Genomic DNA, 224,698 nt, shown 5'->3' on the forward strand with positions numbered 1-224,698 from the left:
GCGGAGCGGTAGCCAGTCCGATCGCGCCCAGGAGAACGACGGGGCTTGCGAGAAGCGCCTTGACCGGATGCGCCGCACCCAGCTCGATGAACACGGTGGTGCCGCCACAGAGGGGGCACGGAACTCCGGTGAGCGCCCGCAGCGGGCACAGGGTGCCGGGATCGTGCACTCGGTGCAGGGCGGACACCACCACCGCCGCGGTGGCCATGCCGCCTGCGCGAAGGACTACACCGAGCGCGCCGTCACCAGAGGCGGCGAACACGCGACCGAGTACGTCGGCCGGCCGCCCTCGGGCTCGGGACGCGACCTGCCCCCGTGCCACGTCCAAACCTTCGCCCTCCTCATGGTGCTCTTATGCGCTTGTGGACCCGTATACCGCAATATGCCGGGTCCGGGTCAAGTAAATACCAGGCAAGATTCGAGAACGTAACCGGCTGGAGACCTTGACGCCTGACCGGGCTTCGGGAAGCGGTGGCGCGAGTTGGGAGAAGGGCTCATCCGGTGCCGTGCGACGACGTCGGCCGTACGGCACCGGAAGTGCGGGCGTGTCAGCCCTCGGCGGCGCCGACGATGACCGGGGCCGCGGCCTCCGCGCCCTCGGCGACGACGTCCACCACGATCACCGTGACGTTGTCCGGACCGCCCCCCTGGTTGGCCGCGCTGATGAGCCGGCCGACGGCGGCGGCGGGGTCGGACTCGGCGGTCAGCACCTGGTGCATCGTCTCCGCGTCGACCGGCCCGCTCAGCCCGTCGGAGCACAGGAGGTAGCGGTCGCCCGGCAGGGCCTCGCGCAGCGACAGGTCGGGCTTGCGCTCGGGTCTGCCGTCGAGCACGCGGACCAGGCGGTTGGCCAGGTGGGGCGCCGCGCCGTCCTCGCCGGTGAGCATCTTCTCCAGCGTGTGGTCCTCGGTGATCTGGTAGAGGATCCCCTCGCGCAGCATGTAGGCCCGCGAGTCGCCGATGTGGGCGAGAGCCGTGTGCGTACCCGACCACAACATGGCGGTGCATGTCGTGCCCATGGACTGGAGCGCGGGCTCTTCCTCGACTTTCTGGGCGATCGCCTGGTTGGCCGCGAGCACGGCACGCTCGACGACCTCGACCAGCTTGGCCTGGGGGACCTCGTGGTCGATCGCCGAGAGGGCCTGGATCGCGAGGGAGCTCGCGATCTCGCCACCCACGTGACCGCCCATGCCGTCGGCGACCGCGAGCAGCCATGGGCCCGCATACGCCGAGTCCTCATTGTTCTCGCGGGCGCGTCCGACATCCGATCCCGCGGCGTAGCGAATGGCAACTCTCATATGTTTTCCGATGTCGTCCTCGGCGGTGCGGTTCACTCAGCCGACTGCTGAGCTTCATCAACATATTCGACCGGCGCGCCTTACGCCTCATGGATCACAAGTGGATTTCTTGTGGAGTCACCGCTCCGCGAGCCCGTGGCGCACGGCGTACAGCGCCGCCTGGGTGCGATCTTGCAGGCCGAGCTTCATCAGGATGTTCGAGACGTGCGTCTTCACGGTCTTCTCCGACACCACGAGCGCCCGGGCGATCTCGCGGTTGGACCGGCCGCGGGCGATCTGCGTCAGCACCTCGCGCTCGCGTTCGGTGAGGGCGACCGCGGCCTTGCCACCCTGGTCGGGGGCGAGCATCGCGTCCGCCGCCTCGGGCGCGAACAGCACGTGGCCGTCGTGCACCGCGCGGATCGCCTGGACGAGCGCCTGCGGGTCGACGTCCTTGTACAGGTAGCCGGACGCGCCCGCGCGGACGACCGGCAGCACCCGGGCGCGCTCCCCCACGCTCGTGAGCACGAGCACGCGCGAGGGGATGCCGCGCGAGCGCAGCTCCTCGAGCGCCGCCTGCCCGTCGACTCCGGGCATCTTCAGGTCGAGCAGGATGACGTCGGGCGTGAGCGCCTCGGCGCGGGCGACCGCCTCGACGCCGTCGGCGGCCTCCCCGACGACCTCGATGTCCTCCTGGACGCCGAGGAACGTCCGCAGGCCCTGGCGTACGACCGGGTGGTCGTCGGCGATCAGTACCCGGATCACGCGGGCACCTCCAGGCGTACGACGGTGCCGGAGCCGGAGGAGGAGATGCTCAGGACGCCGCCGACCGACTCCGCGCGCTCGCGCATGGACGCCAGCCCCAGGCCGTCACGCGAGGCCTCCGCGGGGTCGAAGCCGACGCCGTCGTCGCGGATCTCCAGCAGGCCGGGTTCGAGGCGGGCGGTCACCGTACACGGGTCGCCGTGCCGCAGCGCGTTGTACAGCGCCTCCTGGGCGATGCGAAAGACCACCGCCTCGGTCTCGGGCGGCAGCGTGACCTCCTCGCCCTCGAACCGCACGGTCGTACGGCGCCCGCGGCCGGCTCCCCACACGCGGTCGAGCACCTGGACGTGCTTGCGCAGCGACTCGGCCAGCCCGTCGCCGGCCAGCTCGGCGGGCCGCAGCTCGAAGATCACCTCGCGCAGCTCCGCGAGCGCCTCCTTGGCGAGCGACTGGACGCGTTCGAGCTCCGGGCGCGGGTCGGGGGCGGCGAGCGCCGCAGCGGCGGTCAGCCGGAGCGAGAACAGCTTCTGCGCGACCGCGTCGTGCAGCTCGCGGGCCAGCCGGGCGCGCTCCTCCACGACGGTCAGCTCGCGGTTGCGCTCGTACAGGCGTGCGTTGGTCAGCGCGATCGCCGCGTGCGCGGCGAACAGGATGAGGCGTTCTTCGTCGTCGTCGGTGAAGCCGCCCGGCTGCCGCTTGTTGGCCAGGAAGATGATGCCGAGCGTGTCGTCGCCGTCGCGGATCGGCACGCCGATGAAGTCGCGCAGCACCGGATGCGCCGACGGCCAGCCCTCGAACGCCGGGGCCCGGCGCACGTCCGCCAGCCGCTGCACCTTGTCCTCGCGCAGCATCAGGGCGAGCAGGCCGTGCTGGCGCGGCAGCGGGCCGATGGCGTTCCACTGCTGGTCGCTGACACCCTCGACCACGAACTCCGCGAACGAGCCCTCGTCGTCGGGCACGCCCAGCGCGGCGTAGCGGGCGTCGAGAAGCTGCGCGGCGGCCCGTACGATCACCTGGAACACCTCGTGCACGGACAGGTGCCGCGTGACGGCGAGCACCGCCGCGCTGACCGCGTGCAACGCGGCGTCCCGATCGGCTTCCACGGCTCGACGGTACCCGCCGGACGGGCGCGGATCCGATCGGCCGTCCGTCCTAGGTCTCATCGCCGAGGGCGCGACCGGCCCGACGGCCGATGTCTCACCACGGCGCCCGCTCCTAGCGTCGTGGAGCATGAAGGCACTGATCACCGGGGCGTCCCGCGGACTCGGCCTGGCGCTGGCCGGCGCGCTCGCCCGCGAAGGCTGGGAACTGGTCCTCGACGCGCGCGGCGGCCCCGAACTGGAGAAGGCCGTCGCCGGGCTGGACGGGGTACGGACCGTGGCCGGAGACGTCGCCGATCCCGCGCACCGCGCCGCGCTGATCGACGCCGCGGACGGCCTGAACCTGCTGGTCAACAACGCGAGCACGCTCGGTGCCGCCCCGCTGCCGGCCCTCGCCGCCTATCCGCTGGAGGAGCTCACGCGCGCGTTCGCGGTCAACACGATCGGCCCGCTGGCGCTCATCCAGGGGCTCCTGCCGGTCCTGCGCGAACGCCGCGGCGCGATCGTCAACATCAGCTCCGACGCCGCGACCGAGCCGTACGAGGGGTGGGGCGGGTACGGCGCGACCAAGGCCGCGCTGGAGCAGCTGTCCAACGTGCTGGCCGCCGAGGAGCCCGGCGTGGCGGTGTGGTGGGTGGACCCGGGCGAGATGCGCACCGGGATGCTCGCCGCGGCCGGAGAGGACGCCGAGGCGGCGCCGCGCCCGGAGGATGTGGCCGTGCCCGCGCTGCTCCGGCTGGTCGCCGAACGCCTGCCGAGCGGCCGCTACACCGCCTCCGGCCTGGCTCGATGACGGCGCTGGCCGCCGGCGAGGAGAGCGCGGTCCGGCCGCCGTCGCCGCTCGCGCGGCCGTACCGGCTGGCCACGATCGGGATCATCGCGGTCGTCGGCCTGCTCGCGTTCGAGCAGATGGCGGTCGGGACGGCGATGCCCGTGGCAGCGCGCGACCTGCACGGCCTGCCGCTGTACGCCTGGGCGTTCAGCGCGGTGTTCATCGCCGGGCTCGTGGCCAACGTCTTCGCGGGCGGGTGGGCGGACGCCCAGGGGCCGGCCCGGCCGCTGTTCACCGGGCTCGCCGTGTTCGTCGCCGGGCTGGTCATCGTGGGGGCGGCGCCGACGATGATCTGGTTCATCGCCGGGCGCGCGGTGCAGGGGTTCGGGTCGGGGCTGGCCTCGGTGCCGCTGTACGTCGTCGTGGCGCGCGTGTACCCCGAGCGAAGCCGGCCGAAGGTCTTCGCGGCGATGTCCGGTGCGTGGGTGGTGCCCTCGCTCGTCGGCCCGTCAATCGGCGGCCTGGTCGCCCAGCACCTCGGCTGGCGGTGGGTGTTCCTGGGAATCGTCCCGCTAGTGGTGCCGGCCGTGTTCGCGCTGGTCCGGACGGTGCGGGGGTTGCGAGGCCCGGACCAGGTGAGGGCGCCCGTCACCGGGCCAGGGCCGGGTGAGGGCGCCCCTCACAAGGCCAAGAGGGCGATGCCGCGCGAGCGGATGCTCGCGGCTCTCGTGCTCGCGGCTGGGGCGGCCCTGCTGCTCTGGGGGCTGGATCACCGCTCGGTTCTCGCGCTGGTCGCCGTTCTGGCCGGGATCGCCGGCGTCGGGTACGGCGTGCGCGCGCTGATGCCGCGCGGCCTCGCGCGCCTGCGCCGTGGGCTGCCGACGGTGATCGCGATGCGGGGCCTGCTGTTCGGCGCGATGGGCGGCACCGAGGCGTTCATCCCGCTGGCGCTGACCACGCGGTTCGGTTTCCACCCCACGACGGCCGGGCTGGTCCTCACCGCGGGGGCGATCGGCTGGTCGGCGGGCTCGTGGTGGCAGGGCCGGTTCCCCGGCACCTCGCCCGTGCGGTTCGTCGTGGCCGGCGCCGTCCTGCACGCCGTGGGCGTCGCCGGGGTCGCCCTGTCCTTCCACGTCTCCGGATGGCCCACGCTGCCCGCGTGGATCGTCGCGGGCGCGGGCATGGGCACCGCCTTCCCGGCCCTCAGCGTGCTCGTGCTCCGGCTGTCCGGACCGGACACCCAGGGCGCCAACTCGTCCGCCATGCAGATCAGCGACACGCTCGGCTCGTCGCTCGCCGTCGGGATCGCGGGCGCGCTCGTCAACGCGGCGGGCCTGAACACCGGGGCGGCCTGCACGGCCGTCATCGCCATCGTCGCGGCCCTGGCCGCCCATCGAGTCGAGGATGCCCATGCGTGAGTTCACCCTGCCCCCGGCCCTCGAGGCGAGCGAACCGCCCGCGCGGCGCGACGACGTCCGCCTGCTCGCCGGCACGCCCGACGGCGTGACCCATCACCGGTTCACCGCACTGCCCGAGCTGCTGCGCCCCGGCGACCTGCTCGTCGTGAACACCTCCGCGACGCTGCCCGCCGCCGTACGGCTGGACCGGCTGGCGCTGCACTTCTCCGGCCCGTTGCCGCCCGGGTCCGACGGCGCCGAGGACGCCTGGCTGGTCGAGCCGCGGCTGCGCGAGGCCGGGGCGACGGTGCCCTACCCGGGCGGCCGGTGCGGCGAGTGGTTCCCGCTTCCCGGCGGCGCGACGCTCACGCTGCTCGAACGGCAGACGGCGCGGCTGTGGCGCGCCCGGCTCGACACCGACGTCGTCCCGTACCTTCGCCGCCACGGTGTGCCGATCCGGTACGGCTACGTGGGTCACGACTGGCCGCTGTCGGCGTACCAGACGGTGTTCGGGACTCCGGAGAGCGATCTGGAGGGCGGCAGCGCGGAGATGCCGAGCGCGGGGCGGCCGTTCACGTACGAGCTGGTGACGCGGCTCGTCGCGCGCGGCGTGCACCTCGCGCCGATCACGCTGCACACGGGCGTCGCGTCGCCGGAGAAGGACGAGCCGCCGTACCCCGAGCGCTACGACGTGCCCGCCGCGACGGCCCGGCTGGTCGACCACGTGCGCTGGGAGGGCGGCCGGGTGATCGCCGTCGGCACGACCGTCGTACGGGCCCTGGAGACCGCCGTGTCCGACGACGGGTTCGTCCGGCCGTCACGCGGATGGACCTCCCACGTCGTCACGCCGGAGGTGGGCGTACGGGCGGTGGACGGCCTGCTCACCGGCCTGCACGAGCCGCGCTCGTCCCACCTGCGGATGCTGACCGCCATCGCGGGAGACGAGCTGCTCGAACGGGTCTATGAGGAGGCGCTGGCCCGGGAGTACAAGTGGCACGAGTTCGGCGACGTGACTCTTCTGCTTCGCTGACGCATACTTCGGTATGCTCGGAGTATGAGCGTCAAGGAGCGCATCACCGTCACCATCGACTCCGAGATCGCCGCCCAGATCAAGGAGCTGGCCGGAGAGCAGTCCACCTCCTCTGTCGTCGAGCGGGCGCTGCGGGAGCTGCTGACCCGTCAGCATGACGCGCGCACCCGTCTGAGAGCGCTGGCGGCGGCGCATGAGCGGCGTGATCCCGAGGGTCACGCCCGCCTGCGCGCGCACATCCGGCGGCAGCTCGATCTCGGCGAGGAGGAGGCGTGATCGGGGGCTATGTCCTCGATCCGTCGACGATCGGCGATTTCGGGCGCGACAAGGCGCACGCGGTCGAGGCCGTGCACACCCTCGACATGGCCGCTCAGGCGATCATCATCCCGATGTCGGCGATGGCCGAGGCCCTGACCCGGCTCGAGACACCCGGCCAGGTCGAACAGGCGCTGTTCCTGCTCGACCTCGGCGTGGTCGTTCCGGACGACCTGACCCGTGAGAACACCCCCTCGGTCGCCACCATCCACCTGGCCGCCGAAGGCGACACCACTCTCGGGATGGCCCACACGGCTCTGGCCGCGCGCACGCGCATGGCCAAAGTGGTCACCACCGCCCCGGGCGTCTGGCGGTCCGCGCATCCCGACGTCGCCGTGGCGGCGCTCGAAGATCCCTCACCGTGATCGTGCAGACCTGGAGGCGAACGCCGGGTGTCCGCATGGTGGACGCCGGAGCGAAACCTGATCGTGGGCAAGTAGCGTGGTGAGCAGCATGAATGCCAAGAAGCGCACATTGCTGATCACGCTGACCGGTCGCGACCGTCCTGGAGTGACGTCGCGCCTGTTCACCACACTCTCCGCGTTCCCGGTGACGGTGGCCGACGTCGAGCAGGTCGTGATCCGGGGGCGGCTGGTGCTCGGGGTGCTGGTGTCCTACGGCTCCGACACCGACGTCGGCAAGGTCCTGGCCGCGACCGAAGAGATCGCCACCGACCTCGGCATGGAGCTGGAGCTGGCCACCGGCTCCGACCGCGGCGCGCGGCGCCGCCACGGGCGGCTCCACGTCACCATCCTCGGCCGGGCGCTGCGGCCCGCCGCACTCGCGGGCATCGCCGGCCGCATCGCCGCGCACGGCGCCAACATCGACCGCATCGAACGGCTCGCGGACCAGCCGGTGACCTGCATCGAGCTCCACGTCTCCGGCGCCGATCCGGACGGCCTGCGCACGGCCCTGGCCGCCGAGGCCGCCGAGCTGCAGGTGGACGTCGCGGTCCAGCGCGGCGGCCTGGCCCGCCGGGCCAAGCGGCTCATCGTCATGGACGTCGACTCGACCCTGATCCAGGGCGAGGTCATCGAGCTGCTCGCCGAACACGCCGGCCGTGGCGCGCAGGTCGCCGCGATCACCGAGGCCGCGATGCGCGGCGACCTCGACTTCGAGGGCTCGCTGCGCGAGCGCGTCGCGATGCTGGAGGGCCTCGACGAGGGTGTCCTGGAGACCGTGCGGCACAGCGTGGAGTTCTCCCCGGGCGTCCGCACGCTCGTCCGCACGCTCAAGCGGCTCGACTACAAGTTCGCGATCGTCAGCGGCGGCTTCACCCAGATCACCGACTCGCTGGCCGCCGACCTCGGCATCGACTACGCCGCCGCGAACGTCCTGGAGATCAAGGACGGCAGGCTGACCGGGCGGCTGGTCGGTCCGATCATCGACCGGCCGGGCAAGGCCGCCGCGCTCGAACGCTTCGCGGCCGAGGCCGGCGTTCCGCTCAGCCAGACGGTGGCGATCGGCGACGGCGCCAACGACCTCGACATGATCGCGGCTGCCGGGCTCGGCATCGCCTACAACGCCAAGCCGGCCGTCCGCCGGGCCGCCGACACCGCGGTCAACGTGCCGTACATGGACACCATCGCGTTCCTGCTCGGCATCTCGCGGGAGGAGATCGAAGCCGCCGACGCCGAGGACGCGGACATCACCCGCTGACGCCGGCCGCGGCTGCGGAGGGGCGCTCAGACGATCAGTGCCCGGCCCTGTTCGGCCAGCCGGTGCGCGTCCTCGGCCAGGGCCCGTACGGCGTGCCGGGCGCCCGCCACCTCGATCAGCGCCTCGCGCAGTGAGGTCACCGCGTCGATCCTCGCACCGCCCGCGATCTCGGCCCGGCGGCGACGGCACAGCCGCGACAGGTGCTCGTCCAGCTTCCCCAGCAGGTCGTCGAGATCCAGGGCGTCGGTGTCGGCCTCCGCGTCGAGATGGTCGGCCACCCGTCGAAGGATCGCGGGGATCGGGCCCGCGTACACCGGCCGCTCCTGGATCAGCGCCGCGAGCGTGGCGACGTAGTCGCGCAGCCGCCGCGCGGTCGCCGTCGCCTCGCGGAGCCCGTGCAGCGGCTCGGCGGGCGGCGCCGGCTCCTGGGCGAGCCGTACCGCCGTCTCCTCGACCTCGCGGGCCGCCGACGCCGCCTCCCGGAGCCGATCGTCGATCGGCGCGTCCGGCCGGCCCTCGAAGAGCGCCGCGACCGTACGGGCCAGGTCGGCGTGCGCGTGGAGGAGGCGGGCCAGGCGCTCGGGCACCGTCCGCAGCGCCCCGGTCGGCCAGAGCGCACGCGCGGCCGCCAGCGCGAGTGCCGCCCCGGCGAGGGTGAGGCCGATGCGCCATCCGGCCGCCTGCCAGGTCAACGGGCGGGTGAAGTCGATGAGCAACATGATCAGCGGAGTGGCGAACGTGATCCACCACGCGTGGTTGACCGGCTGGAGCGTGAAGCCGGCCGCCGCACCGGCGAAGACCAGGATCATCAGAGTCGTCTGGCCCGGCGCGATCGCCAGGGCCACGGCCGCGCCCGTCCCGCCGACCGTCGCCCCGGCGACCCGTTTGGCGGCCCGCTCGACGGTGCCGCCGTAGGAGTCGCGCAGGCAGAACATGACCGTGATCGGCAGCCAGTAGCCGAACGGCAGGTGCAGGCCGTTCTGGAGAGCCATCGCGACGACGATCGCCACACCGACCCGCGCGGCGTGGCGGAGGCCGGGCGAGCCGGTCGTGAGCTGGGCGTGCCACGGCCGGCCGCCGGCGAACGGCAGGTCGAACCCGGCCTGCAGGCCACGCGCCGCGATCGCGGCGGCGTCCTCGATCGCGTCGGCGATCCGTTCGACGCTCCGGCGAACCTGCAGCACGAGCGCGGCCCCGATGATGTCGTGCCGCGACTCGACGTGCTCCCACCGCACCTGCTCGCAGGCGCGTACGAAGGCTTCCAGCTCCGCGGCCGGGCGGGGCGGAGGCGTACGGCGCGCCTCGACCGCCCTGGCGAGCCCGCGCAGCCATCGGGCGAGCGCGGCCATGACGGCGCGCCACTCCTCCTGCCACTCGTCCGGCGGCGGGGCCTCCCGGCCCAGCGCGGCGTGCAGCGAGCGCGACGCGACGATCGCGCCCATGGCCCGGCCGAGCGCCTCGGCGAACAGAGCCGGGCGATCCCGCTCAGGCTCGCCGGGGCGCCGGTACAGCGCGCACGTCGAACGCGCGTCGCTCAGCGCGTCATAGGCGGACTTACGCCGTTCGCCCCATTCTTCGGGCGGCGCCTCCCCGGCGTCCGCGACCGCGCGGACCGCCTCGGCGAGCGTGCCGCGCAACGGACGCAGCCGGTCGATGACCCACGGCGCCAGCAGCAGGACGGAGACCCACAGCCCACCGGCCGCCTCCAGCACGCCGTTGACCAGCACCGGGCTGGTGGGCGGGCGTACCGCGGCGACGAGCGTGCACAGCGCCGCCGTCGGGCCGGGCCACGGCAGCGCCGCGCCGGCCGCCGCGACGATCGGGACGAGAAGCGTCGCGAGCACCGGACGCCCCGCCAGCAGACCGCCGAACCACGTGAACACCGTCACGACGGCGACCGCCACCAGCATCGACCGGGCCCGCGCCCCGTACGGTCCGCGCGGCCCGGCGAAGGCGACGTAGAAGGCGCCGAGACCGGCCGGCACGCTGTCCGCGGCGTGCCCGGTCAGCGCGCCGGCCACCAGGGGCGCCACGACACCGACCGCGGTCGCCAGGCCGTAGAGGGGCGCGGCCCGTCCCTCGGACTCGGCGAACACCCTCCGCAGCCACGACACCTGTGCTCCCCCCGTCGACAGGTGGCGTCCCGTCCACTACAGCACGGCGCCGGGCAGGTTCACGATCGGGCCTGGCGGGGTGCCGGTCTCCGGAGCGGCGGGACCGCTCAGGCGCCGGACGGGGATCGGTGGTCGGCGGACCCCAGCCGTCCGGCGTCGGCGACGAGTGAGCGTACGGCGTGGCGGGCGCCCGCCGCCTGGACCAACAGGCGACGCAGGGTGGTGACCGCGTCGATGCCGACGCCGGACATCTCGTCGCGGCGCCGGCGGTCCAGGCCGGACAGGTGGTCGTCGAGCTCCTCCAGCAGCTCGCCCAGGGCGAGCTCGGCGGGCGGTTCGGCGTCGGACACCAGCGCGTCCGCCCGGGCGTCGAGGTGGTCGGCGACCCGGTCGAGGATCGTGCCGACGGGGCCGGCGTCCACCTCCTCCTCCGCGAGGGCGACCAGTGTCTTGAGGTCGTCGCGGACTCTCCGCGCCGCCGCCGTCGCCTCGCGGACCCGCCCGAGGAGGTCCTCCGGCGGCGTGGGCTCGCGGCCGAGCCGGTTCGAGGTGTCCTCCAGCTCGGTCTCGGCCGCCACGGCGTCCTCGGTCCGGCGGCGGATCGGGGCGTCGATGTCGCCGCCGAAGCGCGCGGCCACCGCGCGTACGAGCCGGGCGTGGGAGCGCAGCAGGTCGGCCAGCTCTCCGGGGATCAGGCGGAGCCGGCCGGTCGGCCACAGGGCGCGGGCGGCGGCCAGCGCGATCAGGCCACCGGCGAAGGTGAGGCCGATCCGCCACCCCGCCGCCGACCAGTACAGCGCGTTGGAGAAGTCGACCAGCAACAGGACCATCGGCGTGCCGAACGTCATCCAGTACGCGTGGTTCACCGACCGGAACGTGAAGCCGAAGATCGCACCGACGAAGATCAGGGCGACGAGCGTCGTCTCACCCGGTGCGAGTGCCAGTGCCAGGGCGGCGATGATCGCGCCGATGGCCGTGCCGCCGACCCGCTTGACCACCCGCTTCACGGTGTCGCCGTAGGAGTCGCGCAGGCTGAGCAGGACGGTGATCGTCAGCCAGTGGCCGTACGTCAGCTTGAGCCCGGTGCCGAGCGCCATGGCCGCCGCGACCGCGACACCGACGCGTACGGCGTGCCGGAAGCCCGGCGACCGCGTGATTATGTCCTGCCTCAGCCGCGTCCAGCCGCCCGCCGGCCGCTCGAGCAGGTGCGGGACCTCGAAGCCGAACGACAGGCCCCGCTCGACGATCTGCCGCGACCGGTCCACGGCTCCGGCCATGCGGACGACGGTCTGCCGCACTCGCAGCAGGAGCGCCGTGGAGATCAGGTCGCTGTGCTCGGCGAGCCAGTCCTGCCGCACCTCCTCGGTCGCTTGGCCGAACCGCTCCAGCGCGACGCCGCCGTCGCCACCGAGGGGACGCTCTCCGCGGACCTCGATCGCTCCGGCGAGCAGCCGCAGCCGCGCGGCGACGGAGGAGATCGCGACGCGCAGTTCCTGCTCCCAGTGCTCGGGTGGCGGCTCCGCGCGGAGCGCGCCGAGCGTGGCGCGCAGCGCGACCCCCTCGTCCATCGTGCGCCGGAACGTCTCGATCAGCCGCCGCGGACGCTCCTGGTCGTCGCGCCCGCCCGTACGGTAGAGCCCGTAGGTGACGCGTGCCTGCCGGACCGCCTCGTACGCCTTGTTGCGGCGGCGGATCCACTCGTCGTCCGGCCCGGGGTCGGGCAGGACGTCCAGCGCGGAGGCCACCGCGTCCGCCGCCTCGGCCAGCGACATCCGCAGCGGGCGCAGCCGATGGGTGATCCACGGTGCGAGCAGCAGCGCCGACATGAACAGGCCGCCGGCCATCTCCAGGAAGCCATCGAAGATCACCGGGCTGCTCGCCGGCCGGATCACCGCGAGCACGGTGCACAGCGTGGCGGTCGCGCCCATCCACGGCAGCATCGAGGCGAGCGTCGCCACCACGGGCACGACCGCCACGGCGAGCCAGGGGTGGCCGTTGACCAGGCCGCCGAGCCAGGTGAAGACGGTGACGACCGCGACCGCGACGAACAGCGCGCGGGCGCGGGCGCCGTACGGACCGCCGGGCGCGGCGAGGGCGACGTAGAACGCGCCCAGGGCGGCCAGCACGCTCGGTCCGGCATGCCCGGTCAGCAGGCCGACCAGGAGCGGCACGATGATGCCGACCGCGGTGACGGCGCCGTAGACCGGCGCCGGCTGCCCCTCCGACTCGGAGTACGTGTCACGCAGCCATGCGAACGAGGCGCGCATGACCACCCGCCCACCTCCGTACGTCCGTTATGTCACCGTCTACTACAACATGACGCCGGGGTCTCGTGGAGCCCCGGCGTCGGTTGAGGGCCTACAGACCACCCGTGTTGAGCAGGAGGTTGGGCGTGCCGTCGGGCACGCCGCCGACCGCGTTCCGTACGGCGTGGGCGGTGAGCCAGGCGGTGACCTTCGCCGCCGGGACGTTGCCCGCGGTCTCCTCGTACAGCGCGGCCACCCCGGTGACGTGCGGGGACGCCATCGACGTACCGCTGACCGTGTTGACGGCGCCGGCCAGCCAGTCCGAGGTGATCTGGACGCCGGGCGCGTAGAGCCCCACGCACCGGCCGTAGTTGGTGAAACCGGCCGAGGCGTCGGTCCGGTCGGAGGCCGCGACGGCGAACACGCCGGACGCGCCGGACGGCGAGTAGGCGCAGGCGTCCCCGGCGAAGTTGCCCGCGGCGACCGCGAGGAACACGCCCGAGGCGGTGAGCCGCTTGGCGGCGGCGTCGACCGCCGCCGACTTGCCCCCGCCGAGGGACATGTTGGCCACGGCGGGCCGCTGCGCGTGCTGGGCCACCCAGTCCATGCCGGCGACCACGTCGGCGTCCGTGCCCGCGCCCCGGCAGTCGAGGACCCGTACGGCCCGGAGCGCGACGGCCTTGGCGACGCCGTAGGTCGAGCCGCCGATCGTGCCCGCGACGTGGGTGCCGTGCCCGTTGCAGTCCCGGCCGTCGCCGCCGGTCGCGTCGTAGCCGACCGACGCGCGACCACGGAAGTCGGCGCCGGAGGGATCGATGCCCGTGTCGATGACGTAGGCGGTGACGCCCTTGCCGGTGTGGCGGTAGGTGTACCGCTGGTCGAGCCCGGAGACGGCGTCGATCCGGTCCAGCCCCCACGGCGCCCCGACCTGGGTGTCCTGGGTGTGCATGATGACGACCGGCGCCACGCTGACGACGGCGGGATCGTGGCGCAGCTGCTCCACCTGGGACGCGTCGAGGCGGGCGGAGAACCCGTCCAGGACGTGGGTGTAGACGTGGGTGATCGCTTGCCGCGGCACACCGGTGATCGCCCGGCGCACACCGCCCGGCCGGACGGTCACGATGTACTGCCCGGCGGCCCGGACCTCGCGGACCCCCGCCGACGTCGGGGCCGCGGGTACGGCGGCGAACAGCCCGAGGAATGCTGGCAGTGCGAGGAATATGGCGAATCTCTTCACGATCTCTCCGTCCGTGCTGACGCGTCCCACGACTCAGTCGGACGCGCATGGTGACAGAAAGTCGTCCCCGCCTTGATCGTTAAGGACGCTGACGGCGAAGAGAGAGCTTCATGGCCTGGCCGGCTCCTTCCCGGGCTGCCGAGGCTCGCCGGACGCGAACCCGGGGCCGGGAGTTTGTGGGATCATCTGGCCATGTCCCCCAGAAAGGCCCATGGCCGCTGAGCGCCGGCTCGCGTCGCACGCGACGCTGCCTGACCGCTATGCCCATCTCGAGGTCCTTGCCTCGACCATCGACCACCGCGGCCGGCTCGCCGCCCTGGTCGCCGATCCCGCCCAAGGCTTCGTCCCAGTCCGGCAGGGCCCCGTCCTCCGGCCGCCCCCACGCTATGACGCGTCCGCCGTCGTCTGTGACGGAGCCGGGATCCGCGAAATCCCGCTGAAGGATCTCGACCTGTGGTTCACCCACATCGACACCCTCGGTGACGGGGTCGTGCTGGCCGCGGCCCGTTGCGAGCGACAGAACATCCCGGTCGAGCGCTACGGGGAGCCGGTCCCTGAGGATGAACTGCGCCTCACCGCCAACATCCGGGTGATCGACGGCGAAGGGCGGACCAGGGCCTCCTTCTACGCCGGTGACGCCATCGGACAACTCATGACGGACCGTGAGGGGAACATCTGGGCCGGCTACTTCGATGAGTCGAGCTACTGGAGGCCCAACCCGGACGGCACGCGCTCGTACGATTTCATGATCGGTCTGGCCCGCTGGAACCGCGACGGCGGGCCACCCTGGATCGTGGCCGACGACGCCCCGGGTGGCGGCTGGTGTGACTGCTACGCGCTGAACGTTGGCCGGGAGCTGGTCCGCGCCTGTCCCTACGCGGATTTCCCGCTGGTCGAGCTCGACACGAACAGCGTCCGGACCGTCACGCCGAACCCCGTCACCAGATGCACCGGCCTGGCCGTCTCCGATTCCGAACTCGCCTTCCTCGACCAGCACCGGACCGACGGCGGATTCCGCTGGGAGATCCGCCGGGCCCGCCGGGAAGGCGGAGCCGTCGTCGAGACGGGTCGCGAGCACCTGGTGCTGCCGGGCGGCCGGCAGCCGAACGCCTGGGCGCGCGGCAAGGTCGGCCGAGACGGGACGCTGTGGCTGTACGAGGACGGCGACCCGCGGCACTGGTATCGGTATGAGATCGGCGCCTGACCGGGCCAGGAAGGCGACGCCGGGGGATCAGCCGCCGGGAGTCCAGAACGAGACGAGCCGGCCGCTGCCCGGCCACAGGTCCGTCCAGGCGCCGTCGAACTCGATGACCGCCGTCGCCGCGGTCGGAAAGTGATCGCCCGCCCCGCCGGTCAGCCCGAAGACGAGCTGGTGCATCGAGGGGTTGTGCCCGACCAGCAGAAGCGTGCCCAGGTCGTCGGGCTGCTCGCGCAGCAGGCCGAGGATCTCCTCGGCGTCGTTGTCGTACACCCGGGCCTCGAAGTCGACGGGCACCTCCAGCGCGAGCCCGTCGAGCGTCTGCCGGGTGCGCAGGGCGGTGGAGCAGATGACCCGGTCGGGCAGCCGGCTCGCGGCCCGCAGCTCCTCGCCGGCCCGCGCGGCGTCGGTCCGCCCGCGCCCGGCGAGCGGGCGTTCGATGTCGGGGGTGCCCAGCGGAGACGCCGCCTTGGCGTGCCGCAGCACGATGAGCGTGGGCATCAGCGCGGCGAGAGGAGGACGGCGACCACCATGATCACAAGCACGATCGCGATCATGACGCCGATGAGCAAGGCGAAGCCCTTGGCCCCGGACGGCTGGGAGTTCTGCATCCCCCCAGTGTGCCCTGCCCGCGCAGCGCCCCGTCCACCCCCCACTCGCGTCCTGGGCCCGTCGCCGTACCGGCTCTAAGACGACGAAAGGGCCGGGTGTCGCCACCCGGCCCTCTCCGCTCGTTCGTGCGTCAGGAGGCCTTGGCCGAAGCCGTCTCCTCGTCCGCCTCGGCCGAGTCTCCCTCGGCGTCCGGCGCGCCGGTCACCTCGGCCGGCTCGCCCTCGTCCTCGATCGAGGACGCGCGCCGCTTGGAGATCACGATCGCACCGACGATCACCGCGACGGCGATCACCGTGACGATGATCCTCAGCGCGTCGTTCGCCGCGTACGTCACGACCGCCTGAGCGATCAGCAGAGCGACCAGGTTCATGACCTTGATCAGCGGGTTGATCGCCGGGCCCGCGGTGTCCTTGAACGGGTCGCCGACCGTGTCGCCGATGACCGTCGCCGAGTGCGCCTCGGAGCCCTTGCCACCGAGGTTGCCCTCTTCGACGAGCTTCTTGGCGTTGTCCCACGCGCCACCGGAGTTGGACAGGAACACCGCCATCAGGGCGCCCGCCGCGATCGCACCGGCCAGGTAGGCGCCCAGCGGCGCGTACCCGAGCGCGAAGCCGACCGCGATCGGCGTCATGATCGCCAGCAGACCCGGCGTGGCCAGCTCACGCTGGGCGTCCGCGGTGCAGATGGCGACCACCCGGCCGTAGTCCGGCTTTTCCGAGTAGTCCATGATCCCGGGCTTGGTGCGGAACTGGTTCCGCACCTCCATCACGACGCGTCCGGCCGCGCGGCCGACCGCCATGATCGCCAGACCGGAGAACAGGAACACCACCGCGGCGCCGATGATCAGCCCGATCAGCACGTTCGGGTTGTCGACGCTCAGGGTGAAGTTGCGGAAGACCGGGCCCAGTGCGTTCTGCACATCCTTGATCGGATGGTCGGGGTTGTTGACCTTCGCGAGCTCGGACTCGATCGTCGTACGGAACGAGCCGAACAGCGCGGTCGCCGCCAGCACGGCCGTCGCGATCGCGATGCCCTTGGTGATCGCCTTGGTCGTGTTGCCGACGGCGTCGAGGCTCTCCAGGACGCTCGCGGCCTCACCCTCGACGTCGCCGGACATCTCGGCGATGCCCTGCGCGTTGTCGGAGACCGGACCGAAGGTGTCCATGGACACGATCACGCCGACCGTGGTCAGCAGGCCGGTGCCGGCGAGCGCGACGGCGAACAGCGCGAGCGTGGTGTTGCTGAAGCCGAGCAGGAACGCGCCGTACACGGCGGCGGCGATGACCAGCGCCGTGTAGACCGCCGACTCGAGACCGAGCGAGATGCCGGACAGGATGACCGTCGCCGGGCCCGTACGGGCCGAGTTGGTGACGTCCTTGACCGGGCGCCGGTTGGTCTCGGTGAAGTAGCCGGTGAGCAGCTGGATCGCGCTGGCGAGAACGATGCCGACGAGCACCGCCCCGAGCGCCACCCACCGCGGGTCGACGTCGGCCAGGTGCGAGTCGCCGGCGACCTGCGAGCCGTGCAGCTTGGCGAAGGAGTCCGGCAGGTAGAGGAACGTCGCCACCGCCACGACGATCGCGGAGATGATCGCGGAGATGAAGAAGCCGCGGTTGATCGCGCTCATGCCGGAACGGTCCTTGGCACGCGGCGCGACCGCGAAGATGCCGATCACCGCGGTGATCACGCCGATCATCGGCACGATCAGCGGGAAGACCAGACCCTCGGTGCCGAAGGCGACCCGGCCGAGGATGAGGCTCGCCACCAGCGTGACGGCGTAGGACTCGAACAGGTCGGCTGCCATGCCGGCGCAGTCACCCACGTTGTCGCCGACGTTGTCGGCGATGGTGGCGGCGTTGCGCGGGTCGTCCTCGGGAATGCCCTGCTCGACCTTGCCGACCAGGTCGGCGCCCACGTCGGCGGCCTTGGTGAAGATACCGCCACCGACACGCATGAACATCGCGAGCAGCGCGGCGCCGAAGCCGAAGCCTTCGAGCACGGCGGGCGCGTCGCCCTTGTAGATGAGCACGACGACGGCCGCGCCGAGCAGGCCGAGGCCGACGGTGAACATGCCGGCGACACCGCCCGTGCGGAACGCGATCCGCATGGCGATCTTCTCACCGCTCTCACGTGCCGCGGCGGCCACGCGGACATTGCCGCGCACCGCCAGCCACATGCCGGTGAATCCCGTAGTGCCGGAGAACAGCGCACCGATGACGAAGAAGACCGATCTACCGATCCTCACTCCCCATTTGTGCTCCGGCAACAGGAGCAACAGGAAGGGGATCAGGATCACGAAGATGCCGACCGTGCGGAACTGGCGCTTGAGGTACGCGAGTGCGCCCTCCTGCACCGCTCCGGCGATCTCTTGCATCTTCTCGGTGCCCTGGCCCGCCGCGAGTACCTCGCGGACCAGGACGCCGGCGACGGCCAGCGCCAACAGAGCGATCACACCGACAACGACCACAAGCGTCAGGTCGCTGCCGCCGAGATTCAGTTCTGCACTGGCCTGGGCGGGCACGTGAAGCCCAGACATGCATCCTCCTCGACAGGGCGTTAGATCCGGCCGCCTACGAGGGCTGACCGGCCATTACCACGCGTCAAGCTGGCAATGGTGCCGGGAGTCTACGCATGCGTAGCCGGAATTAGAAGCCTGCTCGATTGCTTAACGATATCGGGATAGAGATGTGACGTCACCTACACCTGACCTTAATCTGCAGGTGTTAGGTAAAGGCGTCTTTCCAGGTCAATGGCGCACGCCTTGCAAATTAGTCAATTCGCTGTAGACCATGCGCCTTACCCAATGAGATCGGATCTGGCTACTTAAACGGACATTATACACACGACCAAAAACCCCTTTTACGGGGGGTGGTCGTCCGGACACGAAAAGCCCCTCCGAGCCGCGGCGGTACGCGGTCCGGAGGGGCTCTCGGCGCTTCGGCGTCGGCTCAGTCCTTCTTGGCCGGCCAGCTCATCGTTATCTCGACCCCCGACGGCGTCGAGGAGATGTTCACATCATCGGCGAGCCCGGCGATCACGGCGAATCCCAGGTTGAGGTTGCCGTTGAGCTCGGCCAGGTCGGGCGAGACCTCGGGGGTCCCCCCGGCGGCCGGGTCGTCGTTGGGCACGCGATCGGTCACCACGACCTCGAAACGGTCAGCCCCGTCCCGCAACTCCACCCGCACGGGCTCGGCGGGGCACTGCTGCTGGTGCGCCTCCACCGCACGCGAGCAGGCCTCGCCCACCGCCAGGCGTACCTCGTCGAGCAGGGCCTCCTCCACCCCACCCCGCCGTGCGACGGCGGTGGCGACGAGCCGCGCGGTGCGTACGTGCACCGGCAGGGGGCTGAACGTGAGCTCGACGGTCGCTGTCCTGGGGGCTATCTCGGGCGCCATCCCCGGCCTACTTCTGCTTCTTGCGATTCTCTCGCGCGTCGTCGACGGAGTCGAAGATACCGAAGACCTTGGTCAGGCCGGTGATCCTGAAGATCTTGAGGATGCGCTCCTGCGTGCAGACGAGCTCGAGGGAGCCGTCGTGCGCCCGCACTCGCTTAAGGCCACCGACGAGGACGCCCAGACCGGTCGAGTCGAGGAACTCCACCTTCTCCATGTCGACGAGGAGGTGGTACTTCCCCTTGTTCACCAGGTCGATGAGCTTCTCGCGGAGCTTCGGCGCGGTGTAGACGTCGATCTCTCCCTCCACGTTGATGACGGTGAGGTCATCGTCAGTGGTGTAGTCGCTAACCTTCAGGTCCACAGATCCTCCTGCGCCGTACCGCGTATAAAAGTCGGGGCACGGGACCCCGCCGTGATTCAACCACGCTCCGCCACCGTGTCTACACGAAATCGGCACACAGGGCGACTTCCCCCACGTGCCGCGGGTCTCATGTGAGCCCTGGGGGGGCACCACGGACGGCGGTTCAAAGCGTTGTGCCCAGGATGCCAGACTGGAAACCTCCACACGCCGAACCGCTCCGATGAGAAGGAGTGACGCAGGCCATAGACACTTCGCAGTCCGGCGGCGAGCGGACGCCGCCCTCCCGGCCGACGGGTGACGTCCTGCGTCGGCTCCTGAACGATCCGCGCAACCGCGAGCGCATCACCCACATCGAGACCGTCCCGGCACGTGAGGGGCGACACGCGGAGTGGCCCTCGTGGGCACCTCGGCTGCTCCTCGACCGCCTGCGCCACGCGGGTATCGAGCGTCCCTGGGAGCACCAGGCGCGCGCCGCCGAGATCGCGCACTCGGGTTCGTCCGTGATCGTCGCGACCGGTACGGCATCGGGCAAGTCGCTGGCGTACCTGCTGCCCGCCCTCGACGCGGTGTTCAACGGCGGCTCCGTCCTCTACCTCTCGCCGACCAAGGCGCTGGCCGCCGACCAGCTCCGCGCGCTGCGCGGGCTCAAGCTCGCCCAGCTGCGCGCGTCGACCTTCGACGGCGACACGCCGCCCGAGGACCGCACGTGGGTCCGGCAGTACGCGAACTACGTACTGACCAACCCGGACATGCTGCATCGCACCGTCTTGCCGGGACACGCCCGGTGGGCCCCGTACCTGCGCCGTCTCCGCTATGTCATCGTCGACGAGGCCCACGGCTACCGCGGCGTCTTCGGGTCCCACGTCGCGCAGGTGCTGCGGCGGCTGCGCCGGGTCTGCGCGCGGTACAACACGACGCCGGTGTTCATCCTCGCCTCGGCGACCGCGTCCTCGCCCGGCGCGGCGGCGTCCCGGCTGACGGGCGTGCCGGTCGAGGAGGTGTGCGACGACGCCTCGCCGCGCGGCGCGACCTCCTTCGCGCTGTGGGAACCCCCGCTGACCGAGCTGCGCGGCGAGCACGACGCGCCCGTACGCCGTACGGCGACCGCCGAGGCCGCCGACCTGCTCGCCGACCTCGTGGTGGAAGACGTGCAGACCCTGGCCTTCGTGCGCTCGCGGCGCGGCGCCGAGTCGGTCGCGCTGGGCGCGAAACGGGCGCTGGCCGAGATCTCGCCGTCGCTGCCGTCGCAGGTCGCGGCGTACCGCGCGGGGTTCCTGCCCGAAGAGCGCCGCGCCCTGGAGAAGGCCCTGCGCTCGCGGTCGCTGGTGGGCCTGGCCTCGACGAACGCCCTCGAACTCGGGGTCGACGTGTCCGGGCTCGACTCGGTGATCGTGTGCGGCTGGCCGGGCACGCGCGCGTCGCTGTGGCAGCAGGCGGGCCGGGCCGGCCGCGCCGGCCAGGACGCCCTCGCCGTCCTCATCGCACGCGACGACCCGCTCGACACCTATCTCGTGCACCACCCGTCGGCGATCTTCGGTACGCCGGTGGAGGCGACGGTCCTCGACCCCGACAATCCGTACGTCCTGGCCCCGCACCTGTGCGCCGCCGCCGCCGAACTGCCCCTCACCGACGCCGACCTGCCGATGTTCGGCCCGTCGGCCACCGACGTGCTGCCCGACCTCGTACGCCGGGGCATGCTGCGCCACCGCCCGGCGGGCTGGTTCTGGACGAAGCGGGAGCGCGCCAGCGACCTGGCCGACATCCGCGGCGCGGGCGGCCCGCCGGTCCAGGTGGTCGAGGCGTCGACCGGACGGCTCCTGGGCACGGTCGACGAACCGTCCGCGCACACGATGGTCCACGAGGGCGCGGTCTACCTGCACCAGGGCGAGACGTACGTCGTGCGGACGCTCGATCTCTCCGACTCCGTCGCCCTGGTCGAGGCCGCCGACCCCGACTACACGACGACCGCGCGCGACGTCACGGACATCTCCATCCTCGAGACTCTGCGCTCGACGTCGTGGGGCGAGGCGACGCTGTGCTTCGGCACGGTCGAGGTGACGCAGCAGGTCGTGTCGTACCAGATGAGGCGGCTGGCGAGCGGCCAGGTGCTCGGCGAACGCCCGCTCTCGCTGCCACCGCGCACGCTTCGTACGCGGGCCGTGTGGTGGACGCTGCCGGACACGTCGTTCCTGGGCGACGCCGACGTGGGCGGCTCGGCGCACGCGGCCGAGCACGCCTCCATCGGGCTGCTGCCGCTGTTCGCGACGTGCGACCGCTGGGACATCGGCGGGGTGTCGACGGCGCTGCACCCGGACACGTCGCGGATGACGGTGTTCGTGTACGACGGCCACGAGGGCGGCGCGGGCTTCGCCGAACGCGGCTACGTGCGGGCGGCGGCGTGGCTACGGTCGACTCGCGAGGTCATCGCCGCGTGCGAGTGCGACCACGGGTGCCCGTCGTGCATCCAGTCGCCCAAATGCGGCAACGGCAACGAGCCCCTGGACAAGGCCGGCGCGCTGGACCTGCTCGACGCTCTGCTGAAACAGGCGCCCCAAGAATCATGACTTGACCGGATCGCCACTTTAGTTAGAAGGTGTCACGTCTGAGCGGCTTCCTCGTGTCACGCGTCGAGGGGAAACACGTCCGATGATCTTGGTGGGAATCATCCTGGCCGGTGCCGCGGTCTGCGTGGCCGTCGGCATCATCTCCGAGAACACGGCTCCGGCGACACTCAGCGTGTTCGGACAGCACGTTCCCGGCGTAACGTCGCAGGCTCAGATCTTCGTCGCGGGCATCATCGTCACGATCTTCTTCGTCATCGGCCTGACGATCTCGTCTCTGGCCCTGGGCCGCTCGATGCGAGTCCGCCGCGAACTCCGCGAGCTGCGAGAGGAACATGAAGAGTCGCTGAGCACGCTGGAGATGGAACGCCAGCAGTTCCAGCGCGAACTCGCCCGTGCCCGCGCCCGCGGCGGAATACCCCAGACGACGAGCGACGTCCCGGTCGCCGGCCATCGCGAGCGCGACCCGGTCTCACCGTTCTTCGACCAGTCCGCCTGAGATTCTTCTGCTCACGTGTCAGGCCCGGCCCAGCGCCGCGGTCTCGTGGACGTCGTTGTCCTCACTGGGCGGGCCGCAGCTCCGACCCCAGCCGGATCACAGGCGCCGATTCGGCGGACTTTCACGCCCACCGCACCGTGGTCCCGGCCGGCCGAGGGCCCGCCAGATCTGATCGCCGAGCCGCAGAGGACACTCGCGAACCACTGAAACCGGAAATCAGCCACACCCGCCGATCGACAACTCGCCAGTCCCGACCACCAACCCGGTCCCACCACCCGCGAACCACTGAAACCGCAACTAGCCGCACCGGCCTGCTCAGCCAACCGGCAGCTCGCCGACCTGACTACCGAGCCGCAGACGACACTCGCGAACCACTGAAACCGGAAATCAGCCACACCCGCCGATCGACAACTCGCCAGACCCGACCACCAACCCGGTCCCACCACCCGCGAACCACTGAAACCGCAACTAGCCGCACCGGCCTGCTCAGCCAACCGGCAGCTCGCCGACCTGACTACCGAGCCGCAGACGACACTCGCGAACCACTGAAACCGGAAATCAGCCACACCCGCCGATCGACAACTCGCCAGACCCGACCACCAACCCGGTCCCACCACCCGCGAACCACTGAAACCGCAACTAGCCGCACCGGCCTGCTCAGCCAACCGGCAGCTCGCCGACCTGACTACCGAGCCGCAGAGGACACTCGCGAACCACTGAAACCGGAAATCAGCCACACCGGCCGATCGACAACTCGCCAGACCTGACTACCAACCACCCGTCACGCCGCCCGCGGCCTGCTCAGTTACGGCGGCGGCGTCCTTGGTAGGCACGGCCACGGCCCGAGCCGCGGCGGCGAGACGTGGGCGCGTCCGCCGCGGGGCTGTCCGCCTGCTGCCCGTCGGCGCCGTCGGCCTGGTCGGCGGTCTCCGCCTCGTCGGGCGCCTGGCCGGTGCCGACAGCCCTACCGAGGTCGAGCGTCTCCGTGTCGGCCGACGCTGCTGCGGCGGCCGTGCCCGTCGGGTCGGCGACGTTGAGCGCCCTGGACGATTCGTCGGAGTTGATCGGCTGGGAGTCCGCCGCGGCCGGTGAGGCTTCATCGACCGGTGAGGCTTCATCGGCCGCCGGCTTGGTGAGAACACCCGTCGCAGCCATCATCGCGGTGGCCTTCCGGCCGCGCCTGGCCTTGGTCTTCCCGCGACCTGACCGCTTGCCACCCGCGGCGGCGCGTGCGCCTTCGGCGGCGAGGCGCTGGCGGCGGGACCACATGCCCAGATGCGCCGAGATGATCAGCAGGACGAGCGCGATGGCGAGGCTCTGCCCCCACTTGATCGGCGTCGTCTGGGAAACGTTCCGCGCGGCTGGCTGGGCCAGCGGTGAGGCGACCTGCGGCTCAGGGCTGGGGTACGCGAAGTTCAGGCCGGAGCCGTCGGGCGCGACGGACGGAAGGCTGAACGGCGAGGCGCCATTGAGCGGGTTGGCCCCGGGGTTCCCGACCGTGGCGCCGTTGCCGACGTTTCCGGTCGGCAGCGATCCCGAACCGGACGACGTACGGTTGCCGCCGCTGCCAGAGCCGGGAGTCTTGCTGGGCGAAGCGGCGTGCGTCGACTTCGCCGGAGAAGGCCGCGCCTTCACCGAGAAGCCCTCGGTCTTGTACGTGCACCCGGTGCCGTTACCGATGACCGCCAGCGTGAAGGCACCGGCCTTGGACATGGTGACGTCGCCCTCGATCTTGCCGGTCCACTCGCTCTTGCCGACCTGCTGGTTGAGGCCCGGCCCGGAGATCTGCAGGTGTGCCTGTAGCAGCATCAACCCGTTGATCTGAGCACTGACGTGCACGGTGGAACCGACCGTGACGGTCCCGGACGGAGCCGCGATGGTCGCGCTTCCGAGCGGCGGACACGACTCGGCCGCATGCGCGGGCTGGCTGAGACCGACGGCGATCGCTGCGGCGACCATCGGGGTCATCAGGCCGACCGTGGCTGCCTTGCAGACCCTCGTCACGACGCCGTCCCTTCGTCGAGAACCTTTCATCGTCTCTGGCCAAAGCGGCACCAGACGACCAGCACCGATCCCCGAGTCGGCGGCCTATGATGCCGGAGGGTTTCATCGGCCACCGACCAACCGCAACCGCAACCGCAACCGCATGATCATCGGAAGCCGACAGTCACCCTATCGGACTCTGTCTCTAATAGAGGCACGGTTTCCCACAAAATGCAACGATCCGAGTCGATCTTAGTAACGAACCCCCAGGTATTCGACACACGAATCACACACTGGCCGCCACGCACGGACGCGGCCATAGGCGGCCGTAGACCGAGAACACCACCCTCCGCCGCACTGCCCGCCATGCCGCATCACATCCAGACCTAACCAAGGACTGACCAACGCGCGGGACGAACCGACACTCGGAACTGACCAACGCGCCGGACTGACCAACGCGCGGGACCGACCAAGCGCGGAACCAACCCACGCGCGGGACTGACCGACACGCAGCGCGAATCGATACTCGGAACTGACCAACACGCCGGACCGACCAACGCGCGGGACCGACCAACGCGCGGGACCGACCAACGCGCGAGACCGACCAAGCGCGGAACAAGCCCGCGCACGGGACTGACCGACACGCGGGATCGAGCAACGCGCAAGACCGACCAAGGCGTGGGAGTGGCCAACGCGCGAAAGCGACCGATGCGGAGACGCGTCGCGCGTGGCGCGTGGCGCGTGGCGCGTTGGCACTCGCGCACGTGCCCGGCACCGAGGTCACCGAAGCCACCGAGTTATCCACAGAACTCGATTCATCTGGTCCGACGGCAACGACTTGGTCACGCTGAGTCATAGCGCTCCCCGCGCCCACCACCCGACCAAGGAGGGGACCACATGCACAAGCTGTCCGCACTGTGGCGTCGATGCCGCGACTACGGCGACCGAGGCATGTCCACCGCGGAGTACGCAGTGGGCACCGTCGCCGCCGCGGCCTTCGCCGGCGTCCTGTTCAAGATCGTAACCAGCCCAGAAATCCGAAAGATGCTCTTAACGATCATCCACAGAGCGCTCAACCTGGTCGGATGATCCGCCCCGGCCTCGGTCGCCTCACCCATGCCGAGTCCGCCAATGCGGACAGGACATCCCCAATGCGCCCATCAGCGCGGGCGCGTACGCGGGCGCGTCCCGGGCAACGCGACTCGCGGGCGCGTCCCGGGCAACGCGACTCGCGGGCGCGTCCCGGGCAACGCGACTCGCGATCGCGTCCCAGGCAACGCGATGCGCGACCGTCCGGCCTACAGGCGCCCACCGTCGGCCAGCACGGCGGCGGGCGACCCGCCGGCCGTCACCCACCCGATGGAGGGCCACAGCGCGTCCGCGCGCGAACCGCACCGTCTCGACGCCTTCGCCCAACCACGCGACGCGGTACGGCAATTCACCCAACCACGCGACGCGGTACGGCAAAAGGCGGTCGGCACGTCTCGCTTCGAGAGGGCCGACGCGGCTCGATCACCGCCGAGACGGCCGTCGCCTTGCCCGCGCTGGTGGTCGTCCTGGCCGTCGCGCTGTGGGGCGTGAGCGCGGCGGCCGCCCAGATCGCCTGCCTCGACGCCGCACGGGCCGGAGCAAGAGCGGCGGCACGAGGAGAGCCCCAGGCAGAGGTCCGTTCGGCGGTGCTCCGCGCCGCACCGCCGAACGCCCGAGTCACCGTGAGCCGCGACGAGACCACCACGAAGGTCATCGTCCAGGCCCAAACCGACTCACCCCTGCGAGGCCTCTTCCCCGCCTTGAAGCTCAAAGCACAGGCCATCGCCGCCACAGAACCCCAACCGAACGACACCACTTTCCCCACAGGCAACGGCGCTCCACCGGCCCCGACCGGATCAGAAGGTGCTCCACCTGCCCCGACCGGACCAGAAGAGGAGGACGAGAAGACTCAGTAACACACCAGCCCAGGACGGCCCCGCTGCCGCACACACGCAATCCCATCAACCCATTCGCGTCCCTGCGATACCGCTGACCTAAGCGAGCGGTGGCCCCAACCTGGACGAGGGGGCGCCCCCCGACCTGGGTGAGGGGCGGCGCCCCGAGGGGGTGAACGGGGGTGACGTCCCAGCTTGTGGTGTAAGAGATCGGGCTCCTCGGCGTGGTGGCCACGCGCCAAGGAGCCACCGTGTGATGGTCGGCAAGACCCACGCCAATGGTTCTCGCGAAAGGGACACATCACACGATGGCTCTGGACCAGTCTGCCCTGCTGGAGGTCTTGGATGCGCTCAAAGGCGCTGATGTCGAAGACCGGATCCGTCAGGCGGCCACCACGATCTACCAGGCTCTGATCGAGGCGGAGCTGACCTCGGTGATCGGTGCTGCACCGCATGAGCGCACCGAGGCCAGAACCGGTTTGCGGAACGGGCACCGGCCCAAGACGATCACCACCACCGCGGGTGATCTGCAGTTGCAGATCCCCAAGCTGCGGGCCGGGTCGTTCTTCCCCTCCCTGCTGGAACGCCGCCGGCGGGTCGACCAGTCACTGTTCGCCGTGATCATGGAGGCCTACCTGCACGGCACCTCCACCCGCAAGGTCGATGACCTGGTCAAAGCGTTGGGTGCCGACACCGGCATCTCCAAATCCGAAGTGAGCAGGATCTGCGCCGAGCTCGACGTCGAGGTCGCGGCGTTCCGCGACCGGTCGTTGGCCGATCAGCCGTTCCGCTACGTGTTCTTGGACGCGACCTACTGCAAGGCCCGGGTCGACCATCGGGTGGTCTCCCAAGCCGTCGTGGTCGCGACCGGCGTGGCCGCCGACGGACGCCGCGAAGTCCTCGGCTTCGACGTCGGCGACAGCGAAGACGGCGCGTTTTGGACCGCGTTCCTGCGCACCTTGAAGACCCGCGGGCTGCACGGAGTGCAGCTGGTCATCAGCGACGCCCACGCCGGCCTCAAAACCGCGATCCAGGCCGTGCTGCTCGGCGCGGCCTGGCAACGCTGCCGGGTTCACTTCCTGCGCAACGTCTTGGCCCAGGTCCCCAAAGGCCACGCCGAGATGGTCGCCGCTGCGATCCGCACCATCTTCGCCCAGCCCGACCCTGATCACGTCCGTGAGCAACTCACCACCATCGCCGGCATGCTCGGCCGTCAGCTCCCCAAGGTCGAGACCATGCTCACCGAGGCGGCCGATGACGTGACCGCCTTCGCCGACTTCCCCCTCTCCCACTGGAAGAAGATCTGGTCCACCAACCCGCTGGAGCGAGTGAACAAAGAGATCAAACGCCGCACCGACGTCGTCGGTGTCTTCCCCAACCCCGCCGCCCTGCTCCGCCTGGCCGGCTCGGTGCTGGTCGAAACCCACGACGAATGGCAGGTCACCGACCGCCGCTACCTATCCGAAAGCTCCATGGCCCTGCTCGACCAGCCCGCAAAAGCCAGCAAGGAGGTGGAAACACCCGCACTGCTCACGGCATGATCAGCATTACTCGCTGACCCGCACACGGTGACGATCACTTACACCACCACGCGGGACGCCACCGTGAACGGGTGCGCCGCCGACCTATAAGAGGTGTCGCGGCGCACATGCTGCCGACATGCCACCGGTTTGGCATAGGAGCTTGCCGCCCGCTTTGGGCAGTGGGGCGTGCCGCCGGCTGGGAGAGGCGGACCATGTCCCCGGCAAGTCCATGGGCTGAGGGTGCACCACCGACCTGAGAAAGGAGCGGACCGCCGACTTCGCCAATGCGGTGTGCCACCGGCACGTGCGCGGGCAGGCCTACGGCCAGCAGAGACACCCCATGCCGCCGACAAGTCCATGGACTGGAAGCCCACCAACCTGAGAAAGAAACGGACCGCCGACTTCGCCAATGCGGTGTGCCACCGGCACGTGCGCGGGCAGGCCTACGGCCAGCAGAGACACCCCATGCCGCCGACAAGTCCATGGACTGGAAGCCCACCAACCTGAGAAAGGAACGGACCGCTGACTTCTGAAAAGAGAAGCACGGCGATGCGTGAGCGCCGAATGGGCGATAGGGGCTCGGGAACCGTCTGGATGCTCGCGCTGATCGGCCTGACGTGGGCGATGGCGATGATGGCGATGACGGTCGGCGGCGTGCGTGCTGCTCGGCATCGTGCCTACGCTGCTGCCGATCTCGCGGCGCTCGCCGCCGCCTCACATTCCGCGGACGGGCCGCACGCCGCATGCGGCCTGGCCGCACGCATCGCCCACGGTTCCGGCGGCCGTCTGCGGAGTTGTGTGCTTCACGGCCGGATTTCGGAGGTGACCGTCAGCTCTGACCTGACAAGCGTTCCAGCACTACGAAACCTGACCGCCACCGCACGCGCTCGCGCAGGACCGGAACAACTCCCGGTCCCTACGACCATGCAACCCTCAGGGAGCCAAACGAGGAGATCCTGCACTGCTGCCGTCTTAACGACCGCGATCAGGCCCCTGCTCGTCACCAATGCACGTACGTCGATCAGCCCCCGCGCCGATCAGCGCGGCGCGTTGGTCAACCCTCCGCGTTGATCAGTCCGGCGCGTCGGTCGATCCTCCGCGTTGATCAGTGCGGCGCGTCGGTCGATCCCCCGCGTCGGTCAAAAAATTCGTCGAGCGCGACGGGTCCGCCCTGGGCCAGGTCATGGCGCGAGACGAGCGGAGTCCGGTTGTGGGCTCTGGAGCTGATCTTCACCTGCTGCCACCCGGCGCTCGCCCCCGAGGCGCAGGTGTCGCTCACGCTGCGCACGCTCGGCGGCCTGTCCACCGACGAGATCGCGCTGGCGTCCCTCGTCCCGTTCGAGACCATGAGCAAGCGGCTGACCAGGGCCAAGCACAAGACCCGCGATGCCGGCATCCCGTTCGCCGTGCCGCCGGATCACCAGCTGCCCGACCGGCTGGCGGCCGTCCTCGCCGTGGTCTATCTGATCTCCAACTAGGGCTGGGGCGACGGCCGCGTCGACCTCGCCGCGGAGGCCATCCACCTCGGCGAGGCGCTCGCCGCGGTGACTTCTTCTCCGCCCACTCCCGTGTCGCGCGAATCCGCCCGGTGTGCAGATCCGGCAGCGCGATGCCGGACGAGGCCGAAATCCTCGCGCCACATAGGACCACCGCGCCAGAGGTTGGTACGACCATGGCGCCGCCCTCGATGGGACCGCGGATGCCGAGCTCAGGGGAAGTCGACCTACGCAGACGTCGGCCACCTGAGCGGAACGGAGGCTCCTCTTATTGCGTTGGGCTCGGGACTATGAGGTTCCGGCCCGGATGCACTCTGTGCGGTGGTCGGGTCGCCGTGCGGTGGTCGGGTCGCCGTGCGGGGGTCGGGTCGCCGTGCGGGGGTCGGATCGCCGTGCGGGGGTCGGATCGCCGTGCGGGGGTCGGATCGCCGTGCAGTGGCCGGGTCGGTTCATGAGCATGGTTTCCGGTGGTCAGGCGGGTGGTTCGGGCAAGGATCGGCCCAGCGCGGCGGCCAGGTCGATCGTTCTGCCCGGGGTTGGGCACTGCTTGGCCAGGCTGGTCTGATCGAGCCGACCGTTACGGGCTTGGAACAGGAACCGTGCTGCGGGGTGCCGTCTCATCTCCTCCATGGTGAGTTCGCCGGCGATACGGTGTGCGGCGGCGGCCAAGGTAGGGAGTGACGACCGCAGATCCGCGGCCCACTTTTCGAGGTTCCCCAGCCAGCTTTGCGTGGCGGGATCGGAGCCCGGGGAGTACCGTGCGATCGCTTCCGCCAGCTCTGGCCAGGTGAAGTCACGCCAAGGCTTGGTCTTCAGAACGGGCAGCTGCCATTCGACCTTCACCTTCGACCAGTGATCCGCGTGGGCCGAGACCGAGTGGGCGGTGTACTCCGGCAAGCACAGCGCGGTCAGGTTCCAGCCGTGGCAGGCACCGGTGTCCAGGCCGAAGATCCTGTCGTCGCGGATCATCGGCTGGCGCCCGGTCACATGATGGCCGAACACGACCGGCTTGGCATCGGCGTAATGGTCGTGCCAGTGGCCGCCCGGGAACAATGCGGTCAGCTCTCGTTCGCCGCTGGTCGAGCCGCAGAGGATCTCCTCTTTCTGGTCTCCCAACGGAACCCCGGGCAGCATCGCGGCGTGGACGACGCGAACGTGCTCGTCCTCGAAGTAATACGGCAGTGTCCGCATCCAGTCGACCGTTTCGGCGTAACGGTCACCCAACTGCAGGCGCGTGATCTCTTGCGCGTACGAGAAGATCCCGCGCACGTGCTTGCGTTCGTGGTTGCCCATGACCACGACCGAGTTCGGACGGTCGCGGAAAAAGCCGACCACCTCGCCGGGTGCCGGACCGCGATCGACCAGATCACCGACGCTGATCAACAGATCGTCCGGGCGGAGGCCGACTTCGCCGAGCAATTCGAGTAGCTCGTCGAAGCAGCCGTGGATGTCGCCGACGATGACAGTGCGCCGCACATCGGCGAGGCTACGGGGACCTTGATGCGGTGGCCAAAGGAATATCCGAGGACATCTTCGCTCCTAGTGCCGCATCAAGCAACGTTCGCCTTGTTGACGACCTCGCGTAGTCGCTGGTCGGTGGCGTGTTTGTTCCGCCAGATGATGTAGCGGCGGATCATGCTGCCTTGTTCCTTGTGGCTTGCATGGTCGGTGCCGTCGAGGGCGAAGTAGCGCAGGGCGGTGAACTGGGCTTCGATCCGGTTGAGCCATGAGGAGTTGGTCGGGGTGTAGGCGATCTCGACGTTGTTGGCTTCGGCCCAGTCGGTGACCCGATGGCATCGCTTGGTGGTCAGGTGCGGGGAGTAGTTGTCGCACACGATCGCGATGCGGACGGTTGCGGGATAGAGGCTGCGCAGGTAGCGGCAGAATTCCAGGAACTTCGAGCGGTTCTTGGTCTTCTTGATGTGCCCGTAAAGCTTGTCTTGGCCCAGGTCGTAGGCGGCGAACAGGTGCCGGACCCCGTGCGGGCGGGTGTAGGTCGCCCGCCGGCGGGGCCTGGGTTGGCGGTCGGGGTCCTTGTGCCGGCCGCCGCGTTCGGCCCAGTGGCGGCCCGGGTGGGGCTGGAGGTTGAGCGGGCCGAACTCATCCAGGCAGAAGACGACTTCAGGTTCGCCTTCCTCGGGGATGACCTCCCCATCGGCGACCGCGTACAGGTGCTCGATGCGGGCTTTCTTGGCGGCGTAGTCCGGATCGCGGGAGGTCTTCCAGGTTTTCACGCGTTGAAACGAGACGCCTTCCTCGCGGAGCAGGATGCGCAGGCCCTCGTGGCTGATGTCGTCGACCACCCCCTCGGCGACCAGGAAGTCGGCCAGCTTGGCCAGGCTCCAGGTCGAAAACGGCAGGCCGTGCTCGGCCGGCCTGGACTTGGCGATCTTCTTGATCTCCCGGCGTTCGGCCAGGGTGAACGTCTTCGGCCGCCCGCCGGAGTACTTCGGATACAGCGAATCGAAGCCATCGGCGTTGAAGTTGTGGAGCACATCCCGGACACGGTCACCGCTGGTGAATGTGACCTCGGCGATCTTGTTGACGCTCATGCCCTGAGCGGACAGCAACACCATCTGAGCCCGTCGCCAGGTCACCACCGACCCGGTGCCCCTGCGGATGATCCGCAACAGCCGACGGCCTTCGTCCTCATCGATCTCACGGACCCGTACCCGTTCTGCCACCCGCACAGACTGGCCGTGACCTACCGCCTGGGGCCAGCATCCCGACGGCGCGTCACCGCAACAGGGCAAACGTTGCTTGATGCGGCACTAGATCGTCACCTGTGTCGCCCGGCTATGGGCCGCTTAGACAACGGCACGTTCGCCGAAGAACGGAGGCATGACCGGCAACACTGAGGCCAGACGCCCCGTTTCCGGGGATTTCGCCGCCAATCCCAGGGCGACCGTGAGCCAGCCGGCCGCGAAACCGAGCAGCACGACGATGCCGACCACGCCGAGCCAGTCGAGGAAGCTCGCCGACGGACTGACTCCCAGCAGGAAGGCGACTCCGGTAAGCGCCGGTTTGCCGGTCCTGTGAGACACCCCTGGAGCTGGGGGTGTCAAGCGGCGGTGTTGTGGTGGACTCGGTGTGCCCATGCGGTGGCCGGGTTGTAGGGGGTGCTGGTCTTCAGGCAGCCGTGCAGGATGCCGACGAGTCGGTTGCCGAGTTGGCGGAGGGCGGCGTTGTGGCTGGTGCCGCGTGTGCGGAGCTCGTCGTAGTAGGCGCGGCATCCGGTGTCGTGCAAGATCGCGCAGGATGCCTGCATGTGGAGGGCGTCGAGGAGACGGTCGTTGTGGACGAAGCGGGCGTGGACGGTTTTGGACTTGCCGGATTGGCGGGTGATCGGGCTGGTGCCGGCGTAGTTCTTGCGGGACTTGGCGTCTGCGTAGCGTCCGTCGGCGTCGCCGAACTCTGCGAGTACCCGGGCGCTGAGGATGGGGCCCAGACCAGGCTGGGATAGGTAGATCTCAGCGTCCGGGTGCCGGCCAAAATAGGCCTCGACCTGCTCTTCCATTGCCTTGATCTCGCTGGTGAGGGTCTGCAGGACCGCCACGGTCGCCCGTGTCGTCGCGGCGTAGGCCGCGGTGATGATGGGGCTTTGATCCAGGTGTGGGGTGCTCAGCGCGTCGTGGATCGCCTTTGCCTTGGCCGTGATGTCACGGCGGCGGCCGGTGAGCGCTGCGGTGATCGCCTGTGGGCCGAGTTCGGCGGCCGCCTGTGGGGTGGGGGCCGCCGCCAGCAGCTCCAGGGTGTCGGCGGCGGTCAGCCCCAGGTCTTTGTAGGCCATCAGTGCGGCCGGGAAGTACTCGCGCAGCGCGGCCCGTAACCGGAGCATGTGCCGGGTCCGTTCCCAGATCAGCGTCTGATGCGCACGGGCCAAGACCTTGACCGCCTCGGCGATGCCGGAGTCGGCGGCGACCTGGCGGAGCTGGTGACGGCGGGTCCGGGCCATGTCGGCCAGGGAGCTCGCGTCGGCCTTGTCGCTCTTGGCGCCGGAGACCGACACGATCTCCCGGTGCCGGGCGGCGACCTTGGGGTTCACCCCATACACCTGGTAGCCGGCCGCGATCAGCGCCCGTACCCACGGGCCCCGGTCGGTCTCGATACACACCACCACCTGCGAGGGGTCACCGTCATCGGGCAGGAGGGCCGCGAGGAGTTCATGCAGACCAGACACCCCCGCCACACCCTCGGGCAGCCGGGCCTTCCTCAGCGCCCGGCCCGAGCCGTCCTGAACCTCCACATCATGGTGATCTTCGGCCCAGTCATCTCCGACGAACAACATCGCCGCTCCGCTCCATCGGGGGTATCGATCCAGATCAGCAGCCCGCGAGAGCCCACCGGCGGCCTAATGGACCAGTGCTCACGCCAACCGGCGGGCACGACACCCCATCAGCGGTCCGGCTCCCGACCACCAGCGAGGGCACGATCTCACACCAGGACTCAACAACGGTCCAGGGGCACCGAGTGCTCACCCACCAGCGGCTACCAGGCACCGAGTCTGTCCCACAAACTCACCCGGCACCTCCCATTAGGGGCACCCTCACCCGGGTCTGGCATGGTGCGGGGCCCCCTCACGACCGCGAATCTGGTGAGCAGGTTGGTCAGCAGACTCGCGATGACGTGGCCGGTCAACACCGCACTGTGCTAAACGTCCGTGATCGGCTCGTATGGGGTCCTCGGGTGGAGGGCTCAGGGGATCAGCACGTTGCGGGCCATGCCGGCGATGGCGGGAACGATCCCCAGGATGATGAAGGCGGGGAGGAAACACAGGCCCAGCGGGGCGACCGCGCGGATGCCGGCGGTCCGGGCGCGGGCGGAGGCCGCGGCGCGGGCGGTGCGGCGTTGGTCGCGGGCCAGGCGGGCCAGGGTCGCGGCAACGGGGGCACCTCCGGTGGCGGCTCTCGCGGCGACTCGGCCCAGAGGGGCCAGTGCGGGGTCGTCCGCGAGGTTGAGCCACTCCTGGGCCGGGTCGGCGCCCAGGCGGATACGGGCCGCTACACGTGCCAGCGCTTCGCCGAGAGGACCGCCTACCGCCTCCGCAACGGCCTCTACCGACGCGTGCCATGCCCCGCCACCGCGTAGGCACGCGGCGAGCAGATCGATCGTCAGGGGGAGTTCGGCGATGATCCGGGCTCGGCGCTGTCTCACGGCTCGAGGTTCGAGGCGGGAGAGCACGCGTATGCATCCCACGGTGATCAGCACGCCGGCCGTCCAGCCCGCCACTCCACCTATCAGCAGGCCAGAGACGAATCCGGCCAGGCCGCCGACGGCCCAGCGCATATGCGTGTCTCGCTTGCCGCGCTGAGCGGCGACCTCAGGCGGGGCAAGGAGAATCTTGGTCAGTCGCCTTGTGGCCTCATTGCCGGGTACGACCAGGAAACCTGCGACGCCGCAGCAGAGTACGGCCAGCAGCATCGTCAGCATTGTCATCACTCGACTTTCTGGAACACGCCCGCCTGCCAGCCGCCTCCGTCGCCCCCCGGCCGAAGGCTCCGGCGTCGAACGCCTGCGCCGCCGAACAACCCCGGCCACGACCGCCGCGGACCGACTCTGGCGGCAAACGGCCGGACGCCCAGCTGTCGGGAGCCGGTACGGCGGAACGGGTTCAGGAGCAGGCGGCGTACTCGGCGGAAGTGGCGACAGTGGCGGAAGGAGACGACCCGTCGTGAGGATGAGGCGCCGCGGCCGGTGCGGGCCTGTACGGGCCAGGGGCCGACGCCCCAGGACGATGACGGCAAGCACCCTGGCCACTCACGAGGAGCCGCGACGGCCATGCCATAGTCTCGCGATGCCGTGGTTCCCGTTCGCACAGCCGTTCTCCTTCGCTTCGCCGCTTCCGCGGGTCCCGCGGCTTCCGTTTCTCCCGCCGCTCCGTCGGCACTGCCGCGCTCGTAGGCACCGCTGTTCCCGCTCGTGTTGCGGTTCCCGTTCGCCCCGCCGTGCAGGCTCGCGCCCCGCCGAGCACACTCGTGCCGACACGCAGCTCGTGCCAGCGGACAGGCTGGTGTTGGTGGGCGTATTCGTTCTGTTCCGGTGGCCATTGCGCGGCCAGGTGAGGGGTCCACCACAGGCCCAAGACGTCGAGTGCGGCGCCCAGGCAGAGGCACAGGGCACCCGGCAGCGAGCCGAACAGGAACTCCAGGGCGACGTCGTGCGCGCCGCGGTTCCCGTTCGTGCCACCGTGCACGCTCGCGCCAAGGTGACGCTCGTGCCAGTGTGCAGGCCCGCGCCGACAGGCGCGCTCGTGCCAGCGGTCAGGCCTGCGTTGGTGGACGTGTTGTTTCCGGTGGTCATTGGAGGTGCTCCGCTGACGTGGCCAGGTGAGGGTCCACCACAGGCCCAAGACGTCGAGTGCGGCGCCCAGACAGAGACACAGGGCACCCGGCAGCGAGCCGAACAGGAACTCCCACGGCTTCGCACCCAACGCGGCGGCCATCGCCGGGCCAAACGCGGGTAGAACGGCCAGCAGCCGGGCGGTGGCGCGTGGGCCCAGAAACTCCATGGCCTCGCACCCAACGCGGCGGCCATCGCCAGACCGAACGCCGGCAAGGCCGCCAGGAACCGGGCGGTGACCGGCGGGCCCAGAAACTTCCACGGCCTCGCACCCAACGCGGCGGCCATCGCTAAACCGAACGCCGGCAAGGCCGCCAGGAACCGGGCGGTGACCGGCGGGCCCGCCGGTTGCAGGCGATGTCGTCGCGCCACGGCTCCCGCCAGCGCCAAGGGTCCCGCCCGCGCCAGCCTCCCGCCCGCGCCACGGGTCCCGCCCGCCCCGCGGGTTTCGACACGCGCCACGAGTCCCGCCCGCGCCACGGGTCCCGCTGGCGCGCCACTGTTCCCGCCGGCGCCGATGTGCACGCTCGCGTCGACGTGACGCTCGCGCCAGCGTGGTGCCGCGTGACGCTCGTGCCGATGGGCTGGTTTGGGTTGGTGGCGTGTTCCTGTTTTTGCGGTGGTCATTGGAGGTGCTCCGCTGACGTGGCCAGGTGGGAGGTCCACCACAGGCCCAGGGCATCGAGTGCGGCTCCCAGACAGAGGCACAGGGCACCCGGCAGCGAGCCGAAGAGGAACTCCCACGGCTTCGCGCCCAACGCGGCGGCCATCGCCAGACCGAGCGCCGGTAGGACCGCCAGGAGCCGGGCGGTGGCGCGTGGGCCCGCCAATTGCAGGGCGATCTCGTCGCGGTGGGACTGTTCGTCGCGGAGGGAGTCGGCCAGGCCGTCGATGACGGCGGCGAGCATGCCGCCACGGTCGACGCCGATGCGCCAGCAGCCGGCGAGGAGGCGTAAGGCCTCGTTGCCTCGCACGTCCGAGGCTCGGATCAGTGCCGCGGGCACGTCGTCTCCATTCCGGGCCGCGTCGACCACCGCGTTCAGGCCCGGCAGGTCGTGGAGGGTTTCGGCCGCGCAGGTAAGGGCGGTGGCCGCCGGGCGGCCGGCGGCGAGCTCGGTCGCGATGGCGTCGCAGAGTTCGATGACGGCACTGCGCCGGGCGGCCAGCCGTTTTCGGCGGCCGGTCAGGGAGCCGGCCGCACGGCGGAGCTGGGCGATTCGGACGCCCAGGGTCGGCCCGGCGGCACCCGGCGACCCCGGTCCGAGCACCGCCGTCAGGCGGAACGTCGCCGGGGACGGCAGGGACAGCACCCACACCGAGACGAACACGCACGCCGCAGCCGCCAACACGATCACCGAGTGCGTCCCGCGAGACGGGCCTGCAAGGTGGGCATGCCCGGGCCGTGGGTGATGCCGCCGTCCGAGCCGAACAACACTGCCGGGACGACCTCCACCAAACCGCTCTGAGCACGCTCGAACACACAGATCTCCGCCACACGACGCCGACCGCCCGGAGACTCCCGTACCAGATGGACCACCACGTCCAACGCGGCGGCGAGTTGGCTGTGCACGGCGTCGCGGGTGAGGCCGGCCGTGCAGGCCAGGGCCTCCAGGCGGGCGGGGACATCGGCCGGGGTGTTCGCGTGGACGGTGGCGCAGCCGCCCTCGTGACCGGTGTTCAACGCGCTCAGCAGGTCGACCACCTCGCGGCCGCGTACCTCTCCGACGACGAGACGGTCGGGGCGCATGCGTAGCGCCTGGCGTACGAGGTCGTGGAGGGTTACGCCGCCGGCGCCCTCGACGTTGGGCGGGCGGGCCTCGAGAGTGACCACGTGTGGGTGGGCGGGGCGGAGTTCGGCGGAGTCCTCGACCAGGATGATGCGCTCGCCTGGATCGGCCCGAGAGAGCAAGGACGACAGGACCGTCGTTTTGCCTGAACCTGTACCACCGGTGACCAAAAACGCGACACGAGCGGCCACGAGGCCGCCGAGTAGGGCGGCTCCCGCTGCGGGGACCGCGCCGGCCGCCACCAGTTCATCGAGGGTGAAGGCCCTACGCCTCGGAAGCCTCAGGGACAGCGTCGTGCCGGCGGACGCGATCGGTGGCAAGACCGCGTGCAGGCGTACACCTCCGGGCAGGCGGGCGTCGGCGTACGGGGCGGTGTCGTCCAGGCGGCGTCCGGCCAGGGCGGCCAGGCGCTGGGCCAGGCGTCGTACGGCGGGCTCGTCGGCGAAGCGCACCTGGGTCAGGCGGAGGCCCTCGCCCGCGTCGACCCAAACCTCGCCGGGGCCGTTGACCAGGACGTCGGTGACGCCGGGATCGCGCAGGAGGGGTTCGAGTGGTCCGGCCCCGACCAGGTCGGCGCGTACCTCGTCGGCCAGGGAAAGGATCTCGGTGTCGCCCAGCATGCGGCCTTCGGCGCGTAAGGCGGCGGCCACCTGGGCAGCGGTCGGCTGCACGCCAGTACCGATAAGACGGGCACGTACGGCATCGGTGAGATCGTTCATCGGGCGCTCCCTCAACAAGCCTGATCGTGAACGCGCGGGCGGCGAGCCGTGGGGAGACCGCCCAGGAAACGGGCGCAGAACGCGTTGAGCGGACCGCCATTACCCGGTGACTCGCCGCCTTCGATAGCGGCGGCCACCTGGGCAGCGATCGGCTGCACGCCCGAACCGATAAGACGGGCACGTACGGCATCGGTGAGATCGTTCATCGGGCGCTCCCTCAACAAGCCTGGTCATGGACGCGCGGGCGGCGAGCCGTGGGGAGACCGCCCAGGAAACGGGCGCAGAACGCGTTGAGCGGACCGCCGGTGCCCGGTGACTCGCCGCGTTCGATGGCGGTGGGCAGGTGCCGGTCGGCGGACATGACGCCGGCCAGCGGTAGCCGCAGCGACTCGGCGATGACGTCGGGCTTGAGACCGCCGGGCGCGGGGCCGCGCACGACGAGGCGGAGGTCTCGGGTGTAGCGGCGGGCCTGGTCGGCGACGCGGTCGGCGGCCACCGCGGCGCGGACCTCGGCGGGAACGACGATCAGCGTCATGTCGGCGGCGGCCAGGGCCTCGGCGCTCGCCTCGGTGAGCTGGCGGGGCAGATCCGTGACGACCAGGTCGAAACCTCGCACGGCGGCGTCGAGGACCGATCGCATGGTCTCGGGGGCGACCGGTTCGACGGCTCCGCGGTGCCACGAGAGGATGGCGAGGCCCCCGCGCGCCGGTAACGAGTCGTGCAGTGCGGTGCTGCTCAGGCGGCCCCGGCGCTCGGCGTAGTCGGACCAGCGGGCTCCGGGAACGCGTTCGGCGCCCAGGACCAGGTCGATGCCGCCGCCGAGCGGGTCGCCGTCGACGAGCAGGGTGCGAAGCCCGCGTTTCGCGGCGGAACTCGCCAGGGCCGCCGCGAGCACGCTGGCGCCGGCGCCCCCACGGCCGCCCATGACGGCGATCGTGGTCGCGCCGGACAGGGATGGCTCGGTGGCGGCGGCCATGCGTTCGACCAGCCAGGTCTCCGCCTCCGGGAGAGCGGCGACGTCTTGTGCGCCGATGTCGACGGCGAGGCGGTAGACGCTCTCGCCGTTCGGATCGGCGGTCGCCAGGATGACGCCCGGTCGGCGCGGCGGGGCGCAGTCGGCCAGCTCGGCGACCAGGTCGGGGCCGGCGACGACGAGCGCGGCGTCGCGCCACGCCGACCGGGCGGCCAGGGCGTCGGCGGCGACGCGGGCCTCGACGTCGGCGGCTGCGGCGAGCCGGAGCAGGTCATCGACCAGCTCGCTGTCGCCGGAGACGATCAGAACGGCGGCTGACATGGCATCCCCCTCGGTTCGGCGAGGTCAACGATGCGCCCGCGAGGTGAAACCGCGAAAGCCCCCGTCCACAGGTTGTGGATAACTTCAGAGAGCGGGGCGGTGCCCTCTGTACGCTGCCCGACGGCTGGACCGGGCGCCGCGCGATGGTCGGCACACCGCCCGATGGGCCGGTAGGCCACCCAATGAGCCGGGCCGCCACCCGACGGGCCGGATCGCCACCCGGCGGACCGGGCCGCCACCCCACGGGCCGGTACGCCGCCCGACGGGCCGGTACGCCACCCCACAGGCCGATACGCCACCCCACAGGCCGATACGCCACCCCACAGGCCGATACGCCACCCCACAGGCCGATACGCCACCCCACAGGCCGATACGCCACCCCACAGGCCGATACGCCACCCCACAGGCCGATACGCCACCCCACAGGCCGATACGCCACACGACGGGGTCCGTACTGCCCGAGGGCGACCGGCTGAACGCGCCAACCTGCGGCGACGGAACCTCCCCCGGAGGTCGTACGGAACGCGCTCTACGTCCCGTACGACCGGCGTCTCCCGCACGACCTGGTCCCGGACCGAGCCGCCTGCCTGCCGCCTGGATCAGCCGTGTCGAGCCGTCCGGCCAGGCCATCCGCATCGCCTGCAGGGCTCTCCCGCGCCCTCGGTTCAGCGCGACCGCAAGCTCCATGAGCATCAGGCTAGGAAGCCGGTCGCCCATCCCGCGTGGTACGAACCGGCCCAGCCGCCGCGCCCGGTTGTGCAGTCCGGACAACGTCCGGGCGCCGGGCGTGGCCACAGGCGGTCAGCGGCCCGCGACACCGCGCGGACGAGCCGCCGCGGCCGGAATGACCGGTGAGAAAAAGGCGTGGAACACCGCACGGCCTGCGAAAACAAGGCGACCCCCGCCGGGGGGGAGAGCGGGGGTCGCCGTACGGTCCGGCTCTGGGGGGGTAGAGCCGGTCCCGTTTTTCCGAGGGAAGTCTGTTAGCCAACCTAAATCGGAAGACAGGCCATCGTCAGCAAGAACGTATACCTAGCTTCCCCAGTGTATGCAGATTCGACATATGTTGCCCCATCACCGTCCGTTGCGTCGAGAGGCGTTCTATTTCAAGAAGCCTCCAGGGCACCGTCCCCATGACATATTCGGACATACACCACCTGTGTCACAGCGTGAACACCGACCGCGAGTTCCGCAGCGTAGCGGCCGAGTGCGCGTCGGTTCTGAACGCGGCTTGACCGAACCAGGCGGAACATAGATCACTCTAGGTAACCGCTTGACCTGATGGCGGGAACGACACGCCCCTTCCACCCCCACGGGACATCAACACGGCGGACATCCGGCGAAGGCCCCCGTGCCGGACCCACCGTACAGGGCTTGTCATCTGCGGGAATTCGGCGTAGACAGGTGACAAGGACGTATAGTCCGAGCACGGCAGCCGGGCACCCACGCGCGACCAGCCGCGGTAGGCGTGTCGAGACGGGCTTGACCCGGTCCGACTGATGAAGGTGCACGCTTGGTAACCCGGTCTGACGTGACGGCGAGCGACGTTCCCACGGGAACGCCGCTCGCTTTGCTTGCACTCTCAATTTCGTAAATTCGGGCATTAAGCTCATCTGCGTGTGAATGCCTCGCAAACCGCCAAGGCATCCCGGGCACCAAGTGCGGTCGCCTCCGCGCAGTGACGCACCCATTGCGCCACCCCCGACGGAGTGCCCGAGACATAGGCGCGGATCGCTTCGCCATAAGCGGATCCGAGTTCCACATGCCCCACTTCCGGTGCCGCCAGCGACTTCGGGTCCAAACCCCGGTCGATCAGCGTCAGCCGTGCCGCCGCCCGCGCCACCAGACCGTCCGCCGAGCCGAACGGCCGCAGCGCCAGCAGCTCCCCTTCGGCGACGGCGGCGACCACCAGCGCCGGAGCCTCGGTCGGCGCCGTCAGGAGGTCGCTCAGCGACGACAGCCGGTCCGCGACCTCCGACGGCGACGGCGGTGACCCCAGCGCCAGCGGGTCCGTGGCCTCGAGCGACGCACGGGGACGCCCCAGCTCCCCCGCGTCGGAGCCGGAGACGGCCAGGACATGCAGCCGCGCCAGGGCCTGGCGCGGCGCCACCCGCCACGTCGGCGCCAGCGACCCCAGCGACGCCGACACCCGCAGCGCCCCCTGGACCACCGGATCGTCCACCAGCCCCGCCCGTACGTCCTCGAGCGGCGCCGGCGCACCCTCCAGCTCCGCGGACGCGCGTGCACCGCGCAGGGCCGACTCCGCCGAGACCTCCGCGCTCCGCCGCCGTAGGATTCGATGACCGAGCAACCGGTCCACCGCCTCCCGCGCCGAGGCGACGGCCTCGGAAACCCCGGACAACGCCGCGACATGGGCAAATGGGTCGTTCATTCGGATGACCCTAATCGGCGGTCAGCGGGTACCCTGCGCGGGGCCCGGTGACGCGGGCCGCTGCCCCTTGTCACCACCGGCGTAGAACTGCTGGAGTGGCTAGATAGACCACCGACTCACCCATTGGCTGAAGGAGCGCACCGTGGCGCAGGAACCCCCAACCGAAACCCTGTCCAACCTTCTTCAAGAGAGCCGGCGGTTCGCTCCCCCCGCGGAGCTGGCCGCGGCAGCCAACGTCACCGAGGCGGCCTACGGCGAGGCGGCGGCCGACCGTCTGGCGTTCTGGGAGAAGCAGGCGGAGCGGCTGCACTGGAACACCAAATGGGACAACGTGCTCGACTGGTCGAACCCTCCGTTCGCCAAGTGGTTCACCGGCGGGCAGCTCAACGTCGCGTACAACTGCGTCGACCGCCACGTCGAGGCGGGCAACGGTGACAAGGTCGCCTACCACTGGGAGGGCGAGCCCGGCGACACGCGGACGATCACGTACGCCGACCTCAAGCGCGAGGTCAGCAAGGCCGCCAACGCCCTCACCGAGCTGGGCGTGAACAAGGGCGACCGCGTCGCGATCTACATGCCGATGATCCCGGAGACCGTGATCGCGATGCTGGCCTGCGCCCGGCTCGGCGCGCCGCACACCGTGGTCTTCGGCGGCTTCTCCTCCGACGCGCTGCGCAACCGCATCGAGGACTGCGACGCGCACATCGTGATCACCGCCGACGGCGGATACCGCCGGGGTGCCCCGAGCGCCCTCAAGCCCGCCGTCGACGAGGCGATCGAGGGCCTCGACCACGTGCGCAACGTGCTCGTCGTCCGCCGTACCGGCCAGGACGTGGCCTGGAACGACGACAAGGACATCTGGTGGCACGAGTTCGTCGACCGGCAGAGCGAGGAGCACGAGGCCCAGCCGCACGACGCCGAGCACCCGCTCTACGTCATGTACACCTCGGGCACGACCGCACGTCCCAAGGGCATCCTGCACACCACGGGCGGCTACCTCACCCAGGTCTCCTGGAGCCACCACGCGGTCTTCGACCTCAAGCCCGACACCGACGTGTTCTGGACCGCGGCCGACATCGGCTGGGTGACCGGGCACTCCTACATCGTGTACGGACCGCTGGCCAACGGCGCGACGAGCGTGATGTACGAGGGCACGCCCGACACGCCGCACAAGGGCCGCTGGTGGGAGATCGTCGAGAAGTACAAGGTCACCATCCTGTACTGCGCGCCCACCGCGATCCGCACGTTCATGAAGTGGGGCGCGGAGATCCCGGCCGAGCACGACCTGTCCTCGCTGCGGCTCCTCGGCTCGGTCGGTGAGCCGATCAACCCCGAGGCCTACGTCTGGTACCGCACGAACATCGGCGGCGACCGCACCCCCGTCGTCGACACGTGGTGGCAGACCGAGACCGGCGCGCTGATGATCTCTCCGCTGCCGGGCGTCACGCACGCCAAGCCCGGCGCCGCGATGCGCCCGCTGCCCGGCATCGAGGCCGACGTGGTCGACGACCAGGGCAAGCCGGTGCCGGACGGCGGCGGCGGGTTCCTCGTGGTCAAGGAGCCGTGGCCGTCGATGCTCCGGACGATCTGGGGCGACGACGAGCGGTACGTCAAGACGTACTGGTCCCGGTTCGACGGGCTCTACTTCGCCGGCGACGGTGCGAAGAAGGACGAGGACGGCGACCTGTGGTTGCTCGGCCGCGTCGACGACGTCATGCTCGTCTCCGGACACAACATCTCCACGACCGAGGTCGAGTCGGCGCTGGTCTCCAACCCGAAGGTCGCCGAGGCCGCGGTCGTCGGTGCGACCGACCCGACGACCACCCAGGCGATCGTCGCGTTCGTGATCCTGCGCGGCGACACCGTGGACGACGGCGAGGCGCTGGTCGCCGAGCTGCGCAACCACGTGGCCAAGCACCTCGGCCCGATCGCGAAGCCGCGCCAGATCATGATCGTCCCCGAGCTGCCCAAGACCCGCTCGGGCAAGATCATGCGCCGCCTGCTCCGCGACGTCGCCGAACACCGTTCGCTGGGCGACGTCACCACCCTGACGGACAGCACGGTCATGGACCTGATCAAGGAGAAGCTGCCGGCTCAGAAGGAGGACTAGACACGCCGGTGGCGGGCCGGGATCCGGGTGTTAGGCCCGGGCCGCCAGTACGCGACACGGGAGGGCGTGGCCGGTGGGCCGCGCCCTCCCGCGCGTGTGCGGCACCGTTACGGGGAATCCGAAAAGGGATGGTCACGACGCGTGACGCCGGACAGGGCTAACCTCTGACGAGGCGGTCTTCGATCACTCAGGCTTCGATCACTGAGGCTTTGATCACTGAGGCTTTGATCACTCCGGCCGCCGTCGCCCGCGCCCGGGGACACGTCGTCCCGTACGGAGGAGGAGAACCATGACGGAGGTACGGTCCGACGGGCAGCTCGAGGACAAGTCGCTCGGCGAGCTGGTCGCCATCGCCACCGGGAGCGTCTCCCGCCTGGTCAAGTCCGAGATCGAGCTGGCCAAGCTCGAGCTCAAGGACGACGCCAAGAAGGCCGCCCTCGGCAGCACGCTGTTCGCCGTCGCGGGGCTCATCGGCGGCATCGTGGTGATCCTGGTGTCGATCGCCGCGGCGCTCGCTCTGATGACGGCCGGCATCTGGGGTTGGGCGGCCTTCCTCATCGTCGCCGGCGCGTACGTCGTGCTCGCCGCGATCCTCATCGGGATCGGCCTGTGGCGGATGAAGAAGATGACCGGCGTCAGCCGGACACGCCGCACCATGAAGGACGACATCGCCATGCTGCGCCGAGGCAACGACGAGTCCAAGCCCGCCCTCACCGAGTAGGCGTCATGTCCGACGAATCCGCCGTCCTGATCGAAGGCCCCTGGCGGCATCGGTCGGTGAGCGCGGGCGGCACCCGCTTCCACGTCGCCGAGCTCGGCGACGGGCCACTGGTCCTGCTCGCGCACGGGTTCCCGGAGTTCTGGTGGACCTGGCACCGGCAGCTGGAGACGCTGGCCGCGGCGGGCTACCGCGCGGCAGCCGTCGACCTGCGCGGGTACGGCGGGAGCGACAAGCCACCGCGCGGGTACGACCTGGTCACGCTGGCGGGCGACGTCGCCGGGCTGGTGCGCTCGCTCGGCGAGGCGAACGCCACGGTCGTCGGCCACGACTGGGGCGGTCTGCTCGCCTGGACGATGGGCGTCTACTACCCCAAGGTCGTGCAGCGCCTCGTCGCGGTCTCGACCCCTCATCCGCTGCGCCTGGGCCACTCGCTGCTGACCGACCTGCGCCACCAGGGCTGGGCGGCCCGCCACGCGCTCGGCTTCCAGCTGCCGATCGCGCCCGAGAAACGCCTGGTCAAGGACGACGCCGCCCTCGTGGGTGAGCTGCTGCGCGACTGGTCGGGGCCGGGCTGGCCGGACGCCCGTACCGAGGAGGTGTACCGCACGGCCTTCCAGATCCCGGCCGTCGCCCACTGCGCGCTGGAGTACCACCGCTGGACGATCCGCTCGCTCCTGCGCCCGGACGGCATCCGCTACTCCCGCCGCATGCGCGCCCCGATCCGCGTACCGGTGCTCCACCTGCACGGCGCGCTCGACCGTACGGTGCTGCCGCGCAGCGCGCAGGGCTCGGGCCGCTACGTCGAGGCGCCGTACCGCTGGAAACTGATCGAGGGCGCCGGACACTTCCCGCACGAAGAACGCCCCGAGAGCTTCGACAAGGAGCTCCTCGGCTGGCTGTCCGACCCGGAGCCCGACCGCTGATGAACCGCGACGAGACACGCCGGACCCGCGACGAGGCGGGCCGGGCCCGCGACGCCCGCGACCGCGACGAGGCGGGCCGGGCCCGCAACGCCCGCCCCCGAGACGCGTACGGCCGCCCGCTCCCCCACGGCGCGCAGGGTGAGGAACGGGTGCCGGACGACTACGCGGCGCCGCCGGAGGAGGCCCTGGCCGAGGCGCAGCGCCTGCTCGACGCCGACCGCCCGTTCCACGCCCACGAGGTGCTGGAGGCCGCCTGGAAGGCCGCCCCGGACCCCGAGCGCGAGCTGTGGAAGGGCCTGGCCCAGATGGCGGTCGGCTTCACCCACGTACGGCGCGGCAACGCCCAGGGCGCCCAGTCTCTGCTCCGCCGCGCAGCCGACCGCATCGCCCCGTATGAGGCGGCGCCGCACGACGTCGCGGCGGTCCGCCTCGCCCAGGAGGCTCGCGCGCTCGCGGACCGCATCGAACGCGACGGCCTGGGATCGGTGACCGACCGCGACCTCGCCCCGCGCCTTACCTGAGCGGTCGGCCTGGCACCGTCTCGGTTTCGATCGCCGAGTTCTCCGTTGGATGCGCTTGGGCGCTGCGGCGCGCCTGGCCGGCCCGGCCCCAACGGGTCCTTCCTCCGGTCTTGAAGATGGACAGGGTGACGGCGGTCCACAGGAGGACGACGAAGAGGATCATGCAGATCACCAAGGTGAGGCCGAGGCCTCCGGGCTCGGCGGCCGGATCCTGGGTGCGGTTCTCAAGCTGCTCGATCCAGGTGCTTTCCACCGTGGCGATGACCGGCAGGCTCACGGCGATGACGAACTTGAGCAGCACCCACCAATGCCTGATCAGCCCCCAGGGTGTCCCGAGGGAGACCACGAGGCCGGAGAGGATGGCCGCGAGCGCGCTCGGGATGACGATGGCCAGGTCGAAGACGTGCATGAGTTCGTACGCGCCGTGCCGTATCACGTGGTCGTCGGCGGTGGCCGCGGCGATGGCGAGGGTCGTCATCGCCAATGACAGGCCCAGCCAGCCGACGCTGATGCCAACGTGCAGCGTCAGCCACACCTTGCGCGCCCGGCGCTTGAGCTGAGGGAAGCGCGGCTTCATCCGGGCCACGATCACTGTGGACAGCAGCATCCCGGCGAACGGCACCTTGTGCGCGAGAAGGAAGAAGAACTGCGGCGGGATGAAGACGAGGTGGAGAAGGATCAGGGTCTTCCTGGCGCTTACCGCCGAGCGCGGCCGGTCGAGCGCCCATGCGCAGCCCGCCGTCAAGAGCGCGACAAGCGTGTAGCCGGCCACACCGGTCCGCTGAACAAGGGGGTAGGGAGGGTCGGACCTGAGCCCGATCAGTACCGCGGCCACGGCGCAGAAGAGCGCGAAGGCGACCTGCCAGTTGCGCCGGTCGGGGCCGCTCAGTGAGATCTGAGGCATGGGATGCTGTCCTTTACCTGGGAGTACGTACGGCGACAGCACGCGGCCACACGTGCCCGCGGCGTAGGTTGGCGCCCACCGCTGGTTCGTGCGCTGCGTGGTTTTCTCCGGCCGATCCGGCCGGGTGTAGGTCTCCCGGATCAGATGGGCCGCCGAGTTGCCGCTCGGCGGCCCATCGCACTCCGGGAGCCGGGGCTGTTCGGTCTTGGTCATCACCTTCCCGGCCAAAAGTGACTGATGAGATAGTCTCACTTGAGACTATCTCATATACTCTAAACTAGAGAGGTGATCGGCGATCCGCGCGATGATGATCAGGCCCTCGGAATGCTGTTGGCCGCCGCGCACTACAACGCCCGGCGAGCGCTTCAGGACGGGCTGCGGCCGCTGGGCATCGAGACGCGTCACTTCGCCGTGCTGACGGCCCTGGCGCAGCACGAAGCGATCAGCCAGCGGCAGCTCGGCCAACGGCTGGGGCTGGACAAGTCGACCATGGTCCGGATCTTGGATGAGCTCGAACGGCTTGGGCTGGCCTCCCGGCTCCGCACCGAGCACGATCGCCGCGCCTACACGATCCAACTGACTCCGCGAGGCCGGGAACGCGCCCACGAGGCCGACAAGATCGCTGCCGCGCTGGGCAATGACCTTTTCGGCTGGCTGGATCCCGCCGAACGAGAACAACTCGTCGCATCGCTGACGAAAATCGCCGAGAAGACCACCTGACGGCGAAGACGAGGCCGGCCATGCGCCAACGCCACCGAGGGCCACGGCCCCGCGTCCCTCACCTGGTGGTGGGCTTCACCTACGTACGGCGAGGCAACGCCCAGGGCGCCCAGCTCCTGCTCCGCCGCGCCGCCGACCGCATCGCGACCTGCGACCCGGCCCCGTACGGCATCGCCACCGCGTTGGCGGCCGTGTCCCGCATGGGCTAGCGACGCGCGAAAAGTATTCCCCCGAACTCGCTCTCGGCTGAGCTGAGAGTCATCTGTGCCTCGACCGTGAAGCCGGCGTCGTTGAGCCAGGCGGCCACTTGGCCCGGCTGGCGGCGATGGACATGGACGTTCATCGGGTGGCCTCCGTAGCCCTGTGTCTTCAGCCACGACTCATCACCGATGTGGAAGCTGAGTAGCAGCGGACCACCGGGCCGCAGCACTCGCCGGAAGTGCGCGAGGACCAGGCCGATCTCGTCGTCGGGAACGTGGATCAGTGAGTACCAGGCGACCAGGCCGGCCAAAGAGGCGTCGGCGACATCGAGGTCTGTCATGGAACCGATCTCGAACCGTAGGCCCGGATGATCACGCCGAGCCACCTCGATCATCGCGGGGGACAGATCGATCCCGAACGTGTCCACGCCCAGTTCACGCAGGTAGGCCGTGATTCTTCCCGGCCCACATCCCACGTCCGCGACCGGCCCCCCGCCGATGGTGCGCACCAGGTCGGCGAACAGCGCCAGGACCGAGCGTTCGTACGGCGTCTCGTCCAGGAGATCGCGCACCTGGTCCGCATAGCTGGTGGCGACGGTGTCGTAGGACCTCCGGGCGTCTGCCAACCAGCCTTCGGGATTCATGCCCGACACGGTAGTTCGTTCTTCTCAGCCGGGTTCAGTCGGAGCAGGACTGGGTGGACACCTCGTTGACCGCGTTCACGCCCGCCTGGGCGTCGGGGGCCACCTCGGCGGCGGTCAGGACGTAGCCGGTGTCCTTGTTGTCCAGCGCGGCGGCGAAGACGACGCCGTAGACCTTGCCGTTCGGGGCCAGGAGCGGTCCGCCGGAGTTGCCCTGCTCGACCAGGGCCCGGATCGCGTAGATCTCGCGGGTGACCTGGCCGGAGTGGTAGATGTCCGGGCCGCGTGCCTTCTGCTTCGCGCGGATGCGGGCCGGGCGGGTGGTGAAGGGGTGGTTTTTCGGGAAGCCGGCCACCACGGCGTCGTCGCGCGTGTGGGCCGTGCCGTCGAACTTCAGCGTCGGCAGGGACAGGCCCGGCACGTCGAGGACGGCCACGTCGCGCTTGTAGTCGTACAGCACCACCCGGCCGCTGAACGTGCCGCTGCCCATGGTGAACACCCGGGGGTTGGAGTCGACGCCGGCGACCACGTGGGCGTTGGTCATCACGCGGCCCGGGGCGTACACGAAGCCGGTGCCCTCGATCTTGCGCTGGCAGCTGCGGGCGGTACCGATGATCTTGACGATGCTCTTGCGGGCCTGGCGCAGCTCGGGTGTGTTGAGGATCTTGTTGTCCGGGGGCGGGACGTCGACGATCGACTCGCCGCCGAGCCCGCCGAAGACCTGCGGGAAACCGGTCTTGGAGACGAACCCGCGGAAGGAGGAGAACCAGGTCTCGGCCTGGTCGGGCATGAAGGCGTTCACGCCGTGCAGGATGGTGGAGTCCTTGACCTGCGTGCGCGGCCACACGAACGGCGAGGTGACCAGCGAGGTGCCGATCAGCCACGCGACGATCAGGACCGCGACACTGCTGACGCACGCGCCGCCGACCGCGTCGACGCTGCGGGCGGAGTCCCACGTCACACGGCTGCGCAGGGCCGAGCCGACCGAGGAGGCCAGCAGCTGGCCCAGGGTCGCGGTGAGGAACGGGATCACGATGGCCAGCAGGGCCTGCTGGGCCGGGCCGTCGACGACCGCCTTGACGATCGGCGGCGCGATGAGCATGCCGACGATGACGCCGCCGACGAAGCCCACGAAACTCAGCGAACCGACGATGAAGCCCTGTCGGTAGCCCGAGATCGCGAACAGAACGACGAGCGCCAGAAGAATCAGATCGAGAAGGTGATCGCCCAGCACTGGTTCACCGTATAGCGGAAAGGCCGTCGCGCACGTCCCCTCGGCGGACCAGATCCGCTCCGGCAGAGTACGTATGCGGGACTACTCGCGTTCGCCGAGCCTGATGACCTCGGGCGGAAGCTCTTCGACGCGGCTCTTGTCCCATGGGAGTTCCCAGCCTCCGACCTGGAGTACGCGGTGGAGGATCCCGGCGGTGAATCCCCATACGAGCATGCCACGAGCGCGGAAGGCGGGCCCCAGATGTCCGGAGGGACCGCGGATCCGCAGCCGGTTGACCGGGTCGGCGAGCTCGGAGATCGGCACCCGGGCCACCGAGGCGACCTCTCCGGGGTCTCCGGCGGCGATCGCGGACGGCTCACGCCACCAGGCGACCACGGGGGTCACGCGGTAGCCGCTGTGGGAGACGTACAGCTCGGGCATGGTCGCCAGCACGGCGACGCCGCCGGGGTCGAGGCCGGTCTCCTCGGCGGCCTCGCGCAGCGCGGCGCCGACCGGTCCGTCGTCGCCGGGGTCGATGCCGCCGCCCGGGAAGGCCGGCTGCCCGGCGTGCTTGCGCAGCGTGTCGGCGCGCTGCAGGAGCAGCAGGTCGGGACCCTCCGGGCCCTCACCGAACAGGATGAGGACCGCGGCGGCGCGCGCGCCGTTGGCGGGCGGCCTCAGCTGCTCGGGCACCTCGGTGGCGGGCGCCGCGGCCACGAAGTCGCGCAGCCACTCCGGGCAGTCCGGGACGTCGAACGCGCGGGTCACGAGAACGGACCCGGCCGGACCAGCTTGCTCGCCGTCTTCTCATCCGTCGGCCCCTCGCCGAACGACGGGCAGAGCGGCGCGAGCGGGCAGGCACCGCAGGCGGGGCGCCGCGCGTGGCAGATCCGCCGGCCGTGCCAGATCAGGCGGTGCGACAGGATCGTCCAGTCCTTACGCGGGATCAGCTCGCCGACCTCGTACTCGATCTTGACCGGGTCGGTCTCGGTGGTCCAGCGGAACCGCCTGACCAGCCGGGAGAAGTGCGTGTCGACGGTGATGCCGGGCACGTCGAAGGCGTTGCCGAGCACGACGTTGGCGGTCTTGCGCCCCACTCCGGGCAGCTTGACCATCTCCTCGAGCGTCCGGGGCACCTCACCGCCGAAGTCGTCACGGATCGCCGCGGACAGCCCCATGACGGACTTGGTCTTGGCGCGGAAGAACCCGGTCGGCTTGAGGATGCCCTCGACGTCTTCGGGGTCGGCGGCGGCCAGGTCCTCAGGCGTGGGGTACTTGGCGAACAACTCCGGAGTCGTCAGGTTGACCCGCTTGTCGGTGGTCTGCGCCGAAAGCACCGTGGCGACCAGCAGCTGGAAGGGGGTCTCGAAGTTCAACTCGCAGTGAGCGTCGGGATAGGTCTCGGCCAGCACTCGGTTGATCTTCCGCGCCCGCCGCACGAGCCCCAGACGCGTCTCGGACTGCCACTTGCGGGCTCGCGCTCGTGGGGTCACATCCGTCGCCATGCCTGCCAGGGTAGAGCGTCGGGACGGGGCCGCGACCACGGTTCCGCATCGCGCCGGTGCCGCGGGCCCGCAGGGGCGGCCGTACGAACCGAATGACGGTAATCCCTGGTCGGCGCGGACGGAACGTGAGAGTAAAAGGGGGGCCGCGTCACGTTCACACTGCGACGTGCGTCACACTTATGGTCGTAGGTTACCGAGGAGGAAACGTGAACGACCGCGACGTCGAGGTGCTCGGCCGCGCGCCGCTCTTCGAGGCGCTCGACGAAGAGGGATCGAAGGCGCTGCGCGCGACGGTCACAGAGGTGCACCTGTCACGTGGTCAGACGCTGTTCTCCGAGGACCAGGAGGGCGATCGCCTCTACGTCATCCTCGAAGGCAAGATCAAGCTTACCCGTACGGCCCCCGACGGCCGGGAGAACCTTCTCAGCGTGTTGGGGCCGAGCGAGATGTTCGGCGAGCTGTCGCTGTTCGACCCGCGGCCCCGTACGGCGAGCGCGATCGCGGTGACCGAGGGGCGGCTGGCCGCGCTGAGCCACAGCGACCTGTGGCCGTTCCTCAAGGGCCACCCCGAGATCGGCATCCACCTCCTGCGCGCGCTGGCCCAGCGGCTGCGGCGCACCAACGAGATCATGGCCGACCTGGTCTTCACCGACGTGCCGGGCCGGGTCGCCAAGGCCCTGCTCGACCTGGCCGAGCGCTTCGGCCAGCCGACCGAGACCGGCCTGCACGTCCACCACGACCTGACGCAGGAGGAGCTGGCCCAGCTCGTCGGCGCCTCCCGCGAGACGGTCAACAAGGCCCTGGCCGACTTCGCCCAGCGCGGCTGGCTCCGCATCGAGGCCCGCGCCGTGCAGGTCCTCGACATCGAACGCCTCCGCAAGCGCTCCCGCTGACGGCAGGGCCGCCCGGTGCAGGCGGCCCTCCGCTCTCGTCAGGGACGGGCGCCGAGCGTGTTCACCCAGCCCATCGCCTCGTACGTCATGGTCAGATCGGGCGACCCGCGGCGTCCGGACTCCTGGGCGAGAAGCCGCCCGTGCTCGGATCGACGATCAGGCGGATCTCCGAACCGTCCCTGGCCTCGGCCGCCGATCCCGCGGTGAGCGTCACGCCGCGACGGCCCAACGCGTCGGTGGCCGGGCCGAGGGAGTGGATGCCCGGCTGCCCGGCGAGCACGCGGTAGAGCGCGGCCCGGGCGCCCGGTGTGAGCGGTCCCGCGAGCAGGTCCTGCGCCTCGCCGAAGACGTACTGCGTGAAGTCGCCACCCGACGGCTCGCCGTCGTGCCGTTCGGCCGACCGGTTCTCGTGCCCGAACCAGACCCGCAGCGTCCGATCCAGGGCGGCCGGGTCGGCGGGCAGCCTCATCAGCGCGTCAACGGTCTTGTCGCGCTGGGTGACGCTGAGCTTCACCTTTGAAAAGTCGTAGTTTCCCACCTGCGGCTTCTCGGACTCGTCCAGCCCCCACCGCCGCTTGGCGCCGGCGCTCAGCCGCTGCCACTTCGCCTTGTCGGCCGGTGAGGCGAAGCGGATCGCCCGGTCGATCCCGGTGATCGTACGGTCGTGGCGGTCGCGGCCGGACCAGCTGTCCTCCGTCTGGGACACGTACGCGCTGAGCGGCGGGGACTGGAGCTTGCGCGCAGGCGCGCCCTTGGGAAGCTTCTTGGCGATCCCCCTCTTCTGCGCGGCGGAGAGGCTGACGGGGCTCAGGAATGAGGTCTCGCGTTCACGGACGTACCAGTAGGCGCCCGTGGTGGCCGGCGCCTTCGCGGCGCTGTCGGCACTGGCCAGGAGCACCGAGCGTGCGTCCATGGTCTGCACGGGCGCGGGCCGGCCGTGCCCGCCCGACCCGTCCGTGGCGACGATGACGCCCGCCGCCGCGGCGGCGACCGCCCCGGCGGCGAGTGTCGCCACCAGCAGGCGCGGCATCCGGCGCCGCATCGTGCGTGCCAGAACGGCCGGGTCGGCGCCGTCCCACGCGGCGGCCAGATCCCGGTCGCGGCGGCGAGCGTGCGCCTCGGCGACCAGCGTGTCCAGGTCGGCCGGCCGGAGCGTACGGAACATGTCGTCGGCGTTGCGCTGCTTCATCGGAACTCCAGAGCTCATCGGCTCGCCTGGTCGGCGACGCGGGAGGCGGGACGGTGGGTACGGGGCGTGGGCGCGCTGTCGATCGCTCTGGTGAGGCGGCGGCGCGCGGTGCAGGCGGACGAAGAACGTCGCGGTCGAACACCCGACGACCTGGGCGGCCTCCCGCGGGGCGAGGCCGTGCCACATGACGAGCGACAGCAGTTCGAGGTCGCCGTCGGGGAGCCGCGCGATGGCGGCCAGCGCGCTGTCCCGCTCGACGACGTGATCCGCGACGTCCCACGCCACCAGGTCCGCGCCCGTGGTCAGGGCGATGATCCGGTCGACCAGCGCACGGCGCCGCAAGCCGTTGTCCCGCTGCTTGAGCAGCAGGTTGCGGGCCACGCCGAGAAGCCAGGGCAACGTTACTTCCGTGGACCCCCGCCCACCTTTACCGCCCTGACCGGAAAAGTCCGGACTACGGCTCGGCCGCGAACCGTGCCGGGTCGAGGAAATCCACCGCGCAGTACGGGTCCTCGCCGGTCACCAGCTGGGCGAGCAGCTCACCGACACCGGCCGCGTGCTTGAAGCCGTGCCCGCTGTCCCCGCCCGCCACGACGAGACGGGACCGTCCGGGAGGCCGCCCGACCACGAACTGGCCGTCGGCCGAGTCCGTGACCATGCACGGGATGACCTTCGCCGGCCGTGGGTCCAGCCCCGGGAACGCCGTCGCGACGGCGGCGGACAGCTCGTCCAGGTCGCGGGCCGGGTGGATGTACCGGTCGAGCTCTTCCGGGTCGACGACCTCGTGCGGCTCGTCGCGGTCCAGGCCGACCTTGACGCCGAAGTCCTCGTCGGAGCCGTGGCCCCACAGCCCGTCGCCGTTCTCCCGACGCCAGATGAACGCGGGAAAGCGCGCGAGGGTGAAGTCCTGCGACGCCGGGTCGCGCGGCGCGAACCAGTACAGCGGCGTGCGCCGCGGCCGGAGCGGCAGGCCGGGCACGAGCGTGCCCAGCCAAGCGCCGGCCGCCACGACCACCTGTGCGGCGCGGAAGGCCACCGTCGGCGTCCGTACGGTGACGCCGTCGTCGTCGGCCTCGATCCCGGTGACCATCGTGTGCGGGTAGACGTCGGCACCCAGCCGTCGCGCGGCGGCGACGTGAGCCCGTACGCTCCGCTCGGGGTAACAGACCCCCGCGCCCGGGTCCCACACGGCGACGTCACCGGGCGCGAGGCCCGCGTACTGTGGCTGCCGCGCGACCAGCTCCTCATGGCTCAGGGACGACACGGGCACCCCGGCTGCCGCCGCGGCCTCCAGCGAGCCGCGTACCGGCCCGCTGTCCGGCGCGCCGGTGCTGAGGCAACCCGTCTGGCGTACGAGCGTCTCTCCGATCTGTTCGCCCAGCGACGTCCACAGCTCAAGAGTCTTCAGCGCGATCGGCGGCAGCCCGGGATGCTCCTGGCACGCGACGCGGAACAACCGGGTCTGACCGTGCGAGGAGCCCAGGTGGTGGCCGATGGCCTGGCGTTCGACGCCGGCGACGTCGACGCCCCGGTACGCCAGCCGCCACAGCGCCGCCGAGCCGAACGCCCCCAGCCCGACCACGACGACGTCCTTGCGCAGCGTCTCCATCAGGGTGAGATCCCGCGTTCGGCGAGGTACTCCAGCTGCGCCGCCACCGATGACTCGGCGACCGGCCACAGGGAGCGGTCCACGTCGACGTACACGCGTTCCACCACCTCCCGGGCCGTACGGGCGCCGGCGGCGAGGGCGTCCTCGACCTGCTGGAGGCGTTCGCGGCGGTGGGCGATGTAGTAGTCCAGCGCGCCCACCGGGTCGTCGAGCTTCGGCCCGTGACCCGGCAGGATCACCCGCGTGCCCTCGGCCATCGCGCGCAGGCGGTCCAGGGAGGTCAGGTAGTCGCCCAGGCGATGCACCACCGTCGTGCCCCGGCCCAGGACGGTGTCGCCGGTCAGCACCGCCTGGTCGGCGGGCAGCCAGAACGTCAGCGAGTCCGGCGTGTGCCCCGGCGTCTGCATGACCCGCAGCTCCAGGCCGTCCAGCTCCACCACGTCGCCCTCGGCCAGGCCCTCCTCACCGAGCCGCAGTGCGGGGTCCAGCGCGCGTACGGGCACCCCGCCCACCATCGACGCGAACGTACGGGCGCCCTCGGCGTGGTCCGGATGGCCGTGCGTGAGCAGCACGAGCGCCACCGGGCCCGCCAGCTCGGCGACCCGGCGCAGGTGCCCCGCGTCCTCCGGCCCCGGGTCGATGACGAGGGACCGCGCGGCACCCGGCTCACGCAGCACCCACGTGTTGGTGCCGTCCAGGGTCATCTCGGAAGGGTTCGGCGCCAGCACGCAGAGCGTCCGCTCGGTCCCCATCCCGTCGATGCTCATTGGTCGCTCGCCCTCCTCACTCGCTCCGCGGGCGACTTGCTCCGCGGCACCGCCCACTCCGCTCGCTGCGTCGGGGTCGCTCCGTGCTCATTGGTCGCTCGCCCTCCTCACTCGCTCCGCGGGCGACTTGCTCCGCGGCACCGCCCACTCCGCTCGCTGCGTCGGGGTCGCTCCGTGCTCATTGGTCGCTCGCCCTCCTCACTCGCTCCGCGCTCACAGGCTGACCCCCTCAGGCATGACGAGATACACACCGCCGTCGATGACGCGGGCGGAGGGTACTCGGGGCTGGATCGTGCGGCGCGCCGCCAGCACGGCGGCCACGGAGTCGTACGCGGCCAGCTCGGTCAGCGTCACCAGCGTCGGCGGGAGCATCGGCATGTCACCCCGCCGGGCGGCTTCCGCCGCGTCGCCCGGCCGGATCCACAGGACCCGGTCGGACTCGGTGCTGACGTCGCGGGTGTGCTGGCCCTCCGGAAGCGCGGCGACGAAGAACCTCGTGTCGTAGCGGCGTTTTTCGACCTTTGGGGTGATCCAGTGCGCCCACGGGCGCAGCAGGTCGCCGCGGAGGACGAGGCCGCGCCGGGCGAGCAGCTCGGCCAGCGACGACGACCGGTCCAGCAGCGCCTCCCGGTCGGCCTCCCAGTCGTCGGCGCTGGTGTCGGGCACGATGGCGTCCTCGGCCGGACCGGCCAGCAGCACACCCGACTCCTCGAAGGTCTCGCGTACGGCGGCGCAGACCAGCTCGCGGGCGATCGTCTCGTCGGCGCCGAAGGCGGCGCCCCACTCGGTCGGGGACGGCCCGGCCCAGCCGATCGTGACGTCGCCGTCGCGCCGGTCGACCGAGCCTCCGGGGAAGACGTAGGCGCCCGGCGCGAACTTCATCGACGACACCCGTCGCAGCAGGTAGACGAGGAGCCCGGCCGGGGAGTCGCGGAGGAGGATCACGGTGGAGGCGTCGCGCGGCGTCACCGCCTCCACCCTGCCCTCGCTGATGTCTCGTGCGCGTTCGGCCAGGCCATCGGGCAGCCGGAAGCCGGGTGAGTCCGCCAAGGCGCCTCCTCGCTCAGGACGGTCCCCTGCCGACAGGGGTGTACCGGCCGAACGCTATTCGACTTCGGCGATCAGCTCTACCTCTACCGGGGCGTTCCGCGGCAGTACCGCGACGCCGACCGCGCTGCGGGCGTGCCGTCCGGCGTCGCCGAACACCTCGCCGAGCAGGTCGCTCGCTCCGTTGATCACCTGCGGCTGGCCGTAGAAGTCCGGCGCGCTGGCCACGAAACCGACGACCTTGACGATGCGCCGTACGCGCGACAGCTCGCCCACCTCGGCCCGTACGGCGGCGATGGCGTTGAGCGCGCAGACCTTGGCCAGCTCGGCGGCGCGTTCGAGGTCGATCTCGGCGCCCACCTTGCCGGTGGCGGTCAGCTCGCCCTTGACGATCGGCAGCTGCCCGGAGGTGTAGACGAACGCGCCCGAGCGCGCCGTCGGCACGTACGACGCCAGCGGCGTGGCGACCTCGGGAAGCTCAAGACCGAGCTCGGCGATCCTCTCCTCGGGCGTACTCACGCCTTCTCCCGCTTCAGGTAGGCGACGAGGTTCTCGGGGTTGGGGCCGGGAATGACGGTGACGAGCTCCCAGCCGTCGTCGCCCCAGTTGTCGAGGATCTGCTTCGTCGCGTGCACCAGCAGCGGCACGGTCGCGTATTCGTAGCGTGTCATGAGCGGCACTCTAACCGTCCCGGCGGCGTCACTCCGGCCGCAGGCCCGGCTCCGGTCCGAGGTAGTCGGGGTCCTTGTCGGCCCGTTGCGGAACGTTCTGAACCGCAGCTCCGCCGGGGACTCGCGGCCGAGTGCCCGCAGCGCCTCCACGGCCTGCGTGGCCGGCGGTCCGACGTCCGCCCACACCGCCGGCTCGCCGAGCGTCCAGTCGGCGACGTCCGGGTAGTGCTGCCGGCCAGGGCCCAGCCCAACGCCTTGAGCCGCCCGATAATCGCGCGTACTCGTGAGTATTGCCGGTGCCCTACTGCGGAGGCTGCTTCGGCGACTCGATCCCCGGGTGGTGAATGGGCGCCTCAGCCTCCAGGCCCGGCACGGGCGGAACGTCATCGGCCGAGCCGATGGACGTGGGCTCGTCGGCCTTGGCGAGGTCCTCCTCGGCCTTGGCCAGGCGTTCGGCCAGGTCGGGCCGGTGGCCCTCGGTGCGCTCCGGCTCGCCGCCGCCGACCGCCCGGTCGAAGAACCGCAGCAGTTCGACGGGGAAGGGCATGACCAGGGTGCTGTTTTTCTCGGCCGCGACCTCGACGACGGTCTGCAACAGGCGGAGCTGGAGGGACGCCGGGTCCTGGGCCATGACCTCGGCCGCGGCGGCGAGACGCTTGGACGCCTGGAACTCACCGTCGGCGGTGATGATGCGCGCCCGCCGCTCCCGCTCGGCCTCGGCCTGACGGGCCATCGAGCGCTTCATGCCCTCCGGCAGGGAGACGTCCTTGATCTCGACTCGCTGGACCTTGATCCCCCAGGGAGCCTCGGTGGCCTGGTCCATGATCCGCTGCAGCTCGACATTGATCGTTTCTCGGTCGGACAGGAGTTGCTGCATGTCCGCCTGGCCGATGACGGACCGGAGAGACGTCTGCGCGACCTGGGAGACCGCCCAGTTGTAGTTCTGCACGTTGACGATGGCCTTGACCGGGTCGATCACCCGGAAGTAGACCACCGCGTCCACGCGCACGCTGACGTTGTCCTGTGTGATCCCCTCCTGAGCGGGCACACCCATGGCGACCGTCTGCATATTGACCTTGGTCATCCGGTCGATCGCGGGAAAGATCAAGGTCAGCCCGGGCGCACGGAAGTGCGGCTGCACCTGGCCGAGACGGAACACCACGCCACGCTCGACCTGCTGCACGACCTTGACGGACGAGACGACGATGAGCAATACGAAGAATGCGAGGACGCACAGGAGAATGATCGCCGCTTCAGCCACGAGGCTCACCTTTCTGACGGCCACTTCCCTCTATGTCCGACACTAGCCCTTCACGTGGGAGGCGTGTCAGACGTCACTTGCACTCGCCGGGAACCGGCCTCGAACCGGACGATAACCTCGCAAGAGTGAGGGCGAGAGACACCGATTGGGACGGCGTGCGCCTGCACGTGGTCACCGGCAAGGGCGGCACCGGGAAGACGACGATCGCCGCCTCGCTCGCGCTGGCCCTGGCCGCCGGAGGCCGTAAGGTCCTGCTCATCGAGGTCGAGGGGCGCCAGGGCATCGCCCAGTTGTTCGACTGCCCGCCGCTGCCGTACGAAGAGCGCAAGGTGGCGATCGCGCCCGAGGGCGGCGATGTGTACGCCCTGGCGGTCGACCCCGAAGAGGCGATGCTCGAGTACCTGGAGATGTTCTACAACCTGCGCCGGGCCGGCAAGGCGCTCACCCGCCTGGGCCTCGTCGACTTCGCCACGACGATCGCGCCCGGCCTGCGTGACGTCCTGCTCACCGGCAAGGCCAGCGAGGCCGTACGCCGCAAGGACAAAAAGGGCCACTTCATCTACGACGCCGTCGTGATGGACGCTCCGCCGACCGGCCGCATCAGCCGCTTCCTCAACGTCAACGCCGAGGTCGCCGGGCTCGCCAAGGTCGGACCGATCCGGCATCACGCCGACACCGTGATGAAGGTCATCCGCAGCCCCGAGACCGCCGTCCACTTCGTCACGCTCCTGGAGGAGATGCCCGTCCAGGAGACGGTCGACGGCATCGCCGACCTGCGCCAGATCGGCCTGCCCGTCGGCGGCCTGATGATCAACATGGTCCGGCCGCCGATGCTGCCCGAGGCCGACCTCGCCGCCGCCCTCACCGACGAACTGGACCTCGAGACCATCCGCATGGGCGTCAAGGCGGCCGGCGTGGAGGATGACGCCGCGGAGATCGCCCAGGCGCTCGCCGCCGAGGCCGCCGACCACGCGCGGCGCACGACCTTGCAAGGACGCGAGATGGCCCGGCTCACCGACGCCGACGTGCCGCAGTACGAGCTGCCGCACCTCAGCGACGGCATGGACCTGGCCGGGCTGTACGAACTCGCCGAGGAGCTCAGAAGGCAGGGGGCGGCGTGAAGGTCCCTCCGGTGTTCGACATCGACACCCTCATCGACGATCCCGACACGAAGATCATCGTGTGCTGCGGGTCCGGCGGCGTGGGCAAGACCACGACCGCGGCGGCCGTCGGCGTACGCGCGGCCGAGCGCGGCCGTGACGTCGTCGTGCTGACCGTCGACCCGGCGCGGCGGCTCGCGCAGGCGCTCGGGCTGACCGAGCTGGACAACACTCCGCGCCCGGTCGAGGGCGCCGAGGGCGACCTGCACGCGATGATGCTCGACATGAAGCGCACCTTCGACGAGATCGTCGAGGCGCACTCCGATCCCGAACGCGCGCAGCAGATCCTGGCCAACCCCTTCTACCAGTCGCTGTCCTCGAGCCTGTCCGGCACGCAGGAGTACATGGCGATGGAGAAGCTCGGCCAGCTGCACCGCTCCGGCGACTGGGACCTCATCGTCGTGGACACGCCGCCGTCACGCTCGGCGCTGGACTTCCTCGACGCGCCCGAGCGCATGGGCCGGTTCCTCGACGGACGGCTCATCAAGCTGCTGATGGCGCCGGCCAAGGCGGGCGGGCGGTTCGGGATGAAGGTGGTGACCGCCGGGTTCGGCATGTTCACCAGCGTCATCACGAAGGTGCTCGGCGGTCAGCTGATCCGCGACATGCAGACGTTCGTGCTGGCCTTCGACACGATGTTCGGCGGCTTTCGCGAGCGGGCCGAGCAGACCTACAGGCTGCTTCAGGCACCGGGCACAGCGTTCCTCGTCGTGGCCGCGCCCGAACCCGACGCGCTGCGCGAGGCGTCGTACTTCGTGGAGCGGCTCGCCGAGGAGCACATGCCGATGGCCGGTCTGGTGGTCAACCGCGTGCACCGCTCGGACGCCTCACACCTGTCGGCCGTGCGCAGCCAGGCCGCCGCCGAGACGCTGGAGGCGCGCGGAAGTCACCGGCTCACCGCGTCACTGCTGCGGCTGCACGCCGAACGCATGCACATCACCGCGCGGGAGACGCGGCTGCGGGAGAGCTTCATCTCGTCGCACCCGAGCGTGCCGGTCGCGACCGTCGGCGCCATGGCCGAGGATGTCCACGACCTGGAGGGTCTGCGCGCCATCGGCAGTGACCTCGCCGGTGAGGCCACCGAGCCCGCGGCATGACGATGGCCCTCGCGGCATGACGATGGCCCGACCGCCCTCGTGGCGGCCAGGCCGGACGATGAATCAGCTCGCGACGAGCTCTTCTTCTGGGTCCTGAGACCGCTCGTACTGCTCCTTGGCGGTCTCGAGCAGCTCACGCCACGACGTAACGTCGGGACGCCGACGCAGCAGCGCACGGCGCTCGCGCTCAGTCATGCCGCCCCACACACCGAACTCGATGCGGTTGTCGAGGGCGTCCGCGAGACACTCGGTGCGCACTGGGCAGCCACGGCAGATCAGCTTCGCCCGGTTCTGAGCGGCGCCCTGCACGAACAACGCGTCGGGATCCGCGTTACGGCAGGCGGCGCGGGCGGTCCAATCAGTGATCCACATCTTGGCCCCACTCCCCTTGGTCGGTTGTCGTTGCGAGCCCAGGCCGGACGGGCGCGGACGTCAGGCCGCCATACGAAAGCCGTGGGGAAGAACTTACGGAACGACGGGAGGATTCAACAGTCCCCGATGGGCCCATTCTCGAAATAGCCCCTCCGGGCCATCCGACGGCAACGAACTAGTCATCCGTCTGCGGTGACCTGTGCCAAATGTACGTCTCGTCCCGCGTAACCTATGGGGCGTGACGGGTGCGAGGGAAGATCGAGAGCGTGTGATCGTCAAGCTGCTGCGACTACTGGGCGCGGCTGCCTTCGCGGGAGTGCTGGTCGGCCTGCTGGCGCTGCCGGGCGTGGGCAGTGTGGGAATGGCGGCGCGGGACGCGTCGGACAGCTTCCAGAACATGCCGGATGACTTCAGTCTCTCGCCTCCGCCGGAGCGGAGCACGGTGTACTCCGCCGACGGTGAGGTCCTCGCGGTGTTCTATGAGCACAACCGCGAGTCGGTGAGCCTCAACCAGATCGCCCCGATCATGCAGAAGGCCGTCGTCGCCATCGAGGACGACCGGTTCTACGATCACGGCCCGCTCGACTTCAAGGGCTCCTTCCGCGCGCTCGTCACCAACGCGCAGGACGGCGGGATCAAGCAGGGCGGCTCGACCCTGACCCAGCAGTACGTCAAGAACCTCCTGGTCGAGAACGCCAAGAACGACAAGGAGGCCCAGGCCGCGAAAGCCCCCAACTTCGGGCGGAAGCTCCGCGAGTTGCGGTACGCGGTCAACGTCGAAAAGCAGCTGACCAAGCAGCAGATCCTCGAGGGCTATCTCAACATCGCCTACTTCGGTTCGGGCGCGTACGGGGTGCAGGCCGCCGCCCAGTACTACTTCAGCAAGGACGCCTCGCAGCTGACGTTGCCGGAGGCGGCGTTGCTGGCCGGGGTGACCAACAGCCCGTACTTCTATGACCCGGAGATCAACCAGAAGGGCGCCACGGACCGGCGGAACACGGTGCTGTACCGGATGGCGCAGCTGAAGATGATCACCAAGGCGCAGGCGGACGCGGCGGCGGCCACGCCGATCACGCTGCACATCAAGAAGCCCAAGGCCGACTGCGTGGACAGCAAGGCGCCGTTCTTCTGCGAGTACGTCAAGGACGAGATCCTGGGCAACCCCGCGTTCGGCAAGACCGCGGCCGACCGCGAACGGCTGCTGTACCGCGGCGGATTGACGATCCGCACGACGCTGGACATGAAGGCACAAAAGGCCGCGCAAAAGGCACTGGCCTTGCGGCCGAGTCACAGCAAGACCGCGACCGAGGCCATGGTCAAGCCCGGCACCGGTGAGATCAAGGCGATGGTGGTCAGCAAGACCTACGGCGACAGCAAGAAGAAGGGCCAGACCACCCTCAACCTCGCCGCCGACTACGCCCACGGCGGCAACGGCGGCTACTCGGCCGGCTCGACCTTCAAGATCTTCACCCTCGCCGCCGCCCTCGACAAGGGCTACAGCGTCGGCACCACCCTCCCGGCACCCAACAGCACCACCGTCAGCGGCTACACCGACTGCAAGGGCAACCACTTCGAGCCCTGGACGCTCAGCAACGCCGAGACCTCCAAGCAGAAGTCGGCCAATCTCAACACCGGCACGTGGGAGTCGATCAACACCTTCTACGCCTACCTCGAACAGCGCGTCGGGCTGTGCGAGGCGTCGAAGATGGCCGGCAACTTCGGCATGAAGCAGGCGAACGGCCAGCCGCTGCAGCAGGTGCCCTCCCAGGTGCTGGGCACCAACAACATCGACGTCACGCACATGGCCGCCGCCTACGCCGGCTTCGCCGCCCGCGGCCAGTACTGCACGCCGATCGCCATCACCGACGTCACCGACTCCACCGGCAAGAAGATCAACGTCCCCAAGTCCAAGTGCAGCAAGGCGGTCGACTCCAGCGTCGCCGACGAGGTCACCCGCATCCTGCAGGGCGTGATCACCAACGGCACCGGCCGCGGCATGGCCATCGGCCGTCCCGCCGCGGGCAAGACCGGCACCTGTGAAGCCCACTCGTGCGCGCTGTTCGCGGGCTACACGCCCGACCTGTCCGCGGTCGTCTGGTACGGCGACCCCGCCGCGCCGTTCGGCAACCCGAGCCCCGGCGTCTACGGCTCGAACGTCGGCCCGATCTGGCGGGCGTCGATGCGGGGCGCGCTCCAGGGCACCAAGCCCTCGTCGTTCCACACATCCGTCGGCAGCTTCAGCGACCTGGGCCAGGCACGCATCCCGAACGTCCGCGGCCTGTCGGTCCAGGAGGCGACCCGCCAGATCGAGGCGGCCGGCTTCAGCGTGCAGGTCTCGCCGCGCGCCATCGACTCGAACCAGCGCAAGGGCACGGTCGCCTACACCTCGCCGAGCGCCGGCGTGAAGGCCGACAAGGACACCTCGGTCGTCATCTTCGTCAGCAACGGCAACGGCCCGCACAACAGGCCGAGCAAGGGAAAGCGGGGCGGCGGCGGCATCTGGCCGTTCAACTAGTGCGGTGTCCACTAACGTCGCCCGGGTTACGGGATGACGTTGGTGGATCCTCGCCGTGAGGCGAGCGACTCCTCGCCGCCCGCATGGGGCGTTCGAGGCGGGCCACCGCCGGCCAAGGGATCTGTCTCGTGCCGCCGTGATGAGGGCGACCGAAGGCAGCGCGGCCCTGCCAGCGTACGGTCGAAGGCGGACTCGATGAGCCCGTCGAGATGGTCGAGCGGGCCATGGTCCTCCTCCGCCGGCGGATGACGCGGCGGAGCCTTGCCGGCGAAGCGCAGGTCAACGACGCGACCTTCGGCGTGCTCGACGCCGTCGAGCACGCCGAGCACGAGAGGACGCCGATCGGCGTCTCGGAGGTCGCGGCCGCGCTGAGCGTCGACCAGCCCCGCGCCAGCAAGCTGGTCGCGGCGGCCGTGGAGGCGGGGCTCATCCGGCGTGAGGCCGACCAGGCCGACGGCCGGCGTACGCTCCTCGTCCGTACGCAGGCGGGCCGTGACCTGTCCGAGCGGGTCCACGACCACCGCCGCGCGAAGTTCGCGGCGGCGATGGCCGACTGGTCACCGGCCGACCGCGCCGACTTCGCCCGCCTGCTGACGCGTTTCATCGACGCGTTCGGATGAGGCATCCCGCTGAGTCATTCCGCGAGCTGGCGCTTGACCTCACCGGACACACGACGGCCGTCGGCCCGGCCGGCGACCTTCGGCGTGACGGCCTTCATCACCTGACCCATCGCCCGCGGCCCGGCCGCGCCCGTCTCGGCGATCGCGTCGGCGACGAGCGCGGTCAGCTCCTCGTCGGACAGCTGCGCGGGCAGGTACTCCTCGAGCACGACGCCCTCCGCGCGCTCGGCCTCCGCCTGCTCCGTACGGCCCGCGCCGTCGAACGCCTCGGCCGCCTCACGGCGCTTCTTCGCCTCACGCTGCAGCACCTTGACGACCTCGTCGTCGGACAGCTCACGCGCCTGCTTGCCCGACACCTCCTCGTTGGTGAGGGCCGTCAACGCCATGCGGAGCGTACGGGTGCGAACCTCGTCACGTGCCTTCATCGCGACCGAAAGGTCGGCCTGGAGCTTCTCCTTCAACATGGTCAACATCTAACCGTGCCGTCGAGGGCCTGCGCTTTCCAATAATCCGGCGTGGCCCGTCTGGCACGATGGGTGTGTGCTCAAGAGATACGCCGTCCCCCTCGGGGCTCTGGGTCTTGGTGTCGCCGGCATCGGCTACGCGTCCGTCATCGAACGCAACTGGTTCCGCCTGCGCCGCTTCGACGTGCCCGTGCTCGCCCCCGGCCAGCGGCCTGTCAAGATCCTGCACATCTCGGACACGCACCTGACCCCGGGCCGTCGCCGCCTCATCAACTGGGTCGCCGCGCTGGACTCCCTGGAGCCGGATCTCGTCGTCAACACCGGAGACTCGATCTCCCACCCGGACGCCATCGGCCCGTTCCTGTCGCTGCTCGGCCCGCTGCTCGACCGCCCCGGCGTGTTCGTGTACGGATCGAACGACATGTACTCCCCGGTGCCGAAGAACCCGGCCCGCTACCTGTGGCGTACGAGCCGCGCCGACTACGCCAAACGCCGCACCGTGCCCGACCTGCCGTACAAGGAGCTGGGCGCCGCCCTGACCGCGGCCGGCTGGCTCGACCTCAACAACCACGTGGGCAGCCTCAAGGTCGGCGACCTGGAGGTGCAGTTCGGCGGCATCAACGACTCCCACATCGGCAAGGACCGCTACGACGAGATCGCCGGCCCGGTGTCCCAGGGCGCGCTGAGCATCGGCGTCATGCACTCCCCGGAGCCTCGCAACCTCGACCGCTTCGCCGCGGACGGCTACCAGCTGCTGCTGGCGGGCCACACGCACGGCGGGCAGCTGTGCGTCCCGTTCTACGGAGCCCTGGTGACGAACTGCGGCATCGACCGCCCGCGCGTCAAGGGCCTGCACCGCCACGCGGGCACCTGGCTCCACGTGTCGGCGGGCCTGGGCACGTCACCGTACGCCCCGGTGCGCTTCTGCTGCCCCCCGGAGGCCTCCCTGCTCACATTGGTCCCGGCATGATCACCGACACCGGGGCGCGGGCAGGGGTGAACGTCCGCTAGAGTAGTTCCGGCGCAGGCGTTGAAAGACGACCTGTGACCACCGGGGTGTAGCGCAGCTTGGTAGCGCGCTTCGTTCGGGACGAAGAGGTCGTGGGTTCAAATCCCGCCACCCCGACGCTAGGTTGAGGCAGTTCAGATGGGGTTCTGGAGATATCTCCGGGATCCCATTTGATCTTTTTAGAGGTCGTGGGGAGCCAAAAGGGGAGCCACTCACCCTCAGGCGGACTGCTTCTTGAATACGGCGTTGATGGTCTCGGCGCCCTTGGTGATCACCGGCTTGAGCTGGTGCCGGTAGACCTCCTCGGTCACCGCGGTTCCCGCGTGGCCACAGAGATCGGCGATCGTCTCGATGGAGACGCCGCTGTCACTCATGATGCTCACGAAGGAGTGACGGAGTTCTCTCGGCGTCCAGTCCTCGCCGATCCCCGCCTTCTTGGTGATGAGCCGGGACGCTCTTCGTACGTTCGCGGCGTCGAGTGCGTTACCGGTCGGCGAGCAGAACACAAGGTTGTCGCTCTGCCACAGGTCGCCAGCGGCGAGGCGTTCGGTCGCCTGGCGCTTGCGGTGCTCTCTGAGCGCGTCTATGGCTTCCTGCGGGAGCTCCAGCGTCCGGCGTGACTTCTCCGTCTTCGTGTCGCCACCGGCGCGTACCGACCGCCACACGTAGATGGCGAACCTGTCGTGGTCGAAGCCTGCCTTGGTGACGGGTCGCCATTGGCCGTCCGCCCCTGCCACGACGTGATCCCACCGAAGGGCCCGTGCCTCCTCGGTACGGATGCCGGTCATGAGGCTGAGGACGACATACGCGTGGAGCCGTGACGTCTTCGCCTTCTCCAGTACGGCCGTGGCCTGATCGAGCGTCAGGGCCTTGCTGGGTCGTCCCTCCCTTCCCTTCGGGGTCGTGACCAGTTCGGCCACGTTCCTGATGACCTTGTCGCGGGCCTGAGCCTGTCGGATGGCCCGCTTCAGAATGGAGTGGACGCCTTGCAGGCTCCGGGTCGCCAGCTTCTCGGTGAGGCCGTCGAGCCACTCTTCCACGTCGTCCGCGCTGGTCGGCGAGAATGCGGTTGGTCGTGACCGTCTTCGGATTACGGCCCTTGAGCCCTTTCGAGAGCCAGTCGTTGACGGCGTCCGCGACGGTGTAGTCCTCCGCCGTCTTGATGCCGGCGTCGAGGTCGGCCACGGCCTTGACCAGCTTCTCCTTGACGGCTGTCTTCGTCTTCCCCTTCCTCTTGATTCGGGTGCGTTTCCCGTCCGGCCCGAAGCCGAGGGAGATGGCTCCGGTCCAACCTCCGTTCTCCGGGTAGATGGTCGCTTCGTACTTCCCGATGATGATCTTCATTCGATCCCTCCTCTCGGGTGCTCGACGTTGGTCGTGCGCGCCCTGGCGCGCGGTCGAGGCGTACCACCGGGATCGTGGTGACCAGGGCTGTCGGTGCGGAGTCGCTACTCGTCTTTGTCACGACCGACGTGGAGGATCTCCGCGACTTGCTCGACCGTGTACGCCTGCAGGTGCCTCACCTCCTCTCGTCGCGGTCACGCGGTGTGCTGCTTCCGGGCTGTCTCATGTCTCGTCTCATGCCGCCTTAGGTGCAGACGCGCGTGAGCACGGGCCGTTGCGCGGCGTGCCGGCGAGCCGTAGTCGTCACATCGCCGTCTTCGATGAGGTAGGCACGTGCGCGTTTCGGTGTCGGGTGTTCGGGTGCGGAGATGAGGAACTTGCCGGGCGCGTCGAGGGTGTGGGCGTGCCAGCCGGCGTTGTACATGCCCTGGCCGAGGATGAGGTCGACGTCGCGTCGTTCTCGTACGCGCAGTGAGATGCGTACGTCCATCTGGGAGCGGGCAGCGCCGTGGCCCATGGCCTTCTGCGTGGGGCGTTGTGTGGCCGCCAGGAGGTTGACGGCGACGGCTCGTCCTCTGCGGGCGATCGAGTCGGTGTAGGCGGTGGCGGCGTCGGGGAGTTCGGCGTACTCGTCGATGACGATCACCAGGGCCGGCCGGCTCTTGGTCGGTTCCCAGACGCGTGCAGCCGGCGTGGCTGGACTCGGTGGCTCGGCGGTCCAGTTCGGTGACGGCTTCCTTGAGGACGTTGACGGCCTGTTCCGGCGTGGTCGCCAGGCGGCCCAGAGATGGCGCCCAGGGGCGTAGCCGCCTTTGAGGTCGATCCCCCACACGACCATGTCCTCACAGGCGACGAGTGCCGCGATGATGACGTTGAGGACACCGGACTTGCCCGATCCCACCACGCCACCGACGAACGCGTTACGACGCAGCAGCAGCACGGTCGCGGTGGTGGCGTCCTCGAAGACACCCAGTGGGATCGGCTGAGTGATCGAGCGGACCTCGGGTGCTTTCCAGGGCACCGGGCGCGAATGTGGATCGGTGTGCAGTACCCGCATGAGGAAGTGGTCGGCGCGGTTCCGGTCGGCTTCGATAGCTCCGGGGCGGGTGCCGAGGGCTGATTCGATCGCGGCCAGCCTGCCGAGAGCGTCGGCGACGGTGTGCCCTCGGCGTAGCGCGATGCGAGCAGTCCAGCCCCAGGCGTCTACGACAGCGGACATCACATGAGAGCCGTTGAGGCCGAGGCGTCGGCGACCTGCGGCCAGGCGGCGAGCGTGCGTTCGACGCGGACGCGTGCGCGTCTGCGGCGGTGTGCCCACCACGGCACGGACAGCAGCGTCCCACCGAAGAGGAGGAATTGCGGCAGCGGCCGGTGTCCTTGGCCGTTTGCCGTCGCGACTGCCGGCCACGCGCCGACCCCGGTTGTCACGGCTGCGGCGTAGAGACGCTCGATGGGGCGCGTCAGACCGAGTCGGGGACCGAGGTGTACGAGCAGGGCTGCGCTGACCATCGTGGTCGCGAGAATGCCAGGCCACCATCCAGGATGCGTCCTGTGTAGGAGCCAGCCGGCGAGTGCGGTGTGGTAGGCGGCGTGGACGGAGGCGAGTTCGGAGCGTAACGCCACAACCAGCGGCCGATCAGTACGCCGATCATGTCGGGTAGCTGGTCGTCGGAGGTGATGAGCATCATCGGCTGGATGCCGTTGCGGCTCATCCTCCGGGCCTGGCGTCGCATCTGACGGGCCTTCATCGGTCGGCCCTTTGCGCTTGTAGTTCGTCGCGGAGATAGGACAGCGGGTCGTCTTCGCCGTCGAGGTGGGCGCCGAGCGTGGCACGTGCCGCGGCGAGCAGGTCTGCGTAGTCGAGGTGGGTCCGTGCAAGGGTGTTGGCCAGATCGGTGATGTCGGCGAGGGCGGTGTCGATGGTCCGCCAGTAGTTGGTGCGCGTCGGGAGCGTGGTGGCGAATCCGGCGACGATCTGTCTCGCGGCGTCGTTTCGAGTGGGTTCCTCCTGCAGATCAAGCCGGGTGTTGCGTGAGGTGTTGGGCACTAGCCATCCCCTCCTTCGGTCGGGTGCGGGTGGTCAGGCGCCGGTGAGCCATTGCGCGACGCCGGTCACGAGTTGGCGGATCTGCGGTGCGGCGCTGGTCGCGGCGACGCCTTCGGAGTCCGGAATAGGGCGGTAAGGCCGCGCGACATTTGCGGTTCGCGGGGGGAACCGGACAGTCATTCACTGCACTCACCGCACAGGGGGCTTCATGAAGAAGCGCCTGATGGTGTCGTCTTGCGCGAGAGGAGTTTTTCATTGTCCACGCGTTCTCATAGGGGCCTGCGTACCCGTGCCGCTGTCGTCGCCGCATCTTGCGTCGCGATCGCCGGTCTCGGTGTCGGCATCGGTACCGCCTCGGCATCGGCGTCGTCCGTCCACCGCGGCGTCAGTGGCTGCTTCGCCTGGTCCTACGGAAAGGGCGTCACGATCACGAGCCGGACGGTGTACTGGCACAACCGGTGCTCCACCACGCACAGGCTGAAGATCAGCTACGTGCACCGCGGCAGCATCGCGGAGCACACAACGAACGTCAAAGGACACGCAAAGGGCCACAAGAAGCTCGACACCAAGACCATCCGCTACATCAAGGATGAGGGACGCACTGGCTGACGGCCCTCCGTTCCCACGTCGGTGCGAGGCCTGGGCAGCGCGTGGACGGCAGGCCCGCTGGTTGCCGCATACGTGTGAGTGGTTGCGGCGGATCTCCCGGCTGACGGTGGAGGGGCTGCGAGGATCTGCAGAGGGCCGGTGATCTTGGCTACACTACTCCGCTGACCTGGGCAGCGACCGTGCCGTTGGGCACTGACACGGTGCATCATCCCGTGCAGTGGCGACCTGCGACCGCCAGGTCCGGTGGGGCCTACCCAGGACGCCGATCGCGCGCCACGCATGCGACCGCCCCGTGAGCCGCCTCCTACTCCCACCGGTTCGGCCGCGAGGGCCTCGGGCACCCTGGAGCACCTGTTGTCGGGACGACACGATCCTTGCACCATCTGCGACGCGGCCACACCCGAAGAAGCCGGCGGCGCCACTACCAGCTTGGGAAGTAGGCGACATCAATCGCCATCGACTGCACCCACGATCCCCACGTGAACGCACCTGGTCGACGCGATCGAAGTCGGCTTCATTGCACTTGCGCCGCGTGCAGGGCTAAGGGGGCCGTAGAGCGTGTACATCAACGACACCAGCGAGTCACTGTTACCAGCGAACTCGATCAAACGGCTAACGCTTCTATTAATGCGCAATCATATCGCAAAGCAGACTCAAGAATAAAGAGAGCCAAAAATGGCCTAGATCCACTTTTGGCCATAATTCACGGGCGTCGGCTGGTGCGGGTGGCGGGGTGGCCGCGCGCGAGGCGGCGGGTCATGGTGCTGATTGCCGTCCAGCGGATCACGGCCTTAGGAGAGCCGCTCCCGGAGCCCACAGAGCCAGCCGGATTCGGATTCCTTCTCTTCACCATCGCCGCTCAGGCGTATCAGACCGTGCAGCAGGGACCAGTCGAGCGTTCCACCAGGCAACGTGCGGTTCAGGAACAGCGCCGGACTGTCCGTATTGCCACAGTTACGATTCCTCAGGAGGGCTACATGGCGCGAACACGAGTTGCTAGCTTGGCGGTCATGGCAGGCGTGACCGCCGCCACTCTCAGCTTGGCCGCTGGGACTGCATCAGCCAGTCCGCACTCCTCACTCAAATCCGCGTCGGAGAAGGTGTCGGCTTGGTACCCGACGAAAACGCAGTGCAAGGGTGCAGCAGAATATTACCTGCGCCACGGCTACACCTGGGCCAGTTGCAGTCCGCACAAGGACCATAAGCCCGATCCGTGGCTCCTTGTGGTCGAGGACTAAGGCACCGTATCCCGCCGCCTGGCCGTTGCCGCGATGGAGCGCACCGCTCGCGCGGCGTGGACCAGCGGCGGTCGGCTGATGGCCGACCGTTGTTGGTGCCTTCTTAGAGCGTGTAGGAGAAGCGTTCTCAGGGGGCGTATTCGAGGGGTCGGCGACCGGGGCGGCTGGCGGGTCGGCCGCGGGCGAGGCGGCGGGCCATGGTACTGATGGCCGCCCAGCGGATCATGGCTTCGGAATGGGCGGGCAGACGTTCGTAGTCGCGGGCCAGACGGCGGTGGGCAATGACCCAGGCCAGGGTCCGTTCGACCGCCCACCGCCGTGGCAGCACGGAAAAGCCCTTCTGTTCTCCGGGTTTGCGAACGACCTCTACCAGGATCCCGAGCACGCGAGTCGCCCATTCGACCAGCCGGCCCGCGAAATCGCCGTCGGCGAAGACCAGGCGGCAACGGCGAGCAGACAGGCACGTTCCCAGCAACGCGCTCTTGGCCCCGTCACGGTCCTGGACGCTCGCGGCGCACACCATCACCGTGATCAGCAAGCCCATCGTGTCGGTAACGATGAAACGCTGCCGTTGACCTTCTTACCCGCGTCATAACCCCCGGGGTGGACCGCCCGACCGTGTCGGCGCCCTTGACCAACGGTAAATGCTTCTGTAACAGCGTGGTTGAGAAGCCAGTCTCGGGTGGTGTCGGCGTGTTGAAGTGGATACTGGCCAGCGCGCATATGTAGAAGACCCGGTTCAGGGCGCGGTTGTAACGTCGTGGCCGGTACAGGTTGCCGTGGATGCGGCCTGAATCGCGGGGTGCGGGTGCCAGCTGCGTAGCCGGCCAGGTGGTGGCCATGTCGTTGCGGCACTTACCGGATGAGCTATGGCGTTGGGGAAAGGCATACGGAGGGTCGTGAGATGGCGGATGGTCCCGCGCTGTACGAGGATGGCGGGCCGGAGCACCACCAGGGAACCGATTTCGATGTACGGACGGTGGTGGCTCACATGCCGCGCGAGGTGAAAGAACGCTTCTGGTACGACTCAGTGCCGTGGCAGCGGTTCCACCACGCCTACGGACCCGGTATCGATGTTCCCGACCGCCTTGAGGGCCTTCGCTCCCGCGAGCCCAAAACCGCGGACCGGGCGCTGGGCCTGCTGTGGGGCAGCGTCTGCCACCAGGGCCAGACGTCCGCGCCGGGGGCTCTGGCCGTGCCATTCCTGCTGCGTATCGCCGCCGACCCATCAACGCACAACCGAGCGCAGGTGCTGCTGCTGGTAGCCGAGGTGGCGCGCCGCGAGCACTATGGTGACGGGACGCGTGCGGGCCTACTGCGGACCGCCGACGATGGACTGGCGTACGATTCCAGCGGCTATCTGCAGAACTGGTCGGTGCAGGCGGCGCGCGAGCCCGTCGCCGCCGATGCGCACCTTTTGCTGCCATTGCTCGACGAGCCCGATCCGGAGATTCGCCAGGCGGCCTGTTACGCGTTGGCCGCTGCTTCCGGCAAGGTCGAGCACATCACTGCCGCCCTGCACGAGCGGCTTCGCGCGGAGCCCGATCGCGCGGTGCGGGCGGGTTTGGTACTGGGGATCGGCCAACTGGCCTGGGATCACCACGACGAGCGCGTCGTCAAGCAGGCTCGCACGTGGTGGTCCAATCCCGAGCAACCCGTCGAGGTGAGGGCAAGCGCCGCGCTGGCGTGGCTATGTCTGGTCGACGGCCCAGTACCAGACGATCTGCGGGCTGTCCTGGACACCATCGTCACCGACGACCTCGCCCGCCTCTTGGCGTCGGTACCGTGGATGCGCAACGTCGAGTACAGGGGTGACGGGCTACGGCATTGCCTGGACCAGATACTCAACCCGGATGCATACCCATGGTTCGCCGCCCAGTGACCTCGAGGGCCTGCCAGCCCATGATGGTAGACCGTCTGTCTCGTCCATGGTCGTGTGCCCGACGAAGCGTGAGATCAACTCGATGGGTGCCTTCGGCACTTACGGAGGTGTAGAAGTGTAAGGGCTGCTCTCGGGCGGACTGGTGGCGGGCGCCGGGTTCGGGGAGCGAATGGTTCCAGCACTACACCAACACTATGTCAACAGCGAGTCTTAAATGCCCGTTACATCACGTTCTGCACGAATGGCGGTGGCTATATTGCGCTGCCATGGACGGATCCAGGCTTGGGGGAATAGGGCGTGGCGCTCTGGCCGCGGCGGTGGCGGCGTCGCTTGTGGGATGCGCGGCCCGCGGCGACGACGGCCCGCCGCTGCCCGTACGCAGCGGGGGCGCCTCTGCCGGTTCGGCGAAATGCACCGTCTCCGCCCAGCTCGTCCCCTCTTGCGGCGCATGGTGGGGAGTCACCCCCGTGATCGGCGCCCGGCAGGACCCAACCGCCTCCGTGCACGACTTCGAGCATCAGATCGGCCGGTCCGTGGACATCTACCACGGCTACCACTCGGGATCCGAGCTCTTCCCCACGCCGAGCGAGATCGCGCTCGCCCGTGAGCCGGGCGCGCACCGGATGCTCGTCCTCAACTGGAAGCCTGACGTCGGCAAGACGTGGCGGCAGGTCGCCGACGGCGCCGTGGATAAGCAGATCGCCGGCGAGGCCGCTTACCTCAAGACGCACTTCACGGACAAGTTCTGGCTGGTCATCCACCACGAGCCTGAAGAAGAGGTCAAGGCCAAGGCGAAGCCCGGCTACACCGCTGCGGACTACAGAGCGATGTTCCGGCACGTCGTGACGAGGTTCCGAGCGAAAGGGGCGCGGAACATCCTGTTCACCGTGGTCTTCATGGGCTACACCGGCCACATGAGCCAACCCTGGTTCAAGGACCTGTACCCGGGCAAGCGCTACGTCGACTGGGTCGGCTACGACCCGTTCGCGAAGTCGAACATCACGGACTTCGCCGACCTGGTGAACAAGGTCGCTGCCCCGCAGCAGAAACACGGTGTCCCCGGCTTTTACGACTACTCCCAGCGCCACTTCCCGGACAAACCGCTGATGCTGTCGGAGTGGGCGGTGCTGGAGACACCGGGAAACCCCGAGCGTAAGGCCACGTTCTTCCAGAGCGTCGCCAAGCAGTTCCCGCGCTTCCCGCGCATCAAGGCATTGTCCTACTACGAGACGACGCACGCGGTGAACATGCCGGACGCAGGCAACACGAGCATCGCCGCCACACCTACGGCGCTGAAGGCATTCCAGGCGCTCGGCAAGATGCCGCAATTCAACGTACGGCACTGAGGCGGCCGCCCCAGCCGCGTCGCTCGCTGTTCCGCTCGCTGGTTTCAAAGCACAGGGAAGAGCCAGATGAGGTGGATCAGTCGTTGGCGAAGATCTCCTCGTTCGTTTCAAACAGGTGCTGGTCGAGTGGCAGGTCAGGGAAGTATTCCGACTCGATCTCTCCCGTGAGCAGTGACAGAAGGAAGGAGGTACAGGGGCCGGGGTGCCGCTCCCACTCGGGACCGCGTCCCTCGTTAATGAGGACGGGCCAGATCTCTGGGCTGCTGCTCGGCGTGGCCAGCAGATAGAGGACCTCACCACCCTCGTCCTCATAAGCCCACGGAATGAGGCGAACCCCTTCCTGTTCCAGCACAGCGGGCCGAGGCTCGCCACGGTCCCACAGGAGTTGCAGCGACTCGCGGCACTCGGCGTCCATTGCGATCAGGTCGTAGCGCGGGCGCGGGCATCCTGGTTCAAGGAGCCAGACACTCTCATCGAAGACGCCACCACCATAGGTGTCGACCAGTTCCTTGTAGTCGTCAGGCAGGGGCGTACCCAACTGCTGCTCGACAGCGCCCCAGTCCCTGGAAGGCATATCCGAGGGCGGCAGCAACTGGGTGAGGCGGGCGAGTGCCGGGTTCAATCTACAGTCCTCGAATCAGTCGGATACCACAGTGTGAATGCTGTGACCCCGAAACGGGGCCTGTGCCTGATCAGTCACGCCCGCGGCCACGCGCCAACACCTCCACCCGGTCTGGGTGGCCTCGTGCGGCGGCTTTCGCGTGGCAACTCGCTTTCATCGAAGCCGCGGTGGGTGAGAGTCACCACGGCGGCCTCGCGGTCTGCGGTGGTCGACCTCCCTGCACAGCACCGCGGATGGCTGCTCGTCCTCGTCCCAGTCGACGGTGAGCACCATCGGCGGGCTGACTTGTTCTTGCGTGTTCCCAGGGCCAGACGAGCGCTTATTGCCCGGAAGCATCTACCCCTCGGCGCTTGGCGGCGGGAGAAACCGACGGACAGTCGTTAGCGCCGACATTGATCTTGCCGGCTCATGAATGTTCGCGAGACACATCAGCGGCGACAGCGCCGACGCTTCTGAGCGAACCGGCCCGGGCGCCTGCGCGACGGAGAAGTGGCGTGAGCACGATCAGCACCCGGTGGTACCGGCCAGGAGCGATTCCCACCGGCGAACTCCGCGCGCTGGCGGACATGTTCGCGGAAGTCGCCGGCGACTTCGTCCCCCCGCTCACTTCGCGTGAGGGCACCACCCAGTCCGATCTGAGCGAGCGCGGCACAGAGGCCGCCGCCTCCGGCGGCTACCTGAAGGAGATGCTCCAACAGGAGCTTATCTTGTCCCGGCACGAGGGCCATGTCGCCGGCTTCCTGTCTTTCCGCAGGGACCACCAGGACCGACGTTACGCCGACCTCTGCCCCTGCCTGTACGTGAGCACCATCGCCGTACGACACCGCCACCGGCGCTGCGGCATCGCGCGTGCCCTCTACCAGAAACTCTTCGACCTCCCGGCATCGATGCCCCCGTGGGTGGTTTTGCGTACCTGGTCAACCAACACAGACCACCTTGGAGTCATCGACCGCCTCGGATTCACCACCATCCTCCGCCTCGAGGACGACCGGCTCCCCGGAGTGGACACCCTCTACCTCGCCACCGACCGCACGGCGAGAGTGGACGACGTACCCAGCCCGCCGCAGGGCGCTCTGGTGCAAGGGTCTGCAGAGGGAGCGGCGTGAGTCCTGATCGGGGCGTGCACCCGACGGCACTCGCCGCCACGGGCCCGCCGGGCCGCGTCATCGTCAACGAGATCAACACGATGCGCCGGGTGTACGCCCGATCGTCCCCCACATGCTTGCGCCCACGCTGCCAGCGGCGGTCGCCGACGACCACATGCGGGCCCACGGGCGACCCGGAACCCTGCAAGATGACCTTCATCAAGGTCGCCCTTGAGTGTTTTGGCCTGACCAGCCCACTGCCGGATCTCTAGGTATTTGCCAGCTGGGTGTCGAGATACCCTCCGATATTTTCGGCGTGCAAGCTGATGTCGTTGAATAGTTTTGAGTACTGGGCGACTTGTCGGGGTGAGGTGATGGCGAGGTCGGCATGTGAGGTGGTGACGCCCACGGCCGCGGTGTCCATGTCGGTTTCTCCGTCGAGATCGCGATAGATCGCGAAGGCGGTCTCTGCAATTCGAAGTTCGGGGCAGCAGTCGTTAATGACCATGATCGTGGACCGGTCTTCGAGGGACAGGATGTGGCCGAGTAGAGCGCGATTGGTGGCAGTGGTAGGGGGAGGCAGTGCACCCTTGGTGAAAATGAATTCGTAGGTGGTCCGGCCGGAGAGAAGCGGCTGTTGAGCGCGCAGCAGTTCGTCGACCAACGCGTCGTTGTCCTCAGCAGCGAACCTTCTGGCGAGCAGGGTTTCTCGCGCATAATTGGGCGTCCACAGCAGTGGCGGGATGTCCACAGGGTCGAAGACTTGGGCGTACGCGGCCCGAGCCTCGACCTGTTGTCGAGGGGTCAGGTTTTGATGAATCATGTCGTCCTTTATCGATCGGGGGCTGCCACTCGCATTTCGGTACACTTGCCGTAGGCGATACTTAGATTAGTTCACCATTCCGCTCAATTTTTCTCCTTTGAACGCTCCCTACGAGGCGGGAATGGACTACATGTCTCGGTCTACTCAGTAACAGTCCAGGTGGGGAAGCGAACCGCAACCTGGCGGTGGATGAAGAAGCAGGCCACGCACTGTCGAAATAACTCGATGGGTACGGGTTGCAGCACGGGCATGGCAAAGTTGATCGACGCTGTGGTAGTCAGGCGGAGTGGAGTACTTCTTCTACTGCCGTGACAAGCCGGATGTCGGGGATCTGCGTTGAGATGGCCGAAGAGCACTGGGCGTTCATGGACGGATACGCCGACAGAATGATCGCTCGCGGTCCCACGCTGACGCCCGACGGCGACGGGGCGACCGGCAGCGTGCACATCGTCGACCTGCCCGATGCCGACGCCGCGTTCGCGACCTGTCCGTGCATAGCGCCGAACACCTCGCCGCGATCACCGCCCGCCTCAACGGCCGGCCACGCAAAACGCTCGGCTGGCAAACCCCAGCCGAGCGTCTCGCTAAGCTCCTGGCAACAGCCAGTTGATCACTCGCGTTGCAACGACCCCTTGAAACCTTCCATCATGGAAGGGGGCTTTTTGGTGTCCGTACAGCAGCGAAGTACGGCAACGCCTGCGAATCGTTTTGTCGGCAAGCCGCTTGAGCGCCTTAAGGGTCTTCTCGTGGGAGATCTTGCCATATCCCGGCCAGCCGGCCAGTACCCCCTACTTCGGCGCCTGGAAGCCGCCGGTCTTCTGCTCGAGCAGTTCGGCCAGCCGCAGCGGGGTGCGGTCCTCGAACATCGGACCGATGAGCTGCACTCCGACCGGCAGGCCCTCGGGGGACAAGCCCGTGGGTATGGCGGTGGCGGGCAGGCCGGGCATGGTGGCCAGGCCGGCCCAGACGAGCTGGTCGAAGTACGGGTACTCGGCGCCGTCGATGTCGATGCGTCGTTCCAACGGATTGGGGTTGTGGTCGTGCGGGAACGCGGGCGTCGGCGTGATCGGGCACACCACGGCGTCGAACTCGGCGAACAGTTGCCGCCAGCCGTGGCGGTGGACCTCGCGGCGGTTGTTCGCCTCCATCCAGTCGCCGTGGCTGAACAGCATGGCGCGCAGCCGCACGGTGTCAAGACTCTGGTCGTCCGCGCTCAGCCCGGCGACGCGGGTCCGCAGCCGCTCCTGCGACTCAATGGGAAAACGCGCGACAGAGCCCGAAATCAGCAACTGCATGTAGAGCGTCGCGGCTTCGGTCAGATCGGGCAGCAGCGGACTGTGCCGTTCGACGCGGGCACCGCCGTCGACGAGCGCGTCGGCCACCCGGTTCAGGCCCGCCCGTACGGCGGACCCGGTCGGAATGAGCGGATGCTCCTCGAGGACCAGGACCCGGAAGTCGCGGAGCCGCTCGTGGCGGGCGGGCGGCAGTGCCAGACGGTGCGCCACGCCGAGCGTCAGGGGGTCCGGTCCGGCCATGACGTCGAGCAGGAGCGTGAGGTCGCGGGCGGCGCGCGCCATCGGACCGACGACGGCGAGGTCGAGGTCGACCGGCAATGCCGGCGCGGACGGCGGGACCATACCGCGGTTGGCCGCCAGTCCGAGCGTCGGCTTGTGCGCGTAGACGCCGCAGAAATGCGCGGGGGTGCGCAGCGAGCCGGCGATGTCGGAGCCGATGGACAGCGCGCCGAACCCGGACGCCAGGGCCGCCGCCGACCCGCCGGAGGATCCGCCCGACGTGCGACCGCGATCCCACGGGTTGGTGGTGGTGCCGTAGATCTCGTTGAAGCTCTGGATATCTTGCAGCCCCAACGGCACATTGGTCTTGCCGAGCACCACCGCGCCCGCGTCCTTGAGTCGCGACACCTGTACCGCGTCCTCGGCCGGCATATAGTTCCGGTGCGGCGGCATGCCCCAGGTCGTGGGCAGCCCGGCGATGTTGTACGACTCCTTGACCGTCACCGGAACGCCGAGCAGCGGCCGGTCCTCACCACGCGCGCGTGCCTGGTCGGCACGGTGTGCGGCGGCCCGCGCCCGGTCGAAGTCCGGCACGCAGATCGCGTTGATCACCTCGTCGTCGCGCTCGATACGGGCGATCGCCTCGTCGGTCAGTTCCACCGAGGTCACCGCACCGGCGCGCATTGCGGCAACGAGTTCTTCGGCCGTCAGAAAGCTCCATTCCATGAATGCGAAGCTATCGACCTGCCACAGAGGGCACGAAACTCCGGTTCGCACAACAGGAAGGTCGAACGGACCACCTCCACCGACCAATTAGCGCAATCAGCCCACCACAGAAGGTGACTCTGCACAGGTCACAGCGCCGACAGTGAGCCGACTCCACCCGCGCAGGCCATGAAATGCCGCATCGCGCAACAGGATGTATGTCTCAATTCTTGTCCGCGACCGCCGGCATTCCCGATCACCCATTGAGCTTTACCCAACACATGGCTCGTCGACGGGCAATTGTCGTCATGTTCTCAACGTCCGCTCATGCCGCCGATCGCGCACTCGGGTTCTCGAGCAGACTCGACGCCCACCGGCCTGGTCAGGGGGCCACCGCACGCGCGATCCACGGTTGACGGCATTCCGGACATACCGCTACCTTCGCTGGTGTGGACCCTAAGTCCAAAACCTCGAGCGAGGCCACCGGCTCGGCGAAGGCGCTCGTCAAGGGCATCGCGCTGATCGATCTCCTTGCCGCCGCCCCGCAGGGTCTCAGGCTCACCGACGTCGTCCGCGAGGCCGAACTGCCCAAGGGCACGGTCCTGCGGCTGCTCGACACGCTGCTGGACGCGGATCTGATCCGTGAGATGGACGGCGTCTACCGGCTCGGGCCGAGATGTGCGGCGTGGGGCTCGGCGTTCCTCGACGGTCTCGAACTCCGGTCCCTGGCCAGAGACCTGCTGGAGAGGCTGGTCGAGATCAGTGGCGAGACCGCGCACCTCGGCGTCGTCGACGGGACGCGAACCCTGTACATCGACAAGATCGACAGTCCGCACTCGCTGCGAATGTTCTCCCGGGTCGGGCTGCGCAGCCGGCTCTACTGCACGGGCCTGGGCAAGGCGCTGCTGGCCTTCTCCGGTGATGCGCTGGTCGACGAGGTGATCGCGGAGGGGCTGGTCCGGCTCACCGAGAACACCATCACCGACGTCGAGGAGTTGCGCGCCGAGATGGCGCGTATTCGCAGGTCGGGCTATTCGATCGACGACGTGGAGAACGAGGAGGGCGTCCGCTGCACCGGGGCGCCCGTGTTCGACCACAACGGGGAGGTCGTGGCGGCGATCAGCGTCGCCGGGCCCATCCACCGGATGACCCGGGAACGGCTCGCCGACCTGGCACCGAAGGTCGCCGAGGCCGGACTTGAGCTGTCGAGCCGGATCGGATTCGCCGGGCGGCCGGGACGTTGAGCCCCGCGGCCCGGCCTCAGGACGGCCGGAAGGAGAACACCATGGCCCAGACGGACAACGGCGACGAGAGCTGGCGCGGCAAGGTCGGCGCGCTGGAGTCGGACGAGATCACCGCGTTCCTGGCCGAACCCCATATCGCGCGGCTGGCATGCCTCGACGACGAGGGATGGCCGTACGTCGTGCCGTGCTGGCACGAGTGGGACGGCTCCTCCTGGTGGGTGGTCCCGCGCGCCAAGTCGGTGTGGGCCCGGTATCTCAAGCGCGATCCCCGATGCGCGATCACGATCGACGAGGCCGGTACCCAGCGCAAGGTGGTCGCCCAGTGCACCGCACTGCTGGTCGAGGAGCCGAATGTGGGTGGCGCCTGGGTGCCGATCGCCGAACGCATGTCGTCGCGTTACCTGGGCGGCAACGGGGCCGCCTACCTCGATCCCACCCGTGACCGGCCCCGCTGGCTGTTCCGGCTGCACCCGCGCCGGCTGACCACCTGGCAGGGCAACGACTGGGCGCCGAAGTACTGAGGTGCCCGGCGTGCCGTCGGCATAGCGTCCTCACGTCCCGCCCGGGGGTGTCCTCACCGCCGGGCGATGACGCATGCCCTCGTACGGGTCGGTGGACGCCCTCGAGACCCGCGTTCATCAGGCGAAACGTTATGGTTGACCCTTGACTGCTTTTAGAGGACGCCCCTAATGTGGCGCGAAGTCTGGACTAGAGGTCCACTTCCCCCCGGAGTGCGTCATGGCAGGCAGCAGATTCCCCTCGTCCGTCGTCGAGTTGACGTCGGAACTCGTCTCCGCCGCGAGTCCGAACCCGCCCGGTGACGAGACGGCGGTGGCGGCGGTCATCGCCCGTGCACTCGCGGACCGCGGCCTTCCGAAGCCGGTGACGATCAGTCGCGCCGCGCATCGTCCGAACCTCGCGGTGACCCTCGACTTCGGGCCCGGCGGCCGGCACCTGTGCCTGTGCGGGCACATGGACACCAAGCCGGTCGGGGACGCGGAGTGGCGCGTCGACCCGATGCGCGCGACCATCGACGGCGATAGCCTGTACGGTCTCGGCTCCGCCGACATGAAGGGCGCGCTCGCCGCGATGATCGAAGCGGCGGCCGCGCTGGTGTCGTCCGGCCCGCGCGCCGGACGACTGACCCTGCTGTTCACCGCCGACGAGGAGGACGGCGCGTCGTACGGCGCGCGCTTCCTGGCCGACGGCGCGCTGGCCGAGGCGGGGGTGCCCAGGCCGGACGCGGTGGTGATCGGGGAGCCGGGCGGCCTGGACGCCGATTGGGACCTGCTGCACCTCGCGAGCCGCGGTATCGCCCGGATGCGCCTCACCGTGGCCGGCGACCAGGGACATTCGAGCCTCTCCGCGCGGACCGGCGCGGTGAACGCCTCCGTGGAGGCGGCTCGCCTGCTCACCGCGTTCGCGGACCGGTTCGATCCCCGGGTGCCTGCTCGTGAGGGCGCACCACACGGGTGGGAGGCGACGGCCAACGCGGGTCTGCGCATCGGCGGAGGCGTCGGATACGGCGTCATCCCGGGAGAGGTCCACTTCGACGCCGAGGTGCGGCTGTTGCCCGGAATGAGCCGGGCCGACTTCGAGGCGGATCTCGAGTCGTTCCTCGACGCCGAACGGCTGGCGAACCCGCGGCTGCGGGCGCGGGCGGCCTTCGACGAACCGCCGTGCGACTGGCTCGACGGCACCGAGGTCGTCGCCGATCATCCGGTCGCGGAGGCCACCCGTACGGCATTGGCCGAGGTACTGGGGACCGCACCGGCGGACAGCGTCTTCCCCGGGACCACGGACGCCGCCTGGCTCCAGGGTCTGGCGGGCCTGCCGACGCTGCCCGCCGTCGGACCCGGCCTGCTGGCCCGCTGCCACGGCGCCGACGAGTGGGTCTCCATCACCGCGGTCGAGCAGGCCGTACGGATCTACCGGGAGATCGTCATGAACTACTGCTCTCCGTCCGCCGCCGCTCCGGCGGCCGGCTCCGGCGAGGTGAGCCGATGACGGCGGCCACGCAGAGCGTCACGGACCGCTCGTCATTCGCGGGGGCACGGATGAGGATCGTGACCTCGCTCGGCGGGATCGTGATCGTGCTGGTCGCGGCGGCGATTCTCACGCCGTCCTTCTACGGTTCGGCCAACCTGAACGATCTGTTCCGTCAGATCGGCTTCATCGGCGTCGCCGCGATCGGCCAGACGTTCGTCCTGCTGGTCGCCGGTATCGATCTGTCCGTGGGGGCGATGCTCGGTCTCGCGATGGTCGTGTCGGCGCAGCTCACCGGTGGTCACAACGACGCCCTGGCGGTCGCGGTGCTCGCCGCGCTGGGACTCGGACTGCTGGGCGGAGCCCTGAACGCCGGCCTCGTGGTGGGCCGCCGGGTGCCGCCCTTCGTGGCGACCTTCGCCACCTTCACCCTGATCGAGGGCGGCATCAGCGCCTGGACCAAGGGCTCACCGAGCGGCCAGGTACCGCCCAGGCTCAGCTGGGTGGGGGCCAAGAGCATCGCCGGCATCCCGACCCCGATTCTGATCTTCGTCGTACTGCTGGCCGTGGCCGCGTTCGTGCTCGGCCGCACCTCGTACGGGAGGCGGATCTACGCGACCGGCGCGAATCCCGCCGCGTCCCGGCTCTCCGGTGTGCCGGTCCGCGCCGTGATCACCTCCACGTACCTCATCAGTGCCGTCCTCGCGCTGATCGCCGGCCTCATGACCTCCGGTTACACCGGATATGTCGACAACTACCTGTCGCACAACCTGAACCTGGACTCGATCGCCGCCGCCGTCGTGGGCGGCACCGCGCTGACCGGCGGGAAGGGCGGAGTCGGCCGGACGACGATCGGCGTCGTGCTGATCGCCGTGCTCATCGACTTCTTGGGGCTGCTCGGCGTCGGAAACGCCGGCCAGCTCCTGATCGAGGGTGCCGTCATCCTCGGCGCGGTCTGGTTGCAGGGCCGCGGCCGGTCCGCGGCGAAAACAGGCTGAGCCTCGCTCGCGTGCCCCGGGCACCGTCCCCCAGCAAGGAGATCGCATGAAAGCCCACCGGAACCCCGCTCTTTCACGGTTCGCCGTGCTCGCCTCGACCGCCGCTCTCGTCCTCGCTGCCGGCGCGTGCAGCACCTCCCGGCAGGTCGGTGGCTCCAACTCGGCCGCGGCGGAGGACTGCGGCGGGAAGTCCACCGCCCAGAAACAGATCGACGCCGTCTGGCAGAAGGCGGGAGCCAACCTGGGGCTGTCGGGCCTGCGGCCCGCGGAGACGAACGTCTGTCAGGTCGACACGAGCAAGTACAAGAAGAACGGCCCGTACACCATCGCCTATGCGTCGCAGGGTCCGACCAACTCCTGGGCGATGGAGGCCGACTACTTCATCAAGAACGAGGCCGCGAAACAGAACGCGAAACTGCTGTACGCCTCGGCCAACGGCGACGCCGGCACCCAGGTGAACAACATCCAGGACCTGCTCGCGCAGAAGCCGGACGCGCTGATCGTGCAGCCGATGGGCTCCTCCGTCGTGGGTCAGGTGCGGCAGGCCGCGCAGCGCGACATACCGGTCGTCGTCTGCACCGGGCGCCTGCCCGACGGCACGCCGGGTGTGGTCTCGACGGTCGGCCGGTCCTATGAGCTGCAGGGCACGCTGCTGGCCACCTGGCTGGCGAAGAAGATCAACGGTAAGGGCAGGATCGCTATCCTGTCCGGCATCCCGGGCGTGCCGACCACCGAGTACGAGTACCAGGCGGCGAAGAAGGTCTTCGCGGGTTACCCCGGCATCCAGGTGGTCACCCGCCAGTACACGCACTGGTCGCCGACCGAGGCCAAGAAGGTCGCCGCACAGCTCGCGGTCCGCTACCCGAACCTGGACGGGATCTGGACGGACAGCGGCGTCAGTGAGACCGGCGTCATCCAGGCCTACCAGGCGGCGCACCAGAAGATCCCGCCGATGACCGGTGACTCCTCGAACGCCTTCCTCCGCGCGGCCTCGACCGCCTCGGGGGTGCAGTTCGCGCAGTCGGCGTACCCGCCCGAGCAGACCAGGACCTGCCTCGACACGGCCGTCTCGGTCCTGCAGGGCAAGAAGGTGGCCAATGTCGTCGAGGTGAACTCGGCCGTCTACACCAACGCCGAGCTCGCCAAGTACTACCGCAAGGACTGCACGGACAACCTGTGGATCCCGACCGAGCTGACGATGGCCGAGGCGAAGAAGCTCAAGGTCTGCTGAGCCGGCCGCGGTCCCTGAGCCGGACCGCCCACGATCGAGGAGGTGAGCGGCATGCCTGAACGGGCGCCGCTGCTGGAGGCGCGCGGGATCACCAAGTCGTTCCCCGGCGTGAAGGCGTTGCAGAGCGCCGACCTGACCTGCGAGGAAGGGAGCGTACAGGCGGTCGTCGGCGAGAACGGCGCCGGGAAGTCGACCCTGATGAGCATCATCACCGGGGTACGGCGTCCCGATGAGGGCCGCCTGTCGTGGCGCGGCGAACCCCTGGAGCTCGGCAGCCCCGCCGAGGCGCTCTCGGTGGGCATCGCGGCGGTGTACCAGGAGCTCACCATCCTCCCGTACCTGTCGGTCGCCGACAACGTCCTGCTCGGTCAGGAGATCGCCCGGCGCGGTGTCCTCGACCGGGCCGCGTCGCGGCGCCGGGTCACCGAGGTGCTGACCGAGCTCGGGCTCGGCGACCTCCGCCCCGACGTGCTCGCGGGCGAGCTCTCGGTGGCCCAACGACAGCTGCTCGAGATCGCTCGGGCCCTGGTGCGCCAGGCGCGGCTTCTCATCCTGGACGAACCGTCCGCGGTGCTCTCCGGCGACGAACTGGAACGGCTGTTCGCCGTGGTGCGGCGGCTTACGGCTCAGGGCGTGTCGATCATCTACATCTCTCACCGGCTCGACGAGATCGAGGAGATCGCCGACCGGGTGACGGTGATGCGGGACGGTGCGGTGGTCTCCAGCGGGCCCGCGAGGGAGTACGACCGGGCCCGCATCGTGCGGGAGATGGTCGGCCGGGACGTCGACCAGACGTTCCCGGAGGCGGCCGCACCTTCGGAAGACGTCGTTCTCGACGTCCGCGGGCTGGTCCTTCCCGGCACCGAGCCGGAGGGGATCAGCTTCTCCGTCAGAGCGGGCGAGGTGGTCGGGCTCGCCGGGCTGATCGGCTCGGGACGCAGCCGCATCCTCCGTGCGCTGGCCGGCCTGGAACCGGTCCACGGCGGAGAGGTCCGGATCAACGGCCGTCGCCTGGGCCGAGGCGGGGTGCGCGCCGCGATCCGGCAGGGAGTCGTGCTCGTCCCCGAGGAACGCAAGGTCGACGGTCTCGTCCTCGACCTGCCGATCTCCGCGAACGTCACGCTTCCCGTGCTCTCCCGCATCGGGCGTGGCGGGGTGCTGAGCCGTGCGGCCGAGCGGGCGATGGCCGAACGCGCGGTCGAGCGGCTGCGGATCCGGACCTCGAGCGTCGACCGGCCCGTCGGTGAGCTGTCCGGTGGCAACCAGCAGAAGGTCGTCCTCGCCAAGTGGCTGGAGACCGATCCGAAGGTCCTGCTGCTCGACGAGCCGACCCGCGGCATCGACGTCGGCGGCAAGGCCGAGATCTACTGGGCGATCCAGTCGCTGCGGGAGGCCGGCCTGGCGACCGTCCTGGTCTCCTCGGAGCTGCCGGAGCTGCTCGGTCTGTCCGATCGGGTGCTCGTCTGCCGCGACGGTGCGCTGACCGCCGAGCTGGCCGGGGAGCAGGCCGACGAGGAGACGGTCATGTCCCATGCGTTCGGCGAGCTGGAAGCGGACACGAGCCGATGATCCGCGACGAACAGGGGAGCGAGGAACCATGACCGAGCGAAGCGAGGGAATCGAAGACACGCCCCTGTGGTCACGCCCTCCGACGAAGGAGGACTCATGACCGCACAGGCACTCGGTCGCCCGCACGAAGTACGCAGGCGGCTCGCGTCGATAGGCTCGAACGGCACCGTCGTCTGGCTCGTGTGCCTCCTGCTGGCGATCTTTCTCGCCGTTCGCAACCCGGGGGTCTTCCTCGGCCAGGAGAACATCGCCAACCTGCTGTCGCAGACGGTCGTGCTCGCCCTGGTGGCGATGGGCGAGATGCTCGTCATCCTCACCGGGGGCATCGACCTGTCGGTCGGCTCCATGGCGACACTCACGGCGGTGCTCACCGCCGGGCTGATCGACGGCTACCCGATCCGCGTGACCCCGGTCCTCATCGGCGTCCTCCTGATCGGCGTGCTGACCGGCGTCTTCCACGGGTTCCTGGTCACCAGGGCGCGGATGGTGCCCTTCGTGGTCACCATCAGCACGTTCTACCTCTTGGAGGGCATCGCCTACGCGTACTCCTCCACCCCGGTCGGCGCGATCCCCGACGATCTGGCCCGCTTCGCCGTGCTGAACGTGGGCCCGATCCCCGTGATCTTCATCATCGTGCTGGTGATAGCGCTCGCCCTCGCCTGGGGGCTGTCGCGTACCCGTCTCGGCCGGCACATCTACGCCACCGGAGGCGACCCGGCCATCGCCCGCAGCGCGGGAATCAACGTCACGCGGGTCACCATCACGTGCTACGCGATCTGTTCCGCGCTCGCCGCGCTGGCCGGCTTCATGCTCGCGAGCAAGGCGACCGTCGGAACCCCGTCGGCGGGCACCGGCCTGGAACTCTCGGCCATCACCGCGGTCGTGCTCGGCGGGACCTCGATGTTCGGGGGCCGCGGAAAGATCGTCGGAGTCGCGGGCGGGGTGCTGCTGCTCGCCCTGGTGGAGAACACCTTCACGCTGCTGCACGTCTCGAGCTTCTACCAGGATCTCGTGCGCGGTGCGGTGATCGTCGCGGCGGTCGCGGTGTTCACCCGCAAGGACTGAACGCTTCCCACCACGATGCCAAGAGGACGGACAGTGTCATCTCCCTTCACCGCTGCGGACTCCGCCTCCCGGCCGGGCCATGGACCGGAGCCGGACCCCGCGGGTCCGCAGCCCTCGCGGGGACGCGTCGTCGGGATCGGTGAAGCGCTGATCCGTCTCACCACCCCCGGGCATCTCCGGCTCGAACAGGCCGGCACGCTGGAGATCTCGGTGGGCGGAGCCGAGCTCAACGCCCTCATCGCGCTCGCGCAACTGGGTTACTCCACCAAGTTCGTCACCCGGCTCCCGGACAATCCCCTCGGGCGGCGGGTGGCCGAACACGCGCGGCGGTTCGGCGTCGGCGTCTCGGCGGCCTGGGAGGCGGACGGACGTCAGGGGCTGTACTTCGTCGAGCCCGGCGCCCAACCCCGGGCCACCGAGGTGCTCTACGACCGCGCCCGGTCGGCCGCGTGCGGCCTCGCCCCCGGCCAGGTCGACTGGGCCGCGACTCTTGCCGACACGCGGGCGCTGCACTCCACCGGCATCACCTGTGCCCTCGGGCAGGGCCCCGAGGACGCGCTCGCCGAGGCGTTCTCCCACGCTCGGGAGGCCGGCGTCACCACGAGCTTCGACCTGAACCACCGTTCCCGGTTGTGGTCGCCGGATCGGGCCGCGGCCGCGTTCCGGCGCATGGCACCGCTCGCCGACGTCATCTTCGCCTCGGCCCACGACCTGGCGCTCGTGCTGGGCCACACCGGCGAGCCGGACCGGCTGGCGCAGGAGTTCCGCACTTTGGCGGGCGGCCCGGTCGTGGTGCTGCGCGACAGCACGCGTCCCGCCCCCGACCGGGTCAGAGTCCAGGTGACGGTCGTGGCGGACACGGCGGTGACGGGAGCGCCGGCCGAGGCGGAGGTCGTCGACGCGTTCGGCGCGGGCGACGTGGCCGCCGCCGCGTACCTTGCGGCCGCGCTCGCCGGGACGGACGCGGCCACGGCCGCCGGCGTGGCCGCGCGAGCCTGCGCCCACATGCACACCGTCCCCGGTGACGGCTGGGTGCTGCGGGCCGGCGAACTGGACCCAGGTTACGGCGATGGCCGCCGGATCCTGCGATGACACCGTCTCGATCCGAGGAGGAAACACCAGTGGACACCAGCCGTCCGACGGCGCTCGCCGAGACCGAGGATCGCATCCGGGCCGGCCGGATCGTGGCGGTGCTGCGGCTGCGGGACCACCGGCATGCGGTCGAGGTGGCCGAGACACTGGCCGAGGCCGGCGTGACCGCGCTGGAATTCACCCTCGACCATCCGGACTCCCTGGCAGCGGTGGAACGGGTGGCCGCCAGAATGCCCGGCACGGTCGCCGTCGGAGCGGGAACCGTACTGAGCCCGACGCAGGTCACGGCCGCGCGGGACGCGGGCGCGCGGTTCGTCGTGTGCCCCCATACCGACCCCTTGATCATCACCACCGCGATCGGCTGCCGGCTGGCTCCGCTCCCCGGGGTGACGACCCCGACGGAACTGTTCGCCGCGCAACAGGCCGGGGCGCGTCTCCTCAAACTCTTCCCGGCGGGCCCGCTCGGCATCGGCTACCTGAAGGCGCTGCGAGGACCGTTCGAGCACGCGGAACTGGTCCCGACCGGCGGGGTGGAGATCGACACTATCGGCGACTGGCTGGCGGCCGGCGCGACCGCCGTCGGCGTGGGATCGTCGCTGGTGGACCGTACGGGCGCACTCGACGGGCTGGCCGACCGTGCCCGGCGTGCCGTCGCGGCCGCACACGGCGGTGCCTCGTGATCATTGATGCCCATCTGCACGTGTTCGCCGCGCATTCGCCGCGCCGTCCCCGGACGGTGGACGAGCTGGCGCCGGCCGAGCGCACCGCGCCGATCGAGGACCTGACCTCCGTCATGGCCGCGGCGGGTGTCGACCGGGCCGTGCTGGTGCCGCTCGGCCCCGAGGACGACTATGTGACCGAGTGCCGGCGCGCCCGTCCCGGCACCTTCGTCACGGTCGCGGTGGCGGACGACGAGACGACCGGACGGCGGCCGGGGCTCGACCCGGTGGGAAGGCTGCGTGAGCGGGCCGAGACCGCGGGCTTCGCGGCCCTGCGCATGAACTGGCTCGGCGAACCGCGGCTGCCCCTCACCGAGTCACCGGCGTTCGGCGTCCTCCGCGAGCTCGCCCGTACCGGAACGGTGCTGTGGTTCTACGCCCCGCCCGAGCAACTGCCGCTGCTGGCCGAGGCGGTGAGGGCGCTGCCCGATCTGCCCGTCGTGCTGAATCATCTGGGCTTCTGTCCCGAGAACATGACCGTCGACCCGCATGGCCGGCCCCGGTTCGACACCGTCCTGCCTCCGCCGACGCTGCCCGCCGTACTGCGCCTCGCCCGCCATCCGCAGGTCCGGGTCATGTTCTCCGGGCAGTACGCGTTCTCGCACCGCGCGTATCCGTACCGGGACCTGGACCCGCTCGTCGGCGAGGTCTTCGAGGCCTACGGGGCGGACCGCCTCATGTGGGCCTCGGACTACCCGTGGACACGGGACGTGCCCGGCTACGCGTCGCTGCCGGCCCTGGTGGAGCACCAGCTTCCAGGGCTCACGGCAACGGAGCGAGCGGCGGTGCTCGGTGGCACCGCGAAGAACCTGTTCGCCGACGTTTGGGGGAAATGACATGTCCGTACCGGCAGCGACCGCCGCGACGATGCCACGATCCGGCATTCGCGAGGTCATGGACCTCGCCTGGGCCACACCGGACTGCATCCACCTGGAGGTGGGAGAGCCCAGCTTCCCGACGCCGGCGCACATCGTCGAGGCCGTCGCCGAGGCGGTCCGCACCGGCTGGACGAAGTACGTCCCGAACGCGGGCATCGGCGAGTTGCGCACCGCACTGGCCGAGAAGATCGCCGTCCACAACGGGTTCACGGTGTCACCGGACCAGGTGATCGTGACCAGCGGTGGCATCGGCGCGTTGTTCACCGCGATGCTCGCGGCCGGGGAACCCGGTCAGGGAGTTTTGATCCCGGACCCCGGATGGCCCAACTTCGCGATGATCGCCCAGCTCCACGGACTTCGGGCGCAGCCGTACCACCTGCGCGCCGAGGAGGGGTTCCTGCCGACCGTGGAAGCCCTCGCCGCCGCCGCGGACGCGGGCACGCGCGTACTGATCCTCAACTCGCCGTCCAACCCGCTCGGCACGATCACCCCGGCCGACCGCCTGCGGGACATCCTGCGGTTCGCCGCGGAGCGGGACCTTTGGGTGATCTCCGACGAGTGCTACGACGCCATCACGTTCGACGACACGTGGACCAGCACGGCCGCGGTCGGCGAGCAGGATCGCGTCATCACGGTCGGCACCTTCTCCAAGACCTATGCGATGACCGGGATGCGGGTCGGCTACGCCGTCGTCCCGCCGGTGCTGTCACCGGTGCTGGCCAAGCTCCAGGAACCGACCGTGGCCTGCGTGAACGCCGCCGCCCAGCGCGGCGCGCTCGCCGCGCTGCGCGGGCCGCAGGACGAGGTGCGACGGATGCGCGACGCCTACCGCGAACGCCGCGACGCGCTCGCCGCGCTGCTCGACCGGCTCGGCGTGCGCTACATCCGGCCGGCCGGCGCCTTCTACATGTGGGTGGAGATCGCCGACCGCGCCGACGACGCGCACACGTTCGCGATGGAACTCCTCCGCAAGCGGGCCGTCGCGGTCGCGCCCGGCACGGCGTTCGGCGCTTCCGGCGAAGGCTGGGTCCGCCTGTCCCTGGCCACCGACCTCGACACCCTGCTGGAGGGCGCTCGCCGTCTCGCCGACTTCACGCTCGGCTGAGGCCGAGTTGTTCACCGCCTGAGCGGCCGGCCCCGCCGTCTCCGGCCGGCGTGCGACAGAATCGGGGCCATGCGCATGCTGCTGACCTCGAACGGACTGGCCAACGACACACTGCGACAGGCGTTCGCGGAGTTGCTGGGCAAGCCCTGCGCGGAGGCCCGGGTCGTCGCGATCGTGACCGCCTCGCTGGGCCAACCCGGCGACCACGGCTGGTTCGTCGAGGCACTCGCCGACCTGCACGGCATGGGCTGGGGCGAGCTCGACGTGCTCGACCTGGGCGGCCTGCCGCGGGACGTGCTGGAGGGACGTCTGGGCCGGGCCGACGTCTGGTGGGTCACCGGCGGCAACCAGTTCCATCTCGCTCAGAGCATCGCCCGCGCGGGCCTGGCCGAGGCGTTCCCGAGGCTGCTGCGCGAGAAGGTGTACGTCGGCACCAGCGCCGGCTCGATGATCTTCAGTCGGCGCTTCGACGAGCGGGCGGCCGACCTGCTCGGTGACCTGGCCGACCTCCACCTCCTCGGCGAGGAGCGGATCAAGCCGGCCTGCCCGCTGTTCGACTGGTACGTCAAGCCGCACCTCGACTCCCCGTCCTTCCCCGACCGCGACGAGGCGTGGGCGGACCGGCTGGCGGCGAGCGTGGACTTCCCGCTCTACCTGCTCGACGACGACTCGGCGATCCGGGTCCGCGGCGACGAGGTGGACGTCGTCTCGACCGGGCGCTGGCGGCTGGTCGGGCGATGACGGCGCCGAGGCCGCCGCGAGAAAATCGGAGGACACCCGCGGTCGCCTACGGTCAGGATGGCGACATGACGATGCACCCCGACCAGCTCCACGTCGACGCGCAGACCGTCCGCCGGCTGGTCGAGGCGCAGTTCCCTCAGTGGCGCGGACTGCCGGTCACCGAGCTGCGCACGCCCGGGACCGTGAACGCGATCTTCCGGATGGGCCACGACCTGGCCGCCCGCTTCCCGCTGGTCGGTCACGACCCGGCACAGGCCCGCGCGTCGCTGATGGCCGAGGCCGAGGCCGCGCGCGAGCTGGCCGGCGCCGCCACCGTGCCCACCCCGGAGCCGGTGGCGATCGGGGAGCCGGGCGCGGGCTATCCGCTGCCGTGGAGCGTCCAGACCTGGCTGTCCGGCCACGACGCGACGGTCGAGGACCCCGCAGGGTCGAACGCGTTCGCCCATGACCTGGCCGAGCTCATCGCCGGGTTGCGCGCCGACGACACCCGTGGGCGACGCTTCGGCGGCACCGGTCGCGGCGGGCACCTCCCGGACCACGACGAGTGGCTCGAGACATGCTTCCGGCAGAGCGAGGACCTGCTCGACGTCCCCCTCCTGCGGCGGATCTGGGCGGAGCTTCGGACGCTGCCCGAGGTCGACGAGGACGCGATGTGCCACGGCGACCTCATCCCGCCCAACGTCCTCGTCGAAGACGGCCGTCTCGTCGGCGTCGTGGACGGCGGCGGCTTCGGCCCGGCGGACCCGGCGCTCGACCTCGTGGCGGCCTGGCACCTCCTCGACGAGACCCGGCGCGGCATCCTCCGCCGCGAGCTCGGATGCGGCGACGTCCAGTGGCGGCGCGGGATGGCCTGGGCGTTCCAGCAGGCGATGGGGCTGGTCTGGTACTACCTCGACTCCAACCCGACGATGAGCCGGTGGGGCAGGCGCACCCTGGACCGCATCGTCGATGCCTGGACCGCGTCCCGTGGGAAGGAAAGCGTCGTGTTGGGGTGATCCGGTAGTCCCTCCGGCCCGTCCAAGGGACAACAGGGAGGACACCCATGGGCAGAAGGACCCGCACGGCCGTCAGCTTGATCTGGGCGCTCGTGCCGCTGATCACTCTCGGCATCGGCACGACGCTGGTCTTCGTGTTTCCGGCGATTCGCCTGCGCAAGGCGATCCACTGGCTCGCGGTGGTCGGCTACCTGGCGCTGACGGTCACGTGTTTCGCCACGACGAACTCTCCCGACTCCTCGGTGAGGAGGACCGTGTTCGCCGCGGCGATCGTCGTCCTGTGGCTCGGCGGCACGGCGCACGCGTTCGCCATCCGTTCGCGGGCTTTCGCCGCACGGCCGCCCCTGCCCCCTCGAACACCCCCGACCCCTGACTACGAAGGCGCCGTCAGGATCGCCACCGGGCGGCGGGAGCTTCGCGCCGCGGCGCGCGAGACCGCGCGTGACCCCGTCATGGCATGGGAGCTGCGCATCGGGCGGCCGGATCTGCCGCGCGGGTTCGACGACGGTGGCCTGATCGACGTCAACCATGTGCCGCCGTACGTGCTGGCGCAGCTGCCGCGCATGAACACCGAACTGGTCGACCGCATCGTACGGGCACGCGAGCAGTGCGGCGGGTTCACCTCCGTAGAGGAGCTGTCGGCGCTGGCGGAGCTGCCGCCCACGCTGACCGAGACACTCGGGGAGTACGCCATCTTCCTGCCGTAAGGACCTCCCCGCCCCGCGCGCCGGACGAGCCCTGGTCGAGTCATCGCCTGTGTCCGAGGAGATGCGCGAGGCGTTCCGTCGCGGAGGTGCTCTCGGCCCCGCCGACCGGGTCGTCGTACATGACGCCCCGTAGCCGGTCCGGAATCACCGACGCGGCGTACGTCAGGCAGCGGTCGGCGATGCCGGCGGGCGCGTCGTGCGGTTGTCCGGTCGCCACGGCCAGGTCCCATCCGTGGGTGACGGTCTCGACGGTGAAGCCGCGCGCCGCCTCCAACGCCGTGCACGGCCCCCACGGCGCGGTGACCTCGTCCGTGCCGGCCAGTCGCGACCAGGCGTCGCCGATCGAGCTTGCCAGGGCCGCGTAGTCCTGTCGTTGCTGCGTGAAGGCCACGGCCACGAGACTACAAATGATCTATGACAGGCGTCCGACCCGTTGTCGTCCGCCAGGAGCCGCGCGACGGTCGCGCGAAATGGGTTCGGTAATCCGCACGGGCTCTTGAGTGGGCTAGAGTCGCCGAATGGTCGCAGATGGAGCGCGCTGGGGAAAACGTCTCGGTCTGATGGCCCTCGGGGCGGTCGTGGGAATCATGTTGACCGTAACGCTCTTCGTCGTGTCGACATGGCCGCGATCCACGCTCGTCCATCGTGAAGACCAGCCGCCGACGGTCCGCTATCAGGACGGGCACACGCACCACCTGGGTCTTTACCACGAACGGACACTGCTCCATGGCGAGTCGTACCACCTCGTAATCGGCAGCGACCCGGGCCTTTCCTACGGGCACCGGGTCGACATCAGCGCCACCGTTGACGGGACTTTCGGTGTCCGGGCGGCCGAATGGACGGCCGCCGGAGTGCGCATCCGCTTCACCACCGGGCATGAGCTATTCGTCCCCGCGACCATGTTCATCGGCGGACGGTGAGCAAATAGGGTCAGCAGTGGCCCAGGTTCGGACGCTAATGCCCAATCGCGGTTTTTGTGGTTAGTTACCGCTCACAGGCCGAGTCTCATCACCTGCGCGGGAACGCCGTGGGTGAGCAGCGCCGCCAGCGGCGTGGCGAGGTCTCCGGGGGAGAACAGGTCGGGGCCGCGGTACGGGGCGATGTCCTGGGGCCGCCACCATCGAAGGTCGCTGATGTTCTCGGCGGCGAGTTCCTCGTCGGACAGCGTGCCACGGGGATCGAACGACTCGGTGCGGACGAGGAAGTAGTCGTTCACCACGCCGTCGTGGCCCGCGACGTAACCGGGCGACTCGACCCGCTGCCGCCACACGTGCGGCGGGTCGGTGCCGAGGACGCGGCCGACCTCTTCGAGCAGCTCGCGGCGCAGGGCGGTGAGGGCCGGTTCGCCTGGCTCGAGGCCCCCGCCCGGGGCCACCCACACGACGGCCGGGGCCGGGTCCGGAACGGCGCATCGGCACAGCAGGACGCGGTCGTCTTCGTCCAGGACGATGGCGCGCACCGAGTGCCGCAGGTTCGGCGACGACATCCGGAAAGGCCAGCCGTCCCACTCGTCCGGGCTTTTGCGCTTTGCTGCCAAGAGTTACTTTTCTCGGCGTGAGGTTGCTTGTGGGGGAACGCATCTCCCTGTGGCCGGTGGCCGCCGAGGATGGGGAGGAGTTCGTCGCGCTGGCACGGGACAGCGCGAACATGCACCGTGGGCTGATCTTCGCACCCACGGAGGCGACGGAGTTCGCCGAGTATCTCGACCGGTTCGACGGGGTCAACGCGGTCGGGTTCGTCGTACGGGTGAACGCCACGCGGCAGCTCGCCGGGCTGGTCAACATCAACCAGATCGAGCGGAAGGCGCCTGATCCGCGGGGCTCGCTCGGCTACGGGGGCTTCGCGGCGACCTCCGGGCACGGGTACGTGGCGGAGGCGGTACGGCTGGCCGTCCCGTACGCGTTCGAGGAGCTCGGGCTCTCCCGGCTCGACGCCTACATCCAGCCGGCGAACGCGCCCTCCCGCCGGGTGGTCGAGGAGGCCGGGTTCCGCCCGGTGTCCTGGGACCGGAAGATCATCCACGTGGGCGGGAAGTCGCGGGAACACGAACGGTGGACCCGGACCAACGGTAACGGCGGTTCATGACCTATGACGTCATCGCGGCAGGAGACACCCGGCACACCGGAGTGGCCGGACACCCTCGACGTACGGGCGCTGCTGGGCAGAGGCTGGCGGCCCACGCCGTTCCGAGAGTTCATCCTCAAGGTGCACAGCCGCTGCAACCTGTCGTGTGACTACTGCTACATGTACGAGATGGCCGACCAGAGCTGGCGCCGTCAGCCGCGGAAGATGGCCAAGCCGACCATCGACCAGGTCGCCATGCGGATCGCCGAGCACGCGCGGGCGAAGCTGCTCGACCGCGTCGACGTCACCCTGCACGGCGGCGAACCCCTCCTCGCCGGCGTCGACCACCTGCGGTACACCGTGGAGGCGGTGCTCACCGCCTGTGCGCCGGACGTGCGGGTGCGGTTCAACGTCCAGACCAACGGCATCCTGCTCGACCCGCCGGTCCTCGAGCTCTTCCGCGAGTACGGCGTGCAGGTCGGGGTCAGCCTCGACGGCGACGAGGAGGGGCACGACCGGCACCGCAGGTGGGCGAACGGCCAGGGCAGCTTCTCGGCCGTACGCGCGGGCGTGGAGCGGCTGCGCGCCGCGCCGTACCGCCACCTGTTCAACGGCCTGCTCAGCACGGTCGACATCCAGAACGACCCGGTGCGCGCGTACGAGGCGATGCTGGAGTTCGAGCCGCCCGCCATCAACTTCCTGCTCCCGCACGGCAACTGGGACACGCCGCCGCCCGCACGGCCGCCCGACGACTCGACTCCGTACGGGGACTGGCTCGTCGCCGTCTTCGACCGCTGGTACCGGTCGCCGGAGAAGGCGACGCAGGTACGCCTCTTCGACGAGATCATGATGCTGCTGTTCGGCCGGCCGTCGACGGGTGAGGCGGTCGGCCTGTCCCCCGTCGCCATCGTCGTGGTGGAGACCAACGGTGAGATCGAGCAGGTCGACACGCTGAAGTCGGCGTACGAGGGAGCGACCGGCACGGCGCTCCACGTGTCACGCGACCCGTTCGAGGCCGCGTTGCTGCTCCCGTCGATCGCGGCCCGGCAGATCCGCGGCCTGGCGCTGGCCGAGGAGTGCCAGGAGTGCCGGCTGCACCAGGTCTGCGGCGCCGGCCACTACACGCACCGCTACCGGAGCGGCCGCGGCTTCCGCAACCCCACGGTGTACTGCCACGACCTCCAGCGGCTGATCACCCACATCCACGCCGAGGTGTCGCGGGACCTGGAGGCGCTCAGAGGTTAGATCGGGGGCGGGTCGAAGTCGGCGTCCAGGTGCCGGCCTTCGAGGAAGACCTGGGCGTCCGGGTGGTTCAGCCCGACGGTCCGCTGGTAGCCGGCCCGGGTCTGCTCGCTCAGCTCCTGGGCGCGTTCGGTCCGCCCGGCCGCCGCCAGGTCGGCCGACAGGTTCGCGGAGCCGGTCAGGGTGAGCGGGTGATCCTCGCCGAACAGGCGGTGAAGGCGCCGCAGCGTGTCCTCGCCGAGCTCGCACGCCGCGTCGATCTCTCCGAGGGTGGCCAGGTCGCTGGCGAGGTTGACGGCCACGGTGAGCGAGTAGTGGTGGTCGAGGCCGAGCCTGGCCTCCAGACCCGCGAGCGCCCGTTCGTTCAGCTTCCGCGCCTCCTGCGGATTGCCCTGGACACGGCGGAGGACGGCCAGGTTGCTCAGGCACGCGAGGCTGAACGGATGGTCGGCGCTGAAGACCTTGGCGTACCGGGCGGCCGAGTCGGCGACGAGGCCCGTGGCCTCGTCGAGCCGGCCGACGGTGCGCCACAGGTTGGACAGGCACATCGCGGCCGCGAGAGTGTCGGGAGAGTCGAGGCCGAACAGCCGGGTGCAGCGGTCCTGCACCTGGACCGCCATCTCCTCGGCCCGCTCGAGTTCGCCGTACCTGCGCAGCGCGATCGACAGGTCCTTGCCCGTACGGAGTGTCCAGTTGTGCTCGGCGCCCAGCGCGTCCAGGCCGATGGCGTAGGCGTCGTCGCCGAGGTCGCACGCCTCGGAGTAGTCGCCGGTCAGCCGTACCGCGCGGGCCAGGCCGTTCAGCGCGTTGAGCAGGCTGGCCATGATGGTGCGGCTCTCCTGCCGCTTCCAGCCGATGAACGACCGGTGGTGCAGTTCCCGCGATCGCGCGTAGTCGCTGATCAGGCCGTAGTCGATGGCGAGGTTGTTGACGGCGCGGAGCGTTCCCGCGTCGTCGGGGCCGTACTTTTCCTCGTAGCGGCGCAGCGCCTCGCGGTCCCGGTCGAGCGCGGTGCGGAAGTCGCCCGCGGCGCGCAGGTCGGCGGCCGACCCGCGCAGCGCCAGGAGGGTGACGTCGTTGTCGGAGCCCAGCACCTTCTCCGCGGCGGTGAGGATCTCGACGTTGAGCGCGGACGCCTCCTCGTAGTTCCCGAGTTCGCGAAGGGTGTTGGTCTGCGCGAGCTGGACCTCGATGACGTCGCGGTGCTGCGGCCCGGACTCGGCGCTCCACCGCTCGATGAAGTCGTCGGCCAGGGTCTGGGCGGAGTGGTAGTCGCCGGAGCTGAACAGGTAGCGCAGCATCCGGATGGCGAACTCCCGTACCTCGCGCGCCGGGCAGTCGGACACCTTCGCGGGCGCCAGGTGACCCAGGAGGTCGCCGTACCTCGGCCAGCTCGTGTCGTCGTCGGGGTCGCCGGCGTTGTACGCGGCCAGCAGCAGGTGGACCTCGTGCTGGATCTGCTCCTGCTCCTCGGGGGACAGCTCGTCCTGGACCAGCTTCTGGACCAGCCGGTGCACCTGGATGGTGCGGCCGGGGATGTCGAGCCGGGCCAGGGCGTACCGGCCTAGCTCGCCGACCGCGCGGCCCAGCCGGATCGGGTCGGAGATCAGGGCGGCGACCTCGGGCCGCAGCCCCGGCGGCGCCTTGCCGATGGCCTCGCGCGGGATGGGCTCGGAGCCGAAGAAGGCGCAGACCCGCAGCAGATCGACGGCCTCCGGGAGGCTCTCGCTGAGGTTGGCCACCGACACGCTCCACGCGGCGGTCATGGGCACCGGGTACTCCGCCGGCCGGCCCTGGGAGAGCAGCTGGCTGGTGCGGTCGGCGAGCTGTTCGAGGTACTCCGAGGCGCTCATGCCGCGTTCGAACAGCAGCGCTCCGGCCTGCTCCAGCGCCAGCGGAAGGTCCCCCAGCTGCTCCGCCAGGCGCGCGGCGTCCTCGGCTGTGATCGCGCCGCGCACCCGCTTGGTGAGGAACTCCACGCTCTCCTCGCGGCGGAACACGTCGACCGGGACGGCGTCGAAGAGGCTCTCCCAGCGGTGGTTGCGCGAGGTGATGAGCACGTGCCCGGAGTCGCGCGGAATGCTGTCGAGCAGGTCTTCGGGCTGGTCGGCGTTGTCGAACACCAGCAGCCACTTGTCGTAGGGCTCACCGCGGCGCAGGGCGTCGAGCACCTCACGGGCCGCGTCCTCGATACCGCTCACCGCGGCGGGCGGCAGCCCGAGGTGGGGGGCGAGCTCGGCCAGGGCGGTCTTGACCATGAAGGGCTGGTCGGAGGGGATCCACCAGACGACGTCGTAGGTGTGCCGGTAGCGGTAGATGTACTCGACCGCCGTCAGCGTCTTGCCGACCCCGCCCAGGCCGTGCAGCGCGTGGGGTTGCGGGACCACGGCGGTGACCTGGCTGGCGATCCCCTCGCGGAGGGCGGCGAGCAACTCCTCGCGGCCGGTGAAGTTCTTGTTGCGCTGGGGAACGTTCCCCCAGACCGGGGGAACGCGCATGTCCTGCGTCGCGCCGGTCTTCTCTGGCCCCGCCACTCGGTTCACCTCCGCGTCACCCGGTCTCCCCGATGATTAGCAAGACTATGTCCGAAACGGCGCATTCATCTACGCAACGAGGGAATCTTCCCGCCCCTGTGTGTCATACGACGCATACGGCTGCGGGCGGCCCGGAAAGACAGTTAGCGCCGCTTGAAGGAAAATGCAGGAAATCGAGTTATATTGTGGGGACAATCCGGACCGGGCAGCGGACTCACCGGGGAGGCATCATGCCACCGCTCACCATCGACCTGCGGGGAGTCACCTCCGACCTCCTGCGATCCGCCGACAACCCCGTGCTGGCGAGCGCCGTCCTGGAGGCGATCCACCCGTCCCGAGAGGTGACCGACGGGGCAGGATTCGACAACAAGCTCTGACGCGGGGCTTTCCAGCGGGCCCGGCGACTTCCACATTCGGCCAGACTTCCGCCTTGACTTCGTTGGCTTCGCGGCACCGGGCGGGTGTAGGTGTCGTCGTCATCACCCCCGCCGAGCACGACCCGTTGGTCATCCCGGTAATGACGTGATCATGCTATGAGCACGCGTTCCCCTTTCGTCGGCTCACGTCCGTTCGACACGGCGGATGAGGCGATCTTCCACGGCAGGGCCCGCGAGGCGGCGGCCCTGGCGAAACTCTGGCGCGATCATCGGGTGACGATCCTCCACGGTCCCGCCGGCGTGGGGAAGACCTCCCTGCTGCGCGCCGGGGTACTGCCCGAACTCGACGCGAGCACGGACTCACACGTGCTGCCCATCGGGCGGCTGGCGTTCCTGGCCGACTTCCCGCTGGCCGCGCTGCCCGACATCAACCCCTTCACGTTCGCGCTGCTCGCGTCCTGGTATCCCGAGGACTCGCCCATGCGCATCGCGGGCTCCTCGATCCGCGGTCTCGTGCGCAAGAACGCCGGTGTCGACCGGCACGGCGACGCGATCCCCGTGCTCGCCGCGATCGACCAGACCGACCTGCTCTTCCTCGGCAGCCACGAGCGAGACGACCATCGCCGGCGGTTCGCCGACGAACTCGTCGAGGCCACGGCGGCCCGGCACGACCTCCATCTGCTCATCGCCGTCCGCACGGAGCACCTCGACGACCTCCAAGCGCTCCTCATGCGCGCGGGCATGCCGGTCCGGCACCTCACCCGGTTCCCGCTGCGCGCCTTCAGCCCCTCCGCCGCCCGTCAGGTGGTCAGCGGCCCGCTGAGCGACACCGGCCATCCGCTCGCGGCGAGCGCCGAGCGGCTCGTCGACGAGCTGGGTGCCGGCGACACCGCCATCGATCCGGCGCTCCTGCAGATCGTGTGCAGCCGCCTGTGGGAGGAGTTCCCTCGGGGTGACGGCGACGACGACGATGCCGACCGCCTGCCGAAGGCGGTCGACCGCGCGCTCGGTGACCACTGCCTGCGGTCGCTGGCGGCGGTCGCGACGGCGTACGGCGAATGGCCGAGCGCGCTGGCCACGTGGTTCCGCCAGGTCTTCGGCCGCAAGCCGGACGCCGACGGGGTCACCGAGGGGCGGCGCCTCACACGCGACCTGCCCAACGCCGTCGTACGCGCGCTGGAGGACGTGCGCCTGCTGGTCGCCGACCGCCACGCGGGCCGGCGCCGCTACCGCCTGCCGCAGGCGCGGCTCCGCCCCGTCGTCCGGCGTCTCGACGCGGAGGCTGCGGCGTCGGTACGGCACGAGCGGCCCCGGCTCGACGCGGCGGAGACGGCGTTCGCGGCCGGCGACCTCGACCTGGCCCGGCGTCTCGCCACGGCGGTGGCCCGCGAGGCCGGCGCCGACCGGCCGGTGCGCGGGGCGGCCGAGTGCCTGCTGGGCACCATCGCGTACGGCCAGGGACGGATGGAAAGGGCCGCCGAACACTACGAGACCGCGATCACCGTGTTCGGCTCGCTGGGCGACACCGCGCACGTCGGCATGCTCCTGGCCGCGGTGGGCCGGTTGAAGATCGGCAGTGAGACGACGGAGGCCGTGAGCCGGCTGCGGGCCGCCCTCACCCAGCTGCCCGGTGACACGTTCGTCAAGACGGCGCTGGCCCACGCCCTGTGGCACGCCGGCCGCGCCCAGGCCGCCATCGCGATCCTCGACGACGCGCTCAGCCAGAACGGCGCGACCCCGGAGGCGATCCGTCTCCGCGGCGAGATGCTGGCCGACCTCAACCGCGCCGAGCCCGCGCTGCGCGACCTGGACCGGGTCAACTACGGCGACCGCCCCTCCAGCCGGGCCGCCTGGTTCCTGGCCAAGAAGACCTGTGCGGACGCCGAGGTCTCCGGGGCCAAGGAGCTCGAACTCGTGGACGGCGCCGGCGACAGCGGTCCGGTGCTGCTCCGCGTCGCCCGGGTCCTGCGGCTGGAAGGGGACGCCGACACCGCGGCCGGGCTGGCCGAGCGCGCGGTCAAGGCCCGGCGGCCTCCGCTCCCCGAGCACCTTCGCAAGGAGGCGGAGCGTCTCATGGCGCGTTGAAACAATTCTCCCGAGCACCATCCGGCCGCGCGGACGGCACTCAGGAAACACGTGCCAGACGTTCCATTTGTCTTTGCGGGAATCCGGTTGGTCATGAGGTGAAGCGCTTCCGGCACTGGTACGGTGCGTAGCCGGGTATCTAGATGACGAGCGTGGCGCCTACCCTGGAGCGCCATTTCTTGCGTGCATCAAAAATGTGATATCGGCAGATGCCCGTTTTGTCCGGCAATGCGCCGGAATAAGCGGTTGCCGTCGTTCGACGGTGCTCTCGTCAGCGGAAAGAACGGCCGATGAGAGCGGTCGCTCCGGAGGAACTCAGCGCCGATGAGATGGCGTGACTTCACACTGCTGTGGAGTGCATCAGCGGCCTCCCAGTTCGGGGGGATGTGCGCCGCGACCGCCAACCCTCTGCTGGCGCTCGTCCTGACCCACTCTCCGGTGTTCGCCGGGTACGTCGGTGCGGCGAGCACCATTCCCGCCCTGTTGATGCACCTGCCCGCGGGCTGGTTCGTCGACCGTTTCAACCGGCGGCTGCTGATGTTCATCGGCCAGCTCGGACGGCTCGCGGCCTGTGCCATGGTCGTCTACGCGCTCGGCTTCGACGCCCATCCCAAACCGGTGCTCGTCGTGGCCGCGCTCTGCGAGGGATCCTTCCTCGTGCTCTACAGCGCCGCCGAGGTCACCGCGGTGCAGCGCGTCGTGAACCCCGCCGAGCTGCCGTCGGCCCTCGCGATGAACGAGGCGCGCGGCCACCTGGCCTTCATGGCGGGCAAACCTCTCGGCGGCTTCCTCTTCGGCCAGCGCGAGTCCTATCCCTATTACGTGAACCTGCTGGCCTCCCTGTGGTCGCTCGTCGCCCTTCTCATGATGGACAAGACGGACTACCAGCCGCAGGGGACCGCCCGTCCCGCGCACGCCCGCTCCCGGATCTCGCTGGTCGACGGCCTGAGAATGGTGATCCTCAACTCGTTCCTGCGCACGGTCGTCGTCGTGTGCTCGGTGGGCAACTTCCTGTTCCAGACCGTCCTGCTGCTCCTCGTCGTCCTGGCCGAACAGCAACACCTGTCCAGCGCGCGGATCGGAGTGCTGCTCGCCACCTCCGGCGTCGGCGGGCTGATCGGATCGGTCGTCGCGCCCAGCGCGGGCAAACACGTACGCGACGAGCGGAACATCATCAAGGTGTGCGTCGTGGCGTGGGCCGCGCTGACCTTCATCGTCGCCGTGTCCGCCCAGCCGGTCGTCGGGCTGATCGCCTGGGGCGGCCTGAGCGTCACGGGCGGCTTCCTCAACGTCGCCATCGTCAACCACCAGACCGGGCAGGTGCCGGAGCATCTGCTCGGACGGGTGATCGGCATCAACCGGTTCCTCACCAGCGGCGCGGTCCCCCTGGGCGCGCTCAGCGCCGGCTACATCGTGGCCGAGCTCCAGCCCCGGGCGGCCGCGTGGTTCGTCTTCGGCGCGATCGTGCTGACGGCGCTCGCGGTGCCGTTGCTGATCCGGCCGGGACGCTGGCTGCCCGCCCGGACGGTGGCACGGATCAAGAAGCGCCTGGCCCTGGAAGAGGTCCGCGAACCCGTCGCGGTTCCATGACGTTTCTGCGTCATCTGACCTTGACGGGCTCGCGGCGGTTCGTGCTACATGGTCTCGGGGGATCGTGATCTAACAGGGGACCGAGGCGACGGCGCATGCCCAGACGTTACGGTGGGTGGACACCCAATGGCCTGTGCTCGCTGTTCGTGTGCGACGTCGCCTCCTTCGGCCACCGTTCGCGCACCGACCTCGACCGCCACAAGATCCGTACGGCGCTCTACGAGGGCCTGCGCAGGAGCTTCGACGACTCCGACGTGCCGTACGACGGGTGTTACCGGGAGGACCGCGGCGACGGCGCGCTCGTCGTGGTCCCGCCGTCCGTCGACACGGCGCTGCTGCTGACCTCGGTGACCGCGCGGCTGCGCGCCGAGGTGCGCCGGCACAACGACGTCTCCATCGAGCCCGCCCGGATGCGGCTCCGGCTGGCCGTGCACACCGGCATCGCGCGCACCGACGCCGAAGGCCTGGTCGGCACCGCCGTCAACCACGCGTTCCGGATCCTGGAGGCGCCCCACCTCAAGGAGATCCTGCGACTGACCGGCGCCGAGCTCGCGCTGATCACCTCCGAACGCGTCCACGACGACGTCATCCGGCATGGCCTGGGGCTGGTGAACCCGGCCGAGTACCACCGGATCGAGCTGCGGGTGAAGGAGACCGTCACCAGCGCGTGGATCACGGTGCCGGGGCTGGCGGCGCCCGTCCGCCCGGTGCCGGCGGCACCGCCCACGATCACCGACGCGGGCGTCGTCGTGTCCGCCGTGCCCACGACGCCGGACCCGCCGCAGCTGCCTCCGCCTCCTGCGGCGATCACGATCGCCGACGGGTCGCCCGTCCTCGGCGACGTCGTCGACCGCGCGCTGGGCGTCCGGCAGCTCCGCAGCCGCCACCTGCGCGACCAGATCGTCGCCGAGCTCCCGCTGGCCCTGGCGACGCTGATCAAACCCCGGCGGTCCGGCGACGACCGTACGGACCTGACCGCGATCATCTGTTCCTGTGAGGAGCATCCGAACGGGCTGAGCGACCTGCTCCGCGTCGTCCGGCAGTTCGCGGGCGACTCGGTCGAGGTGGACGACCTCAGAAAGTCGATCGACGAGCTGGGGCAAGCGTAGAGTGCCGGGCCCCTATCCCCGGCTCCCCGGCGACCCGGACCGGATCGAGGAGTACCAGCTGATCGCCCGGCTGGGCGAGGGCGGCCAGGGCGTCGTCTACCTGGCGACGACCAAGGACGGCCGCAAGGTCGCGATCAAACTGCTGCATCCGTGGTTCAGCGGCACCGTGCGCGGGCGGCGGCTGTTCGCCCGGGAGATCGAGGCCGCCGGGCGGGTGAAGAACTACGCGGCACGGGTCCTCGACTCCGGCGAGCTCCTGGGCCGGCCGTACATCGTCAGCGAGTACATCGCCGGAGAGTCCGTCCTGGAGCGGGTGCACCGGGACGGGCCGTACGGCTCCGGTGAGCTGCTGACGCTCGCCACCGGCACCGCCTCCGCGCTCGCCGCGATCCACGCGGCGGGCCTGGTGCACTGCGACTTCAAGCCGGGCAACATCCTGACCGGCCCCGACGGCGCGCGCGTCGTCGACTTCGGGATCGCCCGCGCGCTCGCCACGATCGCCCAACCGGACCGCGACCGGCGGGGGACGCCCCCGTACATGGCGCCGGAGCAGGTCACCGGCGGGCCGCTGGGGCCGCACACCGACGTGTTCGCGTGGGCGTCGACGATGGTCTTCGCCGCGACGGGCAAGCCGCCGTTCGGGTTCAGCGACGACGACTACGGCCACGGCGTGATGTACCGCATCACGCACGACGAGCCCGAGGTCGGCGGGGTGCCCGAGCCGCTGCTCGACGTCGTCTCGGTCTGCCTGCTGAAGAACCCGGCCAAGCGGCCCAGCGCCACCGACGTGGTGTCCATGCTGAACCACCGGACCACGTCGGGTTCGCTGCCGGCCGGCACGCCGATCGGCGACCCGCTGACCGGGCACACCCGCACCATCGCCTGCGCGACGTACGGACGGCTCGGCGACCGCCCGATCGCGGTGACCGGCGGGCACGACCGCACCGCGCGGGTGTGGGACCTGGCCGCGCACCAGCAGTACGGCCCGCCGCTGCGGCACGACACCGCCGTCCTGGCGGTGGCCTGCGGACGGCTGGGCGACCGCTCGATCGCGATCACCGGCTGCCAGGACCACGCGTTGTACCTGTGGGACCTGGAGACCGGGAAGCCGGCCGGCGAGCCGCTGCGCGGCCACACCGGCGCGGTCGTCTCGATCGCGCTCGGCGTGCTCGACGGCCGCCCGGTGGCGGTGAGCGTGAGCGACGACCGGTCGGTACGCCTGTGGGACCTCACCGAGCGCCGCGAGGCCGGCCCTCCGCTGGTCCACAACAACAGCGTCATGTCGGTGGCGTGCGGCCAGGTCGACGGGCGCACCGTCGCGGTCGTCGGCGGCGCGTGGGACCAGTCGGTGCGCGTCCTCGACCTCGGCGACCGGCGTCCGACCGGACTGCCGCTGACCGGGCACACGAACTCGGTCATGTCGGTGACGTGCGGACGGCTGGCGGGCCGGCCGGTCGCGATCACGGGCGGATACGACCAGACCGTACGCGTGTGGGACCTGGCCACCCGGCATGAGACGGGCGAGCCGCTGGTGCACACCTGCGCGGTCATGTCCGTGGCGTTCGGCGTACGCGGCGGGCGGCCGACCGTGCTGACCAGCGGCGCCGACCGCGCCGTCCGCGTGTGGGACCTGACCACCCGCGAGCAGCTCGGCGACCCCCTCCCCGCCGGCCCCTCGCCGGCCGAGCCGACCGTACCGGTCGCCTTCGGCGAACTCGCCGGTCACCCGATCGCCATCACCTGCGGGGAGAACCTCGCGATCACCCTGTGGAGCCTCGGCGCCTCCTGAGGCTCCCGGCCCGGAGCGTGCCGGGCCCGGCCGTCGCCGACCTCGCGCCATGCCTGTCCGGGCGGCCCGTTTACGCTCGTCACAACGGCGACAGAATCGGGGTCCACTCATGCTTACGGCCATTGCCACCGCGGTCGATGAGCCGCTCACACTCACCGAACGCGAGGTGCCCGAACCCGGACAGGGCGAGGTCCTCGTCAAGATCACCGCGTGCGGGATCTGCTACACGGACCTGGACCTGCTCCAGGGCCAGTGGCCCATCGCCCGCTTCCCGGTCGTCCCCGGCCACGAGATCACGGGCGTGGTGGCCGCGACCGGTCCGGGCGTGTCATGGCCGGAGGTCGGCGTCTCCGTGGGCGCGCAGTTCCTCGGCGACTCCTGCCGCCACTGCGACTACTGCGTGCGCGGCGAGCAGATCCTCTGTCCTCAGAAGCGCATCACGGGCATCGTCATGGACGGCGGTTACGCCGAATACGCCGTCCTCAAGGCCGACTTCGTGACGCCGCTGCCGGAGGGGCTCGACCCGGTCGCCGCGGCCCCGCTGATGTGCGCGGGCCTGACCGCCTTCAACAGCCTGCGGCAGGCCGGGACCACCGCCGCCTCGCGCGTCGCGGTCATCGGCGCCGGTGGTGTCGGCGCGCTGGCGGTCCGCTACGCCGTCGCCATGGGAGCCCGCGTGGCCGTCATCGGCCGGTCGAACCGGGGCGAGGCGGCGGCGAGGGAGCTGGGCGCCGAGCGGTTCATCGCCACCCAGGACTCCGACCCGGCCGAAGCTCTCCGTGCCTGGGACGGCGGCGCGAACGTGATCCTCAACGCCACCCCGTCCACCGCGGCCGCGTCGGCGACGCTCACCGGGCTGGCACCCGACGGCACGCTCGTGCTGTGCGGGTACGACTCCGAGCCGCTGACCCTGCCCACCCAGCCGATGGTCCTCAACCGGCTGCACGCCATGCTCAACCCCTCCGGCTCCCCGCACGACGCGCGCGACACCCTCGCGTTCTCGGCGGCGCACGGCATCCTGCCCGAGTTCACCCCGATCGGCCTGCGCGACGCCAACACGGTGCTCGACGCCATGGCGAAGGGCCGGTCCGGCAAGCGGTCGATCATCACCTTCGACTGATCGGTGCGGACCTTCAAGGGACGCGGGACTGCTCGCGGAGGACGCCCGCCACGTCCGGCGGCGTGTAGCGGGAGGACTTCATGACCTTGCCGTCCTCGCGCAGCACCGCCCGGCCGTCGGCCTCGAACTTGGTCATGTTCGAGCGGTGGACCTCGGCCAGCACCGCGTCGAGGTCGATCCCGTAGGTCACGGCCGCGCCGTAGGCGACGTAGACGATGTCGGCCAGCGCATCGGCGATGCCCACGATGTCGCGGTCTTCGGTGGCGGCGGCGAACTCCTCGACCTCCTCGACGAGCAGGCGCACGCGGAGCGCCGCGAGGTCGGCGGGCACGTCGGCCGTGGGTGCGTCGTTGCGCGGCAGGCCGAAGGCGGCGTGGAACGCGGCGACGTCGGACGCGACGCTCCCGGAGCGAGACGATGACATGCGAAAAGCCTGGCACAGCGACGGCGGGGGCCGCTGCCGGTCGCGAAAGCGACGAGTGGCGTTCCCGTCCCTGTGGCGGGCGCGCGCTCAGTGGCTCTTTAGCGTCAAGCCCCCACAAATTTCGCAATTCCGTACAACACTGGATCCTGGCCGCATCGCCGAACCAACGGCCGGGAGGTCAGGATGAAACGTCCGACGAGACGCCGTGCCTGAGGGGATCGACTACGCCTTCGGGCGTCCCTCCATGTCCGCGCTCACGTCCGCCGGTATCGAATTCGTCTGCCGGTACCTGTCGCACAGTCCATCGAAGAACCTCACCGCGTCCGAGGCCCGCAGGCTGACCGACGCCGGCATCTGGATCGTCGTCGTCTGGGAGACCACCGCCAAGCGCGCGCTCGCCGGCCGGGCGGCCGGCGCCGCGGACGCCAGAGACGCTCGCACTCAGGCGCGGGACTGCGGGATGCCCGACGGCCGCCCGGTCTACTTCGCCGTCGACTGGGACGCCTCGTCGGGCCAGCAGAGCGCCATCAACGCCTACCTCGACGGCGCCGCCTCGGTCCTCGGCCGGGACCAGGTCGGCATCTACGGCGGGTACGGCCCGGTGAAGCGCGCCCTGGACGGCGGCCACGCCACCTGGGCGTGGCAGACCTACGCCTGGTCCGGCGGAAAGTGGGACAAGCGAGCCCACCTGCAGCAGTACAGCAACGGCCACACCATCGGCGGCGTCGGCTGCGACTACGACCGGGCCGAGAAGAGCGACTACGGACAGTGGCGCGTCGGCGTCACGCCGGGAGGAGACGACGACATGGCCCTGGTGTGCAGCCTCGGCGTCGACGGCACGCAGGTCATCGACGCCGGCACGAACGCCGACATCAAGTTCACCAAGGAGTACAGCGACAAGCACGGTCTCCACGGCGAGAACGGCGTGTCGGTGGCGATCGCGACCGCGGCGTACTGGGTCAACGCGGACGCGCTGTTCGAACTGCGCGGCCTCGCCCCCGGCACGAAGATCGACGTGGCGTGGACCCGGGTCAAGGACGACGGGAGCTTCATCGACGACCCGTGGCGGCTCACCTACACCGCCGACGAGAACGGCACGATCCGCGACCAGATCGGCGGCCAGTTCGGCGTCGACGCCACGAACCGGCTGCGGATGTGCGTCTACAACACCTCCGACCAGGCCGTCACCGTGCAGAGCTGCCTGGCCAAGGTCTCGCTGCTGAAGTACTAACGCAGGTAGGAGGCGCCGTTGAGGTCGATCACCGCGCCGCTGGCCCACAGCGCGTCCGGCGAGGCGAGCCAGGCCACCGCCGCGGCGACCTCCTCCGGCTCGGCGACGCGTCCGAACGGGCTCTGCGCCCGGACGCCGTCGCCCGCCGGGCCGGACAGCAGCGCCTCGGCCATGTCCGTCCGTACGAACCCCGGGGCGACGGCCGCGACGCCGATGCCGTGCGGCGCGAGGGCGACCGCCAGCGACTGGGTCATCGCGTGGACCGCCGCCTTGCTCGCCCCGTACGCGACGGCGACCGGCTCGCCGCGGTAGGCGCCGCGCGAGCCGATGTTGATGATCCGCGCGCCTTCGGCGCCCTCGGGGCGCGTGCGCAGGTGGTCGACGACGCACCAGGTCACGTTGGCCGTGCCGTGCACGTTGACGTCGATGACACGCCGCCAGCCCTCGTGCCACTCCTCGTAGGAGGTCGCGTCGATCGGCCGGCCGCCGTGGGCCGCCGCGTTGTTGACCAGCACGTCGACGCCGCCGAGACCGGCGATCGCCTCGGCGACGAACCGCTCGACCCGCGCCGGGTCGGCGAGGTCGCCGGAGACGACGACGTGGCCCTCTCCCGGAAGGCCGGCGGCGACGGCCCGCGCGGCGGCGACGTCGGATCCGCAGTGGACGGCGACGGTGAAGCCGTCCGCCGCCAGCCGCGCGGCCACCGCCGCCCCGATGCCTCGCGAACCACCAGTGACGAGCGCACGCTTTCCGGACACGCGATCCCTCCTTAAAGGTTGTCCGATGAACGTAGCGCGCCGAGGAGCCGCGGGCCGCACGGGCCGGCCCTGGGACCGGAAGCCGGCATCACCGGGTTCGCCGTATAACGGGCAATTTCGACATTAGCCGCAATTCCCTACGACGCAAAAGGATCACATTGTCATTTCTTGATCCGAGTATTGCCGACGTCGCCATGGGGTAAGCCTTTTTCCATGCAGCCTTTCGTCATGCCTGACTTCTACATGCCGTATCCCGCCCGAATCAACCCAAATCTGGAGCGTTCACGAGAACACAGCACCGCCTGGGCCCGAAAGATGGGAATGCTCGACTCCCCCAAACCCGGAGGCGGTCTCATCTGGGATGAAACGGACTTGGCGCGGATGGATTACGGCCTGATGTGCGCCTATACCCACCCGGACTGCGACGGCCCGGCCCTGGATCTGATCACTGACTGGTACGTCTGGGTGTTCTTCTTCGACGATCAGTTCCTCGAAAAGTTCAAGTACTCCCGCGACCTCCCGGCCGCCAAGGCGTACGTCGACCGGCTCGAGCTGTTCATGACCGCCGGCGACGAAACCTCGCCGGAGCCGGAGAACGCCGCCGAGGCGGGGCTCAAGGACCTGTGGGAGCGCACCGTCCCGGCGATGTCGGACGACTGGCGGCGCCGGTTCACGCTCAGCACCCACAACCTGATGGTCGAGTCGATGTGGGAGCTGGACAACATCGACCAGGGCCGGATCGCCAACCCGATCGAGTACGTCCAGATGCGGCGACGCGTCGGCGGCGCCCCCTGGTCGGCCAATCTGGTGGAGTACGCCGCGGGCGCCGAACTGCCCGAGCGGTTCGCCCGGACGCGGCCGATGCAGGTGCTGTCGGACACCTTCTCCGACGCCGTCCACCTGCGCAACGACCTCTACTCCTACGAGCGCGAGGTCCGGCAGGAAGGAGAGAACTCCAACGCCGTCCTGGTCTTCGAGCGCTTCTTCGGCTGCCCGACGCAGGAGGCCGCCGAACTGGTCAACGACCTGCTGACCTCGCGGCTCCAGCAGTTCGAGACCACCGCGCTGACCGAGGTGCCGAGCCTGCTCGCCGAGGGCGGCGCGTCCCCCGCCGAGCAGATCGCGGTCGCCGCGTACGTCAAGGGCCTGCAGGACTGGCAGTCCGGCGGGCAGGAGTGGCACGCCCGGTCCAGCCGGTACATGAACGACGCATCATCGCTGCCGTCCGGGCCGACCGGCCTGGGCACCTCGGCCGCCACCGTCGCGATGGGTCTGCGGCACCGCATCCGGCAGCACTCCTTCCGCGCGTACGAGCCGGTCGGCCCCCTGCCGCTGCCGGAGCCGTACATGCCCTTCACGCACCGCACGAGCCCGCACCTCGACGACGCGCGGCGCTACTCCGTGGGGTGGGCGCGGGCCATGGGCTTCTTCGACCCGGTGCCGGGAGCGCGGGCCGGCGTCTGGGACGAAAAGCGCTTCATCGGCCTCGACCTGGCCCACTGCGCCTCGATGATCCACGCCGACGCCGAGCCCGAGCAGCTGCACCTGTCCACCGACTGGCTGTCCTGGGGCACCTACGGCGACGACTACTTCCCCGCGGTCTTCGGATCGAGCCGCAACCTGCCGGCGGCCAAGGCCTGCAACGACCGGCTGTCCCTGTTCATGCCGCTGGAGGAGGGCCTGCCGGTCCCCGAGCCGGCGAACCCGCTCGAGTGCGGCCTGGCCGACCTGTGGCGCCGTACGGCCGGACCGATGACGGACCGCGCGCGGCGCCGGTTCCGTACGGCGGTGGAGGACATGACGGCGAGCTGGCTGTGGGAGCTGGCGAACCAGGCGCTGGGCCGCGTGCCGGACCCGATCGACTACGTCGAGATGCGGCGCAAGACGTTCGGCTCGGACATGACGAGGAGCCTGGCCCGCCTCGCCCACGCCGAGACCGTCCCGGACGAGATCTACCGGACCCGCGTCATGCACGAGCTGGAGACCGCGGCCCAGGACTACGCGTGCTTCACCAACGACCTGTTCTCCTACCAGAAGGAGATCGAGTTCGAGGGCGAGCTGCACAACATCGTCCTGGTCATCCAGAACTTCCTCGGCGTCGACCGTCTCACCGCCCGCGACATCACGGCCGAGCTCATGACCGCCCGGATGCACCAGTTCGAGCACATCGCGACCGCCGACCTGACGGTGATGTTCGAGGAGCACGACCTGGACGAGGAGGCCCGTGCCGTCATCGCCCGCGACGTCCAGGACCTGAAGGACTGGATGTCCGGCATCCTGGAGTGGCACCGCCGATGCGTCCGCTACACCGAGCCCGAGCTCCTGCGCCTGCGCAGCGAGGCGATGACCCCACCACTCCCGCACCCACCCCACGCCGGCCTGGGCACCTCGGCCGTACGCGTGCCCGCACGCCCCACCCAAGAGTCCCGTCCCTGACCCGGGGGCCGCCGGCGTGCCCGTCCTGTTCCCGGGCGGGCGCGCCGGTGGATCAGACGGGCTCGGCTACAGCGTGCGGATCGGCGCGCCGTTCAGGAAAGCGGCGATGTCCTCCACCGCGTGCGAGTAGAAGATCCGGTAGCTCTCCTCGGTGACGTACCCCATGTGCGGCGAGAGGAGCGTACGCGGCGAGGAGCGCAGCCAGTGGTCCTGCGGCAGCGGCTCGACGTCGAACACGTCGAGCCCCGCCCCGGCGATCCATCCCTCTTCGAGCGCTCTCCGGAGGGCGTCCTGGTCCACCAGCCCGGCGCGTGAGGTGTTGACGAAGAACGCGCTGGGCTTCATGACCCGCAGGTCGGGCTCGCCGATCAGGCCTCGGGTACGGTCGCTCAGCGCCATGTGCAGCGACACGATGTCCGCCGAGCCGAACAGCTCGCGCCTGTCAGCGAGCGTCACCTCGTGCTCGGCGGCCCGCTCCGCCGTCAGGTTCGGGCTCCACGCGATGACGTTCATGCCGAACGCCAGGCCGACCCGGGCCACCCGCGCGCCCAGCCGGCCGAGCCCCACGACGCCGAGCGTACGGCCCTCCAGGTCGAGGCCGACGGCCTCCTGCCAGCGGCCCGCCCGGATCCGGGCGTCGTCGGCCGCGACGGTCCGTACGAGTCCGAGGATCAGGGCCCAGGTGAGCTCGGCCGTACCCCCGGCGCTGCCGCGGGTGCCGGAGACGACGACGCCGAGTTCCCGCGCCGCGTCCAGGTCGATCGATGCGTTGCGCATACCCGTCGTGACCAGCAGCCGCAGCCGCGGCAGGCGCGCGAGCACGTCGCGGGGAAAGGGCGTGCGCTCCCGCATCGCCACGACCACCTCGAACGGCTCCAGCGCGGCCACCAGGGCGTCGGGGTCGGCGATGTGCTCGGCGAAGAAGCGCGTCGAGACGCCGGGCAGCCCCTCCCAGTCCGCCATGGAGGCGGCCACCCGCTGATAGTCATCCAGAACGGCGACCCGAACCTCACCCACGCCTACTCCTTCGACAAGCGACCGGGGGCCTGCGCCCCGCAAGATGAGCGTAGGAGCCGCGGCGCGACGCGCCGTCTCCGGGTCGGAGGCCCCGCCTCGGTGCCGAGGCCCGCAGCCGACGCGCCGCCCGGGTTTACGCTGCCGGGCATGCTCCCCGCTGGACTGGACACGATCGGGCTCCCGGCGGCGTCACGGCCGATGCCCGGGCGCGGACGCTGGCTGGCCTGGTGCTGGGGCTCGTTCGCCGTGTCGGTCGCGGTGACGGCGGTCGTCGTGGCGGCCGGGTACTCCGCGGCGTCGCTGTTCGTCGAACCGCTGGCCCAGCTCATCGTCTTCGCGACACTTCCCGTCATCCGCCACCTGCGGCTGGCCGGCCTGCGGGGCGACGGCCGGTACCGCACCGTTCCGGCGCCCGCGCTGAGCGCCGCGATGCTGGCCGTCGCCGGGCCGAGCGGCGTGCGCGAGGTCACGGTGCGCGTCGGCCAGGTCGGTGGGTTCGCGCGCTGCTTCCGCGCCGGCCGGCGGACCGTCGTGCTGGTGCACGAACGCCTGCCGGTGGTGCCGGAGGCCGCGCGGTTCTTCCTCGCGCACGAGGCCGCTCACCTGGCCCGTTACGACGTCTTCCGGCGGCCGGCCGCCTTCATGACCGCGCTCGTGTGCCTCTTCGACCTGGGCGCGGTGTGGCCGCCCGCGCTGATCCCGGGCGTGGTCGCGGTCGTCGCCGTCGTCGCCGTCGTCAACCGGGCCGGTGAGCGCGACTGCGACCGGCTGGCCGTACGCTGGGTCGGCCTCGCCGCGGCCGAGCGGGCGTTCTCGGTGGTCCAGCGGGCGTACCGCCGTTCGGTACGGTCGCTGTTCGTCCATCCCACACCGGCACAGCGGCTCGCCGCCTGCCGGATCAGCGCGGAGGCGTGAAGGTCCAGCCCTTGCCGAGGAGGGCGTCGATCGCGTCGACGGCCTCGCTCAGGCGGCGCTCGTGCGGGCCGGTCACGGCAATGTGCGGGAGGCGGCGTCGCCGCAGTTCTTCGGCGAACCGCGCCGACATCGCCTCGCGGATCGTCTCGCCGTCGCGCCAGCCGTCCTGCTCGAACGGCACGCCGGTCGTGCCGGTGAGGATCCACAGGTCATGATGGGTACGCGCCAGCGGCGGCGCCGGAGTGCCGACGTAGCGCTCGTGCCACAGCTCGGTGGCGAAGGTGTCGGTGTCGCAGATCAGCAGCGGTGAGCCCGCCCTCGCGGCGGCCTCCTCCCCGGCGAGCTGGCGTTCGGCGATCAGGGTGAACTCCTCCGACGTCCAGTCGAGGTCGCCGAGCCACCGGCGCGGGTCGCGGCGGCGGGCCAGGGCGAGCTTCTCCTCGCAGTACAGCCGCCCGTACTCCGGCACCCACCGCGTCGCCGCCCACACCCCGCCGCGCCGCGCGTAGTGGGCGGCCAGGGCCCGGGCAAGTGTCGTGGTGCCCGTTGACTCCGCGCCGAGGACCACGACTCGGCGGGCCAGGTAGGCGCGGACGGGCGGGGACAGCCACTCCCAGCAGGCCACCGGGTCGGCGCGGACGGCCGTGCCGCTGACCGGGTGACGCGTGCGCGCCGGGTCGACCGGCACGTGCTCGGCGTCGAGGCGCCGGGCCAGCTCGGGGCCGTAGTCCTCGGAGCTGAACACCACGTCGACCGGGTCCGCCGCGGCGGCGCGGAAGACCTCGACGTGCGCCGCCCAGACCGCGTCCGAGCCGTAGTCGACCTCGTGGTCGTCGACCGCCGCGACGATCTCGACGTGCGGCTGCGGATGGCGTTCGCGCAGCCAGGCGGCGCGCAGGGCGATCGGGATGGTCTCCGCCGGGGAGGCGGCGACCACGACGGTCAGCCGGGCGCACCGCGCGGCGGCGGTGTCGATGAGGTGGTGGTGACCGGCGTGCGGCGGGTAGAACTTGCCGATCACCAGGCCGTGGCTCACGTCGCCGCCGGTACGGCCTGCCGCGCCGCCCACTCGCGCCGCCACGCGACCAGCCCGGCCACGCACAGCGCCAGGAACAGCACGTACAGCACGCTCGTCAGGTACAGGTGCTTGTAGGCGTACAGCGGGATGTAGATCAGGTCGGCGGCGATCCACAGCCACCACGACTCCAGCAGCTTGCGGCTCTGCCCGTACGTCGCGGCGAGTGAGATCGTGGTCGTCAGCGCGTCCCAGAACGGCACGGTGGAGTCGGTCCAGGCGCTGAGCATCCAGGTCAGCAGGGCGGTCGCGGCGACACCGGCCACGGCCAGCCCGAGCCACTCGGCTCCCGAGGTGCGCTGTGTGACGAGTTCGGTACGGCCCCGGCCGCCGTACAGCCACTGCCACCAACCCCACACCTGGAGCAGGACGTAGACGCCCTGCAGGCCCGCGTCGGCGTACAGCCCGCCGTCCACGAAGATCAGGCCGAGCAGGAGGACGTTGGCGATGCCCACCGGCCAGTTCGCGATGTGCTGGCGGACGACGAGCCAGACGTTGACCGCGCCGGTGACGAAGCCGAGCACCTCTCCCCAGGACGTCGGCGTGCTCCCGAGAGTGAACGCCGGATGGAGCAGCGGCCCCAGAAGGTCGTGCAGCGACATGACCTTGAAATTACCTGTTGGCGACGGTGGCCACCTCGACGCACTCGCCGCCGTTGCTGCCGGAGCGGCTGCTCTTGCGCCACTCGTCGTAGGCCGGGGTCACAGCCGCTCCCGTGTCCGCTTGATGAGTTCGAGGGATGCCGCGGCCGTCTCCGTCACCAGGTGCAGGGCCTGGTAGACGGCGAACCAGCCGTGGACCTGCTCGGGCCGTTCCTGGAAGTGCCCGCGCTGATGGTCTTCGGTATAGGCGATGTCCGGTTCGTCGGCGAAGCTCAGGATCGTGAACGCGGACGTCAGCCCGGCGTGCGCGCCGGTCGCCAACGGGATGACCTGAACGGTGATGCCCGGGCGCTGCGCGGCCTCCACCAGGACGTCGAGCTGCGCGCGGTGGATCTCCGGCCCGCCGATCGGGCGCAGGAGCGCGGTCTCGTCGATGACCAGCCACAGCGTGGGAGGATCGTCGCGGGCGAGGATCTCCTGACGCTCCAGCCGGGCGGCGAGAAGGCTCTCGACCGTCTCCGGCCGGGCGCTCGGACGACCCGCCGCGATCAGCGCACGCGCGTAGTCGGGCGTCTGGAGCAGGCCGGGCACGACCAGCGCGTGATACTGGCGGATCACGGCGGCGCGGCTCTCGGCGTCGATGTACCGGTCGAAGGAGATGACCGGGTGCGGCTCCTCGTACCTGATCAGGTCGAAGATGTCGAGGAGGACTTTCTCCGGCAGTCCGAGTACCTTTTCGAGCTCGATGACCGCCTGCTTCTGCGGGCACAGCTGGCCGGTCTCCAGGTTGCTGAGCCACCCGTTGCTGTAGTTGACGAGACCGGCGAGATAGTCCTGTGTCATGCCGGCCGCCTCGCGGTGCCGCCGGATCGCCGCACCGAGGGTCCGGAGGGAGGGACTGATGGGCTTGTTCATGGACGGCATTATCGAGCGTTACCTGATGAGGACTCAGCGTAATCGCGAGATGGCCGGCTCTTCGTCGTCCTCTCCGCCCGCTGTCCTTTCGACGCCCGGCCGCGCGACGGGCGGCCGATGAGGGCCCTGCTCTGGGTGCGCGTGCTCAACCAGGTCGGCGCGTTCGCGCTCGCGTTCCTCGCGGTGGTGGCCGGTCCGCGCCTGGTCACGCCGGTGCTCACGGTCTTCGGCGTCGCGGCGCTGGCCTCGCGCTGGGCCGGCGGCGTGCTGCTCGACCGGGTACGGCCGCGCACCCTCGTGGTCGCCGGCCTGGCCGCGACCGGCGTGGCGCTGCTCGCGCTCGCCGCCGCGCGCACGCCGTGGCAGATCCTGGCCGCGACGGCGGCGACGGGCCTCGCCTTCGAGCTGTACGAGCCCGCCACGAGCGAGTTCCTCGCCCGGCTCGCCGAGGGCGATCGGCGGCGCGACGCGTACGCCCTGCTCGGCACCGCTCTCGCCGCGGCGGGCGCGGTGTCCGGGCTGCTGGCCGCGGTGCTGCTGCCGTTCGGGGTCCACCGGCTGCTGCTCGCCGACGCCGCCACCTGCCTGGCCGCGGCGGCGGTCGCGCAGGCGTTCCTGCCCCGGCCGCCGGTCGAGGCGCCCGCACGCCGGAGGGAGCGCTGGCGTCCGCCGGTCCGCCTGGTCCGGTTGACGGTCTCCGCCACCGCGTACGCCTTCGGATACCTGGCCGTCCTGATGTTCGCGCCGTTCGTGCTGCTCCAGCGCGGCGCCCCGGCCTGGCTGCCGGGCCTCATGCTGGCGGCCGCCGCCCTGCTCGCGCCGCTGTCCCGGCGTCCGCTGTCGGGCCGACCGCGCACGGCGCTCCTGCTCTCCTGCGCCCTCGCCGTGACGATGGCCCTCGTACGGGACGTCCCGCTGACCGTGACGGCCTACCTGGCGTGGGTGATGGCGGGCAGTGCGCTGCTGGGTCACTGGCCGGCGCTGGCGGCCGACGCGGCGCCCGCCGCCGACCGGCCGCGGTGGTTCGCCTTCCTCGGGCTGTCGTGGGGTGTGGCCCAGCCGGCCGTGCCCGGCGTCGTCGGCCTGGTCGCGGCGGTCGGCGGGCGTACCGCCGCGGCGCCGCTGGCCGCCGCGGTCGCGTTCGTCGTCGCGGCCGGTGTGGATCCGCGCCGGTGACCGAATGTGGCGTGGATCACTGCCCGCCCTGTCACGCCGGAGGATGCTCCCCCGTCCTGTTGCCGTAGTCGACGCACCCCGGCGTGGACGCCGGGACGGACAGAGGAGTGACCATGCGAGTTCTCGTCGCGGGAGCCACCGGAGTGATCGGCGCGCGGATGGTTCCGCTGCTGGGCGCGGTGGGCCACGAGGTGCTGGGCCTCGCCCGGCCGGGAGGCGACACGGCCGCGCTCGAGGCGGCGGGCGCGACGCCGGTCGTGGCGGACGCGCTGGACCGGGACGGACTGTGCCGGGCGGTCCGGCAGGCGGCGCCGGACGCGGTGGTGAACATGCTCACCGCGATCCCGGCCGAAATCGATCCTCGGCACCTGGCGCACGACTTCGCGCTGACCGGCCGGCTGCGGACCGAGGGCACCCGGAACCTGATCGAGGCGGCACCCGGAGCACGGATCATCAGCCAGGGCCTGGCCTACGGCTACCAGCCCGGCGAGGACCTGGCCGATGAGGACGCCCCGCTGTGGCGGACCGGCACGCCCAAGCAGTTCGTGCCGGTGCTGGCCGCGCTGGCCGAGCTGGAACGCCTGACCACGCAGGCGGGTGGGCTGGTGCTGAGGCTGGGCCACCTGTACGGACCCGGCTCGATCTACGCCGCCGACGGATCGTTCGTCCGGCAGGTACGGGCCGGGAAGGTCCCGCTGGTCGGCGGAGGGAACGCGGTGTTCTCCTTCACCCACGCCGACGACGTGGCGACCGCCGTGGCCGCCGCGCTGGACAAGCCCGACGTCACCGGTGTGCTGAACATCGTCGACGACCGGCCCGCACCGCTGCGCGAGTGGCTGCCGGAGCTGGCCGCCGTACTCGGCGCGCCGGCGCCCAAGAAGGCACCTGCCGCTCTGGCCCGCCTGGCGGTCGGGAGCTGGGGCGTGGCGTTCATGAACCGCCTGCGCGGCGCCGCGAACACCCGCGCCCGGCTCCACCTGGACTGGCGTCCCCGCTACACGTCGGTGAGCGAAGGGTTCCCCGCCGAGCTGGCGGACGGAATGGCCCCGGGCGCATGAGCGTTACCGCGATCCGACCACCGATCCCGCAGGGGCGGATGGGAGCCGAGATGGACACTGACGCCGTCGAGATCTTCGAGGAGCATCGGCGGCTGTTGCTGGGCCTTGGCTACCGGCTGCTGGGCAGCATGTGGGACGCCGAAGACGTGGTGCAGGAGGCGTTCCTGCGCTGGACGAACGCCGACCGGTCGCGGATCCGCGAACCGCGTGCGTTCCTGGTGACGATCGTCACCCGCCTCGCGCTCGACCAGCTGCGGTCGGCGCGTGCGACACGGCAGGCCTACACCGGGCCGTGGCTGCCCGAACCGGTCGACGGGCAGGCGTTCGGGCCGCTGGAGACCGCCGAGCTGCGCGACACGCTCTCGTACGCGACGCTGCACATGATGGAGCGGCTGTCGCCGCCCGAGCGGGCGGTGTTCGTGCTCCGTGAGGCGTTCGAGCTGCCCTACGAGCAGATCGCCGAGATCCTCGACAGTCCCGTCGCGACCTGCCGACAGTGGCACCACCGAGCGGACCAGCACCTGACCAGGGGTTCCGGGCGCTTCACCCCCGCGCCGGAGGACCACGCCGAACTGCTCACCCGGTTCCTGACCGCCGCGCGGAACGGCGACATGGCCGCCCTGACCGACCTGCTCGCCGAGGACGCGGTCGCCTACAACGACGGCGGCGGCAAGGTCCGCGCCGCCCTGCGCCCGATCGCCGGGCGGGACAACGTCGTGGCGTTCGTGGCCGGGCTGATGTCCCGTTATCCGCTACAGGAGGCCCGCCTGACCCAGGCCAACGGCGAACCGGCGATCTGGACCGTGATCGGCGGGCAGCGGCAACTGGTCACCTTCGACGTCCGGGACGGACGCATCCACGCCGTATACGGCGTCCTCAACCCCGACAAGCTCACGCGCGCAGGCCGGTGAAGACGATGGTGAGGGTGCGTTCGCGCAGGTCGGAGTCCCAGCCGCCCTGAAGCGCGCCCTGGCAGGTGGCCGCCAGGAGGGCCATCACCTCATCGATCCGCACGTTCGCGCGGACGGCGCCCGCCTGCTGCGCGCGGGCCAGCAGCGCGGCGACCTGCTGCCGCAGCGGTCGTACGGCATCGGCCATGCTCAGGCCGACGCCGGTCGCGGACAGCAGCTCGACCACGGTCTTCTTCTCGGCGGCCTGCGCGACCAGGTCGGTGAAGAACGCGAACAGCGCGGTGGCGGGATCGCCGTCGGCGGCGAGCGCGGTCGCCTGCTCGGTGAGCCGCGCCAGCACGTCCTTCATGATCGCCTCAAGCAGTTCGCGCTTGGTCGGGAAGTGCCGGAAGACGGTGCCGATCGCCACGCCCGCGCGTTCGGCCACCTCCTCGGTCGAGGCGGAGGGCCCCTTCTCGGCGAAGACGGCCTCGGCCACGGCAAGGATCCGCGCCCGGTTGCGCCGCGCGTCGGCGCGCAGCGGCCGGGAGTCGTCAGGCACGCGCGTACCTCCGGAGGGTTGACAACATGAGTCCTGACTCATGATAGTAAAAAACATGAGTCGCAACTCATCTTAATCGGAGGGACAGCCATGTCCGAGAACGCAGGCCCGCGCGAGATCTTCGAGCAGATGCAACGGCACTGGCTCGAACCGGCCGGCCGGTTCGGCGACCTGCTCGCCGACGACGCGATCGTCGAAACGCCGTTCGCACCGCCCGGCAGCCCCACACGCGTCGAGGGACGCGAGGAGTGGCTCCGCCGCACCGAACCCGAGCGGGCGAACTTCCCGGTGCGGTTCGAGGAGGTACGGAACGTCGTCGTCCACGAGACGGCCGACCCGGAGGTGATCGTCGTGGAGTACGAGCTGGCCGGGGTGATCCCCGCCACCGGCTACCGGGGCTCCGAGTCGTTCATCGGCGTCCTGCGCGTCCGAGAGGGGAAGGTCGTGCACTGGCGTGAGTACCAGAACACCCTGGCCATCGCCGCCGTGCTGGGGCGGCTGCCCGACCTGGCCGCCGCCTATGGCGGGAGCTGACCGGTTTCCCTCGCGTGGCGCGATGGCCCACCATCGTCGTATGAGCGGCACGGAGCAGGCGCGCGGCCGGCATCTCGACCAGGGACGCCCGCTGGCCGCCTATGCGGACCTCGTTCTCGTCGTGTGCCCACGGTGTGGCTCCCGGGCGGCGGTCGTGCCCCGTCCGGGCCTGCCCGAGCTGCGCTACTACGCCGAGCTTCGCTTCCGCCCACGCCGGTTGACCTGCGGCGACTGCGCCCTGACCCACGAATGGGCGGCCGAGCGCCGGGGCAACGCCCTCATCGGCATTCGGCTCGGCGGGCCGGACGATCCGTTCTTCGGCCTGCCGCTCTGGCTCCAGACCCCCTGCCGCGGCAAGGTGCTGTGGGCCTACAACGAACGCCACCTCGACGCCGTCGAGGCCTACGTGACGGCGACGCTCCGCGAACGCGGGAGCGGCCCGGCGATGAGCATGGTCGCCTGCCTGCCGGCCTGGATCAAGGCCGCGGGCAACCGGGACGACGTCCTGCGGGCCATCGAACGCCTCCGCGGCCAGCACGCCGACCCGCACCGACGGCCCTCCGCCGCCTACGGCCACGAAACACCGCGTCGCACGGCCGACCTGTACATCCGGCCGCCGTACTGACCGCACGGCGAAGGCCCGCCCACCGGGGGACGGGCCTGTTGCCGAGAATTCGCGTCACACCGATACCGGCTCGGGCGGCAGGGACGGGGCCGGCTCCTCGCCGTGCGACAGGTTCGGCAGCCAGCCGAGCCAGCGCGGCAGGTACCAGTTCCGCTCGCCCAGCAGCCTCATCGCCGAGGGCAGCAGCACCGCGCGCACCACGGTCGCGTCCAGCAGGACCGCGACCGCCAGGCCCACGCCCATCTGCTTGAAGTCCTGCATCGACAGCGTCCCGAACACCGCGAAGACCGCGACCATGATGGTCGCCGCGCTCGTCACGGCACCGGCCGTCGACCGGATGCCCTCCGCGACCGCCCGCGAGGTCGGCACGCCGCGGTCGTACGCCTCACGGACCCGCGACACCACGAACACGTGGTAGTCCATCGACAGCCCGAACAGCACCACGAAGACGAACAGCGGCAGCCAGGCCTCGATCGCGCCGACGCCCTGGGTGCCGACCAGGCTCGCACCCCAGCCGTGCTGGAAGACCGCCACCATCACGCCGTACGCCGCGCCGACCGACAACAGGTTGAGCACGATCGCCGTCGCGGCGATCGGCAGAGAGCGGAACGAGACCAGCATCAGCAGGAACGTCACGCCGAGCACGAACACGAAGACCGGGACGATGCTGCCGCGCAACTGGTCGTTCCAGTCGTCGGAGAAGGCGAGCGAGCCGGCCACGTGCGCCTCGGCGACCCGGCCGAACGCCCCGGGAACCATGGCGCGCAGGGTCTTCAGCGCGTGCTGGGAGGTGGCGTCCGACCCGCTCCCGGCCAGCGGCACGTCGACGATCGCCACGTCCGGCCCGGCGTACACCCGGGTGCGCACCGACTGCCCGAACTCGGGATCGCCGCGCACGGCCGACTCGAAGGACGCGATCGCCGACTTCACCGCGGGCGCCTCGATGTCCTTGGCCTTGAGCACCACGGTCGCCGGGTCCGGACCGCCCGGGAACGCGGCCGTGATGTGGTCGTAGGTCTGGATCAGCGGCGTGTCGCGCGGCACCTGCTGGTCGATGCCGAGCTTCTCGGTGTGCATGCCGAGCGCGGGCGCCGCCAGGACCAGCAGCACGCCGGCGGCCAGCGTCGCGGAGATGCCCGGACGGCGCAGCACCGGACGGAGCACGGCGTCCCAGAACCGCCCGGTCGAACGCCGGCGCCGCAGGAACGGAATCCGCCCGAACTCCACCTTGTCCCCCAGCAGCGACAGGAGAGCGGGCAGCACCGTGACCGACCCGAGGACGGCGATGAGCACGACCAGGATCGTCGCCACCGCGAAGCCGTCGAACAGCAGCATCCCGGAGAAGAACATGCCGGCCATGGCCACCATCACGGTCAGCCCGGACACCAGCACGGAACGGCCGGAGGTCGCCGCCGCGATCCGCAGCGCGGTCTCCGGGTCGCGGCCCGCCGCGCGCTCCTCACGCTCGCGGCGCAGGTAGAACAGGCAGTAGTCGACGCCGACCGCCAGACCCATCAGCAGCATGACCGAGCTGGCCGAACCGTCCATGTGCAGGCCGTGGCTGACCACCGCGAGCAGGCCGTTGGCGGCCAGGAACGCCGTGACCGCGATGACGACGGGGACCACCGCGGCGAGCAGGGCCGCGAAGGCGACGAGCAGGATGCCCAGCGCCAGCGGCACGGCGGTCAGCTCCGCGCGGGAGAAGTCCTTGCCGAGCGTCTGGTCGAACCAGTGGTCGCCGCTGGCGTCGCCGAACTGCTCGATCCGCACCTCCGGGTGCCGTGCCCGCACCGCGGCCACGGCCTTCTGCACCGGGACGACCCGGTCGCCGGCGGTCTTCGGATCGCCGGTCATGTCGAACTGCACCAGGGCGTCATGACGGTCCCGTGAGACCAGCGGCTCGCGCGGCGCCGTCGTCCGCCCGCTGGACCGTACGGCCCGCATCACGTCCGGCAGCGCGGCACGGAACCCGTCGGCGGTCGCGCTGTGCACCAGCACCATCTCCGACGCCGGCTTGGTGATGCCCGCGTCGTCGATGATCCTCTCGGCGCGACCCGAATCGCCGACGCCGTCCTCACCGTCGGTCAGCGACTGCTGCCCCACCATCCCGCCGATGAGAACCGCGGCCACCACGAACAGCAGCCACCCGCAGATCGCGGTCTTACGATGGCGGGCGCTCCAGCCGCCGAGCCGGGCGGCCACATTCGATTTCATCAGCGTCTCCTCGCTTGGTGAACACGCTGATGACGCTAGGAATCGCGGCCTCGCGATCCCATCCCGGCGGCCCCCGGATCACTTCGGGGGCAGGCACCGCCCAACAGTGGTGCCAGCACCACTGACTCAGCGGGCTCCGGCGAACCGGCCGGGATCATTGCTCGGCGAGGACGAATCGGATGTCGTGGTCGGCGGTCTCGCCCGCGGCGAAGGTGAGAAGGCGGGAACCCTCGGCGGCCAACGCGTCGCGGGTCGTGGCGTCCAGCGGCTCGTACGGCGTGAGGTGCAGGGCGGCGGCCTTCGAGGTGCGCTCGATCCGCCAGGTGCCGGCGACGAATCCGTCGACCAGGAACGTGCCGGGGAAGACCCCGTTGGGCACGCCGAGCGTACGCTTCCGCGCCTCCTCCGACATGATCCGACGGCGGTCGGCGTGGGACAGCAGGATGTTGTCGAACTCGGCGACGAACCGCACCGGAGCCTCGGTTTCCGGCCCGGGTCTCGGCGCGTCGGGCAGGTCGAACAGCTCCTTGCCCTGGTCGTCGCGGAACACCGCCAACCGGGACCGCAGCCGGTCCAGGACGGGTTTCAGCCGCGTGACGCCCATCCAGGTCTGCACGTCCTTCACCGTGGCCGGGCCGAACGCCGCCAGGTAGCGCAGCACGACGTCCTCGATCGACGGCTCGGAGTGCAGCGGCCGCCCCAGCCACGCCTCGGCCGAGGTGACCCGCGTCTGCCCGCCCACGCCCCAGATGCCCCGTGGCGGCACCTGCACCAGGGGTACTCCCGCCCGGACCGCCTGGGCCAGGGCGGCGGGGGCCCACTCGGTCCAGCGCGGGTCCTCGGCGAGGCGAGCGCCCAGTTCGCTCATCGTGTGCGGCCGGGCCTCCACCAGGGCTCGCCCCGCCGTGAAGAGCGCCGGCAGTTCGAGCCCGTCCAGGGACCCGCGGAAGTTGGACCGCAACGCCCGGTCGAGGATCGGCTGGGTGAGAGGACGGAGCGTCAGGCAGTCCGCGGCGCTCACCAGGTGCACGGTGCCGCGCATGAGGCCGATCCGTACCACCCGGCGATCGGTGAGCAGGTGGACCAGTTCGTCCTGGTGAAAACCTGCCAGCCGCGACCAGAGCCCGTAGTACGGCGGCCATGGGGCCTGCGCCTGCAGGCCCACCAGCCGCTCGATCATCTCCAGCGCGGACGCGGCCGACCGCTCCAGCAGCGACTGCCGCGCCAGGAGGGCCCGGTTGAGCTCTCGGACGCCCAGCACTTCGCTCGCGACGTTCATCCGCGCATTGTGCCGTGTCACCGGGTCCAGTCGGGACGGCGGCCGAGGTAGCGCAGCAGCCCGGCGACGGCGTCGTCCCCCGGCCGCGGGTCGAGGGCCGGCGCGTAGGCGAAGCCGCGAAGCGGTTCGGCGAGCGTGGTAGCGACGGGCGTCAACAGGGCGGCGAGGTCCGCGCTCAGCGGTGAGGGCAGGCCGACGGCGACCGCGATGTCCCAGGCGTGCACCGCGGCGTCGAGCGCGGCGGCGCCGACGACGGTCTCGGCCGGCAGCGGGCCCTGCGGGAGGGGTGACGGAACGGCCTGCGCACCGGGGCTCACCGTCGCGAATGCGCGCGTCGAGCCGTCCAGTGCGGTGGCGAGCAGTGCCTGCGGGGCGTCGGGAGCCTCCTCGGCGGGCTCGAAGGGGTTCTCGCTCGGGCCACCGCTCCCGGTGTGATCGCAGCGGCGTAGGCGAGTTGGTCGCCGCAGGCGTGCCGCAGCACCTGGGCGACGTTCCACTGCTCGCACGGCGTGGGCAGCTTCCAGTCGGCGTCGGCGACCTCGGCCACGGCCGTCCGCAGTGCGCTGTGGGCCTGGTTCAGCACGTCCCAGGAGATTGCGGTCATGGTCTTCCCCTTCAGTTATGCGGGAGCCCGGCGCACCGATCTCCGCGGTCGCCGAGCGGGCCGGCGTGGGCGTGGGCGCGCTGTACCGCCGCTACGCGGGCAAGGAGGAGTTGCTACGGACCCTGTGCGCGGACGGGCTGCACCGGTTCATCGCCCTCGCCGAGGCCGCCGTGGCCGAAGACGGGGATCCATGGGAGGCGTTCGCCGGCTTCGTACGGGGTGTCACCGACTCCGACGTGCACTCCCTGACGGTACGGCTGGCCGGCACGTTCACCCCCACGGCCGAGCTGCACGAGTTGGCCGCGCACGCGACCGCGCTGGCCGACCGGGTGTTCCGCCGGGCGAAGGCCGCCGGGGCGCTGCGACCCGACCTGCACGCCAACGACATACCGATGATCTTCGAGCAGATCGCCGCGATCCGTCTCGGCGATGCCGAGCGCACCGCCACGCTGCGTCGTTACCTGGCGCTGTTGCTGGACGCCCTGCGCGCCCATCCGGGCGCCACCCGGCTGCCCGGCCCGCCGCCGAGCTCCGAGGAGTTCGGCGGACGGTGGCGACCCGCGTAGGTCGAGGTTGCGCCGGCCCCGCCCGGAAGGACGGGGCTCGCCACGCGGGATCGTCGGTCAGCGGATCCCGGCGAACAGGTCGTCCTCGTCGTCGGGCACGGGGACGTCGCTCTTGACGCGGACGAACGCCTCGAAGCCGAGCACCTGGGGCAGGAGGTCGTCCGGCAGCCGCAAGAAGAAGATGTTGTCGGCCTGGCTCGCGTGCGCCGCGAGCGCCTTGCGCTTGCGATCGACGTACCGCCGCACGTCGATGTACGTGGTGACCTTCTCGTCCGGCGTGCCGAAGTCATCGGGCAGTTCTTCGAAGTCGAAGTCGAAGTCCACACCCGCCTCGCGCAGCATCGGGCCCATCGCGCGGAACCGCGACCGGGGCATGGCCGTGTGGTAGACCTTGTGCGGGATGCCGCGTCTGTCCCGCTGCGTCTCCGCCGCGACCCTCGCGATGCGGTGCGCCTGGATGTGGTCGGGGTGACCGTACCCGCCGTTCTCGTCGTAGGTGACCAGCACCTGGGGGCGGTACTTGTCCATCAGGGCGGTGAGCTTGGCCGCGGACCGTGCCAGGGGAACGTTGGCGAAGACGTCGTCGCGGGTGTTGGCGTCCCAGCCCGCCATGCCGGAGTCACGGTAGCCGAGCAGTTCCACGTGCTCGATGCCCAGGTGCGCGACCGAGTCGCGCAGCTCGGCGAGCCGCCGCTCGCGTACCGCCTCCTCGTCGTGACCCGGCTCGCCGGGCTTGACGCCGTCCGGACCGTCGCCCTGCTCGCCGTTCGTACAGGTCACCAGGACGGTGCGGACGCCCTCTTCGGCGTACCGCGCGAAGACGCCACCCGTGCTCAGCACCTCATCGTCGGGATGGGCGTGCACCGCCATGAGCGTGAGTTCAGATTCCATGCGTTCAAGAATGCCGTGACGCGGTCGGCCCGCACAGCCACCGTTCTGTCCTCCGGCGGATGGGCGGCTCTATGCTCCGGCGGATGAGCGACCACGAACGCCACATCTCCGCCGCCGAGCCCGAGATCGCGCGGCTCGTCGAGGTCGTCGGTCAGACCGACCTCGCGACGCCGGTCCCCACCTGTCCCGGCTGGACCGTCGCCGACCTCATCCGGCACTACGGCACGGTCCAGCGCTGGATCACCCACATCGTGCGCACGCTGCCGGAGGAGCGCGTCTCCGTTCGCGACCTCGACCTCGGCCTGCCCGACGACGTCGGCGACTATCCGCGCTGGCTCGCGGCCGGCGTACGGCCGCTGGTGACGACGCTGCGCGCGACACCGGGCGAGACGCCGGCCTGGACGTTCGGGCCCGACCAACACGTGCGCTTCTGGTCGCGCCGGGTGCTGCACGAGACCGTCGTCCACCGCGCCGACGCCGAGCTCGCCCTCGGCCGCGAACCCGTCATCGACCGCGAGCTCGCCGCGGACGGCATCGAGGAGTTCCTCACCTCCTACCCTCACCATCCACGGATCACCGGCCGGATCGCGGAGTTCGGCCGGTTCGGGGAGACGCTGCACCTGCACGCCACCGACGGCGACGGGGAGTGGATGATCACGCTGAGCCCGGACGGCACGCGCTGGGAACGCGGCCACGGCAAGGGCACGGCCGCCGTACGCGGGGCAACGAGCGACCTGCTCCTCCTGCTGTACGGGCGGTACGGACCGGAGCGCTGCACGGTCTTCGGCGACGAAGACCTGCTGTCCGGCTGGCTGGCCGCCGCCGCGCCCTGACCGGCCGACGGGCCCCGGGGGCTCTCAGCGCGACCGGCGCCGCCGGCGCTTCCAGATCGCCGCGCACTCGGCGCAGGTATCCGGTGGCGGGGAGGCCGACGACTCGCCGCGTACGGTCATGATGGCGCCGCAGTAGGCCACGACGGTCGACCCCACCGGCCGGGCGGGCGGTGGGTAGCCGTGCGTGACCTCGTCGGCGCCGCCTGCGGCAGGCCGGGGAACTGACTCGGTCGAGGACTGCGACGCCACCCCTCAAAGGTAAGCCACCCGGCCCCGGACCGGTCCAGAACCCGGTACGGCCACCCGCGAGGGCAGGAGGCGCTGACTTCGCGGCCAGGTGGCCGGCGACGGCCGCGACCGATACCGTCCCCGCGCGCCTGGTTGCCGATGAAATAGCCGTGCTGTCAGCATGCACGGATATTCCCCCCACCTCTGGAGCCCCCATGCGCCTCAGCGCCCGTTTGATCGTCGCCGTGGCCGTCGCGGGACTGCTCGGCGCGGTCCCGGTCACCGCCGGAGCCGCGAGCCCAGCGCGGATCGGACTCGCGGCCCGCACGACGCCCGCGGGCCCGGTGACCCCGGCGGCCGCCTCCGGTCCATCCGGCGTCGCCGCGAAGGGCGCCTACCTCTACGACATGGACACGGCCAAGAAGCTGTGGGGCGTCGCGACGACCACGAAGCGGCCGATCGGCAGCATCACGAAGATGATGACCGCGGTCATCGCGCTCCGCGCGGGCGGCCTCGACAGGACCGTCACGATCAAGAAGTCCTACGTCGACCACGTCAGGAACAACGACGCGAGCAGCGCCGGTCTCAAGGCCGGCGACAAGGTGACCGTACGGCAGCTGCTGAACGCCATGCTGCTGCCGTCCGGCTGCGACGCCGCGTACGCCCTCGCCGACATCTACGGGCCCGGCCAGACCGACTTCGTCGCGAAGATGAACAAGGAGGCCGCCGCGCTGAAGATGACCTCGACGCACTATCTCAACGCCGACGGGCTGCCGACCTCGACGCACAAAGAGGGCTACTCCACCCCGCACGACCTGATCCTGCTGGCCCGCTACGCCATGACCAGCACGAACTTCAGGACCATCGTGGCCCGCCAGTCGTACTCGCTCGGCAAGACCAGCGGGCACGCGGCCTACAAGTGGGCCAACACCAACCTGCTGCTCGGCTCCTACAGCGGCGCGATCGGCATCAAGACCGGGCACACCAACGCGGCCGGGTACTCCCTGGTCTTCGCCGCCCAGCGCAGCGGCCGTACGCTCCTCGGCCTGGTGCTGAACAGCACCGCCACGGACTCGAACCGCCGGTTCAAGGACGCCGCGGCCATGCTCGACTGGGGCTTCGGCGCCAAGACGACCATGCTCCGTCTGCGGTCCCTGCCTCCGGGTCAGGCCACGGACTGAGATGCTTGGTCCATGGTCGATGACGAACGCTGGAAGGCACGGTTCCGCGCGGCACGCGTGAGCCTGCCGAGCTGGGCCCATGACGCACCGCACCGCAGCGTCTACCGCTCCAACGCCACGGGCACCTGGGAGATCTACTCCTGGGACCGCGAGACCGACGTCAAACGCCAGGTGACCGACCGGCCGAACGGCACCTGGATGGGCGGTGTCGACCCGACCGGTGAGTGGATCTGGTGGTTCGCCGACACCGACGGCGACGAGTTCGGGGTGTGGCGGCGCGAGCCGTTCGGCGGCGGCGAGGACGCCGCGCCCAAGCTGGAGCCGGCGTACCCGGCCGGGCTGGCGGTGGGCTCCAGCGGGCTGGCGGTGATCGGCCGGACCACCGAGAGCGGCTCGACCATCCACTGGTGCGCCCCGGGCGAGGAGCCGCGCGTCCTGTACGCGCACGACGAGGACGCGTACATCATCGACCTGTCCGAGGACGAGTCGCTCGCCGCGATCAACCACAGCGAGCACGGCGACAGCCGCCACATGGCGCTGCGCGTCGTACGGCCGGACGGCTCCACCGTCGCCGACCTGTGGGACGGGCCGGGCAAGGGCCTGGGCGCGGTCGCGTTCTCCCCGGTCGCGGGCGACCAGCGGCTGCTCGTCGAGCACGAACGCCGCGGCCGGTCCGAGCCGCTGATCTGGGACCCGGTGAACGGCACGGTCGAGGAGATCGCGCTGGACCTGTCCGGCGAGGTCGGCGCCGACTGGTACCCGGACGCGTCGGCGCTGCTGGTCTCCCGCTCCCACCACGCGCGCGACGAGCTGTACCGCTACGACCTGTCCACGGGGACCCTGCGGCAGATCGACACGCCGCGCGGCGTGATCGGCTCGGCCACCGCGCGCCCGGACGGCACGGTGGAGTTCTCCTGGTCCTCCTCGGCGTCCCCGCCGGTGATCCGCTCGACGTCCGGCGCGGTCGTGCTGACCCCGCCCGGCGAGCCCGCGCCGCCGTCGGTGACGGTCGAGGACGCCTGGGTCACCGGTCCGGGCGGCGAGATCCACGCCCTGGTCTCCAAGCCCGCGGGCCCCGGCCCGTTCCCGACCGTGTTCGACGTCCACGGCGGCCCGGCGGCCTACGACGACGACTCCTTCTCCCCGGACGCCGCGGCGTGGGTGGACCACGGCTTCGCCGTCGTCCGGGTCAACTACCGCGGCTCCAGTGGCTACGGCAGCGAATGGCGCGACGCGATCGAGGGCCGCCCGGGGCTGGTGGAGCTGGAGGACATCAAGGCGGTGCGCGACTGGGCGGTCGCCACGCATCTCGCCGACCCGGCACGGCTGGTGCTGACCGGCGGCTCCTGGGGCGGCTTCATCACGCTGCTGGGCATCGGCGTGCAGCCGGACGACTGGTCGGTCGCGATCGGCATCGTGCCGGTGGCGGACTACGTCGCGGCGTACGAGGACGAGATGGAGGCGCTGCAGGCGTTCGACCGGTCGCTGTTCGGGGGGTCGCCGGCCGAGGTGCCGGAGCGGTACGCCGCCTCGTCGCCGATCACGTACGCCGACCGGGTCACCACGCCGGTGCTGGTCATGGCGGGCGAGAACGACCCGCGCTGCCCGATCCGGCAGATCGACAACTACCTGGCGCGGCTTAAGGAGCTGGGCAAGGAGCACGAGGTCTACCGGTACGACGCGGGCCACGGCTCGCTCGTGGTCGAGGAGCGGATCCGCCAGATGGCCGCGACCATCGACTTCGCCCGCAAGCACCTCGATCTGATCTAGGCGCCGGGCGGCCGGCATGGTCCGGCCTCGGAGACCGTCCGGCGTCCGGGCGGTCTCCGCACGGGTGCGACCGGTCAGGCGGTGGCCCGCATGTGCGTCCGCGCCCATTCCTCGAAGCCGGTGAGCGGGATGCCGAGGGCCCTCGCGTACTCCGGGCGAGCCGGCTGGCCGGACACGTTCATGTACGCGTGCGAGACGCCCATCGCCGGCATTCCGGCGGCGAAAGCCTCCTCCTCGGTCATGTCCGGGGCGGACAGCCGTGTGCCCAGGACGCGCGAGAGGACCTCGGCGATCTCCGCCATCGACAGGTAGTCGCTCGCCAGTTCCAGCTCGACCCGGTCGAACCGCTCCGGCGCGGCGATGGCCGCGGCGGCCGCCCGGCCGATGTCCTCCGTGGCCACCAGTGACAGCCGGGTCTCGGGCTTCAGGAGGCTGACCAGGCCGCCCTCGATGCCACGCGGGAACAGGAACGCCATGGACGGCAGGAAGTTCTCCATGAAGAAGGCCGGCTTGAGGAGCGTCCAGTGCGGGAAGCCGGCCTCGCGGAGCCGGTCCTGAATCGCGGTCTTCGCGCGCAAGGGGGGTTCCAGCGCGGACCACCGGCCTTCGGCCCAGCCGGGGATCTCCGTCTGCCGTCCGGCGCCGCTGACGGACGTGTGCACGAACTGCGGCACTCCGGCGGCCTTCGCGCCCTCGATGAGGTTGACGCCCTGGGCGATCTCTCCGTCGAAGTCGACGGCGTCCCCGGTCATGGCGGGCATCTGCACGGAGAAGACGGCGCGGACGCCTTTGGCGGCCCGGATCACGGAGTCGCGGTCATGCAGATCGCCGGTGACCAGTTCGGCGCCGAGCGCCTCGACGGCCTTGGCCGCGTCCGTGCCGGGGTCGCGCACCAGGGCGCGTACGGGAACACCCGCCGCGCGCAGCGCGCGGGCGGTGGCCCCACCCTGCCGGCCGGTGGCGCCGGTGACCAGGACGGGCGTGGAGTCGGTGGACATGAGTGCTCCTCGGGTGCTTCGCGAATAAGTGGCGGGCCCCGCCGTTTACTCGCGATACGATACGGCGGGGTCCGCCACTTAACAACCGTGGAGATGACATGCCCGACCGTCAGCGCGCGGACGCGCGGCGCAACTACGCACGCATCCTCGCCGTGGCCGAGGACGAGATCGCCGCCCACGGCGCCGACGCCTCCCTGGAGCAGATCGCCCGCGTCGCGGGGGTCGGCTCGGCGACCGTGCGCCGGCACTTCCCCACGCGGCAGGCGCTGCTGACGGCGGTGTCACGGAAACGGATCGAGGCGTTGCGGGCCCGCGCCCAGGACCTCACCGGCGGAGACGACAGCCGGAGCGCGCTGCTGGAGTGGCTGGGCGACGTCGTCGCCTACTGCGCCTCCGCGCGGGGGCTGGCGGCGGCGCTGGCCTACGACGGGCCCGAGCCCGACCCGGTGCAGGGGAACTCCTGCGCGGCGGCGCTGGAAGAGGCGGGGGATCCCCTCCTGCACCGTGCGATGCGGGACGGCGCGGTGGCCGGATCCGTCACCATGACCGACCTGCTCACGCTGATCGTCGGCATCGTCCTCGCGACGGAGCGCCACCCGGACCCGGCCGCCTCGGCGGACCGGCTGTTCCGGCTGACGGTGGCGGGACTGAGCCCGCAGCGCTGAACGTCGGCACGCCGCGGACCTGAGTGCGGGAGGCGACCGGCGGAGGCGGCCACGAGGCAAGAGGCCGTCACGCCGCGTTCGGTGACGTGAGGCACCCGCCGGCGCCCGAATCTACCCCTGCTTCTCCTGCCCGGTGATGCCGGCGACCATCCGTACGACCGCGTCGCGGACCTCGTCGTCGGGCAGGTCGGCGGAGGGGTTCGCGGTGCTCCCGAAGGGGAAGTCCGGGGACCACGCGGTGGCGAGCGCGAGCACGGCCATCAAGAGGAGGACCGGCGAGATGTCGTCGCGAACGGCACCCGCCTTCTGCCGCTCGCGCAGGAGCGCGACCTTGCGGTCGTGTTCGCGCTCGCGCGTCGGCGGCAGGGCGGTGGTGCGTTCGAGCGTCGCCCACGCCAGCAGCCGGTAGACGCCGGGGTTGGACCGGGCGCGGTCGAACACCCGGCCCGCCAGTCCCGGCAGGTCGTCGGGGTCGAACGGGACACCGTCGTAGGCGTCGAAGAGGTGGCGCTGGAGCACCGCGCCGAACAACGTCTCCTTGTTCTCGAAGTAGACATAGATCAGGTTCTTGTTGCACCGGGCCTTCTTCGCGATCCGGTCGACCCGTGCTCCCGCGACGCCGTACTCGGAGAACTCCGCGAACGCCGCGTCCAGGATGCGGTCCTTGGTCTCGGCTGCGCTCACAAGGTCAAGAGTAGTGCCAATTGACTAAATGGTTAGTTCTGCCCATAGTGGATTAGGTAACCGGTTAGTTAACCGATGCGGAGAGAAGGCCAACGTGACCACAGCTCCAGGCGGGACGCTCACGCTCGCCGAGAACCTCACCATCTCGCGCCTGGGATACGGCGCCATGCAACTCGCCGGGCCCGGGGTGTTCGGGCCACCGCGCGACCGCGACGAGGCCGTCGCGGTGCTGCGGGAGGCCGTGGACCTCGGCGTCACGCACATCGACACCGCCGACTTCTACGGCCCGACCATCACCAACGAGCTGATCCGGGAGGCCCTGCACCCGTACCCGTCCGGCCTGCACATCGCGACGAAGGTCGGGGCGCGGCGCGGGGACGACGGCTCCTGGATCCACTCACTGGACCCCGAGGACCTCGTCGCCCAGGTGCACGACAACCTCGACCACCTGCGGCTCGACGTCCTCGACGTCGTGTACCTGCGGCTGGAGACGCGCACCGCGCACGGAGGCATGACGGACGACTCGATCGCCGAGCAGTTCGGCGCGCTCGCCGAGCTGCGCGCCGAGGGGCTCATCCGCCATCTGGCGCTCAGCTGCGCCTCCGACGCACAGCTCACCGAGGCGCAGGGCATCGCGCCGGTGGTGGCGGTCCAGAATCTCTACAACCTCGCCGAACGCGACGACGACGCCATGGTCGAGCGCACCGCGCGCGAGAACATCGCCTACGTCGCGATCTTCCCGCTCGGCGGGTTCTCACCGCTGCAGTCCGACACGCTGAACAAGGTGGCCGCCGACCTCGGCTTCTCCACGCAGCAGGTCGCCCTGGCGTGGCTGCTCCAGCGGTCGCCGACGATGACTCTCATCCCCGGCACCTCCTCCCGAACCCACCTTCGCGAGAACGTGGGCGCCGCCGAGATCACCCTCCCCGCCGACGCGCTCCGCGAGCTGGACGCGATCGCCGCTCACTGAGCGGCGAGGCGCAGGACGAGGCAGACGAAGCCGAAGGTGCCGCGGTACGCGCGCAGCCATTCGTCGCGGTGCGTGGTCGCCACCGCGAGCGCCTCGGCGGCGTCGGGGTCGTCCGGGTGGTCGAGGGCCCAGGAGGAGAGCGAGCCGGTCCAGGACCACTCGTAGGCGTCCAGCTCCTGACGTGTGCTGATGTGCCCGTACACGGGGACCCAGCCGTCGCCGGTGACCCGGTCCACGGTGGCCGGCAGGTCCTCCAGCCCACCGAAGATCTCGACGGCGGCGGGGCCGGGCGGTTGCTCCCAGAAGCCGTCGCCGACGATGACCCGGCCGCCGGGCGCCAGGTGCCGCCGCGCCGCCGCGAGCGTGGGGAGCAGGCCGCCGAACGCGTGAGTCGCCCCCACGCTGAGCACGACGTCGAACGGCTCGGCCGGCGCGTACGCCGTGGCGTCGGCGTGGTGGAGGACCAGCCGGTCCCGTACGCCGAGGGCCGTGGCGGCCTCTCCCGCCTGCGCGAGCGCCGGAGCGGAGAGGTCGACGCCCTCGGCCCGTACGCGGGGATGGTCGGCGAGGGCGCTCAGCAGCCACGCGGCACCGCCGCAGCCGAGGTCGAGGAGCCGCTCGTCGCCACGCCGGATCGCCTTCGCGATCAGCTCCCGTACGGACGCGGGATCCAGCGGAGCGGCGATGGGGTGGTCGGCGTGGGCGAGCGCGGAGATCGTCTGGCGGTCCATCCGGGTCACCCTCGCAGCACCGTACGGTCCGCCGCACCTGGTTTTCCGCGCCGTCCCGACACCGCGGGTGCCTCGTCGGCGTCGTCCGGTGTCTTGGTTCCCCTCTGGGGAAGCCGGTCAACCGAACGGGCCGCGACTGGACGGTCTTTTTACCGGCGCAGGTCGCGGTAGGTGGACAGGGCCTCGCGGACGACGCCGCGCATGCCGGGCAGGCGGGCCATGCCGACCAGCCGGTCGATCAGCGGCACGGTGCGTTCGACCAGGCGATAGGTGTTCTCCGCGTCCGGGCTGCTGTCGTAGACCCAGTAGAGGACCACGCCCATGGAGTAGAGCCACAGCAGCTCGGGGAGTTCGGCCCGGATCTCGGCGTCCGTCTTCAGCGTCGAGCCCTCCACGACCTCGCGGTAGAGCGTGATGGACGCCTCGCGGACCGGGCCGGACTCGGTGCTGAACGGGCTCAGCGGGCTCGAGGGCTCGGCCGCGTACTTGAAGAACTTGCCGGCGAACTCCTTGTACGGCTGGAGCGTGTCGATGCGGGCGCGCAACACGCCGAGCAGCCGGGCCCGGAACTCGCGCTCCCCGGCCAGGACGTCGCGGGACGCCTCGGTGTGGTCCTCCTGGGAGTGCTCGAAGTAGAGCTGGATCAGCTCTTCCTTGGAGGCGAAGTAGTAGTACGCGTTTCCCACTGAAACGCCGGCCTCGGTGGCGATGGCCCGCATCGTCGTGGCCTCGTAACCGCGCTCGCGAAAAAGCCGCAAAGCGGTCTTGGCGATCAGATCCCGGGTCTGCTCGGACTTGGTCGGTACGGCCACAGGCGACACTGTACGTCTCTTCACGCACCGAGTCGGCGCAGGCCAACAACGAGCCAGGGTTCCGACCTCGTTTCGCAAAACGGCGCGTCTCCTGCCACGCGATCGCGTGACACGTGGCAGATGCTGCCGCTGGGCGCATGCGACGGCACAGGGAGGTTGGATGTCGACACGGCTGACCGTGATGACCGGCTGCGCCACGGCGTTCTTCGCCTTAACGGCCGGTACGGCCCAAGCATGGACGCACGACCGGAAAACACCGTCGGAACCCCTGCACCAGCAGGAGGCCGGCTCTCTGCTTCGTGCGGCGGGACTTCACTGGGTCTCCTCCGGGCACTGCACGCGCCGGAGGAACCCGCACTGCACCTCGTTCGAGGGGCTACGACCGTCCACACTCGACGGCGTGCTCCGGCTGAAGGAGGCGAGCCGCTGCGGCCTGGTGATCTCAGGCGGCACCGAGAGGGGCCACGCGCACGGCCACTACAGCCACGGCGCGGGCTACAAGCTCGACATTCTGCCCAGCCGCTGCCTCAACCGCTTCGTCCGCCACCACTACCACCGCATTCACCGGCGCGGCGACGGCGCGGCGCAGTTCCGGACGGCCGGCCGGAGCCTGTTCGCTCGTGAGCCGTCACACTGGGACGTCACGTTCATGTGATACCTCCGGGAAGACGCCGCCTTCAGGTGGGGCAGCAATCACGCCTCTTGCGGAGGAGGGCGAAAGGAGGCCTACCCGCTGTCGGCGCCGACAGCGGGTCGGCCTCCTCGCCGTTGTTCGGGTCGGCACTCGACGGTGAAGCAGAAAACTCAACCCGCGAGGGTCGAATCCCCACTGCTCAGCTGGGGGAAGAAGTCAAGTGATCAATGTTTCTCGTGAAACACGGAGGCCCGGGCGGCGCCCGGGCCTCCATCCCACAGCTACTCGGCTGGCGAAAGTCAGCCGGTGAACTCGGCCGCGACCAGTTCGGCGATCTCCGCGGCGTTCAGGGCCGCGCCCTTGCGCAGGTTGTCGCCGCACACGAACAGGTCGAGGGTGTTCGGGAAGTCGATCGCCTGCCGGATCCGCCCGACGTACGTCGGGTCGGTGCCGACGACGTCCGCCGGGGTCGGGTACACGGAGTTCGCCGGGTCGTCCATGACCACCACGGTCGGGGCGGCCTCGAGGATCGCCCGCGCGCCCGCGACGTCGACCGGACGCTCGAACGTCGCGTGCACGGCCAGTGAGTGCGTCGTGATCACCGGCACCCGTACGCAGGTGGAGGAGACCTTCAGGCCGGGGATGCCGAGGATCTTGCGGGACTCGTTGCGGAGCTTGAGCTCCTCCGACGCCCAGCCGTCGTCCTTGAGCGAGCCCGCCCACGGCACGACGTTGAGGGCCATCGGCGCCGGGAACGGCGACTCGGCGTCGCCGAGCTTGTCCTCGATCGCCTTGCGCACGTCACCGGCGGTCTGGCCGAGCGTACGGTCGCCGGCGACGGCCTCGATCTCGGCGTACAGCCGCTCGGTGCCGGCCACGCCCGCACCGGAGACCGCCTGGTACGAGGCGACGACGAGGGCGCTCAGGCCGTACTCGGCGTGCAGCGCGCCCATCGCGGCCATCATCGACAGCGTCGTGCAGTTGGGCGTGGAGATGATGCCACGCGGCCGCTCGCGTACGGCCTCGGGGTTGACCTCGGGCACGACGAGCGGGACGTCCGGCTCCATCCGGAACGCGCCTGACTTGTCCACGACGACCGCACCGCGCTCGGCCGCGATCGGCACCCAGGTCTTGGAGACCTCGTCGGGCACGTCGAACATCGCGATGTCGACGCCGTCGAAGACCTCCGGGGTCAGCTCCTGGACGACGAGCTCCTCGCCGCGTACGGGCAGGCGGCGGCCGGCCGAGCGGGCGGAGGCGACGAGACGGATCTCGCCGTAGACGTCCTCGCGGGACGAGACGATCTCGCGCATGACGGTGCCGACGGCGCCGGTGGCGCCGACGAGGGCGAGAGTGGGCTTGCGCTCGGTCATCGGCCGGTCCCTCCGTAGACGACGGCCTCGACCTGGTCGGAGTCGAGGTCGAAGGCGCGGTGCGCGGCGGTGACGGCGGCGTCGACGTCGTCCTGGTCGACCACCACCGAGATCCGGATCTCGGAGGTGGAGATCATCTCGATGTTGACGCCGGTGTCGGCGATGGAGCCGAAGAACTTGGCGGTCACGCCGGGGTGGGAACGCATGCCGGCGCCGATCAGCGAGACCTTGCCGATCTGGTCGTCGTACCGCAGCGAGTCGAACCCGATGCGTTCCTTGATCTTGTTGAGGGCGGCCATCGCCGTCTGCCCGTCCGTGCGCGGGAGGGTGAAGGAGATGTCCGTACGGCTCGTCGCGGCGGCCGAGATGTTCTGCACGATCATGTCGATGTTGATCTCGGCGTCGGCGAGCGTCTGGAAGATCGTGGCCGCCTCGCCCACCTTGTCGGGCACGCCGACGACCGTGATCTTGGCTTCGCTCCGGTCGTGGGCGACGCCGGAGATGATCGCTTGTTCCATCGCGTTTCCCTCGATGCTGGACTTGACCCAGGTGCCGGTCTTGTTGCTGAACGACGACCGCACGTGGATGGGCATGGCGTAGCGCCGGGCGTACTCCACACAGCGCAGGTGCAGGATCTTGGCGCCACAGGCCGCCATCTCCATCATCTCCTCGTAAGAGATATCGGGGATGCGCCGGGCGGCCGGAACGATGCGGGGGTCGGCGGTGAAGATGCCGTCCACGTCGGTGTAGATCTCACAGACGTCGGCGCCGAGCGCGGCGGCGAGCGCGACCGCCGTGGTGTCCGAACCGCCGCGGCCGAGCGTCGTGACGTCCTTGGAGTTCTGGGACACTCCCTGGAAGCCGGCCACGATCGCGATCAGTCCGTCGTCGAGGGCCCCGCGGATGCGGCCGGGCGTGACGTCGATGATCCGGGCCTTGCCGTGGCTGCCATCGGTGATGACGCCGGCCTGGGAGCCGGTGAACGACCGCGCCTCGTGACCGAGGTTGGCGATGGCCATCGCGAGCAACGCCATCGAGATGCGCTCTCCCGAGGTGAGCAGCATGTCGAGTTCACGTGCCGGCGGCAGGGGGCTGACCTGGTTGGCCAGATCGATCAGCTCGTCCGTCGTGTCCCCCATCGCGGACACCACGACGGCGACGTCATGTCCGTCGCGTTTGGTGTTGGCGATGCGCTGGGCGACGCGCTTGATGCTTTCCGCGTCCGCGACGGAGGAGCCACCGTACTTCTGCACGACTAGAGCCACGCGTGTGCACTCCTCGGTTCAGGCGTAGTTTGACGCGCCGAGTCTACCGAGGTCAGGGGCCTGCACCGCGAAACGATATCCCGCTATGCGAGATTTGCGTCTTTCTCGGCGAGCCGCGGGAAACCTTTCGTCAACCCGCGACCTGTTCCTCCATGACGTCCAGGCGCGCACTCGCCGAAACCGCGTAAAGGGCACGCAGCGCCGCCCCGGCATGGTTGCCCCAGTGGTTGAAGTAGCTGTACTGCCACCACCACAGCGCCTCGAGCTTGCGGTCGGCCTCGTAGTGCCGGCGGCCGTGCACCAGGTCGCTGGCGACGTCGACGAGATCGTCGGAGAGCCGGTACGGCGTCGCCTCGGTGTCCTTGTACGGGTCGAAGACCTCCATGTAGTCGTCGACCTGCGTGAGACGCTCGGCCAGCCCCTGCCGTACGGCGTCCAGATCGGGGTCCTCGCCGACGTCCGGCTCCCAGTTGTCCGGGAGGATCACGTCGGTGCTGGCGCCGAGGCGCGCCCCGGCCATCGCGATCTGCGAGACCTCCAGCAGCAGGTAGGGCACGGCGTGCTCGCCGGCCTCGCCCTTGGCCACGGCCTCGAGCCCGGCCAGGTAGGTGTCGACATGCTTCGCCACTCGATCGGCGAGCGTGGTCCAGCTGTTCTCAGACATCGAGCAGCCTCCGTCCTTCGAACGCACGGCCGAGTGTGACCTCGTCGGCGTATTCCAGGTCGCCCCCCACGGGCAGGCCGCTGGCGAGCCGCGTGACGGTGAGACCCATCGGTTTCACAAGCCGGGCGAGATAGGTCGCGGTCGCCTCACCTTCGAGGTTCGGGTCGGTGGCCAGAATGAGCTCGGTCACCTCTCCGTCGGCGAGCCGCTGCATGAGCTCCCGGATCCGCAGATCGTCGGGGCCGACCCCTTCGATCGGGCTGATCGCACCACCGAGCACGTGATAGCGGCCACGGAACTCGCGCGTCTTTTCGATCGCGACGACATCCTTCGGCTCCTCGACCACACAGATCACATGCAGGTCACGGCGAGCATCCCGGCAGATCCGGCATTCCTCTGCCTCAGCCACATTACCGCAGACTTTACAAAACCTGACTTTATCTTTGACCTCCCGCAACGCCTCGGTCAGCCGTGAGACGTCCGCGGGGTCCGCCGCGAGCAGATGGAAGGCGATCCGCTGCGCGCTCTTCGGCCCGACCCCGGGCAGCCTGCCCAGCTCGTCGATGAGGTTCTGAACGACCCCCTCGTACACGGCTCCCTCCCTTCTGTCGGTGTTGTTCTGGGCGAAGATCGTAGGGTGTGCGGCACCGGCTCGTCAGAGCTCGGTGATCGGTGCGCCAGAGCCCGTTCGTCGGGCTGTTCCTGTTCGTCAGGGCCTGTTCGGCAAGCCTGTTCGTCAGGGCCTGTTCGTCAGGGCCTGGGCACCAGTGTCATCAGAGCCCGGGCAGGCCGAGCCCGCCGGGCAGTCCCCCTCCTCCGACACCGCCTCCAAGGCTGCCCAATCCCTCGGTCAGCGGCCCCATCTTGGTCTCCTGGAGCCGCTGCGCCTCCTCGCCGGCGTTGTGGATCGCGGCGACCACCAGGTCGGCGACGGTCTCAGCGGTGTCCTGCGGGTCACCCGGGTCGATCGCGGCGGGGTCGATGACGAGCTTGACCAGCTCGTTCTGACCGTTCACCGTCGCCGTGACCAGCCCGCCTCCCGCAGTGCCCTCGATCTCGGCCTCCGCGAGCTCACGCTGCAAGTTGATGAGCTGCTCCTGCATCCGCTGCGCCTGCTGCAGCATCTGCTGGATATTCGGCTCGCCTCCGGGTTCCACGGCGTCTCCTCGTTCGATCGTCCGATGGCACGAGACTACGGGGTTCGCCGCCGATGCGGTACGCGCCCACCCGTGATCGAAATTCCGGGCATCTCCCGTGCCGGTGACCGCGTACGACACGCGGGACCTGCTCCCGGCAGCTGCCGGGATCAGAGTGACCTACGGATGCGGCAAATGGGCTTCATCCGGAGGTCAAGCGTTGTCGATCTCCTGAATGACCTTTCCTCCGAGTACCTGCTCGATCAGCGCCATGCCGGTCAGCGCGCTGTCCGCGCCCGCGTCGGCGTCACCTTCCGGATCGACCTCGTCGGCCTCGTCCATCGGCCCCGGCGGCGGGGGCACGAAGCCCGGGGGAGCCGCCGGCGGCGGAGGCTCGGGCTGCCGGTGTTGCTGCTCGCGGGGTGGTTGCGGGGAGGCGGGAGCCGGGGGGGCGGAGGAGCCCCAGCCTCCGCCGGTGTCGGGCGGCGGCTGCGGCGGCCCCTGACGACCCCCGCCACCGCCGTTGTCGAGGACCGCGTCGATGCGCCAGTCGACGCCGAGGATCTCCTTGAGCGCGTCACGGAGCACGGCGTCCTTGCCGCCGGTGGTGAACCCGCGACGCTTCCCCTCGTTGGCGAACGCGAGGGTGAGCACGTTACCGTCGAGCGAGGCGATCTCGACGCCTTCCATGAGGACGATCCAGGCGACCTTGCTGCGCTGCTTGACCGCCTCGAGAATGTCGACCCACATGCGGCGAATGGCGCCGACGTCGACCCCTCCTTGCTGCGGAGGGGCCGAGGGTGCCGTAGGTGCCGTAGGTGGCTGCGGCTGTCCGCCCGGCTGGGTGGGCGCCGGCCAGCCGTCGTCGCCCGCCGCGCGGGAACCTCCGCGCTCACCGGCCCTGGCGGCCTGCCCGGACCGCTCCGGACGGCCTTCGTCCCGTCCCGCCGTGGCCCGCTGCCCGGGGGAGGCGCTGGGCGAGCCCCACGAGGCCGCCGCGGAAGCCACCGAAGGGGGACCCGCCGGAGCCTCCGGCCCCGAGCCTGCCGGAGACGCCGAGCCGGCCGGAGACGCCGAGCCGGCCGGAGACGCCGAGGCCGCAGGAGCCGAACCCGATCCCGAGGAGCCGGAGCCGTTCGAGCCGTGCGATCCGCCCGAGCCGGCTGGGCCGGCTGGGCCGGCTGGGCCGCCGCCCGAAGCCGCAGGCGAGGACGCCGAAGACGAGCCCGAGGAAGTCACGGAGGCCGCGGAGGCCGCCGCGGGGTTATCCACAGCCCCTCGCGCACCTCCCCCCTCGCCGGCTCCGCGCTGGACAATGGAAGTGGGGTCGCCCCCCTGGGCGGGCGGGGGTTGGCCCTCTCCCCGCACGGCTGGGTCGGTGCGGGGGGTTCGGCCTGGGGCGTGGCGTTCGTCGGCGGGCTGCGGAGGCTGGGGGCGGCGGATCGGGGGCAGGTCCGCGGCCGGGGCGCCGTCGCCGATCGCCAGGCGACGTTCCAGACGGTCGAGCCGGGTCAGGAGCGACGCCTCGTCGTCGTACGCTCCCGGCAGCAGGATGCGCGCGCAGATCAGTTCGAGCAGCAGGCGCGGCGCCGTCGCCCCGCGCATCTCCGTCAGGCCCGTGTGCAGCAGGTCCGCCGCGCGCGTCAGCTCGGCGAGGCCGAGCCGTGACGCCTGCGCCTGCATGCGCTCCAGCTCGTCCGGCGGCACGTCGAGCAGGCCGGTCGTCCCCGAGTCGGGCACGTTCGACAGGATCACCAGGTCGCGGAAGCGTTCGAGCAGGTCGGCCGCGAACCTCCGCGGATCCTGCCCGCCCTCCATCACCCGGTCGATCGCGGCGAACACCGCCCCGCCGTCGCGGGAGGCGATCGCGTCCACCACCTCGTCCAGCAGGGTCGCGTCGGTGTACCCCAGCAGCGAGACCGCGCGGGCGTACGTGATGCCCTCTTCGCCGGCGCCCGCGAGCAACTGGTCCAGGATCGACTCGGAGTCCCGCGCGGACCCGGCCCCGGCGCGTACGACGAGCGGGATCGCGGCCGGCTCGTACGGGACGTTCTCCTTCTGGAGGATCTCCTCGAGCAGCTCGCGCAGCGTGCCCGGCGGGATCAGGCGGAACGGGTAGTGGTGCGTACGGGACCGGATCGTCCCGATGACCTTCTCCGGCTCGGTCGTCGCGAAGATGAACTTCAGGTGGGCCGGCGGTTCCTCGACGAGCTTCAGCAGCGCGTTGAACCCTTCGCGGGTCACCATGTGCGCCTCGTCGATGATGTAGATCTTGTAGCGCGCGGCCACCGGGGCGAAGAAGGCGCGTTCGCGCAGATCGCGGGCATCGTCCACACCACCGTGGGAGGCCGCGTCGATCTCGATCACGTCGATGTGCCCGGCGCCGGACGGACCCAGCGCGATACAGGACTCACAGGTGCCACAGGGCTCGGGCGTCGGCCCCTGCTCACAGTTCAGCGAACGCGCCAGAATCCGCGCGCTGGAGGTCTTCCCACAGCCGCGCGGCCCGCTGAACAGGTATGCGTGATGGATGCGCCCGTTGCGCAACGCCTGCTGAAGCGGCTCGGCGACGTGTTCCTGCCCCTTGAGCTCGGCGAACGTCGCTGGCCGATACTTGCGGTATAGAGCCAGACTCATCGGGGGTCCGTCCTCGTCAGAAGCAAAGGACCCCCCGCACACCCGCCAGAGCCTGCTTATCCTTGCTGCCTTCCGGCCCTGGGGAGGTTCACAGGATGACGCCATGCGAGGGGTCTCGACTGAGTCTATGGCATCCCGAGGACGTCTTCGGCCCGTACGCTCTCCTCGGTTCCAACGATCCCCGGGAGACCCACGCATGACGATCTTCCACATCGCCGAACGCGCCGACTGGGAGGCCGCCCGCGCGTCCGGCGGCCCGTACGAGATCTCGACACGCGGCCAGACCCTCGCCGAGGTCGGCTTCATCCACGCCTCTCGGGACGAGGAACAGGTCCGTACGGTCCAGCGGGCGTTCTACGCGGACCTGGACGACCTGGTACTCCTGACGATCGACCCGGAGGGCCTGGACGTACGCGACGAGGCGGTCGGCGACGGCGTTTTCCCGCACATCTACGGCCCGCTGCCGATCGAGGCCGTCATCGATGTACGGCCGCTGCCGCGAACCCGGTAGGCTTCTCCGCGGAGGATTCGCCTAGTGGCCTAGGGCGCACGCTTGGAAAGCGTGTTGGGGGCAACCCCTCGCGAGTTCGAATCTCGCATCCTCCGCCACGCTGAGCAGGCAAAACGAAGGGTCCCGCTGGTCATCGGCTGGACCCTTCGCATGCTTCTCAGTTCGCGTTGTCCTGGTTTTTGTCCACAGAGGGTGTTCCCGAGGTTCCCCAGATGGCACCGGCGATCTTCCGGGCTATATCCTTGAGCATGGCATCCGGCACATGGAGGTACCGCGCCCGCATACGGGCGGAGGTGCCCGGCTCTCACCCCATGATCTGATCAATGACGCGGTCCGGGGCCCCGAGCAGCATGAGCACAGTGGCTGCCGTGTCCCGGGCATCGTGAAGCCGACCGTCCCGGACGCATATGTCTTCGAACAGCCGCTTCCAGTCGTGATAATCGGTGTTCGGGCTCAGCGGGCCCCCAGCGGCTTGGTGAACACGTAGTCCGACTCTGACCAGCGCGCAGCCCGAGCGTCTCGCCCTGCCGCAGACCGAGCGTCAGCGCCGGCATCCAACGCGCGCTGTTTCGACGCTTGTTGACTTCGAGCAACAGGCGCTGAACCTCTTCCAGGGAGTACGGCTCTACCTCCGTCTCCTCTTCTCCATCCGTGGCGGTTTCGCCAACGCGACGGCGTTCTTGTTCACGTCCACGGAGACGGCCACCCCGCGATCCTTCCAGATGCGAGTCAGGCGAAGGAGAGCGAAGCGGCCGCAGGTGACATGTGCCGGTGACGAGCGAGTGGTTCGAGCAGACCCTGGCCGAGGCGAGTCCGGATGTGCTGCGGACGATGGCCAGCGTGGTGGCCACGTCCTATCTGCTGGGCGTCTCGACACGGCGGGTGGAGAAGCCGGCCGAGCAAACTGGGCGTCACCAAGCTGTCCAAGTCCCAAGTCAGCGTTATGGCCCGCGAGCTGGACGAGATGGTGGCCGACTTCCGTAACCGGCCGCTCGATCAGGGCCCGTATACGTTCGTGTGGATCGACGCCTTGACGCAGAAGGTGCGCGAGGGCGGCCGCACGGTGAAGGTGCACACCCTGATCGCCACCGGCGTCAACGCCGATGGCCAATGCGACGGGCGAGCCAAGTTCGACCTGCTCCGCAAACGAGTCCTCCTCGCGCGATGACTCTTGCCACAGAGGGTCATCACGAGATGTGGGCCAGATCCTGATCTGTTCCGGGGCTGAGGAACCTGCGGTTGGTTGCCATCTCAGAGCGGCACGGCACTGTACGTCTGCGTGGTCGGCTCCCTGTGGCCACCACGCGACCCTGTCCCAGGATTCTCCCTCACAAGCCTGGGACAGGGCCCCGGCACGATGGAGAGATTGTTCCTTCGCAGATGATGGGAATCTAGATGAAGATCAAATCCGTGCTGAAACGGGCACTTCCGCTGGCAGCGTTGGGGCTGCTCCTGCTTCCCTCCGCTCCTGCATCAGCGGCCACTTATGAGCACGGCCCCTGGTATTCCGCAGATTCCGCCCCTCACGAGGGAACCGTGTATGTCCATGAAAACGGTGACATAGTCAAGCTCTGCGACACCAAGTCCGACGCGTACCACGCCAAGGCGTACGTGTATACAGGTCCGACCGACAATCTCCAGCAAGTGTACTGGTTCACCAACTGGTACAACGATGGGAAATGCTCCTACGCCAAGGCGTCGAACGGGGGCGATGAGAACCTCCAGGAAGGCAAGAAGTACTACGTACAGATCTGCCGGGAAGAAAACGGAGGCACTCAGTTTGAAGACAAATGCACATCGTACACTCACTATTGGTTCCTCAACGACAATTAAGTCGCGAGCACGAGCGGCAGTTTCGTACTAGCACCTCCGGGTGGCGCCGGCGGATCGCCGCCCACACCCGATCGAGCGCGGCCACCAGACGCGGTGCGACCGACCCGACCTCCACCGACGCGACCTCGGTTTTCACGCGGCCTCGGGACGGTTCAGGAGTGAGGTAGCCGCCGAGGGTCTCGTCATAGCCGCTGATCACGCCCTCGGCGATCAGGCGCTTGTACTCCTTTTGCGCACACTGGCGTTTGCGGCCGATGCGGGTCAGGAACAGCTGGAGATCCTTGCTGCCGAAGGACTCACGTCCGGCCTTGGCCCACTGGTGAATCTGCTGGGCCAGCGCCGCGCGCGCCTGCTCAGGCGTCAGGTCGAACTCGGCATCGGGCTGGGTGAAGGTGAAGTCGTCGTAGCCGTCCTCGGTGATCGGGTCATCGGCGGTGGCGGTGTTGTCGGGGTTGGGGTCTTCGGTGGTGAGGTACTCGGCCATGAGCAATGGTCAAGACCAAGGAGAAGATGGCAGCAGCGATCGACAGGATCTTCACGCTGACGTCGGCGACACACGCGTGGATGCGCTCGCCGCCGTGCTCGCCTGTCGATGACGATCCCGGACGCGGAACGCGATGAGCTCCAACGGCGCCGCTACGCCGCCATCGAGGCGGGCGAGGAGAGCGAGAACTTGGGCGCATCGGGTCCCCGTGGTGCGACGGTTCGATGAGAATGGCCGGATGGCATTCGAACTGCCTGTGGTCGATGCGGCGAGTCTGGCCATGTGGTGCGAGCTGCATCTGGGCAGTCCGGCGGAGAGCGAGTTGTTCCGGACGGGTCACCTCACCTGCGTGATCGGAACACGGCTGGCCGACGGGCGTGAGGTCGTGGTGCGGGTTCGCCCAGCCGCGCCGCGGCTCACTGCGTGCGCCGAGGTGCAGCGCCGCCTGTTCGATTCCGGGTATCCCTGTCCGCAGCCGCTGGCCGGCCCGGCGCCGCTCGGTGAGTATGAAGCCAGCGCCGAGAGCCACATCCCGGGCGGGGCCGTGCTGCCCGGCTCCGGCCGCACCGCTCAGCCCTTCGCCGCCGCGCTCGCGCGGCTGGTGCGCCTGGCTCCCCGACCCGAGCAGATGCCCTCGCTAGCGCCCGCGCCGCCGTGGGCGGCATGGAACCACGACCAGGGCGGGCTGTGGCCCTGGCCCGAGGACCTGGACGTGGATCTGAACCAGGTGGATGGGCCGGGTTGGATCGACGCGGCGGGCCAGGCCGCCCGGGAGAAGCTGCGGGAAGACCAGGGCCAGGCCGTGATCGGGCACGGCGACTGGATAACGGACAACCTGCGCTGGCACGGCAACCGGCTGCTGGTGGCCTACGACTGGGACAGCCTGATCGCCGACAGCGAAGCGATCATCGCCGGACTGGCCGCGGCCATCTTCCTCTACCCGGCGCTCGCCACCGTGACCGAGACCCGCGAGTTCCTGGACGCCTACGCCATCGCCCGCGGACGGCCCTTCAGCCCCGGCGAGCTACAGCGCTGCTGGGCCGCAGGCGTCTGGACGAGAGCGTACGACGCCAAGACCGAGCACGCCGCCGGACGGCCGGTGACCTGCCTGACCCAGGACGAAGCCCATGACCGCCTCCGCCGGGCCGGAATGCGCTAAGCCGCCGGTGCCGCACGGCAGGGGCGCAGGTCGCAGCTCAGTGCCGTGCGGCCACCCAGGGTGGATCGATCGCCGCGACGCACCGGTACCTGATAGACAACCGCTTGTCACCGGGCAGCGCTCATCGATTCAACCGCCGTCCGAAGCAGCAGGAGGAAGGACCGGCCGACCATGCCCGAAACCTCGATTGCGCATGAGAAACTTTCATAAATTGATCCGGCCGGCACACCGACCGCCGCACTGACCGTCGTACAGAACGTGATCCCGATGCCCAGCGAGAAGGCAATGTTGATCGCCGACCAGTGGGGTAGGCACGATGGCTAATTCGAGGGCGAACAACCATCCCTCACCACGCCAGAGCTGGCGGGCGGTCTCCCGTTCGGCATTCTGCTTTTTCTGGTGCATTCGGAAACCGCACTGTATCGGCGGCGCTGCCGGTGCCCGGAGGCCAGCTGACACACGTATACGTAAGGAGGCTAAGTTACCTGCAGATCGTGGTCATCATTTGGTTGCACGCTGCCCTCTTCAAATTGACGTGCGGAGGGATCGCAAGTCCTATGCGGTGCGGCAGGCGCCAAAGGCAGCTGGTGTCGTGCGTCGAACCCTCGTGTTTCGGCGGCAGCTCGACGGATCATACGAGCGGTAGGCCGACGATGAGGCACACGCCAGGAGACAAGATCAAGCTATCGTCATTCCAGCCGACTTCACCGTGAGCGCCACGGTTGAGCCAGCGAGCAGCATCACGGTGTCGAGCAGTCGCTCTGGGATGCCCGCGGACCACGGCTGGACGCCGCGAAACGCAACTGCACGACGACTACTGCTGGATGTTTGGGTGTCCCCGGAAAGACGGGATCACCAGGTCATACGCTGCCTGCTTAAGCTCAAGCGCACACGCCACCCGGCTAAAAGATCTTTACAAGTCACTGCGCAAGTACTCTATGAGGCCAAGAGCAGTGGCTCTAGCGTGGCGATCCGTATGGCCGTCGGTCAGCTCCTCGATTACTCCAGACACGTAAGCCCTTGCTGGCCCGAGGCTCGCAGTGCTGCCCCTAGAGCCTCCGGACGATGATTCGTACGTCTCGCCGACCTCGGTGAACGTTGCTCTCGCCTACCGTGACGGCGACACCTTCGCCAGCATGCTGGATGAGCGCTACGTGCCGTGAGACTAGCTCCGAGGACGAGGGGGACACCAAAGTGATGTTCCTCATTAACGATAGCTTTATTAGATCAGGGGTTGTTTTACCGCCACAGCCAGGTACTGTGTAACCCGAAGGCCCTCAGCAGGGGCGCAGGAACTACCGGCAGTCGCGCTGAGCGTGACACCCATCGTTAAGGTGGCAGTTGTCGGCCTGGCCCTCGCTGAGGGCCTTCAGTATCTGAGTCCAGACGTACGTTGAAGCTCGGCGAACCAGGAATGATGGGCGCGGCAGTCATGCTGCCTTCCCTGGATAAAGTGCAGACCGTACTTGTGGAGGTTGTTGCTAGGACCGCGCCAGAGCCGTGGGGCGATGGCACGTAGGTAACCGGGTTCGACATCGCCGTGCTGGTCTGGCCGGACGGCAGCGTACACAGCGCCAGCCACCGCGTCGGCTACCTGAAGGCCGCGGATCTGGCTTGGCTGCTCGATCTTCGGACGGGTCCCATTCTTGAGTGCGGCCCACGCGATCCTGCACTCAGGATCTGCGCGAAGGTACTCAAGGTACTTAAAGAGTGGGTCGTACTTGAACCGCCTGACATGGGCAAATCTGAGGTCGGCGCATCCGTCCTTGCGGTCGACCGCCCACGACACCCGCTCCAGCAGACGCCGCACTGCGTAGTGGTAGGTCCGCGCCGGGTCATCGAGGGCGGTTCCGCTTTTAACTAGGGAATCCTTGCAGACTACGACGTTGGCCAAGACCAGCGGCAAGCTAGCAATTTGCCGTGCCACGTGCTTGCGTGTCGCATGCGGCCGAAGGTTCTCGGCCCAGTGCAGCTCACGAGTCGGCGGACGTTCGAGTCCGACGTTGATACTATTTAGCGCAGCCCGCAATGCCGTATCTTGCACGGCCTTAACTATCACGGCCGAGAGCACGAAGACAGGAGAGGCAGCTCTGCCCCATCCGCGGTCTCCCGCCTCGTCTACGTAAACGTAGAAGCGGGAACGGTCTTGAGCCATGCACTTACGGTAGACCACCAACCGGACGTATACCGCATGCCTTCTGGTAACTCGTTCAGCCGACAGTTGTAACTTTTTACACTCAGGTAGACGATCGTCCAACATACTGTCGCATTTCCTGCAGGGAAAAACCCGGCAAGTAGGTACATATCGCCGCCGTCGTTGCAGCGGCGACAAGAATGTCGCCATCATGACGACATGCTGAGCCCACTGCTGCGACGCGTACACGACTCTGATGAAGCCGGGCCATGGGCGGACGTCAGGCTCTTGGGGGACCGGAGCTGGAAGACCGAGTATCCGAACGGCCGCGACGCTGACAGATACCTTCGAATCGGCGCAAACGTCGCTGGCCGTGCTCAACGCCTGGCTGAGGGACACGAGCCCAGAGACGTTGATGACGAACTAACGGCGAACGAGGTTATCGCAGGTATCGCTGCCCTTTATCTCCTACGCACTCATGTTGACGAGCTAGAAGCAGACCTGCTGGACTGCGCCCGCAGGCTAGGGATCAGCTGGGAACGCCTCGCGTCCGCCATGAGGGTCTCCGACCGCAGGGCAGCCCACAAACGAGCTAGCAGGCTATGGGGGCGATACCCACGTCGACGCGATCGCTGGATGCCGAACCCACCGCTCGACGGGGACTGACAACACCGCACGTCCATCAGGGTCTCATTCGCCAGCGTTCGATCAGTACGTCGAAGTGCTCATGGCCCAGGTCTCGGAGAACTCCGACCTAATGCGAACGTAGATCAGCAGACTTGTGAAGCGTCTTGGGGGCAACCCCTCGCGAGTTCGCATCCTCCGCCAACTCGACCAGGCACGATGCGGTTGCGTTCGTCGGTAGCCACTGGAAGTCGTCGGTCTTCTCACGGGCCAGGGCGAGCCAGCGTAGGTAGGGATCGGCGAGGGCGAGCAGGGCGTCGTCGCGGCGGTCGGAGTCGCGCAGGCTGGCTCCGACCAGGTAGAGGGAGTTGCGCCGGGCCAGAGGGCCGTCCGGTGCGATCAGGTGGTCGGTGGTCGAGACGAGGCCGGGGGCTTCCGCGAAGACCCACGCCACCGGGCGGTGTGCGGCGGCTTGCCGGAGTTGGGCGGCGAAGGCGCTCCTCGCGTCCGGCGTGAGGTAGCTGAGCAGGGACGCGGTGAAGACGACGATGGGCTCGTTCCCCGGCAGTTCTTCGAGTAGCCGGGCGGTGTCGGTGGTCGCGTCGCCGGGCGCGACGGTCACGGTCGCGGCCGAGACGGCCAGGTCGATGGCACCTCGCAGGACGGCGAGGTCACCGACCTGTTCGGGCCAGATGAACGCTTCCAGCCAGGCCCGGGCTCCGGGATCGGCCACGTTGACCGGGTGCTGGTCGATCCCCCGCCGGCGGGTGATCTCCGGGACCGGGCCGAGGATCCCCTCTGCGGGGATGCCGCCCCGTACCTCACAGGTGATCGTCACCGGCGCGGCGTCCTCGGGGGAAACCTTCTGGCCGCCGATGCGGTAGCGGTAGCGGTCCAGAAGGAGATTCAGGCCCGCGCTGGCGCCCGCCTCGACCAGGGCGACCGGGCCCGGCCAGCGCCGATGAACGTAGTCGAGGCCGAGGCGAAGAGCCACGCAGCGGCGGATCTCGTTGGTCTGGGTGGACCTGGTCCGCAGGAGCCGGTCGAGCTCGGCGCGGTGCTCGGCGCAGAACGCGGCGAAGGCCGGCATGAGCCGGCCGTCGACCGGCCGCCGGCCGCCGTGGATCGGGTAGTAACCGGCCAGCGCCGAGCCGGGATTGGACGCCAGGAGCAGGTTCACGGCCGCGAACAGCAGGCTGGGCCGCCGCTGCTCGCCGGGCGCGGACATGAGCAGGTCCAGCAGTTCGTCGTCGCCGGCGACGCCCTCGCTCAGCGCCTCGTACACCGGGGAGCGGCCACGGCACTGCGTGGCCGCGAAGAACCGGAACAGGCGACGGAGCCGCTGAATCTCAAGGTCTCCGCCACCCGCCGGGCCGCCTGCCCCCTCTGCCACTCCCCGAACCTACCGCCGCCGGAGGTTCGGCTCGGACGCGGTGCGGTGGTGCTCGGTCGGCCGTCGACGCCTGCGTCCGACGCCTGCGCACGACGAGCCCGGCCATAGATCGTCTTTTCTTGAAATGTCGTCACAGCACGGACACAGCCTGCGATCATTCCGCTGCTGGAAGTAGACGCCGTCGGACGGCGCGTGCAGAGACGAGGTAACAGGCTTGTTTGCAGCAGACCGGGCCGGTGCGCTCCTCCGGCGGCGGACGTTCGTGCCGATGACGACCGCGCTGATCGCCGGCATGGCGCTCACGGGTTGCAAGTCGTCCGACACGGCGTCGGGCGCGTCGTCGGCCTCGCCGACGGCGACTCCGGCTTCACCGAACGCGGTGGCCACGCTTCCGGGCACGCCCGGCTCCACGCCCGCGTCCGGCGCTCCCGACCAGGCGACCATCCAGAGCGCCATGACCCGTACGGTCGAGGTGGCGGACCCGACGACGCACTTCGCGCCGGTCGGCTCGCCGGTGACCGCGTCGGACCGGAACGGCGGCACCCTCACGGCCGTGATCGGGCAGCGGACCCCGACCGCCGACGGCCACGGCCAGCTCGTCTTCTTCTGGCAGGGCAGCCGCTTCATCGGGTGGGACGCCGAGACGGAGTCCATGTCCATCAGGAAGGTCACCGGGGCGAACGGGTACTTCACCGTCACCTACGTGCACTACGCCGCGAACGACCCCGCGTGCTGCCCCTCGCTGGCTCCGGTCAACGTCACGTACGTCTGGCAGGACGACGGGTTCGTCCCCTCCGGCACCCGGCCCACGTACGGCAGCGCGGTCCGGGTGAAGCTCAACGCCTGATCGGGGCCACGCCCGCCTACTTCAGCCGTCATCCACCGGCGGACGGCCGCCTACGGGCCATGCTCACGCCGCTCTCAGGCCGCCGTCCCCTGCACGCTGGAACACCGTCGGCCCCGTACCCTCCCGGGAAGGTACGGGGCCGAGTTTCACGAGCTCGTGTCAGGGGGTGATCAGGCCCTCTCGGCGATGCTCAGCGTTGGACAGGTCAGCCGGTCACCGGCAGATCGCTGTTGACCGGAGTGGGCGTGGGAGCCTCGGCAGGCGGGCTCTGCGGGGTGCCCGGGTTACCCGGGTCGCTCGGCTGGGAGGGCGGCGTAGCCGGTGGGGTCTTGCCGCGTGGGGCGCAGGTCGCGGAGGCGATGTCGATGACCTGTGACTTGCCCAGGGCCTGTACCGCCAGCTCAAGGCCGGTGACGGTCAGGCTTCCGTTGGGGTTGTGAACCTGCTTGTTGATGGTCACCTGCACGCCACCGACGCCCTGCACTGGAACGGTGACAGTGCTGTTCGGCGACGCACCGACCTTGATGCTGCGGCCCGCGAGTTTGACGTCGACCAGCTTTGAGGAGCCGGTGCCGGCCACGCACTTGGAGGTGATCACCTTGGCGGACAGCACCGCGGTCTTCAAGATCGCGGCCTGTGCGATCCTGAGGTCCACGACGCTGGCCTCCGAGCGGTTCCCCATCGCGCGGGCGCGCAGTACGGAGAGCTGGACCAGCCGGTTGTCGGGCAGCTTGGCCAGGCTCTTGTCGTGTGGCGCGGACGCCGAGGAGACCGCTGGGGTCTGCGGGATGCTCAGCAGACCGGTGGCCGACAGCCCGAACGCCGAGCTGCCGCCGGCAGTGGTCGCGGAGGCGGGGGTTGCCGCCGCGGCCAGAGGAGCGGCGAGCGCGCCGGCGACGGCCGCGTACCTGATGAAATGCTTGCGCACTGTGTCTCCATGAATGGGAAGACTTCCCAAATCGGGAAGTCAGGGGAATGACAGCGGGACGCGTATTCCGTCCCTCGAGGGGATTAGTTCGTGACGAGAACGGGAGTTCCAAGCGGGAGCTTGGACAGCCGCTTCAACGCGTCGGCGGGCACCCGCACGCATCCGTGGGTGACCGCTTGACCGAATACCGACTTCGACGGCCAACCGTGGAACGCCACGGTCCCTGGCCCGCCTCCGTAGGAGTCGAGCGTGTCGGAGTGTGCGCCCACCGGAAGGATCAGCGGACTGTAGGTGGGCTTGGTCGGCGCGATCAGGGCGAGCAAGAACGTGCGCCCCACCGGTGTCGGCGTTTTGGGTGCGCCCACCGCCACCGTCCACGTACCGATCGTGCTTCCGGACTTGGACAGGGTCAGCTTGCGCGTCGACGTATCGACCCGCAGTACGTACGAGCTGTGCGCGGTCCGCACGTTGCCTGCGCCGGTGGGGATCCATCCCGTCGAACCGTTGGGGCGGCTGGGGAGCAGGATCCGCTGCCAGCCCGGCTTACTCTCGACCACCGGAACCCAGGTGGGGCCGCCCAGCTCCTTGCTGGGCAGTACGGCCACGGGCGTGCCACCTGCGGTCGCCGAGATCGGCAGTGACTTGAGCGGATGCACGACCGTGCCGTCGCTCGTCGCAGTGGGATCGGTGTCCTTGGACACGGCCTTCAACGTCGTGAATGTCGTCGCTTGGGTCAGCTTTCCCAAGTCCGGCGGGCTGGACGAGCTCGCCGAGTGATCCGGACTCTTCCCTCCGCAACCCGTGACAAGCACCGTAGTGGCCGCAGCAAGTGCGGCACCCACGGTAAGACCACGCACACCACGCGAGGCGTACGGCGTCGCCATACACCCCACGCGGGCACGCGTAGAGCGATTGCCCACAAAAACTCCAAGAGATCGCGACAGCGGAAGATGAGTGCGATGAACCTTGCGAGAGCACATTCTCGCAGGAGTAGTCATATAACTACCACATGCGATGGCGGTGGCGGCGAGCAATGGAGACGGTTCATGGTGGCCATTCCGTCCACCGCGGAGTGGCAAACTACACAAACTCCGCGGTTCTCCAACCAACGGGCCGCACCGAGCGTCTAAGGCATCCCGCCGCGGCAGGCCGTCTTCCGCAGGACCGTCTCCACACCCCGAGGGAAATGACAATACCGACATTAAGCACTTTTGCCACAAACTATGCAAGTGCCGCAATTCCCATCAAACGCACCGCCCGCCATCCACGGCGATCACGTGGGGCGCGCCCGCCTGCTCCAGCCGTCATCCACCGGCGGACGGCGGCCTACGGGCCATGCTCACGCCGCTCTCAGGCCGCCGTCCCCTGGCGTGCCGGGGATGCCGGGGCCCGGCCTCACGCGGGACGGCGGCCGACGCGGGACGGATGAGCGGCGCGAACGCCGAGAGCATCAACAGCCCGGCCGCGGGCAGCAGGTCCAGGTTCACGGCCGAGGCCAGGCTCGCCAGCAGGATCGCGAACGGCACCCACACCGGAGCGGCCCGCCGCGCCGCCAGGTGGACGGCCGCGGCCAGCAGACCGACGTAGAACAGCGACGGACCGGCGTCGTACACAGCCAGGGTGACCCCCGGCACCTCGCCGACCCGGTCGAACATCGGTCCCATCGCGGCGTGGTCGGCCGCCCGCAGGCCGACGACGACGTCGATGGTGATCTGCGCCATGGACAGGCCCGCGCCGGCCAGGCCGACCGCGGCGATGGCCGTGGCGAGGCGTCCGCCGCCGGCGAGCCGCCGCAGGACGAGCAGCACGGGCACGAACAGCACCATCGCGCCGAGGAAGGCGAGGTGCCCGGCGGTCCAGGCCGGTCCGGGACCCCGTTCTCCGTCCAGCCCGTCCGCCAGCCGGATCAGCCCGTACGCGGTGACGAGGACCGGAGCGGTGGGGAAGGCAAGGCGTGCGTTCATGCCGACCAGCCTCGCCGCGGCGCATCATCCGGACATCGCCGACGCAGGCGATTTTCCATCTCCCTCGCGAGAGCGATCTCGCCTCCGGCGCGGTCGAGGGAGCCTCCGCGGCCGGCGTACGGGCCACCCTCACGCCGCCCTCTCGCGGCGCGTTGGGATGCTGGTAGGTGCCGGGCTGGCGTCGTACCGAACGGACCGGCCGTCCGGGCGGCCCGCCGCGTTCCTCGGAGGTTCAGATGGACAGCAGCCGTCCCCCGTTCCCGCCGTTCACCAAGCAGTCCGCGGCGCAGAAGGTGCAGGCCGCCGAGGACGCCTGGAACACCCGGGACCCGGCCACGGTGGCGCTCGCCTACACCGAGGACTCGGTCTGGCGGAACCGCGGCACCTTCCTGGAGGGGCGCGAGGCGATCGAGGAGTTCCTCACCGGGAAGTGGCGGCGCGAGCTGGACTACGCGCTGCGCAAGGAGTTGTGGGCGTTCGACGGCAACCGGATCGCGGTGCGGTTCCAGTACGAGTGCCACGACGCCGACGGCCAGTGGTGGCGCAGCTACGGCAACGAGCTGTGGGAGTTCAGCGAGAACGGCCTGATGCACCGCCGGGAGGCCAGCATCAACGACGTGCGGATCGAGGAGAGCGAGCGCCGCGTCTTCGGCCCGCGCCCGAAGAGCGAGCACGGCATCCCGTTCCCGATCCGGTGAAATTCGTTTGCCGCCCGGTCGCGTGGCTGGTCGGGTGGGCCGCATGGATGCCGCAGCGGTGCTGGCCGCGTTCGACGAGCAGGTACGACGCCGGCCGCGCGCCGACGACGGGCACGTGGAGGATGACGGCGACGTCGTCCGTACGGTGTCGGCGGGCGGCGGCTGGAACGGCGTCGAGTGGACCGCCCTCACCTCCGCGAACGCCGACGCCGCGATCCAGGCACAGATCCGGCGGTTCGCCGAAATCGGCCGGCCCTGGGAGTGGAAGCACTACTCCTACGATCAGCCGGATGACCTGCGAGAACGCCTGGTCGCCGCGGGCCTGACCCCGGGCGAGGACGAGACGCTGCTCGTCGGGACGATCGCCGAGCTGGACCTCGCCGTACGCCCGCCGGCCGGCGTCGAGCTGCGCGCCGTCCGCGACCGGCACGACCTCGACGCCCTGGTCGCGGTGCACGACGAGGTCTTCGGCGGCCACCACGCGAGCGGCCCCCTCGCGGCGGCGCTGGCGGACGGTACGGCGGCGGCCGTGATCGCCTGGGCCGGTGAGGCACCGGTCTCGGCCGCGCGTGTGGAGTTCTACCCTGGTACGGAGTTCGCGGGGCTGTGGGGCGGCGGCACGCTGCCCGCCTGGCGCGGCCGGGGCGTGTTCCGTTCCCTGGTGGCGCACCGCGCCGCGCTCGCGAGGCAGGCGGGATACCGCTACCTCCAGGTGGACGCGATGCCCGCCAGCCGCCCGATCCTGCGCCGCCTGGGCTTCACCGAGCTCGCGACGACGACCCCGTTCGCCCATCCGGGCCGGTGAACGAAGAAAATCCGTCCCCGGATGTCCAGAATCGCGGGCGGCCGTTCGTCCCTATCGTGAAGCCGGCGATACGGCGCCGGCCCGGCCAAGGGAGAGACCATGCCCAAGTACATCGCCCTCACCTACACCCGCGACGTCGACTGGTCGAGCCCGGAGCAGTCCGAGGAGATGAAGGACTACTGGGAGTTCGGGGAGGCCGCCGCCGCGGTGATCAGGGGCGGCCACGCCCTCTACCCGACCGCCACCGCGACCACCGTACGGGTCACGGGCGGCAAGGGCGGGGACGTCATCACCAGCGACGGGCCCTACGCCGAGACGAAAGAGGCCCTGACCGGTTTCTACCTGTTCGAATGCGCCGACCTCGACGAAGCCGTCGGCTATGCCGCACGGCTCCCGGCCGCCTGGGACGGCGCGGTCGAGGTGCGCCCGATCATCGAGTTCTGACCGGCCGATGGCCGAGGCCGGTGACGCGCTCGCCCGGCTGGTACGCGACGAGGGGACCCGCGTGCTGGCCACTCTCGTGCGCGTCACCGGCGACGTCGATCTGGCCCAGGACGCCGCGCAGGACGCCGTCGTCCGTGCCCTGGAGACCTGGCCGCGCGACGGCGTGCCGGACAACCCGCGCGCGTGGCTGTTGGTCACCGCCAAGCGGCGCGCGATCGACATCATCCGACGGGAGGCGCGGCGCGCCGGGAAGGAGACCGAGGCCGTCATGTTCGCCGAGCCCGGCCCCGAGTCCGCCGAGGCCGTCGACGACGACCTGCTCCGGCTGGTCTTCACCTGCTGCCACCCCGCGCTGTCGGTCGAGGCGCAGGTCGCGCTCGCGCTGCGGACGCTCGGGGGACTGTCCACCGCGGAGGTCGCCCGCGGCCTCATGGTGCCCGAGGCGACCATGGCCAAGCGGCTCACCCGGGCGAAACAGAAGATCGCCCAGGCGCGGATCCCGTACCGCGTGCCGTCCGCCGAAGAGCTGCCCGGACGCCTCGCCGGCGTCGCGGCCACCGTCTACCTGATCTTCAACGAGGGGTACGCCACGGGCGCCGGCGCCGACCTCGTACGCGGAGCGCTCACCGCCGAGGCCGTCCGGCTGGCCCGTCTGCTCGCCGCGCTGATGCCCGACGAGCCGACCGTGCTCGGCCTGCTGGCGCTGCTGCTGCTCCAGGACGCGCGCCGCGACGCCCGCGTCGACGACGAGGGCCGCGTGCTGCTCCTGAGGGAACAGGATCGCCGCCGGTGGGACGCCTCGGCGATCAAGGAGGGCGTCGAACTGGTCGGCCGGGCGCTGCGCCGTACGCCGGACCGCCCCGACCCGTACGTCGTCCAGGCGGCGATCGCGGCGTGCCACGCGCTGGCGCCCACATACGCCGACACGAACTGGGACGCGGTCGTGTCCTGGTACGACGTGCTGCTCAGCGTGCAGGACACCCCGGTCGTCCGGCTGAACCTCGCCGCCGCCGTGGCCGAACGGGACGGGCCCGAGGCCGGGATGGCCCTGGTCGAGGCGATCGAGGGCCTGGACGCCTACCCCTGGTGGCACGCGACGCGCGGTGAGCTGCTGCGCCGCATGCGCCGGCCTGAGGCGGCACGGGCGGCGTACGAGCGGGCGCTGGCGTTCGGCATGAGCGCTCCGCAGGCGGAGCACCTGCGCCGGCAGATCGCTGGGCTTTCCTGACGCGGCCGTCGCCGCCCGTTGTCCGTCTGCGTGATTAATGGATTACTATCGGTGACGAAGATCTTACCTCCCCTGGGAAAGGACCCCCGCCCATGGAGGACGTACGACACAGCCCGACCGTCCGGCGACGGCGCCTCGCCCGGGAGCTTCGCCGCCTCCGTGAAGCCGCCGGGCTCACCGCCGACGAGGCGACCAGGCGGCTCGAGTGGGCCGCCGGAAAGGTCAACAAGCTCGAACGCGCCCAGGCCGTACGCCCGCGCGTGACCGACATCCGGGCGATGCTCGACGTGTACGGCGTGACCGAGGAGACCCAGCGCGAGGCGCTGCTCGACCTGACCCGCGAGGCACGCCGGCGCGGCTGGTGGACGGCGTACGGGCCGCTGACGGACACCTACACCGAGTTCGAGAGCGAGGCCCGGAGGATCAGCACGTTCGAACTGTCGGTCATCCCGGGCCTGCTTCAGACGCCGGCGTACGCGCGGGCGCTGCAACGCGGGTGGCTGGTGCGCGACGAGGAGATCGACCGGCTGGTCGAGCTGCGGATGCGGCGGCAGAAGCTACTGACGTACGAAGACCCGCCGCACCTGTGGGCGATCATCGACGAGAGTGCCGTCAAGCGGTCGTTCGGGTCGGAGGAGACCAAGCGCGAGCAGTTCCGGCGGCTGATCGACACCGCCTCGCTCGAGCACGTCGACATCCAGATCCTGCCGACGGCCGCGGGCTTTCACCCGGGCCTGTCGGGGTCCTTCGTAATCTTGGACTATGACCAGGATCCCAGCCTCGTCTACCGCGAGATCTCCCCGAGCAGCGTCTACCTGGAGGGGCCTGACCAGGTAGCGGAACGCCGCCGAGTCTTCGAGCACCTGAGCGCCCTGGCGCTCGGACCGGAGGAGTCGATCGCCCGTCTGCGGCGGTTGGCCGAACGATCCTGAAGAGGTAGCGCCCGTGCCCGACCACCCCAGCACCGAGTGGCGTACGAGCACCCACAGCCAAGGAGGTGACGGCAACTGCGTGGAGGTCGCCATCGTCTCCGGCTGTGAACTCACCCCGCCCTGACCCCGGGCGTGACAAGGCTCCCAGGAGACCCCTGGGGGCCTTCTCTCGTACGAGGACCGCCACTCCCCGGGCCCGCCGCACGGCTCTGTGTCCATTCTGTTGCCCGTCGGGTGTTTGATCACTTTTCTGGTGGAGATCTCTGGTGCATCTCGGGGGAGACGTTCGACCCTGTGGAGGAAAAGATGCTCGCCATAGTCGCCGCCATCTGCTTCGCCGTCGCCCTGCTGTGCGACTGGCTCGGCACCGGCTCGGACTTCTTCAACTACCAGACCCTCGACACCCTCGGGTTCCTCCTGATCGCGCTCCACCTCGCCGGGTTCGGAGCCGCCTACGACTGGCGAGGCCGCAGCCGCGCATGGCGATCGAGACGACGCTGACAACGACGGAAAAGATCATCAACGCGGGCCGGTGTCCATACGGGCGCCGGCCCCTGTGATTCGTATGCCACACAACGGCTTATCGGCGAAAAGTGATGCAGACCTGGACCCCAACAAGTGGCGTGATCACCGGCATCGCCGCCTAAACTGCTTGGCGTGATCTTCAAGGCCGTGGGAGAGGGACGCCCTTACCCGGAGCACAACCTCAGTTCCCGTGACTGGGCGAATGTTCCGCCTCGTCAGGTGCGCCTCGACCAATTGATCACCACGAAGGCCGGGCTCGATCTCAACTCGCTGCTCGCCGAGGACTCCACGTTCTACGGCGACCTGTTCCCCCATGTCGTGCAGTGGCGGGGCCAGCTCTACCTCGAAGACGGCCTCCACCGGGCGCTGCGCGCCGCCCTGCAGCAGCGCGTCATCCTGCACGCCCGGGTCCTCGACCTGGACGTGGTCGACGTCTCACCCCCACCGCCGCCTAGATCTGGGCCGTCACCCACGTGAACATCCTCGGGAACGCCGCACGCCACGCGACGTAGTTGTGCTGGCCCCCCTTGATCACCAGGAACGGCGCCTGCGGCTGGTACTGCTTCACCAGGTCCACGAACGCCCGCGCCTGCACCATGTCGCTCTGCGCCGCGTTGCCCGACATCACCCAGAACCGCGGTAGCGGCGTCGGCGGCACCGCTCGGGCCAGGATCTTCAGCGGCGAGTTGGCGGCGCGCAGCGACCGGTCCCCGGCGAACGGATCCACCACACGCGGCAGCCGGTTGGTGCGCAAGGGCTCGAAGTAGCCGCTGAGCGCCGCCGCGGCGCCGTACCGGTCGGGGTGGCGCAACGCGAGGTTGGCCGCGCAGAACCCTCCCTCGGAGAACCCCGCGATGCCCCACGCCGGCCCGGGACGCTGCACCCGCAGCCGCCCGGCGATGTCGTCGGGAACGTCCGTCGCGAGGTAGGTCTCGTCCTGCTCCCCGTGGACGGTGTTCAGGCACTGGGTGGAGCGGTCGAGACCGCCGTCGGCGTCCGGGATGACCAGGACGACCGGCCTGGCCTTGTGCTGGGAGATCAGCTTGCGGAGCATGCCCGAGATCTTCAGCCGGCCCTCGTAGTCTCCCGGCGTGCCCGGCGACCCGTGGATCAGTTCGACGACCGGGAACCGCGCGGTGGCGTACGGCTTCTGGAAGTACTGAGGCGGGAGGTAGACCACACCCTGGCGGCTGATCCGGCTCTGCGGCCCGGGCAGCGTGGTCTCCATCGCGAACCCGTTCTTGCGCGCCTGCCGCTCGTGTACCGCCCTGCGCAGCACCTGGTCCAGCCGAGCCCCCAGGTCGGGCACCCGCGCGACGGTGGCCGGAGCCTGGTTGGTGAGGTCGCGCCAGGCGTCGTCCCAGTTGTCGTAGTAACCGTAGAAGTCGTTGACGAGCGCGATGCCGAACACCATCGCGGGCGGAAACGCGAGCGCACCGGCGACCACCTTGAGCGCCACGTGCCGCACCCGGACGAGCCAGAACAGCGCAGCCGCGAACAACACCAGAAGCACAGCGAAGACGGCGAAGCCCTGCGGACCAAACATCGATCCTCCTCCGGCCGACAATCCGGACCACACCCGGACGAAAGGCCAGATCCCCTGGCCCGCGCACCGTACCGCTCTGGTCAGGATGACGCCCGCAACAGCCGATGAGATCCCACTCAAGCCCACTCCGACCGTCAAACTTTCTTTACCGAGAGTGACGCCCCGTCGGGTTTACGTAACGAGACCAGAGGAACCGCCGCCCACAAAGCCCCGACAGACACCAAGACCGAACCGAAACCCCGACCGCCCTGTGGCACGCGAACCCGCAAAGTTATCCACAGCCAACCGACCGTCTTCCGCCCGAGAGCCCCAGCCCTTGACAATGAAAGTGGGCTGGGCCCCCGTGGCGGGCGGGGGAGTACCCCGCCGAAGCCGCCCCAAAGAGGCCACGAACCCTCGATGCCACCCGAAGGGCGCCGAGGAAGCCGCTCCCGAAGCCCCCGAAGGGGCGGCGAGCAGAACCCCCGTCCATCCGAGGGCAACCACCCAATCGCGGGGGCTCCGGGAAGCTCGCCCCCGGAAGAAAGAAGCGGGCCCACCGGCGAGCAGGTAGACCCGAGACGAGCCCCTGACAAGGAAAGTGGGCTGAGCCCCCCGTGGCGGACGGGGAGTACCCCGCCGAAGCCGCTACGAAGAGGCGACAAGCCCTCGATGCCGCCCAAAGGGCGGCGAGGAAGCCGCCCCGAAGGGGCGGTGAGCAACCATCCGTCCGACCGCAACCATCAATCGCGGGGGCTCCGGGGGGCTCGGCCCCCCGGGAGAAAGGAGCGGGCCCACCGGCGAAGCCGCTACGAAAAGGCGACAAGCCCTCGATGCCGCCCAAAGGGCGGCGAGGAAGCCGCCCCGAAGGGGCGGTGAGCAACCATCCGTCCGACCGCAACCATCAATCGCGGGGGCTCCGGGGGGCTCGGCCCCCCGGGAGAAAGGAGCGGGCCCACCGGCGAAGCCGCTACGAAAAGGCGACAAGCCCTCGATGCCGCCCAAAGGGCGGCGAGGAAGCCGCCCCGAAGGGGCGGTGAGCAACCATCCGTCCGACCGCAACCATCAATCGCGGGGGCTCCGGGGGGCTCGGCCCCCCGGGAGAAAGGAGCGGGCCCACCGGCGAAGCCGCCCAAGAGGCGGCGAGCAGGTAGGCCCGAGACCGCGGTGGAGGTGGGATTTGAACCCACGGATGAGTTGCCCCATCACACGCTTTCGAGGCGTGCGCCCTCGGCCACTAGGCGACTCCACCAAGACGGGAGCCTACCGGAAGCGAGGACCTCCTCAGTCCCGTCGCCGGGCGAAGAATTCGGTCAGGAGGGCTCCGCACTCCTCTGCGAGGACTCCGCCGACGACTTCGGGCCGGTGGTTGAGGCGCCGGTCGCGTACGACGTCCCAGAGTGAGCCGACGGCGCCGGCCTTGGGGTCGATGGCGCCGTACACGATGCGGTCGACGCGGGCGAGTACGGCGGCGCCGGCGCACATCGTGCAGGGTTCGAGGGTGACCACCAGGGTGCAGCCGGTGAGCCGCCACTCACCGAGGCGCGCCGCCGCCCGGCGGAGCGCGATGATCTCGGCGTGGGCGGTGGGGTCGCCGGTGCGCTCGCGTTCGTTGCGGCCGGCGCCGGCGAGCCGGCCGGAGGCGTCGAGGACGACGGCGCCGATGGGCACGTCGCCGGCCGCCATGCGGGCCTCGCGCAGGGCGAGGCGCATCGCGTCGCGCATGTCCGGCTCGCGCATCGGCGGCTACCTGAGGCGGTCGTATTCCTCGGCGAATCCGGCCCGCTCGGCGATGGCCGACAGCGCGTCGCCGGGGAGCGTGCGTTCGCCCAGCTCGGTCAGTGCGGCGGGTTCGGTACCGAGGTCGGAGAGGAGTCCGGCGTCGCCGACGGGGTCGTCGGTGGGCACCTCGTCGACGTCGCCGATCTGCTCATGGAGCATGCGCGCGAGGTCGCTGCCGAGGGCCGCCCGGGGGTCGGAGAGGAAGACGCGGGGGTCCTCGCCGTCGTCCAGGCGTACGACGGCGAACCATTCGTCCTCTTCCTCGATGAGGAGGAGGACCGTGTCGCCCGCCGTCTCGACGGCGGTCTCCCGCATGATGTCGGTGATGTCGTCGACACCGGCGACCTCGGCGAGGTCGGTCTCGGTCCCGATCCAGCCGGCGTCGCTGCGCGCGAAGGCCACGGAGAAGTACGGCACGCCTTCATTGTCTCCAAAAGACGGCGGTTATTCGATCGCGCGCTCGAAAGCGGCTCCGAATCCGAGGCGAGCGGCGATGCTGGAGAGCATCTCGTCAGGGTAGAGATCGAGATCGCCGGAGAGCGCCCCGAGCTCCATCTCGTCCAGGCCGAGGTCCGCGAAGATCGACATGTCTCCGGCCGGGAGCACCTGGTCGAGGTCCTCGTCGTCGGGGATGTCGAGCTCGAGGTACTCCACGACCTGCCCGGCCAGCGGCCAGTCGACGGAGGCCGTGACGTCGGACAGGAAGACCAGCACGTCGTCCGCCAGCACCCGCAGCGCGACGAAGAAGTCGTCGCCGACCGCGGCCAGCCCGATCGTGCCCGCCATGCTGGGCTGCTGCCGGAGGGCATGGATCAGCCCTGCCAGATCTTCGGTCAACGCGATGGGAAGCTGTTCGACTTCCCAGGCGTCGTCTTCTCGGGAGACCACGACAGCGAAATCCGCCGTGTCCAGTTCCGTCATCTTCACCCCACCGCCGCGCGTCCTGCTCGGGCATCTTGGCAGATGTGGGGCTGTCGTACTCACGGCACGGGGAAACAAGGGGGACGGCGACGCCTCTAGTTGGCGCGGAACGTCCGCATCCGCATCGCGGCGCGGGTGCGTTCCTGGCGCCATCGCCGGGGGCTGACGCGCTTGCGGAGTTCGCGCGCCTCAGCCAGTTCTCGCAGGAACACCGCCCGGCGGCGGAGTCGATCTCTTACCTCCTCCGGACTCATGCGATCGTCCATGGGAGGTACGTTCCCCGTGCTCAGATATCCATTCGGCTCCTCGGCTACCGTGATCCGACATGAGAACCCTGGTGGCCGATCACCCCCTTGTCGCCCACAAACTCACCACCCTTCGCGACGAGACGACAGACTCCCCGACCTTCCGTCGCCTGGCCGACGAGCTCGTGACGCTCCTCGCGTACGAGGCGACACGTGACGTACGCGTCGCGGATGTGACAGTGACCACACCGGTCGGTCCGGCCGAGGGGGTGCGCCTGACCCGCCCGCAGCCGCTCGTGGTCCCGATCCTGCGCGCGGGCCTCGGCATGCTGGACGGCATGACCCGCCTGCTGCCGACGGCCGAGGTGGGTTTCCTCGGCATGGTCCGCGACGAGGGCACGCTGAAGGCCACGACGTACGCGACGCGCCTGCCGGACGATCTGTCGGGCCGCCAGTGCTACGTGCTGGACCCGATGCTGGCGACCGGCGGCACGCTGGCGGCGGCCGTCCACCTGCTCCTGGACCGCGGCGCGGACGACGTCACCGCGATCTGCCTCCTGGCGGCGCCGGAGGGCATCGCGCACATGGAGGAGTCCTTGAAGGACCGTACGGTGCCGGTGCGCATCGTGACGGCCGCGATCGACTCCCACCTGAACGAGTCCGGCTTCATCGTGCCCGGCCTCGGCGACGCGGGCGACCGCCTGTACGGCGTCGTCTGAGCGCCGGGGAGGACGCGCGAACCCGGCTTCCCGACGCGTGTCCGCCCGGCCGGGTTGTCACTCCCGCGCATATGGCCGGTCAAGGCCACTCCCAGGCACTTTCCGGTACGCCCCGCGCACTCTCAGCCGCCCCCGAACCGGTCGTTGGAGCGGTCCTCTCCGCGGCCGGTTCAGGCCAATTCCGCGGCGCTCCGCGACGCCCCCGCGGCCGGCTTGAGGGGGACGCGTTCAAGATCCGTACGCGCAGGGTAATAGCCTGCTACGGATTGTGACCGATGTGCCCCGGCGGCTTTGTCGCGGCCGCGGCGGGCTGATGCGGAGAGTGTCATGGCGTGGACGTTTGAGACGGTCGCCGAAAATCTCGCCGAAGAGTTCGGCGAGGTGCATCCGGCCGAGATGGTCATCCGGTGTATCGAGGCGGCGCGCCACAGCGCCGAGGAAGTGATCGGCGAAGCCTCCCCTGAGCTGGTCGAACGCATCGCGCGCAAGCACCTGGAGGTGCTCGCGCTGGCGGCCGCGGAGGGACACGGCGGCGGCTGACCCTCCCGACGGCCCTTGACAGCGCGGATTCGGCCCGCAGATACGGTCACGAACCTCTTTGCAGCCCTGCTCCACGGCTGGTGTACTACTTGAGTTGGGTCAGTGCGTCAGGGCTTCGGGAGGCAAGTTCCTTGAAGAAGTACCTCACTTGGGCACTGGGGATCTTCGTGGTCTTCTACCTGCTCAATTCCCCGGGCGGGGCCGCGCGCATCGTTCACAGCGCGGCCGGCAGTCTCGCGTCGGCCGGTAACTCCCTCTCGCGCTTCGTCGACGCACTATGAGGCTCGTCACCCCCGGCGACTCCGCGCCGGCGTCGATTCATCGGTACCTGCTGCCCCACGAGCAGCAGGTGATCACCGTCCGACGGCATCCGGCCGTTCTGATGACCCCCATCGCCTTCGTCCTGGGCGGGCTGGTGGTCGCGGGCGTGCTGAGCAACGTGGTCGTCGACAGCAACGGCTCGCTGGTCAACTGGATCTGGTGGGCGTGGCTGGTGCTGCTGGCCTGGTTCGTGTGGAAGGTCGCGACGTGGTCCGTCGACTACTTCGTGATCACCAACCAGCGCATGCTTCTGACCACCGGCCTGCTCACGCGTAAGGTCGCCATGATGCCGTTGGCCAAAGTGACCGACATGAGCTTTCAGCGGTCCATGAGCGGCCGCATGCTCGGCTATGGAGAGTTCGTCCTCGAGTCCGCCGGTCAGGACCAAGCCTTCCGCGTTGTTAGCTACCTGCCGTATCCTGAACAGCTGTACCTAGAGGTCTGCAGCATGATCTTTCCAACAAGCGATTCTTCGGACGACTGATCTCTACTGGGTAACTTGACCCGGACTCCTACACCTTGTCCAAGTTGTTTGGGTTACCCTCCTTGTGTGAGGTAGTGCTACTCACAATCAGGTCGTAACCCAATCCGCGTGTAGCCCTTCGGTAAGTGAGACGTGATGCCGGGTCAAGGAAGCGTTGGTGAGCGAGTCCGTAACCTGCGGCTGAGTAAGCACCTCTCTCAGGCGCAGCTTGCCGGGACCGAGTTGTCCGACAGCTACATCTCATTGATCGAGTCCGGGAAGCGCACCCCGACTCCCGCCGTCGTACGGCTCCTGGCCAGCCGGCTGGGCTGCCTGCCGGAGTATCTCTCCGAGGGCATCGAGCCCGAAGAACGCCTGCACCTGCAGGTCCGCGCGCGCCACGCCGAGCTGGCACTCCTCGGGGGCGACGCCGACCAGTCACTGACGTGGTTCAACGAGATCCTCGACGCGGTCGACAACGACCCGGAGCTGATGAAGCGCGCCCGCTGGGGCCGCGCACGCGCTCTGGAGACCATGGGCCGCGGCGAAGAAGCGATCAAGGCGCTCGAGGAGCTGCGCGAGGAGGCCACGCGCGACCGCGGTCGCGCCGGCTGGCTGCCGGTGACCATCGTGCTGGCCCGTTGCTACCGCGCCGCCGGCGACCTCGGCCGCACGCTCGCGCTCGGCGAGTCCGCGCTGAACCGCCTGGCCGACCTCCGCCTGCTCGGCGGCGAGGACGCCGCCGAGATCGGCCGCACGCTCATCGCGACCTACCTCGACCGCGGTGAGCCCGCGCCTGCGCACGAGCTGGCCGAGCGGCTCCTGGACGCCGGTGAGCCCGACCCGTCCGTGATGATCAACGCCTACGTCGAGGCGAGCCGGCAGGCCCTGGAGGAGGGCGAGGGCGGCGAGTCGCTGTACCTCGCCGAGCAGGCGCTCGCGCTGTACGCCGGCGGCGACCAGGCCAAGGCCCAGGCCCGCCTGCGCGTCACCGCGGCCCGTACGCTCCTGCCCTCGGGCGCCTCGCCGATGGACGCCGGAAAGGCGCTCGACCTCCTCACCAAGGCCGAGCCGATCCTCAGCGGCATGGACGCGGCCGAGTGCCGGATCGAGATGGCCCGCTCGAAGGTGCTGCTCGGCGAGCCGGCCGCCGCCGTCGACATCGCCGAGGGCGTGCTGACCGACCTCACCGCCCAGCCGCGGTCGTCGGTCACGACGATCCGCGCCCGGCTGATGCTCGCGCAGGCGCTCATCGCCGACGGAAACCGCGAGAAGGCGCTCACCGCCCTGCGCGCGGCCCGCGACGAGCTGGCCGGCCTGGAGGCCTCGCGGGCCACCGCGCGGGTCTGGCGGGAGCTGGGCGACCTGTTCGGCACGGCCGAGGACTCCGCCGCGATGATGGACGCCTACCGCAAGGCGCTGGAGTCGGCCGGCCTGCGTTCGAGCCCGCAGCACTCCGACATCGTCGTCAACCTCCGCTAGCCGGAGGTCACGAGCCCCACGCCGGCCACCGCGACGACGAGGCCGACGCGCTGGATCGGCCGGAGCCGTTCGCCGTACACCAGCCGGGCCAGCAGCACGGTGCTCGCCGGGTAGAGCGAGCTGAGCACGCCCGCGATGCTGAGCATCCCGGCGCGCGACGCCAGGACGTACAGCGCGTTGCCGAGCACGTCCAGCGTTCCGGCCAGCAGTGCGATGCCGGCGGTGACGCGGTCGCGCGTCGGCGGCCGGACGCGGGTCGCCAGCGCGGCGATGACGACCATCACCACGCCGACCGCCTTGGAGGCGACGAGAGGCCACAGCGTGCCGTCGTCGCCCTGCTGGATGAGCACGAAGAACGTGCCGAACCCCGTGCCGGCGAGCAGGGCCAGCAGCGGGCCGCGCAGCCCCGCGCGGGCCTGCTGTCGGTTCGGCTCGATGCTGACGAAGCAGATGGCGACCAGGCACAGCACGATCCCGGCGACGGCCATGGGCGACAGGCGGTCGCCCTGCGCCACGCCGACGACGGCCGGCACGACGGCGGCCATCAGTCCCGAGACCGGGGCGACCACACTCATCGGCCCCTGTGCCAGGGCGCGATAGAAGACCAGCAGGGCCCCGCCGCCCGCCGCCCCGGAGGCGACGCCCCACATGAGGGGGCCGCCGCTCGACCCGTCGCCGAACGCCAGGGCCACGGCCAGCAGCAGGACCAGCCCGGCGGGCAGGCTGAGGACCAGGACTCCGGTCGATCCGCCGCGCCGCGACGCCGCCCCGCCGCAGAAGTCGCCGGCGCCGAAGACGATCGCGGAGCCCAGGGCGAGTGCGATGATCATGGCTCGATCAGCCGGGTGGTGATGGTGACCTCCGGCGTGATCGCCCGCAGCAGCCCGGCCAGCTCGTCGCCGGCCTCGACCAGCCGGTCGAGGGAGTACGGCTCGAGCCGCTCCAGGATGAACAGGGCGTTCTTGGTCTGCTCGGTGATGTGCGTGCGCGTGCACTGGCGCCAGTTCCAGCGGCGGCAGGTGACGCCCGCGTCGTCGCGCCAGATCACCTCGCCCGGCTCGGGGTGCTCGATGACCGGTTCGCCGTCTTTGACCGTGGCGAACTCCTCATCGCCCACCGCCCGGGTCAGGCGCGCCGGGCCGACGTACGTGTCGAGGTCCTCGCCGCCGATCGGCAGACCGTGGCGCACGCTGATCGCGTTGTAGGCGTCGACGACCCCGTTGATGGCGGGGAGCTCGGGGCGGCGCAGGAGGGCGTCCACGGACGGGCGGGCACGCTTGGGGTTCACGCCGAACCCGCGGTACGCCTCGCGCCAGGCCTCCACGTGGGGGGCGGCGGCCTCGGCGAGGCCGTCGGTGCTCTCGCTTCCGGCGGACGGGCCGTTGACCAGGCCCTCCGCGCTCATCAGGAGAACGGCGAAGTCGGGGCGCAGGGCGCGTACCGCGTCATCGACGATGATTCGTTCGAGCATGGCGCCTCTCCTGGAGGGTCGGTCGGAATATAGTACCGAGGAGTTCACTATAACGACCATCGAGAGTGGCCCATGACAGACACGGTCGGCGACGCGGTGGCCCGCACCGTCCGCGCCCTGCGCGCCGCGCACGGCTGGAGCCTCGACCAGCTCGCCGCGCGCGCCGGGCTCAGCAAGGGCGTGCTCGTCGCGCTGGAGCAGGCGCGCGGCAACCCCAACCTCAGCACGCTGATCCGGGTCGCCGACACCCTCGGCGTGCCGCTGACCCGGCTCGTCCAGGTCGAGGAGGAGCCGCCGATCCAGCTGTTCCCCACGAGCCGCCACGTGGTGCTGTGGAACGGCCCGTCGGGCGGCACCGGCACGCTGCTGGCCGGCAGCGACCCACGCCCGTCGCTCGAGCTGTGGCGATGGGAGCTGCGGCCCGGCGAGCGCCGCGACAGCGAGCCCCACAGCTCGGGCACCCGGGAGATCATCAGCGTCGAGTCGGGCGTGTTGTCCCTGGTCGTGGGCGAGAGCCGTACGGAGGTGGCGGCAGGCGACGCGGCCTTGTTCCACGGCGATCGCGCCCACGCGTACGCGAACGAGACCGACCAGGACGTCCGCTTCATCCTCACGGTCATGGACTGAGTCCCGCGGCACGGCGGGCGCCGCCTGCGGCGGAGGCGACGGCGCACACAGGTGCGGGGACTCGCCATGGACAACAGAGGCCCGGCGGTCTATTTTGTTTACGGTACCGATCCGTAAAAATAATGGAGTGCAGATGGAATCCGACGTTCTGATCGTCGGCGCCGGACCGGTCGGCCTGGCCCTGGCGTGCGCGCTGTCCCAGCACGGCGTCTCGGTACGGGTGGTGGACAAGGCCGCAGGCCCGGCGACCACGTCACGGGCCAACTTCGTGCACGCACGCGGATCAGAGGTGCTGGACCGGCTGGACTCGCTCGGCACCCTGCCCGAGGAGGCGGTGCGGGCGATGACGATCACCACTTACGCCGGCGACCGCCCGATGATGCGGATCAAGTTCGGTGACCCCGGCCTCCACACCGCCGCTCCTCCGATGGTGATCTCCCAAGCGCGCGTCGAAGCTCAGCTGCGCGAGCGCTTGGCCGAATTGGGCGGGCAGCCCGAGTGGAACGCCGCCCTGGCGGCCGCCGACCAGGACGCCTCTGGCGTGAGCGTCACCCTGGGCGACGGCCGCACCGTGCGGGCGGGCTGGCTCGTGGGCTGCGACGGCACGGGCAGCACGGTACGGAAGCTGACCGGCATCGGCTTCCCCGGTGTCAAGGTCAGCGAGCGTTTCCTGCTCGTCGACGCCCGCCTCGACACGACGCTCGACCGCTCGGGGACGAGCGGCTGGGTGCACCCGGACGGCATGCTGGGCGCCATGCCCATGCCCGGGGACCAGTGGCGGTTGCTGGCCTACGACGCGACGTTCCCCGACGACGAGCGCGGCGAGGAGCAGATCGTCGAGCGTATGCGGCGCATCCTGCCCGAACGCACCGGACTCACCGACATCAAGCTGCTCGACGCCACGTGGGCGTCGCTGTTCAGGGTGCACCGCCGGCTGGCCGACACCTATCGGCAAGGACGCATCCTGCTGGCCGGGGATGCCGCCCACGCGCACGCCCCGTTCGGCGGCCAGGGCATGCTCACCGGCCTCGGCGACGCCGAGAACCTCGCCTGGAAACTGGCCCTGGTGATCCAGGGCCGGGCCGGCGAGCGGCTGCTGGACACCTACGAGGCCGAACGCCGGCCGCTGGCCACCCAGGTCCTGCGCGGCAGCACGGCCGCAACCAAGATCAACATTGCCGCCGGGCCCATCGGCCGCTTCCTGCGTGACCGGGTGCTGATGCCGGTGTTCAGCGTTCCCCGGCTCCAGCGGTGGGCGACGTACACCGCCTCGCAGCTGTGGGTGAGCTACCGGCGCGGCCCGCTCGGCGGTCGCGGTCGCCGGCCGGCACCCGGCGACCGGATCCCCGACCTCGCCTGCAAGCGCGACGACGGCACCCGCACCCGGCTGCACGCCGAGCTTCGCGGCCGCTGGGCGGTGCTCGGCGACCATGACGCCTTCGCGGCGGCCCGCCACCGGCTCGGCGACAGTGTGGTCCTCCTGCACCCGGAGGACGAGTCGTTGCCCACTATGCTCGTACGCCCGGACGCCCACCTGGCCTGCAAGGGCGGTCCCGCTGTGCTCGCCATCTGGTTGGACGGAACCCTCGCATGACCGCCTCCCGAGGACGCGGGCGCCCCCGCGATCCCGCGACCGACGCCGCGATCCTGCGCGCGGCGTTGGAGGTGTTCGTGGAGCGCGGCGTCGAGGGCACCAGCATCGAGCAGGTGGCCAAACGGGCGGGGGTGGGCAAGCTCACCGTCTACCGCCGCTGGACCACCAAGGAAGACCTCATCGCTCAGGCCATCGAGCAGTCGGTCAGCGCCGAGTTCGTCCCTTCCCCCGCCGACGTCCAGGCCCTGTCCCCGCAGGAGATCGTCGAACGTGCCCTCCCCGCGGCGGCGGAGATGGTCGCCCACCCGGACTTCCGCGCCTTGGTCGCCCGTGTCATGGGATCGGCGGTCAGCCATCCGAAGCTGATGGCCGTCTACTGGACGCACTACGTCCTCCCCCGCCGCGAACTGGCCGCCGCGATGCTCCGGCGCGCGCAAGAGGACGGCACGGTCGCGGCGGACGCCGACCTGGACGTGATGATCGACATGATGGCCGCGTCCGTGACGTACCGCGTACTCCAGCCGGACCCACCGGACGCCCCGGAGATGCTCCGCTATCTCAAGGCCGTCTACCGCCAGGTCGGGCTGTACCGACCGCCTCAAGAATCCTGATCGCGGACGCCGTCGCATCCTCACGGTGATGGGCGGAGCCCTACGGTATGAGGCGTCTGATGGCTCCGGCGGGTGACGCGGGCCACGGCGGTCGCTTTCTAGCGTGACCACCCAGTCGATCTCTACGGGAGGGTCACGTGAATCCGTACGCGCGAATGCTGGGCGCCGCACTCACCCTGGCCATGGGCGTCGCGTCGTCCGCGGCTCTGGCCGGTCCGCGGGCCGCCGCCGAGCCCGCCGGCCACACCGCGGTCCAGAAGGTGTTGCACCGGCTGACCACCGACGACGGAGCGCCCGGCGCCCTCGCCGAAGTGCGGGACCGGCGCGGTGTCACCGTGCTGACCAGCGGCGTCGCCGACCTGCGCACGAACGCTCCGGTGCCAGCCGACAGCAGCTTTCGCATCGGCAGCATGACCAAGCCGTACGTCGCGACGGTCGTGCTGCAGCTCGTGGGCGAACACCGCGTCGCGCTCGACGCGCCGGTGGAGCGCTACCTGCCCGGCGTGGTGCGGGGGCACGGCAACGACGGCCGGCGCATCACCGTACGGGAGCTGCTCCAGCACACGAGCGGGCTGCCCGACTACCTGACGTACCTCACGCCGCAGGACGTCCTGGCCGACCGGTACGCCCACCACGATCGCGACGAACTGCTCCGGATCGCGCTGGCGCATCCGCCGCTGTTCAGGCCGGGCAGGAAGTGGAGTTACAGCAACACCAACTACCTGCTGGCCTCGATGCTGATCGAGAAGGTGACCGGCCACCCGTACGCGACGGAGATCGACCGGCGCATCGTGAAGCCGCTCGGGCTGCGGTCCACGTCCGTGCCCGGTGACGAGACCGGGATCCCCGGGCCGCACCCGCGCGGCTACGTACGGCCCGGCGCCGGCGCCGACCCGATCGACGTGACGGAGTTCAACCCGTCGGTCGCCGCCGGGTCCGGGAACATGATCTCCAGCGCGTCCGACGTGTCGCGGTTCTTCGACGCGCTCCTGCACGGGCGGCTGCTGCGCCCGGCCGAGCTGGCCGAGATGACGCGGACGCGGGCGACCGGAAGCTCGGACGGCCGCGCGTACGGGCTGGGCCTGGAGCGGCATCCGCTGCCGTGCGGCGGCGTGTACTGGGGACACGGCGGCGACATCTTCGGCTTCGCGACGATGAGCGGGACCACGACGGACGGCCGGCAGGCCACGGTCATGGTCAACCTCGACCCGGGTGGCTCCGACGCCCAGGACGCCGACGTGACGGCCGCCGTGACGACCGCCCTGTGCTCCTAGACGGACCCGCCCACCGTTGCTTGCCCAGTCTACTGGTTCATTAGTAGGGTGGTAAACCAGTAAAGCAACGGAGGCATGATGTCACTCCTGGATGACGGCGGGCCGATCTTCGCCCAGATCGCCGCCGAGCTGGCGAACCAGATCGCCGACGGCACCGTGGGCGAGGGAGAACGAGTCGCGTCCACCAACGAACTCGCGGCGTTCTACCGGGTCAACCCGGCTACGGCGGCGCGCAGCCTCACCGTGCTCTCCGAAGAGGGCCTGGTGGAGAAGCGGCGGGGCGTCGGCATGTTCGTCGCGAAGGGCGCGCGCGACCGGCTGGTGCGCGCGCGGCGGCGCCGCTTCGCCGACCGCTACGTACGGCCGATGGTGGTCGAGGCGACCCGGCTCGGGATCGGGCTGGAGGAGCTGCTCAGGCTCGTGCGCGAGGAGCTGGACTCGGCCGAGGTCACGACGGGAGGACGAGCATGACGCCGGCGATCTCGGTATCCGGGGTCGGGCGCCGCTACCGCGACCACCGGGCGCTGAGCGACGTCACCTTCGAGATCGGCACACCGTGCATCGCCGGGCTGCTCGGCCGCAACGGCGCCGGGAAGACCACGCTGCTGCGCATCCTGGCCGGCCAGGAGTTCGCCACCTCCGGGCGCGTGCACGTGTTCGGCGCCGGCCCGCTGGAGAACGACGCGGTGCTGCGCCGGATGATCCTCGTACGGGAGGACCAGACCTACCCCGACCTGCGGGTTCGGCACGCGGTCGCAGCGGCGTCGATGCTGTACCCGAACTGGGACGCCGACCTGGCCGGCACGCTGCTGGACGCGTACGAGCTTCCGTCGACCCGGCCGATCAAGAAGCTGTCGCGCGGCATGCGGACCGCGCTCGGCATCGTCATCGGGCTGGCCTCCCGCGCCGAGCTCACCCTGTTCGACGAGCCGTACTCGGGCCTGGACGCGGTCGCCCGCACGCTCTTCTATGACCAGCTGCTGGCCGACTACACCGCCCACCCACGCTGCATCGTGCTCTCCACCCACCTCATCGACGAGGCCGCCGAGCTCCTCGACCGTGTCCTGGTCCTCGACCACGGCCGGCTGGTCCTCGACGCGCTCACCGACGACCTGCGCGGCTCCGCCACGGTCGTCACCGGCCCGGCCGACGACGTGGAGCGGTTCGCCGCCGGCCGCACGACGCTGAACCGGCGCACGATGGGCGCGCAGACCAAGGCGGTGATGGTCGGCCGGCTCGACGAACGCGACCGCGAACTCGCCGACCACCTGCGCCTGCGCCTGGAGGGGCTCACCCTCCAGCAGCTCGCGATCTACGCGGCCGAGCACCACGACCAGTCCGGACTCACGGCAGCGAGGGCATCCTGATGCGCCACACCCCGATCGTCACCGTCGGCCGCTACCTGCTCCTCGACCGCGTCACCTACCTCGTACTGCCCTGGGTGTGGGCGGCCTTCGGCTTCCTCCTCGACGTGGTGATCCTGCAGCTCACCCCGGCCGGCAACAACGACCACCACCGCTGGGTCGGCGGCCTGGCCGCGCTCTTCATCGTCGTGTTCGTCGTGGGCTCGCAGTCCGTCGCCCGCGCACTGCCGTTCGCCCTCACCCTGGGGGTCAGCCGACGCACCTACTTCGCCGGCGTCAGCTCACTGGCCCTCGCCCTGGCCGCCGGCTTCGGGCTCGTGGTCGCGGTCGGTCAGATCCTCGAACGCGCGACCGGCGGATGGGGCATGAACATGGGCTACTTCCGCGTCCCCTACTTCCTCGACGGTCCCTGGTACCTGTCGTGGCTCACCGCGACGACCACGTTCGTCCTGTTGTTCGTCTACGGGATGTGGTACGGCCTGATGTATCGCCGCGGCGGCCTGTCCGGCACCATGATCTTCGGCGGCGCGCAGCTCGGCGTGCTGGCCCTCGCCGCGATCATCGCGACGGGGGTGCACGGCTGGACGGCCATCGGCCGTTTCTTCACCACCATCACCGCGACCGGCGTCACCGGCCTCCTCGCCGCCGCGGTCGTCGTCATGCTCGCCGGCGGCTTCGCCACCATCCGCCGCCTGGCCGTATGAGACCGCATCGGGCGGTCAGGGTCGGCGTGGGGTGAGCAGAGCCTCGGTGAGGGCGGTGCGGTGGTAGAGCACGTACCGGCCGCTGCGGTGAGCGTCGAGCAGCCCGGCGGCTCGTAGGGCGGTGAGGTGTTGCGAGACGCCGCCCGTGGTGAGGCCGGTGCGCCGGGCCAGGTCCTGGGTGGTGGCGGGGCGGTGAAGTTCGCAGAGGAGCAGCGCGCGGGAGTGGCCGAGGACCTTGGCCAGGGCGTCGGGCACGTTGGTGGCGTCGGTCTGCCAGAGAGTGGCGATCCCGCGTGGTGGGTAGCGCAGGGTGGGTTGCCAGGGCGGGCTCGTCACGGAGAAGAGGCGCGGCCAGATGAACGCCGAGGGAACGAGGAGCAGGCCGCGTCCACGCAGCGACCGGGCGCCCCGGGCATGCCGGTGCGCCACGCGGAGGGTCTCCTCGTCCCAGCGGACGGCGGGGTCGAGGTCGGCGAACACCCGGTTGACACCGCCTTCGGCGAGGCGATGGGCGCGGTAGCGAATGTCGTCTTCGAGCAGCGTGAGAATACGCGGCCAGTACGCGACGAGGGCGTTCTCCCAGAAGGCGCCGATCGCGTCGACCAGCCGGACCAGCCCGTCGGCCGGGTTCGCGTACAGGTCGGCCAGCGGCTCGGTGCGGGCTCCGGGCATCTGGTCGAGCTCGTCCCGCACCACCTCCGCCGGCGTGGCACGCAGGGCGGCGAGTTCCAGCTCGATGTCGGGCATCGGGGTGGTGGGCGGTGGACAGACGAACGCCGGAATGACCCGGGTCGGCACCGGCACCAACTCGGTCAGCGGCCGCAGGTCGAGACCTGACAGGCGGGGTCCGACCTGCTCGATCCAGGGCCGGTGCAGGGGATGCTCGGCCGGACTCTTGAGAACGCGCACCGCGGCGACCACCTCCCAGAGCGGAGAGACGGCGAACCGGGTCTGAGCGAGGTCCGGGACGGTGAATCCGAGTTCGATCAAACGCGACCGCCCTTTCCGATTCAGCCAGGGCTAAATTAGTCGAGCTCGTCGGCGCGGACCAGCACGGTGGGCGCATGACATCCGACCGGCTCGAACAGGCAACGGCGCGTACGCGGGCACGGCCACCGCGACGGGGCCGGTCCGGCGGCAGCCGAAGCGGAGTGCTCGGTCACCCGGAGTTCCGGCTGGTCTTCGCCGCGGCCGTGGTGAGCCTGCTGGGTACGCAGATCAGCTATGTCGCGATCCCGTTGGTCGCGGTGTCGGCATTGCACGCTTCGCCGGGACAGGTCGGTGTCCTCGCGATGCTGAGCACGGTGGCGTTCCTGCTCGTCGGCCTGCCGGCGGGGGCGTGGGTCGACCGGCTGCGGCGACGCCCGGTCATGATCACAGCCGATCTCGCCCGTGCGGCGCTTCTCGGGTCCGTTCCGCTCGCGTGGTGGATCGGTGAGCTGTCCTTGATCCAGTTGTACGTCGTCGTTTTCCTCACCGGTGTCTGCACGGTCTTCTTCGATGTGGCGTCCCAGAGTTACCTGCCGCACGTGGTCGGCCGGGACCGGTTGACCGCCGCCAACTCCGCTCTGGTCAGCGCCGATGCCGCCGGCGACGTGGTCGGGCGTGGTCTCGGCGGACTCCTGGTGCAGGCCTTGGCGGCTCCTGTCGCGGTCGGTGTCGACGCCCTCAGCTACCTGTGGTCCGCGGCGTGTCTGTGGCGGATCCGTCGCCGGGAGAGTCCCCCTGGCCCCGGTGAGCCCACCCATCTGTGGCGGGAGATGAACCAGGGCCTGCGGTTCGTCGCCGGCCGGCCCGTCCTTCGGGCGATCGCCCTGTCCGGCGCCCTGGTCAACCTGTCCCTCCAGTTGATCCTGACGCTGTTGCCGGTCCTGTTCGTACGCGACCTGCACCTGTCGGCCCAGACACTCGGTGCGTATCTCGGCGCCGGCGGCATCGGGTTGTTCCTCGGCGCCCGGCTCGCCGCACCGCTCGGACGGCGCCTCGGGCAAGGTCGTACGCCGTGGATCGTCGGAGCCCTCCTCGGCCCGGCCGCACTGGCCATCCCGTTCGTGGATCACGGCCCATGGCTGTGGATCGCGGCGACCGCGTGGCTCCTGACCATGGCGCAGATCGGAGTCAACAATGTGATCCTGGTCGGCTTCCGGCAACGCATCACCCCCGACCGGTTGCTCGGGCGGGTGAACGCCACCATGCGGGTTCTGCTCTTCGGTGCCCTCGCCCTGGGGTCCGGGCTCGCGGGGCTGCTGGGCCAGTTCACCGGGACTCGTACCGCTCTGTGGGCCGGTGCCGCGATTCTGAGCCTCGCCTGGGTTCCTCTCTTCTGCTCGCCCCTACGCCGCGACGGGTGATTCATCGGGATACCGTGGTACGTCGAAATGAATGAGAGGGGCCTACCCGTGGCCAATGAGGTCGTGTCGCGGCCGGAGGAGATGGTCGAGGCGTTCAAGGCGCTGGCCAACCCCGTCCGCCTCCAGATCATGCGGTGACTCAGGGATCCGGACGGGGAGTTCGCGGACTATGAGCCGATCGCGGACCGCCAGGTCGTCGGCGTTTGCGTCAGCCACATCCAGGCCAAGAGCGGGCTGGCACAGTCGACCGTCTCTTCCTACATGACGGCCCTTGAGCGTGCGCGGCTCGTACGGTCCACACGCGTCGGCAAGTGGACGCACTACCGACGAGACGAGGACCGCCTGCGGCAGCTGTCGACCGCGATCGCCGAGAATCTCTGATTGACGTATCACAATATTGCGATATTGCGATACGATCTCTCCATGGACACACCGATACCGCGCAAGACCGCTCTGATCGTTCACGCCCACCCCGAACCCGACGCGTTCAGTACGGCGCAGATGCGGGTCGCCGCCGAGGAGCTGCGACGCTCCGGCTACGCCGTCGAGGTCGTGGACCTCTACGCCGACGGGTGGAGCCCGGTGCTCGACCGTCAGGAGTTCGAGCCGGTCAGCGGGCCGTTCAAACCGCAGGCAGAGCAGATGAGGGCCGTCCGGGAAGGGACCTTGACCGGCGAGGTGCGCGCTCACCTGGACTCGGTGCTCGCCGCCGATCTGCTGGTCTTGTCCTTCCCGATGTGGTGGTTCTCGATGCCGGCGATCCTCAAGGGCTGGATCGATCGCACGTTCGTCATGGGGGCGCTCTTCGGAGGCGACTTCGGGCTGTTCGACCGGGCCGCGCTGCGGGGGAAGCGGGCGATGCTCCTCGTGACCACCGGCGGCTCCGCCGAGTCCTTCAGCTCGGGCGGGGCCTTCGGGGCGATGGACGACTTCCTCTTTCACATCCACCGGGGAATGCTGGAGTTCGTCGGCTATGAGGTACTGGCCCCTGTCGTCACGTACGGGCCGGCCCACCTGACCGACGCCGAACGCCGCACCGCGCTGGAGGCCGTTCGAGAGTCCTTCGCGGCGATCGGCAACGGTCTGGTCGATGAACCCGCACTGGCGTGAGAGCCCCGCGGGCCGCAGAATCTCCTGATGGATTCCTTGCGCCGGGCCGTGCTCCAGGTCGGCTGGGACGATCTCGAGCACGCCTACGGCCGGGCATCGGACGCACCGGCGCGGCTTCTCGCGCTGGTCGGCGACGATCCGCGGGCCCGCGCTGACGCGGTCGGGTATCTCGACGCCGCGATGCTGCATCAGGGCAGCGTCTACTCCGCGACAGGCCCGTTCGTCAGGATCGTCGCCGGGCTGCTCGGCGACCCCCGCACCGCCGTGCCCGTCGCCGACGTCCTGCCCTGGGACACCGCACCCCGGCCGCTGCGGGCGGCGCTGCTGAACTACCTCGTCCTGTTCGTCGAGGCATGCCGGCTCGAGGTTCCCGACGAGGAGCTCATCCGCGATGCCTACCCCGCCGGCCGCGACGAGGCGGACCTGCAACGGATCCGCGAGGCCGTGCGCGCCTGCGACTGGCGGCTCGACCCCGACCCCGCGACGCGAACGCCGCCTCCGCCGGCCCTCGTGGAGGCCGACGATGACCGGGAGTACGGCCGGGCCATGGCGGCCCGCGACCTCCTCACCTGCCGGAAGGTCGTCCCCGACGTGTTCGATGCGATTCTTCCGCTGGTCGATGACGCCGATGCGGACGTCCGCACTCCCGCCGCGACCGCAGCCGTGTACTGCCTGCGGCACGAATCGCCCGGCGGTCGCGAAGCGGCCTTGGCCGAACTGCTGGAGGACACCGCCGCCTGGTCATCCGAACCCAGGGAACGTGCGGCCATCGCCCGGCTGCTCGGAATGCTCGGCCGTCGCCCCGAGTCCCTGCTCCGTGACCGGCACCCGGGCGTACGGGCCTGCGCCGCGCTCGCGTCCGCATTCGCCGGTGACGAGCGCGCCACCCGCGAACTGGTCGCCGCTCTGGAAGACCCTGCAACCGCCGATCGGTGGTTCGAAGGCCACCTTCCCGGTCAGCAGGGCTGGCTCCGGTTCGATCTCGTGCAGGCGCTCACCGGCCGGGTCGACGATCTGGGGACAATCCTGCCGGCCGCACTCGGGCTGGCCGCGATGTCGTCCGGCGCTACCTATGACCGTGACCTGGGCCCGCTGGTCGGGCTGCCCTTTCCGCAGCCACTCACCGAGCAGAGCGTACTGACCACCGCGCAGCGGGCCTTCCTCTGCGCGCTACTGGCCAACTGGCACCCGCGCATACCGTTCGACGAAGAACTGTGCCGGATGCTGCTCCGCTGAGACGGCGCACTAGCTGATCTTGAACCTGTCCGGCGTGGTCGTGGCGTCGTGGATTTTCTCTTTCGTCGTTTCCTGGCATCGGCGTTCCCGATGATGTGCACGTCGTGGCGTGGGGTCGGGTGGGTGTTGGGGCGGCCTGGCGGGCGTCCTGGGCTGGCGAACGGCGGGATTGTCAGGCGTCTTTCGAGCTCGAGAATTTATGTGGATAATTTTCATATTCAGAGAGAGCTTGTTCGGGCGAATAAACTGACGGGAATTCCACGATGCGCCCATCCCTCCGTAGCACGAGCGCGGGCCCGGCGCCAATCAGCGCCTTCCGGGGGTCCCGGGTTCGGCGGAACGCTGCGGTGGTGTAGGTGAACAGCCATCCGTACTCGCGCTCGGTGATGTCGTCGTTGATGACTATCTCGGCATCTCCGTGTCGGTTCGGATATACCTTGGCCAAAAAATTAAAAAGGATTGCACATGCGTCGTCCTTGCTGATCACTGGGCCTCGCTACCTACATGCCGGATTAGATGAAATTCGAAATCGCCGGGATAGGGAAAGTGGTCAGTTATCCCAGTATACTCACCGCCGTTTACCTGTCCGTTAGGCCACCATCTGGCCTGTCCGTCGATCCACCACACCTTGCCGCCGAAATTACGCACGTTGAGGAAGTGGCCTTGGCCGATTTCCGGCTTTACTATGGATACGATTCCTTGGGTGTTATCCGACTGCAGCATCTCCTGCTCGATCGCCGCTGGGTTTGGCCTGGCATCGGCCCCCATCCAGCCGCTGGCGTAACCCCTTGAACGGCCGGCGACTGCCGCATGTCCCGCCTGGATATCGTCTACGGCCATGGAGACCTCGACGCAGTTCGTTTGATCGCCGAGGAAGTTAATGTTCGGCAGCAACCTTTCCATATCTTCGATGGTTTGCGGGGCGCCGCCGGGCATTCTGTCCATCTCTGCTTGAATGTCGTCTCGGTTTCTTCGCATTTCCTCCAGCTCCTGCGGGGTATGCGGCGCGCTTGCCAGGACTTCGGCTTGTCGCGGCCGGTATTGACTGCCTGGCACTTCTCCTCGCGGTCCGCTGTATTCGATTGGACGGTGGACTTGGGGAGTTCTGAGGCCATGGAAGCGTTCGAGACTCAGACCGCGCACGTCATGTTCAAGCGTTGCTGGGCTTCGCAGGAGCTCTTTTGCCACCACCCCGAAGATTCCGTACTCTGCAGGCTGGCCAAAATAGACATTTTTCATTACCTTCATCAAAGACCTGAACGTCCCCATTGGGGGATTGATTGACTGCCGGGCTGGTCAGTGGGTGCGGCGGGGTGGGCCGAGGATGCTGGTGATTTCGGCGATGGCTTCGCTTCCGGGTTTGACGTAGCGCATGGCGGTGCGGGGTTCTTCAGCGGCTATTCCCAGCTAGGACGATAAAATTGCCGTCCTAGTTGAGCCAACTCAGCACCATGGGAGTGACCTCCTGCGGGTCCTTCCCCAGGTGCTCGGCGACTGTCGTGATCGTCTCCTCAACTTCACCCGCAGGGATGAAGTTGAGGACGCTGGACTCTCCGCCCTCGGGCGCAGGCGCCTGCTCGTCGCTCATTGGCTTGATCCTCTGTTTGTGATGATGCCCGTGGTGATGGACGGGCTCTACTCTGAACAGTCCGACGTTGCCGGCAGGCAGCACGAACGAAATCGAGGCCGCGCCGTCACCGCCGGGCCCGCTCTCAGCGCCTGCCGAAAACGACACGGTTCAGCCGGTAGCAAGAAACGCAAGGCAGTCTTATAAGAGATAACCTCGCAGTTCCCGCTCCCGCTGGCCGGTCGGGCTGCACCCCTTCTGGCCTGTGACCTGGTATTTCTCTCCGCTCCACGATCCGAGAGCACGGGATGAGGAGACTTCAGGAAGCGTGAAGGTCCCTCTTCATCGCCGATGTCTTCGCCGAAGTGGTGAAGACGAGGGTGAACGCGCCCCACTGTGGCCAGGCGAGGCCCGCGAGCTCCCGGCGCGTCTGGCGCGTGATGAGCTGTGACGACGCCCTCGCGAGGCTGGATCCGGCGACGTGAGCGCCTGGGCCCCCGCCGCGGCTCAGATGCTCAACGCGACCGGATCCGGCGGCCTGCCGGCCGTCCCGAGCCGTACGTCGTCGAAAGGGTTCACCGCGAATCCAAGGACCGGATACGCCCACCAGGGATCAAAGCCGCCCTCAGGCTCGCTGAGGATCCTTCAGTTCGCCGCGAACTCTAGGCTTTCCGTGCCCTCCGCTCGGGTCCGTGTCACCAGACGCAAAGTAGAGGGTCTGCGCTGGTCAGGGCTTCACTCCGTCCGGCTCCGCGGCGGTGTCTGATGACGTGGCCGGACCTGGGTTTCGGCTGTGGACAGCTCGGCCTGGCCGCAGAGTCTCCGATGGACCGGGAGACGGCCCGTCCGGCATTACGGGAGCGGCTCCTGGCGCTGGTGGCGCTCGGCGAGTTGTTTGAAGTTCAGCAACTGCCGTCGGGCCATGACGAGGTCGCCGACGGACAGGCCGGGAGCGGCCCAGCGGGTGGTCCGCATGGCGACCTTGAGCAGCAGACGCGTTGTGTCGTGCGCTTGGGGCACGAGGACGTAGGACATGAAGGCGCCCATGATGGTGGCCGTCAGCTGCTTCCCGGGGTCGACCGAGACGATCCGGCCCAGCTCACGCCCGCCGGCGGTGGTGAATCTGTCGCCGACCTGCGGCTCCGGAAGGCCCATGAGTTTCCGGGGTGAGCGGCGGCCGAGGTTGTCGATCCAGTCGTAGGAGTAGGGAGCGAGCCTCACCTGCACCACCCACGGCCACACCGCCTCGGCGGGCGCCTGGACGTCCACGCCCCGCCATGCCCGGAGCGTGGGTGAGTCGACGAAGTCGTCGCAGGGGTAGGGGCGCAGGGTCTCGCTGTCGCTGACCCCCCATCGATCACCGATCACGCGTTCATCCTCCGCCCAAGGTGTCAGTAACGGGCGCCGACCGGTGGCGGGACGGCGTCGAGCTCGGCGAGGTCGTCGTCGGTGAGGTCGACGCCGGCCGCCGTGGTGTTCTCGTGGAGGTACTTGCGCTTCTTCGTGCCCGGGATGGGGATGACGTGCTCACCCTGGGCGAGCGTCCAGGCGATGGCGACCTGGGCCGGGGTGGCGCCGTAGCGCTCGGCGACCGTGCGGACGACGTCGACGATGCGGAGGTTCTGCTCCAGGGCGTCCTCCTGGAAACGGGACATCCAGCCGCGCATGTCGCCGTCCTCGAAGCTCGCCTTGGTCACCGTGCCGGTGAGGAAGCCGCGGCCGAGCGGGGAGAACGGCACGAACGCCGCGTCGTTGACGGCACACCAGCCAACGACGTCGCCGCTCTTGGTGTCACCGTCGGCGCTCACACCGAGCGGGTCGCGGGTCCACAGGGACAGCTCCGACTGGATCGCCGCGACCGGGTGAACGGCGTGCGCCTCCTCGGCCTGCTCGACCGTCACCTCCGAAAGGCCCAGGTGACGGACCTTGCCCTCGGTGACCAGCTCGGACATCGCGCCCCACGTCTCGGCGAGCGGCACGTTGGGGTCGACGCGATGCAGGTAGTAGAGGTCGATCACGTCGGTGCCGAGCCGGCCGAGGCTGGCCTCGACCGCCTCGCGCACGTGCTCCGGCGTGCCGTCGCAGGACATGCGCTGGGCCGAGGAGCCGACGAGCCCGACCTTCGTGGCGAGCACGACCCGGTCGCGTACGCCGGCCAGCGCCTGGCCGAGCAGCCGCTCGTTGTGCCCGGCGCCGTAGACGTCGCTCGTGTCGAGGAACGTCACACCGAGGTCGACGGCCTCCCGGATCAGCGCGACCGACGCGTCGTCGTCACGCTCGGACTCGGTGTAGGCCCAGCTCATGCCCATGCAGCCGAGGCCTACCGCGCCAACGTAGCGGTCCGCGAACTTCCTCATGGCGGGGTCCCCTTCCGGACACGTCGACCGCCGCGTGACCCGAGCGGCGTCAAGCGAAGCCTACGACCGGCCGGCCGGGACCGGGACCGGAACTCCGGCTTGTGGAAAACGCCAAGAAGGTCGCCTGCTGTCGACGTTGGCCGCAAAACGGCTGAGCCCGAAACCCAGTACAGGTGAGTTACGCCTGGCCTTCGAGCTCGTCACACTCGCCGACCCCGACCTCCACACAGTCGGTGTTGGCACCATTGCTGTAGCTGGACTTGCGGAAGTCGATCATTCCATCGCCTCCATCGCGCGCTGGATCAGATCTCGGGAGCGTCGGGCAAAGCAGGCCTGGCGGAGGTCATCGTATGTGGGCGGGTTACTCGTGGCCTTCGAGCTCGTCGCGCTCGCCGACCCCGACCTCCACACAGTTGGTATTGGCACCATTGCTGTAGCTGGACTTGCGGAAGTCGATCACTTAATCGCCTCCATCGCTCGGGAGGTCGTTGGGCGAAATAGACCTGGTGGAGGTCGTCGCCGTGCAGGTGGCTTACGCCTGGCCTTCGAACTCGTCGCGCTCGCCGACCCCGACCTCCACACAGTCGGTGTTGGCACCGCCGCTGTAGCTGGACTTGCGGAAGTCGATCACTCCATCGCCTCCATCGCACGCTGAATCAGATCTCGGGAAGCCGATCGGGAGAGGGCATCCGCCCCGACCTCCTCGAAGCGTACAACGAGCCGACGTGCTTCACCGTTGTCCAAGATCAGCCTGCCTCCCTCGCACGCCTCCGTGTAGGCCGACATCACCTTCCGGGTCGCAGCCCATGAGCTTGAAGGCCCCGGCGAGACCGAGGTGGAAGCCGATACTCCGTGGTGCGACCCTGATCGTCACATTGGGCAGGCGAGAGATCTCGAGCAGCCGTGCAAGCTGCGCGCGCATGATCTCACGACCGCCTACGGGACGGTCGATCACGCATTCGTCAAGGAGAACGGACATGCGTGGCGGCGGATTCTTGTTCATGATCGCCTGACGCGCCATTCGTTCGGCTACGGCCTGGTCCACATCGGCGTTACCTTCCGTGCTGATCGCCACCCGGGCGTAGTCCTCGGTCTGGAGCAACCCGGGAACTTTCAGCGGCTCAAAGATCCGAACCGTGTGAGCGCGCGCCTCATAGTGCAGATGCTCTACGTACCAGTTTGGATTGTGGTCGCGGCGCGCGAAAGTGAAGATGCGCACGAAGTGACCATTTGTCCGCCATGCACCATCAAGTGGTTTCAGATTCTTCTCTGAAGGACGCCGGTTCATGGCTTCGAAGTTTGAAACATGTGCGCGGCTGCACCCCATGATGCCGGCGACCTTCGTGGCGCTTTCTCCTCGCGCTAACCGGTAGCGCCGCAGGTCGTAGGCCAGCCAATGCCACAGTGACGCGTCAGGATTGATGCGATCAGCCGCAGGCACGAATGCGTCACCCCCGGTTTCAGCCAAATAGAAACGGTACCCAATGTAACCACTTGACGCCAGGATTGGGGAAACTTCACGTAGCCCACCTCACGAGAATCGACGGACCCATGCAAACGACCGGCGTATCGCCGTGGCCAACGCCAAATTGCCAGCAAGTCGAACAAGTGGTGTTTCCGGCTGAACCACAGCAGTGCGGCGCCGCTCGTCGTTGGACCCGCGCCTATTTCTGCCGGCACGAGCTGGCCGAGCTGGGAGATGCCGCGGCCCTGGCCGTCAGCGAGACGTTCACCAACGCCCTGCGTTGTCCGATGACGGACCCGGACGGCCATCCGGTGATCCCGATTCGCATCGTTCGGTTCCCGTCCTTGTTCCGGATCGAAATCTATGACGGTGACCCGACTCCGCCTCCGGACGCGGTTCCCATCCCCGCGGCCGGCGACGAACGACATCGCGGGCTGGTCGTCGTTGACGCGCTCGCGACTCAACGCGGATCCTTCCGGGCCGGCTCCGGTAAGGCCGTTTGGTTCACCCTCCCCCGCGACCTCGGCAAATGACCAGGCGCCTAACTCATGGATTGGCTTTTCCCTCATGGCATCTCCGGATTCCGGTTCTGACTTCGACGATCTGCTCACTCCGAGGGAGGCCGCGGCGCTGCTGGGCGTACGGACCACCACGCTTGCCCGGTGGGCGCGGGACGGGCTGCTCAAGCCCGCCGTGCACACGCCCGGTGGCCATCGTCGCTACCGGCGCGGTGAAGTGCTGGCCGTACGGACCGCGAACACCGCCGGGCGGCGGAGGCAGCTGGAGGAGGACGCGGTCCGGCTCTACGACCAGGGCTGGCCGATCCGCCGGGTCGCGGCCGAGTTCGGCGTCAGTTACGGCCTGATGCGCCGGATGCTGCTGACACGGACCGCCCTGCGGAATCGCGGCGGGCGGGAGCGATGACCCCACTCCCTAAACTTGCTCGAATGCCTGAGGACCCGATGCTCGCGCCCGTTCTGGTGGATCACGATCCCGGTTGGCGGGCCCGGGGATTCGCCCTCACCGCCGAGCTCCAGGCGACGCTCGCGCCATTGGCGCTGCACGTCGAGCACATCGGCAGTACCTCCATCCCCGGCATGGCGGCCAAGCCGATATTCGACCTGCAAGTCAGCGTGAAGGACCTTCAGGAGGCCGAGCGCGCGTTCGACCCGCCGTTGGCCGAGCGGGGATTCCGGCGTTCCGTTCATCGGCACGACCACGTCCCCGCCGGATGCGACGACGATCCGGAGCTCTGGACGAAGAGGCTGTGGTCACGGCACGGGCACTCAGGCCCGGACGTCAACCTGCACGTCCGGCGCCTCGGCTCTCCGAACGAGCGGCTGGCTCTGCTGTTCCGCGACTGGTTCCGCGCCCACCCCGAGGCCGTCCCCGCCTACGCGCGCTTCAAGCGCGTCCTCGCGGGCACCGTCGGCGACATCGACACGTACGCCGACGTCAAGGACCCCGTCGTCGACCTCGTCATCGCGGTCGCCGAGCCCTGGGCCACCACCATCGGCTGGACACCACACTTCGAAACGGGCTGAGTGGCGACCAGCAAGGATCAGTGGAAGAGGATCACGGGCTCCAGGACGCGATTCGCTTGTGCGACCGTACGTTCCACACTTTGCCTCCTTGGTCATCCGCAGCGGCCAGCATGCGGCCGTCCGCGCTGAACACGATGGCGTGCGGCTGGTCCTCAACGTCCTGGAGCGTCGCGGTCGACCTGTCGGTGGCCAGGTCCCAGATTTCGATGATCGGCTGCTGAGTTTCCGGGGCGTCGGCGGGGATGGCGAGTTTCTTGCCGTCCGGGCTGAAGGCCAGCGCGTCGGCGTACGGGGTGGCGCCGAGCACGCCGGCGTCCCGATTCGCGGCGAGGTTCCACAGATGGAGGGCGCTGCCCCCGTCATCGGTGTGCACGAGCGTCCTGCCGTCCGGGCTGATCGCAATGGGCTCCGGCCCGGCGTCGGGCAAGGCGGCGACCTGCCGGTCCTTCTCGGTGTCCCAGACGAGGATCCCACCGTTGTCGTCATCGGAGTCCGACCCGCTGTAGTGGCCGCAGGCGGCGTAGCGGCCGTCCGCGCTCAGCGACATACCGATGCAGAGAGCGTCTCCGTGGAGCGGAATGGTGGCGGATGCGTACTTACCGGTGCGAAGGTTCCAGTGGCCGATGGTGCCGCCCGTTCCGAGAGCGGTGACGGTCCTGCCGTCGGAACCGAACCGCAGCGCCCCGACCGTGCCCTCGAAACCGGAAAGCCTCCGCTTCTTGTGCCCGGCGGTGTCCCAGATGGTGGGCGGTCCGTCGGCGGCGACGGCGAGGGTCCGACCGTCCGGGGCGAGCGCCAGCGCGTCGGTGACCTGTATGGAGTCAGGGGACGCGTCGAAAGAGTGCTGGAGCTTGTGGGAGGCGGTGTCGTACACCTTGATCACTCCGGAGTCCCCGCCGAACGCGACACGCCTTCCGTCCGAGCTGAGCGCAGTCACCTGAAAACCGTCGTCGGCAGGGCTCGGCGAGGCGTCCGGAGGGCTGCTCGGCGCGTCAGACGGAATGCCGGGCAGGCCACCGAAGGGGTCGGACGGGCTCGGAGCGACGCCTGTCGGGGAGACGTTGCCAGTGCCGTGCACGCAGGCGTACAACACGGCGATGCAGATGACGACGATGATCGTTCCGCCGGCCGCCCGTCCCAACCGCGGATAGGCGGGGGCCGGAGCGGGCACGCGGTGGGGCCGGGGGGAGACGCTGGAGCGCGTGTAGTGCGGGCGGCCCGGAACGGCTCCGGAACCCACCTTCGGCTTGGGGGCCGACGGACGGGCGGCCGGCACTGACGCCGAACCTCCGTTCTGATCGGCTGCGGCGCCGCCCGAGGTGGTCGTGCCGCCGGCCGGTGGCGACGTGGCCGGTGGCGCGGCGGTCGAGTCGCCGGTGTCCGGCGGCGCGATCGCGGGTGTCGCGGCCGTCGCATCGTCCTCGTCCTGCTGCAGGATCGCGTCGAGTCGTTCCGCGGCCTCCTCAGCGGTGGGGCGGCGGTCGGGGTCCTTGCGCAGTAGGGCGGTGATGAGCGGGGCGAGCGGCCCGGCGTTCACCGGGGGCGGTGCCTCTTGGGTGAGCAGGGTCAGCAGGACGGTGGCGTAATCCGGGCCTTGGAACGGCGGCCTGCCCGTCACGGCGTTGAACAGCGTCGCACCGAGCGACCACAGGTCGGCGGCGGGGCTGGCGGCGGCGTTCTCGACCTGCTCGGGGGCCATGAACGCTGGAGTGCCGAGGACATCCTCGGCGTCGTCGGCGCGTTCGCCGACCCGCTGTGCGACGCCGAAGTCGGTGATGACCACCCGCCGATCGGTGATGAGGACGTTGGCGGGCTTCAGATCGCGGTGGACTATTCCGGCGGCATGGGCCTCCCGCAGTGCGTCGAGCACCGCAGCGCCGATCTCGGCCACGCGCCGGTATGGCAGCCGTACCTCCTCCTTGAGGATGTCGGCGAGTGAACGGCCGTCGATGAGCTCCATGACGATGACGGGAGCGTCGTCGTCGATGACGTCGTGGATCGTGACGATGCCGGGGTGGTTGAGCCGGGCGGTCGCACGCGCCTCCTGAAACGCCAGCGCCGTGAGCTCCGCGCGTTCCTCATCGCTTAGACCGGGGTCGAACAGGACCTTCTTTATGGCGACCTCGCGGTCGAGCATCTCGTCGTGGCCGCGCCACACGGCGCCCATGCCGCCCCGGCCGATGGTCTCGATCAGCCGGTACCGTCCGTTGACGAGTTGTTCCTCGCCGTCCGGTGCGAACTCCACCATGATCAGGTCAGACGCGCACCCGGTGACGTGGGTTCCCCCGACACGTCGGCTGAGCCTCGATTCGCCAGGCACCACAGGATCGACTTCGCTCGACCCGACTTGCTTACCTCACACGTAATCGATCCTCCGCCGGGGCGCTGGCATCGTCATGGGTGTTCCGAAACAGGAGGAAAATGCCATGAACGAGCTGGTCAACCGCTACATCGACGTCTGGAACGAGAAGGATCCCGCCGCGCGGCGCGCACAGGTCGAGGCGATCTTCGCCGCCGACGGCCGGTACGTCGATCCGCTCGCCGACGTCACCGGGCACAACGGGATCGACGCGGTCATCGGCGCCGTCCAGGAGCAGTTTCCCGACTTCGTCTTCCGCCTCGGTCCGTCCGTGGACGCGCACCACGACGTGGCCCGGTTCACCTGGGAGCTGGGCCCCAAGGACGGGGAGGCCGTCGTCGTCGGCTTCGACGTGGCGGTGCTCGCCGCCGACGGCCGGATCCAGAACGTCCACGGCTTCCTGGACAAGGTTCCCGCCCAGTAGTGCCGAGCCCGCGGCATCGCCGGTCCGGAACCGCTTAGGCTTTCTCTACATGCGGACTCTTGTGACCGGCGGTGCCGGGTTCATCGGCTCTCATGTGGCGGACGCTCTCGTCGCCGGCGGAGACGAGGTCGCCGTGCTCGACGACCTCTCCCGTGGGCGGCCGGGGCGCGTCGACCCCTCGGTCACGCTCTTCAACGCCGCGATCACCGACGCCGACGCGCTGGCCGAGGCGGTCGAGCAGGCCAAACCGCAGGTGATCTGCCATCTCGCCGCCCAGATCGACGTACGGGTGTCGGTCGACGCGCCCGCGGCCGACGCGGCGGTCAACGTCGTCGGCACGGTGAACGTGCTGGAGGCCGCGCGGGCCGTCGGAGCGCGCGTGCTGTTCGCCAGCACGGGCGGCGCGATCTACGGCGGCGGCGCGTCCATCCCCACCACGGAGGACGAGCAGCCGGCTCCGGAGGCGCCGTACGGCACCGCGAAGTACTGCGCCGAGCAGTACCTCGCCCTCTACAACCGCCTCCACGGCACCGCGCACGCGGCGCTGCGGCTCGCCAACGTCTACGGCCCGCGGCAGGACCCCACCGGTGAGGCCGGGGTCGTCGGCATCTTCTGCGGCAGGGCACTGCGGGGCGAGCGGCCGACCGTCTTCGGCGACGGGCGGCAGACGCGCGACTACGTCTACGTCGGTGACGTCGCCGAGGCGTTCCTGGCCGCCGCCCGTACGGAGACCCCCGGCGTCTGGAACATCGGCACCGGGCGCGAGACCAGTGTGCTGGAGCTCATCGACGTCGTCGGGCAGGCGGCCGGACGGACCCTCGACCCTGAGTTCCTGCCGGCCCGTCCCGGCGAGGTGCTGCGCAGCGCCCTCGACGCCGAACGCGTCCGCGCCGACCTCGGCTGGAGCGCCCGCACCAGCCTGGCCGACGGCGTACGCGAGGTCTACCGCTGGATCGAGGCCGGCTCCCCCGACCGGGTCTGAGCGATCCGGTAGTGGTACCCGTGTGACCGGGTGAAACCGGCACGGGTGTAGAGCCGCTGCGCGGTGTCGTTGTCGTCCTCGACCTGGAGGTACAGCCGGGTCGCCCCCTGGCGTGCGGCCCACCGCGCCCCGGCGCCGAGGACGGCGGTCGCGATGCCCTGGCCACGCAGATCGGGCCGGGTCGCCATGGCGAAGACCCCCGCCCAGCCCGAGTCGGCCGCGAACAGGCCCATCCCCGCCGGTCGCCCGTCGCGGCTCACGCTCAGGAAGGCCGCGGGCGCCGCGATGCGGGAGATCACCTTCTCCGCGACCCGCACGCTGTCGGCGCGCGCGTTCAGCTCGGCGAAGATCTTCAGCCACGCGTCGGGCGTCTCGGCCACCTCGACGGCCGGTGCGGTGGTGCCGGAGGCGTCCACGACCTGCGACGTCACGGCCGTCATGACGGACGTGGGCGCGTCCCTGCGGTAACCGCGCTCGGCCAGTGCCGCGTCCAGGTCCCGGTGTCCGGGGCCGAGCTGCACCATCGCGGGCAGGTCGCGGGCCCGGTAGAACGCCTCGAGGTGGTCGATGGACGGCTCCGCGACCGGCATCGCCGAGTTCGAGCGCCGCCGTCCGACGCCCGGGGTGTGCCGCAGCAGCCAGCCGCCCTCCTCCACCACGGTGCCCGCGGGCCAGGCGGCGAACGCCCGCCGCTCGATCTCCCGTACGACCGAGGCCGCGCACGCCTCCACGACCGGGCCGACCAGACCGGCGAGCGTCTCCTGGTCCTGCGGCCGGGCGGGCTCGTACTCGGTGATGCCGAGCCCGGCGATCTCGAAACGGTCGGCGAGGGCGGTGACCATGCCGACGACCTGGCCGGGTGTCAGCCCGCCCGCCTCGGGCGTGCCCACCGAGGCGAACACTCCGGGGTCGAGGACGTCCAGGTCGATGTGGACGTACACCGCGTCCGCGTCGCCGACCGTCTCCAGCAGGGACGCGGCGTCGGTCACGACGGGCAGCCCCTCGGCGTACGCGCGCTCGGCCGGATCCAGCGCCCGTACGCCCGCGAGCACGACCTGGTCACGCCGCAACGGCCGGTCGGGGACCAGCGCGGACGGGCCCTCGCCGAGGAGGGTACGGAGCACCATGCCGTGAAAGGCGCCGGACGGTGAGGACTCCGGCGTGTTGAGGTCCCCGTGCGCGTCGAACCAGACCACCGCCAGCCGCTCGCCGTGCCGCCGTACGGCCGCGGCGACCGGCGCCAGCTCGACGCCGCAGTCGCCACCGACCGTGACCGTCAGGCGTCCCCGGGTACGGTCGAGCGCGGCCCGGACCTTTGCGGCGTTGTCCGCCAGCACGTCGCCGGGCTCGGCCGGGACGTCCACGCGCAGGTGCTCGGCAGCCGGCACGAGATCGGCGAGCAGCCGGGCGCCGTCACGCAGCCGCCGTGCGGTCGCCGCGCCCGACCCTTGCCACTGGGGCACCTCCACAACCGCGATCTCCGACACCGGTATCCCCCTCTTTGTCCGGATAGCTCGTCCGGAGCCTAACAACGGGCCTCGTCGCCCGGACACCGGAATTCCGCCGTGACGAGGGCTTCCTCCGACGTCGGCCCGCCCTGTGTGTCACCCGTCGGCGTACGGCCAGATGTCCACCTGGGGGAACCGTGCCGTCACCGTACTCCGGCGTAGCCTGAGAACGATCGGGTGGCTTTCACGAGCAGGGTCCGCGCTCCGGGGGTCGGTCACGCCGACCGGGGCGCGCCGTGGAAGGACCGGGGGGTCTCCATGAAATTCCGGACACGCGCGGCGACGGCCGTCGGCGGCGCCGCCGTGGTGGGCATGACCGCGTTCGCCGTCGGCGCCGCGGCTCCCGCCGGCGCACAGCAGGCCAAGCCCGCCGTTCAGGCGGCGAGCGTCACACCGCATCACGGCACGGCCGCCCAGGGCTGCTGGGACGACTGCTGGGGCTGGGGCGGCGACCACTGGGGCGACCACTGGGGCGGCGGCTGGGACGAAGGCTGGTACAGCAGCTGGCACAGCTGGGGCTATGGATGGTGACGCACCGGCCTGACCACCTCTGGTGAGCTCGTCCGGGCGCCGGCGCGCGGCGCGGTGGGTCATCCGTGCGGAACGCGGCCCGCCGTGCTGAGTCGTGCCACGGTGGCGAGCAGCCCGGGGAAACGCTGCTCGAACTCCGCGCGGCGAAGCCGTACGAACGTGCCGTTACCGGCGTCTCGTTGCACGATGAGCCCGGCCTCGCGGAGCGCCCGCCAGTGGTGCGTCTTGGTCGACTTGGTCACCGGCATGGCGAACGAGGCACAGGCGCGCTCGGCGTCGGCGTCGTCGGCCACCAGCTCGGTGACCACGGCCCGGCGCAGCGGGTCGGCGAGCGCGCGGAACACCTGACCGAGATCGACCTCGTCGAGCGGCGGCACGGGGAAAGTCATGTGATCTTTCTCCTCGACAAGGTACGACACTTGCCGTACCTTCTTCTGGTACGAGACTCATCGTACCTCTTGGAGGCCTGTGATGCTGTGCGTGTTCGACGTGAACGAGACTCTGCTGGACCTGGCGGGACTCGACGACCTGTTCGGGTCGATCGTCGGCCACCCGGACGCTCGGCGCGAGTGGTTCGACCTGGTGATCCACAACGCCCTGGCACTGACCGCGGCGGGCGCCTACCGTCCGCTCGGCGAGATCGTGACGGCGTGCCTGCCACCGATCGCCGAACGGTACGGCCGGAGCGTCACCGCGGAGGACCAGCGGGAACTGGGCCTGCGGATGCGCCGGCTGCCGGCCCATCCCGACGTCACGGAGGCACTGCGACGGCTGCGTGACGCCGGGCACCGGGTGGTGACGCTGACCAACTCGACCGGCGACTTCGCCGAGGACCAGCTGCGCAACTCCGGTCTGCGCGACCTGGTCGACGCGGCGTACTCCGCGGACCAGGCCGGCCGGCTGAAGCCCGCCCCCGAGCCGTACCGGTTCGTACTGGAGGCCGAGGGCGTGGCACCGTCGGACGCGGTGCTCATCGCCGCGCACGGCTGGGACGTCACCGGCGCCCGCCACGCGGGCCTGAAGACGGCCTTCGTCGCTCGCGACGGCGCGACCCCGCTGTCGGCCGACGCCGCTCCGACGATCTCGGCCCCCGACCTGACCACGATCGCCACGCGGCTCATCGGGTGAAACAGTCGGCCATGACGCTTCGTCCGCCCGGTCACGCGATCGCGGGTTCCCCGTTCACAGGGTGAGGCCGGGTTCGAGGTGGGCGATGGCCTGGTCGATGAGCGCGGCGAGGTCGGCGTGCGGGTCGTCGGCGACGGCCGCGGAGACCGCCATGGCGGCGCCGACGATGGCGCCGGCGACCGTACGGACGGTGAAGTCGTCGGGCCGGCGGCCGGCGCGTTCGGCCATGGCGCGGGCGACGAGCTGCATGGCCTGGGAGACCTGGTCGAGCATGGCGGCGCGCAGCTTCGGGACGGCGAAGATGAGCGCGATCCGTTCGTTCTGCTCGGCCCGCTGCTCCGCGCTCATGCCGGCGAAGGCCGAGGCGAACGCCGCGCGCAGGGCGGGGACCAGCGGCAGCTCGGGCGGCTGCGCCTGGAAGGCCTCGATGAGCATCGGGTCGTAGTCGTCCTGTAGGACCACGTCTTCCTTGGTGGGGAAGTAACGGAAGAAGGTCGTCTCGGAGACTTCGGCGGCCTCGATGATCTGCTCGATGGTGGTGGCGTCGTAGCCCTGCTCGCGGAACAGGCGCATGGCGCAGGCCCGGATCGTGGCGCGGGTCCTGGCCTTCTTGCGCTCGCGCAGTCCTGGCCTGGTCCGGCCGGTGCTTGATTCGGTCACTGTGCTCCTCCGAGGCAAGAATGCCAGGGTCAGGAGCGCGCCTGCGACGTCTGTTCCTGCGCTGGGTCTTGTGGAGCGCCATCGTTCACCAGCGGGTCGACGGACTGCGGCAGCCACTGCGAGGCGGGGTGGACCGTACGCCAGTGGCGGGCGATGTCCACCCGGCGTGTGACCCACACGTCGGGGTGCTGTGCCACCAGGTCGAGGAACCGGCGCAGGTCCGCGGCGCGACCGGGCCGTCCGCTGATGCGCAGGTGCAGCCCGACGCTCATCATTCGCGGGCGCTCCGCGCCTTCCTCCAGGAGGAGTTCGAGAGCCCGCGTGAGGTAGGCGGAGAAGGATTCGGACTGGAAGCCGTAAGTGTTGACGTACCGGCCGTCGTTGTTGTCGAGGGTGTAGGGGACCACGAGCTGCGCGGTGCCGTCGGCGTCGACCCAGTACGGCAGGTCGTCGCTGAAGGAGTCCGAGTCGTAGAGGAATCCTCCGTGCTCGACGACAAGGCGGCGGGTGTTCGCGCTGTTGCGGCCCGTGTACCAGCCCAGCGGCGCCTCGCCGCACACCTCGGTGTGGATCTGTACCGCCTGCTCGATGTGCCGGCGCTCGACCTCCGGCTCGAGCTCGGCATAGTTGATCCACCGGAGGGAGTGCGAGGCGATCTCCCACCCGGATTCCTGTGCGGCCGCCACCAGGTCGGGGTTGCGCCGGAGCGACTCCGAGATACCGAAGACCGTCACCGGCAGGCCACGCTCCTCGAACAGTCGGCGTAGCCGCCAGAAACCCGCACGGGTGCCGTACTCGTACTGGGACTCGACATTGAGGTTACGGCGCCCCCGCAGCGCGGTGGTCGGTTCCTCGGTGAGGAACGCCTCCGATGCCTCGTCGCCGTGCAGGATGTTGTTCTCGCCGCCCTCCTCGAGATTGACGACGAACTGCACGGCGACCTTCGCTCCGCCAGGCCACTGCGCGTGGGGAAGCTCTCTGCCGTAGCCGGCCAGATCGCGAGGGTAGGCGCCGGGTGAGGACACGAGCGTCATCGGAAGTCCTTGTCTTGGTCGCGGGAAAGGCATGCGACCCCAGGAGCGGGCAGATATCCTGAGGACGGCGGGCCTTTGTCACTTCTGACTAACGATGGTCGCCAAGAGATGCCCGAGTCAAGTGCCTCGCCTCAACAGTCCTGCCCCTCGCCACCGGCGAGGACGAACCGATCGGCGAACGAGACGTCCGGCGGGACGAGCGGAAGGATGACCGTGAACGACCGCGAAGGAGCCATGCTCGCGCTCCTGCAGCTGATGTCGACGTCAAGCGGCCCACTGGGCACGCGTAACGCCCAGCGCGAGCTGGCGAGCCGGGGCATGGAGCTCAGTGAGTCCTCCGTCTCGCGCCTGCTCCGGCAGATGGACGCCCGAGGGTGGACCACGCCCGTGGGCACCAAGGGGCGCACCCTGTCCAGGGAAGGGCGGCGCCGCGCGGCCGAGGCGGTCCTGGCCCATCGCGCCTCGAACTCGTTGCAGCACGCGGTACGCGACGCCAAGGATCTCCTCGACCTGCTCAGGGCGCGTCTCGCCGTCGAAAGCGCGGTCGCCGGCGATGCCGCCCGCGCCCCGGAAGGAGATCAGCTGCAGCGGCTGCAGGACCTGTGCGACCAGCACGTCCGCGTCGTCGGCCGCGCTCCGATGATCGAACAGCCGGGGCTGCGGTTCCACCGGGGTGTCGTCGAGATGTCGACCAACAGGATGCTCAAGGTGGCGGCCGAGATGATGCTCGCACCACACCTGGACCGGGTGGAGGCGGTGCTCGACACGATCCTCGCCACTCGCCGCGACGAGGAGAAGGTCGTCGCCGAGCACCAGGCGGTCCTGGACCGGATCAGGCGGCAGGATCCGGCCGGTGCCGAGGAGGCCATGAGGGCGCACTTCGAGGCGATGATCGCGGCCGTGGAGACGTCGATCGTCGGGGGCAACGAGGTTCTCGTCCAGCGGTTGCTGGACTGGGTTCCCGACGTGACCCACCTTTGATCAGCGTTCGTCACTATTGACAGACGCCCTTCTCCGCTCAACACTGTCGTAACCGTCGCACGCGGCGATGGTCCAGCAGCACGGCTGACGACAGGAGCATGCATGCCCGAGGCAGGCCCGATGTCCCCCGCCCGGATCCACTCGCGCCCCACCGGTGCCCGCTACCAGGACGAGCACCGCAAGTGGCAGGGCATCCCGTCGATCGAGCGCACCCGGGGCGGCCGGCTGTACGTCAACTGGTACTCGGGAATGAAGACGGAGACCGGGGGGAACTTCGTCGTCGTCACGAGCAGCGACGACGACGGCGCCACGTGGAACGGTCCCCGGTTCGTCGTCGAGCACGACGACCCCGAGGTACGCGTCTACGACCCCTGCCTGTGGCGCGACCCCGGCGACCGGCTCTGGCTGACGTGGAACCAGAGCCGCGACTTCTTCGACGGCAGGGTCGGCGTCTGGGTCGCCACGAGCGACAACCCCGACGACGACGAGCCGGTCTGGACCGAACCGCGCCGGATCGCCAACGGGCTGATGATGAACAAGCCCACCGTGCTCTCCGACGGCACGTGGCTGTTCCCCGCCGCCATCTGGGCCTGCCACACGCCCACCGAGGAGCACGACGCCCTGGAGGCGGAGCGGTTCTCCAACGTGTACGTCTCGACCGACGAGGGCGGAACGTTCTCCTACCTCGGCGGGGCCGACGTGCCCAACCGCAGCTTCGACGAGCACATGGTCGTCGAGAAACGCGACGGCAGGCTGTGGATGCTCGTCCGGTGCTTCGACGGTGTGGGCGAGAGCTTCTCCGAAGACGGCGGCAGGACGTGGTCGCCCGGCCGCCTCAGCCATGTCGAGGGCCCCTGCTCCCGCTTCCACATCCGCCGGCTGCCGTCGGGCCGGCTGCTCATGATCAACCACGCGGACTTCGGTGAGCGGCGGTCGCGCGAGGAGATCGAGCAGCAGGGCAACGTCAAGGAGTGGAAGGGCCGCACCAACCTCACCGCCTTCCTCAGCGACGACGACGGTGAGACCTGGCCGCACCGGCTCCTTCTCGACGACCGCGACGACGTCTCCTACCCTGATGCCGCCATCGGTCCCGACGGTCGCGTCTTCGTCGTGTACGACCACGACCGCTTCGGCGACCGCGGCATCTACCTGGCCCGGTTCACCGAGGACGACGTCCTGGCCGGACGGATGAACAGCGCCGGCTCCGCCGTACGCGTCCTCGTCAACCGCGCCCTCGCCCTGCCCGAGGACGCCACGCCGTCGCAGCCGAGCGCGGCCCCCGCCCGGTGACCGACGCCCACGGCGGCCACACCAACCAGCCCGCAGGGCGCACACCTCGACGTCTGTGCCCGGACGCATCACCAGAGGAAGATCCATGACAACGACACCGTCGGCGAAGTGGTGGACGACGCTCCCCAACTGGAAGTTCCAGATACTCCCCCGGGAGACCCGCACGATCATCACGTGCGTGTTCCTCGGGCTCACCATGGCGGTGATCCTCCAGATCACCGAACGCATCGATCTGGCCCTCACCGGCGGCAGCATCCCGATCGTCTCGGCGATCGTCGTCTGCGCGATCTGGGTACCCTCCGCGGCGTTCTACGGCCTCACCGGCGCGCTGATCACCGCATGGATCAATCCGATCATCTCCAACCTCACGGCCTCCCAGCCGATGGCGCCCTTCCTGTTCCTCACCAACGCCGCGCACACCGTCCCCGTGGCGCTGCTGGTGTGGCTCATGAAGTCCCGTGACAAGGGCCTGAAGCTGTGGCAGCTCATCCTCATCGGCCAGGTCGGCGGCCTTGGCGACGCGCTGATGTTCGGCGTGGGAAACCGCGTGATTCTGCACCTACCCTGGGGCTTCATCACCGGCCAGGTCCTCGTCGTCCAGCCGTGCTACCTCGCCGGTTCCTTCATCACCTACGGGATCATGCGCCGGCTCATCAACACGGGACTCGTCCAGAAGGAACGCGATCTCAAGGCGACCGCCGATGCGATCTGATCTGTCCGTACGCACCAGGGAGCTCCCGCGATGAGCGGAACGATGCTCTACCAGCCAGGGAAGACGTTCCTGCATCGAGCCGACGCACGGGCGAAGATCGCCGCCATCATCGTCGTCCTCGTCATGGCACTGACGACGACGCGCATCGACGTCCTCATCGCGCTGACCGCCGCCGTCGTCCTCGGCCTCGCCGTACTCGCGCGGATCACGCCGGCCTCGTACGCCAGGGCCCTCTACCTCATCGTCCCGCTCATCCTGCTGCTCACCCTCCTGCAGGCCCTGGTCCAGAGCGGACCGGCGATCGCCACGATCGGCGGGATCTCCCTTTCCAGGGCGGGTGTCCTGCTCGGGCTGGGCATCGGGATGCGGCTGTTCGCCATGGGCATCTGCTTCTACGGGTTCTCGGTGACCACCAGCCCGTCGGACATCGCGCTCGCGCTCCACAAGGTCGGGGTGCCCTACAAGTTCGCCTACCTGACCAGCTTCGCGTTCCGGTTCCTGCCCCTGCTGCAGGACGAGGCGAGGACCCTGCTCACCGCGATGGCGGTCCGCGGATCGGCCGAAAGCAGCTCACGCCATCCGCTGCGCCGCGGACGCGCGATCGTCCGGATGCTGTTCCCGATGCTCGCCGGCTCGATGAAGCGCAGCAGCGAGATCGCCCTGTCGATGGAGCTGCGCGGCTACAGCCTGCCCGGTCCGCGGACGTTCTACCGGTCGGCCGCGTTCCGGGCGAGCGACGCCGTCCTGCTCGCCGGCGTGGTCCTCCTGGCCGCCGCACTCGTCGCCATGCAGTGGTACCTGCCCGCGCCGTTCACCGAGGGGGCATCGGCATGACCGCTCCGGCACTGGCGGTGACCGGCCTGACCGTCCGCTATGAGGGCGCCGACCGGCGCGCGCTCGACGAGGTCGGCTTCGACGTCGCCCCCGGGGAGATCCTGGGCATTCTCGGCCCGACCGGTGCCGGGAAGTCCACCTTGCTGCAGTGCCTGTCCGGAGTCATCCCCCGGCACGAGGACAGCGCCGCCATGCGGGGCGACATCGAGATCTTCGGTCGCCCGCTGTCGGACTTCGCCGGCCTGTCCGAAATCACCGAGACCGTCGGCCTGGTCATGCAGGACCCGGAGATGCAGCTCGTCAACACCGTGGTGCGAGAAGAGCTCGTCTGGGGCATGGAGAACCGAGGGATCCCCGTGCCGGAGATCGAACGACGCCTGCGACGGGCGGCCGGTCTCTTCGACATCGGCGGCCTTCTCGACCGATTCACGCACGCCCTCTCGGGTGGGGAGAAACAGCGCGTGGTCGTCGCCTCGATCTTCTGCCTCAACCCGCGGATCATGCTGCTCGACGAACCGACGTCCGAACTCGACCCCGCCGGCACCGAAGGCGTCATGAACGCCATCCGCGTGCTCGCGGACGAGGGCGTCACCGTCATCGTCGTCGAACACAAGATCGAGGAGCTCGCCGTCCACGCCGACCGGCTCATCGCCATGCATCAGGGCCGGGTCGAGGCGGTCGGCACCCCGCGCGAAGTGCTCATGGGCCCCGCGGCGCCGGACCGGCCCCAGGTGCTCGACATCGCCCTTCGGCTGAGGGAGCAGGGGCACTGGGACGCCGAGCCCCCGCTGTCGGTCCCGGCGGCGGTGGCCACCTGGCAGTCGATGACGAACGCCCCGCACCGGAAGGAGGATTCATGAGTCATTCGGACGCGGTCATCGAGATCGTCGACGTCGAGCACACCTACGGCGGCAGCACGAAGGCCCTGGCGGGAGTGAGTCTGACGATCGGCCGGGGCGAGTTCGTCGCGATCATCGGGAAGAACGGCTCCGGCAAGACGACTCTCGCCAAGCACTTCAACGGCCTGCTCCGGCCGACCAATGCCACCGGGGCGGTCCGCCTGCACACGAGAGACGGCAAGACCATCGACACCCGCGGCTCGCGGCTGCACCACCTGGCGTCGACCGTCGGGTACGTCTTCCAGAACCCGGACCGTCAGATCTTCCACGACACCTGCCGGGAGGAGCTGGAGTACGGCCCGCGCAACCTCGGGGCGGACCCCGCGACGCTCGCCCAGCGGGTACGGGAGACCCTGGAGCTGGTCGGGCTCGAGGGACGCGAGGAAGTCAACCCCATCCACCTGTCCCGAGGCGAGCGTCAGCGCCTCGCCATCGCCTCGACCCTTGTCATGGGCTGCGACGTCGCGGTCATCGACGAACCCACCACCGGCCAGGACCGGGCCGAGTCACGAAAGATCCTCGACTCGCTCGCCCACCACCACGCCCAGGGCCAGACGATCGTCATCATCTCCCACGACATGGCGCTGGTCGCCGAGTACGCCACCCGTGTCATCGCCATGTGCGAGGGCCAGGTCCTCGCCGACGGCACGCCGGCGGAGGTCTTCTCGCAGCGTGAGGTGCTCCGGGAGACCAACATCCGGCCCCCGCAGGCCGCGGTTCTCGCCCCGAACTCGGCCTGCCCGGCGTCCTGACGGTGAACGACGCCGTCCGCGAGATGCGCAACGTCCTCACGCGGTCACATCCACGCGCACAACTTCCCAGCTAAGGACAGGGCCCACTGACCATGCACTACCTCGTCACCGGCGCCCGGGGCTTCATCATGAGCGTCCTGATCAAGGAACTGCTCACCGCCGAGCCCGACGCCGTCGTCACCGCCGTCGACCTGCACGCACCCGACGACGTTCTCACCGGTTACCTCGGCGGGTACGAGGGACGGGTGAACTTCGTTCAGGCCGATGTGGCGGATGCCGGGACGGTAACGGACACGATCGCGAGGAGCGCACCGGACGTGATCGTCCACGGTGCCACGGTCACTCACGACCCGTCGACCGAGCATCGTGACCCCGAGCGCTTCATCCGCGTCAACGTCGGCGGCACGACCAACGTGCTCGACGCCGCGCGGCGCAACGGTGGTGTACGGCGCGTGGTCTTCGTCAGCAGCGGTGCCGTCTACGGAGATTCCCCCGAGCGGGTGCTCACCGAGGAGTCCCTGCCCGCGCCCGATGAGATGTACGGCATCAGCAAGGTCGCCGGCGAACTCATCGCGCAGCGGTTCAGCCGGCTCTACGGCCTTCACGTGCCGATCGTGCGCCTGACCAAGATGTTCGGCCCCATGGAGCGGCCGAGCTCCGGTCGCGTCGTCATGTCCCTGCCGTATCACCTCGCAGCGGCAGCGGTACGGCACCGGGCCGTCAGGCTTACGGAGCGGACGCTTCAGGCGGGCGGTGACTGGTTCAGCGCCACCCAGGCCGCCCGGGCTCTGCACCTGCTCGCCCGCAGGGACGGTGATGGCCACCGGACCTACAACATCTCAAGCGGCATCCGGACGACCGTCCCCGAGCTTCTGGCGCTCTTCGGTGTCGAGGCCGTCGAGGTTCCGGCCGAGGCGGCCGACGCCGACATGGACCCTGGCCAGGTGTACGGCAAGAACGGAATCTACGTCTCCGACCGGGCGCGACGCGAGCTGAACTGGCGACCGGCCGAGCTCAAGGACCAGGTCGGCGAGTACGTCGAATGGGCGCGAGAGCACCCGGACTTCTTCCCGGCGGACCAGTGACCGCGGCGGGAGTACGGCGCGGGGGGCTCGTCACCTTCGGCGAGGCGATGGGACGTATCACCGCCGACCAGATCGGCCTTCTGGACTTCTCCGGGACTTTCACGCTCTCGGTCGGGGGAGCCGAGAGCAACGTCGCCGTCGCCGCGGCTCGTCTTGGCGCGGACGTGACGTGGGCGGGCCGTCTGGGTCGCGACAGCGTGGGAGACCTCATCGAGCGGCGCCTGCGTACGGAGGGGGTGCGCAGCCGCATCACGCGCGACGACGGGTTCACCGGGCTCATGGTCTGCTCTCGCAGGACGAACGCCGGCATCCGGGTCGACTACCACCGGTCCGGGAGCGCCGGTTCGCGCCTGACACGGGACGACGTGGGCGAGGACCTGATCCGTCAGGCGGCCGTCCTCCACGTCACCGGCATCACACCGGCGTTGGGCGAAACGGCGCGGGCGACGACGTTGTGGGCCGTACGCACCGCGCGGGCGGCCGGCGTGACCGTTTCCGTGGACGTCAACTACCGCAGCAAGCTCTGGCCTGCCCAGGAAGCGGTTCCGGTGCTTCGTGAGCTGGTCGCGCAGGCCGATATCGTCTTCGCCGGTCCCGACGAGACCGCGCTCGTCCTCGGGGCCGAAGACGCCTCCGTACAGGATCAGGAGCCGTTGGCGCTCGCCCGTGCCCTGGCCGCGCTCGGCGCGCGGGAGGCGATCGTCAAGGACGGCCCGCGAGGCTGCGCCGCCGTCATCGACGACCACGAGTACGTGCGAGCCGCGGTCCCGGTGGAGACGGTGGACCCGGTGGGCGCCGGTGACGCGTTCGTGGCGGGCTACCTCGTCGAACGACTCGCCGGCAGCGACGCGGAAACGCGCCTCACCACCGCGACACGCACCGGCGCCTACGCCGTCACGGTCCCGGGAGACTGTGAGGGCCTGCCGTTCCGCCACGAACTCGACTCCTTCGCCGCAGTGGACGACGTCACTCGATGACACGCCCCGCCCTGATCTCGCAGGAGGAGTGAGATCAGGTGTCGCCGAGGGAGCGGGCGAACGTCAGCCCGATGCGCCCCGCCACACGAGCAAGGCGCCCACGAGGACGACTCCGAACAGCACGGGCCCCGAGGTTGGCGGCCCCGGCACCCGCCGCGCACACGGCCGGGCCGGGGGCGGGCGGGGCTTGCCGGATTATCTGGAGGAGCCGCTGGATCTCGGCCCCCGACCTGGGCACGATCGCCGCCCGCCTCATCGAATAGGCCGGCTGGCTACGAAGGCACTTCCTACCCAGCGGGATATACCAGATCGGCGTGTTCTGCGACGAAGCTGAGATACCGGGCAGCCACATGGCCGAGCGAGTGTGAGCTTGCGGCCGTCCCTCTGACCTCACAACCTCCGATACATCGGAGGTTGCGGCGTCGCCTCAGCACCGGACGGTCCTATAGAAATCCCACGGGACCTTCAGTCGGTTGGTGCAGTGCGGAAATTCGCACATGCACAAGGAGTGTTGTTTTGCTGCGTCGCCGCGGTGGCGGTCGGGTTCTCCGGCGGCGACGCAGGAGCCGTGCAGTTTTCGCGCTTAACCTACATATATCGCGAATTGGTTGATATTGTACCGACCTGATCGATCCATCGGGCCTGACGGCCGCACCGGGCTCCCCTGCTTAGAGCCGGACGCCTTTGCGCCGAATATGCCCCCGGGCTCCGGCACCACCACACCGAGGAAGTCAGCGACTTGAGAAAGCTCTTCAGACGCATCAGTGTCTTCGCCGCCACCGCCGCTGTGGGATTGACGGGCTTCGCCGCGCAGGCCAGTGCCGCGGAACAGGTCTATTCCGGCACGGGGTGGAAAATCGAGACCGCCGACGGTATCCACTCGCTCAGCCCCGACCCCTACGTAATTCAGCTCGTCAAACCTACTAGCGGCGACAAACTCACCGACTCCCAGAACAAGACCGCCGAAGCCCAGCTACGGACCCAGCTGGCCAAGACGGCCGCGCAGCTGACCTCGGTGACCGGTATCAAGTTCACCCTCTCCAGCAGCTACCACAGCGTGGAGACCGATTGCACCACGGCGGAGCGCCATGTCATCGTCGTAGGCCTGCGCTACCGCCCCTACGACGGAAAGCCTGGCACGTCCCGGACATGGCCCTGCTACGCCTCCGGCAACCACACCGCCTGGGGTGCCTGGATATGGATGGACAGCGAGTACTGGAACCCGGCCGTCTGGACGATCTCCTCATGGGGGCTCGACGACCTCATCAGCCATGAGGTGGGCCATGCGGTTGGTCTCGACCACCCGAATGTGGACGGCTCGGACGCCAACACGACCGCCGACCCAGGTGAGTGCGTCACCAACAGCAGCAAGGACATCCCGGTGATGTGCAGCCCCAACGGCGGTTACGCCCACGCCGGCGGCAGCGAGTCCCGCGCCGAACAGTACGCCGGCCAGTACACCCCGTGGGACATCGCCGGCCTCAAGGCCCTGGTGGCGAACTACACGGCAACGACGCCCCAATCTTCGGCCGTAGCCCCCCGGAGCGCCGGTTCACAGGCCCCGGAGTCCGCAGTAATATCACCTCGCATGTGAGGAGTGATCTTCAGCCCAAAAAATGGGCAACGATACGATGACTCCCACGAATAACAGCCATACGTTGGCTGCTAATGGAAGGATTCATCTTCGTTTCGTCACACCGTTTAGCGCGCAGGTGATGGCAAGTCATCGCCTGCGCGCTATGTGACCTGCGAGCGGCTCTTCTGCAGCACATCACCGGTAAGCCTAGGCTTCGATGAGGAGTGCGGGCCCGGCGTCTTTGAGCAGGAAGCCCACCGTGCCGGCACGCAGTGCGCCGTAGACGTATTCGTCGGTGTCGAAGGTGGTGACGATGACGACGCGGAGCGGGTCGGCGACGCCTGGGCCGGCCAGCGCGCGGGTGACCTCAATACCGTCCAGGCCCGGCATACGGATGTCGACGAGGCATACGTCCGGGCGGGGTTCCCGGGCGAGGGTCACGGCCTGGATGCCGTCTGCGGCCTCTGCGGCCTCTGCGGCCAGAGAGTGGCTCCGGCCAGCGCCCAATAGACCCGGTTGTCGAACAAGCCGTGGGGCCCGGCGGTCTCACTTACCCCGATCACGAGCGTGCCGACAACGCCGACGATGGCGGCGCGGCGGCAGCGTTCGGACGGCCGCGGCGCCGAGTACGAGCAGGCCGACGAGCCCGCCGCCGAACAGCGGTCCCAGGGGGATGGCCCCCAGCGTGATCACGAGTCCGGCCCCGCCGAACAGGGCAAGACCGGTCACCGTCGCCAGCGTCCGGTTCCGTCCGCGTAGCAGGGCGGTAGCCGTCGCCGAGGGAGCGGGCGAACGTCAGCCCGATGCGCCCCGCCACACGAGCAAGGCGCCCACGAGGACGACTCCGAACAGCACGGGTCCCGAGGTTGGCCGCCCCGGCACCCGCCGCGCACACGGCCCCGCCGCTGACCAGCGCGCTCAGCACGCCGGTGGTGACGTAGATCCAGCCGACCCTGGCGACCGTACGAGGAGCGAGGCCGCCGGACATCGCCGCGCGCAGCAGTGGCCACCAGACGACCCCGGCGATCAGCGGGACGGCCGACAGACCACACCAGACCAGCAGTCCCTCGGTGACCGCGTCATCGTGGTCGAAGCGCAGGGTGCCGAGCGCGACCGACAGGAAGAACGCCCCGGCCGTCGAGCCCGGCAGCGACATCGGCAGGGCCCGGGGAAACCGGACGCCCGCCTCGCCGAGGTCGACGGCGCCCGGTCGGACCACCTGCCGGCCGAGGGCACAGGCCGTCGGCGTCGCGGGGTCGACACGCCTGGCCATCCGCGCCACCCAGGCCCCCGTCCACCCCAGCACGGCCGCCACGGGTATCGCGCCGAAGGCCACGGCCCGGAACACGTGTCCGGTCGGCCATCAGCTCCGCCGGAACGGCCGCGGCGCTGCCCGCCAGGCTCACCGCCGCGGCACGCCAGCGTCACGTACGCCCGGGCCGTTCTGCGCAGGGCGGGCGGTCGCAGCGGCTCACCGAGCGTCCAGCCGAGCAGCAGGCGGCTGCCCAGGTCGGCCGTGGGCAGTCCGTCCCCGGCCGCCCGCATGCTCGAAGGGAGCTCCCACTCGCGGCTGTCGGACAAGTACGGGCCGTCCGGGCCGGCATTCGTGTGCACTGTCCGATCGTCGCGCATTGACGGTGAGTCGTCCTCTTCTTCGCTCCCGGCAATCGCCGCCTCGCGGCGCATGTTTCCCATATTTTGGCGCAATGGCCTTTTTGTCGCGATTTCGTGGAGAGCGGGACGGGGCGATGAAGACAGGGCAGAGCGCCGGCTTGGTGATCTTCGGGGCGACGCGGCGGCAGCTCCGCGGCCAGCAACTGTGGGCGATTCCTCTGGTCATCGTCATGTGGGCCGGGGTCGCGGGTTTGGCGGCGGCGCGCGGCCTACTGACCGGCGACGCCGCGATCGACCTCGGCGTTCTGCTCGTCGTGTCGGTGGCGACACTGCTCACCGCCCCCTTGTGGGTCGCCCGCACGGCGGCCGACCGTTCCGGGATCAGGGTGAACCACCGCCGGCCGCGGAGCCTCGTCCCCTGGGCGGACATCGCCGAGATCCAGACGATACGCAAGCGAGGCACCGAACGCGTGGCGTTGAGGCTGCGCGCGGGAGACGTACGCCGCCTGCACGCCCCCTACTCCGGGCGGTGGCTCGCCAACGACCCGGCCTTTGACGACAAGGTCGAGACCCTCCGCACCATGTGGCGGCGGCACGGCGCGCCGGCGTAGCGGCGATTCCGACAATGAGCGGGGCTCGGCGCCGCCGGACCGGGCAGCGCGCCCATGACCGCCGTCGACTCCGAGTGGACGGTCAGTGGGCCATGTCCACGAAGCGGCTGTAGTGCCCCTGGAAGGCGACGGTGACGGTCGCGGTCGGGCCGTTACGGTGCTTGGCCACGATCAGGTCGGCCTCACCGGCGCGCGGTGACTCCTTCTCGTACGCGTCCTCGCGGTGAAGCAGGATCACGACGTCAGCATCTTGTTCAATTGATCCCGATTCACGCAGATCGGACACCATCGGCTTTTTGTCCGTTCTCTGCTCAGGACCTCGGTTGAGCTGGGACAGCGCGATGACCGGTACTTCCAGCTCCTTCGCGAGGAGCTTCAGTGACCGGGAGAACTCCGACACCTCGACCTGGCGGCTTTCGACGCGCTTGCCCGACTGCATGAGTTGCAGGTAGTCGATGATGACCAGGCGCAGGTCGTGCTGCTGTTTGAGGCGCCGGCACTTGGCGCGGATCTCCATCATCGACATGTTCGGCGAGTCGTCGATGAACAGCGGCGCCTCGGCGACCTCGCTCATGCGGCGCGCCAGGCGGGTCCAGTCCTCGTCGTTCATCGAGCCCGACCGCATCGCGTGCAGCGCGACCCTGGCCTCGGCGGACAACAGGCGCATGGTGATCTCGTTGCGCCCCATTTCGAGCGAGAAGACCACAGTGGCCAACTGGTGCTTGATCGCCGCAGCCCGGGCGAGGTCTAGTGCCAGAGTCGATTTCCCGATGGCCGGACGTGCCGCGATGATGACCATTTGGCCGGGGTGGAGGCCGTTGGTCAGCGCGTCGAGGTCGGTGAAGCCGGTCGGGACGCCGACCATCTGGCCGCCGCGGCTGCCGATGGCCTCGATCTCGTCCAGGGCGCCCGGCATGATGTCGCTCAGCGGCGCGTAGTCCTCGCCGGAGCGCTTGTCGGCGATGGCGTACACCTCGGCCTGGGCGCGGTCGAGCAGGTCGTCGGCGTCGGCGCCGTCGGTGCTGTAGCCGAGCTGCGCGATGCGCGTGCCGACCTCGACCAGCCGCCGCAGGACGGCCTTCTCCTGGACGATCTTGGCGTAGTAGCCGGCGTTGGCCGCCGTGGGCACCGACGCGACGAGGGTGTGGAGGTAGGGCGCGTCGCCGATGCGGCTCAGCTCGCCGCGCTTGAGCAGCTCGTCCTTGATGGTGATCGCGTCGACCGGGTCGCCGCGGCCGTACAGGTCGAGGATGCGGTCGTAGATGGTCTGGTGGGCGGGGCGGTAGAAGTCACGTGTCTGGACCAGCTCGATGACCTCGGCGACGGCGGTCTGGGACAGCAGCATGCTGCCGAGCACGCACTGCTCGGCCGCCATGTCGTGAGGCGGCGTGCGCTCGAACTCGCTCTCGTGTGACGACATCTCGGTGACACTCACATCCACACCCCCCTGTCGCCCCCGTGTTCACATCTATCTCACCGCTCCGACAGTTTGGGTGCTGTCCCGTGCTTACGCAAAGACGGTTGTGGAGGGACCTGTGGACGGCCTGTGCATACACGCCGAGGCGGCTGTGCACAGCACCTGTGGACAACCTGTGGATTTCCGTCCCACCCCTGAGGACAACCGATGTGAGCTGGGGAAACGTCGTCCACCGCCTGTGGGTTGAAGAAACCGTCAAGCCGCGTCATCCACAGCCTGCCCACAGCACCCGGTAAGCGACAACAGCGCTTTGTGGGTTACGGTGGCGAATCGTGGCATTCCGGCACCCGCACGACGCGGAGATCCTGCGGCTCGCGCTGCCCGCGTTCGGCGCGCTGGTGGCCGAGCCGCTGTTCCTGCTCACCGACTCGGCGATCGTCGGGCATCTCGGCACCGTTCCGCTCGGGGCGCTCGGCGTGGCCGGTCAGATCCTGTCCACGTTCGTGAGCGTGTGCGTCTTCCTCGCATACGGGACGACGGCGTCGGTCGCGCGGCAGATCGGTGCCGGGAACCTGCGCGAGGCGATCCGCCAGGGTGTCGACGGCGTCTGGCTCGCCGCGTTCATCGGTGCCGTCGTCATCGCGGTCGGCTGGCCGCTGGCGCCGGTCGTCGTCGACGCGTTCGGAGCGTCGGCCGCGGTGGCGCCGCAGGCCGTGACGTACCTGCACATCAGCCTGTGGGGAGCGCCCGGGATGCTGATCGTGCTGGCCGGCACCGGCGTACTGCGCGGTATGCAGGACACCCGCACGCCGCTTTATGTGTCCGTGGGCATGTTCGCGGTCAACGCGGCGCTCGGCGCGGTCTTCGTGCTCGTGCTCGGCTGGGGCATCGCGGGGTCGGCCTGGGCGACGGTGCTGGCGCAGACGGGCGGGGCGATCCTGTACGCCGGAGCGGTCGCGCGCGGCGCCCGGCGGCACGGCGCGCCGCTCCGGCCGGACGCGCGGGGCGTACGCGCGTCGGCGAGCGCCGGGTTCAACCTGATGATCCGCACGCTGAGCCTGCGGGTCGTGCTCATCCTCGGCACGGCGGTCGCCGCGCGGATGGGCGACGCCGAGATCGCCGCCCACCAGATCGCCTCGAACGTCTGGAACCTGCTGGCCTTCGCCCTCGACGCCATCGCGATCGCCGGCCAGGCCATCACCGGCCGGTACCTGGGCGCCTCGGACGCCGCCGGAGCCCGTGCGGCGACCCGGCGGATGGTCCAGTGGGGCGTCGCCGCGGGGGTGCTGTTCGCCCTGCTCGTGCTGGCCTTCCGCCCCTGGCTGCCGAACCTGTTCACCTCCGACCCGTCCGTACGGTCCCAGTTGCTCGCCGCGCTCGTGGTGGTCGCGCTGCTGGAACCGATCGCGGGCGTGGTGTTCGTGCTGGACGGCGTGCTGATCGGCGCGGGCGACCAGGGCTACCTGGCGGTCGCGGGGCTGATCCAGACCGTGGCGTTCCTGCCCGCCGCCTGGCTCGTGCACGCCTACGGCGGCGGGCTCGTCGCGCTGTGGCTGGCGATCGCGGTGTGGATGGCCGCGCGGCTGGTCACGCTCGGCCTGCGCGCACGCGACGACGCGTGGCTCGTCATGGGCGCCGTGCGTCGCTGACCTGGGCGCGCATCCCGTCGAGCAGGCGCTGCAGGCCGTACTCGAACAGCGTGTCGCGGTCGAGGGCGATCCTGCCTCCGGAGGCGAGGAGGGGGAACTCCTCCGGATCGAGCGCGGGCGGTTCGTCGTCCACACGCTCGGCGTCGCCCTGCTCGTCGAGGACGAACCCGCTCACGTAGTGACCGAGGACGAGGACGGCGCGTATCGCGTCTTCGGGGGTGAACCCGGCCTCGACCAGCACGCCGAGCGTGCGCTCGATGCGCGGGAAGCTGTCGGGCGTGGGCCGGTTGCCGGACGCGAGGCGCGCCCCGTCGCGGTGGGCCAGCATCGCGCGCCGCCGTGCGCGCATGCCTTCGGCGAGCCAGTCGTCCCAGGTCTCGCCGGGCGCGGGGCGGCCGGCCGTGCCCGCCTCGGCGCGTTCGTTGGTGACGCTGACGAGGTGGTCGAGCAGGTCCTTCTTGCTGGAGAAGTGCCAGTAGAGAGCCGGCGCCTGGACGCCGAGCTCCTTGGCCAGCCGGCGCAGTGAGAAGCCGTCCAGCCCAACCTCGTCGATGAGTCGCAAGGCCGTGTCCAGCACCTTTTCGCGGTCGAGCGCCATCGTCACCTCCCTCGATTGACAACTTAACACCGTTCAGGGACCCTTAACACCGTTAAGCACTTAACGGCGTTAAGGGGGCACTGATGTATGACGTGATCATTTCGGGGGCCGGTCCCATCGGGCTCTTCCTCGCCTGCGAGCTGCGCGCGTACGGAGTCCGTACGGTCGTGCTCGAACGCCGCGAGGCGATCGATCCCACCCTCAAAGCGGGTGCGGTGAGCGGCCGGGGAGCCGACATCCTCACCCGCCGGGGCGTCGTCGACCTGCTCGGCGACCTGCCCTCGATCGCCGACCTCATGAAGGGTCGCAAGCCCGGCGCGGGCAGCCTGCAGGCGAAGACCGCCCGGGACGGCGCGATGCCGCGCGGTCACTTCGCGGGCCTGTGGATCCTGCGCGGCGGATCGTCCACGTTGAGCGCGTTCGTCCTCGCGCCACAACAGCGCATCGAGGAGGGGCTGGAGGGCCGGGCGCGCTCGACCGGGGCGGAGATCCGGCGCGGGCATGCGGTCGAGGCGATCGACCAGGACGACGCCGGCGTCACGGTGTCCGTCTCGGGACCGGACGGCCCGTACGAGCTGCGGGCACAGTGGCTCGTGGGCTGCGACGGAGGACGCAGCGTGGTGCGCAAGACCGCCGGCTTCGACTTCCCGGGCCTCGACGGCATCATGACCGCGTACCAGGCGATGGCCGACTTCGACGACCCGGAGTTCGCGCCCATGGGCTGGCACCGGATGCCGCGCGGCCTCATGGTCCACGGACCGCATCCGCAGCGGGTCCTCGTCGCGGAGTTCGACGGGCCACCGGCCGACCGGAACGCCCCGATCACCCGCGAGGAGCTGGAGGCCGCGGTACGGCGCGTGTCGGAGACGTCGGTGACGGTCACGGCGGTGCACTCGGTGACGAGGTTCACCGACAACACGCGGCAGGCCTCGACGTACCGGCGGGACCGGGTGCTGCTGGCGGGCGACGCCGCGCACGTCCATCCGCCCTTCGGCGGCCAGGGCCTGCACCTCGGCCTCGGGGACGCGATCAACCTCGGCTGGAAGCTCGCCGCCACCGTACGGGGCTGGGCCCCGGCGGACCTGCTGGACACCTACTCCGCCGAACGCCACCCGGTCGCCGAGCGGGTCCTGCACAACACGCGGGCGCAGGTGGCGCTGCTGCGGCCGGGGCCGCGCGTGGACGCGCTGCGGGACATCTTCACCATGCTGGCGGAGACGCCGGAGGCGAACCGCCTACTCACGGACCTGATGGGCGAGCTGGACGTACGGTACGGGGGCACCGGCGACCATCCGCTCACCGGCCTGTACTGCCCCGATCTGACGCTGAAGACCGCCGCCGGGGACACGCGGGTCGCCGACCTGTCGCGACGGGCGGGGGCGCTGCTGCTCGACCTGTCCGACCGCGCGGACGTCCGCGACGCGGTACGGCCGTGGGCGGATCGGGTCGAGGTCGTCACCGGCGTCGCGTCGTCGGACGACGGCGAGGCGGGGGAGCTTCCGGACGCCCTCCTCGTACGGCCCGACGGCCATGTCGCCTGGGCGGGCTCCGACCTCGCCGGGCTCGGTGAGGCCGTACGGCGGTGGTTCGGCGAGCCGGCGGCTCCGGCCAGGTGACGGGCGGGGCCGATCCCGGGCCGGACACCCGGCGGTTCGCCGCGTGTCCGGAGGCCACGGCCGATCTGTCGGTGCCGGAGGGCAAGCTGGTCCTGGCCATGGGGTCACTGGACGGCGGGCCGGCTCCGCCCGAGGCTGAAGGTCGCTTCACCGGTCCCATAAAGCCACTCGAATGTCGGTGAACCACGCTAGACTTCGAACATGTGTTCTACTCATGGCGAGCGGCTGGCCAGCCTCACCCGGGCGATCGACGACCTCGCGGCCGAGGGCCTCGGCGGTCTCCCGCCCGACGCCTGGGCCGAGCGGGTCGCGGGCATCTGGGCTCTCGTCGAAGGCCTCGACCCCGAGGTCGCCCGGCGACGCGCCCGCTACACCACCGTCGAGTCCTGACCTGACATGCGTACGGCGACGAGCATGACGGGGGCCGTCGGCGTACGGCGTGCGCCGGGCACCGCCCTTGAGGCGTGTCCCGGCGTACGGGGTCCTGCACAGAGATGATCAGCGCCGCGCTTCGGGGCGGCATGTCAGCGCGGGTCGCATGGTAGGAGCAAAACGGTCGACGCCGTCGGTCACGGGGGTGAGCAGGCGCTCGACGTGCCGGACGTTGAAACGGCGTGGAGCCGCCGCGCCAGGTCCGCCGTCGCGGTCACGACAGGCCCGTGATGATGTCGGCGACGGTCTGCGGCTGCGACAGGAACGGGTGGTGGCCGGCCTTCACCTCGATGACCTCGTCCGCGCGGCGGGAGAATTCGCGTTGCGCCGCCGCCGGGGTGCCCCGGTCCTCGGTGCACACCACGTACGTCGTGGGCAGGTCGTGCCACGCCGCCGCCCGTACGGGCTGCTGGGTCACGGCCAGCGTCTGCCGGACCAGAAGGGCCTCCGCGTCGCGGGCGATGTCCGGCGGGCAGTCCTGGACGAACGTCTCGGCGAACAGCTCGGGCCGGGCGCCGAACGTGCCGCCGTCGGGGTCGAAGTCCAGGAACGGCGGCGGCGCGTCGGCGCCGAACGTCGACAGCGACTCGCCGGGCTCGGGCAGATAGCTCGACACCAGCACCAGGTGACGCACCGTCTCGACGCCCACCGCCGCCTCGGCGGCGACGATGCCGCCGTAGCTGTGCGCCACGACCACGGTCGGTTCGTCCGCCTCGGTCAGGACGGCGCGCACCGCGGCGACGTCCTCGGGCAGCCCGGGACCCCGCGGTCCGGCCGGCCGGTCGCCCTCACCGCAGCTCGGCAGCGCCGGGGCGACGCTGTCGATGCCGCGCTCCCGCAGAGCCGCGGCGGCCAGGTGCCACCACCACGATCCGTCCCGAACACACGCCCCGTGCACGAAGACAACACGCATCTCTTCTCCTTGTTCCCGGTGTCGCCACCACTGGGATCAACGGTAGACGTACCGCCAGTTACGTGAAAAAGTGGGGCGATGGGACGGCACAAGCAGCCCGAGATCCGCGACCGGATTCTCGACGCCTGCGTCGACCACGCGCTCGCGCACGGGCTGCCCGACCGCCTCGAACCGTTGGCGGCGGCGTCCGGCACCTCGACTCGCATGCTGATCTACCACTTCGGCACCCGGGACGCGCTGTTGCGGGAAACCCTGGGACGGGCGCGGAGACGCCAGCGCGACTTCTTCGGCGAACTGGTGTCCCCACGACCCGACGAGCCCTATCTGAGCACTCTGCGACGGGCTTGGCGGGTCATGACCGGCCCGGCCGGCCGCCCGTACCTCACCATGTTCGGCAGGCTCCGGGAGGACGCCGAGCAACAGCTGTGGCCGGGCTTTCGCCGCGAGGCCACCACCGACTGGCTGCGACCGCTCGAGGACGGCATGCGCAGCATCGGCCGTCCCGAACTCGCCACCCTCGTGCTCGCGGTCGTCCGCGGTCTCATCATGGACCTCGAGGCCACCGGCGACGCGACGCGAGCCGACCAGGCCTTCGACGATTTCCTGGCCGCGCTCGCTCTCGTCACCACCCGGGGGACCCCCGTCGTCCCGGCGGAATCCGCCGCCGACGTTTGCTGACGTCGCCCGGGTGCCCATAGCCGACCAGGTCTTCTGGGCGGTCCCCGGGTCAGGGCCGGGCCGTGTCCCAGACGGTGCTGGTCCGAAAGTAGGTGTCGTAGAGATCCTGGACCTCCAGGAGGGATTCCGCAGGCTGCTCGCCATAGGCGATGCGTTCGAGGTGACGGAAGTACTCGAAGCGCTCCACGCCCGGGGTGATGACGATGAGGATGTCGGCATCGTGGCCCGGGGCGGCGGCGAAGGCGTGGGCCAGGCCTGGCGGGACGATGACGAGGTCGCCGCGTTCCGCGGTGATGACCTGGTCCCCGGATAGGAGTTGGGCCGTGCCGTCGAGCAGGTAGAACAGTTCGGCCGAGTTGGCATGGTGGTGTGGCTTGGCGCCGTCGGCGCCGCCGCTGAGGGTGACGCGCTGGGTGGACAGGGCGCCGCCGGTGAAGCCGGCGTCGGCCAGCAGACGGATGGTGGTGGGGGTTCGGCCGATGACCTCGGCGTCGGCGGAACGGACGATCACGGACTCGGTGAAGTCGGGGACGATCAGCGACATGGTCGGATCCTTGCTCTTGGTGGGGGACGCGCGAGGTCAGACGGCGAAGAGCAGGGCGGCGTTGACGAGGACGATCACGGCGGTGGCGAAGTGGACGCCGAACGCGACCGCCTTGGTGCCGCCGTTCCGTAGCACGATCACCGTGTCGCCCAGCGGCAGCAGCGAGACGATCAGCATGAACCATGCCTCGGCGTGGGCGCCGGCGAAAACGAGCAGGGCCAGGCCGAGCAGGCCGTAGGTGCCGTCACGTATGCCCTTGATCGTGAGGTAGGCGGGGTCGCCCTCCTTCTTCGCCGGGACGCCGTAGCCGGCGGCCGCGGCGCGGGGGACGAGCAGGAAGCGGGCTCCGATGAACACGACCAGCAGGTTGAGGACGATCGCGAGGCCGTAGGCAAGGGGGGTGAGCATCTTCTTCTCCGATCTAGCAACGCTAGGAACGAGTGTGACGCTAGCAGAGCGCCGACACGATTTCTAGCACTGCTAGAGTTGACGCATGTCGATCCAGACGCGCCGACAGCGCGAACGTGCGGAGCGGGAGCGGATGATCATCGCGGCGGCCCGGGAGCTGGCCGAGGCGGAGGGCTGGGAGGCGGTGACGACCCGGCGGCTGGCCGAGCGGATCGAATACAGCCAGCCGGTGCTCTACAGCCACTTCAAGGGCAAAGACGCGATCATGGCGGCCGTCGCGGTGGAGGGCTGCGCCGACCTGGCCGCCGATCTGCGCGCGGCCCGGACCTCGGCGCCGGACGCTAGTCGTGCCATCGCCGAGGTGAGCAGGGCCTACAGCACGTTCGCCGACCAGCATCCGGCACTGTACGACGTGATGTTCAATCAGGCCGTCGACCTGCCGTTCGCCACGCCCGAGGCCCCGGCCGCCCTGCACGCGGCCTTCAACGAGCTGGCGGAGGCCGTCCGTCCGTACGCGGGCGGCGACGATCTCGGCCTGCTGACCGAGACCTTCTGGGCGGCCCTGCACGGCCTGGTGACCCTCATGCGCGGCGGCAGGCTGCCCCGCGAGGCTCACGACCGCAGGCTGGCGCTGCTTCTGGCCCGCTTCACTCAGTAGTGGACGGCGGCAGTGGGAGTTCGAGTTCGAGTTCGTGGCGGATCGGGATGCCGTCGAGACCGATCTCGGGGATCGACGGCTTGAGCGCCCGGGATCCGGCGACGGCGTTACGGTGCACGCCGACGAGGTCGAAGCCGTACCGCTGGTAGAACCGCAACGCCCGCGTGTTGTCGTTCGTGGTGATCGGCCAGAGCCGCAAGACGCCGGCGGCGCGGGCCGCCTCGACCACGGCGTCGACGAGAGCGGTGCCCACGCCCGCCCCTTCCCGTACGGAGTCGAGTGTGACGAGCTCGCACTCCCGGTCGGCGACCCGGTAGGTGGCCACGCCCGCCGGTTCGCCGTGAAGGTGGGCGACGAAGCCGGGAAGCGCGGTCGTGTCGTGGGCGACGCCGCGGCTCACCGAGATGGTCCCTCCCCATCGCCGGGTGAACAGCCGCCGTACCCATGCGAGGTCCGTACCGGTGAGCGGTCCTACGGTCAGGCCGCCGTCGGCTCGTGATGGCTCGCGGTCCATGCTGCTCCTCATCCGGCGGGGTCCGGACGTCACGCCGGGCACGGGTGGCTCAGAGCCGCCGGTACATGATGTGGAGTCCGACGTAGCCGTGCACCGGATGGTGAAAGCCCGCCGGGAGGGTGGTCATCACCTCGAAGCCCAGTGACCTCCACAGCGCCACCGCCCGGGTGTTGGTCTCCACGACGGCGTTGAACTGCATCGCTCGAAAGCCGTCCTTGCGCGCCTGCTCCAGGACATGCTCGCCGAGCGCCCGGCCGACGCCACGGCCGGGGTGACGCGGATCGACCATGAAGCTCGCGCTGGAGATATGCGCGGCGCCGCCACGGTGGTTGCGGACGCTGTTGGCCGTACCCAGGACGGTGCCGTCCGCGTCAACGGCGACGAAGGTGCGGCCCGGAGGCGCGGGGAACCACATCTGCCTGGCCAGGGCTTCGGTGGTGTCCCGATCCCACGAGAACGTCTCACCGGCCCGGACGATGCCCTCCATGAAGGCCCACATCGCGGGCCAGTCGTACGGCATCGCTTCCCGGATCAGCATGGCCGCCAGCATGCGTCAGCCGGTCAGGGGCCGCAACCGAGTTTCGCGGCTAGCGCCGGTGCCTTCTGCCTCGATGTCGGTGCTGCGCGAGAAATGATCGCCTGCTGGCCTCCGCGTCCATGTCGTCGTCGTCCTCCGGGGGGCCGGTGTCGGAGCCGATCTTTCGGGCGACCTCCCGGCGGAGGCGTGGCAGTCGGCGATAGAGCACGTCACCGGGGCAGTCGGTGTCGTTGTAGTCGCGGTGGCCGACGATCGCGGTGGCGGGATCGAGGTTGTGGGCCGTACACAGCCAGGCGCACGTCTCGACGAGTGACCGCCACAGCTTCGCGGGCACCTCGTCCTTCATGTACGTGCCTTCGTTCTCGATGCCGAGGGTGTGCCGGTTGTGGTGCAGCGACTGCGCACCGACGACGAGTTCGTTGCGCGCGATGGCCCGCATAGTGCCCGCCCGGCCCTCCATGACGTAGCCGCCCCGGCTGATCGTCAGTTGTTCGCCGATGTCGTCCCAGCCTCGCGTCTCCATGTGAAACCGCTGGATCTGCCGCGACAGCGCGAACGCGTGCGCCCGCGAGGTGTCGCTCACGTTCGGAGAGGCGGTGTGATGGACGATGATGTGGTCCGGCGGCCGGTCGAGCACACGGGGTGGCCGCTTCGGCGCGTCCGCACCCCAGTCCCTCCGCGTGTAGACCTTCGGCATATCGTCCGCATTTGCTTGCATAGAACCCCCGGCAAGCATCACATCCGCAGCGGCGACTCCGATAGCCGTACGCAGCAGATGCCGGCGGAGTATCCCCTCGGCACCGATCGCGATCACCCCCGGTCCGCGACTGGACCGCCAGCGTAACCGCGTGATCACAAAATGCGAGCACATCCGGTCAGGGCGTTTCACGTGGAACGACGGGTAAACCCGAAAAGGGCCTCACCCAAACCCCATCCAGGGGGAATGCGAGCACCCGCAACGCACCGAGCCGGTGGGGTCGTGAGGCGAGGCGGAGAGGTGGCCGTCGTGACCGCTTCCACGCGCGGTATCGCGGAGTTATCCACAGTCCACAGCCGAGTTACCCACAGCCTTTGCGCTCTCAATCCACAGTCCCCTGATCGAGGAGCCGCCGGCCCAGAACCATCGCCCCTCGCCCGCCTTCCTCGTATCCCTGGCCGACGTCCGGCATGAGCCTCAACGACGGTCGGTGTGAACCACACGGCGACCACGTCCCAAGGCCGCCGAACTCACCGAAGCGCTCGCGCATCCCCTCCTCAGTGGCTCATGGCGGTGACGGCATGCGTCCCTGAATCAGCCAGGAGGAGAAGGCCACTTCTCCGGTTCGTCGCTTGCGGCAGATCGAGACGGTGTTTCGTCAAGGGCGGCTTCACCTGCGGATATGCGGGCAGAAGCAGGCGTACACCACCCCAGCTGACGCCCCAGTGAGGCGAGAAGGGCGCGAGGGCGGCGCGGCGTCGCACGTCGATGAGTCGGCGACGAGGCGGAGGCCGTCGGCGAGCACGCCCGCCGAGCGGAGACGGGATCCCCAGGAGAGTCCGCCGCTGACATTCCGGGGAGCGACCGGCTTGGCGAACGTGCCCCGGCGAGGCGGGAGGCCGTGGCACCACCCGGGCTACGACATGGATTCCGGCTCCGGACAGCGGAGACACCACGCCGTGGCCTCCTCCGTTCCACATCTCTCAACACCACCCCTCCCGACGATGTTTTCCACAGATTGTGGAAAACGCTGCCGGAGGCGCCGAACACTCCCCGCGAAGCTCGCTTACGACCAGGGCAAGCGGCAGCCTCATCCACCGCCGCGAACAGGACAGGTCGGACGCGTGCCCGAAATCCCGCCCGTGACCGGCGGAACCCGCCGAGCGGAGCACCCGCCGTGCGGACTCGCCGGCGAGCCGCAGACCTCGCTTGGCGGTGGGCAGCCGAAGGGCCGGGTCCGTTCGGGACCCGGCCCTTCGATCAGGTGCTGTCGGCTGTCAGCCGGCGAGGACCTCGATTTTGATCGTGGCGCTGACCTCGGAGTGCAGGCGGACGGCGACCGAGTGGGCGCCGACCGTCTTGATGGGGTTGGCGACCTCGATGCGGCGCTTGTCCAGCTCCGGGCCGCCCGACGCCTTCACCGCGCCCGCGATGTCGGCCGGGGTCACGGCGCCGAACAGGCGGCCGCTCTCGCCGGCGCGGGTGCGCAGGCGAACCTTGAGGCGCTCCAGCTCGCCGCGGATGGACTCCGCCTGCTCGATGCTGGCGATCTCGCGGGCGGCGCGGGCCTTGCGGATCGAGGCGATCTGCTTTTCCGCGCCGCGGGTCCACTGCATGGCGAAGCCGCGCGGGATCAGGTAGTTGCGGCCGTAGCCGTCCTTGACCTCGACGACCTCGCCCGGGGCGCCGAGCCCGGAGACCTGCTGAGTCAGGATGAGCTTCATGATCAGTGTCTCCCTTCTCAGCGAGCCGTGCTGGTGTAAGGCAGCAGCGCCATCTCGCGGGCGTTCTTGATCGCGGTGGCGACGTCGCGCTGGTGCTGGGTGCAGTTGCCCGTCACCCGGCGAGCGCGGATCTTGCCGCGGTCGGAGATGAACTTGCGCAGCAGCGCCGTGTCCTTGTAGTCGACGTAGGAGAGTTTCTCCTGGCAGAACAGGCAAACCTTCTTCTTCGGCTTGCGTGGTGCCGGTTTCGCCATCGTGGTGCTCCTCCTAGGAGAGCCCCGCTTGCGCGGGAATGGTCGGTTGGATGATGAGGGGTGTCGCAGGGGCTAGAACGGCGGGTCGTCGGAGAATCCTCCGCCGCCGCCTCCGGTGGCCCACGGGTCGTCGGCGGGCTGGTTGCCCCCGCCGAAGCCGCCGCCGCCACCCTGGCCGCCGCCGAAGCCTCCGCCCTGGCCGCCGCCTCCGCCGCCGAAGCCTCCGCCCTGGCCGCCACCGCCACCGAAGCCGCCGCCACCGCCGCCCTGCCGCTGGGTCTTGTTGACCTTCGCGGTGGCGTTCTTCAGGGACGGACCGACCTCGTCGGCCTCGACCTCGTACACGGTGCGCTTCTCACCCTCGCGGGTCTCGTACGACCGCTGCCGGAGCCGGCCCTGCACGATCACGCGCATGCCACGCTGGAGGCTCTCGGCGACGTTTTCGGCCGCCTGCCGCCAGACGTTGCAGGTGAGGAAGAGGCTCTCGCCGTCCTTCCACTCACCGGACTGCTGGTCGCGGAAGCGTGGGGTGGAGGCCACGCGGAAGCGCGCGACCGCCTGGCCGTTGGGGGTGAAGCGCAGTTCCGGATCGTCGACGAGGTTGCCGACGATCGTGATCTGGGTGTCGCCTGCTGCCATGCGGCTCTCCAGCTAACAGATTCGGGTTACGTGGGCGGCCGGAAACTCAGTGAGCCTCGGGCCGGATGACCTTCGTACGCAGGATGGAGTCCTGAAGGTTCAGCTGCCGGTCGAGTTCTTTGACCGTGGCAGGGTTGGCCGTCAGGTCGATCACCGCGTAGACGCCCTCGGACTTCTTGTCGATGTCGTACGAAAGGCGCCGGCGGCCCCAGACGTCGACCTTCTCGACGCTGCCGCCGTCGGTCTTCACGACGTTGAGGAACTGGTCGAGCGACGGAGCGACAGTGCGCTCTTCGGTGTTGGGGTCGAGGATGACCATGAGCTCGTAACGACGCATGCGGGTCCCAACCTCCTTTGGACTGGTGCGGTCACGGTCTCTCCGTGACAGGAGGGCCTTGCGTCTCGCCGCGGATCGGCTCCGCGCGATCGACACAGGCTATCAACAACGAGCAGCTCAATCGTCCGTGACGCGAGGACTCAGCTCGCCCTGCGCCGATCGAGCTCGGACATGATGTCGGCCATCCGTGACCGCATGCGCGCGGTCTGGGTGGTCAGCAGGGACAGCTCCTCGATCAGCTCGACGTCGTCGACGGCCGTCAGGTCGCGGGTCATCATCTCAGGCCTCCATTCGAAACCACGTTCGAGGGTAGCGGGTGGGTCTGACAGAATCGGGCGCGCCCACACCGACATGGGCCCAGGCCACGGCGGGAATCACCCCGAAAACGGACGAATCACGGGGGATGGAAACCATGCGGAAGGTTCTCTCCAGGCATCACCATCGGCAGCCCCCTCCGCCGCATCACCACCGGCAACCCCCACCGCCGCCGGTCAAGGACGAGGCCACGTGCGCCCACCCGGGCGCGGCCGACGTCGAGAGCCCCCACCAGTGCCCGGTGCATCACCGGGAGTACGCACGCGAGCATCCGCGTGAGTGCCGGCGCAGGGCCTCGCTCGCGTACCTCACCATCGCCGGCGGGGTGATCGCGTTCGTGTGCGGCGCCCTCAGTCCCACGCACTTCGCCGCGGTCTGCGTCGGCATCGTGACCATTGTGTTCGGCCTGTACTCCCAGCTGGTGTCGGACACGACGGTCGAGCGCTGGATCAACGTGATCGGCCTCGGGCTGGCGTTCCTGGGCCTCGGACTCGGGCTCAGGCACGGCGGGTTCCACATCTGAGCGACCGTCCGGAGCCTCACCCGGCGAGCAGGGGGCTCCGGGCGGTCCGTTGCGCGTAGGCTCGTCGCCATGGTGCGTATCGGAGCCCACGTGGACCAGACCGACCCTCTCGCCTCGGCCGCGGCCAAGAAGGCGGAGGCCGTGCAGTTCTTCCTCGGCGACCCGCAGGGGTGGAAGGCCCCGGTGCTCCCGGAGGGGCACGAGGCGATCCGCGACTCCGAGGTGGACGTCTACATCCACGCCCCGTACGTCGTCAACGTGGCGACCTCGAACAACCGCATCCGGATCCCGAGCCGCAAGATCCTCGCCCAGCAGCTCGAAGGCGCGGCCCAGATCGGCGCCAAGGGCCTGATCGTGCACGGCGGCCACGTACTGAAGAAGGACGATCCGCAGACCGGCTTCGACAACTGGCGCAAGGTCTTCGAGCGCATGGAGTGCCCCATCCCGGTGCTCATCGAGAACACCGCGGGCGGCGACAACGCCATGGCCCGCATGCTGGAGCGGATCGCGCGGCTGTGGGACGCGCTCGACGGCTTCGACGTGGGCTTCTGCCTGGACACCTGCCACGCGCACGCGGCGGGCGAGGACCTGACGGACATCGTCGACCGCGTACGCGCGATCACCGGCCGGATCGACCTGGTGCACTGCAACGACAGCCGTGACGCCTTCGGCTCCGGCGCCGACCGGCACGCGAACCTCGGCGACGGCAAGATCGACCCCGAGCTGATCCTGAAGGTCGTACGCGAGGCGGGCGCGCCGGTCATCGTCGAGACGCCCGGCGACGGGCAGGCCGCCGACATCGCCTGGCTCCGCGACAACCTCTGACAGCCGTCGCGGCGCGCGGGGCCCGCGGCCTCAGTCGGGATCGGCGGGCGACAGCAACAGCACGGCCATCGGCGTCGCGGTGCGCCGCCAGTGGTCGACGGCGGTCTCGAAGACGTCCACGAGGGTACGGTGCGCGGCCGGATCGGCGTCCGCCAGCTCGCCCCAGTGGTCGTACACCACGAGGTATCCGCAGTTCGCCGGCGTCCAGGACAGGTCGCGCAGGGAGTCCTGCAACGCGTCCCAGTTGTGCCCGAAGTACGACGGCAGCGCGAACTCCTCCGCGCACCGCGCCAGCAGCGTCCGCTTGTCGCGCACCCCGGCGCCGTCGAGCCAGAACACCCGCCAGCCCGCGCGCTCGGCCTCGGTGACGCCGCGGGCCGCCTCACGCCGGTCGGCGGCCCACGCGTGCACGCCCGGTTCCCGGCGCCCGGTCAGCAGTTCCTCGATCATTCGCAGCTCCCTACCCCGATCATGCGCCCGCAGACGCCGGTTCGGAAGGCTCAGCCCGCCCAGTGGCCGGAGGTGAAGAGGATGACCTCCTCGGTGAGCAGCGGCACGAACACCACGAGCACCACGGCGTACGCCGGCCACCGCAGCCTGCCGATGCCCAGCCAGAGCGGCCACCACAGCAGCGCCGCACGACCGATCGACAGGTAGAACGCCGAGGTCAGAAGCGAGGCGAGCGGCAACCCGACATAGACGGCCTCGGACCAGCGGCGCCGGGCCAGCAGCCAGCAGGTCAGGGCGACCCCGACGACCGCCGCGACGATCTCCACCCGGAAGGCCCCGGAGAACTCGTTGGACTCCCCGAACGCCGCCTGCCACGTCGTACGGAACGCGTCCCACGGCCAGGCCATCGACCGGCCCCAGCCCTCCTGCTGGGCGTGCTGCCACGCCAGCCAGTCGCCCGTACGCCGCCACTGGTACAGCGCGTAGGCGGCCACGGGCGCGAACGGCAGCGCGAGCCACGGCGTCAGCCGCCATCGCCGGTCCGCCACCAGGAACTCCACGATCAGCGCCAGCGCGAGGAAGATCCCGGTGACGCGTACGCACGCCGCCCCCATCGCGCACAGGACGGCCGGCTCCCAGCGGCGCTGCCGGGCCAGCAGCCAGGCGGGCACCGCGAAGGCCAGGAACAGCGACTCGGAGTACCCCGCGAACAGGAACACCGCGTACGGGCTGAGCAGCAGCGCCATCACGGCCTTCAGGCCGGTGCCCGGGCCGGTGAGGCGCGCGAGCCGCGAGAGCGCGACCGTCGCCACCGCCCCGGCCACGAGGCTGATCAGCAGTGCCGACAGCTCCCAGCTCGGGATCACGTAGTGGACGCCGCGGATCAGGATCGGCAGGCCGGGGAAGAACGCCGGCAGCCCCGCGTCCTGCGGCTGGCTCGGATCGCCCCGGTAGCCGTACTTGGCGATCTCGATGAACAGGTCGACGTCCCACTGCGTCCACCGGCCGAGGAACGAATCCTTCAGGTCCCCGTACGACCAGACGGCCGCGACCGTGACCGACAGGACGAGCACGCCCAGGCGGGTGCCGGCCCAGGCGCCCAGCGCGGCCCGGTCGGTATCGAGACCGGAGAGGAGACCGGCGCCCTCACGCGTGCGAACGGTCACTCATGCTGCCTGGGGAGCCGGGCGCCTAAGCAGGACGAACCGGTCCTCGGCACCGTCGAGGACGCCGCCGGCCGGATCGTCGACGCCGTCGCGGCGGACGACGTCGAGCCGTGGCACCAGGATGTCGA

At 70.0% G+C, this 224,698-nt stretch carries 235 protein-coding genes, 3 tRNA genes, 1 other RNA gene and 2 pseudogenes (2 of these 241 only partly in view); 123 read left to right on the plus strand and 118 right to left on the minus strand.

Annotated features, from left to right (window positions below; translation table 11 throughout):
* The 4 genes from OG417_RS00560 to OG417_RS00575 form a co-directional block, all read right to left on the minus strand.
* Positions 1-262, minus strand: the 5' portion of a protein-coding gene (locus OG417_RS00560; RefSeq protein ID WP_329248075.1) for a DUF2752 domain-containing protein. Its footprint begins 119 nt before the window's first position; 262 of the gene's 381 nt are visible here — the first part of the coding sequence; its start codon is at positions 260-262; its stop codon lies beyond the left edge, outside the window.
* A 286-nt stretch (positions 263-548) separates the two neighbouring features.
* Positions 549-1,298, minus strand: coding sequence for a PP2C family protein-serine/threonine phosphatase (locus tag OG417_RS00565; RefSeq protein ID WP_329248078.1), 750 nt, complete (start codon positions 1,296-1,298; stop codon positions 549-551).
* 117 nt (positions 1,299-1,415) lie between these two features.
* A complete protein-coding gene (locus tag OG417_RS00570; protein WP_329248081.1) occupies positions 1,416-2,042 on the minus strand; it encodes a response regulator transcription factor in 627 nt (208 codons plus the stop codon).
* Positions 2,039-3,145, minus strand: coding sequence for a GAF domain-containing sensor histidine kinase (locus OG417_RS00575; RefSeq protein ID WP_329248084.1), 1,107 nt, complete (start codon positions 3,143-3,145; stop codon positions 2,039-2,041). Before OG417_RS00575 ends, OG417_RS00570 begins: the two co-directional genes overlap by 4 nt.
* A 127-nt stretch (positions 3,146-3,272) precedes the next feature.
* Here OG417_RS00575 and OG417_RS00580 point away from each other — a divergent pair, with 127 nt between their 5' ends.
* From OG417_RS00580 to serB, 6 genes are all read left to right on the plus strand, one after another.
* Positions 3,273-3,935: an SDR family NAD(P)-dependent oxidoreductase gene (locus OG417_RS00580; RefSeq protein WP_329248087.1), complete on the plus strand. Its 663-nt coding sequence runs from the start codon at positions 3,273-3,275 to the stop codon at positions 3,933-3,935.
* Positions 3,932-5,332 carry an MFS transporter gene (locus OG417_RS00585; RefSeq protein WP_329248091.1) on the plus strand — a complete coding sequence of 467 codons (1,401 nt, stop codon included), beginning with the start codon at positions 3,932-3,934 and terminating at the stop codon, positions 5,330-5,332. Before OG417_RS00580 ends, OG417_RS00585 begins: the two co-directional genes overlap by 4 nt.
* Entirely contained in the window at positions 5,325-6,341 is a 1,017-nt protein-coding gene (locus OG417_RS00590) for an S-adenosylmethionine:tRNA ribosyltransferase-isomerase (RefSeq protein WP_329248095.1), read from the plus strand. The genes OG417_RS00585 and OG417_RS00590 overlap by 8 nt, the downstream gene beginning before the upstream one ends.
* Positions 6,342-6,365: 24 nt before the next feature.
* The gene (locus OG417_RS00595; RefSeq protein WP_329248098.1) at positions 6,366-6,617 is read left to right on the plus strand and encodes a ribbon-helix-helix protein, CopG family; all 252 of its coding nucleotides are present in this window, start codon (positions 6,366-6,368) and stop codon (positions 6,615-6,617) included.
* Positions 6,614-7,021 carry a hypothetical protein gene (locus OG417_RS00600; RefSeq protein WP_329248100.1) on the plus strand — a complete coding sequence of 136 codons (408 nt, stop codon included), beginning with the start codon at positions 6,614-6,616 and terminating at the stop codon, positions 7,019-7,021. Before OG417_RS00595 ends, OG417_RS00600 begins: the two co-directional genes overlap by 4 nt.
* A gap of 88 nt (positions 7,022-7,109) precedes the next feature.
* A complete protein-coding gene (gene serB, locus OG417_RS00605) occupies positions 7,110-8,315 on the plus strand; it encodes a phosphoserine phosphatase SerB (RefSeq protein WP_329248103.1) in 1,206 nt (401 codons plus the stop codon).
* A 26-nt stretch (positions 8,316-8,341) separates the two neighbouring features.
* On the opposite strand, the gene OG417_RS00610 is transcribed toward serB, so the two are convergent.
* The 3 genes from OG417_RS00610 to OG417_RS00620 all read right to left on the minus strand — a co-directional run bounded on the left by OG417_RS00610 (position 8,342) and on the right by OG417_RS00620 (position 13,912).
* A complete protein-coding gene (locus OG417_RS00610) occupies positions 8,342-10,429 on the minus strand; it encodes an FUSC family protein (protein ID WP_329248107.1) in 2,088 nt (695 codons plus the stop codon).
* Positions 10,430-10,536: 107 nt separating this feature from the next.
* A complete protein-coding gene (locus OG417_RS00615) occupies positions 10,537-12,696 on the minus strand; it encodes an FUSC family protein (RefSeq protein ID WP_329248110.1) in 2,160 nt (719 codons plus the stop codon).
* 91 nt (positions 12,697-12,787) lie between these two features.
* Positions 12,788-13,912, minus strand: a complete 1,125-nt coding sequence (locus tag OG417_RS00620) for a S8 family peptidase (RefSeq protein WP_329248113.1) — start codon at positions 13,910-13,912, stop codon at positions 12,788-12,790.
* 211 nt (positions 13,913-14,123) lie between these two features.
* Between OG417_RS00620 and OG417_RS00625 the strand changes: the two genes are divergently transcribed.
* The gene (locus OG417_RS00625) at positions 14,124-15,116 is read left to right on the plus strand and encodes a hypothetical protein (protein ID WP_329248116.1); all 993 of its coding nucleotides are present in this window, start codon (positions 14,124-14,126) and stop codon (positions 15,114-15,116) included.
* Between the two features lie 27 nt (positions 15,117-15,143).
* On the opposite strand, the gene OG417_RS00630 is transcribed toward OG417_RS00625, so the two are convergent.
* The 4 genes from OG417_RS00630 to OG417_RS00645 all read right to left on the minus strand — a co-directional run bounded on the left by OG417_RS00630 (position 15,144) and on the right by OG417_RS00645 (position 19,478).
* Positions 15,144-15,611, minus strand: a complete 468-nt coding sequence (locus OG417_RS00630) for a SixA phosphatase family protein (protein ID WP_329248119.1) — start codon at positions 15,609-15,611, stop codon at positions 15,144-15,146.
* A 241-nt stretch (positions 15,612-15,852) separates the two neighbouring features.
* Positions 15,853-18,258 carry a sodium-translocating pyrophosphatase gene (locus OG417_RS00635; protein WP_329248122.1) on the minus strand — a complete coding sequence of 802 codons (2,406 nt, stop codon included), beginning with the start codon at positions 18,256-18,258 and terminating at the stop codon, positions 15,853-15,855.
* Between the two features lie 412 nt (positions 18,259-18,670).
* Positions 18,671-19,117: an ATP-binding protein gene (locus tag OG417_RS00640; protein WP_329248125.1), complete on the minus strand. Its 447-nt coding sequence runs from the start codon at positions 19,115-19,117 to the stop codon at positions 18,671-18,673.
* A gap of 7 nt (positions 19,118-19,124) precedes the next feature.
* A complete protein-coding gene (locus tag OG417_RS00645; protein WP_285584522.1) occupies positions 19,125-19,478 on the minus strand; it encodes an STAS domain-containing protein in 354 nt (117 codons plus the stop codon).
* Between the two features lie 230 nt (positions 19,479-19,708).
* Here OG417_RS00645 and OG417_RS00650 point away from each other — a divergent pair, with 230 nt between their 5' ends.
* Positions 19,709-22,042, plus strand: coding sequence for a DEAD/DEAH box helicase (locus OG417_RS00650; RefSeq protein ID WP_442875645.1), 2,334 nt, complete (start codon positions 19,709-19,711; stop codon positions 22,040-22,042).
* Between the two features lie 91 nt (positions 22,043-22,133).
* On the plus strand, positions 22,134-22,538 hold the full coding sequence (locus tag OG417_RS00655; protein ID WP_329248128.1) for a hypothetical protein: 405 nt from the start codon (positions 22,134-22,136) through the stop codon (positions 22,536-22,538).
* An 801-nt stretch (positions 22,539-23,339) separates the two neighbouring features.
* Here OG417_RS00655 and OG417_RS00660 read toward each other — a convergent pair.
* A complete protein-coding gene (locus OG417_RS00660) occupies positions 23,340-24,542 on the minus strand; it encodes a hypothetical protein (protein WP_329248131.1) in 1,203 nt (400 codons plus the stop codon).
* An 876-nt stretch (positions 24,543-25,418) separates the two neighbouring features.
* Here OG417_RS00660 and OG417_RS00665 point away from each other — a divergent pair.
* The 5 genes from OG417_RS00665 (at position 25,419) to OG417_RS00685 (ending at position 29,447) form a co-directional block, all read left to right on the plus strand.
* On the plus strand, positions 25,419-25,610 hold the full coding sequence (locus tag OG417_RS00665) for a DUF4244 domain-containing protein (protein ID WP_329248134.1): 192 nt from the start codon (positions 25,419-25,421) through the stop codon (positions 25,608-25,610).
* Positions 25,611-25,672: 62 nt separating this feature from the next.
* Entirely contained in the window at positions 25,673-26,467 is a 795-nt protein-coding gene (locus OG417_RS00670; RefSeq protein WP_329262058.1) for a TadE family type IV pilus minor pilin, read from the plus strand.
* Positions 26,468-26,754: 287 nt separating this feature from the next.
* A complete protein-coding gene (locus OG417_RS00675) occupies positions 26,755-27,987 on the plus strand; it encodes an IS256 family transposase (protein WP_329237621.1) in 1,233 nt (410 codons plus the stop codon).
* A 546-nt stretch (positions 27,988-28,533) separates the two neighbouring features.
* The gene (locus OG417_RS00680; protein WP_329262061.1) at positions 28,534-29,040 is read left to right on the plus strand and encodes an Rv3654c family TadE-like protein; all 507 of its coding nucleotides are present in this window, start codon (positions 28,534-28,536) and stop codon (positions 29,038-29,040) included.
* Positions 29,041-29,177: 137 nt separating this feature from the next.
* Complete coding sequence (locus OG417_RS00685) at positions 29,178-29,447, plus strand: hypothetical protein (protein WP_329248137.1); 270 nt, start codon at positions 29,178-29,180, stop codon at positions 29,445-29,447.
* A gap of 489 nt (positions 29,448-29,936) precedes the next feature.
* Here OG417_RS00685 and OG417_RS00690 read toward each other — a convergent pair whose 3' ends face one another.
* From OG417_RS00690 to OG417_RS00735, 10 genes are all read right to left on the minus strand, one after another.
* Positions 29,937-30,941, minus strand: a complete 1,005-nt coding sequence (locus tag OG417_RS00690; RefSeq protein WP_329248140.1) for a metallophosphoesterase — start codon at positions 30,939-30,941, stop codon at positions 29,937-29,939.
* A 74-nt stretch (positions 30,942-31,015) separates the two neighbouring features.
* Positions 31,016-32,149 (minus strand): IS630 family transposase, encoded by a 1,134-nt coding sequence (locus OG417_RS00695; protein ID WP_329245751.1) that lies wholly within the window; start codon positions 32,147-32,149, stop codon positions 31,016-31,018.
* A 123-nt stretch (positions 32,150-32,272) separates the two neighbouring features.
* Positions 32,273-32,509 carry a hypothetical protein gene (locus tag OG417_RS00700; RefSeq protein WP_329248141.1) on the minus strand — a complete coding sequence of 79 codons (237 nt, stop codon included), beginning with the start codon at positions 32,507-32,509 and terminating at the stop codon, positions 32,273-32,275.
* A gap of 17 nt (positions 32,510-32,526) precedes the next feature.
* On the minus strand, positions 32,527-33,753 hold the full coding sequence (locus OG417_RS00705; protein WP_329239396.1) for an IS110 family transposase: 1,227 nt from the start codon (positions 33,751-33,753) through the stop codon (positions 32,527-32,529).
* A 407-nt stretch (positions 33,754-34,160) separates the two neighbouring features.
* Positions 34,161-34,901, minus strand: a complete 741-nt coding sequence (locus OG417_RS00710) for a type II secretion system F family protein (RefSeq protein WP_329248144.1) — start codon at positions 34,899-34,901, stop codon at positions 34,161-34,163.
* Positions 34,902-36,427: 1,526 nt separating this feature from the next.
* Positions 36,428-37,159, minus strand: a complete 732-nt coding sequence (locus OG417_RS00715) for a type II secretion system F family protein (protein WP_329248147.1) — start codon at positions 37,157-37,159, stop codon at positions 36,428-36,430.
* Positions 37,156-38,310, minus strand: a complete 1,155-nt coding sequence (locus tag OG417_RS00720; RefSeq protein ID WP_329248149.1) for a TadA family conjugal transfer-associated ATPase — start codon at positions 38,308-38,310, stop codon at positions 37,156-37,158. The genes OG417_RS00715 and OG417_RS00720 overlap by 4 nt, the downstream gene beginning before the upstream one ends.
* Positions 38,311-38,321: 11 nt before the next feature.
* Complete coding sequence (locus tag OG417_RS00725; protein ID WP_329248152.1) at positions 38,322-38,516, minus strand: hypothetical protein; 195 nt, start codon at positions 38,514-38,516, stop codon at positions 38,322-38,324.
* 11 nt (positions 38,517-38,527) lie between these two features.
* Positions 38,528-39,604, minus strand: coding sequence for a septum site-determining protein Ssd (gene ssd / locus OG417_RS00730; RefSeq protein WP_329248155.1), 1,077 nt, complete (start codon positions 39,602-39,604; stop codon positions 38,528-38,530).
* A 1,609-nt stretch (positions 39,605-41,213) separates the two neighbouring features.
* Entirely contained in the window at positions 41,214-41,996 is a 783-nt protein-coding gene (locus tag OG417_RS00735; RefSeq protein WP_329248158.1) for an oxidoreductase, read from the minus strand.
* Positions 41,997-42,138: 142 nt separating this feature from the next.
* Here OG417_RS00735 and acs point away from each other — a divergent pair, with 142 nt between their 5' ends.
* From acs to OG417_RS00755, 4 genes are all read left to right on the plus strand, one after another.
* A complete protein-coding gene (gene acs, locus OG417_RS00740) occupies positions 42,139-44,106 on the plus strand; it encodes an acetate--CoA ligase (RefSeq protein ID WP_329248161.1) in 1,968 nt (655 codons plus the stop codon).
* A gap of 289 nt (positions 44,107-44,395) precedes the next feature.
* The gene (locus tag OG417_RS00745) at positions 44,396-44,827 is read left to right on the plus strand and encodes a phage holin family protein (protein ID WP_329248163.1); all 432 of its coding nucleotides are present in this window, start codon (positions 44,396-44,398) and stop codon (positions 44,825-44,827) included.
* A 5-nt stretch (positions 44,828-44,832) separates the two neighbouring features.
* Entirely contained in the window at positions 44,833-45,750 is a 918-nt protein-coding gene (locus tag OG417_RS00750; RefSeq protein ID WP_329248165.1) for an alpha/beta fold hydrolase, read from the plus strand.
* A complete protein-coding gene (locus OG417_RS00755) occupies positions 45,750-46,271 on the plus strand; it encodes a DUF309 domain-containing protein (protein ID WP_329248167.1) in 522 nt (173 codons plus the stop codon). Before OG417_RS00750 ends, OG417_RS00755 begins: the two co-directional genes overlap by 1 nt.
* Here the strand turns inward: OG417_RS00755 and OG417_RS00760 are convergent.
* Positions 46,264-47,175: a hypothetical protein gene (locus OG417_RS00760; RefSeq protein ID WP_329248170.1), complete on the minus strand. Its 912-nt coding sequence runs from the start codon at positions 47,173-47,175 to the stop codon at positions 46,264-46,266. The genes OG417_RS00755 and OG417_RS00760 overlap by 8 nt on opposite strands.
* Positions 47,176-47,460: 285 nt before the next feature.
* Here OG417_RS00760 and OG417_RS00765 point away from each other — a divergent pair, with 285 nt between their 5' ends.
* Both OG417_RS00765 and OG417_RS00770 read left to right on the plus strand, forming a co-directional pair.
* A complete protein-coding gene (locus OG417_RS00765) occupies positions 47,461-47,895 on the plus strand; it encodes a MarR family winged helix-turn-helix transcriptional regulator (RefSeq protein ID WP_329248172.1) in 435 nt (144 codons plus the stop codon).
* A gap of 20 nt (positions 47,896-47,915) precedes the next feature.
* Positions 47,916-48,104 carry a hypothetical protein gene (locus OG417_RS00770; protein ID WP_329248175.1) on the plus strand — a complete coding sequence of 63 codons (189 nt, stop codon included), beginning with the start codon at positions 47,916-47,918 and terminating at the stop codon, positions 48,102-48,104.
* Here the strand turns inward: OG417_RS00770 and OG417_RS00775 are convergent.
* The 4 genes from OG417_RS00775 to nth form a co-directional block, all read right to left on the minus strand.
* Complete coding sequence (locus tag OG417_RS00775; protein WP_329248179.1) at positions 48,101-48,739, minus strand: class I SAM-dependent DNA methyltransferase; 639 nt, start codon at positions 48,737-48,739, stop codon at positions 48,101-48,103. The two genes, OG417_RS00770 and OG417_RS00775, sit on opposite strands and share 4 nt — an antisense overlap.
* Positions 48,740-48,773: 34 nt before the next feature.
* A complete protein-coding gene (locus tag OG417_RS00780; protein ID WP_442875646.1) occupies positions 48,774-49,970 on the minus strand; it encodes a MarP family serine protease in 1,197 nt (398 codons plus the stop codon).
* An 81-nt stretch (positions 49,971-50,051) separates the two neighbouring features.
* The gene (locus OG417_RS00785) at positions 50,052-50,717 is read right to left on the minus strand and encodes an NUDIX hydrolase (RefSeq protein ID WP_442875647.1); all 666 of its coding nucleotides are present in this window, start codon (positions 50,715-50,717) and stop codon (positions 50,052-50,054) included.
* Complete coding sequence (gene nth, locus OG417_RS00790) at positions 50,714-51,454, minus strand: endonuclease III (RefSeq protein ID WP_329248182.1); 741 nt, start codon at positions 51,452-51,454, stop codon at positions 50,714-50,716. The genes OG417_RS00785 and nth overlap by 4 nt, the downstream gene beginning before the upstream one ends.
* A 179-nt stretch (positions 51,455-51,633) precedes the next feature.
* Here nth and OG417_RS00795 point away from each other — a divergent pair, with 179 nt between their 5' ends.
* On the plus strand, positions 51,634-52,347 hold the full coding sequence (locus OG417_RS00795; RefSeq protein ID WP_329248184.1) for a Crp/Fnr family transcriptional regulator: 714 nt from the start codon (positions 51,634-51,636) through the stop codon (positions 52,345-52,347).
* A gap of 91 nt (positions 52,348-52,438) precedes the next feature.
* Here the strand turns inward: OG417_RS00795 and OG417_RS00800 are convergent, their stop codons facing one another.
* The 7 genes from OG417_RS00800 to OG417_RS00830 form a co-directional block, all read right to left on the minus strand.
* Positions 52,439-53,935: a CU044_5270 family protein gene (locus tag OG417_RS00800; protein ID WP_329248187.1), complete on the minus strand. Its 1,497-nt coding sequence runs from the start codon at positions 53,933-53,935 to the stop codon at positions 52,439-52,441.
* 55 nt (positions 53,936-53,990) lie between these two features.
* Positions 53,991-55,145 (minus strand): N-methyl-L-tryptophan oxidase, encoded by a 1,155-nt coding sequence (gene solA, locus OG417_RS00805; protein WP_329248190.1) that lies wholly within the window; start codon positions 55,143-55,145, stop codon positions 53,991-53,993.
* Positions 55,145-55,912 carry an MBL fold metallo-hydrolase gene (locus OG417_RS00810; protein ID WP_329248193.1) on the minus strand — a complete coding sequence of 256 codons (768 nt, stop codon included), beginning with the start codon at positions 55,910-55,912 and terminating at the stop codon, positions 55,145-55,147. The genes solA and OG417_RS00810 overlap by 1 nt, the downstream gene beginning before the upstream one ends.
* A gap of 213 nt (positions 55,913-56,125) precedes the next feature.
* A complete protein-coding gene (locus tag OG417_RS00815; RefSeq protein ID WP_329248195.1) occupies positions 56,126-56,962 on the minus strand; it encodes an NUDIX hydrolase in 837 nt (278 codons plus the stop codon).
* A gap of 54 nt (positions 56,963-57,016) precedes the next feature.
* Positions 57,017-57,478, minus strand: coding sequence for a RidA family protein (locus OG417_RS00820; RefSeq protein ID WP_329248198.1), 462 nt, complete (start codon positions 57,476-57,478; stop codon positions 57,017-57,019).
* Positions 57,475-57,630: a hypothetical protein gene (locus OG417_RS00825; protein WP_285584477.1), complete on the minus strand. Its 156-nt coding sequence runs from the start codon at positions 57,628-57,630 to the stop codon at positions 57,475-57,477. Before OG417_RS00825 ends, OG417_RS00820 begins: the two co-directional genes overlap by 4 nt.
* 301 nt (positions 57,631-57,931) lie before the next feature.
* Complete coding sequence (locus OG417_RS00830; protein WP_329248201.1) at positions 57,932-58,891, minus strand: slipin family protein; 960 nt, start codon at positions 58,889-58,891, stop codon at positions 57,932-57,934.
* Between the two features lie 125 nt (positions 58,892-59,016).
* On the opposite strand from OG417_RS00830, the gene OG417_RS00835 reads away from it, so the two are divergent.
* Both OG417_RS00835 and OG417_RS00840 read left to right on the plus strand, forming a co-directional pair.
* Positions 59,017-60,012, plus strand: a complete 996-nt coding sequence (locus OG417_RS00835) for an ArsA-related P-loop ATPase (RefSeq protein WP_329248204.1) — start codon at positions 59,017-59,019, stop codon at positions 60,010-60,012.
* A complete protein-coding gene (locus tag OG417_RS00840) occupies positions 60,009-61,148 on the plus strand; it encodes an ArsA family ATPase (RefSeq protein WP_329248206.1) in 1,140 nt (379 codons plus the stop codon). The genes OG417_RS00835 and OG417_RS00840 overlap by 4 nt, the downstream gene beginning before the upstream one ends.
* Before the next feature lie 63 nt (positions 61,149-61,211).
* Here OG417_RS00840 and OG417_RS00845 read toward each other — a convergent pair whose 3' ends face one another.
* Complete coding sequence (locus OG417_RS00845) at positions 61,212-61,520, minus strand: WhiB family transcriptional regulator (RefSeq protein ID WP_285584468.1); 309 nt, start codon at positions 61,518-61,520, stop codon at positions 61,212-61,214.
* 238 nt (positions 61,521-61,758) lie between these two features.
* Here OG417_RS00845 and OG417_RS00850 point away from each other — a divergent pair, with 238 nt between their 5' ends.
* Complete coding sequence (locus OG417_RS00850) at positions 61,759-64,035, plus strand: penicillin-binding protein (protein WP_329248208.1); 2,277 nt, start codon at positions 61,759-61,761, stop codon at positions 64,033-64,035.
* Between the two features lie 209 nt (positions 64,036-64,244).
* Entirely contained in the window at positions 64,245-64,655 is a 411-nt protein-coding gene (locus OG417_RS00855) for a MarR family winged helix-turn-helix transcriptional regulator (protein WP_329248212.1), read from the plus strand.
* 14 nt (positions 64,656-64,669) lie between these two features.
* Here OG417_RS00855 and OG417_RS00860 read toward each other — a convergent pair whose 3' ends face one another.
* Positions 64,670-65,128 (minus strand): GatB/YqeY domain-containing protein, encoded by a 459-nt coding sequence (locus OG417_RS00860; protein ID WP_442875648.1) that lies wholly within the window; start codon positions 65,126-65,128, stop codon positions 64,670-64,672.
* 67 nt (positions 65,129-65,195) lie between these two features.
* On the opposite strand from OG417_RS00860, the gene OG417_RS00865 reads away from it, so the two are divergent.
* Together OG417_RS00865 and OG417_RS00870 are read left to right on the plus strand one after the other, a co-directional pair.
* Positions 65,196-66,089, plus strand: coding sequence for a metallophosphoesterase (locus OG417_RS00865; RefSeq protein ID WP_329248220.1), 894 nt, complete (start codon positions 65,196-65,198; stop codon positions 66,087-66,089).
* An 82-nt stretch (positions 66,090-66,171) separates the two neighbouring features.
* Positions 66,172-66,245 (plus strand) — tRNA-Pro (locus OG417_RS00870).
* 101 nt (positions 66,246-66,346) lie between these two features.
* On the opposite strand, the gene OG417_RS00875 is transcribed toward OG417_RS00870, so the two are convergent.
* The 3 genes from OG417_RS00875 to OG417_RS00885 form a co-directional block, all read right to left on the minus strand.
* Positions 66,347-67,168, minus strand: coding sequence for a site-specific integrase (locus tag OG417_RS00875; protein WP_329248222.1), 822 nt, complete (start codon positions 67,166-67,168; stop codon positions 66,347-66,349).
* A gap of 548 nt (positions 67,169-67,716) precedes the next feature.
* Entirely contained in the window at positions 67,717-68,691 is a 975-nt protein-coding gene (locus OG417_RS00880; RefSeq protein ID WP_329248226.1) for a hypothetical protein, read from the minus strand.
* Between the two features lie 525 nt (positions 68,692-69,216).
* The gene (locus OG417_RS00885; protein WP_329248229.1) at positions 69,217-69,519 is read right to left on the minus strand and encodes a hypothetical protein; all 303 of its coding nucleotides are present in this window, start codon (positions 69,517-69,519) and stop codon (positions 69,217-69,219) included.
* A gap of 255 nt (positions 69,520-69,774) precedes the next feature.
* On the opposite strand from OG417_RS00885, the gene OG417_RS00890 reads away from it, so the two are divergent.
* Both OG417_RS00890 and OG417_RS00895 read left to right on the plus strand, forming a co-directional pair.
* Positions 69,775-70,128, plus strand: coding sequence for a hypothetical protein (locus OG417_RS00890; RefSeq protein WP_329248232.1), 354 nt, complete (start codon positions 69,775-69,777; stop codon positions 70,126-70,128).
* A 758-nt stretch (positions 70,129-70,886) separates the two neighbouring features.
* The gene (locus OG417_RS00895; protein ID WP_329248235.1) at positions 70,887-71,366 is read left to right on the plus strand and encodes a hypothetical protein; all 480 of its coding nucleotides are present in this window, start codon (positions 70,887-70,889) and stop codon (positions 71,364-71,366) included.
* A 127-nt stretch (positions 71,367-71,493) separates the two neighbouring features.
* Here OG417_RS00895 and OG417_RS00900 read toward each other — a convergent pair whose 3' ends face one another.
* The gene (locus OG417_RS00900; RefSeq protein ID WP_329262071.1) at positions 71,494-71,925 is read right to left on the minus strand and encodes a transposase; all 432 of its coding nucleotides are present in this window, start codon (positions 71,923-71,925) and stop codon (positions 71,494-71,496) included.
* A gap of 345 nt (positions 71,926-72,270) precedes the next feature.
* Between OG417_RS00900 and OG417_RS00905 the strand changes: the two genes are divergently transcribed.
* Both OG417_RS00905 and OG417_RS00910 read left to right on the plus strand, forming a co-directional pair.
* Positions 72,271-73,248 carry a HEAT repeat domain-containing protein gene (locus OG417_RS00905; RefSeq protein WP_329248237.1) on the plus strand — a complete coding sequence of 326 codons (978 nt, stop codon included), beginning with the start codon at positions 72,271-72,273 and terminating at the stop codon, positions 73,246-73,248.
* Between the two features lie 266 nt (positions 73,249-73,514).
* Complete coding sequence (locus OG417_RS00910) at positions 73,515-74,594, plus strand: glycosyl hydrolase (RefSeq protein WP_329248240.1); 1,080 nt, start codon at positions 73,515-73,517, stop codon at positions 74,592-74,594.
* 76 nt (positions 74,595-74,670) lie between these two features.
* Here the strand turns inward: OG417_RS00910 and OG417_RS00915 are convergent, their stop codons facing one another.
* A complete protein-coding gene (locus OG417_RS00915; protein WP_329248243.1) occupies positions 74,671-75,216 on the minus strand; it encodes an SMI1/KNR4 family protein in 546 nt (181 codons plus the stop codon).
* 494 nt (positions 75,217-75,710) lie between these two features.
* Here OG417_RS00915 and OG417_RS00920 point away from each other — a divergent pair, with 494 nt between their 5' ends.
* Positions 75,711-76,322, plus strand: a complete 612-nt coding sequence (locus OG417_RS00920; protein ID WP_329248246.1) for a GNAT family N-acetyltransferase — start codon at positions 75,711-75,713, stop codon at positions 76,320-76,322.
* Positions 76,323-76,569: 247 nt separating this feature from the next.
* Here the strand turns inward: OG417_RS00920 and OG417_RS00925 are convergent, their stop codons facing one another.
* Together OG417_RS00925 and OG417_RS00935 are read right to left on the minus strand one after the other, a co-directional pair.
* Positions 76,570-77,124, minus strand: coding sequence for a Scr1 family TA system antitoxin-like transcriptional regulator (locus OG417_RS00925; protein WP_329248249.1), 555 nt, complete (start codon positions 77,122-77,124; stop codon positions 76,570-76,572).
* 788 nt (positions 77,125-77,912) lie between these two features.
* The gene (locus OG417_RS00935) at positions 77,913-79,364 is read right to left on the minus strand and encodes an amidase (protein WP_329248254.1); all 1,452 of its coding nucleotides are present in this window, start codon (positions 79,362-79,364) and stop codon (positions 77,913-77,915) included.
* Between the two features lie 428 nt (positions 79,365-79,792).
* Here OG417_RS00935 and OG417_RS00940 point away from each other — a divergent pair, with 428 nt between their 5' ends.
* From OG417_RS00940 to OG417_RS01005, 14 genes are all read left to right on the plus strand, one after another.
* A complete protein-coding gene (locus OG417_RS00940; protein ID WP_329248256.1) occupies positions 79,793-80,587 on the plus strand; it encodes an IclR family transcriptional regulator in 795 nt (264 codons plus the stop codon).
* 41 nt (positions 80,588-80,628) lie between these two features.
* Positions 80,629-81,108, plus strand: coding sequence for a pyridoxamine 5'-phosphate oxidase family protein (locus OG417_RS00945; RefSeq protein WP_329248259.1), 480 nt, complete (start codon positions 80,629-80,631; stop codon positions 81,106-81,108).
* A gap of 217 nt (positions 81,109-81,325) precedes the next feature.
* Complete coding sequence (locus OG417_RS00950) at positions 81,326-82,594, plus strand: M20 family metallopeptidase (RefSeq protein ID WP_329248262.1); 1,269 nt, start codon at positions 81,326-81,328, stop codon at positions 82,592-82,594.
* The gene (locus tag OG417_RS00955) at positions 82,591-83,571 is read left to right on the plus strand and encodes an ABC transporter permease (protein ID WP_329248265.1); all 981 of its coding nucleotides are present in this window, start codon (positions 82,591-82,593) and stop codon (positions 83,569-83,571) included. Before OG417_RS00950 ends, OG417_RS00955 begins: the two co-directional genes overlap by 4 nt.
* A gap of 46 nt (positions 83,572-83,617) precedes the next feature.
* Positions 83,618-84,802 carry a substrate-binding domain-containing protein gene (locus tag OG417_RS00960; RefSeq protein WP_329248268.1) on the plus strand — a complete coding sequence of 395 codons (1,185 nt, stop codon included), beginning with the start codon at positions 83,618-83,620 and terminating at the stop codon, positions 84,800-84,802.
* Positions 84,803-84,853: 51 nt separating this feature from the next.
* Positions 84,854-86,371 (plus strand): sugar ABC transporter ATP-binding protein, encoded by a 1,518-nt coding sequence (locus OG417_RS00965; RefSeq protein WP_329248270.1) that lies wholly within the window; start codon positions 84,854-84,856, stop codon positions 86,369-86,371.
* 96 nt (positions 86,372-86,467) lie between these two features.
* A complete protein-coding gene (locus OG417_RS00970) occupies positions 86,468-87,436 on the plus strand; it encodes an ABC transporter permease (protein ID WP_329248273.1) in 969 nt (322 codons plus the stop codon).
* Positions 87,437-87,469: 33 nt separating this feature from the next.
* Entirely contained in the window at positions 87,470-88,528 is a 1,059-nt protein-coding gene (locus OG417_RS00975; RefSeq protein ID WP_329248275.1) for a sugar kinase, read from the plus strand.
* 29 nt (positions 88,529-88,557) lie between these two features.
* Entirely contained in the window at positions 88,558-89,208 is a 651-nt protein-coding gene (locus OG417_RS00980; protein WP_329248278.1) for a bifunctional 4-hydroxy-2-oxoglutarate aldolase/2-dehydro-3-deoxy-phosphogluconate aldolase, read from the plus strand.
* Positions 89,205-90,083: an amidohydrolase family protein gene (locus OG417_RS00985; protein ID WP_329248281.1), complete on the plus strand. Its 879-nt coding sequence runs from the start codon at positions 89,205-89,207 to the stop codon at positions 90,081-90,083. The genes OG417_RS00980 and OG417_RS00985 overlap by 4 nt, the downstream gene beginning before the upstream one ends.
* Before the next feature lies 1 nt (position 90,084).
* Positions 90,085-91,230: a pyridoxal phosphate-dependent aminotransferase gene (locus OG417_RS00990; RefSeq protein WP_329248284.1), complete on the plus strand. Its 1,146-nt coding sequence runs from the start codon at positions 90,085-90,087 to the stop codon at positions 91,228-91,230.
* Positions 91,231-91,299: 69 nt separating this feature from the next.
* Positions 91,300-91,971 carry a Type 1 glutamine amidotransferase-like domain-containing protein gene (locus OG417_RS00995; protein WP_329248287.1) on the plus strand — a complete coding sequence of 224 codons (672 nt, stop codon included), beginning with the start codon at positions 91,300-91,302 and terminating at the stop codon, positions 91,969-91,971.
* Positions 91,972-92,036: 65 nt separating this feature from the next.
* Entirely contained in the window at positions 92,037-92,966 is a 930-nt protein-coding gene (locus OG417_RS01000) for a phosphotransferase (protein WP_329248290.1), read from the plus strand.
* Positions 92,967-93,013: 47 nt separating this feature from the next.
* Entirely contained in the window at positions 93,014-93,673 is a 660-nt protein-coding gene (locus OG417_RS01005) for a ComEA family DNA-binding protein (protein WP_329248293.1), read from the plus strand.
* A gap of 40 nt (positions 93,674-93,713) precedes the next feature.
* On the opposite strand, the gene OG417_RS01010 is transcribed toward OG417_RS01005, so the two are convergent.
* Positions 93,714-94,064, minus strand: a complete 351-nt coding sequence (locus OG417_RS01010) for a hypothetical protein (RefSeq protein ID WP_329248297.1) — start codon at positions 94,062-94,064, stop codon at positions 93,714-93,716.
* A 127-nt stretch (positions 94,065-94,191) separates the two neighbouring features.
* Between OG417_RS01010 and OG417_RS01015 the strand changes: the two genes are divergently transcribed.
* Positions 94,192-94,593 (plus strand): hypothetical protein, encoded by a 402-nt coding sequence (locus tag OG417_RS01015; RefSeq protein WP_329248300.1) that lies wholly within the window; start codon positions 94,192-94,194, stop codon positions 94,591-94,593.
* A 71-nt stretch (positions 94,594-94,664) separates the two neighbouring features.
* Here OG417_RS01015 and OG417_RS01020 read toward each other — a convergent pair whose 3' ends face one another.
* A complete protein-coding gene (locus tag OG417_RS01020; protein WP_329248303.1) occupies positions 94,665-95,159 on the minus strand; it encodes an NUDIX domain-containing protein in 495 nt (164 codons plus the stop codon).
* 68 nt (positions 95,160-95,227) lie between these two features.
* Between OG417_RS01020 and OG417_RS01025 the strand changes: the two genes are divergently transcribed.
* Entirely contained in the window at positions 95,228-95,758 is a 531-nt protein-coding gene (locus OG417_RS01025) for a GNAT family N-acetyltransferase (protein ID WP_329248306.1), read from the plus strand.
* 3 nt (positions 95,759-95,761) lie between these two features.
* Entirely contained in the window at positions 95,762-96,982 is a 1,221-nt protein-coding gene (locus OG417_RS01030) for an FxsB family cyclophane-forming radical SAM/SPASM peptide maturase (RefSeq protein ID WP_329248309.1), read from the plus strand.
* On the opposite strand, the gene fxsT is transcribed toward OG417_RS01030, so the two are convergent.
* The gene (gene fxsT, locus OG417_RS01035) at positions 96,979-99,513 is read right to left on the minus strand and encodes an FxSxx-COOH system tetratricopeptide repeat protein (protein WP_329248313.1); all 2,535 of its coding nucleotides are present in this window, start codon (positions 99,511-99,513) and stop codon (positions 96,979-96,981) included. The two genes, OG417_RS01030 and fxsT, sit on opposite strands and share 4 nt — an antisense overlap.
* 230 nt (positions 99,514-99,743) lie before the next feature.
* On the opposite strand from fxsT, the gene OG417_RS01040 reads away from it, so the two are divergent.
* The 6 genes from OG417_RS01040 to OG417_RS01065 all read left to right on the plus strand — a co-directional run bounded on the left by OG417_RS01040 (position 99,744) and on the right by OG417_RS01065 (position 107,583).
* The gene (locus OG417_RS01040) at positions 99,744-99,890 is read left to right on the plus strand and encodes a hypothetical protein (RefSeq protein WP_329248317.1); all 147 of its coding nucleotides are present in this window, start codon (positions 99,744-99,746) and stop codon (positions 99,888-99,890) included.
* 156 nt (positions 99,891-100,046) lie between these two features.
* Positions 100,047-101,975 carry an nSTAND1 domain-containing NTPase gene (locus OG417_RS01045; RefSeq protein ID WP_329248320.1) on the plus strand — a complete coding sequence of 643 codons (1,929 nt, stop codon included), beginning with the start codon at positions 100,047-100,049 and terminating at the stop codon, positions 101,973-101,975.
* A 324-nt stretch (positions 101,976-102,299) separates the two neighbouring features.
* On the plus strand, positions 102,300-103,565 hold the full coding sequence (locus OG417_RS01050) for an MFS transporter (RefSeq protein ID WP_329248323.1): 1,266 nt from the start codon (positions 102,300-102,302) through the stop codon (positions 103,563-103,565).
* A 95-nt stretch (positions 103,566-103,660) separates the two neighbouring features.
* Positions 103,661-104,674 (plus strand): effector-associated domain 2-containing protein, encoded by a 1,014-nt coding sequence (locus tag OG417_RS01055; RefSeq protein ID WP_329248326.1) that lies wholly within the window; start codon positions 103,661-103,663, stop codon positions 104,672-104,674.
* 1 nt (position 104,675) lies between these two features.
* Positions 104,676-106,463, plus strand: coding sequence for a serine/threonine-protein kinase (locus tag OG417_RS01060; protein WP_329248329.1), 1,788 nt, complete (start codon positions 104,676-104,678; stop codon positions 106,461-106,463).
* 109 nt (positions 106,464-106,572) lie between these two features.
* Positions 106,573-107,583: an alcohol dehydrogenase catalytic domain-containing protein gene (locus tag OG417_RS01065; protein WP_329248333.1), complete on the plus strand. Its 1,011-nt coding sequence runs from the start codon at positions 106,573-106,575 to the stop codon at positions 107,581-107,583.
* Between the two features lie 13 nt (positions 107,584-107,596).
* Here OG417_RS01065 and OG417_RS01070 read toward each other — a convergent pair whose 3' ends face one another.
* On the minus strand, positions 107,597-108,007 hold the full coding sequence (locus tag OG417_RS01070) for a nucleoside triphosphate pyrophosphohydrolase family protein (protein WP_329248336.1): 411 nt from the start codon (positions 108,005-108,007) through the stop codon (positions 107,597-107,599).
* Positions 108,008-108,212: 205 nt separating this feature from the next.
* Here OG417_RS01070 and OG417_RS01075 point away from each other — a divergent pair, with 205 nt between their 5' ends.
* The gene (locus tag OG417_RS01075) at positions 108,213-109,238 is read left to right on the plus strand and encodes a glycoside hydrolase domain-containing protein (RefSeq protein ID WP_329248338.1); all 1,026 of its coding nucleotides are present in this window, start codon (positions 108,213-108,215) and stop codon (positions 109,236-109,238) included.
* On the opposite strand, the gene OG417_RS01080 is transcribed toward OG417_RS01075, so the two are convergent.
* Positions 109,235-109,996 carry an SDR family NAD(P)-dependent oxidoreductase gene (locus tag OG417_RS01080; protein WP_329248341.1) on the minus strand — a complete coding sequence of 254 codons (762 nt, stop codon included), beginning with the start codon at positions 109,994-109,996 and terminating at the stop codon, positions 109,235-109,237. The two genes, OG417_RS01075 and OG417_RS01080, sit on opposite strands and share 4 nt — an antisense overlap.
* Before the next feature lie 213 nt (positions 109,997-110,209).
* Between OG417_RS01080 and OG417_RS01085 the strand changes: the two genes are divergently transcribed.
* Entirely contained in the window at positions 110,210-112,432 is a 2,223-nt protein-coding gene (locus tag OG417_RS01085; RefSeq protein ID WP_329248344.1) for a terpene synthase family protein, read from the plus strand.
* A 66-nt stretch (positions 112,433-112,498) separates the two neighbouring features.
* Here the strand turns inward: OG417_RS01085 and OG417_RS01090 are convergent, their stop codons facing one another.
* Entirely contained in the window at positions 112,499-113,449 is a 951-nt protein-coding gene (locus OG417_RS01090) for a D-2-hydroxyacid dehydrogenase family protein (RefSeq protein ID WP_329248347.1), read from the minus strand.
* Positions 113,450-113,596: 147 nt separating this feature from the next.
* Between OG417_RS01090 and OG417_RS01095 the strand changes: the two genes are divergently transcribed.
* Positions 113,597-114,364, plus strand: a complete 768-nt coding sequence (locus OG417_RS01095; RefSeq protein ID WP_329248351.1) for a M48 family metalloprotease — start codon at positions 113,597-113,599, stop codon at positions 114,362-114,364.
* Here OG417_RS01095 and OG417_RS01100 read toward each other — a convergent pair.
* From OG417_RS01100 to OG417_RS01115, 4 genes are read right to left on the minus strand one after another with little or no spacing between them, the layout of a single operon-like run.
* Entirely contained in the window at positions 114,348-115,445 is a 1,098-nt protein-coding gene (locus tag OG417_RS01100) for an AAA family ATPase (RefSeq protein WP_329248354.1), read from the minus strand. The two genes, OG417_RS01095 and OG417_RS01100, sit on opposite strands and share 17 nt — an antisense overlap.
* On the minus strand, positions 115,397-116,041 hold the full coding sequence (gene pnuC / locus OG417_RS01105) for a nicotinamide riboside transporter PnuC (RefSeq protein ID WP_329248358.1): 645 nt from the start codon (positions 116,039-116,041) through the stop codon (positions 115,397-115,399). Before pnuC ends, OG417_RS01100 begins: the two co-directional genes overlap by 49 nt.
* Before the next feature lie 10 nt (positions 116,042-116,051).
* Complete coding sequence (locus OG417_RS01110; RefSeq protein ID WP_329248361.1) at positions 116,052-116,144, minus strand: DUF397 domain-containing protein; 93 nt, start codon at positions 116,142-116,144, stop codon at positions 116,052-116,054.
* Positions 116,141-116,956 (minus strand): helix-turn-helix domain-containing protein, encoded by an 816-nt coding sequence (locus tag OG417_RS01115; protein ID WP_329248365.1) that lies wholly within the window; start codon positions 116,954-116,956, stop codon positions 116,141-116,143. The genes OG417_RS01110 and OG417_RS01115 overlap by 4 nt, the downstream gene beginning before the upstream one ends.
* 117 nt (positions 116,957-117,073) lie before the next feature.
* On the opposite strand from OG417_RS01115, the gene OG417_RS01120 reads away from it, so the two are divergent.
* From OG417_RS01120 to OG417_RS01130, 3 genes are all read left to right on the plus strand, one after another.
* On the plus strand, positions 117,074-118,132 hold the full coding sequence (locus OG417_RS01120; RefSeq protein WP_329248368.1) for an MFS transporter: 1,059 nt from the start codon (positions 117,074-117,076) through the stop codon (positions 118,130-118,132).
* A 113-nt stretch (positions 118,133-118,245) separates the two neighbouring features.
* Positions 118,246-119,190 carry an NAD-dependent epimerase/dehydratase family protein gene (locus tag OG417_RS01125; RefSeq protein ID WP_329248371.1) on the plus strand — a complete coding sequence of 315 codons (945 nt, stop codon included), beginning with the start codon at positions 118,246-118,248 and terminating at the stop codon, positions 119,188-119,190.
* Between the two features lie 50 nt (positions 119,191-119,240).
* Positions 119,241-120,101, plus strand: coding sequence for an RNA polymerase sigma-70 factor (locus tag OG417_RS01130; protein ID WP_329248374.1), 861 nt, complete (start codon positions 119,241-119,243; stop codon positions 120,099-120,101).
* Here OG417_RS01130 and OG417_RS01135 read toward each other — a convergent pair.
* Positions 120,082-120,642, minus strand: a complete 561-nt coding sequence (locus OG417_RS01135; protein WP_329248377.1) for a TetR/AcrR family transcriptional regulator — start codon at positions 120,640-120,642, stop codon at positions 120,082-120,084. The two genes, OG417_RS01130 and OG417_RS01135, sit on opposite strands and share 20 nt — an antisense overlap.
* 90 nt (positions 120,643-120,732) lie before the next feature.
* Between OG417_RS01135 and OG417_RS01140 the strand changes: the two genes are divergently transcribed.
* The gene (locus OG417_RS01140) at positions 120,733-121,176 is read left to right on the plus strand and encodes a nuclear transport factor 2 family protein (RefSeq protein WP_329248380.1); all 444 of its coding nucleotides are present in this window, start codon (positions 120,733-120,735) and stop codon (positions 121,174-121,176) included.
* Between the two features lie 40 nt (positions 121,177-121,216).
* Positions 121,217-121,801, plus strand: a complete 585-nt coding sequence (locus OG417_RS01145) for a hypothetical protein (protein ID WP_329248382.1) — start codon at positions 121,217-121,219, stop codon at positions 121,799-121,801.
* A 54-nt stretch (positions 121,802-121,855) separates the two neighbouring features.
* On the opposite strand, the gene OG417_RS01150 is transcribed toward OG417_RS01145, so the two are convergent.
* From OG417_RS01150 to OG417_RS01165, 4 genes are all read right to left on the minus strand, one after another.
* On the minus strand, positions 121,856-124,015 hold the full coding sequence (locus OG417_RS01150; RefSeq protein ID WP_329248385.1) for an MMPL family transporter: 2,160 nt from the start codon (positions 124,013-124,015) through the stop codon (positions 121,856-121,858).
* A gap of 154 nt (positions 124,016-124,169) precedes the next feature.
* Positions 124,170-125,294, minus strand: coding sequence for a winged helix DNA-binding domain-containing protein (locus OG417_RS01155; RefSeq protein ID WP_329248389.1), 1,125 nt, complete (start codon positions 125,292-125,294; stop codon positions 124,170-124,172).
* A gap of 17 nt (positions 125,295-125,311) precedes the next feature.
* Entirely contained in the window at positions 125,312-125,611 is a 300-nt protein-coding gene (locus tag OG417_RS01160; protein ID WP_329248392.1) for a hypothetical protein, read from the minus strand.
* On the minus strand, positions 125,608-125,898 hold the full coding sequence (locus OG417_RS01165) for a maleylpyruvate isomerase N-terminal domain-containing protein (protein ID WP_329248395.1): 291 nt from the start codon (positions 125,896-125,898) through the stop codon (positions 125,608-125,610). Before OG417_RS01165 ends, OG417_RS01160 begins: the two co-directional genes overlap by 4 nt.
* A 17-nt stretch (positions 125,899-125,915) precedes the next feature.
* On the opposite strand from OG417_RS01165, the gene OG417_RS01170 reads away from it, so the two are divergent.
* Positions 125,916-126,464 (plus strand): TetR/AcrR family transcriptional regulator, encoded by a 549-nt coding sequence (locus OG417_RS01170; RefSeq protein ID WP_329248399.1) that lies wholly within the window; start codon positions 125,916-125,918, stop codon positions 126,462-126,464.
* A gap of 57 nt (positions 126,465-126,521) precedes the next feature.
* Here the strand turns inward: OG417_RS01170 and OG417_RS01175 are convergent, their stop codons facing one another.
* Entirely contained in the window at positions 126,522-127,355 is an 834-nt protein-coding gene (locus tag OG417_RS01175) for a PIG-L family deacetylase (protein WP_329248401.1), read from the minus strand.
* An 83-nt stretch (positions 127,356-127,438) separates the two neighbouring features.
* On the opposite strand from OG417_RS01175, the gene OG417_RS01180 reads away from it, so the two are divergent.
* Positions 127,439-128,188, plus strand: coding sequence for a maleylpyruvate isomerase family mycothiol-dependent enzyme (locus OG417_RS01180; protein ID WP_329248404.1), 750 nt, complete (start codon positions 127,439-127,441; stop codon positions 128,186-128,188).
* A gap of 24 nt (positions 128,189-128,212) precedes the next feature.
* Here OG417_RS01180 and OG417_RS01185 read toward each other — a convergent pair whose 3' ends face one another.
* Positions 128,213-128,437 carry a hypothetical protein gene (locus tag OG417_RS01185; protein ID WP_329248407.1) on the minus strand — a complete coding sequence of 75 codons (225 nt, stop codon included), beginning with the start codon at positions 128,435-128,437 and terminating at the stop codon, positions 128,213-128,215.
* 194 nt (positions 128,438-128,631) lie between these two features.
* Between OG417_RS01185 and OG417_RS01190 the strand changes: the two genes are divergently transcribed.
* Both OG417_RS01190 and OG417_RS01195 read left to right on the plus strand, forming a co-directional pair.
* Entirely contained in the window at positions 128,632-129,597 is a 966-nt protein-coding gene (locus OG417_RS01190; RefSeq protein WP_329248409.1) for a D-alanyl-D-alanine carboxypeptidase family protein, read from the plus strand.
* A gap of 12 nt (positions 129,598-129,609) precedes the next feature.
* Positions 129,610-131,367: a S9 family peptidase gene (locus OG417_RS01195; RefSeq protein WP_329248413.1), complete on the plus strand. Its 1,758-nt coding sequence runs from the start codon at positions 129,610-129,612 to the stop codon at positions 131,365-131,367.
* 74 nt (positions 131,368-131,441) lie between these two features.
* Here the strand turns inward: OG417_RS01195 and OG417_RS01200 are convergent, their stop codons facing one another.
* A complete protein-coding gene (locus tag OG417_RS01200; RefSeq protein ID WP_329248415.1) occupies positions 131,442-132,365 on the minus strand; it encodes an NmrA/HSCARG family protein in 924 nt (307 codons plus the stop codon).
* 98 nt (positions 132,366-132,463) lie between these two features.
* Here OG417_RS01200 and OG417_RS01205 point away from each other — a divergent pair, with 98 nt between their 5' ends.
* Positions 132,464-133,030: a TetR/AcrR family transcriptional regulator gene (locus tag OG417_RS01205; RefSeq protein WP_329248420.1), complete on the plus strand. Its 567-nt coding sequence runs from the start codon at positions 132,464-132,466 to the stop codon at positions 133,028-133,030.
* Positions 133,031-133,141: 111 nt separating this feature from the next.
* On the opposite strand, the gene OG417_RS01210 is transcribed toward OG417_RS01205, so the two are convergent.
* Positions 133,142-133,714, minus strand: coding sequence for a TetR family transcriptional regulator (locus OG417_RS01210; protein WP_329248424.1), 573 nt, complete (start codon positions 133,712-133,714; stop codon positions 133,142-133,144).
* Between the two features lie 94 nt (positions 133,715-133,808).
* On the opposite strand from OG417_RS01210, the gene OG417_RS01215 reads away from it, so the two are divergent.
* Positions 133,809-134,684, plus strand: a complete 876-nt coding sequence (locus tag OG417_RS01215) for an oxidoreductase (protein ID WP_329248427.1) — start codon at positions 133,809-133,811, stop codon at positions 134,682-134,684.
* Here the strand turns inward: OG417_RS01215 and OG417_RS01220 are convergent.
* Positions 134,678-135,415 (minus strand): SAM-dependent methyltransferase, encoded by a 738-nt coding sequence (locus OG417_RS01220; protein ID WP_329248430.1) that lies wholly within the window; start codon positions 135,413-135,415, stop codon positions 134,678-134,680. The two genes, OG417_RS01215 and OG417_RS01220, sit on opposite strands and share 7 nt — an antisense overlap.
* Positions 135,416-135,564: 149 nt before the next feature.
* Positions 135,565-136,227, minus strand: a complete 663-nt coding sequence (locus OG417_RS01225) for a TetR/AcrR family transcriptional regulator (RefSeq protein ID WP_329248432.1) — start codon at positions 136,225-136,227, stop codon at positions 135,565-135,567.
* 160 nt (positions 136,228-136,387) lie between these two features.
* On the opposite strand from OG417_RS01225, the gene OG417_RS01230 reads away from it, so the two are divergent.
* A complete protein-coding gene (locus OG417_RS01230; RefSeq protein ID WP_329248434.1) occupies positions 136,388-136,882 on the plus strand; it encodes a hypothetical protein in 495 nt (164 codons plus the stop codon).
* A 278-nt stretch (positions 136,883-137,160) separates the two neighbouring features.
* On the opposite strand, the gene OG417_RS01235 is transcribed toward OG417_RS01230, so the two are convergent.
* The 7 genes from OG417_RS01235 to ffs all read right to left on the minus strand — a co-directional run bounded on the left by OG417_RS01235 (position 137,161) and on the right by ffs (position 144,054).
* Positions 137,161-138,234, minus strand: a complete 1,074-nt coding sequence (locus tag OG417_RS01235; RefSeq protein WP_329248437.1) for an aspartate-semialdehyde dehydrogenase — start codon at positions 138,232-138,234, stop codon at positions 137,161-137,163.
* On the minus strand, positions 138,231-139,499 hold the full coding sequence (locus OG417_RS01240) for an aspartate kinase (protein ID WP_329248440.1): 1,269 nt from the start codon (positions 139,497-139,499) through the stop codon (positions 138,231-138,233). The genes OG417_RS01235 and OG417_RS01240 overlap by 4 nt, the downstream gene beginning before the upstream one ends.
* Before the next feature lie 130 nt (positions 139,500-139,629).
* Positions 139,630-140,163 carry a DUF5063 domain-containing protein gene (locus OG417_RS01245; protein ID WP_329248443.1) on the minus strand — a complete coding sequence of 178 codons (534 nt, stop codon included), beginning with the start codon at positions 140,161-140,163 and terminating at the stop codon, positions 139,630-139,632.
* The gene (recR, locus tag OG417_RS01250; protein WP_329248446.1) at positions 140,156-140,755 is read right to left on the minus strand and encodes a recombination mediator RecR; all 600 of its coding nucleotides are present in this window, start codon (positions 140,753-140,755) and stop codon (positions 140,156-140,158) included. The genes OG417_RS01245 and recR overlap by 8 nt, the downstream gene beginning before the upstream one ends.
* A gap of 181 nt (positions 140,756-140,936) precedes the next feature.
* The gene (locus OG417_RS01255; RefSeq protein ID WP_329248449.1) at positions 140,937-141,320 is read right to left on the minus strand and encodes a YbaB/EbfC family nucleoid-associated protein; all 384 of its coding nucleotides are present in this window, start codon (positions 141,318-141,320) and stop codon (positions 140,937-140,939) included.
* Positions 141,321-141,512: 192 nt separating this feature from the next.
* Positions 141,513-143,936, minus strand: a complete 2,424-nt coding sequence (locus tag OG417_RS01260) for a DNA polymerase III subunit gamma and tau (protein WP_329248451.1) — start codon at positions 143,934-143,936, stop codon at positions 141,513-141,515.
* Between the two features lie 22 nt (positions 143,937-143,958).
* An RNA gene (ffs, locus tag OG417_RS01265) (signal recognition particle sRNA small type) lies at positions 143,959-144,054 on the minus strand.
* Between the two features lie 78 nt (positions 144,055-144,132).
* Between ffs and OG417_RS01270 the strand changes: the two genes are divergently transcribed.
* The 4 genes and pseudogenes from OG417_RS01270 (at position 144,133) to OG417_RS01285 (ending at position 146,280) form a co-directional block, all read left to right on the plus strand.
* Positions 144,133-144,447, plus strand: coding sequence for a DUF952 domain-containing protein (locus OG417_RS01270; protein WP_329248453.1), 315 nt, complete (start codon positions 144,133-144,135; stop codon positions 144,445-144,447).
* 10 nt (positions 144,448-144,457) lie between these two features.
* A tRNA-Ser gene (locus OG417_RS01275) sits at positions 144,458-144,545 on the plus strand.
* A 733-nt stretch (positions 144,546-145,278) separates the two neighbouring features.
* Positions 145,279-145,555 (plus strand): annotated as a pseudogene (locus OG417_RS01280) (transposase); the annotation flags it as partial.
* Between the two features lie 287 nt (positions 145,556-145,842).
* Positions 145,843-146,280, plus strand: coding sequence for a hypothetical protein (locus tag OG417_RS01285; RefSeq protein ID WP_329248455.1), 438 nt, complete (start codon positions 145,843-145,845; stop codon positions 146,278-146,280).
* On the opposite strand, the gene OG417_RS01290 is transcribed toward OG417_RS01285, so the two are convergent.
* A complete protein-coding gene (locus OG417_RS01290) occupies positions 146,267-146,764 on the minus strand; it encodes a hypothetical protein (protein WP_329248458.1) in 498 nt (165 codons plus the stop codon). The genes OG417_RS01285 and OG417_RS01290 overlap by 14 nt on opposite strands.
* Positions 146,765-147,002: 238 nt before the next feature.
* Between OG417_RS01290 and OG417_RS01295 the strand changes: the two genes are divergently transcribed.
* On the plus strand, positions 147,003-147,923 hold the full coding sequence (locus OG417_RS01295) for a phosphotransferase (protein WP_329248461.1): 921 nt from the start codon (positions 147,003-147,005) through the stop codon (positions 147,921-147,923).
* 1,369 nt (positions 147,924-149,292) lie between these two features.
* On the opposite strand, the gene OG417_RS01300 is transcribed toward OG417_RS01295, so the two are convergent.
* Positions 149,293-150,270, minus strand: a complete 978-nt coding sequence (locus tag OG417_RS01300; RefSeq protein ID WP_329248464.1) for a DUF3800 domain-containing protein — start codon at positions 150,268-150,270, stop codon at positions 149,293-149,295.
* Between the two features lie 541 nt (positions 150,271-150,811).
* Positions 150,812-152,074, minus strand: a complete 1,263-nt coding sequence (locus OG417_RS01305) for a DUF2332 domain-containing protein (RefSeq protein ID WP_329248466.1) — start codon at positions 152,072-152,074, stop codon at positions 150,812-150,814.
* 268 nt (positions 152,075-152,342) lie between these two features.
* Between OG417_RS01305 and OG417_RS01310 the strand changes: the two genes are divergently transcribed.
* A complete protein-coding gene (locus tag OG417_RS01310; protein ID WP_329248468.1) occupies positions 152,343-152,921 on the plus strand; it encodes an LppP/LprE family lipoprotein in 579 nt (192 codons plus the stop codon).
* Positions 152,922-153,126: 205 nt separating this feature from the next.
* Here the strand turns inward: OG417_RS01310 and OG417_RS01315 are convergent, their stop codons facing one another.
* The 3 genes from OG417_RS01315 to OG417_RS01325 form a co-directional block, all read right to left on the minus strand.
* Positions 153,127-153,849 (minus strand): choice-of-anchor P family protein, encoded by a 723-nt coding sequence (locus OG417_RS01315; protein WP_329248470.1) that lies wholly within the window; start codon positions 153,847-153,849, stop codon positions 153,127-153,129.
* An 83-nt stretch (positions 153,850-153,932) separates the two neighbouring features.
* Complete coding sequence (locus tag OG417_RS01320) at positions 153,933-154,595, minus strand: L,D-transpeptidase (RefSeq protein WP_329248473.1); 663 nt, start codon at positions 154,593-154,595, stop codon at positions 153,933-153,935.
* 558 nt (positions 154,596-155,153) lie between these two features.
* Complete coding sequence (locus OG417_RS01325; protein ID WP_329248476.1) at positions 155,154-155,813, minus strand: hypothetical protein; 660 nt, start codon at positions 155,811-155,813, stop codon at positions 155,154-155,156.
* 236 nt (positions 155,814-156,049) lie between these two features.
* Here OG417_RS01325 and OG417_RS01330 point away from each other — a divergent pair, with 236 nt between their 5' ends.
* The 8 genes from OG417_RS01330 (at position 156,050) to OG417_RS01365 (ending at position 160,922) form a co-directional block, all read left to right on the plus strand.
* On the plus strand, positions 156,050-156,511 hold the full coding sequence (locus OG417_RS01330; RefSeq protein ID WP_329248478.1) for a nuclear transport factor 2 family protein: 462 nt from the start codon (positions 156,050-156,052) through the stop codon (positions 156,509-156,511).
* A 43-nt stretch (positions 156,512-156,554) separates the two neighbouring features.
* Complete coding sequence (locus OG417_RS01335; RefSeq protein WP_329248480.1) at positions 156,555-157,316, plus strand: GNAT family N-acetyltransferase; 762 nt, start codon at positions 156,555-156,557, stop codon at positions 157,314-157,316.
* Positions 157,317-157,415: 99 nt separating this feature from the next.
* Positions 157,416-157,760 carry a YciI family protein gene (locus OG417_RS01340; RefSeq protein WP_329248483.1) on the plus strand — a complete coding sequence of 115 codons (345 nt, stop codon included), beginning with the start codon at positions 157,416-157,418 and terminating at the stop codon, positions 157,758-157,760.
* 7 nt (positions 157,761-157,767) lie between these two features.
* On the plus strand, positions 157,768-158,988 hold the full coding sequence (locus tag OG417_RS01345) for an RNA polymerase sigma factor (protein WP_329248486.1): 1,221 nt from the start codon (positions 157,768-157,770) through the stop codon (positions 158,986-158,988).
* Positions 158,989-159,080: 92 nt separating this feature from the next.
* Complete coding sequence (locus OG417_RS01350; protein WP_329248489.1) at positions 159,081-159,920, plus strand: helix-turn-helix domain-containing protein; 840 nt, start codon at positions 159,081-159,083, stop codon at positions 159,918-159,920.
* Between the two features lie 13 nt (positions 159,921-159,933).
* Positions 159,934-160,044 carry a DUF397 domain-containing protein gene (locus OG417_RS01355; protein WP_329248491.1) on the plus strand — a complete coding sequence of 37 codons (111 nt, stop codon included), beginning with the start codon at positions 159,934-159,936 and terminating at the stop codon, positions 160,042-160,044.
* 182 nt (positions 160,045-160,226) lie between these two features.
* Positions 160,227-160,421 (plus strand): hypothetical protein, encoded by a 195-nt coding sequence (locus tag OG417_RS01360; RefSeq protein WP_329248494.1) that lies wholly within the window; start codon positions 160,227-160,229, stop codon positions 160,419-160,421.
* A 156-nt stretch (positions 160,422-160,577) separates the two neighbouring features.
* Positions 160,578-160,922: a type II toxin-antitoxin system VapB family antitoxin gene (locus OG417_RS01365; protein WP_329248497.1), complete on the plus strand. Its 345-nt coding sequence runs from the start codon at positions 160,578-160,580 to the stop codon at positions 160,920-160,922.
* Here OG417_RS01365 and OG417_RS01370 read toward each other — a convergent pair.
* The 6 genes from OG417_RS01370 to OG417_RS01395 all read right to left on the minus strand — a co-directional run bounded on the left by OG417_RS01370 (position 160,897) and on the right by OG417_RS01395 (position 164,939).
* Positions 160,897-161,991 (minus strand): alpha/beta hydrolase, encoded by a 1,095-nt coding sequence (locus tag OG417_RS01370; protein WP_329248500.1) that lies wholly within the window; start codon positions 161,989-161,991, stop codon positions 160,897-160,899. The two genes, OG417_RS01365 and OG417_RS01370, sit on opposite strands and share 26 nt — an antisense overlap.
* Before the next feature lie 1,144 nt (positions 161,992-163,135).
* Positions 163,136-163,222, minus strand: a tRNA-Ser gene (locus OG417_RS01375).
* A 32-nt stretch (positions 163,223-163,254) separates the two neighbouring features.
* Positions 163,255-163,710, minus strand: coding sequence for a tRNA adenosine(34) deaminase TadA (tadA, locus tag OG417_RS01380; RefSeq protein WP_329248503.1), 456 nt, complete (start codon positions 163,708-163,710; stop codon positions 163,255-163,257).
* 6 nt (positions 163,711-163,716) lie between these two features.
* Positions 163,717-164,169: a tRNA adenosine deaminase-associated protein gene (locus OG417_RS01385; RefSeq protein ID WP_329248504.1), complete on the minus strand. Its 453-nt coding sequence runs from the start codon at positions 164,167-164,169 to the stop codon at positions 163,717-163,719.
* A gap of 27 nt (positions 164,170-164,196) precedes the next feature.
* Entirely contained in the window at positions 164,197-164,673 is a 477-nt protein-coding gene (locus OG417_RS01390) for a tRNA adenosine deaminase-associated protein (RefSeq protein WP_329248507.1), read from the minus strand.
* 95 nt (positions 164,674-164,768) lie between these two features.
* Complete coding sequence (locus OG417_RS01395; protein ID WP_329248510.1) at positions 164,769-164,939, minus strand: hypothetical protein; 171 nt, start codon at positions 164,937-164,939, stop codon at positions 164,769-164,771.
* A gap of 59 nt (positions 164,940-164,998) precedes the next feature.
* On the opposite strand from OG417_RS01395, the gene upp reads away from it, so the two are divergent.
* The 5 genes from upp (at position 164,999) to OG417_RS01420 (ending at position 168,443) form a co-directional block, all read left to right on the plus strand.
* Positions 164,999-165,637: a uracil phosphoribosyltransferase gene (gene upp / locus OG417_RS01400; protein ID WP_329248512.1), complete on the plus strand. Its 639-nt coding sequence runs from the start codon at positions 164,999-165,001 to the stop codon at positions 165,635-165,637.
* A 327-nt stretch (positions 165,638-165,964) separates the two neighbouring features.
* Complete coding sequence (locus OG417_RS01405) at positions 165,965-166,177, plus strand: hypothetical protein (protein ID WP_329248514.1); 213 nt, start codon at positions 165,965-165,967, stop codon at positions 166,175-166,177.
* Positions 166,178-166,308: 131 nt separating this feature from the next.
* Positions 166,309-166,458, plus strand: a complete 150-nt coding sequence (locus OG417_RS01410; protein WP_329248517.1) for a hypothetical protein — start codon at positions 166,309-166,311, stop codon at positions 166,456-166,458.
* Positions 166,455-166,982 carry a PH domain-containing protein gene (locus tag OG417_RS01415; protein WP_329248520.1) on the plus strand — a complete coding sequence of 176 codons (528 nt, stop codon included), beginning with the start codon at positions 166,455-166,457 and terminating at the stop codon, positions 166,980-166,982. Before OG417_RS01410 ends, OG417_RS01415 begins: the two co-directional genes overlap by 4 nt.
* A gap of 135 nt (positions 166,983-167,117) precedes the next feature.
* Positions 167,118-168,443, plus strand: coding sequence for a helix-turn-helix domain-containing protein (locus OG417_RS01420; protein ID WP_329248522.1), 1,326 nt, complete (start codon positions 167,118-167,120; stop codon positions 168,441-168,443).
* Here the strand turns inward: OG417_RS01420 and OG417_RS01425 are convergent.
* Positions 168,440-169,273 (minus strand): EamA family transporter, encoded by an 834-nt coding sequence (locus tag OG417_RS01425; RefSeq protein WP_329248525.1) that lies wholly within the window; start codon positions 169,271-169,273, stop codon positions 168,440-168,442. The two genes, OG417_RS01420 and OG417_RS01425, sit on opposite strands and share 4 nt — an antisense overlap.
* A complete protein-coding gene (locus OG417_RS01430) occupies positions 169,270-169,914 on the minus strand; it encodes a B3/B4 domain-containing protein (RefSeq protein WP_329248528.1) in 645 nt (214 codons plus the stop codon). The genes OG417_RS01425 and OG417_RS01430 overlap by 4 nt, the downstream gene beginning before the upstream one ends.
* A 72-nt stretch (positions 169,915-169,986) precedes the next feature.
* Between OG417_RS01430 and OG417_RS01435 the strand changes: the two genes are divergently transcribed.
* The 7 genes from OG417_RS01435 to OG417_RS01465 all read left to right on the plus strand — a co-directional run bounded on the left by OG417_RS01435 (position 169,987) and on the right by OG417_RS01465 (position 176,088).
* Positions 169,987-170,541, plus strand: coding sequence for a helix-turn-helix domain-containing protein (locus tag OG417_RS01435; RefSeq protein WP_329248531.1), 555 nt, complete (start codon positions 169,987-169,989; stop codon positions 170,539-170,541).
* 133 nt (positions 170,542-170,674) lie between these two features.
* A complete protein-coding gene (locus tag OG417_RS01440; RefSeq protein WP_329248534.1) occupies positions 170,675-172,135 on the plus strand; it encodes an FAD-dependent oxidoreductase in 1,461 nt (486 codons plus the stop codon).
* Positions 172,132-172,746 carry a TetR/AcrR family transcriptional regulator gene (locus OG417_RS01445; RefSeq protein WP_329248536.1) on the plus strand — a complete coding sequence of 205 codons (615 nt, stop codon included), beginning with the start codon at positions 172,132-172,134 and terminating at the stop codon, positions 172,744-172,746. The genes OG417_RS01440 and OG417_RS01445 overlap by 4 nt, the downstream gene beginning before the upstream one ends.
* 137 nt (positions 172,747-172,883) lie before the next feature.
* Positions 172,884-174,020 (plus strand): serine hydrolase domain-containing protein, encoded by a 1,137-nt coding sequence (locus tag OG417_RS01450; RefSeq protein WP_329248539.1) that lies wholly within the window; start codon positions 172,884-172,886, stop codon positions 174,018-174,020.
* Between the two features lie 78 nt (positions 174,021-174,098).
* Positions 174,099-174,491 carry a GntR family transcriptional regulator gene (locus OG417_RS01455; protein ID WP_329248541.1) on the plus strand — a complete coding sequence of 131 codons (393 nt, stop codon included), beginning with the start codon at positions 174,099-174,101 and terminating at the stop codon, positions 174,489-174,491.
* The gene (locus tag OG417_RS01460) at positions 174,488-175,387 is read left to right on the plus strand and encodes an ABC transporter ATP-binding protein (RefSeq protein ID WP_329248544.1); all 900 of its coding nucleotides are present in this window, start codon (positions 174,488-174,490) and stop codon (positions 175,385-175,387) included. The genes OG417_RS01455 and OG417_RS01460 overlap by 4 nt, the downstream gene beginning before the upstream one ends.
* Positions 175,387-176,088 (plus strand): hypothetical protein, encoded by a 702-nt coding sequence (locus OG417_RS01465; RefSeq protein ID WP_329248547.1) that lies wholly within the window; start codon positions 175,387-175,389, stop codon positions 176,086-176,088. The genes OG417_RS01460 and OG417_RS01465 overlap by 1 nt, the downstream gene beginning before the upstream one ends.
* A gap of 15 nt (positions 176,089-176,103) precedes the next feature.
* Here the strand turns inward: OG417_RS01465 and OG417_RS01470 are convergent, their stop codons facing one another.
* Positions 176,104-177,078, minus strand: a complete 975-nt coding sequence (locus OG417_RS01470) for an ArsR/SmtB family transcription factor (RefSeq protein ID WP_329248549.1) — start codon at positions 177,076-177,078, stop codon at positions 176,104-176,106.
* A 74-nt stretch (positions 177,079-177,152) separates the two neighbouring features.
* Between OG417_RS01470 and OG417_RS01475 the strand changes: the two genes are divergently transcribed.
* The 3 genes from OG417_RS01475 to OG417_RS01485 all read left to right on the plus strand — a co-directional run bounded on the left by OG417_RS01475 (position 177,153) and on the right by OG417_RS01485 (position 180,785).
* On the plus strand, positions 177,153-178,439 hold the full coding sequence (locus OG417_RS01475) for an MFS transporter (RefSeq protein ID WP_329248552.1): 1,287 nt from the start codon (positions 177,153-177,155) through the stop codon (positions 178,437-178,439).
* Positions 178,440-178,862: 423 nt separating this feature from the next.
* The gene (locus tag OG417_RS01480) at positions 178,863-179,549 is read left to right on the plus strand and encodes an NAD(P)H-dependent oxidoreductase (RefSeq protein WP_329248554.1); all 687 of its coding nucleotides are present in this window, start codon (positions 178,863-178,865) and stop codon (positions 179,547-179,549) included.
* 27 nt (positions 179,550-179,576) lie between these two features.
* A complete protein-coding gene (locus OG417_RS01485) occupies positions 179,577-180,785 on the plus strand; it encodes a HEAT repeat domain-containing protein (RefSeq protein ID WP_329248557.1) in 1,209 nt (402 codons plus the stop codon).
* Positions 180,786-180,957: 172 nt separating this feature from the next.
* On the opposite strand, the gene OG417_RS01490 is transcribed toward OG417_RS01485, so the two are convergent.
* The 9 genes from OG417_RS01490 to OG417_RS01530 all read right to left on the minus strand — a co-directional run bounded on the left by OG417_RS01490 (position 180,958) and on the right by OG417_RS01530 (position 186,177).
* A complete protein-coding gene (locus OG417_RS01490) occupies positions 180,958-181,272 on the minus strand; it encodes a YrhB domain-containing protein (protein ID WP_329248560.1) in 315 nt (104 codons plus the stop codon).
* Entirely contained in the window at positions 181,269-182,024 is a 756-nt protein-coding gene (locus OG417_RS01495) for a hypothetical protein (RefSeq protein WP_329248562.1), read from the minus strand. The genes OG417_RS01490 and OG417_RS01495 overlap by 4 nt, the downstream gene beginning before the upstream one ends.
* Before the next feature lie 190 nt (positions 182,025-182,214).
* Complete coding sequence (locus OG417_RS01500; protein WP_329248565.1) at positions 182,215-182,373, minus strand: hypothetical protein; 159 nt, start codon at positions 182,371-182,373, stop codon at positions 182,215-182,217.
* An 831-nt stretch (positions 182,374-183,204) separates the two neighbouring features.
* Entirely contained in the window at positions 183,205-183,720 is a 516-nt protein-coding gene (locus tag OG417_RS01505) for a hypothetical protein (protein WP_329248567.1), read from the minus strand.
* Between the two features lie 23 nt (positions 183,721-183,743).
* Positions 183,744-184,709 carry an aldo/keto reductase gene (locus OG417_RS01510; protein ID WP_329248570.1) on the minus strand — a complete coding sequence of 322 codons (966 nt, stop codon included), beginning with the start codon at positions 184,707-184,709 and terminating at the stop codon, positions 183,744-183,746.
* A 178-nt stretch (positions 184,710-184,887) separates the two neighbouring features.
* Positions 184,888-184,986, minus strand: a complete 99-nt coding sequence (locus OG417_RS01515; protein WP_329248574.1) for a DUF397 domain-containing protein — start codon at positions 184,984-184,986, stop codon at positions 184,888-184,890.
* An 84-nt stretch (positions 184,987-185,070) separates the two neighbouring features.
* Positions 185,071-185,169: a DUF397 domain-containing protein gene (locus tag OG417_RS01520; RefSeq protein ID WP_329248577.1), complete on the minus strand. Its 99-nt coding sequence runs from the start codon at positions 185,167-185,169 to the stop codon at positions 185,071-185,073.
* Positions 185,170-185,241: 72 nt separating this feature from the next.
* Positions 185,242-185,340 carry a DUF397 domain-containing protein gene (locus tag OG417_RS01525; protein ID WP_329248580.1) on the minus strand — a complete coding sequence of 33 codons (99 nt, stop codon included), beginning with the start codon at positions 185,338-185,340 and terminating at the stop codon, positions 185,242-185,244.
* A gap of 99 nt (positions 185,341-185,439) precedes the next feature.
* Positions 185,440-186,177: a helix-turn-helix domain-containing protein gene (locus tag OG417_RS01530; RefSeq protein WP_329248582.1), complete on the minus strand. Its 738-nt coding sequence runs from the start codon at positions 186,175-186,177 to the stop codon at positions 185,440-185,442.
* 83 nt (positions 186,178-186,260) lie between these two features.
* Here OG417_RS01530 and OG417_RS01535 point away from each other — a divergent pair, with 83 nt between their 5' ends.
* The 3 genes from OG417_RS01535 to OG417_RS01545 are packed head-to-tail and all read left to right on the plus strand — an operon-like array spanning position 186,261 to position 187,718.
* Positions 186,261-186,707: an ATP-binding protein gene (locus OG417_RS01535; RefSeq protein WP_329248585.1), complete on the plus strand. Its 447-nt coding sequence runs from the start codon at positions 186,261-186,263 to the stop codon at positions 186,705-186,707.
* 34 nt (positions 186,708-186,741) lie between these two features.
* Positions 186,742-187,098 carry a helix-turn-helix domain-containing protein gene (locus OG417_RS01540; protein ID WP_329248587.1) on the plus strand — a complete coding sequence of 119 codons (357 nt, stop codon included), beginning with the start codon at positions 186,742-186,744 and terminating at the stop codon, positions 187,096-187,098.
* Positions 187,099-187,121: 23 nt separating this feature from the next.
* A complete protein-coding gene (locus OG417_RS01545) occupies positions 187,122-187,718 on the plus strand; it encodes a GrpB family protein (RefSeq protein WP_329248590.1) in 597 nt (198 codons plus the stop codon).
* Positions 187,719-187,749: 31 nt separating this feature from the next.
* Here OG417_RS01545 and OG417_RS01550 read toward each other — a convergent pair whose 3' ends face one another.
* Positions 187,750-189,966, minus strand: coding sequence for a WD40 repeat domain-containing serine/threonine protein kinase (locus OG417_RS01550; protein WP_329248593.1), 2,217 nt, complete (start codon positions 189,964-189,966; stop codon positions 187,750-187,752).
* Between the two features lie 178 nt (positions 189,967-190,144).
* Between OG417_RS01550 and OG417_RS01555 the strand changes: the two genes are divergently transcribed.
* Complete coding sequence (locus tag OG417_RS01555; RefSeq protein ID WP_329248596.1) at positions 190,145-190,501, plus strand: nuclear transport factor 2 family protein; 357 nt, start codon at positions 190,145-190,147, stop codon at positions 190,499-190,501.
* A 49-nt stretch (positions 190,502-190,550) separates the two neighbouring features.
* Positions 190,551-191,483, plus strand: coding sequence for an NAD-dependent epimerase/dehydratase family protein (locus tag OG417_RS01560; protein ID WP_329248599.1), 933 nt, complete (start codon positions 190,551-190,553; stop codon positions 191,481-191,483).
* Here OG417_RS01560 and OG417_RS01565 read toward each other — a convergent pair.
* Complete coding sequence (locus OG417_RS01565; RefSeq protein ID WP_329248601.1) at positions 191,444-192,970, minus strand: GNAT family N-acetyltransferase; 1,527 nt, start codon at positions 192,968-192,970, stop codon at positions 191,444-191,446. The two genes, OG417_RS01560 and OG417_RS01565, sit on opposite strands and share 40 nt — an antisense overlap.
* 279 nt (positions 192,971-193,249) lie before the next feature.
* Here OG417_RS01565 and OG417_RS01570 point away from each other — a divergent pair, with 279 nt between their 5' ends.
* Positions 193,250-193,522, plus strand: coding sequence for a hypothetical protein (locus OG417_RS01570; protein WP_329248604.1), 273 nt, complete (start codon positions 193,250-193,252; stop codon positions 193,520-193,522).
* A 59-nt stretch (positions 193,523-193,581) separates the two neighbouring features.
* Here the strand turns inward: OG417_RS01570 and OG417_RS01575 are convergent, their stop codons facing one another.
* Positions 193,582-193,911, minus strand: a complete 330-nt coding sequence (locus OG417_RS01575) for an ArsR/SmtB family transcription factor (RefSeq protein WP_329248607.1) — start codon at positions 193,909-193,911, stop codon at positions 193,582-193,584.
* Positions 193,912-194,002: 91 nt separating this feature from the next.
* Between OG417_RS01575 and OG417_RS01580 the strand changes: the two genes are divergently transcribed.
* Positions 194,003-194,650 (plus strand): haloacid dehalogenase type II, encoded by a 648-nt coding sequence (locus tag OG417_RS01580; RefSeq protein WP_329248611.1) that lies wholly within the window; start codon positions 194,003-194,005, stop codon positions 194,648-194,650.
* 54 nt (positions 194,651-194,704) lie between these two features.
* Here the strand turns inward: OG417_RS01580 and OG417_RS01585 are convergent, their stop codons facing one another.
* Entirely contained in the window at positions 194,705-195,310 is a 606-nt protein-coding gene (locus OG417_RS01585) for an acyl-CoA-like ligand-binding transcription factor (RefSeq protein ID WP_329248613.1), read from the minus strand.
* A 29-nt stretch (positions 195,311-195,339) separates the two neighbouring features.
* The gene (puuE, locus tag OG417_RS01590; RefSeq protein WP_329248615.1) at positions 195,340-196,344 is read right to left on the minus strand and encodes an allantoinase PuuE; all 1,005 of its coding nucleotides are present in this window, start codon (positions 196,342-196,344) and stop codon (positions 195,340-195,342) included.
* Between the two features lie 234 nt (positions 196,345-196,578).
* Here puuE and OG417_RS01595 point away from each other — a divergent pair, with 234 nt between their 5' ends.
* From OG417_RS01595 to OG417_RS01635, 9 genes are all read left to right on the plus strand, one after another.
* Positions 196,579-197,325 (plus strand): FCD domain-containing protein, encoded by a 747-nt coding sequence (locus OG417_RS01595; protein ID WP_329248618.1) that lies wholly within the window; start codon positions 196,579-196,581, stop codon positions 197,323-197,325.
* Between the two features lie 102 nt (positions 197,326-197,427).
* Positions 197,428-198,615: a sialidase family protein gene (locus OG417_RS01600; RefSeq protein ID WP_329248621.1), complete on the plus strand. Its 1,188-nt coding sequence runs from the start codon at positions 197,428-197,430 to the stop codon at positions 198,613-198,615.
* 85 nt (positions 198,616-198,700) lie between these two features.
* Positions 198,701-199,327 (plus strand): hypothetical protein, encoded by a 627-nt coding sequence (locus tag OG417_RS01605; protein WP_329248623.1) that lies wholly within the window; start codon positions 198,701-198,703, stop codon positions 199,325-199,327.
* A 30-nt stretch (positions 199,328-199,357) separates the two neighbouring features.
* Complete coding sequence (locus tag OG417_RS01610; RefSeq protein ID WP_329248626.1) at positions 199,358-200,161, plus strand: energy-coupling factor transporter transmembrane component T family protein; 804 nt, start codon at positions 199,358-199,360, stop codon at positions 200,159-200,161.
* Positions 200,158-201,021 (plus strand): energy-coupling factor ABC transporter ATP-binding protein, encoded by an 864-nt coding sequence (locus OG417_RS01615; RefSeq protein WP_329248629.1) that lies wholly within the window; start codon positions 200,158-200,160, stop codon positions 201,019-201,021. The genes OG417_RS01610 and OG417_RS01615 overlap by 4 nt, the downstream gene beginning before the upstream one ends.
* The gene (locus OG417_RS01620; protein WP_329248633.1) at positions 201,018-201,812 is read left to right on the plus strand and encodes an energy-coupling factor ABC transporter ATP-binding protein; all 795 of its coding nucleotides are present in this window, start codon (positions 201,018-201,020) and stop codon (positions 201,810-201,812) included. Before OG417_RS01615 ends, OG417_RS01620 begins: the two co-directional genes overlap by 4 nt.
* Positions 201,813-201,904: 92 nt before the next feature.
* On the plus strand, positions 201,905-202,897 hold the full coding sequence (locus tag OG417_RS01625; RefSeq protein ID WP_329248636.1) for an NAD-dependent epimerase/dehydratase family protein: 993 nt from the start codon (positions 201,905-201,907) through the stop codon (positions 202,895-202,897).
* Positions 202,894-203,874, plus strand: coding sequence for a sugar kinase (locus OG417_RS01630; protein WP_329248639.1), 981 nt, complete (start codon positions 202,894-202,896; stop codon positions 203,872-203,874). The genes OG417_RS01625 and OG417_RS01630 overlap by 4 nt, the downstream gene beginning before the upstream one ends.
* A gap of 739 nt (positions 203,875-204,613) precedes the next feature.
* Complete coding sequence (locus tag OG417_RS01635) at positions 204,614-205,468, plus strand: hypothetical protein (protein WP_329248641.1); 855 nt, start codon at positions 204,614-204,616, stop codon at positions 205,466-205,468.
* Between the two features lie 192 nt (positions 205,469-205,660).
* Here the strand turns inward: OG417_RS01635 and OG417_RS01640 are convergent.
* Positions 205,661-205,957 (minus strand): annotated as a pseudogene (locus OG417_RS01640) (response regulator); the annotation flags it as partial.
* A gap of 52 nt (positions 205,958-206,009) precedes the next feature.
* Positions 206,010-206,723, minus strand: coding sequence for a hypothetical protein (locus OG417_RS01645; protein ID WP_329248644.1), 714 nt, complete (start codon positions 206,721-206,723; stop codon positions 206,010-206,012).
* A gap of 475 nt (positions 206,724-207,198) precedes the next feature.
* Here OG417_RS01645 and OG417_RS01650 point away from each other — a divergent pair, with 475 nt between their 5' ends.
* Positions 207,199-207,675, plus strand: a complete 477-nt coding sequence (locus OG417_RS01650; RefSeq protein ID WP_329248647.1) for a hypothetical protein — start codon at positions 207,199-207,201, stop codon at positions 207,673-207,675.
* 82 nt (positions 207,676-207,757) lie between these two features.
* Here the strand turns inward: OG417_RS01650 and dnaB are convergent, their stop codons facing one another.
* The gene (gene dnaB / locus OG417_RS01655) at positions 207,758-209,095 is read right to left on the minus strand and encodes a replicative DNA helicase (protein WP_329262073.1); all 1,338 of its coding nucleotides are present in this window, start codon (positions 209,093-209,095) and stop codon (positions 207,758-207,760) included.
* A 329-nt stretch (positions 209,096-209,424) separates the two neighbouring features.
* Between dnaB and OG417_RS01660 the strand changes: the two genes are divergently transcribed.
* Complete coding sequence (locus OG417_RS01660; protein ID WP_329248650.1) at positions 209,425-210,741, plus strand: MATE family efflux transporter; 1,317 nt, start codon at positions 209,425-209,427, stop codon at positions 210,739-210,741.
* Here the strand turns inward: OG417_RS01660 and OG417_RS01665 are convergent.
* A complete protein-coding gene (locus OG417_RS01665; RefSeq protein ID WP_329248653.1) occupies positions 210,719-211,339 on the minus strand; it encodes a TetR/AcrR family transcriptional regulator C-terminal domain-containing protein in 621 nt (206 codons plus the stop codon). The genes OG417_RS01660 and OG417_RS01665 overlap by 23 nt on opposite strands.
* Before the next feature lie 83 nt (positions 211,340-211,422).
* Between OG417_RS01665 and OG417_RS01670 the strand changes: the two genes are divergently transcribed.
* On the plus strand, positions 211,423-212,955 hold the full coding sequence (locus OG417_RS01670; protein ID WP_329248656.1) for an FAD-dependent monooxygenase: 1,533 nt from the start codon (positions 211,423-211,425) through the stop codon (positions 212,953-212,955).
* 201 nt (positions 212,956-213,156) lie between these two features.
* Positions 213,157-213,345 (plus strand): hypothetical protein, encoded by a 189-nt coding sequence (locus OG417_RS01675; RefSeq protein WP_329248659.1) that lies wholly within the window; start codon positions 213,157-213,159, stop codon positions 213,343-213,345.
* 256 nt (positions 213,346-213,601) lie between these two features.
* Here OG417_RS01675 and OG417_RS01680 read toward each other — a convergent pair whose 3' ends face one another.
* The gene (locus tag OG417_RS01680; protein WP_329248663.1) at positions 213,602-214,300 is read right to left on the minus strand and encodes an alpha/beta hydrolase; all 699 of its coding nucleotides are present in this window, start codon (positions 214,298-214,300) and stop codon (positions 213,602-213,604) included.
* Between the two features lie 78 nt (positions 214,301-214,378).
* On the opposite strand from OG417_RS01680, the gene OG417_RS01685 reads away from it, so the two are divergent.
* Complete coding sequence (locus OG417_RS01685) at positions 214,379-214,978, plus strand: TetR/AcrR family transcriptional regulator (protein ID WP_329248666.1); 600 nt, start codon at positions 214,379-214,381, stop codon at positions 214,976-214,978.
* A gap of 49 nt (positions 214,979-215,027) precedes the next feature.
* Here OG417_RS01685 and OG417_RS01690 read toward each other — a convergent pair whose 3' ends face one another.
* Together OG417_RS01690 and OG417_RS01695 are read right to left on the minus strand one after the other, a co-directional pair.
* Positions 215,028-215,522 carry a cupin domain-containing protein gene (locus OG417_RS01690; protein ID WP_329248670.1) on the minus strand — a complete coding sequence of 165 codons (495 nt, stop codon included), beginning with the start codon at positions 215,520-215,522 and terminating at the stop codon, positions 215,028-215,030.
* A 36-nt stretch (positions 215,523-215,558) separates the two neighbouring features.
* On the minus strand, positions 215,559-215,930 hold the full coding sequence (locus OG417_RS01695) for a DUF4267 domain-containing protein (protein ID WP_329248672.1): 372 nt from the start codon (positions 215,928-215,930) through the stop codon (positions 215,559-215,561).
* Positions 215,931-216,015: 85 nt separating this feature from the next.
* Between OG417_RS01695 and OG417_RS01700 the strand changes: the two genes are divergently transcribed.
* Positions 216,016-216,588, plus strand: coding sequence for a TetR/AcrR family transcriptional regulator (locus tag OG417_RS01700; RefSeq protein ID WP_329248675.1), 573 nt, complete (start codon positions 216,016-216,018; stop codon positions 216,586-216,588).
* On the opposite strand, the gene OG417_RS01705 is transcribed toward OG417_RS01700, so the two are convergent.
* The 8 genes from OG417_RS01705 to OG417_RS01740 form a co-directional block, all read right to left on the minus strand.
* A complete protein-coding gene (locus OG417_RS01705) occupies positions 216,578-217,102 on the minus strand; it encodes a GNAT family N-acetyltransferase (protein WP_329248676.1) in 525 nt (174 codons plus the stop codon). The two genes, OG417_RS01700 and OG417_RS01705, sit on opposite strands and share 11 nt — an antisense overlap.
* A 49-nt stretch (positions 217,103-217,151) precedes the next feature.
* Entirely contained in the window at positions 217,152-217,640 is a 489-nt protein-coding gene (locus OG417_RS01710) for a GNAT family N-acetyltransferase (protein WP_329248679.1), read from the minus strand.
* Positions 217,641-217,689: 49 nt separating this feature from the next.
* The gene (locus tag OG417_RS01715; protein WP_329248681.1) at positions 217,690-218,337 is read right to left on the minus strand and encodes a peptidoglycan recognition protein family protein; all 648 of its coding nucleotides are present in this window, start codon (positions 218,335-218,337) and stop codon (positions 217,690-217,692) included.
* Positions 218,338-219,614: 1,277 nt separating this feature from the next.
* The gene (gene rplI, locus OG417_RS01720; RefSeq protein WP_329248684.1) at positions 219,615-220,061 is read right to left on the minus strand and encodes a 50S ribosomal protein L9; all 447 of its coding nucleotides are present in this window, start codon (positions 220,059-220,061) and stop codon (positions 219,615-219,617) included.
* Positions 220,062-220,078: 17 nt separating this feature from the next.
* Positions 220,079-220,315, minus strand: a complete 237-nt coding sequence (gene rpsR / locus OG417_RS01725) for a 30S ribosomal protein S18 (protein WP_252781265.1) — start codon at positions 220,313-220,315, stop codon at positions 220,079-220,081.
* A 72-nt stretch (positions 220,316-220,387) separates the two neighbouring features.
* Positions 220,388-220,954: a single-stranded DNA-binding protein gene (locus OG417_RS01730; protein ID WP_329248687.1), complete on the minus strand. Its 567-nt coding sequence runs from the start codon at positions 220,952-220,954 to the stop codon at positions 220,388-220,390.
* Positions 220,955-221,000: 46 nt separating this feature from the next.
* Positions 221,001-221,291, minus strand: coding sequence for a 30S ribosomal protein S6 (rpsF, locus tag OG417_RS01735; RefSeq protein ID WP_329248690.1), 291 nt, complete (start codon positions 221,289-221,291; stop codon positions 221,001-221,003).
* A 140-nt stretch (positions 221,292-221,431) separates the two neighbouring features.
* Complete coding sequence (locus OG417_RS01740) at positions 221,432-221,569, minus strand: hypothetical protein (RefSeq protein ID WP_285577270.1); 138 nt, start codon at positions 221,567-221,569, stop codon at positions 221,432-221,434.
* 134 nt (positions 221,570-221,703) lie between these two features.
* Between OG417_RS01740 and OG417_RS01745 the strand changes: the two genes are divergently transcribed.
* Positions 221,704-222,129, plus strand: coding sequence for a hypothetical protein (locus tag OG417_RS01745; protein ID WP_329248692.1), 426 nt, complete (start codon positions 221,704-221,706; stop codon positions 222,127-222,129).
* Between the two features lie 69 nt (positions 222,130-222,198).
* On the plus strand, positions 222,199-222,954 hold the full coding sequence (locus tag OG417_RS01750; protein ID WP_329248694.1) for a deoxyribonuclease IV: 756 nt from the start codon (positions 222,199-222,201) through the stop codon (positions 222,952-222,954).
* Positions 222,955-222,984: 30 nt separating this feature from the next.
* Here OG417_RS01750 and OG417_RS01755 read toward each other — a convergent pair whose 3' ends face one another.
* The 3 genes in view from OG417_RS01755 to OG417_RS01765 are tightly spaced (at most 50 nt apart) and all read right to left on the minus strand, a layout consistent with a single transcriptional unit that may run on beyond the window.
* Positions 222,985-223,404: a barstar family protein gene (locus tag OG417_RS01755; RefSeq protein ID WP_329248696.1), complete on the minus strand. Its 420-nt coding sequence runs from the start codon at positions 223,402-223,404 to the stop codon at positions 222,985-222,987.
* 50 nt (positions 223,405-223,454) lie between these two features.
* A complete protein-coding gene (locus OG417_RS01760; protein ID WP_329248699.1) occupies positions 223,455-224,570 on the minus strand; it encodes a mannosyltransferase family protein in 1,116 nt (371 codons plus the stop codon).
* Positions 224,571-224,698: the final stretch of a glycosyltransferase family 87 protein gene (locus OG417_RS01765; protein WP_329248704.1), read on the minus strand. The gene runs 1,324 nt beyond the window's last position; the window shows 128 of its 1,452 coding nt (coding positions 1,325-1,452); its start codon lies off the right edge, out of view; its stop codon occupies positions 224,571-224,573. It lies immediately after the preceding gene.

Source organism: Actinoallomurus sp. NBC_01490, from assembly GCF_036227085.1.
Classification (GTDB): Bacteria; Actinomycetota; Actinomycetes; order Streptosporangiales; family Streptosporangiaceae; genus Actinoallomurus; species Actinoallomurus oryzae.

Coding starts and splice junctions, on each gene's coding strand:
- OG417_RS00565 (WP_329248078.1), bottom strand. CDS start 1,298: ATGAGAGTTGCCATTCGCTACGCCGCGGGATCGGATGTCGGACGCGCC.
- OG417_RS00580 (WP_329248087.1), top strand. CDS start 3,273: ATGAAGGCACTGATCACCGGGGCGTCCCGCGGACTCGGCCTGGCGCTG.
- OG417_RS00585 (WP_329248091.1), top strand. CDS start 3,932: ATGACGGCGCTGGCCGCCGGCGAGGAGAGCGCGGTCCGGCCGCCGTCG.
- OG417_RS00590 (WP_329248095.1), top strand. CDS start 5,325: ATGCGTGAGTTCACCCTGCCCCCGGCCCTCGAGGCGAGCGAACCGCCC.
- OG417_RS00595 (WP_329248098.1), top strand. CDS start 6,366: ATGAGCGTCAAGGAGCGCATCACCGTCACCATCGACTCCGAGATCGCC.
- serB (WP_329248103.1), top strand. CDS start 7,110: ATGAATGCCAAGAAGCGCACATTGCTGATCACGCTGACCGGTCGCGAC.
- OG417_RS00615 (WP_329248110.1), bottom strand. CDS start 12,696: ATGCGCGCCTCGTTCGCATGGCTGCGTGACACGTACTCCGAGTCGGAG.
- OG417_RS00625 (WP_329248116.1), top strand. CDS start 14,124: ATGGCCGCTGAGCGCCGGCTCGCGTCGCACGCGACGCTGCCTGACCGC.
- OG417_RS00630 (WP_329248119.1), bottom strand. CDS start 15,611: ATGCCCACGCTCATCGTGCTGCGGCACGCCAAGGCGGCGTCTCCGCTG.
- OG417_RS00635 (WP_329248122.1), bottom strand. CDS start 18,258: ATGTCTGGGCTTCACGTGCCCGCCCAGGCCAGTGCAGAACTGAATCTC.
- OG417_RS00640 (WP_329248125.1), bottom strand. CDS start 19,117: ATGGCGCCCGAGATAGCCCCCAGGACAGCGACCGTCGAGCTCACGTTC.
- OG417_RS00665 (WP_329248134.1), top strand. CDS start 25,419: ATGCACAAGCTGTCCGCACTGTGGCGTCGATGCCGCGACTACGGCGAC.
- OG417_RS00670 (WP_329262058.1), top strand. CDS start 25,673: ATGCGCCCATCAGCGCGGGCGCGTACGCGGGCGCGTCCCGGGCAACGC.
- OG417_RS00675 (WP_329237621.1), top strand. CDS start 26,755: ATGGCTCTGGACCAGTCTGCCCTGCTGGAGGTCTTGGATGCGCTCAAA.
- OG417_RS00680 (WP_329262061.1), top strand. CDS start 28,534: ATGGGCGATAGGGGCTCGGGAACCGTCTGGATGCTCGCGCTGATCGGC.
- OG417_RS00705 (WP_329239396.1), bottom strand. CDS start 33,753: ATGTTGTTCGTCGGAGATGACTGGGCCGAAGATCACCATGATGTGGAG.
- OG417_RS00710 (WP_329248144.1), bottom strand. CDS start 34,901: ATGACAATGCTGACGATGCTGCTGGCCGTACTCTGCTGCGGCGTCGCA.
- OG417_RS00720 (WP_329248149.1), bottom strand. CDS start 38,310: ATGAACGATCTCACCGATGCCGTACGTGCCCGTCTTATCGGTACTGGC.
- OG417_RS00725 (WP_329248152.1), bottom strand. CDS start 38,516: ATGAACGATCTCACCGATGCCGTACGTGCCCGTCTTATCGGTTCGGGC.
- ssd (WP_329248155.1), bottom strand. CDS start 39,604: ATGTCAGCCGCCGTTCTGATCGTCTCCGGCGACAGCGAGCTGGTCGAT.
- OG417_RS00735 (WP_329248158.1), bottom strand. CDS start 41,996: ATGAACGACCCATTTGCCCATGTCGCGGCGTTGTCCGGGGTTTCCGAG.
- OG417_RS00745 (WP_329248163.1), top strand. CDS start 44,396: ATGACGGAGGTACGGTCCGACGGGCAGCTCGAGGACAAGTCGCTCGGC.
- OG417_RS00750 (WP_329248165.1), top strand. CDS start 44,833: ATGTCCGACGAATCCGCCGTCCTGATCGAAGGCCCCTGGCGGCATCGG.
- OG417_RS00755 (WP_329248167.1), top strand. CDS start 45,750: ATGAACCGCGACGAGACACGCCGGACCCGCGACGAGGCGGGCCGGGCC.
- OG417_RS00760 (WP_329248170.1), bottom strand. CDS start 47,175: ATGCCTCAGATCTCACTGAGCGGCCCCGACCGGCGCAACTGGCAGGTC.
- OG417_RS00770 (WP_329248175.1), top strand. CDS start 47,916: ATGCGCCAACGCCACCGAGGGCCACGGCCCCGCGTCCCTCACCTGGTG.
- OG417_RS00775 (WP_329248179.1), bottom strand. CDS start 48,739: ATGAATCCCGAAGGCTGGTTGGCAGACGCCCGGAGGTCCTACGACACC.
- nth (WP_329248182.1), bottom strand. CDS start 51,454: ATGGCGACGGATGTGACCCCACGAGCGCGAGCCCGCAAGTGGCAGTCC.
- OG417_RS00795 (WP_329248184.1), top strand. CDS start 51,634: ATGGTCGTAGGTTACCGAGGAGGAAACGTGAACGACCGCGACGTCGAG.
- solA (WP_329248190.1), bottom strand. CDS start 55,145: ATGGAGACGCTGCGCAAGGACGTCGTCGTGGTCGGGCTGGGGGCGTTC.
- OG417_RS00810 (WP_329248193.1), bottom strand. CDS start 55,912: ATGAGCATCGACGGGATGGGGACCGAGCGGACGCTCTGCGTGCTGGCG.
- OG417_RS00825 (WP_285584477.1), bottom strand. CDS start 57,630: ATGACACGCTACGAATACGCGACCGTGCCGCTGCTGGTGCACGCGACG.
- OG417_RS00845 (WP_285584468.1), bottom strand. CDS start 61,520: ATGTGGATCACTGATTGGACCGCCCGCGCCGCCTGCCGTAACGCGGAT.
- OG417_RS00855 (WP_329248212.1), top strand. CDS start 64,245: ATGGTCGAGCGGGCCATGGTCCTCCTCCGCCGGCGGATGACGCGGCGG.
- OG417_RS00860 (WP_442875648.1), bottom strand. CDS start 65,128: ATGTTGACCATGTTGAAGGAGAAGCTCCAGGCCGACCTTTCGGTCGCG.
- OG417_RS00880 (WP_329248226.1), bottom strand. CDS start 68,691: ATGTCCGCTGTCGTAGACGCCTGGGGCTGGACTGCTCGCATCGCGCTA.
- OG417_RS00895 (WP_329248235.1), top strand. CDS start 70,887: ATGGTGCTGATTGCCGTCCAGCGGATCACGGCCTTAGGAGAGCCGCTC.
- OG417_RS00905 (WP_329248237.1), top strand. CDS start 72,271: ATGGCGGATGGTCCCGCGCTGTACGAGGATGGCGGGCCGGAGCACCAC.
- OG417_RS00910 (WP_329248240.1), top strand. CDS start 73,515: ATGGACGGATCCAGGCTTGGGGGAATAGGGCGTGGCGCTCTGGCCGCG.
- OG417_RS00925 (WP_329248249.1), bottom strand. CDS start 77,124: ATGATTCATCAAAACCTGACCCCTCGACAACAGGTCGAGGCTCGGGCC.
- OG417_RS00935 (WP_329248254.1), bottom strand. CDS start 79,364: ATGGAATGGAGCTTTCTGACGGCCGAAGAACTCGTTGCCGCAATGCGC.
- OG417_RS00945 (WP_329248259.1), top strand. CDS start 80,629: ATGGCCCAGACGGACAACGGCGACGAGAGCTGGCGCGGCAAGGTCGGC.
- OG417_RS00950 (WP_329248262.1), top strand. CDS start 81,326: ATGGCAGGCAGCAGATTCCCCTCGTCCGTCGTCGAGTTGACGTCGGAA.
- OG417_RS00955 (WP_329248265.1), top strand. CDS start 82,591: ATGACGGCGGCCACGCAGAGCGTCACGGACCGCTCGTCATTCGCGGGG.
- OG417_RS00960 (WP_329248268.1), top strand. CDS start 83,618: ATGAAAGCCCACCGGAACCCCGCTCTTTCACGGTTCGCCGTGCTCGCC.
- OG417_RS00965 (WP_329248270.1), top strand. CDS start 84,854: ATGCCTGAACGGGCGCCGCTGCTGGAGGCGCGCGGGATCACCAAGTCG.
- OG417_RS00970 (WP_329248273.1), top strand. CDS start 86,468: ATGACCGCACAGGCACTCGGTCGCCCGCACGAAGTACGCAGGCGGCTC.
- OG417_RS00990 (WP_329248284.1), top strand. CDS start 90,085: ATGTCCGTACCGGCAGCGACCGCCGCGACGATGCCACGATCCGGCATT.
- OG417_RS00995 (WP_329248287.1), top strand. CDS start 91,300: ATGCGCATGCTGCTGACCTCGAACGGACTGGCCAACGACACACTGCGA.
- OG417_RS01000 (WP_329248290.1), top strand. CDS start 92,037: ATGACGATGCACCCCGACCAGCTCCACGTCGACGCGCAGACCGTCCGC.
- OG417_RS01005 (WP_329248293.1), top strand. CDS start 93,014: ATGGGCAGAAGGACCCGCACGGCCGTCAGCTTGATCTGGGCGCTCGTG.
- OG417_RS01015 (WP_329248300.1), top strand. CDS start 94,192: ATGGTCGCAGATGGAGCGCGCTGGGGAAAACGTCTCGGTCTGATGGCC.
- OG417_RS01020 (WP_329248303.1), bottom strand. CDS start 95,159: ATGTCGTCGCCGAACCTGCGGCACTCGGTGCGCGCCATCGTCCTGGAC.
- OG417_RS01030 (WP_329248309.1), top strand. CDS start 95,762: ATGACGTCATCGCGGCAGGAGACACCCGGCACACCGGAGTGGCCGGAC.
- OG417_RS01040 (WP_329248317.1), top strand. CDS start 99,744: ATGCCACCGCTCACCATCGACCTGCGGGGAGTCACCTCCGACCTCCTG.
- OG417_RS01045 (WP_329248320.1), top strand. CDS start 100,047: ATGAGCACGCGTTCCCCTTTCGTCGGCTCACGTCCGTTCGACACGGCG.
- OG417_RS01050 (WP_329248323.1), top strand. CDS start 102,300: ATGAGATGGCGTGACTTCACACTGCTGTGGAGTGCATCAGCGGCCTCC.
- OG417_RS01055 (WP_329248326.1), top strand. CDS start 103,661: ATGCCCAGACGTTACGGTGGGTGGACACCCAATGGCCTGTGCTCGCTG.
- OG417_RS01065 (WP_329248333.1), top strand. CDS start 106,573: ATGCTTACGGCCATTGCCACCGCGGTCGATGAGCCGCTCACACTCACC.
- OG417_RS01070 (WP_329248336.1), bottom strand. CDS start 108,007: ATGTCATCGTCTCGCTCCGGGAGCGTCGCGTCCGACGTCGCCGCGTTC.
- OG417_RS01085 (WP_329248344.1), top strand. CDS start 110,210: ATGCAGCCTTTCGTCATGCCTGACTTCTACATGCCGTATCCCGCCCGA.
- OG417_RS01095 (WP_329248351.1), top strand. CDS start 113,597: ATGCTCCCCGCTGGACTGGACACGATCGGGCTCCCGGCGGCGTCACGG.
- pnuC (WP_329248358.1), bottom strand. CDS start 116,041: ATGTCGCTGCACGACCTTCTGGGGCCGCTGCTCCATCCGGCGTTCACT.
- OG417_RS01115 (WP_329248365.1), bottom strand. CDS start 116,956: ATGAACAAGCCCATCAGTCCCTCCCTCCGGACCCTCGGTGCGGCGATC.
- OG417_RS01120 (WP_329248368.1), top strand. CDS start 117,074: ATGAGGGCCCTGCTCTGGGTGCGCGTGCTCAACCAGGTCGGCGCGTTC.
- OG417_RS01125 (WP_329248371.1), top strand. CDS start 118,246: ATGCGAGTTCTCGTCGCGGGAGCCACCGGAGTGATCGGCGCGCGGATG.
- OG417_RS01130 (WP_329248374.1), top strand. CDS start 119,241: ATGGACACTGACGCCGTCGAGATCTTCGAGGAGCATCGGCGGCTGTTG.
- OG417_RS01140 (WP_329248380.1), top strand. CDS start 120,733: ATGTCCGAGAACGCAGGCCCGCGCGAGATCTTCGAGCAGATGCAACGG.
- OG417_RS01145 (WP_329248382.1), top strand. CDS start 121,217: ATGAGCGGCACGGAGCAGGCGCGCGGCCGGCATCTCGACCAGGGACGC.
- OG417_RS01150 (WP_329248385.1), bottom strand. CDS start 124,015: ATGAAATCGAATGTGGCCGCCCGGCTCGGCGGCTGGAGCGCCCGCCAT.
- OG417_RS01155 (WP_329248389.1), bottom strand. CDS start 125,294: ATGAACGTCGCGAGCGAAGTGCTGGGCGTCCGAGAGCTCAACCGGGCC.
- OG417_RS01165 (WP_329248395.1), bottom strand. CDS start 125,898: ATGACCGCAATCTCCTGGGACGTGCTGAACCAGGCCCACAGCGCACTG.
- OG417_RS01170 (WP_329248399.1), top strand. CDS start 125,916: ATGCGGGAGCCCGGCGCACCGATCTCCGCGGTCGCCGAGCGGGCCGGC.
- OG417_RS01175 (WP_329248401.1), bottom strand. CDS start 127,355: ATGGAATCTGAACTCACGCTCATGGCGGTGCACGCCCATCCCGACGAT.
- OG417_RS01180 (WP_329248404.1), top strand. CDS start 127,439: ATGAGCGACCACGAACGCCACATCTCCGCCGCCGAGCCCGAGATCGCG.
- OG417_RS01190 (WP_329248409.1), top strand. CDS start 128,632: ATGCGCCTCAGCGCCCGTTTGATCGTCGCCGTGGCCGTCGCGGGACTG.
- OG417_RS01195 (WP_329248413.1), top strand. CDS start 129,610: ATGGTCGATGACGAACGCTGGAAGGCACGGTTCCGCGCGGCACGCGTG.
- OG417_RS01200 (WP_329248415.1), bottom strand. CDS start 132,365: ATGTCCACCGACTCCACGCCCGTCCTGGTCACCGGCGCCACCGGCCGG.
- OG417_RS01205 (WP_329248420.1), top strand. CDS start 132,464: ATGCCCGACCGTCAGCGCGCGGACGCGCGGCGCAACTACGCACGCATC.
- OG417_RS01220 (WP_329248430.1), bottom strand. CDS start 135,415: ATGGACCGCCAGACGATCTCCGCGCTCGCCCACGCCGACCACCCCATC.
- OG417_RS01230 (WP_329248434.1), top strand. CDS start 136,388: ATGTCGACACGGCTGACCGTGATGACCGGCTGCGCCACGGCGTTCTTC.
- OG417_RS01235 (WP_329248437.1), bottom strand. CDS start 138,234: ATGACCGAGCGCAAGCCCACTCTCGCCCTCGTCGGCGCCACCGGCGCC.
- OG417_RS01245 (WP_329248443.1), bottom strand. CDS start 140,163: ATGTCTGAGAACAGCTGGACCACGCTCGCCGATCGAGTGGCGAAGCAT.
- OG417_RS01260 (WP_329248451.1), bottom strand. CDS start 143,936: ATGAGTCTGGCTCTATACCGCAAGTATCGGCCAGCGACGTTCGCCGAG.
- OG417_RS01270 (WP_329248453.1), top strand. CDS start 144,133: ATGACGATCTTCCACATCGCCGAACGCGCCGACTGGGAGGCCGCCCGC.
- OG417_RS01285 (WP_329248455.1), top strand. CDS start 145,843: ATGAAGATCAAATCCGTGCTGAAACGGGCACTTCCGCTGGCAGCGTTG.
- OG417_RS01290 (WP_329248458.1), bottom strand. CDS start 146,764: ATGGCCGAGTACCTCACCACCGAAGACCCCAACCCCGACAACACCGCC.
- OG417_RS01295 (WP_329248461.1), top strand. CDS start 147,003: ATGGCATTCGAACTGCCTGTGGTCGATGCGGCGAGTCTGGCCATGTGG.
- OG417_RS01300 (WP_329248464.1), bottom strand. CDS start 150,270: ATGATGGCGACATTCTTGTCGCCGCTGCAACGACGGCGGCGATATGTA.
- OG417_RS01310 (WP_329248468.1), top strand. CDS start 152,343: ATGACGACCGCGCTGATCGCCGGCATGGCGCTCACGGGTTGCAAGTCG.
- OG417_RS01325 (WP_329248476.1), bottom strand. CDS start 155,813: ATGAACGCACGCCTTGCCTTCCCCACCGCTCCGGTCCTCGTCACCGCG.
- OG417_RS01330 (WP_329248478.1), top strand. CDS start 156,050: ATGGACAGCAGCCGTCCCCCGTTCCCGCCGTTCACCAAGCAGTCCGCG.
- OG417_RS01335 (WP_329248480.1), top strand. CDS start 156,555: ATGGATGCCGCAGCGGTGCTGGCCGCGTTCGACGAGCAGGTACGACGC.
- OG417_RS01340 (WP_329248483.1), top strand. CDS start 157,416: ATGCCCAAGTACATCGCCCTCACCTACACCCGCGACGTCGACTGGTCG.
- OG417_RS01345 (WP_329248486.1), top strand. CDS start 157,768: ATGGCCGAGGCCGGTGACGCGCTCGCCCGGCTGGTACGCGACGAGGGG.
- OG417_RS01350 (WP_329248489.1), top strand. CDS start 159,081: ATGGAGGACGTACGACACAGCCCGACCGTCCGGCGACGGCGCCTCGCC.
- OG417_RS01360 (WP_329248494.1), top strand. CDS start 160,227: ATGCTCGCCATAGTCGCCGCCATCTGCTTCGCCGTCGCCCTGCTGTGC.
- OG417_RS01370 (WP_329248500.1), bottom strand. CDS start 161,991: ATGTTTGGTCCGCAGGGCTTCGCCGTCTTCGCTGTGCTTCTGGTGTTG.
- tadA (WP_329248503.1), bottom strand. CDS start 163,710: ATGCGCGAGCCGGACATGCGCGACGCGATGCGCCTCGCCCTGCGCGAG.
- OG417_RS01390 (WP_329248507.1), bottom strand. CDS start 164,673: ATGACGGAACTGGACACGGCGGATTTCGCTGTCGTGGTCTCCCGAGAA.
- OG417_RS01395 (WP_329248510.1), bottom strand. CDS start 164,939: ATGGACGATCGCATGAGTCCGGAGGAGGTAAGAGATCGACTCCGCCGC.
- upp (WP_329248512.1), top strand. CDS start 164,999: ATGAGAACCCTGGTGGCCGATCACCCCCTTGTCGCCCACAAACTCACC.
- OG417_RS01405 (WP_329248514.1), top strand. CDS start 165,965: ATGGCGTGGACGTTTGAGACGGTCGCCGAAAATCTCGCCGAAGAGTTC.
- OG417_RS01415 (WP_329248520.1), top strand. CDS start 166,455: ATGAGGCTCGTCACCCCCGGCGACTCCGCGCCGGCGTCGATTCATCGG.
- OG417_RS01420 (WP_329248522.1), top strand. CDS start 167,118: ATGCCGGGTCAAGGAAGCGTTGGTGAGCGAGTCCGTAACCTGCGGCTG.
- OG417_RS01425 (WP_329248525.1), bottom strand. CDS start 169,273: ATGATCATCGCACTCGCCCTGGGCTCCGCGATCGTCTTCGGCGCCGGC.
- OG417_RS01430 (WP_329248528.1), bottom strand. CDS start 169,914: ATGCTCGAACGAATCATCGTCGATGACGCGGTACGCGCCCTGCGCCCC.
- OG417_RS01435 (WP_329248531.1), top strand. CDS start 169,987: ATGACAGACACGGTCGGCGACGCGGTGGCCCGCACCGTCCGCGCCCTG.
- OG417_RS01440 (WP_329248534.1), top strand. CDS start 170,675: ATGGAATCCGACGTTCTGATCGTCGGCGCCGGACCGGTCGGCCTGGCC.
- OG417_RS01445 (WP_329248536.1), top strand. CDS start 172,132: ATGACCGCCTCCCGAGGACGCGGGCGCCCCCGCGATCCCGCGACCGAC.
- OG417_RS01455 (WP_329248541.1), top strand. CDS start 174,099: ATGTCACTCCTGGATGACGGCGGGCCGATCTTCGCCCAGATCGCCGCC.
- OG417_RS01460 (WP_329248544.1), top strand. CDS start 174,488: ATGACGCCGGCGATCTCGGTATCCGGGGTCGGGCGCCGCTACCGCGAC.
- OG417_RS01465 (WP_329248547.1), top strand. CDS start 175,387: ATGCGCCACACCCCGATCGTCACCGTCGGCCGCTACCTGCTCCTCGAC.
- OG417_RS01475 (WP_329248552.1), top strand. CDS start 177,153: ATGACATCCGACCGGCTCGAACAGGCAACGGCGCGTACGCGGGCACGG.
- OG417_RS01480 (WP_329248554.1), top strand. CDS start 178,863: ATGGACACACCGATACCGCGCAAGACCGCTCTGATCGTTCACGCCCAC.
- OG417_RS01485 (WP_329248557.1), top strand. CDS start 179,577: ATGGATTCCTTGCGCCGGGCCGTGCTCCAGGTCGGCTGGGACGATCTC.
- OG417_RS01495 (WP_329248562.1), bottom strand. CDS start 182,024: ATGAAAAATGTCTATTTTGGCCAGCCTGCAGAGTACGGAATCTTCGGG.
- OG417_RS01500 (WP_329248565.1), bottom strand. CDS start 182,373: ATGAGCGACGAGCAGGCGCCTGCGCCCGAGGGCGGAGAGTCCAGCGTC.
- OG417_RS01510 (WP_329248570.1), bottom strand. CDS start 184,709: ATGAGGAAGTTCGCGGACCGCTACGTTGGCGCGGTAGGCCTCGGCTGC.
- OG417_RS01515 (WP_329248574.1), bottom strand. CDS start 184,986: ATGATCGACTTCCGCAAGTCCAGCTACAGCAATGGTGCCAACACCGAC.
- OG417_RS01535 (WP_329248585.1), top strand. CDS start 186,261: ATGCAAACGACCGGCGTATCGCCGTGGCCAACGCCAAATTGCCAGCAA.
- OG417_RS01540 (WP_329248587.1), top strand. CDS start 186,742: ATGGCATCTCCGGATTCCGGTTCTGACTTCGACGATCTGCTCACTCCG.
- OG417_RS01545 (WP_329248590.1), top strand. CDS start 187,122: ATGCCTGAGGACCCGATGCTCGCGCCCGTTCTGGTGGATCACGATCCC.
- OG417_RS01550 (WP_329248593.1), bottom strand. CDS start 189,966: ATGGTGGAGTTCGCACCGGACGGCGAGGAACAACTCGTCAACGGACGG.
- OG417_RS01555 (WP_329248596.1), top strand. CDS start 190,145: ATGAACGAGCTGGTCAACCGCTACATCGACGTCTGGAACGAGAAGGAT.
- OG417_RS01560 (WP_329248599.1), top strand. CDS start 190,551: ATGCGGACTCTTGTGACCGGCGGTGCCGGGTTCATCGGCTCTCATGTG.
- OG417_RS01570 (WP_329248604.1), top strand. CDS start 193,250: ATGAAATTCCGGACACGCGCGGCGACGGCCGTCGGCGGCGCCGCCGTG.
- OG417_RS01575 (WP_329248607.1), bottom strand. CDS start 193,911: ATGACTTTCCCCGTGCCGCCGCTCGACGAGGTCGATCTCGGTCAGGTG.
- puuE (WP_329248615.1), bottom strand. CDS start 196,344: ATGACGCTCGTGTCCTCACCCGGCGCCTACCCTCGCGATCTGGCCGGC.
- OG417_RS01595 (WP_329248618.1), top strand. CDS start 196,579: ATGCTCGCGCTCCTGCAGCTGATGTCGACGTCAAGCGGCCCACTGGGC.
- OG417_RS01600 (WP_329248621.1), top strand. CDS start 197,428: ATGCCCGAGGCAGGCCCGATGTCCCCCGCCCGGATCCACTCGCGCCCC.
- OG417_RS01605 (WP_329248623.1), top strand. CDS start 198,701: ATGACAACGACACCGTCGGCGAAGTGGTGGACGACGCTCCCCAACTGG.
- OG417_RS01610 (WP_329248626.1), top strand. CDS start 199,358: ATGAGCGGAACGATGCTCTACCAGCCAGGGAAGACGTTCCTGCATCGA.
- OG417_RS01615 (WP_329248629.1), top strand. CDS start 200,158: ATGACCGCTCCGGCACTGGCGGTGACCGGCCTGACCGTCCGCTATGAG.
- OG417_RS01620 (WP_329248633.1), top strand. CDS start 201,018: ATGAGTCATTCGGACGCGGTCATCGAGATCGTCGACGTCGAGCACACC.
- OG417_RS01625 (WP_329248636.1), top strand. CDS start 201,905: ATGCACTACCTCGTCACCGGCGCCCGGGGCTTCATCATGAGCGTCCTG.
- OG417_RS01645 (WP_329248644.1), bottom strand. CDS start 206,723: ATGGCCAGGCGTGTCGACCCCGCGACGCCGACGGCCTGTGCCCTCGGC.
- OG417_RS01650 (WP_329248647.1), top strand. CDS start 207,199: ATGAAGACAGGGCAGAGCGCCGGCTTGGTGATCTTCGGGGCGACGCGG.
- dnaB (WP_329262073.1), bottom strand. CDS start 209,095: ATGTCGTCACACGAGAGCGAGTTCGAGCGCACGCCGCCTCACGACATG.
- OG417_RS01665 (WP_329248653.1), bottom strand. CDS start 211,339: ATGGCGCTCGACCGCGAAAAGGTGCTGGACACGGCCTTGCGACTCATC.
- OG417_RS01670 (WP_329248656.1), top strand. CDS start 211,423: ATGTATGACGTGATCATTTCGGGGGCCGGTCCCATCGGGCTCTTCCTC.
- OG417_RS01675 (WP_329248659.1), top strand. CDS start 213,157: ATGTGTTCTACTCATGGCGAGCGGCTGGCCAGCCTCACCCGGGCGATC.
- OG417_RS01680 (WP_329248663.1), bottom strand. CDS start 214,300: ATGCGTGTTGTCTTCGTGCACGGGGCGTGTGTTCGGGACGGATCGTGG.
- OG417_RS01685 (WP_329248666.1), top strand. CDS start 214,379: ATGGGACGGCACAAGCAGCCCGAGATCCGCGACCGGATTCTCGACGCC.
- OG417_RS01690 (WP_329248670.1), bottom strand. CDS start 215,522: ATGTCGCTGATCGTCCCCGACTTCACCGAGTCCGTGATCGTCCGTTCC.
- OG417_RS01695 (WP_329248672.1), bottom strand. CDS start 215,930: ATGCTCACCCCCCTTGCCTACGGCCTCGCGATCGTCCTCAACCTGCTG.
- OG417_RS01700 (WP_329248675.1), top strand. CDS start 216,016: ATGTCGATCCAGACGCGCCGACAGCGCGAACGTGCGGAGCGGGAGCGG.
- OG417_RS01705 (WP_329248676.1), bottom strand. CDS start 217,102: ATGGACCGCGAGCCATCACGAGCCGACGGCGGCCTGACCGTAGGACCG.
- OG417_RS01710 (WP_329248679.1), bottom strand. CDS start 217,640: ATGCTGATCCGGGAAGCGATGCCGTACGACTGGCCCGCGATGTGGGCC.
- OG417_RS01715 (WP_329248681.1), bottom strand. CDS start 218,337: ATGCCGAAGGTCTACACGCGGAGGGACTGGGGTGCGGACGCGCCGAAG.
- rplI (WP_329248684.1), bottom strand. CDS start 220,061: ATGAAGCTCATCCTGACTCAGCAGGTCTCCGGGCTCGGCGCCCCGGGC.
- rpsR (WP_252781265.1), bottom strand. CDS start 220,315: ATGGCGAAACCGGCACCACGCAAGCCGAAGAAGAAGGTTTGCCTGTTC.
- OG417_RS01730 (WP_329248687.1), bottom strand. CDS start 220,954: ATGGCAGCAGGCGACACCCAGATCACGATCGTCGGCAACCTCGTCGAC.
- rpsF (WP_329248690.1), bottom strand. CDS start 221,291: ATGCGTCGTTACGAGCTCATGGTCATCCTCGACCCCAACACCGAAGAG.
- OG417_RS01740 (WP_285577270.1), bottom strand. CDS start 221,569: ATGATGACCCGCGACCTGACGGCCGTCGACGACGTCGAGCTGATCGAG.
- OG417_RS01745 (WP_329248692.1), top strand. CDS start 221,704: ATGCGGAAGGTTCTCTCCAGGCATCACCATCGGCAGCCCCCTCCGCCG.
- OG417_RS01750 (WP_329248694.1), top strand. CDS start 222,199: ATGGTGCGTATCGGAGCCCACGTGGACCAGACCGACCCTCTCGCCTCG.
- OG417_RS01755 (WP_329248696.1), bottom strand. CDS start 223,404: ATGATCGAGGAACTGCTGACCGGGCGCCGGGAACCGGGCGTGCACGCG.